This is a genomic window from Streptomyces sp. NPDC091282, assembly GCF_044757385.1.
Taxonomy (GTDB): domain Bacteria; phylum Actinomycetota; class Actinomycetes; order Streptomycetales; family Streptomycetaceae; genus Streptomyces; species Streptomyces gramineus.
The window spans coordinates 1-227,473 of sequence record NZ_JBIVUX010000006.1 but is presented as its reverse complement, the minus strand read 5'-3'; the positions used below and the strand labels follow the sequence as shown (position 1 = coordinate 227,473).

The window sequence follows — 227,473 nt, the reverse complement described above, 5'->3', positions numbered from 1 at the left end:
CCCTGATCCGGGACGTCCCACGATCGGCCTCTCCAGCGCGCGCCCGCCGCCCCGCGGACACAGGGTGATCGAAAGGGTGCAGTCCGAAACCGGCGGCTGCCGTGGCGCGAAAGGTCCATGCATGCAGCCGCAGCCCAGCCGCCGCCCGATACCCGCGCACGGTGACACCCCGCGCGCCCCGCACCCCCCGCGCTCCCCCCGCGCACGCCGTTCCCCGCGCAGCTCACACGCCCCGCGCACGCCCTCGGCCCGCGCGATACGCCACCGCCGTGCGGCCTCCCTCGCCGCCGTGACCGTGCTGATCCTCGCGGTCGGCACCTCGGCGGGCTCCGGACACCTCACGGCGGCGCCCACCCCGGCCGGCGCCGGCCCGATCGCGCTGGCCCGCTCCTCGGTCTACGGCCCCTGCCTGATCAGCGGCGGCCGGGAGATCCAGATGACCGAGGGCATACCCACCCCGGGCGGCTACTCCCGCTCCACCGGCACCGTGCACGCCCTGACCCTGATGGTCGACTTCTCCGACGCGCCCGGCCAGGGCAGCGCGCTCGACCGCTACCACGAGTTCTTCCCGCAGACCCAGGAGTGGTTCCGCACCGCCTCCTACGGCAAGCTCGACTACCGGCCCGCGGCGCCCGTGGACCACTGGCTGCGGATGCCCAAGCCGTTCGCCGACTACGGCATAGAACGCGGCGCGCCCTTCGACCCCGGCTACCGGCAGCTCGTCCAGGACATCGTGGCCGCCGCCGACCCGGAGGTGGACTTCCGGTCGTACGACCTCCTGAACGTCCTGATCACCCCGAACGCGGGCCCCTCCGCCCTGGACACCGTGCTGTCGGTGACCTTCGCCGGCAACTCCGACGCCCCGGTCGCCGACGGCGTCCCGGTCGCCAACGCCTCCTTCGTCTACTCCCGCCAGGACGACGGCTCCGGCTCCTACCAGCAGACCGGCTACCGGGTCCTGCCGCACGAGAACGGCCACGTCTTCGGCCTGCCCGACCTCTACACCCAGGAGGGCGGCGGCGCGGTCGGGCACTGGGACATCATGAGCGAGGACTGGGGCGCCGACAACGACATGCTCGCCTGGCACAAGTGGAAGCTCGGCTGGCTCGACGCCGACCAGGTCGGCTGCGCGTCCGCACACGGCACCACCGACTACACGCTCACCCCGCTCGCCCGGCCCGGCGGCCGCAAACTGATCTTCGTCCCCGTCGACGGCCGCACCGGCTACGCCCTGGAGGTCCGCACCAAGGGCGGCAACGACCTGGAGGTCTGCCGCCCGGGCGTCCTCATCTACAAGGTCGACGCGAACGTCGACACCGGCCGCGGACCGATCAAGGTGTACGACGCCCACCGCGACTCGGGCGGCTGCACCCGCAGCCCCAACGTCCAGGCGGAACTCTCCGACGCCCCGTTCGGCCCCGGCGAGACCTTCAAGGACCCCAAGCACGGGATCGGGATACGGGTGGCGGAGGTGAACGCGGAGGGGGACTACCGGGTGCAGGTGACACGGGGGTGACGGGGGCGGGGGCGGGGGGTACGGGACCGGCAGGTCCCTGACGGGTCACGGCGCGGGCATGGCCTTCCGACGTCCGCGGTGGGCGTGGCCCGGCCGGGGTTGTGACGTCTGCGGTGGGCGTGGCCCGGCCGGGGTTCTACGGTGGGGGTGGCCCGGCCGCCGTACCGGAGTCCGCGGAAGCCGCCGCCGTACCGGAGAACCGATGACCACCCCAGCGTCACCCGCAGCGCCACCGCACGCACCACGCGAGCAGCCTCCGGGCGCCCGCGACCCGCGCGATCCGCACGGCCCCGTCCCCGTCCCCGTCCCCTTCCCCGGCTCCGACCCGGTCCCGGCCGAGGCGGTCGCGCCCCTCCTCCGCGGTGTGGCCGTGCTGACCGCGCTGACCGAGGCGGGCGGCACGCTGAGCGCGAGCGCGCTGGAACGGCAGACGGGGCTCGCCCGTTCCACCGTCGACCGGATCAGCGCGACCCTCGCCCGCGCGGGATACGTCCGCCAGGACGGCCGGGACACGGCGCTCACCCCGCGCGTGATGGAACTCGGCAACGCCTACCTGGCCGCCCTGCGCCTCCCCGCCCTCCTCGACGCGCACGCCGACGCCCTCGCCGACGAGCTGGACGAGTCCGTCTCCCTCGCCGTCCGCGACCGGGACGGCATCCGCTTCATCCACCAGGCGACCCGCCGCCGCGCGATGTCCGTCAGCTTCCGCATCGGCGACCTGCTGCCGGCCGAACGCACCGCCCCCGGCCCGCTGTTCGCCGCGGAGTGGACCGAGCCGGAGTGGGCGGCGTGGCGGGCCCGGCGCGCGGCGGACCCGGCCGACGCGGGTTTCCCGGCCGTACCGCCCCGCGCCACCACCGCCGACGACTTCGAGGCACGGGCGGACCGGGCGCGCGGGGACGGCTGGGCCCTGGACGACCAGCTGATCGAACCCGGCCTGGTCGCGGTCTCCGTCCCGGTGCGCGACCCCGCCACCGGCAGGGTCGCCTGCGTGGCCAGCGTCGTCAGCCACACCAGCCGGCACACGGCGGCGGACCTGCGCGCCACCCTGCTGCCCCGGCTGCGTACGGCGGTGACCGCGATGGAGACGGAACTCCGCGAGGCCCCGCCGCCCCCGCCCGGCCCGCCGCCCGCCGGTCTCGCGGCCTGGACCACGGCGTCCAAGCACGAACTGGGCCGCGACTTCGTGGAGTCCCTGGCCCGCGGTCTGACGGTCCTCACGGCGTTCGGTGAGGGCCGCGCGGCCCTCACCCTGACGGACGTGGCGACGGCGACGGGGCTGGCCAGGGCCACCGCGCGACGGGCCCTGATCACGTACGAACACCTGGGCCTGGTGACCGCGCGGGACCGCACCTTCTCCCTCACGCCCCGGGTGCTGTCCCTCGGCTATCCGCCGCTGTCCCGCACCACCCTCGCCCGCCTGGCCGCCCCGCACCTGCGCGCCCTCACGGACCGGCTGCACGAGCCGGCGGCCCTCGCGGTACGGGTGCCCGGGACGGACCCGGCGGAGATCCAGTACATCGCGACGGCGACCGCGAGCCGTGTCCTGACCGTGGACATCACCGTCGGCACCCGCCTCCCGGCGGCCCGCACGTCCCTCGGCCGGGCCCTCCTCACCCCCGACGACCCTCCCGGCTACGCCCTCGCCGACGAGGAACTGGAATCGGGCCTGCGCTCGATCGCCGTGCCGGTACGGGACCGGACGGGACGCCCGGTCGCCGCCCTGAACGTCGCCACGCACGCGGCCCGCCGCACCCTGGCGGACTGCGTCACCGACGTCCTCCCCCACCTGCGCGCCGCCGCGGACCACCTCCAGACCGACCTGCGCACGGCCTCCCGCTTCACCCGCATCCCCCTCACCTGACCCGACGCCCCGAACGGCCAACCCCCCACGGACGCGCATCCGCTACCCTGTCCTTGGTCGGGCACCACCACACGGGACCGCCCGCCCCGCCTTCGTAGCTCAGGGGATAGAGCACCGCTCTCCTAAAGCGGGTGTCGCAGGTTCGAATCCTGCCGGGGGCACAGTGCCTGAACAGGCGCGATGCAATGGAAAGGCCCCGGACCGATGATGGCCCGGGGCCTTTGGCATCCGCTTCTGGCACAGGGTGGAGCCGGACGTACGCTTCGTACTTTTCGTCAGGCAGCGTCACGGGCGGCGGACAACGCCGCACAGAGCTCCCACACCTTGGTCACCAGTAAAGGCCCAGGTCACAGACCCAAGCCTGCCTGTTCAGCGAGAGCGTCGGCCGCCGCCGGACCCAACCCCACGGCCGCCGGCGGCAAGCGTCTCAGGCGACGGTGTACTCGGCGTCCCCGAAGTCCGCGACCACACGCAGCCGACCACCGAGCGCTTCCACGTAGGCCCGGAGGGTCGCGACCTCCGCGCGATCCAGGTCACCGTGTTCGATCGCGGAGACCCGAGGTGCCGAGACCCCCATAGACGCGGCCACTTGGCGCTGAGTCAGCGCCTGTTCACGCCTGACCTCCGCGAGCTTGTGAGCACGCACTTCAGCGGTCAGCCGGTCCATTGCCGCCTGCTTCTCCTGAGCCGACCGCACCGGCAGCCCAGCGGCCGCACGCCGCTCGCGCGCCTTGCGCTTGGTCTCCTCCCAACTCACGGCACTCATTCGTACTCCCTGGTTTCAAGATCGGCCAGATGCGTCCGGTACCGCTCCTCAGCGAGCGGAATGTTGATGTCGTACCAGCTCTGCCAGTTCCCGGCCTTGTCACCGGCCACCAGCAGTACCGCCCTGCGCACCGGATCGAAGGCGAAGAGGATGCGGATCTCGCTGCTCCCGGACGATCCCGGCCGCAGCTCCTTCAGGTGATGATTCTCAGCACCCTTGATCCGGTCGACCAGTGGACGGCCGAGCGTCGGCCCCGTGGCCGCCAGCATGTCGATAGCGTCTTCTACCTGTTCAGCGCTGTCCCAGTCCTCGTCGGCCAGCGCTTCGAACCACGCCGCGACCTCCCCGACAAGGACCACTTCCCATTGAGCCACGACCGCCATGTTAATGCAAGCGTTAACATGGCCGCGGTGATCCGAGGAGCCCGGAGCGCACCGCGAGCCCACCGGATCGAGCAGGAAACCACGATGGAAGCGACCGCTCCCGACGAAGTCGCGCCACGGTCTTTCGCCTGGGCCAGAGATCGAGCCACCCCCGGATGATCACAGCTTCCCGAGCTGACGCAGTCGACGAAGTCAGCGTGGGCAAGCGGCCTCACCCTCGCCGTGTGCGGGTGCCTACGATCACGCGGTGAGCTATGACGGCCGGACGCGGACAATACGTTCGATCCGGCGGGATCAAGCCCGCAGCACAGTGTCCGGACGGTGCTTCTCAACGGCCGGGAGGGTGATCCCGGCTGGGTGCATGAGCAGATCACGGCTGAGGAGTACGACTCCTGATCCGAGGAGCAGTGCGCCGGTATCGAGATCGAGGACGGGATGGCCGTCGTACGTCCGATCACGCCCAAGCGGCACAACCGGCTCGCTCGGATTCCGGCGAACGCCCTGGACGCCGCCGCGGGCCCAGAGTGGAACGCCGACACAGACTTCGACGTCCGTCTTCAGGACGTCCCGCTCACCAATCGCCGCCCCGACATCGTCGTGTACCGCGCAGACACGATCGCCATCGCCCCTACCCGCCCTGAGCGCGGGCTGTTGGTCGCGGAAGTGGTGTCACCGGGATCGGAGACCACCGACCGGATCGTGAAGGTCGACGAGTACGCCAAGGCAGGCATCGGCTTCTACTGGCGGATCGAGCCGGCCGCGACGGACGTTCCTCTCGTGCACACCTACATTCCCGCCCCCACGACGAAGACCTACCGGGACGGAGACGTCTTCACCGGCGCCCTCAAGGAACGGCCCCCTTCCCGGTGGAGATCGACCTCGGCCAGGTCTGACCATGCGCCGCTTGGCAATCAGGGACGTGCGGGCGATGCGTGAGCGGACCGCCAAGATCAAGGCGTCATGAGCCGGATCAAGTTGCTCGCGTAGAGGTTGCGCCGACCGGTCGGACGGCACCTCAGACGAAGTCTGGGACTCGCTCCACGACGGCCACGCAGAGACTCGACGAGCCCTGCTGCGCTCAGGGCTCTACACGATGTCAGTCACCCAGGCCAGCACACGCATCATCTGGACGATCTGGCCAGTCATCTTCCTTCCGTCGGCCCACCGCCAAGGCACCGAACTCCCAGCCTGCGCCTAACCTTTAACAGCGGCTAACACAATGAGGTGGATCAGTCCTGGCTGCCGTGTCCGGGACGGGAGTTGAGCGTTCGGTCCGGTGTGGGGACGTCGCCGTGGATCGTGTCGGATGAACTGTGGGACCGTCTGGAGCCGCTGCTGCCGCAGCGTGAGCGCAGGTTCCGGTATCCAGGTCGCAAGCCGTTGCCGGACGGGGCGGTGCTGTGCGGGATCTTGTACGTACTGCACACCGGGATCCAGTGGGAGTACCTGCCCAAGGACCTCGGCTTCGGATCGGGCATGACGTGCTGGCGCAGGCTGCGGGACTGGAACGAGGCCGGCGTCTGGCAGCGGTTGCACGAGGTACTGCTGGCCGAACTGAACGCGGCCGCGCGTCTGGACTGGTCCCGCTGCGTGGTCGACTCCTCGCACGTCAGGGCGCTAAAAGGGGGCAGCACACGGGCCCGTCGCCGGTCGACCGGGGGCGGGCCGGCCCCAAGCATCACTTGATCACCGACGGACACGGCACCCCGCTCGCGGTCCTGCTGACCGGCGGCAACCGCAACGACGTCACCCAGCTCATGCCCCTGCTCGACGCGATCCCGCCGGTCCGCGGCCGGGTTGGTCATCCTCGCCGCAAGCCGGACTCGCTGTTCGCCGACCGCGGCTACGACCACGACATCTACCGCGACCAGGTCCGCGCCCGCGGCATCGTGCCCGCGATCGCCCGCCGCGGCACCCGGCACGGCACCGGACTGGGCACCTACCGCTGGGTCGTGGAGAGGAGTTTTGCCTGGCTGCACGGCTTCCGACGCCTGCGCATCCGCTGGGAACGGCGAGCCGACATCCACGAAGCCTTCCTCAGACTCGCCTGCTGTCTCATCACCGATCGGCAACTCAGGGCACTGCGCTGACGCTGGAACCGCTGGGCACCCTATGGATGTCCGTGGCTCGTGCCATGATCCGGCCTCATGAGTGACCGATCGCTTTCGCCTGTCTGGCTGGCCTCGTGGACAGACAGAGTCTCCGGGACTCTCACGGCCATGACAGGCGAGTTCGAGCATCGGCACGGCTTCCCACCTGGGACCAACCAGGTCCGGCCGGCCGACCAGGACGATCAAGCCGCGGCTCGCACGCTCGCCCAAGTCACCCCTACACCAGCTGACCTGGTCACCTTCTACGAGAGCATCGGCGATGTCACCTGGGCGGACGTCGGCAGCGGCTACTTCCTCGATCCGGCCGGTGACGTCCTGATGCGGCTCCAGGAGTACGGCGTTGTCGACGTCGGTACGGACCAAAAGGCCCATGGCCTGGTCATCGGCTCGAACGGCGGCGGCCTGATCTATGTCGCGGGACCCGATGGGGCCGTTTACCGGACGCGGACGGCGTCGCTGGACGAACCGGAGCTCGACAAGGTGGCCGATGACCTACGACAGTTCCTGGAGTTGCTGGAGCGCTCCCTGACAAGGTTCAACGCCGACGGCGATCCGGGACACCTGTAAGCGCAGGCCCCAGCGCCCATTTTGTTAGCCGTTGTAAGCCTCACAGCCCCGAGTGGGATACGACCTCCTGACCTGCCGACGGGCTTTCGATAGTTGTCGGCGTCGGCCATCATTGAGTGCCCCTGCCCGGCCCCAGGACGGCTCAGAAGGACGCTCGTGTGTTAGCACCCATTAGGAGTGGGATCCGGATGCTTCGGCAACGGCCGATGACTGGTGCAGCCGTCGGACAGCGTCGCTGGTGCAGCACCCCGGCCCTCGCACGGTTCCTCGCTGTCGACGGTGTCGTACGGGCGCTGTTGGGTTTGCCGGCCTTACTGGTGCTGGGTACTCGTTCTAGAACATGATCTTTTCAGCAGCGTCTGCATGCGTCGCCGGTGTCGAGACCAAGTACTTCGGGCGGCATCTCTTCTCCTTCAAAGCGAGACATAAGGGCACACCCGCAGCTACTCTCTGCCCATGAGTAGGCAGCGACTGCGACTTGCACTGAAGACTTTGGACGCGGGAGATTGGAGAATCTTTGAAGAGTTTGCGGCCGACTTTCTAGCAGTTGAGTATCCCAGCCTCAGAACCATGGCCGCCACTCGGGGAGACAAAGGGAGGGACGGGCAGCTTTGCATTCCAGATGAGCAGCCAACGGACATGGTTCAGTATTCGGTCACTCCGGACTGGAAGGCGAAGATTAATCAAACCCTGAAGCGACTGGCCGAAAACTTCAAGGAAGTCAGAAGGCTCATCTATGCAACTAATCAGGAGATTGGCCCAGCAGCGGATGATCTAGTCATGATGACCCTCAAAAACAAGGGGATAATGGTTGACGTCAGAGACGCAAACTGGTTTCTAGAGAGAAGGGATACGCATCCTCAGCGAGCAAACGCAAGTGAAAGCCTGTGCGAGAAAATCGTCGACCCCCTACTCAGAAAGGAAAACATTTCTGAGCAAGTCGGGCTTGCCTTGACCGATCAAGAAGCTCGATTGGGGCTCTTGCATCTTTCTTTGCAAAATCAGGATGAAGCAAGCGAGAAGGGGCTGACTAGGGAGTCCTTCGAGTCGCTCACACTATCTGCCCTCCATGACACCTCCCCCGAGAACTTGCTGACTCGTGAGGAAATCCACGGGCGCGTAGCGTCCTACCTGCCAGCTGGCCATGAGCAGCAAGTTGATGCTCAGGTGGATGGTGCCCTAATTCGCCTCTCTGGCAAGAAGGGCAGAGTTAAGTATCACAGAAGTGAAGACAAATTCTGCCTGGCTCACAGCGAGCGAAGTAGGCTTCAGGAGAGCACCGCCGATTTTGTTCAGAGTGAGCAGATCCTAGAAAAGGAATTGGTTGAGGCGGTTCACTTCTACGGGGGACTCGTACAGGAACGAGACCAGGGTAAGGTGGGCGCCGAGCTCCGAGCCAGCCTAGAGTGGCTTCTGTTGAAACGAGGTGAGGCATTTGCCGAAGCCGTCCGTACAGGAGAAATGAATCACGCCGACAAGGAAGGGATCGAGCAGCTCCTGCAGGACGAGCCCGTCAAGAAGAGCCACAGGATTTCACCCAAGGTTGTGGCGGACGCGCTGGTACACGTTCTCGATAAGCCGGCCGAGGAAGTCAGGGCCCATTTGCGCAGGCTGGCAGATGGATACACCCTCTTTTCATTTTTGCGTCAAACCCCCGATGTCCAGAAGGTGGTTGTCAATCTCTTTTCGGAGGGGGATTTCTGGGTAGACACATCCGTCATCCTGCCTTTGATCGCCGAAACGTTGATCGAAGACCCCTCTCAGCGTCATTACACAACGATCTTCAGGGCGGCTGCAGATGCTGGCATACGGCTCTATGTGACGGATGGAATCGTTGAAGAGGTGGAAAGGCATCTTAATAGATGTCTTCAGTTCAGCCGCACCGAGTTGCGCCTGTGGAATGGGACGGTTCCCTTTCTTTATGCGGCCTATACTCTAAGTGGTCGCGGGCGTGCCGGATTTATTGAGTGGTTGGAGAATTTTCGCGGTTCTGCACGCCCAGTCGAAGATGTGCGAATTTACTTGGCGGAGGAGCTCTTCATCCATCAAAAGAATCTCACGGAGGAGGCTGACTCCGCACCCATTGAACTGAGAGCAGCTGTCCAAGAAGTGTGGAACGAAGCGCACGAGAGGCGTCGAAGGCAGAGGGAATCCGAGTGGGACCCCGCGATAACTCAGCGGCTCGTGGCCCACGATGTAGAAACCACAGTCGGCATTATTCAGCTGAGAAGTCGAGGGGCCTCATCACCCATGGGCCACAGGTATTGGTTGGTGACTCTCGATAAGGTAGCCTTTCGACTGAAGTGGGAGTTGTCCAATAGGCTTCACGAAGCGCCACCGTCACCTGTGCTCAGCCCTGACTTCTTGTCCCAATTCCTGAGACTCGGTCCGCTGAGAACTGCAATTGAGCGTGAACAGCGTGTCAATCTGCCGCTTCTAGTGGATGTTTCCAAGTATGACTACCTCCCTAAGAGCCTGGTCGAGTTGGCAGATAACCTCAGGGGCCAGTTGGCGGGGAAGAGTGAACGCCTTGTCAGGCGTGGTATCCGAGACTCGCTTGACAAGATGCGTACAGAAGAGGGTATTGAGGCAGCGGGCGGCTTGAAAGCTGCGGAAGAAAGGATTATGACGCTTCTGCAGCGGGAGGAAGAACCGCGGAGCGTATAGCAAATTGATGGCGGTGGAACGACTTAGGTGGCGCTGCTTTGGCGCGAGTGATCATGGCTCCGTAGCTTCGGGTGTGTAGGGCAGTCTGTGGACCCGCCCGGCAAGGCACGACGTTAGGGCCATGATCTTCGAGGTTCGCGCCAAAGTGGCTCCGTAAAGCCGTGGAGCCTACCGCCCCAGCTACGATCTACCCCTCCTCTGGCATCAGGCGGCAGATTGCTCTGAACCCAGCACGGGCGTCCGCCGGGCTGGAGCGGGGCGGAGACAGGAGCGCAGACCGAGTCACGCACGGGGAGCAGAGCGAGCCGCCTTGAACAAGTAGAGAACGGCGATCACTTCGGGCGTAGCCGCCACCTTGCAGTTGCTGTTTGGTGGGGGTTGGTGACCGAGCCGACTGACATCCAAGTCTGACATTAACGGCAGAAGATGTGGGCACCCCCCAGGAGACCGTACGTGGCCCGCCGGATCACTAGTTGTTTGGAGCTCCATGCCTGGTGATTGACCTCCCAAAGCGGGCGTCGCAGGTTCGAATCCCGCCGGGGGCACAGTGGTATGGGCCATCCAGTCTTCTCGGAAGTTGCTGTGCCGTAGCCGGCCGCCCTTAGGTCCGAGGAAGGCGAGTCCGTCACCACGACGGCCGGCGTAGGCGTCGAGATGCCGCTTCAGTGGTGGGTCAGTGTGGGACGTGACCGCTGGCTCTCCCTCCGCTCACCGAGGGCACCTCGTCAGGACCTCAGCATGTTGTGCTGGGGGTCGAAGCAGACCAGCCCCATGGACCGCGCCAGTGTCGCCGCGAAGGCGGAGGCTTCTTCGGCCATGCTCCAGACCATCGGGAAGTAGATGAACGGGCCGCCGGCTTCGTGGATCAAGGGCCCGGTCGACCAGGGCGAGGTTTCATCCTCGTCCTCGGTCAAGTCGCACCACCGGTCGAGCAATCCAGCAACGTACGCAGCGATACCGTCGGTCGGCGGGTGATCGACATCTGTGTCGATGTAGCGGTCGTAGAGGTCTCGGAAGATCCGTGCGGCGGCCTCGTCGTCCGCGGGTCTCTCGCCTTCCCAGACAGCCAAGTCGTAGCTCATGCCCGGGAGACTCTCACCCGGCACTGACAGCCTGTTCCAACCGGGGATCTGCCGGCCTGAACATGGCCCGTAGTTGCGCCCCTTCCGTGCCCGATAGGCCGGGAAACCACAAGGAAGCGGACCAAGTGCAAAGCGTCCGCGTGCAGCCCGGATCAGGCTTCGACGTCGTGGAAGTAGACCGTGAGACTCGGCCAATCGCCGTCCGCAGTGACCTCCGTATGCATGACGAGGTCCTGAACCTCGACCAAGCCAAGGCCTTCGATGGAGTCTGCGACCCTACGGAGCAGCGCAAGCACGTCACCCTGCCCGGTTCCCGCCGGGTTGGCCTGGGAGAAGTGTTTGATCGTCCACGATTCCATGTGCTCATGATCGCGCAGGCGCAAGCCCTCAATGCTGCCCGGCGACTTCCACCGTGGCCTGTTCGTTCGGGCTCCTTTTACCGCCCACGCACGAGACTGGGCCGACCGCATGCGCGCCGAATGGAGTCGAGCGTGACCGACCTGCGTCACTTCCAGCACGGCAGCTTCCCCGAAGGCTTCCGCCAGATGCTCATCGACGTACACGCCGACGCCTACGCCGACCAGATGGACGACCCCTTCCATCAGCGTTTTGCCCGGTTCGCCGAACACTGGTCCGACATGGATGGTTTCTCTTGTGTCGTGGCCTACGGCGGAGACGAACCGGCCGGCTTCGCCTACGGAGCCCCGCTCACGCCCGGCCGCGAGTGGTGGCGCTCCACCGGATACCAGCCGGACAACGGCTGCTCCTCCACCTACGCCGTGTCCGAGGTCATGGTCCGCCCTCACTGGCGCAAGCAGGGCATCTCCCGACGACTCCACGAAGCGCTCCTGAAGGAGCGAACGGAAGACCTCGCCGTGCTCCTGGTCGACGTGACCCACCCCAAGGTGCAGGCACTCTACGAGTCGTGGGGGTACACCAAGACCGGCGAGCAGCAACCGTTCGCGGATTCCCCGGTGTACGCCGTCATGGTCAGGCAGCTCCGGGCTTGACGCACAAGCCCTGGGAGACGCGTTGGGCGACCCCGGCTACCGGGTCCGGCTCCCAGCACTGGCCCTTGGCGAAACTCGATTGCGGCTCCTTCCAGGTCTCCGGTGATACTCGGCCATGAGCAGATTCGCCGAGGTCATCGTGTTGGCCGGCGGCGCAGAAGCGATCATGGAACCGTCGACTCAGCCGGATCCCGGTCGGCCGTGGCATGGCCAGTTCTCGGACATCGGGTACGGGATGTTCGGCGGGTGGGCCGTCGAGTTCGCACGGCGGAGTCACTGGGTCGGGCTTCTGGAACACCTGGAGTCCCAGCCCTGGCCGTCCCCGCACACCGTGCAGGTGCTGGTGCACGACGAGGAGGACGACTGCTTCGGTCTGTGGATGATGCACGACGGCCGGCTCGTCGAGGTGCCGCTGCCGCGCACCAGCCGCTACTACTGGCCGAACCACTTCACGGGCGAGGTCGATCCGGACTGCCCCGGAATCCTCACCCGCACGGACAGGTCCGACGGCTCCCGCGAAGGGGAGTGAGACTCCCGTGCCGACGGGTCGTCGCCGATGATGTCGTAGACCTCCGGCAGGCTGCCGTCGCCGTAGGCCGTCAGGTGCGTGGCGGTGGTCGTCGCGGTGGATCAGGTTCGACGTGGTCGGGCGGCTTCCGCAGCAGACGGTGACCGCGCTGCTCGCCCAGATGTCGAGGACAGCCGCCACCGCGGAGGAGCTTCCGGCCGCAGGGTGACGGTCGTGGTGCTGCCCGGCGTGACCTTGCCCTTGGAGAACGGCCCTTACTCGATCTTGGCCGCCGGGGCTCGGTCCGGTTCGGCCCGTGCGGGGAGCGGTCCGGGCGGAGTGGCGTCCGCGTCTACCGCCAACCCCCCGTGAAATCGCTGCTGAGTTGGGTGTCGCAGATGTTGTAACCGCCCGACGCGTGGGCCGACTTGGTCTTGCCGGCCACCGTCACGCTGCAGTTGATGTCTCCCGAGCCCTGGAGCTGGGCGTGCAGCGTGTAGTACATCGCTCCCTTCACGAAGGGCAGTTCGGCCTCGAACCTGCCGTTCTCGAAGGTGCCCTTGCGGGTGTCGCTGTCGGAGCCGTAGCTGATGTCGAGGCCGCCGAGTGCTCCGGCCGGGGCGGTTCCCCAGACCTTGAAGACGACGGTCTTCGGCGCGCCGGACTTCTCGCCGTCGTCCTTGGCGCCGTCGTCCTTGGCGCCGCCGGCCGACCTGTCGCCGGTCCTCGTCGTGGACGTGGACGTCGACGCGCCGCCGTGCGAGTCGTCCGAGCCGCCGACGACGACCGCGGCGGCGATGCCGATGACGACGGCCACGCCGACCAGACCGAGGCAGCCGAGACCGACGACCTTCCCCGCGCCGGGGCCCCTGCGCGGCGGCTCCGGCTGGAACGGCGGACGGCCGTAAGGCTGCTGCGGGCCGACCCAACCGGGCTGCTGGTTGTTCATGGATCCCCCTGAGATCGAGTCGACGGTGAGTCGACGGTGATATGGGGGACATGTGGTGATGCGGTGCGGTTGCCGGGCAGTGGGTGGATTCACCCGATCGTGCAAGCCCCGGTGGAGGCGTGGTGGGGGCTCGGCGGGGGCTGGATTGCAGGGCCCCTCGGTGGCGCTTAGCGTGATTGCGGGGGCTTCGGGTCCGTCGAGGGCCGGAGCCTGGTCGTCGTCGAGGGTGCCGGCACCGGTGTCGTTCCTGTCCAGGACGTCCGTCGAGTCCGTCGGACGCGGAGAGACGAGGTCCCACATGCCCCACACCATGCGCGCGCTCGTGGCCGGCGAGGTCGGCGAGCCGGCCGACGTCCTGCGGCTGGAGTCCCGGCCCGTTCCGGAGCCCGGAGCCGGTCAGGCGCTGATCCGCGTGACGGCGACCCCGATCCACGCCAGTGATCTGCACGTGCTGCGCGGCCGTTACGGCTTCTTCCCGGTCTTCCCCACGGTCGGCGGGCACATGGAGTGCGTGGGGCACGTCGAGGCGCTGGGTCCGGAGACGGAGGGGCTGGAGATCGGCGAGCGCGTGGTGGCCGTCGCCGTCCCGGCCGTACCCGGGCCGCCCGTGATCGGCACCTGGCAGGAGTACCTCGTCGCCGACGCGCACCGGCTGCTGCCGGTCCCCGACGACCTGAGCGACTCCAGCGCCTGCCAGCTCGCCGTCAACCCGCTGACCGCGCTGCTCCTGGTCACGCGCGAACTCGACGTGCAGCCGGGCGAATGGCTGTTGCAGACGGCCGCGGGCTCCACCGTCGGCCGGCTGGTCATCCAGCTGGCCCGGCACCTGGGGATCCCCACGATCAACGTGGTGCGGCGGCGCGCCGCCGTCGACGAGATCAAGGCCCTCGGCGGTGACGAGGTCATCTGCACGGAGGACGAGGACCTGGCGCGGCGGGTGGCCGAGATCGCGGGGCCGGACGGGGTGCGCAAGGCCACCGACTGCGTCGCCGGTCCGGTGGGCGCCCAGGTGTCCCAGGCGCTGTCCCCGGGCGGCGAGGTCGTGGTCTACGGCGCGCTCTCCACCCACCGGCAGACCGACCCGGCGGCGCTGACGATCCCGTTGCAGGCCCGTTCGGTCATCTACGAGGCCAAGACGGTCCGCGGGTTCTGGCTGAACCGCTGGTTCGGCTCCGCCAGCCCGCCGGAGGTGCTGCGCGCGCTGTCCGAGGTGTGCACGCTCGTCGCGGACGGAGTGCTGACCATCCCGCCGGGCCGGCCCTTCCCGCTGGACGGCTTCGCCGAGGCCGTCGCGTTCGCCGAGGAGCCCGCCCACGGCGCCAAGCCGCTCTTCGTCTTCGACGGCGCCAGGACCTGAGCCTGGACCTGGACCTGGACCCGGACCTGGCCCCGGAGCCGGACCTGCGCCCGGCCTCGGAGCCGGGCCCGGCCGTCGCTCCGGACCCGGTCCGCGAGCGGGTCCCGGCCGGAAGGGGGGACGGGCGTGGGGTCCTGGCCATTGGGTGCCGGGCCCGGTGGGTCTATCGTCGGAATCATGGGCCAGGACGAGGAGGACGGCCGGTGATGCCGCAGGACGAGGCCGTGATCGGCCGCACGGGGGAGGTCCTCATAGGGACGCGCGGTCCCGCGGGTCCCGGCGAGGTCCTCGTACGCGTCAGGGGCGGCTCCGAGACGTTCCTCGCCTGGTCGGAGGAGCCCCTGCCGGTGGGCGCCACGGTGCTCGTGATCGAATCACGTGGATGCCGTGAGGTAGGCGTCATCGAGTGGGTGGATCCATTGGACGCGCTCGGCGACAGTGCCGAGGCCGGCTGAGGAGTAACAGGAATGTTCGGATACCGCGTACCCGCTCCCGACGAGGCGATGTTGATCTCGGGGGGCAGGCGGGGACTGGGGGGCGCGCCGTTCCGAGTGGTGACGGGGCACGGCAAGTTCGTGCTGCCGGTCGTACGGAAGGTCAGGTTCCTCACCCTGTCCATGTGCGAGTCCGAGGTCACCGAGACCTGCGTGACGAGGCAGGGCATCGCGTTGCACGTCCGCGCGGTCATCGCCTTCAAGGTCGGCAACGACCACGAGAGCATCATCAACGCGGGCCAGCGCTTCCTCTCCGACCAGGAGCAGATGTCCGTGCTCACCGGCCGGATCTTCGCGGGTCACCTGCGGGCCATCATCGGTTCGATGACGGTCGAGGAGATCGTCACCGAGCGGCAGAAGCTCGCCGCCGAGGTGCTGGACACCTCCAAGACGGAGATGGCGAAGATCGGCCTCATTGTCGACTCGCTGCAGATCCAGTCCATCGACGACGGCGACACCGGCTACATCGACGCGATGTCCGCGCCGCACAAGGCGGCCATCCAGCGGCAGGCCCAGATCGCCCAGGCGCAGGCCACCCAGGCCGCTGTGGAGGCGGAGCAGGTGGCGGCCCGCAACCAGGCCGAGTACGCCCGGCAGACCGCGATCGTGAAGGCGGAGTACTCGGCCGAGGTGGACCGTGCCCAGGCGCAGGCCGCGCAGGCCGGTCCGCTCGCGCAGGCGCACGCCCAGCAGGAGGTGCTCGCCGCCCAGACGGAGCTGGCCCTGCGCCAGGCCAAGCTGCGCCAGCAGCAGCTCGTCTCCGAGGTCGTGAAGCCCGCGGAGGCCGAGGCCGAGCGGGTCAGGATCCTCGCCTCCGCCGAGGCGCAGCGGATGAAGATCCAGGCGGAGGCGGCCGCGTCGTACGACCGGGTCGCGCTCGACCGGATGCTGATCGACCAGCTGCCGCAGATCGTGAAGGAGGCGGCCGGCGGTCTCGCGGGCGCCAACGTGAACGTCCTCAACGGCGCGGACGGTCTCGGTGAGATCGCCGCCGGGCTGGTCTCCCAGGGCCTGACGATCCTCGACTCGGTCCGGCAGAACCTGGGCGGCCAGGACTCCGACGGCCACCGCCCCGAGAAGGACACGGACAAGGGCGGCAGCTCGCTGCTCCAGCTGCCGTCCAGCAAGGGCCGGAAGTCGGACGACGGTCCGGTGGACGTCGACTAGGGACCGTGGGAGCGGCGCGCCGGGCCCGGTGCGCGCGGTGTGCGGTGTGCGGGACCGGAGGCCGGCCGGGCCGCACCCCGGTCCGGCCGGGCGGCCGCTTTCTTTACGCACTCCTGACGCCCGCTCCCGCATCCCGTGGCGTCCGGCCGGTGTCATCTTCCTTACCGGATCCTCGTCAGGATCACGTCGGAGAGGGAGTGAGTGCCGATGGACGGCGCTGTCATAGGGGTCGTAGTCGCTTTCGTCCTGGGCCTGTTGGTCCTGCGCAGCGGGATGCGGGTGGTCAACCAGATCGAGCGCGGGGTCGTGTTCCGGTGGGGCAAGGCGCTGCCGGCCTACCGGCACCCCGGGGTCACCTTCCTCATCCCCTTCGCCGACCGGATGCGCAAGGTGAACGTGCAGGTGGTCACCATGCCGGTGCCCACCCAGGAGGGCATCACCAAGGACAACGTGTCCGTGAAGGTGGACGCCGTCGTCTACTTCCGGGTCACCGACCCGATCCGGGCCGCCATCGAGGTGCAGGACTACGTGTTCGCCGTCGGGCAGGTCGCCCAGTCGTCGCTGCGGTCCATCATCGGCAAGAGCGACCTCGACGACCTGCTCACCGACCGGGAGCGGCTGCACGAGGGGCTCGCCCTGATGATCGACAGCCCGGCCGCCGAGTGGGGCATCCACATCGACCGCGTCGAGATCAAGGACGTGCAGCTGCCGGAGTCGCTGAAGCGGTCCATGTCCCGGCAGGCGGAGGCCGAACGGGAGCGGCGGGCCCGGGTCATCACCGCCGACGGCGAGTTCCAGGCCGCGCAGCAGCTCGCGAACGCCTCCCGGATCATGTCCGACACGCCGGAGGCGATGCAGCTGCGGCTGCTGCAGACCGTCGTCGAGGTCGCCGCCGAGAAGAACTCCACGCTGGTGATGCCGTTCCCGGTCGAGCTGCTGCGCTACTTCGACCGCGCGGCCAAGCGGCTGGACCAGGAGGTCGAGAAGAACGACCGGGAGCTGGACGCCCCGGAGGGACAGGCCGCGCTCAGGGCCGGGATCGAGCAGATCGCCGCCGTCGCGGACCGGTTCGGGCCGCAGGCCGAGGTCACGGCCGCCGCCGACCGGGAACCGTCACCGGAGCCCCCCGCCGCCGCCCCCACCGAGCGGTAGCTGTAGCGGTTGCCTTGGCGCCGCCCGTGTCCCGGCCGTGGGCCTAGCCATATCACTAGACCTGGCCCTGGCCGGGCCCCGTCCGGTCGTGCCACGGAGTTAGCATCCGCTTATGACGACTACCGAGAACAACGGATCCGTACTCGACACCGAGATCGGTGCTCTCCAGGGCGGTTCCGCCGACCTGTCGGGGTACGCCGGCAAGGCCGTGCTCATTGTCAACGTGGCTTCCAAGTGCGGCCTGACCCCGCAGTACACCGGCCTGGAGCGGCTCCAGGAGCGGTACGCGGCGCAGGGCTTCACCGTGCTCGGCGTGCCCTGCAACCAGTTCCTCGGGCAGGAGCCCGGCAGCGCCGAGGAGATCGCGGAGTTCTGCTCGGCGACGTACGGCGTGACCTTCCCGCTGACCGAGAAGGTCGAGGTGAACGGCGAGGGCCGGCACCCGCTGTACGACCGTCTCACCCCCTTCGCCGACGACGAGGGCCACACCGGTGACATCCGCTGGAACTTCGAGAAGTTCCTGATCGGCCGGGACGGCCACGTCGTCGCCCGGTTCGCGCCGCAGACCGAGCCGGAGTCGGCGGAGGTCGTCGCGGCGGTGGAGAAGGCCATCGGCTGAGCCTCCCGGCTCTGCGGCGGCGGTCACGGGAGTCCCTCCGGTGACCGCCGTCGGCGTTCCGCGCCCCGCTTGACCCTGCCCCTGGGGCAGGGCCGGGGGTCGGCCGGACCGGGCCACGGGGCCCGGGCCGGTGGCACAAGCCGAGCCCCCTCGGCAAGGACGGCGAGCTAGTCGAGAGGGCTCTTGTGGTGACGCTTGTGCAGTTGTGGTTGTCGTCGTCGGGAGCGTGGCCGATCGGTCAGCGAATACCCCTACGCCTTGACCGTGGCCACGAACGCGTTCCACGCGCCGGCCGGGAACGCGAGGACCGGGCCCTCGTCGACCTTGGAGTCGCGTACGGCGAGTCCAGCGGTCGTCGGTGACTTGACCTCGACGCACGCCCCGTTCCCTGCGGAATAGGAGGACTTCGTCCACGTCTCCGTGGCGCCCTGAAGCAGTGCCATGTCCACTCCTGTAACGAGTTGCTGTAGTGCGATTCGCGCCAACCTTCTGACCGGTTGGCGTGATCGACGCTACTAGCCAACTCCCCCGCCCGGAGCACTCGTTCACTCGACCGGGTGGCATATTCCAGGGGATCCTTCCGCTGGAGGGTAGCGCCGGTGTACGATCCGGCGCTCACCGTCCGGGAGGGCTCAGCGGGCGTACTCCTTGGCCGCGTCGGAGATGAACTGCCGGGACTGCTCGACGTTCAGCGACTGGGCCCGCAGGTGCTCGTACATCACGGCGTACTTCTGCACGTCGTGGGCCTTCTCCAGGTACAGGTCGCTGGTCACGCCCTCCAGGTAGACGACGCTGGAGTCGGCCGCGTCGGCGAACTCCAGGATCGCGTACTGGCCGTTGAGACCGGGGTGCGCGCCCACCTCGAAGGGCAGCACCTGCACGGTGATGTGCGGCTGCTGGGACATCTCGATCAGGTACTCCAGCTGCTCGCGCATCACGAGCCGGTTGCCGACGAGGCGGCGCAGCGCGGCCTCGTCGAGCACCACCCACAGGCGCAGCGGGTTGTGCTCGGCGGTGATACGTTCCTGTCGCCGCATCCGGACCTGGACCCGCTTCTCGATGTCGGCGGCGGAGGTCTCCGGCAGCGCGCCCTGCACCAGGGCCTCGGCGTACGCCCGGGTCTGCAACAGCCCGGTGACCAGCTGGGGTTCGTACACCCGCAGCGACTCGGCGTCGGTCTCCAGACCGATGTAGACGCTGTACGGGATGTCGCCGAACGCGTGCCACCAGCCCTGCTGCCGGGAATCCCGGGCCATCTCCATGAGGGACTCGACGACCCGCTGGTCCTCGACCTCGTAGACCCCGCACAGGTCGCGGACGTCACGCTGGCTGATGCTGCGGCGGCCGTTCTCCAGCCGGCTGATCTTGGACTGCGAAACGAGCAGCCGCTCCGCCACTTCCTCCGCCGTCATGCCCTTGAGCTCACGGAGCCTGCGCAGCTCCTGGCCCAGCCGGCGTCGCCTGACGGTGGGATTGACATTGGACGCCACGGGACGCGCACCTCCGGCTGCCTGCCTGTAAGTACCACTTTGCGTATCTGCTGTTGAGCAGACTGCCACCAAGGTGCTTCCTACCGCTGGGAAACCGTGTATATGCAGCGCGTACGCGTTCGGTTCGGGCACGTTCCGCGGAAAAACCGGGCGGGGCGGTGAGGCGCGTACCGCGTGCGCCTCACCGCCCCGTCCGGACCAGCGGCTCCCGAACCTGGTCTCAATGGTGCTGTGTTGCCTGCTGCCGCCGTGTCACCGCGGCTCAGTGCACCGCGGCCCGCGCCATCGCGCCCGCGCCTCGGCGCGGTTGCATGGGAACACCGCGAGCGGGTTCCGGCGCACCGGGCCTGACCGCGGGCCCGGCTCCCGGCCCGGCTCCGGGTCCGGCCTGACGCCGTGGCTGGGCGCCCGCGCCGTTCTGCACGTCCATGACGGCGTGGGCCACGAGCCCGCCCATCGGGTCGTGCCGGATCAAGTCCCGCAGCCGGGAACGCGAGGAGCGTCCCTCGTTGCCCGGATACAGGTGCTTGCCGAGGCCGACCGCGTGGGCCAGGGCGGCGAGCGCCGCGGTCCGCGGGTCCGGTGGTACGCCGGTACGGATCGCCGAATCCAGGCGGGCTCGGATCTCCCGGCTGATCTCGTTGTCCGTCGCCTGGTACCGGGTCGTCGGCAGCACCCCGCACATCTGGCCCGCCACGGCATGCACCATGCCGCACCGCTCCAGATGCGAGAGGTACGTCTGGCGAAGTCCCAGACGTGGCCCGCCGATCCAGTGCACAGCCCGCACGGGAGCGCCACGCCTTCGCAGCAACTCCAACGCGCAGTCCAAAGTCGGATCTCCAGTCGGCCGTGGCTGCACCACGGCGATACGATCCCCGTCTGGGGCTATCCGTCCGGCCAGCGCCAGCTCCACTAGCTGTGCTCCGGCCAGACCGAGGTCGAGCGACTGCGGCTGTGCAGTGGTACCCGTCGTCGGGTCCAATGCCAGCAGCAGAAGCTCCTCCGGAATAGTTCTGCGGCTCCTGCCCATCCATGCCTCCCCGCGTGGATGAATGACAGGGTGACCCCTCTCACATTGGTCTGTCGAGGGTGCGTGACCGGTTTGTAAGGGAACCGGAAGGTATGTCGTTCTCGTCTACCACAGGGGCTAAGCCCGCACACAGGACACTGGTACATGGTTCGGACAGCGCACGGAGACGTGCGAAGCGTGGAGGAGGCATCGGTGGCGGGCGAGTCCCCCGACAGGTCGAAGCAGCGCGAGTCGTCGGCGGAACCGACGTCGGGGAGTGCGGGAACGGTTCCCGAACCACGCGACCCACGGCTGGCGGTGGCCGCCGAGGACGACAAGGAGACCGCCGGCGGCGTGGACACCGCGACCCGGGTCTTCTCGGTACGGGACGTGAAGCCGGACGGCGAGGACGACACGGAGCTCCGTCAGGCGGTGGCGGCGTGGGTGCGCACGGGCACGCCCGCGACGGAGGGCGAGGCCTCCGACGCGGACGCGGAGAAGGCCGAGCGGCCCGAGGCGGCCACGGAGCCCGGAGAGGGCCCCGAGGGCGCCGCGGAGCCCCAGGACGCCCCGGGGGCGCCGGAGAAGGCCGGCGAGGCCGCCACGGCACCCGAGGCGACGAACGACGCGGAGGCGGACGTGGAATCCGTGACGGCGGAGGCAGAGGCGGACGCGGACGCGGCGCCGAAGGCTGCCGCCGAACCGGAGGACGCGGCGCCCAGGGACGAGCCCGAGGCCTCCGCCGTCCCCGAGGACGCAGCCCCCGAGGACGCGACCCCCGAGGCCGCCCCGAAGGCCGACGCCGAACCCGAGGACGCGACCCCCGAAGACGCCGTACCCGGCGATGAAGCCGCGGACGCCGAGCCCGAGGACGCGACGCCCGACGACGCGGCCTCCGAGGCCGAGCCGAAGGGCGCCGCCGAACCGGAGGACGCCGCACCGGAGACCCGGTCCGAGGCCGACGCCGCACCGGAGGACGCCGACCCCGAGGACGCGGCCTCCGAGGACGCCCCGAAGGCCGACGCCGAACCCGAGGACGCGGCCCCCGAAGACGCCGTACCCGGCGGCGAAGCCGTGGACGCCGAGCCCGAGGACGCCCCGCAGGGATCTCCCGCGCCCGACAACGATTCCCGCACGGGGGACGCGGACGCGAAGGCGAAGCCGGTCGACGGCGCCGTCGACCAGGCGACCACCATGCTGAAGGCGCCCCGCTTCCCGCAGGTGGACCAGCCGACCACCACGCTCAAGCTCGGCGCCGAGCCGAAGAAGCCGGCGTCCGACCCCGAGCGCACCAGCAAGTTCGTCGCCCTGAAGTCGGACCTCAAGCCGGACGCGAAGCCGGTGACCAAGCAGCCGGCCACCGGTCAGCCGGGCACCGAGCGGCCGGCCGCCGAACCCGGCGCCAAGCCCGAGACCGCTCCCGGCACCGGCGCGGGCACCGCCTCCACCACCCGTACCACCGTCCTGCCCCAGGTCGGCCCCGAGCGCACCACCCAGGTGCCGCTCCCGCCGAAGCCCCCGCTGGACCTGCTCGCCGAGCTGACCAACACGCCTCCGCCGCCGGAGACCCCGGTCAGGACCGCCGTCCGGCGCGTCAAGATCTGGACGCCCCTGGCCATCGTCCTGCTGATCATCTTTGCGGTCGTACAGGCTTTCCGCCCGCTGCCGCAGCCCACCCTCTCGCTCACCGCGAAGGACAGCTACACCTTCGACGGCAGCAAGGCCGACATTCCCTGGCCGGCCGACGGACAGGCCGCACTGGACGTCCAGGGCATCGGCTCGTTCGGCTCCTCCGGCGACCAGAAGTCCGTGCCGATCGCCAGTGTCGCCAAGGTGATGACCGCGTACATCATCCTGCGCGACCACCCCCTGAAGAGCGGTGCCGCCGGCCCCAAGATAAAGATCGACCAGGCGGCCGAGGACCAGTCGAACGCCGGACAGGAGTCGACCGTCGACGTGACGGCCGGCGACTCGATCACGCAGCGCGAGGCCCTGGAGGGCATCCTCATCGCCTCCGCCAACAACGTGGCCCGCCTGCTGGCCCGTTGGGACGCCGGTTCCGAGAAGGCGTTCGTGGCGAAGATGAACACCACGGCGAAGAAGCTCGGCATGACCAACACGACGTACACCGACCCCTCCGGCCTCACCGACTCGACCGTCTCCACGGCCGTGGACCAGGTGAAGCTGGCGAAGGCCGCGATGGCGAGCGAGCCGACGTTCCGCGAGGTCGCCGCGATGATGTCGTACGACGACTACAAGGGCACCAACCACGGCAACTGGAACCAGCTGGTCGGTCACAACGACGTCGTCGGCATCAAGACCGGCACCACCACCTCCGCCCTCGGCAACCTGGTCTTCGCCGCGAAGAAGGACGTGAACGGCGAGACCCGCACGATCATCGGCGCGGTGCTCCGGCAGCCGGCCAGCGCCGCCTCGGACAACAGCATCCTCACCGCCGCCCTCAACGGCGGCGACAAGCTGATCCGGGCCGCCCAGGGCGCGCTGAAGTCGGCGACGATCTACAAGAAGGGTGCCGTCGTCGGGTACGTCGACGACGGTCTCGGCGGCCGTACCCCGGTCGTGGCGACCGAGGACGTCACCGCGGTCGGCTGGTCGGGGCTGAAGGTGAAGCTGACCTTCCAGGCCGACGACGTGCCGCACACCGCGAAGGCCGGCACCAAGGTCGGCGCGCTCACCGTGGGTGACGGCTCCGGTTCCGCGGTCCAGGTCCCGGTCGCCCTGCAGAAGGATCTGGCCGAGCCCGGGTTCACGAGCAAGCTGACCCGCATCGGCTGACACATCACGCACATTCCGTCCCCGCACCCCGCTGATGGCGGCCCACCCAGGGGCCCCGCGGCGGGGTGCGTGCTAGCGTCACGAATCGGGGCAGGTCGCCGGTCGCCGGGACGCGGCCGCGAACTGGACGAGAACCGGCCGGTAACACCGTGGAACGCGGCCGAGAACAGAAGACGGGACACGGGGAGTGCCTTCAGGTGGCCACAGCGGAGCCGACACGCGCCGACGACGCCGAACCGGGCCCGGTATCCGGCCCGCGAATAGCCCTGCCCGAGACCGGGCCGCACGCCACCCACGACAGACCCGGCACGCAGCGTAGCGGCGGCCTCCGCCGGCTCCTCGACCTGGACGCGCCGCTGCGCGAGTGGCCCTCGCGCCACCCGGTGCTGGCGATCACGGTCCTCGCCGGGATCCTGCACGTCATCTGGCTGTTCACGTTCGCGAACAGCGGCGGGGACCTCGCGGCGCAGGACGCCTGGGCCGAGTTCGTCGGCCGCCACCCGGACTCGGCGTACAACCTCGCCTGGTACGGCGGCATGCACCCGGTGTCCTACAGCGTGGTCTCGCCGTACCTGATGTCGGTGCTCGGCGTCCGTACGACGATGATGATCGCCGGTACGGTCTCGGCCGGGCTGCTGACCCTGCTCCTCATCCGCAGCCGCGTGGTGAAGAACCCGCTGTGGGCCTCGCTCGCCGGGGTGCTGGCGCTGATCTGCAACGCGGTGTCCGGCCGGGTCACCTTCGGTCTCGGTACCGCGTTCGCGCTGGCCTCGGTGGGAGCGGTGTTCTGCTGGCCCCACCGCTGGCGTCACAAACGCTGGGCGAAGGCCCTGGTCGCGGCGCCGTTCGCGGCCCTCGCCACCATGTCGTCGCCGGTGGCCGGGCTCTTCGTCGGCCTGGTCGCGGTCGCGCTGTTCCTGCAGAAGCGCCGGCCGGGCGCCTGGGCACTCGGCCTCGCTCCGGCCGCCGTGGTCGCCGTCTCGGCCTGGCTGTTCCCGTTCTCGGGCACCCAGCCGATGGGCTTCGGCTCGGTGATCATGCCGCTGGGCTACGGCCTGCTCTGCCTCTTCCTCGTCCCCAAGGAGTGGAAGACGGTCCGGCTGACGGCCGGCGTGTACAGCCTCGGGGTCGTGCTGGTGTGGCTGGTCAGCTCGCAGATCGGCTCGAACATATCCCGGCTGCCGATGCTGTTCGCGGGCGCCGCCCTGATCGCCGCCCTCCCGTACACCGTGCCGCGCTCGCGCAAGTACTACGTCACCGTCCTCGCCTTCCTCGGCTTCGTCGGCTGGATCGGCTTCAAGGCGGTCGACGACATCATCCACACGACCCCGGCCGCCTCCTGGGCCCGCGAACTCGCCCCGCTGGTCAACCAGCTCCAGCAGGTCGGCGCCGAGAAGGGCCGCGTCGAGGTGGTTCCGGCCCGCTCGCACCGGGAGGCGTCCGCGCTCGCGCCGTACGTCAACCTGGCCCGCGGCTGGAACCGCCAGGCCGACATGGAGCGCAACCCGCTCTTCTACGACGACACCCTCAACTCCGCCAACTACCACGAGTGGCTGCAGCGCTGGGCCGTGCACTTCGTGGTGCTGCCGAAGGACGATCCCGACGGCGACGGCGGCGAACGCGAGCGGGCACTGGTCCGGCGCGGGATGCCGTACCTGAAGCAGGTCTGGGGCGACGCCAACTGGCAGCTGTTCCGGGTGACCGATCCGACGCCGCTCGCCGAGCCCGACGCGGTCGTGGACAGCGCCGAGCAGGGCGAGCTGACCATCGAGGTGCGCACGGCCGGCCGGATCCTGATCCGGATCCCCTACTCGCCGTGGCTGAGCATCGTCGACGCGGACGGCAAGAGCCTGAAGCCGCCGCAGGAGACCCAGGCCTCCAAACACCGGTCCGAGGGCACGCCGAAGACGTACACCAACGTCAACGGCTGCCTGCTGGAGACCGCGGAGGACACCAAGGGCGACCGCTGGACGATGCTGCTGGCCCCGAAGGCGGGAACCTACCGCCTGGCGGCCCCGTACCAGCTGCCCCGCGGCACGCCCTGCCCCGACGAGCTGAAGTGAGCTAGCGGTCCCGCAGTTCCGCCACGTACCGGTCCGTGCCCGGTACGGTCGGGATGAACGGGGCCAGGAGTTCCGTGCGGCCCAGGCCGGAGCCGGTGATGTCCTCGTCCAGGCCGGTGAAGCGGGCGTCCCAGCACTGTCTGGGGTCCGTTTCGAGGAACCACAGCAGGGTCAGGCGGGTGTCGACGCCTTCGACCTGTTTCACGTAGGTCATCCGGTCGCCGGGCAGGGGTGTCGGGCGGAAGGCCGTGACCATGGCCGCCGGTGAACCGGCGAGCCGCTTGGGCAGACAGCGGCCGCGCAGCCACTCCAGCAGCTCCGCCCGTTGCTCCGGCGACTCGCTGTCGACGACCTGGAGGACCAGCCCGGCGTAGGGGTGGTCGAGGGCGTGGAAGTCGCGGGGGCCCGCGGCGCCGTCGCGGTAGACGGTGGCCTCGTGGTCCTGGAACGCGGTGAAGACGTGGGTGCGGTCCTGGTAGACCCGGGCGTCCCGGTTCAGCCGCCGGTTGACGGCGACCGTCCACTTCATGTGGTCGGCGTAGCGGCCGTCGGTGATCCAGTAGACGGAGAGGTAGCAGCCAGCGGTGACGGGCTGGGCGATCGCCGACTTCTCGGGCCGGCGCAGGAGTTGCAGGTCGCGGGTGGCGACCCAGCGGCGGCCCGCGTACATCCAGGGCATGGCCATGGCGCCGGCGTAGTAGTGGTCGTCCTCGTACCAGCGGTTGTACGCGTACTCGTGGCCGGGGTGGGGCTCGACCATGGTGACGAGGGCGTGGCCGGGGCGGACGCCGTAGGGGCCGACCGCGGCCAGCTCGGCGTACACCTCGCTGTGCGTGTCCTCGCTCATGCGTCTTCCCTTCCTTCCGCCTGCGCTCGCCCATACTCTGACGCTCCGTCAGATAAAGCGCCAGAGCCGGGAGGCCATCGATGTCACTGCTCGCAGGCAAGACGGTCGTCGTCTCGGGGGTCGGTGCCGGGCTCGGGCACCAGGTCGCGGCGGCCGTCGTACGGGACGGCGGGAACGCCGTGCTCGGTGCGCGGACCGAGGCGAACCTCGCCAAGAGCGCGGCCGGGATCGACCCCGGGGGCGGCCGGACCGCGTACCGCGTCACCGACATCACCGACGAGGGCCAGTGCGGGGCGCTGGCGGCGCTGGCCCGGGAGCGGTTCGGGTCCGTCGACGCGGTGGTGCACGTGGCCGCGTGGGACTCCTATTTCGGCGGGGTCGAGGACGCGGACTTCGCGACCTGGGCGTCGGTGGTCGACGTGAACCTGCTCGGGACGCTGCGGATGACCCGGGCCTGCCTTCCGGCGCTGAAGGAGGCGGGCGGCGGCTCGGTGGTGTTCGTCGGGACGCAGTCGGCCGTCGCCGCGCCCTCGCAGGTGCGGCAGGCCGCGTACGCGGCCTCCAAGGGGGCGCTGACCAGTGCGATGTACTCGCTGGCCCGGGAGCTGGGGCCGCACCGGATCCGGGTCAACACGGTGCTGCCGGGCTGGATGTGGGGGCCGCCGGTGCAGGCGTACGTGCAGTTCACCGCGCACACCGAGGGGGTGCCGGAGGACGAGGTGCTGGGGCGGCTGACGGAGCGGATGGCGCTGCCGGAGCTGGCGACGGACGGGGACGTGGCGGACGCGGCGGTGTTCCTGGCCTCGGACCGGGCGCGGGCCATCACGGGACAGTCGCTGCTGGTCAACGCGGGGGAGCTGATGCGCTGACGGGATGATCCGGGGCATCGCACCCCTCGCATTTCGTTCATCTACGTGAATCAAGGTCAGCAAGCAGAACGATTTTACTGTCCCTTGACCTTACGCCCGCTTGTCGTGCCCATGTGACCGAACCCACGATGAGCGGGCACTTCGCGGCCTTCCCCGTCCCCACTCCGCTTATGCGAAGTGCCAGCCAGCTGAGCGGAGTTCAGAAGGCGGACCCTGGAAGGGGGGCACATGAACGGGCTCGACTGGGCCGTGCTCATCGGCTACTTCGGCGTGATGGTGGCGATCGGCGTCTGGTCGCACAAGCGCGTGGACAACGTGAGCGACTTCTTCACGGCCGGCGGAAAGATGCCCTGGTGGCTCTCCGGCATCTCGCACCACATGTCGGGCTACAGCGCGGTGATGTTCACCGGGTACGCCGGCATCGCCTACACCTACGGCGTGACGTCGTTCATCACCTGGTCCTTCCCGATCGCGCTCGGCATCGCGATCGGCTCGAAACTCTTCGCCCCGCGCGTCAACCGGCTCCGCTCCCGCCTCCACGTGGCCTCCCCGCTGGAGTACCTGAAGAACCGGTACAACCTCTCCACCCAGCAGGCGCTGGCCTGGTCAGGCATGCTGCTGAAGATCGTGGACGTGGCCGCCAAGTGGGCCGCGATCGCCACCCTGCTGTCGGTGTTCACCGGGGTCTCCCTCAACCAGGGCATCCTCATCACCGGCGCGATCACCGCGGTCTACTGCACGATCGGCGGCCTGTGGGCGGACGCGCTGACCGAACTGGGCCAGTTCGTCATCCAGTTGCTGGCCGGCGTCTCGATGTTCGTCGCCGTCGTCCTGAAGCTGAACGACAAGGGCATCGGCTTCCTCGACGCCTGGAACGAGCCCGCCCTGCACGGCCACGGCAAGCCGCTGGTCGGCCCCTACGGCACGGTCTTCCTGCTCGCGTTCCTCTTCATCAAGCTCTTCGAGTACAACGGCGGCATGCTCAACCAGGCCCAGCGCTACATGGCGACGGCCGGTCCGAAGGAGGCCGAACGCAGCGCCCGCCTCTCCGCGGCGCTCTGGCTGATCTGGCCGGTGGTCCTGTTCTTCCCGATGTGGATGTCGCCCCTGCTCGTCCACGCCCAGAAGCCCGACGGCTCCGACTCCTACGGCCTGATGACCGAACAGCTCCTCCCCCACGGCCTGCTGGGCCTGGTCGTCGTCGGCTTCTTCTCCCACACGATGGCGATGTGCTCCTCCGACGCCAACGCCATCGCGGCCGTCTTCACCCGGGACGTGGCGCCGGTGCTGTCGTCGCGGGCCCGTGCCTGGGGCGAGCGCTCCGGGCTGATCGCGGCCCGGGTGACGACCGTGGTCTTCCTCGGCCTGTCCATGGCGGTGGCCACCCAGGTCAACTCGCCCACGTTCAAGGACATCATCACCGTGGTCATCAAGTGGGTGGCCGGTCTGATGGGCCCGATCGCGATCCCGATGATGCTGGGTCTGCTGCGCCCGTTCCGCCGCTCCGGCCCGACGGCCGCGCTCACCAGCTGGGCGGCGGGCCTGTTCGCCTTCTGGCTGGTCAACTACCCGATCAACTGGAACGTCGACGGCGGCGTACCGCTCCAGTACCAGGTGTCGGTGCCGCTGGCCGTCTCCCTGGTCCTCTACGTCCTCATCGGCTACCTGAAGCCGGAGGACACCCCGGAGCGCCTCGCGATCATCGAGTCGGTGAACACCGACGGGGACAGCGCGGCGGCCGCGGCCCCGGTACCGGCCCAGGCGCAGGCGGGCGGCGGGGAGGTCCTGCGGGACTGACCGGCGACGGCCGCGCCGGCGGCCCGCTCAGGCGCCCCGCGGGTAGCGGGCCAGCCAGCCGGGGGCCGCGCCCGCCGGACTGTGCAGGGCCGGGCCCTGGGTCATCTCCATCGCGAAGTCGTCGGCGAGTTCGAGGATCGTAGGACGGCCCTCCAGTTCGGCCACCCAGGCCGGCGGGAGGGCCGTCTCGCCGTGCAGCGCGCCCAGCAGGCCGCCGGTGAGGGCGCCGGCGACGGCGGAGGGCCCGGCCTGGTTGACGGCGAGGCACAGCCCGTGCCGTACGTCCTCGCCGACGAGCGCGCAGTACACGGCCGCCGCCAGCGCCCCGTCCGCGGCCCCGTCCCCGGTCAGCTCCTCGACCCGCGCCGGTGAGGGCATGCCCTGCCGTACGGCGCCGAGCGCGTGCTGCAACGCGTCGGAGACGGGCTGGTGGCCCGGCCGGGCGGCGAGCAGGGCCAGCGTCCGCTGGACGGCCCCGTCCAGCGAGTCGCCGCGGGCCAGCGCGTGCACGATCACCGCGTAGGCACCCGCGGACAGGCAGGCGGTCGGATGCCCGTGGGTCTGCGCGGCACACTCCACGGCCAGCTGGACGACGAGCTGCGGCTCCCAGCCGACCAGCAGCCCGAACGGCGCCGACCTGGCGACGGCCTCGGGCCCCATGTCATCGGGGTTCTTCGGCGACTCCAGGGTCCCCATGTTCTCGTCCCCGAGCCCCATCAGCAGCGCTCTGGTCGGCTCGCGCCGGGCGTACAGCCACTCCTCCCTGGCCAGCCATCCGTCCTCCTTGCGCCGCTCGTCCGGCCCCCAGTCCCGCTGGGTGGCGGCCCAGCGCAGATACGCCCGGTGCAGGTCGGTGGGCGGATGCCAGGCGCCGGTGTCCCGTCTCACCTGGGCTCTTATGAGTCCGTCCACGGTGAAGAGGGTCAGCTGGGTGTGGTGCGTGACGGTGCCGCGCCGCCCGTGCCCGACCGCGAGGTCGACCAGTCCCTCGGGGCCGTGGGCCGCCCGGATCTCCTCCAGCGTCAGCCCGTCGACGGGCCCGCCGAGCGCGTCCCCGACGGCGGAACCGAGCAGCGCGCCCCGTACCCGGCTCCGGAAGTCCTGCTGCTCGGCACGGCCCCAGACGGCACCCGACGTCGCACTCACCACCATGACCTCCCCACGGGCACCGTCCGTACACACGAGCGCACAGCACTGTAATCGACCGGGAACGGTCCGTTCAGGGCACAGCCAGGTACGCGAAGTGTGGGTTATGTGGTCCCGAGTGGTCGGCTTTCGATCAGGTCGGGGGGAGTGCGCGGTCGGCCAGCCGCTGCCGCACCCGCTCCCGCGTCTCCAGGGCCCACGGATACCCCGGGTTCAGCGCGAGGGCGCGGTCCAGGTCGGCGAGGGCCTCCTCGTGGCGGCCCAGGCCGGACAGCGACGCGCCCCGGCTCGCGTACGCCGACGCGTACCCGGGATCGAGTTCGAGGGCCCGGTCGTAGTCGGCCAGCGCCTCGCCGTCCCGGCCGTTGACGCGCAGGGCGTCACCGCGCTCGCAGCGGCCCCAGGCCCAGTCCGGCTGCAACGCCAGGGCGCGGTCGAGGTCGGCCAGCCGGCGGGCCTGGTCGCCGAGGCCGCGCCAGACGCGGGCGCGGCGGGCGAGGGCCCAGGCGTAGTCCGGCTTGAGCGCCAGCGCGCGGTCGAAGTCGGCGAGGGCCGCGTCGAGGTCGCCGTGGCGTTCGTGGGCGGCGCCGCGGGAGGCCCAGGCGAACTCGCCGGCGGGGTCGCGCTCGATCCCCTCGCTCAGGTCGGCGACCGCCTCGGCGTGGTGGCGGGCCAGCCGGTGGTGCTCGCCGCGCAGGACGACGTTCCAGGCGTTGTCCGGCTCCAGTTCGAGCACGCGGTCGAGGCCGGCGAGCGCGCCCGCGTAGTCGCCCGTCCCGCCGAGGGTGACCGCCCGGCCGCGGTGGGCGCGGACCAGGGCGGGGTCCAGGGCGAGGGCGCGGTCGTAGTCCTCCAGGGCCGGTCCGGGCGCGCCGTCCCGGGCGAGCGCGTCGGCCCGCAGCGCCCAGGCGGTCGCCCGCCAGGGCTCGTCGCCGCGGGCGCGGCCGAGCAGCAGCCGCAGCAGTCCCGCGAGCCCGCCGTCGGCGAGCGCGGCGGCGAGGTCCGCGCCCCAGGTCCGCAGGGCCTCCGCGTCCGTGTCCTCGCCCGCCTCGGCCAGCACCCGCACCCAGGGCCGTACCGCGTCGTCGCCGTAGCCGCAGGCGGTGACGAGGTCGGCGAGGGTTCCGGGGAGCGCGGCGCGGGGCCGCGCGCACAGCAGGTGGTAGGTCTCGCCGAGCCGCAGTTCCCGCCAGCCCTCGTCGGCCCACGGCTCGTCGGGCCGCAGGTCGGCCCCGGCCCGCGCGCGCCGCCCGCCGTAGGCCTCGGCGAGCCGGGTGTGCCGCTCGGTCCAGGCCCCGGGCGAGCGCAGCCGCTGGAGCCGGAGCATCGGCGCCCGTACGACGTCGTGGTACTGCAGCCGTCCGCCGCGCTCGCCGACGAAGGGCATGCCCCGCAGCCAGGCGAAGAGCGATTCCGCCGCCTGGTCCGCGGAGTCGTCCACGGCCGACCGGAACGCGTCCTCGTCCAGCCGCCGGGGCAGCGCGCCCGCCAGCGCGGCCGCCCTGCGCACCGGGTCCCGCTCCCACTTCAGGAACCGGTCGACCGCGGTGGCGCTCGGGTCGCCGACGTCCCCGGGGCCGACCGGCCCGGACTCGGCGAGCGTGGAGACGAGCACCGGGAGCCCGCCCGTCAGCCGGAGCACCTCGGCGACCACCGGTTCGTCCCGCACCCCTTTGTCCGCGAGCAGGCCGCGGGCCTCCTCCTCCGTGAAGGGGCCGAGCGGCAGGTCCGTCATGAAGTCCGCGAAGCTGCCCCAGCGGGCCGTGTCGAACGGGTGCTGTCCCGAGGTGACCACGACGACGTCGGCGGGCAGGGCGCCGTAGCGGTCGGTGGTCATCACGTCGTGCAGCCAGGGGTCGAGGAACGGGCCGGTGCGTTCGTAGGTGTCGAGGAGGAGGACGATCCAGGGCACGGCGTCGGCGGCGCCCGCGAGTTCCGACAGCAGGACGGGGGTGAGGACCTGCTCGGGAGAGAGCACCAGCTGGGCGTCCTCCTGGCTGCGGAAGCGGGCCCGGAGCCGGTCGGCGCCCTGCGCGAGGCCGTCGGTGTCCAGGGCGGCGGCGAAGGCACCGGCCACCGGGATCATCCCGAGGCCCGCCTGGGCCGCCCGCGCCACCGCCAGGCTCCCCGCCGACGGCCCCTCCCGGTCCTCCGCCGCGCCCGGTGCCAGGGCGGCCGCCGCCTCGTGCCGTCGCTCGCGGTGCGCGGCCAGCAGCCGTTCCAGATCCTTGAACCGCCGTCCCTGGGCAGCGAACTGACGGGTCATCGCCGTCATCGCCTCGGGCACGCCGGCCACGCTCTCGTCGACGTACGCGGTCAGTGCCCCGGCCTCCCGGGCGATCTGCTCCAGCTCCCGGACCAGCCGGGTCTTCCCGACGCCCGCGTCGCCGTGCACGTGGAAGAGGAAGCGGTGCCGTTCGTCCTCGGCGGGCAGGCCCAAGTTCGCGCGGAACGCGGCCCGTTCGCCGATCCGGCCGACGAATCCCGCCCGGCGGCGCCGTCCGATCAGCTCCTGCATCGACGGCCGTGTCGGCCCCATCAGCTGCACCCCCGTAGCCGCTCCGGGCCCTCAGTCTGGCAGAGGCCCGTGCGGGTGCGAACGACCGCGCCGGGGAAGGACGGTGACATGTCCACCTCCCAGGCGCCTCGTGCGCTCCCCCTCACCGCGGCCCTGCTCACCGGCACGGTCGCGCTCTACATCGCCCTCGTCGCCTTCGGGAACATCACCGACTTCGGCACCAACCAGGCGTTCGTCCAGCATGTGCTGGCCATGGACACGACGTTCAAGGACGACGACCTGATGTGGCGGGCCGTGACCAGCACGGGGCTGCAGAACACCGCGTACGTCGCCATCATCGTGTGGGAGACCCTCGCCGCCCTCGTGCTGGTCGCCGGGACCGTGCTGTGGTTCCGGCGCGACGACGACCGCGCCCGCCGCCTGTCCACCTACGGTCTGCTGATGCTCGTGCTGCTCTTCGGCGCCGGGTTCATCGGGATCGGCGGGGAGTGGTTCTCGATGTGGCAGTCCAAGACCTGGAACGGGCTGGACGCGGCGACCCGGGTGCTGGTGCTCACCGGGATCGCGCTGGTCGTCGTACGGCTGCCGGAGCGGTCGCCGGCTATTTGACGACGGTCACCTTGGTGTTCGGTTCCGTGCCGAACGTCCACAGGGCCGCGCCGTCCGCCTTGCGCATCCGGATCCCGCTGGTCTGCTTGCCGGCGGCGGGCGGCGGCGAGGAGCCGTCGGCCGCGTTGGAGAAGGCGACCGACAGCCCGGACTTGGCGGCGAAGTAGAGGACGTGCTCGATCTGGACGCCGTCCGAGCCGGTGGTGGCGGAGAGCGTCTTGGAGATCGTGTAGGTGCCGGGGTCGGGGCTCACCGTCCCCGGCCAGACCGTGAAGGTGCGGGTCGCCTTGTCGCTCGCGTCGACCGTCCAGACCCGCTTGGCGCCGAGCGAGTAGACGACGCGGCGGCCCGTGCCGGAGGCCGCCGGCACGTCGGGAGCCTTCGGGGGCTTCGGGGACGCGGAGGGGTGGGCGCCCGCCGACGCGCTCGCGGACGGGCGGACCGCCGCGGCCGTGGGGTGCGGCCCCTTGTCGGCCTGTACGGCGAGGAAGACGACGGCCACCGTCGCCCCGGCCGTCAGACCGGTGACCCAGACCCAGGAGGGCAGCAGTCGGGCAGCCACGGGTACGCATCTCCTCCGTTATGAGGGCCCCTGCATCTGCACGCAGGAGTCGGATCATCGTACTGCGCGCTGCCCGCCCGCTCGCTCCGGTCCGGGGTCCGGTCCCGGCCCGCCCGCTCCCCTCAGTCCAGCACGGGCAGCAGCTCCGGCAGGTGCCCGTCGGACGCCTCCGCCGCCCGCCTGCGCTCCTCGGGCACCTCGCCGTACAGGGTGGTGCGCGGCTTCGCCGGACGGCCCGCCGCCTCGGCCACCGCGATCAGGTCCCGCACCGACTTGTACGAGCCGTACGACGAGCCCGCCATCCGCGAGATGGTCTCCTCCATCAGCGTGCCGCCCAGGTCGTTGGCGCCCGAGCGGAGCATCTCCGCCGCGCCCTCCGCGCCCAGTTTCACCCAGCTCGTCTGGATGTTCGGGATGTGGGGGTGGAGCAGCAGCCGGGCCATCGCCGTCACCGCGCGGTTGTCGCGCAGGGTCGGGCCGGGCCGTGAGATGCCCGCCAGGTAGACCGGGGCGTTGGTGTGGATGAAGGGGAGCGTCACGAACTCCGTGAAGCCGCCGGTGCGCTGCTGGATGCCGGCCAGCGTGCGCAGGTGGCCGAGCCAGTGGCGGGGCTGGTCGACATGGCCGTACATCATCGTGGACGAGGAGCGGATGCCCAGCTCGTGGGCGGTCGTGACGACCTCGATCCAGGTGGCGGCGGGCAGCTTGCCCTTGGTCAGGATCCAGCGGACCTCGTCGTCCAGGATCTCGGCGGCCGTGCCGGGGATGGTGTCCAGGCCCGCTTCCTTCGCGGCGGTCAGCCACTCGCGGATCGACAGGCCGGTGCGGGTCGCGCCGTTCACCACCTCCATCGGCGAGAAGGCGTGCACGTGCATGCCGGGCACCCGCTCCTTGACCGCCTTCGCGATGTCGAAGTAGGCCGTGCCGGGCAGGTCGGGATGGATGCCGCCCTGCATGCAGACCTCGACCGCGCCGACGTCCCACGCCTGCTGGGCGCGGTCGGCGACCTGGTCAAGGGAGAGGGTGTAGGCGTCGGCGTCGGTGCGGCGCTGGGCGAAGGCGCAGAACCGGCAGCCGGTGTAGCAGACGTTGGTGAAGTTGATGTTGCGGGTGACGATGTAGGTGACGTCGTCGCCGACCGCCGCCCTGCGGACGTCGTCGGCGATCCGGGTCAGCGCGTCGAGGGCCGGGCCGTCCGCGTGCAGGAGGGCGAGGGCCTCGGCGTCGGTCAGCCTCGTGGGGTCGTCGGCCGCGGTCGCCAGGGCCTGGCGGACGTCCGTGTCGATGCGCTCGGGCGCCATGCCGGGCGCGGCCGCCTCGCGCAGGGCGCCCCAGTCGCCGTACACCTCGTCGAAGTCCTCGCGGCGGTCGCCGGTACGGCCCTCGGTGTCGACGGCGGTGTGCAGGTCGGTGCGGCCGGTCGCGACGAAGACCTCCTCGGGCTCCTGCCACGGGTGCCCCTGGACCACCGCGTCCGGGAGGGCGAGGCCCGTCTCGGGGTCCGCCAGCGCGGCCACGTGCGGACGCAGCCGCGGGTCCAGCCAGGGCTCGCCGCGGCGGACGAACTCCGGGTACACGCACAGCCGTTCCCGCAGCTCGAAACCGGCGGCCGCGGACTGCGCCGCCAGCTCCTCGATCTGCGGCCAGGGGCGTTCGGGGTTGACGTGGTCGATGGTGAGCGGGGAGACCCCGCCCCAGTCGTCGATGCCGGCCGCGATCAGGCGCCCGTACTCGCTGTCCACGAGGTTGGGCGGCGCCTGGATGTTGCCGGCCGGGCCCATGACCAGCCGCGCCACGGCCACCGCCGCGACCAGCTCGTCCAGTTCGGCGTCCGGCATGCCGCGCATCGCCGTGTCCGGCTTGGCGCGGAAGTTCTGGATGATCAGTTCCTGGACACCGTGGTAGGACCGGGCCGTGCGGCGCAGCGCGAAGAGCGACTCGGCCCGCTCCTCGTAGGTCTCGCCGATGCCGATCAGGATCCCCGAGGTGAACGGGACGGAGGAACGGCCGGCGTCCTCCAGCACCCGCAGCCGGACGGCGGGTTCCTTGTCGGGGGAACCGTGGTGCGGGCCGCCGGGCTCGGACCACAGGCGGGTCGCGGTGGTCTCCAGCATCATGCCCATGGAGGGCGCGACGGGCTTGAGCCGCTGGAAGTCCGTCCAGGACAGCACACCGGGGTTGAGGTGCGGCAGCAGGCCGGTCTCCTCAAGGATCCGGATGGAGACGGCCCGTACGTAGGCGATCGTGTCGTCGTAGCCGTGCGCGTCGAGCCACTCGCGCGCCTCGGGCCAGCGGTCCTCCGGCTTGTCGCCGAGGGTGATGAGGGCTTCCTTGCAGCCGAGGGCCGCGCCCTTGCGGGCGACGTCGAGGACCTCGTCCGGGGACATGAACATCCCGTGCCCGGCCCGGCGGAGCTTGCCGGGGACGGTGACGAAGGTGCAGTAGTGGCACTTGTCACGGCACAGGCGGGTGAGGGGGATGAAGACGCTCTTCGAGTAGGTGATGACGCCCGGACGGCCCGCCTGTTGCAGACCGGCGTCACGCACCCGGGCGGCGGACGCGGCGAGGTCGTCGAGTGCCTCGCCGCGGGCCTGGAGGAGCACGGCGGCCTCGGAGACGTCGAGGGCGACGCCGTCCCGGGCGCGTTTGAGGGCGCGACGCATGGAGTTCTCGGTGGGGCCGGTTCCGGGGGTCGCGGAAATCGTCATTCTTTGAGCATACGTTCGGGGTCTGAGGGGTCAGGGGGGCGGCGGTGCGTGGTCGGCCGCTGGCCCGTGGGGGTTGTTCGCGCAGTTCCCCGCGCCCCTGAAGGGGCGCGGGGAACTGCGCGAACGGCCACGATGCACCCGCGGCCGACGACGCTCCCGCTCAGACGTACTCCGCGTAGGCGTCCAACGCCCCCAGCACGTCAGCATCCCCCGCCGGAGGCAGCTGTACCACGACCTCCTCGACGCCGAGTTCGGCATAGTGCGCGAGCTTCCCCGCGCTCGGGAAGACGGCGTACGGCACGACCTGGAGCGCCGCCGGATCCCGCCCGGCGTCCGCCCACACCCCCCGCAGCACCGGCAGCGACTCGGTGAGCCCGCGTCCTCCGATCGGCATCCATCCGTCCGCGTACGCGGCGACGTGCGCGAACAGCTTCGGTCCGGCGGCGCCGCCGACCAGCGTGCGCGGACCGGCGAGGGGGCCGCGCGGCTTCTGGACCGGCTTCGGGTACGCGGACGACGCCCGGACGCTCCCGAACTCGCCCTCGTAGGCGGTCGGTTCGTCCGCCCACAGTGCTCGCATCAGCGCCATCCGGTCCTGGGTCAGTTCCCGCCGCGTGCGCCAGGCCACGCCGTGGTCGGCGGCCTCCTCGACGTTCCAGCCGAAGCCGACGCCGAGCGTGAAGCGGCCGCCGGAGAGGTGGTCGAGGGTGGCGATCTGCTTGGCCAGGCCGATCGGGTCGTGCTGGGCGACCAGCGTGATGCCGGTGCCGAGGCCCAGGCGCTCGGTGACGGCGGCGGCCTGCGCGAGGCCGACGAACGGGTCGAGGGTGCGGCCGTACTCGCGGGGCAGGTCGCCGCCCGCCGGGTACGGGGTGGTCCGCTCGACCGGGATGTGCGTGTGCTCGGGCAGGTACAGCCCGGCGAAACCGCGTGCCTCCAGCTCACGGGCGAGCCGGACGGGGGTGATGGTCTCGTCGGTGAGGAAGATCGTGACGGCTATACGCATGGGCCATCTGTACCGGCGGCGGCGCGATATGTCCATACCGACTGGTCGGCATCACCCGCCCCGCCTTTCACACTGCTATGCACATGACATACGGATGCCCGTGGATTCCCTTTCCTTCCACGGGAGTTCACGTCGCAGGAGGAGGGTCACCGGCATGGGTGAGGACACGCACGGCATCGGCAGGCGCGCGCTGTTCGTGACGGGCGCGGCGGCAGCCCTTACGTTGGGAACCGTGAGCTTCGCAGCGGCGGACGGTCAGGCCCCCGGGACCCGGGAGACGAGGACGGTACGCGGCACGCTGCCGCCCGGCTGCCCGGACTTCGTCTACGTCCCGGTCGAAGTCCCCTCCGGCGTCCGCGAGATCAAGGTCGCCTACACCTACGACCGGCCGAACGTCCCGGCCGGCACCACGGGCAACGCGCTCGACATCGGCATCTTCGACCAGCACGGCATCGAGCTGGGCGGCGCGGGCTTCCGGGGCTGGTCCGGCGGGGCGCGCACGGAGTTCTTCGTCCGCGCCGACGACGCGACCCCCGGCTACCTCCCCGGCCCGGTCCGCGCCGGCACCTGGCACGTGGCCCTCGGCCCCTACACGGTCGCCCCACAGGGCCTTGACTACGAACTGACCGTCACGCTGACCTACGGCGAGCCGGGCACCCCCGTCCGCCCGGTGTACCCGCCGGAGCGGGCCGCGGGCCGGGGCCGGGCCTGGTACCGGGGCGACTGCCACCTGCACTCCTGGTACTCCGACGGCCGCCGCACCCCCGCCGAGATCGCCGCCCTCGCCCGCGCCGCGGGCCTGGACTTCATCAACTCCTCCGACCACAACACGCACTCCTCGCACGCGCACTGGGCGGACCAGGCGGGCGACGACCTGCTGATCATGCTCGGCGAGGAGATCACTACCCGCAACGGCCACGTGGTCGCCCTCGGCACCGACCCGGGCACCTTCGTCGACTGGCGCTACCGGGCCCGCGACAACCGGTTCGGCCGCTTCGCGCAGCGGATCCGCAAGGCCGGCGGCCTCGTCGTACCGGCGCATCCGCACGCCACCTGTGTCGGCTGCGCCTGGAAGTTCGGGTTCGGCGAGGCGGACGCCGTCGAGGTGTGGAACGGCCCCTACACCCCCGACGACGAGGTGGCCCTGTCCGCCTGGGACGCCACGCTGGTCGCCTCGGTGCGGGCGGGCGGGGCGTGGCTGCCCGCGATGGGCAACAGCGACGCGCACCGCGACCCGGACGCCGTCGGCATGCCGCAGACCGTGGTCCTCGCCGACGACCTGACCCGCGAGGCCGTCCAGGAGGGCCTGCGCGCGGGCCGCTCCTACATCGCCGAGTCGAAGAACGTGGAGGTGTCCTTCACGGCGACGGGCGGGCGCGGTGAGCGGGCCGGGATCGGCGAGCGGCTGAAGGTGGCCCCCGACACCCCGGTGACCGTCCGTCTGGAGGCCTCCGGCGTGCCGCGCTGCACGGTCCGCTTCGTCACCGACGAGGGCGTGCTGCTGACCAGTGACCCGCTCCCGGTGACCGGCTCGGGCGTGGTCGAATGGCGGACGACCCCGCAGTACGCCGCCTACGTCCGGGCGGAACTCCGCCACGAGACCGCGGCCGGTCCGCTGCCCGGCGCGCTCGCGGCCCTGACGAACCCGGTCTTCCTGGGCCGGTGAACCACAAGCCCGGGACCCGCGGTTAGCCTTCGGTCCACTTGCGCAGCAGGGCCTCGCGCTCCTCGCGGGACGGGCCGCCGTCCGCTCCGTGGCCGCGGCGCCAGGCCAGCAGGTCGGCGACGGGGGTGCGGCCGTCGGCGAGCCGGGCCAGGAGGGTGAGGGAGAGGTCGTACTCGACCGGCGTGTAGATGCCGCCGACGACCGCGGAGACCACGCTGACCTCGACGGCGGCGTCCCCTGCGGTCTCCACCCGCACGGTGAACGCGGGTGGGAACTCGCCGTCGCCGGTCACCGCCACGACCAGCGAGTCGAAGGCCACGGACACCAGGCGCCGGACGGCGGACCGCACGGGCACGTCGCGGACCTCGATCCGCCGCACCTCGGACCGGCTCCAGGACGTGCCGTGGCCGATCCCGAGGGCTTCGACGCGGTCCTCCGTCAGCCGTACCCCGGACGCCGTCCCGGTGGGCTCGGCGCCCAGGTACACGGCGTCCTCGGTGATCCAGAACAGGCCGACCACGGCCATGGGGCGCCTCCGGCGGACGAAGCTGCGGGTGTCGGCAGGAGAGACGGTGCCGGGGCGCGTGCGGTTGCCCGAGCGCGGGCGCGGAGTCAGTCCGGTGTGGCGCGCAGCAGGGTGTCGAAGCCCGCGGGCGGGCGGCCCAGGAGGTCCGTCACGTCGTCGGTCGCCCGGTCGTAGCGGTTCTCCCGGTGCAGCCGGGCCATGGTGGCGATGTGGTCGACGAGGTGCGGTGACAGGCCGAGCGGCTTCAGGTCCCGCTCGACCCACTCGTCGTAGGGCACGTCGACGTAGGTCACGGTGCGGCCCAGCGCCTCGGAGATCTCGGCGGCGATCGCGTTCATGTCGCGGGAGGCGGCGCCGGTCAGTTCGTAGACCCGGCCGGTCCGCGGCGCGGGGTCCAGCAGCAGCCGGGTGACCACCGCGGCCACGTCGCCGGCGGCCACCGGCGAGGTGCGCGCGGTGCCGAAAGGGAGGCGAACGGTGTCGTCGCGCCGGACGGAGGCGACGGCGAGCACGCCGAACAGCGGGTTCTCCATGAACACCGTCGGCCGGACGTGCACGACCGGCAGCCCGGACCAGTTCAGGACGTGTTCGGAGAGCCAGTGCAGCCGCTGCTGGTGGGACTCGGCGGTGCTGGTGAGGGTCATCTGGGAGACGGTCATCTGGGACATGTGGACCAGCAGTTCGAGGCGTCGGTCGGCGAGGGCGGCCGCCGCGACCGTCGCGGTGGCCTCCAGGTAGTCGGGCGACGGGCTCATGCCGTAGTACGCCCTGCGGCATCCGTCCAGGGCAGCCGCCACGTCCGCGCCGCGCGTGAGGTCGCCGACGACCACCTCGACGTCGCCGAGGGCCCGCAGCGCGGCGGCCCGCTCGTCGTCGTGGTGCACCAGGGCCCGCACCGGCACCCCGCGCCGGCGCAGTTCCTCGACGACCGTCCCGCCGACGCCTCCGACACCGCCGCCCGCGCCGGTGACCAGGATCGGATCTGTACTCGGCAAGACGTCCTCCCGCAGTCGGCAACCCGCCCCGCCTTTCTACGGCACGCGGGCCGCCGTCCGGCACGCCCCGCCGCGCGGTGCACACGTCAGGAGTAGCCGTCCGCGGCGGCCGGGCCCTCACCCCGGCCAGACGATCGCCTGCACCTCGCTGTAGGCGTGCAGGGCGTAGGAGCCGACGTCCCGGCCCACCCCGCTCCTCTTGAACCCGCCGAAGGGCGCCTCCATGTTCCGCCCGACGGTGTTGATCCCGACGCCTCCGGCGCGCAGCCGCCGCGCCACCCGGAAGGCGCGGGCCACGTCCGCCGACCAGACGTAGTCGAGGAGGCCGTAGTCGGAGTCGTTGGCGAGGGCGACGCCCTCCTCCTCGTCGTCGAAGGGGATGACGCAGACGACCGGGCCGAAGATCTCCTCCCGGGCCGCCCGCATGCCGTTGGTGCAGTCGGCGAGCACGGTGGGTGCTACGTAGAACCCCCGCTCCAGCGGCGGGCGTTCGCCGCCGGTCACCACGGTCGCGCCCTCCTTCCGGGCGAGTTCGACGTACGACTCGACGCGCGCCCGGTGCTCGGCGCTGATCACCGGACCGACCACCGTGTCCGGTGCCGCCGGGTCGCCCACCGTCAACCGGCGTGCGTAGGCGGCGAGTCCGTCCACCAGGCGGTCGTACAGGCCGCGCTGCACCAGCACCCGGGTGGGGGCGGTGCAGATCTGTCCGCTGTAGAAGGAGAAGGTGGTGCCGATCCCGGCCACCGCCGAGCCGAGGTCGGCGTCGTCGAGGACGACCGCCGCGCCCTTGCCGCCCAGCTCCATCAACTGCCGTTTCATGTCGCGTCCGCAGACCTCGGCGATGTGCTGTCCGACGGCCGTGGACCCGGTGAAGCTGACCATGTCGACGTCCGGGGAGGCGACGGCCGCCCGGCCGACCCCGGCGGACCTGCCGGAGACCACGTTCAGCACGCCGGGCGGTGCCCCGGCCTCCTCCAGCACCTCCGCCATCCGGTACACGGACAGGGGGTCCTGCGGGGCGGGTTTCACCACGACGGTGTTGCCCATCGCCAGCGCCGGGGCGACCTTGCCCGCCGGATTGGCCCACGGGTTGTTGTACGAGGTGATGCAGGCGACCACCCCGACCGGCTGCCGCACGGCCAGCGCGCCCATCACGCCGGCCTTCCCCATCGGCCCGGCCTCGTTGATCTGCGGCGGGACGGGCCACTCGGCGGGCTCGACGGTCGCGTACCGCCAAAACCGGGCCGCGGCGACACCCACCTGCATCGCGCGGGCGGTTCCGGTCGTCGCGCCGGTCTCGGCGCGGGCGAGGTCGGCGTACTCCTTCAGCCGGGACCGGATGAGGTCGGCGGCCCGGCCGAGGACCGCGGCCCGTTCGGCGGCCGGCGTCCGCGACCACGCCCCGAACGCCTCCCGGGCGGCCGCGCAGGCGGCCAGCACCTGGTCCCCGGAGGCCTCGGGGGCCAGGCCGACGGTTTCCTCGGTCGCCGGGTCGACCACCTCGTAGTAGCCGGCGTCCGGCTCGGCCCAGGTGCCTGCGAGGAACAGCCGCTGTCCGTCCCGCGGAGCGTTCACCGGGTGCTCACCGTCCTGGTGTCCCGGCCGGACCGCAGCACCTTCCCGGGGACGGCGCCGCTGACCTCGTCGTCGCGGATGGCCTCGACGCCGTTCACCCAGACCGCCCGTACCCCGACGGCCTTCGCGTCCAGGCGGGGGCTGTCCCCCGGCAGGTCGTGCACCAGGGTGGCCTGGCCGGCGGCGATCCGCTCCGGGTCGAAGAGCACGAGGTCCGCGTGCCAGCCCTCGGCGATCCGGCCCCGCTCGCGCAGTCCGAAGAGCCTCGCGGGGTCGTCGGTCAGCATCTTCACCGCCTGTTCCAGGCCGACCAGCCTGCGGCCGCGCAGGCAGTCGCCGAGGAACCGGGTGGTGTACGGCGCCCCGCACATCCGGTCCAGGTGCGCCCCCGCGTCCGACCCGCCGAGCAGCACGTCCTCGTGGAGCCAGGTCTCGGCGCGCAGCGCCCAGGAGGCGGGGTCGTTGTCGGTGGGCATGGGCCACAGGACGGTACGGAGCCCGTCGGCCGCGCAGATCTCGACCAGGCAGTGGAAGGGGTCCTGGCCGTGTTCCGCGGCGATCTCCTCGACCACCCGGCCGGACAGCCCGGCGTTGGCCTCGCTGTAGGTGTCGCCGATGACGTACCGGCCGAAGTTCGCGAGCCGCCGGAAGACGCCGGCCTCCTTGGAGTGGGCGCGTTCCAGCATCTCCGCGCGGACCTCCGGGTCCCGGAGCCGCTCGATCCGCTCCGGTACGGGCAGGGCCAGGACCGGTCCCCAGCCGGGTATCAGGTTCAGCGCGCAGAAGGTGCCCAGGGACATGTTCATCGGCGTGAGGATGGGCATGGTCAGGGCGACCACCCGGCCGCCCGCCTTCCGGGCCCGCTCACTGGCCTGGAGCTGGCGCGGGACCCGCTCCGGGACGGCGGCGTCGATGGTGAGCACGTTCCAGTTCAGGGGCCGGCCGGCCGCCGCGCTCATCTCGGCGAGGAGGTCGATCTCGGCGTCGCTGAACTGGTCGAGGCAGCCGGCGACGATCGCCTCGATCTGGGTGCCCTCGTGCTCCCCGACGGCCCGGGAGAGGGCGAGCAGTTCCTCCGGGCGGGCGTGCCGGGAGGCGACGGGCCGTCCGTCGCCGTCGGAGTGGGTGGCGGACTGGGTGGTGGAGAAGCCCCAGGCGCCCGCGTCCATGGCCTCGTGCAGCAGCCGCACGATCTCGCCGAGCTGCTCGCCGGTGGGCTGTCCGCCGACCGCGTCCGGTCCCATCACGTACCGGCGCAGGGCGCAGTGCCCGACCATGAAGCCGGCGTTGACGGCGATCCGTCCTTCGAGCGCGTCCAGGTACTCGCCGAACGAGGTCCAGTTCCAGGGCGCCCCCTCCTCCAGCGCGACCAGCGACATGCCCTCGACCTTGGACATCATGCGGCGCGTGTAGTCGGCGTCTCCCGGGCGGCCGGGGTGCAGGGGGGCGAGGGTGAACCCGCAGTTCCCGGCGGCGACGGTGGTCACCCCGTGGTTGAGGGAGGGGGTGGCGTACGGGTCCCAGAAGAGCTGGGCGTCGTAGTGGGTGTGCGGGTCGACGAACCCGGGGGCGAGGACCAGCCCGGTGGCGTCCTCGGACGCCCGGGACTCCTCGGTGACGGTGCCGACGACGGCGATCCGGCCGTCGCGGATGCCGACGTCGGCGGTGTGGGCGGGCGCACCGGTTCCGTCGACGACGGTCGCGCCCTTGATGAGGTGGTCAAGCATGGGGCTCCCTTTTCAACTCCGTGGGATGAACGCCCTGGGGGGGCGCGGGGCCGCATCGATGTGCGGCTCCGCCGCGTGGGCGCGACCGGCCACACCGCACCCGCACCCCGCGACGGCGCCTACGCGGCACCCCGGAATCGGGTGGTCCGGTGCACCGGATCCGTGTCGATCTTCGGAATGACGTGCTCCCCGATCAGCCGGATCGTCTGCAGCGTCTCCTCCTTGGGGACACCGACCGGCAGCCCGAAGCTCAGCTGGTCCGCGCCCGCCTGCTCCCACCGCTTGCACTGGCGCAGCACCTCGTCCGGATCGCCGCAGATCAGCAGCTCCTCCTCGACGAGCAGTTCGACGAACTCCGGGGTGTACTCGGGCAGGGTCTCCGGCCACACCGGGAAGCCCTCGGGCCGCGGGAAGGTGTCGTGGTAGCGGAACACCAGCGAGGGCAGGTAGTGCAGGCCGCCGGACGCGGCGATGCGGATCGCCTCGTCGTGGGTCGGCGCGCAGATCGCCGTGGTCGTCACCATCACGTTGTCGTTGACGAAGTCGCCGACCGGTTCGGCGTTCACGATCGCCGTCTTGTACTGCTCCAGCACCCACTCCATGTCGGAGACCTTCTGGATGCTGAACCCGAGGACGCCGAGTCCCTTCTTCGCGGCCATGGCGTACGACGGCGGCGACCCGGCCGCGTACCACATCGCCGGGTGCGACCTGCCGTACGGCTTCGGCAGCACCTTGCGCGGCGGCAGCTGCCAGTGCTTGCCCTTGAAGCCCGCGTACTCGTCCTGGAGCCACATCTTGGGGAACTCGGCGATGGTCTCCTCCCAGATCTCCTTCGTGTAGTTCATGTCGGTCACGCCGGGGATGAAGCCGAGGATCTCGTGGGATCCGGCGCCCCGGCCGCTGCCGAACTCGAAGCGGTTGCCGGTGAGGTGGTCGAGCATGGCGACCTTCTCGGCGACCTTCACCGGGTGGTTGACCTGGGCGAGGGGGTTGAAGATCCCGGAGCCCAGGTGGATGCGCTCGGTCGCGTGGGCGAGGTAGCCGAGGAAGACGTCGTTCGCCGACAGGTGCGAGTACTCGTCGAGGAAGTGGTGTTCGGAGGCCCAGGCGTACTTGAAGCCGGACTTGTCCGCCTGGATGACGTACTCGGTCTCCTCCATCAGTGCCTTGTGCTCGGCGAGCGGGTCGGTCTCGGCGCGCTTGCCCACGTATCCCTGTACAAAGAGCCCGAATTCCACGGCGGTCCACCGTCCCTTTTTACTGACGCTCCGTCAGATGGTGTTCGTCGGCCGACTGTCGCACCGGCCGCCGCCGGCGTCAATAGCTGACGATCCGTCAGATAACTGAGACCCCGGCCAGCCAGCCGCCGTCGATCACGAACGGCTGCCCGGTGATGTACGACGAGTCGTCCGAGGTCAGGAACAGCGCGAGCCGGGCGACCTCCTCGGCCCTTCCGATCCGGCCGAGCGGCACCAGCTTGCGGTACAGCTCGTCCAGGGCCCGGCTCATCTCCTGCGGGTCGGCGGCCGGGTCGAGCCGGGCCGGGTTGGACATCGCGGTGTCGATGGCGCCCGGACAGATCGCGTTGACGCGGATCCGCCGGCCGGCCAGCTCCAGCGCGGCGACCCGGGTGAGCCCGAGCACCGCGTGCTTGGTCGCGGCGTACGTCCCGACCGCGGCCATCCCCGTCAGCGCCGTGTAGGACGCCGTGTTGACGATGGTCCCGCCGTCGGCCAGCTCCGGCGCCGCCGTCTTCATGCCGAGGAAGCAGCCGACCTGGTTCACCTGGACGACCTGCATGAACTCGTCCAGGGGCGTGTCGACGAGCGCGTTGAACCGCAGGATGCCGGCGTTGTTCACCAGCCCGTCGAGGCGGCCGTACGCCTCTTTCGCGGCGGCCACGGCGGCCTGCCACTGCTCCTCCACGCCGACGTCCAGGTGGACGTAGCGGGCCCCGATCTCCTTGGCGAGCGCCTCGCCCTGGTCGTCCAGCACGTCCGCCACGACCACGCGCGCACCCTCCTCGGCGAAGAGCCGCGCCTCCTGCTCGCCCTGACCGCGCGCCGCCCCGGTGACGATGACGACCCGTCCGTCCAGCTTGCCCATGCCACCCGCTCCTCAGTTCAGAAGGGGCGCGACGTCCGCCCCGAACACGGCTATCTGGTCGATGAGTTCGCTCCGGCTGCGGCTGCGGAACCGCACCTGGACCTGATGCACGCCCATCGCGCCGTAGGCCCGCAGCGACGCGGCGACGGCCTCCGGGGTGCCGGTCAGGGTGCGGCGGCCGACCTCCCACCGGGGCGCGCCGACGTACAGCGGCTCGGCGATCGCGCCGACGGTCAGCGGCGCTTCGACCCCCGCCTCCCGGCGCAGCCGCCGCAGCCGGGCGATCTGGGCCGGCAGCCGGTCCCTGGGGTCGCCCTGCGGCAGCCAGCCGTCGCCCTTGAGCGCGGCCCGCCGCACGGCGGCCGGCGACGAGCCGCCTACCCACACCGGCACCCGCCGCTGGGCGGGCCTGGGCAGCTGCCCGAGCCCCTCGAAGTCGTAGAACTTCCCGTGGTGGGCGGGGAACTCGTCCGGTCCGAGGGCGGCCCGCAGCGCGTCGATCGCCTCGTCGAGGACCGCGCCCCGCTGCCCGAAGTCCACGCCCAGCACCTCGAACTCCTCCCGCACGTGCCCCGCCCCGACCCCGAGGATCAGCCGGCCGCCGGAGAGGTGGTCGAGGGTCGCGTACTGCTTGGCGGACAGGAGCGGATGGCGCAGGCCGACGACGGCGACATGGCTGAGCAGCCGGACCCGCTCGGTGACGGCGGCCAGGTGGGCGAGGGTGGCGACCGGGTCGTACCAGACCGTGCTCATGGCGGCGGCGAGCCGGTGCGGGATCGCCACGTGGTCGCAGACGGCCAGGTAGGCGAAGCCGGCCCGGTCCACCGCGCGGGCGATCTCGACCAGGTCGGCTGCGCCCGCGCCCGCCTCCCACTCCTCTGCGTAGATCGTGGACTGCGACTGGACCGGGAGCTGGATGCCGTAGTCGGTCACCTCGGACCGCCCCACAGGCCCTGCGGGGTGAGGCCGAGCAGGTCGATCGCGTTGCCGCGGACGATGCGTTCGACCACGTCCGCGTCCAGGTGGCCCATCTGGGCCTCGCCGACCTCGCGGGACTTCGGCCAGGTGGAGTCGGAGTGCGGGTAGTCGGTCTCGTAGAGGACGTTGCCGAGGCCGATGGCGTCGAGGTTCCGCAGGCCGAAGGCGTCGTCGAAGAAGCAGCCGTACACGTGCCCGGCGAAGAGTTCGGAGGGCGGGCGGGTGACCTTGTCGGCGACGCCGCCCCAGGCGCGGTTCTCCTCCCAGACGACGTCGGCGCGCTCCAGGATGTAGGGGATCCAGCCGATCTGGCCCTCCGCGTACATCACCTTCAGGTTCGGGAAGCGCTCGAACTTGCCGCTCATCAGCCAGTCGACCATCGAGAAGCAGCAGTTGGCGAAGGTGATCGTGGAGCCGACGGCCGGCGGGGCGTCGGCGGAGGTGGAGGGCATACGGCTGCTGGAGCCGATGTGCATGGCCACGACCGTGCCGGTCTCGTCGCAGGCGGCGAGGAAGGGGTCCCAGTCGTCGGTGTGCACGGAGGGCAGCCCGAGGTGCGGGGGTATCTCGGAGAAGGCGACGGCCCGGACCCCGCGGGCGGCGTTGCGGCGGACCTCGGCGGCGGCCAGCCGGGCGTCCCACAGGGGGATGAGGGTCAGGGGGATGAGCCGGCCCCGGGCGAGCGGGCCGCACCACTCCTCGACCATCCAGTCGTTGTAGGCCTGCACGCAGAGCAGGGCCAGTTCGCGGTCCTTGGCCTCGGTGAAGGTCTGCCCGCAGAACCGGGGGAAGGTCGGGAAGCACAGGGCGGACTGGACGTGGTTGACGTCCATGTCGGCGAGCCGCTCGGGGACGTCGTAGGACCCGGCCCGCATCTGCTGGTACGTGATCACCTCCAGCCTGATCTCGTCCCGGCTGTAGCCGACCGCGGTGTCGAGGCGGGTGAGGGGGCGGTGCAGGTCCTCGTAGATCCACCAGTCGCCGGTCGGGCCGTCCTCGCCGGGGCTGCCCATGACCGGCGCGAAGCGGCCGCCGAGGAAGCTCATCTCCCGCAGCGGCGCGCGGACGATCCGCGGCCCGGTGTCCTGGTACTTCCTCGGGAGGCGGGACTGCCAGACGTCCGGCGGCTCCACGGTGTGGTCGTCGACGGAGATGATCAGCGGAAAGGTGCCTTCCTGGGTGTCCATGGCGCTCACGGTAGCGCCGATCTGACGAACCGTCAGCTAGTGTGTGACGGTTCGTCACGCGGCCGGGGACGGCGGACCGGCCCCTGCGCGGGCCCCGGCGCGCAGGACGCCGGCCCGTGCGCGGGCGGACCCGGCACCGCGCCGGAACCGCCGAGGGCCGCCGCTCGTGTGTGAAGACTGTGTGGACCGCCGCGTGCCGCCTGTGATCGGGGTCTCGCCAGGCTGACGCGGCTCCCGTGGACAAGGCAGACTGACGGGGTGGATCGGTATGTCTAGGGGGACCGGCATGGACGGTGGACCGCGGGTGCCGGAGCAGCGGCGCCCCTCGTCCTCGACGGAGGCGGCGCTGCGCTTCAGCGTGCTCGGTCCGGTGCGCGCCTGGCGCGAGGGGCAGCCGCTCAACACCGGCTCCCCGCAGCAACGCGCGCTGCTCGCCGCCCTGTTGCTGCGCGAGGGCCGCACGGCGACCGCGGCCGAGCTGATCGACGCGCTGTGGGGCCCCGAGCCGCCGTTGCAGGCGCTGGCCGCGGTGCGGACGTACGCCTCCCGGCTGCGGAAGATCCTGGACCCCGGCGTCCTGGTCAGCGAGTCCGGCGGCTACGCGGTACGGGGCCTCGGCGAGGGCGCCCTGGACCTCGCGGTGGTGCAGGAGCTGGCGGGCGAGGCGGAGAAGGCACGCGGCGGCGGTGACCTGGGCCGGGCCAGGGAACTGCTCGGCCGCGCCCTGGCCCGGTGGGACGGCGAGGCGCTGGCCGGCGTTCCCGGCCCGTACGCCGACGCGCACCGGGTCCGGCTGGACGAGTGGCGCCTGCAACTCCTCGAATCCCGCCTGGACATGGACCTGGAGCAGGGCTGCCACGCGGAGGCGGTGTCGGAGCTGACCGCGCTGACGGCGGCCCATCCGCTGCGCGAGCGGCTGCGCGAACTGCTGATGCTGGCGCTGTACCGCAGCGGCCGGCAGGCCGAGGCGCTGGCCGTGTACGCGGACACCCGCCGCCTGCTGAGCGAGGAACTCGGCGTCGACCCGCGCCCGGGGCTGCGCGACCTCCAGCAGCGCATCCTCCAGGCCGACCCGGCCCTCGCGGAGCCCTCCTCGCCCGCCGCGGAGGCGCCGGCCGTCCTCGTCCGGCCCGCCCAGCTTCCCGCCACCGTGCCCGACTTCACCGGCCGGACGGCCTGCGCCGCCGAACTGGGCGAGGTGCTGGCGTCGGCGGAGGGCCGGGTGATGGCCGTGTCGGCGCTCGCCGGCATCGGCGGCGTCGGCAAGACCACGCTCGCAGTCCACGTGGCCCACCAGGCCCGTTCGGCCTTCCCCGACGGCCAGTTGTACGTCGACCTGCAAGGGGCGGGAGCACGGGCCGCGGAACCGGAGACGGTCCTCGGCTCCTTCCTGCGCGCCCTGGGCACCCCGGACTCCGCCATCCCGGACGCCCTGGAGGACCGGGCGGCCCTGTACCGCTCGGTCCTGGACGGCCGCCGGGTGCTGGTCCTGCTGGACAACGCGAAGGACGCGGCCCAGGTACGTCCGCTGCTGCCGGGCACCGAGGGCTGTGCCGCGCTGATCACCTCCCGGGTGCGGATGGTCGACCTGGCCGGGGCGCACCTGGTCGACCTCGACGTGATGTCCCCCGAGGAGGCGCTCCAGCTCTTCACCCGGATCGTCGGCACGGAACGGGTGGCCGCCGAACGCGAGGCGGCCCTGGACGTGGTCGCCGCGTGCGGGTTCCTGCCGCTGGCGATCCGGATCGCCGCCTCCCGGCTCGCGGCCCGCCGCACCTGGACGGTCTCGGTGCTGGCGGCGAAGCTCGCGGACGAGCGCCGCCGCCTGGACGAACTCCAGGCCGGCGACCTCGCGGTGAAGGCGACCTTCGAACTCGGCTACGGCCAGCTGGAACCGGCGCAGGCCCGCGCCTTCCGCCTGCTGGGCCTGGCCGACGGCCCGGACATCTCGCTGGCGGCGGCAGCGGCGGTCCTGGATCTGGCGGCGGAGGACACCGAGGACCTGCTGGAGGCCCTGGTCGACACGTCCCTCCTGGAGTCGGCGGCTCCCGGCCGCTACCGCTTCCACGACCTGGTGCGCCTCTACGCGCGTGCGTGCGCGGAACGCGACGAGAAGCCGCCGAGCGACAGGGAGGCGGCCATGTCCCGCCTCCTGGACTTCTACCTGGCCACGGCGGCCGGGGTGTACGCGATCGAGCGGCCCGGGGAGCGGGTCCTGGACCACCTGATCCGCAGCACCTACCCGGGGCTCTCCTTCGCCGACCGGGACAGGGCGCTGGACTGGCTGTTCACGGAGGCGAGCGGGCTGCTGGCGGCCGTGCAGCAGGCCGGCGGCGCCACGGGCCGGCTGCGCCGGGCGGCCGATCTCCTCGTCGCGGCCGTGGATCTCGGGGAGTCCGGGATCGGCGCCCGCCAGTACGTGCAGGCGGCGACCGCGGTGATCTCCGCGGCCCAGCAGCACGGCGACGCCTACGCCGAGGGCCGCGCCCGCCTCATGCACAGCCATCTCCTCGGCGTCTCGGGCCAGTTCGCGGAGTCGGCCCGGGAGGCGGGCGAGGCGCTCCGGCTCGGCCTCGCCGCCGGGGACCCCGTGGTCTGTGCCCAGGCGCCCAACCAGCAGGGCATCATCGCCCTCTACAACGTGCGGCACGCGGAGGCCGAGCAGCACCTCACCCAGGCCCTGGCCGCGTTCCGGGCCGACGGGAACACGCCCGGTGAGGCCAGTGCCCTGTGCAATCTGTCCCGGGTCCATCTGGCGACCGGCCGCACCGAGAGCGCGGTCTCCCTGGCCCGCCAGGGGATCACCATCTACGAACGCGACGACAGCGGCATGGCCCTGCGGCTGGCCAACGGCAAGTACGCGCTGGGGCTCGCCCTGACCAGCGCGGGAGAGACACGGCTGGCCCTGGAGACCCTGACGGACGCCCTGACCATGTTCCAGGACGCCCGACAGCAGCTGTGGCACGGCATGACCCTCTTCCGGATCGCCGAACTCCACCTGTCCGACGACAGCCCGGCGCAGGCGGCGGCCTGCGCGGAGCAGGCGTTGGCCGTCCTGCACGGCATCGGCGGGGAGTGGCGCCGCGCCAACATCCTGACGGCCCTGGGCCGCGGCCTGCACGGCATCGGCCAGACCGACCGCGCGAAGGTCTGCTGGCAGGAGGCGCTCTCGGTGTTCGAGGCGTCGGACTCTCCGGAGGCGGCGGACGTCCGCCGACTCCTGGAATCGGCCCCGGTCCGCCAGGGGATGTCCTAGGCGTTCCGCGGCCCGTGCCGGCGTTCATCATTCGTTTATCGCGGCCCGGCATTCTCAGTGGTGCCGGACCGTCGCGTCGGGGGGCAGACGGCTCGGTGCGATGGCCGCACCACTAGGGTGAACGGCCGTGCGATGCCCGCCCGGTGACGCTCGGGGGAGTGACCGGGCGGGCATCCCCCAACCGAACCTTCCTGTGCTCTAGGAGTCACCCATGGCCGACACCACCGGGACCGTCAAGCCCGACGACTTCCACGCCACGAGCGAGCCGGCCGACGCCGCCGCCGCTCTCGTCGTCGACCCGAAGCCGGACTTCGACCCGGCGGCCGCCCCGGCCGCCGCCACGAAGCCGGCCGCGGACGCCGCCGCCCCGGCCACCGGCAAGGGTGACGTCACCGCCAAGGACTTCCACGCCACGTCGGAGCCGCTGAACTCGCCCGACGACTTCCACGCGACGGACGAGAAGGCCTGACAGACCACACCCGGACGGGGACGGCCGCGGCGGCGCGGAGGGGAGCCGCCGCGGCCGACGTGTGCCCGGGGCCGGGCTAGGTCGTGTCGCGCGGCAGACAGGGTTGTGCGGACACGGCCTAGGCGGGGCCGTGCCCGCGCAGTTCGCCCTTCACCACCTTCCCGCTCGCGTTCCGCGGCAGCGCGCCCACGAACGCGACCGTCCGCGGCACCTTGTAGTTGGCCATCTCGCGGCGCGCCCACGCGATCAGGTCGTCGCCGGTGAGGACCGAGCCCGGGCGGCGGACCACGAACGCCCTGCCGACCTCGCCCAGCCGCCCGTCCGGTACGCCGATCACCGCCACGTCGGCCACGTCCGGGTGCAGGCCCAGCAGTTGCTCTATCTCCGCCGGGTAGGCGTTGAAGCCGCCGACGATGAACATGTCCTTCAGCCGGTCGGTGATCCGCAGGTTCCCGGCCGGGTCCAGGACGCCGACGTCACCCGTGCGCAGCCAGCCGTCGGCCGTCAGCGTCTCGGCGGTCGCGGTCGCGTCCTCGTAGTAGCCGCGCATCACGTTGAAGCCGCGGACCAGCACCTCGCCGGGTTCGCCGGGTGCCGCGTCCACCCGCACCTCGGTGCCGGGGATCGCCCGCCCGGACGTCGACGCGATCACCGTGGGGTCGTCGCCGCGCCGGCACATGGTCACGATGCCGCTCGCCTCCGAGAGCCCGTAGGCGGTGAGGACCGTCTCCACGCCCAGCTCGCCGCGCAGCCGCTCGACCAGGCGCAGCGGCACCACCGCCGCTCCGGTCACCACCAGCCGCAGGGCCGAGAGGTCGTGGGTGTCGCGCGCCGGGTGGTCAAGGAGCGACTGGTGGAGGGTCGGCGGCCCCGGCAGCACCGACACCCGTTCCGCCGCCACGTTCGCCAGCACCGTCTCCACGCCGAACACCGGCTGCGGGATCATCGTCGCCCCGCGCATCAGGCAGGCGATCACCCCGGCCTTGTAGCCGAACGTGTGGAAGAACGGGTTCACGATCAGGTACCGGTCGTCCGCGCGCAGGCCCGCCAGGTCGGCCCACACCTCGTACGCCCGCAGGGTCTGCGCGTGCGTGATCATCGCGCCCTTGGGCCGGCCCGTCGTACCGGAGGTGAAGACGATGTCGGAGAGCGCGTCACCGTCCAGTTCCGCCACGCGGGCCGTCACGTCGCCGCCGGCCACGCCCTCACCGGCCGCCAGGAAGTCCTTCCAGGTGCGGAAGCCGGCCGGCGCGTCCTCGGACAGCACCACCACGTCCCGCAGCAGCGGCAGGCCCGGCAGCGGCTCCCCCGGCCCGCCCTCCCCGGCCGCCCGCCGCAGCGACGCCACGTACGACGTGCCGAGGAACGTCCCGGTCACGAAGAGCAGGCGCGCCCCGCTGCGCCGCAGCACGTCGGCGGCCTCGGCGCCCTTGAAGCGGGTGTTCAGCGGCACCAGCACGCCGCCCGCCGAGACCGCGCCCAGTGCCGCGACGATCCAGTCCAGGGAGTTGGGCGCCCAGACGGCGACCCGGTCGCCGACCTCGATCCCGGCGGCCAGGCAGGCGGCGGCCGACCGTTCCACGCGGGTGCCCAGCTCCGCGTAGCCGATCCGGTGCCGGCCGTCGACCACCGCCTCGGCGTCCGCGTACCGCCGGGCGGCCGACCGCACCAGCCCCGCGACGGTTCCCCACTCCATGTCACCGCGCACAACGGCCTCCCCGGGCGAGCGCACAGAACGCATAGCTGACGGTACGTCAGATTAGCTGTAGCCTGACGGACTGTCAGCAGCCCTTCGGCATCGTGGAGGTGTGCACATGGCCGGGATCCGGGACGCCACCGCCATCGTCGGGATCGGACAGACCCGCTTCGCCAAGCGGCTCGACGAGGACGAGCGGACCCTCGCCTGCCGCGCCGTCCTCGCCGCCCTGGACGACTCCGGGATCGCACCCGGCGAGGTCGACGCCCTCGCCTCCTTCACCATGGAGGAGACCGACGAGGTCGAACTGGCCAAGGCCGTCGGCTTCGGGGACCTGACCTTCTTCAGCAAGGTGGGGTACGGCGGCGGGGGTTCCTGCGCGACCGTCGCGCACCTCGCCGCCGCCATCGCCTCGGGACAGGCCTCGGTCGGGGTCGCCTGGCGGTCCCGCAAACGCGGCAGCGGGCCCCGGCCCTGGACCAACACCACCGTCCAGCTGCCCACCCCGGCCCAGTGGACCCGGCCCTTCGGCCTGCTCCGGCCCGCCGACGAGATAGCCATGCTCACCCGCCGCTACATGCACGAGTACGGCGCCACCCGCGACCACCTCTTCAACGTGGCCCTCGCCTGCCGCAACCGCGCCAACCAGAACCCCGCCGCCGTCATGTACGACCGCCCGCTCACCCGCGAGATGTACATGACCTCCCGGTGGATCAGCGAGCCCCTGTGCCTCTTCGACAACTGCCTGGAGACGGACGGGGCGCTGGCCTGCGTGGTGGTCGGCAGGGAGCGCGCCCGCGACTGCGCCCGGCGGCCCGTGTACGTCCACTCCGCCGCCCAGGGCCTGCCCGCCCAGCACCACGGGATGGTCAACTACTGGAACGACGACCCGCTCACCGGCCCCGCCTGGACGGCCGCCCGGCACCTGTGGAAGCACGCCGACTTCACCCCCGAGGACGTCGACGTCGCCCAGATCTACGACGCCTTCAGCGCGCTGATCCCGCTCTCCCTGGAGGGGTACGGCTTCTGCGGGCGCGGCGAGGGCGGGTCCTTCACCGAGGGCGGCGCGCTGGAGATCGGCGGACGGCTGCCCGTCAACACCGGCGGCGGCGGGCTCAGCGAGGCCTACGTCCACGGTTTCAACCTCATCACCGAAGGCGTCAAGCAACTGCGCGGCACCAGCACCGCCCAGGTGCCCGGCGCCGCCACCTGCCTGGTCACCGCGGGCGAGGGCGTGCCGACCTCCGCCCTCCTCCTCACCAACAGGAGCTGAGATGCTGCGACCGGCCATCGACGCCGACGGCGCGCCGTTCTGGGAGTACGCGGCGCTCGGCGAACTCCGCGTCCAGACCTGCGCCGACTGCCACGAGCCGCGCTTCCCGCCCCGGCCGTGCTGCCCGCACTGCCAGTCCTTCGCGAGCGAGTGGCGGCCGACGAGCGGACGCGGCCGGATCTGGTCGTACGTCGTCCCGCACCCGCCGCTCCTCCCGGACTACGCGGCGCAGGCGCCGTACAACGTGGTGGTCGTGGAGCTGGCGGACGCGCCACGGGTGCGGCTGGTGGGCAACCTGGTCAGCGCCGCCGGCGCCGCCCTCGACTCCCTCTCCCCCGACCGGATCCGGATCGGCGCCCGGGTGCAGGCGGTGTTCGCGGACGGACTTCCGCAGTGGGTCCTGGAGCGGCCGTGACCCTGCGCGTCGCGTCCGACGAGGACACCGGGGTCGCCGTCGTCACCCTCGACCGGCCCGAACGCCTCAACGCCGTCGACCTCGCCACCGCCGCCGAACTCACGGACGTCTGGCGGGCGTTGCGTTTCGACGACACCGTGCGGGCCGTCGTCCTCACCGGTGCGGGCGGACGCGCCTTCAGCACCGGTCTGGACCGGGACGCGGCGGTGCCGCAGCCCACGTCGCCCTACAGCCAGGACGATCCGCTGATCGCCATCGGCCCGAAGACCAACGACCTGTGGAAGCCGGTGATCGCCGCGGTCGCCGGGATGGCCTGCGGAGGCGCCTTCTACCTGCTCGGGGAGGCGGACTTCGTCGTCGCCGACGAGACCGCGAGCTTCTTCGACCCGCACACCTCCTACGGCATGGTCAGCGCCTACGAGTCGGTGCTGATGGCGCAGCGGATGCCGTACGGGGAGGTGGCCCGGCTGGTCCTGATGGGCAACGCCGAACGGGTCTCCGCGCGGCGGGCGTACGAGGTGGGTCTGGTGTCCGAGGTGACGGCCGCCGGAGGGGCGCTGGAGGCGGCGGTGCGGTGCGCGACCGTGATCGCCGGGTATCCGGCGGAGGGGGTGCAGGGGAGCGTGCGGGCGCTGTGGGCGGCGAAGGAGGCGGCGCGCGAACGGGGGTACGGGATGGCGCCGCACCTCATCACCCTGGGCAACCTGCCGGCCGACCGCCAGTCCGACCTGTTCGCGAACCGGCCGCGCACGACCCCGCGGATCCGCTGAGACTCCCCCTGCGGCAGCGCCCCTGTGGGGGCGCGGGGAACTGCGCGAGGAACCCCCACGCACCCGCACCCGCCCGCGGACCGAACGCACCCCTCACCCCGTGCGCGCCGTCCCCGTGCCCTTCTCCGCGTCCAGCGCGTACACGCAGCGGTCCTTGCTGCACGCGTACACCACCCCGTCCCGCACCACCGGCGAGCCGGTGATCTCCCCGCCGGTCGCCAGCTTCCAGCGCAGCCGGCCGTCGTCGGCCTTCAGCGTGTAGAGGAGGTGGTCGGTGGAGCCGAAGTGGATCCGGCCCTCCGCCACCGCGGGCGCGCCCACCACGTCGCCGCCCGCCTGGAAACGCCACTTGGGCGTCCCGGTGACCGCGTCCAGGGTGTACAGGCCCTTGCCGCTGCCGACGTGGACGTGCCCGGCGGCGACGAGGACCGGCTCGACCGAGGAGCGGGCCTCGGTCGCGATGCGCCAGCGGTCGCGGCCGTCGGTGGCGTCCAGGGCGTACACGGTGCCGAGGTAGTCGGCGAGGTAGACACCGCCGCCGGCGACCGCGGGGCCGGGCACGAAGGCGGGCGGGGCGAGGAAGACCGCCGGCGCCTCGAAGTGCCAGCGCACCCGTCCGGTCGCGGCGTCCAGGGCGATGACACGGCTGCCCGCGGCGGCGTACACGAAGCCGTCGGGGGCGTGGGTGAGCCGGACCGGGACGCCGCCGCAGGAGGCCGCGTCGCCGATGGGGTAGGACCAGCGCTCGTCGCCGGTACGGGCGTCCAGCGCCCGCAGGCGGGCGTCCTGCCAGACGAACACCGTGCCCTCGTGCAGGGACGGCCCGGACTCGGGGGCCTCGAAGTCGGTCTGCGCGCCGGACAGCTCCCAGAGCTTCTGCCCGGTGGCGGCCTCCCAGGCCTGGACGCCGCCGCCCCGGGTGCCGGTGACCAGGGTGCCGCGCTCGGCGCGCAGGGCGTACACCCAGGCGTCGGTGGACAGTCGCCACAGGTCGCCGCCCTCGCGGGCTTCGAGCGCGAACAGGGTGGGGCCGTCGGAGGCGTGGATGCGGCCCTCGGCGACCGCCATGGACCAGGCCACGTCACGGGTCTTGAAGCGGCGCCGGCCGGTCGCGACGTCGAGGGCGTGCACCTCGAAGGAGGTCACGTAGACGAGGTCGCCGTCGACGGCCGGGGTGCCCCAGACGTCGTTGGACATCCGGAACCGCCAGGGCCGCCAGCCGGAGGCGGTCTCCGGCGGGAGCGCGGGCACGGCCGGGGCGGCGGGGTCGACGCCGTTGACGCCGGGGTGGGGCCGGGACCAGCTGGCCACCAGGCCGGTCTCGGGCGGGGGCGCCTTGACGGCGGCGGCGCGGGCGTCGGCGACCCGCGGGCCGGGGCCGATCGGCACCTTGGCGCCGGCCAGCCGGACCGGACCGGAGTCGGGGGCGCCGACCGGGACCGGGGCCGGGACGACGGGGTCGTAGGAGGGCGGCGGGGGCACGGCGAGCCGGCCGCCGCTGCGGCCGCCGGACGGGCCGGCGGCGGGTTTCACGGGCGGGCGGCCGCCGCGGCGGGACTCGATCAGCGCGACCGCCTTCTCGGGCAGCCACGCGGACGCCGTCCCGCTGTCGTCGGAGCCGGAGCCGAAGAGGTGGGGGGCCAGCTGGGCCTGGAGGTCGGCCGGGTTGGGACGGCCGGTGGCCTCCATCTGCATGCAGGACTCGATCAGCGGCCGGAGCTCCTCCGGGAGTCCTTCGAGGTCCGGGCCCTCGCGCAGCAGCATGAAGACGGTCTCGACCGGGTTGGCGCCGTGGAAGGGCGGGTGGCCGGTGGCGGCGAAGACCAGCATGGAGCCGAGGGAGAAGACGTCGCTCGCGCCGGTCACGGACCGGGAGTCCTTCGCCTGCTCGGGGGACATGTACGCGGGGGTGCCCACCGCGACGTTCGTCATGGTCAGGCGGGTGTTCGAGACGCCGGAGGCGATGCCGAAGTCGATGACGCGGGGGCCGTCCTCCACGACGAGGACGTTGGAGGGCTTCAGGTCCCGGTGCACGAGCCCGGCGCCGTGGATGGACTGCAGCGCCTCCGCCACGCCCGCCGCGAGCCAGCGGACCGCCTGGGCCGGGAGCGGCCCGCAGTCGTTCACTATCTCTTCCAGCGAGGGCGCGGGCACGTACGCGGTCGCCAGCCACGGCACCGCCGCCCGCGGGTCGGCGTCGACCACGGCGGCCGTGTAGAAGCCGGAGACCGCGCGGGCCGCCTCCACCTCACGGGTGAAGCGGACCCGGAACAGCTGGTCCTCGGCGAGTTCGGTCCTGACCGTCTTGATCGCCACGCGCCGGCCGGACGCCGAGCGCGCGAGATAGACCAGCCCCATGCCGCCGGCCCCCAGCCGTCCCAGCACCTCGAACGGCCCGATCCGCCGCGGATCGTGCTGCGTCAGCTGATCCACCACTAGCCTGCCACCTCCCCGTACGGACCACGTCCACCCACATATGTACGCGACCCCGTGCAGCGTCTCACCACCGCACCGCCGTGGCGGCACGCACCCCGATTCTTCCTGGCCTGGGCGCAGGTTGCGAACCCGGCGACCAATCGGGGTGTCACGTGACAAAGTGAGACATTTTTCCGCCGAGAGCCGACCGTTTCCGGCCTCAGCGTTGCAGCAGCGCGAAGGACGCCCCCTGATTGTCGGTCACGACGGCCACTTTTCCGTACGACGTCTCGAAGGGCGGCGCCTGGACCCGGCCGCCCAGCTCCAGTACGGCCCCGACCGCGGCCGCCACGTCCCCGGTGCGGAAGTGGACGACGAACTGGGACGGCATCCCGGCCGCGAACACGTCGGTCACCGGCGCGCGGCCGAAGTCGGGCCGGGCGCCGGCGCCGAACAGGGCCTCGTTGAAGAGCTGCCCGTAGAAGACGTTGGCCGCGCCGGTGTCGCTGGTGTAGAGCTGCGCCCAGGCGAAGGTGCCGGGCGCGTGCCGGACACCGAAGCCGGGGTGGGCCGCCGCCTGCCACAGGCCGAAGACGGCGCCCTGCGGGTCGGCGGCGAGGGCCGCGGTGCCGAGATCGCGGACGGGGACCGGCGCGTTCACGATCTGGCCGCCCGCGGCGAGGATCCGGCGGGCGAGGTCCCCGATGTCCGGGGTCGCGAAGTAGACCGTCCAGACGGTGGGCATCCGGCCGTCCCGCTTCCGCGCCAGCCGGGCCACGCCCGCGCCGTCGAGCCGCGCCCACGCGGCTCCGCCCCCGGCGTCCTCGAAGGTCCACCCGAAGAGCCCGCCGTAGAAGCGCTTGCCCGCCTCGACGTCGGGAAGCTGTACGTCCACCCAGCACGGGACGCCCTCTGTGTATTCGGATGTCCTGTTTTCGGCCATGTCGTCAAAGTAACCGCCCCGCTCGCACCCCGCAGACCAGCCGCACCACCTGGGGTATCGCCGCCCGCGCACCCCTCATACACCGGTGCACCCCATTTGCAGTCGGCCGAATCGCGCTCCGATCACCCCTCGGTAAGCTGACGGCATGACAGGACAAGTGCGTACCGTCGACGGCCGCGTGGCCGGTCGGCGTGGGCAGGCGACCCGGCAGAAGCTGCTCGACTGCCTCAGCGAGATGCTCAGCTCTTCCCCGTACCGGGACGTCAAGGTCATCGATGTCGCCCGGAAGGCGGGCACTTCGCCCGCGACCTTCTACCAGTACTTCCCGGACGTCGAGGGTGCCGTCCTGGAGGTCGCCGAGGAAATGGCCGCCGAGGGCGGCCAGTTGACCGAGCTGCTGGCCGGGCGCTCCTGGGTCGGCAAGGCCGGCTGGGCGACCGCCCAGGAACTCGTCGACGGTTTCCTGGAGTTCTGGCGCAGGAACGACGCGATCCTGCGCGTGGTCGACCTCGGCGCGGCCGAAGGGGACAAACGGTTCTACAAGATCCGTATGAAGATCCTGAACTCGGTCAACAACTCCCTGACCGACTCCATCACGGAGTTGCAGTCCAAGGGCAAGGTCGACAAGGACGTGAACCCGGCGGCCGTGGCCGGTTCGCTGGTCGCGATGCTCGCGGCGGTCGCCTCGCACCAGAAGGGCTTCCAGTCCTGGGGTGTGAAGCAGGCCGAACTCAAGCCGAACCTCGCCCTGTTGGTGCATCTGGGTGTGACCGGGAAGAAGCCCGCGAAGTAGTCCGCGCCGCGCGTCCTGTCTGGCAGGCGGTGGTTCACCGGAGGTGGACCGCCGCCTGTCGCGCGACCTGTCCGGTCACGCCGGCAGCGCACGGTCCCGGACGACGTGCTTCATCACCAGGGTCGAGGTGAGGCGCTGCACGCCCGGCAGGGTCGCGAGCCGTTCGTCGTAGAGCCGCCGGAAGGCGGCGAGGTCGGCGGTGACCACCCGCAGCAGGTAGTCGGGCTCACCGAACAGCCGTTGCGCGTCCAGTACATGGGGGATCTCCGCGAGCGCCCGCTCGAAGCAGGCGACCGTGTCCCGGTCCTCCTGCCGCATGGAGACGAAGACCAGCGCCTCGAACGGCAGCCCCACGGACGCCGGGTCCACCACCGCCCGGTACCCGCTGATCGCCCCCGACCGCTCCAGTTCGCGCAGCCGCCGGTGGCACGGCGAGACGCTCAGCCGCACCCGCCCGGCCAGCTCGGTCACGGTCTGCCGCCCGTCCTGCTGAAGCTCGGCGAGAATCTTCCGGTCCACGTCGTCCATGGGATGGATTCTCCCCGCCCCGCGACCGGCCCCCGCGACCGCTCCCCTCGCGCGCTTCCCTCGTAACGGTCCCCGCTCCCTACGTCCTGTCGAGCCGGAAGACGCGGATCTCGCGGTCCACGCGGTCCTGGTAGGCGGCGTACGGCGGCCAGAACGCGAGCAGCAGCCGCCAGGCCTCCGCACGCTCCGCCCCGTGCAGCAGCCGGGCGGTGACGGGAACGTCCCGCCCCTTCCAGCTGATCTCGGCGGCCGGCCCTGCGAGGAGGTTGTACGTCCAGGCGGGATGGCCGGTGCGCCCGAAGTTGGAGCCGACGAGGAACCAGCCGTCCCCCGCGGGCATGCACGCCAGCGGCGTACGGCGGGGCAGGCCGCTGCGCGCGCCGGTGGAGGTGAGGATCACGCCGGGCAGCATCCGGGTGCTGAGCAGCGTCCGGCCGCGGCTGAGCCGGTGCACGGCCCGGTCCAGGGCCGGGACCACGTGCGGGGCCACCCGGGCGAACCCCCGGGTCGCGGAGACCCTCTGCACCAGCCGTTCGCCGATCACACCGCCACCTCCCGTCCCCCGAACAGCCCCGCCGCGTCGGCGGCCCGCGCGCGCAGCCGGTGCACGGGCCCGAAGAGCAGCTCGTCCCCGGCCGCCCGCTTGAAGAACAGGTGCGCCTCGTGCTCCCAGGTGAACCCGATCCCGCCGTGCAGCTGGATCCCCTCCGCGGCGGCCGACCGCAGCGCCTCCAGCGCCTGGGCGAGGGCCAGTGCGCCGGCCGGTTCCCCGTGGGCCGTCGCCCAGGCCGCGTAGTAGGCGGCCGACCGGGCCGCCCGCACCGCCACGTGCACGTCGGCCAGCCGGTGCTTGACGGCCTGGAACGACCCGATGGCCCGGCCGAACTGCTCCCGCTGCCCGACGTACGCCACGGTCCGCTCCAGGGCACGCTCGGCGGCCCCCACCGCTTCGCCCGCGAGCACGGCGGCCACGAAGTCGCCGAGGGCCGCGAGCGCCGGCCGGACGTCGGTGTCCGCGTCGCCCAGCGGTTCCGCGGCCACGTGGCGCAGCTGGATCCTGGCCTGCGGGCGGGTCGGGTCGAGGGTGGTGCGCCGGGTCCGTACGAGGCCGTCGGCGTCCCCGGCCACCAGGAAGAGCTGGATGCGCGAGCGGGCGTAGCCGCCGGTGTGCGCCGGGACCAGGAGCAGCCCGGCGCTGTGTCCGTCGAGCACCTGGTCGGCCTCGCCGTACAGCTGCCACCGCTCTCCCCGGTGCCGTGCCTGGACGCCGCCGGCCCGTCCGCCGCCCGCCCAGTCGCCGCCGCCCGGCCCGGTGAGCGCCAGGGCGGTGCCGAGCCGGTCGCCGGGGACGGCGAGGGCGGCGGTGAGGCCGCCCCGGGCGATCCTCGGCAGCAGGGAGGCCCGTTGGGCGTCGGTGCCGAGGGCGAGCAGCAGCGGGGCGGCGAGGACGGCGGTGGCGAGGAACGGCGAGGGCGCGAGGTCCCGCCCCAACTCTTCCGCGACGAGCGCGACTTCGGTGGCCGAGCAGCCGGTTCCGCCGTACGCCTCGGGGAGGGCGAGTCCGGGCAGGCCGAGCTGTTCGCCGAGGGCGGTCCACAGGGCGGGGTCGTGGCCCCGCGGCAGGTCGGCGGCGGCCCGTACGTCCTTGGTCCCGCACCGCTTGCGGAGCAGTTCGCGCAGGGCGCGCCGGATCTCGTCCTGTTCGTCGGTGAAGCGGGCGTCCATGACCGGACCTCCTGACGATCTGACGGCCCGTCATGCTAGGGGCAGCGGATGCAGATGCACAGGGGTGGAGGGGAACCGGATCTGATGTACCGTCAGATCCATGACCGGACCCCGCAAGGTCGCCGTCGTCGGCGTGGCCCTGTCCGACTGCGGCCGCGTGGACGACGCCACCGCCTACGCCCTGCACGCCCAGGCGGCCCGCCGCGCGCTCGCCGACGCGGGCCTCGGCCGGGAGGCCGTCGACGGCTTCGCGTCGGCGGGCCTCGGCACCCTGGCCCCGGTGGAGGTGGCCGAGTACCTGGGCCTGCGCCCCACCTGGGTCGACTCCACCTCGGTCGGCGGCTCGACGTGGGAGGTCATGGCGGCCCACGCGGCGGACGCGATCGCCGCCGGCCGCGCCCGCGCGGTCCTGCTGGTCTACGGCTCCACGGCCCGCGCCGACGTCAAGGCGGGCCGCAGGACCGGCAATCTGTCCTTCGGCGCCGGCGGCCCGCTCCAGTTCGAGGTCCCCTACGGCCACACGCTCATCGCCAAGTACGCCATGGCCGCCCGCCGCCACATGATCGAACACGGCACGACGATCGAGCAGTTGGCGGAGGTCGCCGTCCAGGCGCGGGCCAACGCGGCGCTCAACCCGGAGGCGATGTTCCGCACCCCGGTCACCGTCGACGAGGTCCTGTCCGGCCCGATGATCGCGGACCCCTTCACCAAGCTGCACTGCTGCATCCGCTCGGACGGAGGCGCGGCGGTGCTGCTGGCGGCCGAGGAGTACGTCCGGGACTGCCGCACGCGGCCGGTCTGGGTGCTGGGGACGGGCGAGCACGTCTCGCACGCGGCCATGTCCCAGTGGGAGGACTTCACGGTGTCCCCGGCGGCGGTCAGCGGCGGGCTCGCCTTCCGGCGGGCGGGCGTCCGGCCGTCGGAGATGGACTTCGCCGAGATCTACGACGCCTTCACGTACATGACGCTGGTGACGCTGGAGGACCTCGGCTTCTGCGCGAAGGGCGAGGGCGGCGCGTTCGTGGAGAAGGGCCGGCTGCGGGTCGCGGGCGGCGCGCTCCCGGTGAACACGGACGGCGGCGGCCTGTCGGCCCAGCACCCGGGCATGCGGGGCCTGTTCCTGCTGGTCGAGGCGGTACGGCAGCTGCGCGGCGAGGCCGGTGACCGGCAGGTGCGCCGGGCGGACGGCGGGCTGCCGGAGCTGGGGGTGGCGTCGGGGACCGGCGGCTGGTTCTGCTCCTCGGGCACGGTGGTGCTGGGCCGCGGGTGACACCGCGGGCGGGCCCGGACACCGGCGCGGCCCGGCACCGGGAGCCGCCTCAGCCGCGCACCGGCACGATCCGGTGGCCGCGGCGGGGCCCCGGGGCGTCGACCAGGCGGACGCCGACGTGGTTGCGGGCGACCGCCCAGGCGACGGCGGCGGCGACCAGGGTCAGGACGGCCGCGCCGACCGGGAGGAACGGCGGCGGCGACTGCCCGGCCGGAAGGGTGCGGCCGCTCTGGTGGACGGCATAGGCCAGCGAGGCGGCGGACAGCACCAGGGCGAGGACGCAGCCGGCGGCCCAGGTCAGCCGGGTGCGCCGGGTGCGGACGTGGTCGCGGACCTCGGCGAGGAGCGCGGCCGAGCAGACCGGGCACTCCAGCTCGACCCGGTCCCGGCCAGCCGCCGGCCGGACCAGCCGGAAGTCGCGGGCGGCCCAGGTGACCGTCCGCGCCCTGGGCCGCCCGCCGTCGCCGAGCACGTGCCGTACGCCCACTCTCACGGTCCTGGGTCCCCTCATGCCGGACAGTGTGGGCCCGGGGCACAGGTGTTCGCAGGAATTCGCCCGGTTGTGCCCGCGAGTCCGGCGGCCGGGTCCCTCGGGGCAGGCCGGGACACCGCACGACGTGCTGCCGGGGCGGCCGCGGGGGTCCCCGAGTGATACTCGGCACATGGCAGCAACGGATCTTCACGCCCTCCTGAGGTCGCTCCGGGTCTGGTCCCCCGAGACCACCGAACTGCGGCCCTTCGACCCGTCGTCGGCGCCGGACGACCCGCTGACGCTCTTCACCGCGTGGTTCGCGGACGCGGTGGCGGCCGGGCAGCCGGAACCGCACACCGTGTCGCTGGCGACCTCGGACGAGGAGGGCCGGGCGGACGTGCGGATCGTGATGCTGCACGGCGCCGACCGCGACGGCTGGTCCTTCGCCTCGCACCTGACCAGCCGCAAGGGCCACCACCTGAGCGCCCGGCCGTACGCGGCGCTGGCCTTCTACTGGCCGGTCCTGGGCCGCCAGGTCCGGCTGCGCGGGCCGGTCACCGCCGCCCCGTGGGAGGAGGGCCAGGCGGACCTGCACGCCCGCTCGACGGGCGCCCTCGCGGCGGCGCTCACCGGCAGGCAGAGCGGGCTCCTGGCCTCGCTGGAGGAGCTGCGCGAGGAGTCGGAGGCGGCCTGGGAGCGGGCCCGCGCCGACCCGGCCGCGCCCTCGCCGACCTGGACCCTCTACCGGCTGCGCCCGCAGGAGGCCGAGTTCTTCCAGGGCGATCCGGAGCGCCGGCACGTCCGCCTCCGGTACGTCGGCGAGGGCGACGGGAGCTGGCGCAAGCAGCTGCTGTGGCCGTGAGGCCCTACGCCGCTTCCCCGAAGCCGTACACCGCCCAGTCGGCCACCGGCCGGTAACCGATGCGCCGGTAGAGCGCGTTGCTCGTCGGGTTCGCGAGGTCCGTGACGAGCAGCACCCGGCCGACGCCCCGCGCCAGGGCGGCCCGGCTGACCTCCGCGGTCACCGCGCCGGCGTAGCCGCGGCCGCGCAGCCCGGGCGGGGTGTAGACGGGAGCGATCCGGGCCTGCCCGGCGACCGTGGGGGTCACGCCCGCCATGGACACCGGGGTGCCGTCGGGGGTCTCCCACAGGGTGACGCCGCCGTACGAGAGCCGGAAGTCCGCCCAGTCCGCGCTGTTCCGGACGCCCTGGACGCCCGCGTCGGCGACGAAGCCGTCGTGCCAGCGGATCAGCAGCTCCCGGTCGGCGGGTCCGGCCACCCTCGCCCGGCCGCCGGGCGCCGGGGCGGGGACCGTCAACTCGTCCAGGTTGTACAGCCGTTCGAGGTCCCGGAGCGTGCCGGGCGTCCCGGTGCGCCGCTCCCAGGCCGCGGTGAACGCCTGCGCCGTCTCGCGTTCCGCGGCGAACGCGGAGAACGGGTGGCCGAGGTGTGCAGCCTTTCGGCCAGGGACTCGCTCTCCGCGGCCGTCAGACGGGTGGTGCGCAGGGCGTACGGCGGGGTGTGCAGGAGGGCCGCGGCCACGCTGCCGTCGGCCCGGGTCAGGTGGCCGAGGAACGGCGGTGCGTCGCCGTACGCCGGCGCACCGCGCTGCCGCAGCTGCCGGGTCACCGTCAGGTGGACGGTGTGCAGGTCCGGGCGGGAGCCGAGGAACTCCTCCGCGCGGGCGAGGAACGCGCTCACGTCGGAGGTGAAGTGCCAGCCGGGCGCGCCGGCCGGCCGGGCTGCGGTGGTGTCGGGGGCCATGGTCGATGATCGCGCCGCACGCCGCGTCCCGCACGTGCTTTATCCGAGCGGCGGCTCCGGGTCCGAGGCCAGGCGGGCGTGCAGGTGGGCGTCCCGGAACGCGTGCGGCCGGCCCGCCTCGAACATCGCGCCCCGCAGGGTCCCCTCGTACGGGAAACCGCAGGTCCGCGCGATCCGGCAGGACGCCTCGTGGCCGAGGGCGTGGCCCAGTTCCAGGCGGTGGAGGCCGAGGTCGGTGAAGGTGAGGCGGGCGGCCAGGGCCAGGGCGTGGGTGGCCACCCGGCGGCCCCGCGCCTCGGGCAGCACCCAGTAGCCGACCCGGGCCGTGCGGGAGACCCGGTCGATCATGTTGATGCCGATGTGGCCGAGGGTGTCGCCGCTCTCCGCGTCCGCGATCCGGTACGGCGCGCAGCCTCCGGCGGCCGCCTGGTCCTGCTGCCGCAGCAGGGCGGCACGGGCCCCGCCGAGGTCGATGTCCGGCTGCAGCGGGGTGTTCCAGCGCAGGAACTCCAGGTCGGTGCGGCCGCGCAGCCAGGCCTCGGCATGGTCCGGCGAGTCCGGGTCCCAGTGGTCGAGGCGCAGGCCGTGGCCGTGCGGAGCGGCGTCGGAGCGGTGGGCGGCGGGCTGTTCGTCGGTCTGGGCCATGGGGCCATTGAAACCTCTGTGCCCAGCGGCGGCCCAGACCGCACCCCCGGTCCGCGCCCGCCGCTCCCTCAGCGCGCCGCGGGACGGAACACCGGTACGCCCGCGCGGAAGACGACCTCCAGTTCCAGTCCGGCGCGCGGCTCCGGCGTCTCCACCAGCTCGGTCATCATGCGCGGACCCTCGGCCAGGTCGACCACGGCGGCGACGTAGGGGACGCGGTCACCGAAGGGCGGCAGGTCGTTGCGGTGCACGACGGACCAGGTGTAGAGGACCGCGCGGCCGGTCGCGGGCCGCCAGGTGACGTCCTCGCTCCAGCAGTGCGGGCAGAACTCCCGCGGGTAGTGATGGGCGCGGCCGCAGGCGCCGCAGCCGCGGATCAGGAGCCGTCCCTCGGCCGCCGCCTGCCAGTAGGGGCGGGTGAAGGCGTCCGGTTCGGGGAGGTCGTACCGCCGGGCGGCCGGCGCGCTCGTCGCATCCATGATTCTGACGGTACGTCAGATCAGCGCGACGGCCCAGAGGATGACGGGCGGAGCCGGCCGAAGCCCGCCGGGAATGGGCCGTTTCCGTTCGGACCACGTGGGCTACGCCACACGTCCCACCCACTTCTCCTACGGGTGTGATCAATCCGCAACCAATTCCGGTCTTGACCGAGACCCATCAACGTAACGCGTGATTACGCTCCCGTCCATGGTCGCGTTTCCCCCCACCGTCTCACCCGTCTACGTCATCGGCGCCGGCCCCGGAGGGCTCGCCGCCGCATACGCGTTGCGGGCCCGGGGCGTCCGCGCCGTCGTCCTGGAGAAGTCCGACGAGGTCGGCGCCTCCTGGCGCGGGCACTACGACCGTCTCCGGCTGCACACCACCCGCCGCCTCTCGGCCCTGCCCGGACTGCCGATGCCGCGCCGCTTCGGCCGCTGGGTGGCCCGCGACGACGTGGTGCGCTACCTGGAGAAGTACGCCGAGCACCACGAACTGGAGATCGTCACCGGCGTCGAGGTCTCCCGGGTGGAGCGCGCGGCCGAGGGCGACGGCTGGCTGCTGCACGCCTCCGGCGGCCGGGAGCTGACCGGTTCCGCAGTGGTGGTCGCCACCGGCTTCAACCACACCCCGCGCATCCCCGTCCGGCCCGGCACGGACGGCTACGACGGGCACTTCCTGCACGCCGGCGCATACCGCAACGCCGAGCCGTTCGCCGGCCAGGACGTCCTGGTCGTGGGCGCGGGCAACACCGGCGCCGAGATCGCCGTCGACCTGGCGGAGGGCGGCGCCGCGCGGGTGCGGCTCGCCGTCCGCACGGTCCCGCACATCGTGCGCCGCTCGGTGGCCGGCTGGGCCGCCCAGTACAACGCGATCCTGATACGACGCCTGCCGGTGCCGCTCGTCGACCGGCTGGCCCGCGCGATGGCCAGGGCCAGCGTGCCGGACCTGGCCGCCCAGGGCCTGCCCCGCCCGGACAGCGGCCTGCTCAGCCGGGTCGGGCAGGGCGCCGTCCCGGTCCTGGACGTCGGCCTCCTGGACGCGGTGCGCGAGGGCCGGGTCGAGGTCGTGGCCGCTCTCGACGGCTTCGAGGACGGCAAGGCCGTCCTCGCCGACGGCACCCTGCTCTCCCCCGACGCGGTGATCGCCGCGACCGGGTACGCGCGCGGGCTGGAGAGCCTGGTCGGCCACCTCGACGTCCTCGACGGCCACGGGCTGCCGGTCGCCCACGGGCCCCGCGCCCCGAAGAACGCCCCCGGCCTGTACTTCACCGGCTACACCAACCCCATCAGCGGCATGTTCCGGGAGATGGCGATCGACGCGGAGCGGATCGCTAAGGCCGTCGCCCGGCGGCAGCGGGCGGCCCAGGGGCGGTGACGGCCCCGTCCGCGCCGGGCCGGACCGGGGCGGAAACCGGGGCGAGAAGCACTTTCCGCGTCGACTTTGCGTGCAGACCAGTTCCTGACGCTGCGTCAGTTCAGTAATCTGACACAGCGTCAGTTTATTGGGCTGTCACACAGGAGCGGGCGGAACGATGCTTGGATCAACCCACGGCACCCTCACCACCGACTCCCGCCGGGCCCGGGTCATCGCCTGCGGTGAGCAGCGACCCGGGCCCGCCGTCCACGGCCGGACGGCCGACACGGACGAACAGGACGTCAGCGGACGACCGCTGTACGCGGACGTCCCCGACCTGGACCGGTTCTTCCGGCCCGGGTCGGTCGCCGTGATCGGCGCCTCGGACACCGAGGGACGGCCCAACACCGGCATCACCCGGCAGCTCCTGGACTGGGCGGAGCGGGTCGGGGCCCGGGTGCATCCGGTGCACCCGACCCGGCCCTCGGTCTTCGGCATCCCCTGCGCCGCGTCCGTGGCCGACCTGCCCGAGGAGATCGACCTCGCCGTGCTCCTGGTCGCCGACCCCCTCCCGGTGATCGAGGAACTGACCGAGGCCAAGGTGCGGTTCGCCGTGGTCTTCGCCTCCGGGTTCGCCGAGACCGGCGAGGAGGGGGCCGCCGCCCAGGTCCGGCTCGCCGCCGCCGTGCGCCGCTCGGGACTGCGGCTGCTCGGCCCGAACACCAACCTGAACGCCTTCGAGCGGTTCCGGGACGACCTGGAGGGGCCGGCGATCGCGCTGATCACCCAGTCCGGGCACCAGGGCCGGCCCGTCTTCGCCGCCCAGGAACTCGGCATCCGCCTCTCGCACTGGGCACCCACCGGCAACGAGGCCGACCTGGAGACCGCCGACTTCATCTCCTACTTCGCCGAACGCCCCGAGGTCGGCGCCATCGCCTGCTACGTGGAGGGCCTCAAGGACGGCCGCGCCTTCCTGCTGGCCGCCGACCGCGCGGCCCGCCGCGAGGTGCCGGTGGTCGCCGTGAAGGTCGGCCGCACCGAGGCCGGCGCCCGCACCGCCGCCTCCCACACCGGCAAGCTGACCGGCGCCGACGACGTGATCGACGCGGCCCTGCGCCAGTACGGCGTGATCCGCGTCGACGGCCTCGACGAACTCCAGGACACCGCGGCCCTGCTGGCCCGCGCACGGGCACCGCGCGCCGACGGCGTGGTCGTCTACTCGATCTCGGGCGGCACCGGCGCGCACGTAGCCGACCTGGCGTCCGGTCTCGGGCTGAAGCTGCCGGTGCTGTCCGAGGCGCGCCAGGCCGAGCTGCACCAGTGGATACCGCAGTACCTGAGCGTGGCCAACCCGGTCGACAACGGCGGTCATCCGGTGGGCGACTGGCGCGGCCGGAAGATCATCGACGCGATCCTCGCCGACCCGGCGGTCGGCGTGCTGATCTGCCCGGTCACCGGCCCCTTCCCGCCGCTCAGCGACCGGCTGGTGCGGGACCTGGTCGACGCGGCCGAGGCCAGCGACAAGCTGGTGTGCGTGGTGTGGGGGTCACCGGTCGGCACCGAACCCGCCTACCGCGAGGTCCTGCTGGGCTCCTCCCGGGTGGCCACCTTCCGCACGGTCGGCAACTGCCTCACCGCCGTCCGCGCCTACCTCGACCACCACCGCTTCGTCCGCTCGTACCACTCCCCCTTCGACGAGGCCCCGCGCACGCCGTCGCCCTCGTACCGCAAGGCGCTCGCGCTGATGCGGCCGGGTCAGCAGCTCAGCGAGCACGCGGCGAAGCAGCTGCTGCGCGCCTACGGCATCCGGGTGCCGCGCGAGCAGCTGGTGACCAGCGCGGCCGCCGCCGTGCGCGCGGCGGGCCTGGTCGGCTACCCGGTGGTGATGAAGGCGTCCGGCGCGCAGATCGCCCACAAGACCGAGCTGGGCCTGGTGAAGGTCGGGCTGACCTCCGCGAGCCAGGTCCGGGACGCCTACCGGGAGCTGACCGACATCGCCCGCTACGAGGGCGTCGCCCTCGACGGGATCCTGGTCTGCCAGATGGTCGAGCGGGGCGTGGAGATGGTGGCCGGGGTCACGCACGACGCCCTGTTCGGGCCGACGGTGACCGTCGGGCTCGGCGGGGTCCTGGTGGAGGTCCTGCACGACACGGCGGTACGGGTGCCGCCGTTCGGCGAGGAGCAGGCCCGGGACATGCTCGCCGAACTGCGCGGACGGCCCCTGCTGGACGGGGTCAGGGGACGGCCGCCGGCCGACCTCGAAGCGCTGGTCGAGGTGATCCTGCGCGTCCAGCGGATGGCCCTGGAACTCGGCGACCACCTCGCCGAGCTGGACATCAACCCGTTGATGGTGCTGCCCGAGGGGCAGGGCGCGGTGGCGCTGGACGCGCTGGCGGTGTGCCGCTGATGGACACCGTCCGGTACCTGACCGAGGGGCGGGTCGCCCACCTCACCCTCGACCGCCCCGACGCCCTCAACGCCCTCACGCCCGGCCAGCGGGACCACGTCGTCCGGCTCCTCGACGAGGCCTCCGCGGACCCGGGGATCGGCGCGGTGGTCCTCACGGGCACCGGCCGCGGCTTCTGCGCGGGCGCCGACCTGCGTGGCGGCGCCGCCACGGCCGACCGCCTGCCCGGTGACGTGGCCCGCACCGTCCGGCGCGGCGCCCAGCGTCTGATCGTCGCCGTCATGGACTGCGAGAAGCCGGTGATCGCGGCGGTCAACGGCACCGCGGCCGGCCTCGGCGCCCATCTCGCGCTCGCCTGCGACCTGGTCCTGGCCGCCGAATCCGCCCGGTTCATCGAGGTGTTCGTCCGCCGCGCCCTGGTCCCCGACGGCGGCGGCGCCTACCTCCTGCCGCGCCTGATCGGCCCGCACCGCGCCAAGGAGCTGATGTTCTTCGGCGACGCCCTGTCCGCCGCGGACGCCGAACGCCTCGGCCTGGTCAACCGGGTCGTGCCGGACGAGGAGCTGGCCGGGACGGCACACGACTGGGCGGCCCGCCTGGCGTCCGGCCCGACCCGGACCCTCGCCCTCACCAAGCACCTGGTGAACACATCCCTGGACGCCGACCGCACCTCGTCCTTCGCCGCCGAGTCCACCGCCCAGGAGATCAACATGACGACCCACGACGCCCAGGAGGGTCTGCGCGCCTTCGTGGAACGCCGGAGCCCGGAGTTCCACGGGCGGTGAGGCCGGCCGGGGCTACCCCCGCCGGAGAATCCTCAGGGTGCCCGCGTCCGGGTCGCCGAAGAGCACGAAGAGCTGGGGCCGGTCCGCGCTGCCGCCGACCGACCACTGGGTGTCCCGGCCGCAGCCCCCGTCCAGTCCGACCAGTACGCCGTCGCGCCAGGTCCGGTGGGGCGCCCAGGTACCGGATCCCGTGCAGACGACGTATTCGGTGGCGGCGAAGTCGTCCGTGAAGGCCGCCGGTTCGGCGGGCAGCCCGACGGCCTCGGCGCTGCCGTCGGCGCGCAGCCGCAGCTCGGCGCCGTTCCCGTCCCGCCAGACCCCGGTCAGCTGGGCGGTGGTCAGCCGCGGCGGCTCGTACTGCGGGACCAGGCCCGCCCCGGACGCCAGCACCCCGCCGGCGAAGGTGAGGACGGCCAGCACGAACGAGCCGCCGGCGGCCCGCCACCAGAGGGCCGAAGGGCGCAGGGCGCGCCGCCGGACCCAGCCGACGCCGAGCGTCGGCAGCACGCCCAGTGCGGCCAGGACCGCGAACGCCTCGGTGAACGGCCAGGCCCCGAGCGACGCGAGGACCGCGCTCCACAGAGCGGCCGGCACCAGGGGCGCCGCCAGGTACCACGGCCAGGACGGGCCGCCCAGGCGCCGGCCCGCCAGCCGGGCCGCCACCACGGAGGGCAGGGCGAGCAGGAACGCCTGCGCGACGCCCAGCAGCGGCAGCAGGAAGGGGGCCAGGAACAGCAGGAACGCAGCTCCCAGGGCACCGCCGTTGCCTGCGCCGTAGTCGTCACGGCCGGAGCGGTCGATGTACGTCAGCAGTGCGGCCGCCGGCAGCTGGGCCGTGGCCACCGCGACCGCCGCGCCCAGATCGCCGCCGGACCAGACCGGCCGTCGCCCGCCGGACCGCTCGCGCGTCCCGCCCCGCCCGAGTACTTCTTCCCACCCCATGGACGCAGCGTACGAAGCGGTCGGAGGGCGTCCCGCACCCCCTTCCCATCTGATGCCCTGTCAGCTTCAATGAGTCCGTGATGGGACACGCAGGAGCGGCCGCCGCCGCTGTCCGTTATCTCCGGTCGGCTTCCTCGCCGGGGCCCGCTCCGGGGGCCGTGGAGGTGCTGCCGCGGCCGGAGTTGCGGTGTGTGGGTGCGGACGAGCGGGCGCCGGTGGATCCGGCGGAGTTCCGGCGGGTGCTGGGGAACTTCGCGACCGGGGTGACCGTGATCACCGCGCCGGCCGCCGAGGGCGAGTCCGCCCCCGCCGGTTTCGCCTGCCAGTCCTTCTCCTCGCTCTCCCTCGATCCGCCGCTGGTCTGCTTCATGGTCGCCCGTACGTCGGCCACCTGGCCGCGCATCGCCCGCGCGGGCGTCTTCTGCGTCAACGTCCTCGGCGCGGACCAGGGCGAGCTGTGCCGCGCCTTCGCGGTGAGCGGCGCGGACAAGTTCGCGGGCGTCGCCCACGACCCGTCCCCGGTGTCCGGCGCACCCCGCCTGGCCGGCGCCGCCGCCTGGATCGACTGCACGGTCCACGCCGTCCACACCGGCGGCGACCACCTGATCGTGGTGGGCCGGGTGGACGCGCTGGGCGCCGCCGAGGCCCCCGGCGGACCGCTGCTGTTCCACCGGGGCCGGTTCACCGGGCTCGGGCCGCTCGGCTAGACGGCCGGGGCGGGCGTGAGGGCGGCCGGGCGGCGGCGGATGACCAGGGCCATCAGGGCCGCCGCCGCGCACAGCGCGCCGGAGGCGTACCAGACCATGTCGTAGGTGCCGAAGGTGTCACGGGCGACTCCGCCTAGGTAGGCGACGAGGGCCGCGCCGATCTGGTGGGAGGCGAGCACCCAGCCGAAGACGATGGCGCTGTCGTCGCCGAAGTGCTCCCGGCACAGGGCCAGGGTGGGCGGGACGGTGGCGACCCAGTCCAGGCCGTAGAAGACGATGAAGAAGATCATCGGCGGATGGATGGCGGGGCCCAGCAGCATCGGCAGGAACAGGAGGGACAGGCCGCGCAGGGCGTAGTAGACGGCGAGCAGCCGCCGGGCCTCGAAGCGGTCGGTGAACCAGCCGGAGGCGATCGTGCCGACGACGTCGAAGACGCCGATGACCGCGAGCAGCGAGGCCGCCGTGGTGACCGGCAGGCCGTGGTCGTGCGCGGCGGGCACGAAGTGCGTCTGGACCAGGCCGTTGGTGGAGGCCCCGCAGATCGCGAAGGTGCCGGCGAGCAGCCAGAAGGGGCCGGTGCGGACGGCGGACAGCAGCACCCCGACGGTCCGGCGCGCGGCTCCGGTGACCGGGGCCGGCTTCGGCACGAACTCCGTCGCGCCGTAGGGCTTCAGACCCACGTCGGCCGGGTGGTCGCGCAGCAGCAGCCAGACGAACGGGACCACCGCGAGGGCGGCCAGGGCGACTGTGACGGCGGCCGGGCGCCAGTCGTGGCGCTCGACCATCCAGGACAGCAGCGGCAGGAAGATCAGCTGACCGGAGGCGGACCCGGCGGTGAGGATGCCGCTGACCAGGCCGCGCCGCGTGGTGAACCAGCGGTTGGTGACCGTGGCGGCGAAGGCCAGGGCCATCGAGCCGGAGCCGAGGCCGACCAGCAGGCCCCAGCACAGCAGCAGTTGCCAGGCCGTCGTCATCCACACGGTCAGCCCCGCGCCGACCGCGATGACGGTCAGGGCCACGGCCACCACCCGGCGGATGCCGAACCGGTCCATCAGGGCGGCCGCGAACGGCGCGGTGAGCCCGTACAGCGCGAGGTTGACGGAGACGGCCGCGCCGATCGTGCCGCGCGACCAGCCGAACTCCTGGTGCAGGGGGTCGATGAGCAGGCCGGGCAGGGAGCGGAAGGCGGCCGCGCCGATGATCGTGACGAAGGTGACGGCGGCGACGAACCAGGCACGGTGGACGCGCGGCGGACGGGCGGGCTCCGGAGCCTCGACGGGTGCTGCGGCTTCGCTTGTCTGGGTCACGCCCTACAGCTTCGGGCAGCGGGTTCACTCCATCGAGTGGCCCGGAGGACAGTGTTCGCTAGGATCGGGCCATGAGCCGTGGTCCCGGGTTCCGCCCGCACCGAGTCGTCGTCCTCGCCCTGGACGGCCTGCTCCCGTTCGAGCTGGGCATCCCGCACCGCATCTTCGGCCGGCCCAAGGACGCCCGGGGACGGCACCTGTACGAGGTCGTGACCTGCTCGGTGCGGCCGCCGGGGCCGGTCGAGACGGACGCCGACTTCGCGGTCCACGTGCCGAACGGCCCGGAGGCGCTGGCCACCGCCGACACGGTGGTGGTCCCGGCCTCGTACGAGCTGGGCCCGGTCTTCGAGCAGGGCGTCCTCACCCCCGAACTGGCCGCCGCGCTCGCCCTGATCCGCCCCGGCACCCGGCTGGCCTCCATCTGCACCGGCGTCTACGTGCTGGCCGCCGCCGGCTACCTGGACGGCCGCCCGGCGACCACGCACTGGGCCGAGGCGGACCATCTCCAGCGGCTCTTCCCGCAGGTCCGGGTCGACGCGGACGTCCTGTTCATCGACGACGGGGACGTGCTGACGTCCGCCGGGGTGGCGGCCGGCATCGACCTGTGCCTGCACATGGTCCGCCGCGACCACGGCACCGCCGTCGCCAACGAGGTGGCCCGCCGTACCGTCGTACCGCCGCACCGGGACGGCGGCCAGGCCCAGTACATCCACCGCCCGGTCCCCGACCCGCAGGTCGCCGGCACCGCGGCCGCCCGCGCCTGGGCCCTGGACCGCCTGCACGAGCCCATCCAGCTGCGGGACATGGCCGGGCAGGAGGCCATGTCGGTACGGACCTTCACGCGCCGCTTCCGCGAGGAGACCGGCATCAGCCCCGGCCAGTGGCTCGCCCAGCAGCGCGTCGAACGCGCCCGGCACCTCCTGGAGTCCACCGGGCTGTCCATGGACCGGGTGGCCCGGGACTCCGGCTTCGGCACGGCGCAGTCGATGCGGCAGCACCTCCAGTCGGCGCTCGGCGTCACCCCGACCGCCTACCGCCGGACCTTCCGGGCCGCCGCGGTCCGCTGACGGCCCGCCGGCACTCCGCGGCACGCCACCGTCCGGCCGTGTCCGGTCTAGAACGTGAGGACTCCCCTGGCCACCCGGCCCGCCTCCGCGTCGGCGCGGGCCTTCTCGAAGTCCTCCACCGGGTAGGTGGCGGTGACCAGTTCGTCGAGCATCAGGCGGCCCTGCCGGTACAGCTCGGCGTACAGGGCGATGTCGCGCTGGGGGCGGGAGGAGCCGTAGCGGCAGCCGAGGATGGACTTGTCGAGGAACATCGAGGCGACGACGAAGGACGCCTCGGCGGTGGCGGCGGGGGTGCCGAGGAGGACGGCCTGGCCGTGCCGGTCCAGCAGGTCGACGGCCTGCCGGACCAGCTCGACCCGGCCGACGCACTCGAAGGCGTGGTCGACGCCGGTCGGCAGCAGGTCGCGGACGCCTTCCGTCGAGGTCAGGAAGTCGGTCGCGCCGAACCGCCGGGCCGTCTCCTCCTTCGCCGGGTTGGCGTCCACGGCCACGATCCGCAGGGCGCCCGCGATCCGGGCGCCCTGGATGACGTTGAGCCCGATCCCGCCGGTGCCGATGACCAGCACGGTGTCGCCGCGGTCCACACGGGCCCGGTTCAGTACGGCGCCCACGCCGGTGAGCACGCCGCAGCCGATGAGGGCGGCCGAGGTCAGCGGGATGTCCTTCGGGATCCGGACCGCCTGCACGGCCTTGACGACCGTGCGCTCCGCGAAGGCCGAGTTGGACGCGAACTGGTAGAGGGCCCGGCCGCCCCGCGTGAACGGCTTCCGCGGGCGTCCTATGGCCTTGCGGCACATGGTGGGCCGCCCGCGGTCGCAGTCGGCGCAGGCACCGCAGTTGGCGAGCGTGGACAGCGCGACATGGTCGCCGGGCGCCACATGGGTGACTCCCGCGCCGACCGCCTCCACCACGCCGGCGCCCTCGTGCCCGAGCACCACGGGAACGGGGAAGGGGATGGTCCCGTCCACCACGGACAGGTCGCTGTGGCACAGCCCGGCCGCCGCCACGCAGACCAGCACCTCACCGGCTTCCGGTTCCCGTACGTCCAGGTCGTCGACGACCCGCACCTGCTTCCCGTCGAACAGCACCGCGCGCATCACGACTCGACCCCCTTCGGTTCCCTCGGCAGACCGAGCACCCGCTCGGCGATGATCGTGCGCTGTACCTGGTCCGAGCCGCCGTAGACGGTGTCGGCCCGGGAGAAGAGGAACAGGTGCTGGGCGGCGTCCAGTTCGTAGGGCGCCGCGGCCGACCAGTCCGCCGGGCCGATGCTCGCGCCGGCGCCCCGCACCAGCACCGCGAGTTCTCCGAGCCGCTGGTGCCAGCCCGCCCACAGCAGCTTGGCCACGCTGGGCGCGCCGGGTTCGGCGGCCGGACCGCCGAGCGTGCGCAGGGCGTTCCAGCGCATCACCCGCAGCTCGGCCCACTGTCGTACGAGCCGCGCCCGTACCAGCGGATCGTCGGCGGCCCCGGTCGCCACGGCGTCCCGGACCACCCGTCCCAGCTCCTCGGCGAACCCGATCTGCTGGGCGAGGGTGGAGACCCCGCGCTCGAAGCCGAGCAGGCTCATGGCCACCCGCCAGCCGTTGCCCTCGCCGCCGACGACGTGCTCCGCGCGCGCGTGCGCCCCGTCGAAGAAGACCTCGTTGAAGTCGCTGGTGCCGGTCATCTGGCGGATCGGGCGGACCTCTATGCGGCCCGGCTGGTCCATGGGCACCAGCAGGAAGCTGAGGCCGTGGTGGCGCCGGGAGCCGGGCTCGGTCCTGGCGAGCACGAAACACCAGTCGGCCTCGTGCGCGAGCGAGGTCCAGATCTTCTGTCCGGTGACGCGGTAGCCGTCCGCCTCGCGTACGGCCGCGGTCCGCACGCCGGCGAGGTCGGACCCGGCGCCGGGCTCGCTGTAGCCCTGGCACCACAGCTCCTCACCGGCGGCGACGGCGGGCAGGAAGCGGGCCTTCTGCCCGGCGCTGCCGTGGGCGATCAGGGTCGGGGCGAGCAGGTTCTCGCCGATGTGCCCGGAGCGCGGCGGGGCGGCCGACCTCGCGTACTCCTCGGCCCAGGCGACCTGTTGGGTGAGCGTGGCGGTCCGGTTGCCGTACCCGCCCTCCGCCCATCCGAGCCCGATCCATCCGGCGGCCCCGAGGGCACGCTCCCAGCCGCGCCGGTCGGCAGCGGCTGTGGCGTGCGCGTCGAGCCAGGCTCGGACCTCGCCGCGAAACGCGTCGTCCTCCGGCGCGAACCCGAACTCCACGGTGACCTCCCGAGTGAATGAAAGAGAACGAACAGCGCCCGCACGCCCCGGCTTCCTAGGCGTTCGGCCGCTCACCCGCTCGCGCGGCCGCCTCCATCGCCGTCAGCCGCGCCAGCATCGGCATCGGATCCACCCCGACGCTCCCCGGCAGGGCCCGCGCGATCGCCTCCGGCGTCCAGGACCCCTCGGCGGCGTACGCGGCCCGGAGTTCCCGGGGCTGGGCCCAGACCGCGATCTTCGGCCCGGCCACCGTGTACACCTGCCCGGTGACGCCCGCGTCCCGTGCCGCGTCCGACAGCAGGTAGACGACGAACGCCGCGACGTCCTCGGGCTCGCCGATCTCCGCGAGTTCCGTGGGCACTCCGGCCGACATCCGGGTCCGGGCCACCGGCGCCACGGCGTTCGCGGTCACCCCGTACTTGTGCAGGCCGAGCGCCGCGCTGCGCACCAGCGAGATGATCCCGCCCTTGGCCGCGCTGTAGTTGGCCTGCGAGACCGAGCCCTGGTGGTTGCCGCTGGTGAAGCCGATCAGGGTGCCGGACCGCTGGGCGCGCATCACCGCCGACGCGGCCCGGAACACCGTGAACGTGCCTTTGAGGTGGGTGGCGACCACCGGGTCCCACTCCTGCTCGGTCATGTTGAACAGCATCCGCTCGCGCAGGATCCCCGCCACGCACACGACCCCGTCGAGACGGCCGTACGACGACACCGCCGTGTCCACGACCCGCAGGCCGCCCGCCATCGTGGAGATGTCGTCGGCGACCGCGACCGCGTCCCCGCCCGCCGCCTCGATCTCCTTGACGACGGCCTCGGCGACCTCGCTGGTGGGCGATCCGCCGTCGACCGAGACGCCGTGGTCGTTGACGACGACCTTGGCGCCCTCGGTCGCCGCGGCCAGCGCGACCGCCCGTCCGATGCCACGCCCCGCGCCGGTCACGGCGACGACCTTGCCTGCCAAGAAGTTCCCCACGCCGGCCCCTTCCCGCGGTTTCTGACGGACCGTTAGATTTTATGGCGCGTCGGATGCGCGGACACAAGCCCCGGGGAGGAACCGATGTCACTGCCTGCCGAGTTCCACGACATCGCCAAGCGCGTCAACAACTGGGGGCGCTGGGGCACCGACGACGAGATCGGCACGCTGAACCTGATCACCGACGAGGTGGTGCGGGAGGCGGCGGCGACCGTCCGCACCGGCCGCCGGGTCCCGCTCGCCCTCCCGCTGCGGCAGGACGGCGTGCAGACCGGCATGATCCCGGGCCGGGTCAACCCGATGCACGTCATGGTCCAGATCAACCAGGAACTCTTCGGGCCGGGAACCGTCGCGTGCAGCGACGACGCGGTGACCATGGGCCTGCAGGCGGGCACCCACTGGGACGCGCTCACCCATGTCTCGCACTCGGGGAAGGTGTACAACGGCCGCCCGGCGGACACCGTGACCGCGCACGGCGGCGCCGGGTTCGGCGGGATCGACAGGGCCCGGCACATCGTCTCGCGCGGGGTGCTGCTGGACGTGGCCCGCGCGCGCGGCGCGGACCGGCTGGCGGGCGGCCACGCGGTCACGCCCGAGGACCTCGACGCGGCCGAGGAACTGGCCGGGACGGCGGTGCGGGCCGGGGACATCGTGCTGGTGCGGACCGGCCAGGTGCAGGTGTACCTCGCCGGGGACAAGCACGGGTACGGCTATCCGTCGCCGGGCCTCTCGGTGCGCACCCCGCAGTGGTTCCACGCCCGCGACGTGGCCGCCGTCGCCAACGACACGCTGACGTTCGAGATCTTCCCGCCCGAGATCGAGGACCTGTGGCTGCCCGTGCACGCCCTGGACCTGGTGGAGATGGGGATGCTCCAGGGCCAGAACTGGAATCTCGAAGAGTTGTCCACAGCCTGTGGAGAAACCGGACGGTACGCGTTCCTGCTGTCGGCGACGCCGGAGCCGTTCGCCGGGGCGACGGGCAGCCCGGTCGCGCCCGTGGCCGTGTTCTGAGAGGTGGGGGGCGGTGGCACGCCGGGGCCGGCGTGCCACCGCCCTCCCCCGTTCCCCCCGGAACATCCGGACGGCCGCGCGCGCCGGCCCGCCCCGGGCCCGGCTCCGCGCGGCCGTCCGGCTCGACCCACACGCGACGAGGGTCTCCCCCCACGGATCCCTCGCCGTCCCCTCGCGGCGAATCGCAGGCCTCAAGCGTGAGCATGCCGTCACAAGGCGTCAACACTCGTTCAGGATTTTATGACCTATGCCCTGTTTCGGGACGGGCGCGCACGGATGCACGACCCGGCGCATCACCGCACACCCGGGATCACACCGCCTCGAAAGCCAGCCCTTCGAACGTGGCCAGCCCGGCCCCGTACGCCACGGCCGCGCTCCGCCCGGGCTCCGCACACCGGTCGAGTTCGCACCAGATGCGCTTGCCGGCGCCCTCCGGGCTCCAGCCCCAGCGGTCGGCGAGCCCGTCGACGAGGGCGAGGCCCCGGCCGCCGGTCGCGTCCGTGCCGACACAGCGCGGTACGGGCGCACGGTCACTGCTGTCGGCGACCTCCAGCCGCACGGTGACCGACTCCCCGGCGCCCTCGCGGTCCGAGCCCGGCAGCGACAGCCGCAGCACGGCCGGACAGCCCGTGTGCACCACGGCGTTGGTGACCAGCTCGGAGACGAGGAGGATGAGCGTCTCGGCGAGCGGCTCGTCGGCCGCTATACCGGACCCGGCGAGGCGCGAGCGCGCCCACTTCCTGGCCCGTCCCACCTCCGCGGGGTCGGGCCGGATCTCCAGCTGCACTTGAAGCACCTGCACCGCTCACACCATCCGAACCGGCGGACACATGAACCCGCGCCGAGCGAGCGCCGCGACAAGGACCGCGACGACAAGGACGGCCAGGGCCACGATCGTAGCCATTTTCTGCATGGCCAGAACAACGGCCAGAGCAAGGGTCACGGAACGTGATTCCCTTACGAGACAGCATGGTTGACGTACAGTCACCCCAACAAGCGCTTCGGGCATATTCCAACGCGAAGGAGTACGCGTACGCCATACTGTGCGACGCTCGCCGCGGGGAGTCGAACAGGCGGGGGCCGAAGCCCCTACCGCCCTGCCAGCAGCGGTACGCACCATGAGTGGCGGGGCCGCTTCGACGGCACCGCCGGCATGGCTCGTCCTCGGAACCACTCGCATCCCACAGAAGGTACCCGAGGGAGTGCCCGACTCCAGGCCGTGACGAGTCACGCGTTGGACACAACCCGATATCAACGCTCCGTGACACCGGTGTGCCACGATCCGCGACACGGATCCGCCGGGGGCTCCGATTCCGCAGACCAGTACGGTTTAGAACACTTGACCAAGGAGGTCGACGGCGAGCATCTCCTCACTCTCCGTGCCTCCCCCGCCACGCCGGGCGCGCACCCAGGCCCGCTTCAGGTGCAGATGCACCTCGGCCTCCCAGGTGAAGCCCATCCCGCCGTGCACCTGGAGGCAGTCCCGGGCGCCGCGTACGGCGGCCTCGTCGGCCAGCAGCCGGGCCGCCGCGATGTCCACCCGGTCGGCGGTCACCGCGGCCGCGTAGACGGCCGCACGCGCGGTCTCGGCCCGCACCAGCATCTCGGCGCACAGGTGCTTGACCGCCTGGAAGGCCCCGATCGGCTGCCCGAACTGTTCCCGGGTCCGGGCGTGTTGCACGGCGAGTTCACCCACGCGCACGGCGGTGCCCAATTGCTCGGCGGCGGTGAGCAGCACGGCGACCGGGTCGGGTGCCGCGGTGGCCGCTCCCGGCACCCGGTGCAGCGGCGTCAGCGGGTCCGCCGAACGCAGCGGAACGGCGCCCGACGCGTCCCCGAGGACGGCGTCGGCCTCGGCCAGCCACTCCGCCAGGCCGCCGTCCACACGGGCCACCACGGCCTCTCCCGCGGCCGCGCCGGGGACGTCGGCCGCGGCCAGGTGGGTGGCGACCAGCGGTCCGGTCAGCAGGGCCCGTCCCGCCTCCTCGAAGACCAGCACGGCCTCCGGCAGCCCGAGTCCGACGCCGCCCTCCGCCTCCGGCAGCCGCAGCGCGAAGAACCCGGCCGCCCCGAGTTCCCGCCACAGGTCCCGGTCCAGTCCGGGCGCGCCGGCCGCGGCCCGCGGCGCCTCGCCGCCGGACCGCCGCGCGAGCAGGGCCCGCATCCCCTCCCGCAGGGCGCGCTGTTCGTCGCTCAGCCGAAAACGCATGCCCGCTCACCGTCCCTTCGGCAGCCCGAGGATCCGCTCGGCCACGATGTTCCGCTGGATCTGGGAGGTGCCGGCCGCGATGGTGTACGAGAGGGAGGAGAGCCGGTCCAGGACCCACGGCCGGTCCAGGTCCAGGGCGTCCGGGCCGAGCACGGCGGCGGCCGCGTCGTACAGCTCCTGCCGTGCGTGCGAGTAGCGCAGTTTGAACACCGAGCCGCCGACGCCGGGCACGCCCCCGCCCTCGGCCTCGCTGACGTTCCACTGGGTGAGCCGCCACAGCGCCCGGAACTCGGCGTTCAGCCGGCCGAGGCGGCGGCGCAGCTCCGGGTCGTCCCAGGTGCCGTTCGCGCGCGCCTCGCGGGCGAGGGAGCCGAGCACCCGGCGGCAGGCGACGACCTCGCCGACGAAGGCGGTGCCGCGTTCGAAGGAGAGGGTCACCATGGTGACGCGCCAGCCGTCGTTCTCGGCGCCCACCCGGTTCGCGACCGGGACCCGCACCTCGTCGAGGAACACCTCGGCGAACTCGGCGGACCCGGCGAGCGTGCGCAGCGGCCGTACGGTGACACCGGGCGCGTCCATGGGCATGGCCAGCCAGCTGATGCCGCGGTGCCGGGGCGCCCGCGGGTCCGTGCGCACCAGCAGTTCGCACCAGTCGGCGACCTCCGCGTGCGAGGTCCAGATCTTGGAGCCGCTGACCACGTAGTCGTCCCCGTCGCGCCGCGCGCGGGTGCGCAGTGCCGCCAGGTCGGAGCCGGCGCCGGGTTCGCTGAAGCCCTGGCACCACACCTCGTCCCCGCGCAGGATCGGCGCCAGCCAGCGGGCCCGCTGCTCCGCGGTGCCCTCGGCGGCGATCGTCGGACCCGCGTGCAGCAGGCCCACGAAGTTGGCGCCCACGTAGGGCGCGCCGGCCCGCTCGGTCTCCTCCAGGAAGATCAGCCTCGTGGTGGGGGACGCGTCCCAGTGCACGTCGGCCCAGCCGGCGTCGTACAGCGTCCGCTGCCAGCCGAGGTCGTAGGCGCGGCGGCCCGGCCAGTCCTCGGGCCGCGGCTTCGGCGGCAGGCCCGGGAGCACCTTGGCCAGCCACTCCCGCAGCCGCGCCCGGAAGTCCTCCTCCTCGGGCGTGTACGACAGGTCCACCGGCAGGCACCCCCACGGAACTGATGGCTCGTCAGATCTCGCAGGCTAGCCCCGCACCCCTGGACCGGCAAGGTGCCAGGACCTAACATCTGACGACTCGTCAGTTCCGCTGGCAGGGGGACTCCATGAACGCCACCGCACACGAACTGAGCACCTCCCGCACGCTTTGGGACCTGGTCGCGCGCCGGGCCGATCTCACCCCGGAGCGGCCGGTGTTCCTCCAGGGCGGGCGCACCCTGTCCTTCGGCGGCCTGCGCGCGCGGGCCGAGCGCGCGGCGGCCGGGCTGCACGCGATGGGCGTGCGCCCGGGCACGGTCGTCGCCTGGCAGCTGCCCACCCGCATCGAGACGGCGGTGCTGTCCTTCGCGCTGGCCCGCCTGGGCGCCGTGCAGAGCCCCGTCATCCCGTTCTACCGGGACCGCGAGGTCGGCTTCGCCCTGCGCGAGTCCCGGGCCGAGTTCTTCGCCGTACCGGGCGTCTGGCGCGGCTTCGACCACACGGAGATGGCCCGGCGGCTGGGCGCGAAGGGCGTCTTCGAGGCGTACGACGAACTGCCCGACGGCGATCCGGCGGTGCTGCCCGCCCCGCCCGCCGAGGGCACCTCCGTCCGGTGGATCTACTGGACCTCGGGCACCACCTCGGACCCCAAGGGCGTGCTGCACACGGACCGTTCGCTGATCGCGGGCGGCTCGTGCCTGGCGCACGCGCTGCGGCTGACGGCCGACGACGTGGGCTCGATGGCCTTCCCGTACGCGCACATCGCGGGACCCGACTACACGGTCATGCTGCTGCTGTACGGCTTCCCCGCGGTCATGTTCGAGCAGTTCGCGCTGCCGGACGCCCTCCCGGAGTACCGCAGGCACCGGGTCACGGTGGCGGGCGGTTCGACGGCGTTCTACTCGATGTTCCTCGCGGAGCAGCGCAGGCAGCCGGGGATCGCGGTGATCCCCTCGCTGCGGCTGCTGGCCGGCGGCGGGGCGCCCAAGCCGCCGGAGGTGTACCACGCGGTGGTGCGCGAGATGGGCGTGCAGCTCACCCACGGGTACGGCATGACCGAGGTGCCGATGATCACGATGGGGGCGCCGGACGACACGGCGGAGAACCTGGCGACGACGGAGGGGCGGCCGCCCGAGGGCATGGAGATACGGGTCGCCGAGGGCGGTGAGGTGCGGTTGCGCGGGGAGGCGGTGTGCCAGGGGTACCTGGATCCGGCGCAGACCGCCGAGGCCTTCGACGCGGACGGCTTCCTGCGCACGGGGGACCTGGGGCGGCTGACGGCGAGCGGCCACCTGGTGCTCACCGGCCGCCTCAAGGACGTCATCATCCGCAAGGGCGAGAACATCTCCGCGAAGGAGATCGAGGACCTGCTCGCCGCGCATCCGGCGGTCGGTGACGCGGCGGTGGTGGGACTGCCGGACGCGGAGCGCGGGGAACTGGTCTGCGCGGTCGTCGAACAGCCGCCGGGAAGCGCCGTGCTGACCCTGCCGGAGGTGGTGGCGTACCTGCGCGCGGCGGGCCTGTCGGTGCACAAGCTGCCGGAGCGGCTGGAGGTGGTGGACGCCCTGCCGCGCAACGACACCTTGCGCAAGGTGCTCAAGTACCGGCTCCGCGAGTGGTTCTCGGCGCCCGCCGCGCCGGGGAGCGCTACTCCGGGATCGTGAAGTAGCGGGCGAACGCCGGGACGATCTCCGTCTCCGCGACCCTTCCGTCGCCGTCGATGTCCAGGCCGGACGCGACCGCGCGGGCGAGTTCCGGCGGGACGCCGAGGACGCGCAGCACGCGCACGGTGTCGGTGACGGTCGCCGTGCCGTCGTTCGCGGTGTCCGCGAGGGCGAGGGCCGCGTGCAGGAAGGGGCGGGCGATCTCGCCGAACCGGTCGGGGTTGTCGTGCAGGCGCTTGACCGCGCCGCTCACGAACTCCTCGCGGCTGATGCGCTGGTCGCCGTCCCGGTCCGCCATCCCGGCCATGCCCTGCCAGAAGGCCTCCGCGCCGGCGTACAGCGCCTGGCCCTTGTCGGAGCGGGCGGGGGCGCCGAACTCGGCGAGCAGCGCCTTGGCCGCGGAGTTGAAGTCCTCGCGGTCGATCCAGCCGTTGCCGTCCTGGTCGAAGGTTGCGAACCGGGCGGCGATCCGTCGCTCGTACTCGGTGCTGACCATGTGTGTGCGGGCCGCCTTACGTGACGTGGGGGTTCCTCTCGCAGGGAGCGTACGACGCGGACGGCGGCCGGGGAGCGGGAAAACGACCCTTGTGCCAAGACCGGGGGAATTCCGCGACAACACCGTGGCACGGCGGAGATCGTCGGCTATGGGGCCCGGCGGGCGCCGCTCCCGTGCCACTCCCGTGCCGCGGGCGGCCGCGCGGCCGGCTACGCCGAGAGCGGGTCCTCCTCCTCCTCGCTGACCGCGCTGTCCATGTCGGGATACACGTCGAACAGCCGTCTCACGCCGAGGGCGCCGAGGACGCGGTTGACGTGAGAACCGTCACTCGCGCCCTGGGCGGGCAGGATCAGCCGCAGCCGGCCCTGGCAGGAGCGGATCAGGCGGCGGGTCGCGATGAGGACGCCGACCCCGCTGGAGTCGCAGAAGAAGACGTCGGAGAGGTCGAGGACCACACTGTGGCAGCCCTCGGCGACCGCGTCGTGCACCCGTTGGCGCAGCACCGGCGAGGTCACCAGGTCCAGTTCGCCCGACACTCCGAGCACGGCCCATTCGCCCTGTTCGACGTCGGTCACCTTGAAAGTCACGGCTCAGCCCTCCGCTTGCCGGATCTCGGGAACCGCCCGGAAACGGAGCCAGTTCCTTCGCTTCTTTTCGCGCGGCTGCCCAGCGGCCGTTCCCCGAAACCCCCGATGGCAAACGAGCGACGATCGGCAAGGGTCTTGTTTCGGTCACTGTCGATCCTGTTCGATCAGAAGCAGAAGGATCGCCCGGACCTGACTGTGACACCGCCGGAGCGTCCGCAGGGGCGCACCGCCCGGCGCACGGAGAAGCGCACGGAGGAAGACCGCGGAAGTCCGCGGGTCTCTACCACTCACGGGCCCTCAGGGGGCGCGCATTGCCATAAAGGGGCGTGCGTCGTCCGACGTGCCGACTACATTCGAGGAGACGGTGGCGACAGGCTGGACGCAGACACGGGGAGGGGGCCGCATGGCGAAGAAGGACGTTCTGCCCCGCTGGGACCGCAAGATGCAGCAGCGGCTGGCACGCGGCGAGGCGGCCGCCCTCGGTGAGCTCTACGACCGCTTCGCCTCGCTCGTGCACGGCCTCGCCCACCGCGTCCTCGGGGACGAACGGGCCGCCGACTCCATAACCCGCGAGGTCTTCGCCCACGTCTGGGAGCACCCGGACGCCTACGACCCCCGGCAGGGCCCGCTGCGCTCCTGGGTCGCCGCGCTGACCCACCGGCTCGCCGTACAGCGCCTGCGGGCCACCGAGACCGCCGCGCTCACCCCGGGCGACACCGGCGCGGAGGCCACCGAGGAGCTGGAGCGCAAGGTGCGCCGGGCGTCCGTCGCCGCCCGCGCCGACTACATCGTGCACTCCATGCCGACCCCGCTGCGCGCCGCCCTGGACCTCGCGTACGTCCAGCGCCGTGACTACCGCCAGACCGCGGTGGACCTCGGCGTCACCGAGGACGAGGCCCGCCGCCGGCTGCGCCTCGGCCTGCAACTGCTCTCCACCGCGCACGACGCCGGGAGACCGCCCGGATACGGAGGTGCGGTGTGACCGGCGCCGACCCGTTCGACGCGCACACCGGCTCCGGCGACGGAGCCGGTGCCGCGCCACGGGACCACGCGGGCGGGCCGGGCGGCCCGCCGCGCATCCCGCTCCCCAGGGCCTCCGTCAAGGACGGCGGCCGGCCGCTGCCCGCCCCCGAGGACCTGCCGCCGGAGCCTCTGGAGCTGCCGCACGACGTCCTGAAGTCGCTGCTGGGCGCCTGGGCGTTGGCGGCCTGCTCGACGGCCGAGTCCCTCGCCGTCGAGGTCCACCTCGGCGACTGCGGGGCCTGTGCGGACGAGGCGCGGCGGCTGCGCGAGGCGGTCGGCCTGCTGCACCAGCCGGAGAGCCTCGACCTCGATCCCGGTCTGCGCAACCGCGTCCTGGAGGCCTGCCTCGACCGCCGGCCGCCGCGCATCCCGATCCCCGCGTGGGCGACGCCGTACGACGCCGAGACCGCGCGCCTGGACGCCCTGCTCCAGGACATCGGCGACGCGGAGTGGCACGCGCCGGTACGGCTGCGGTGGTTCGACGGCGCGGCGCCGGCCAGCCGCCGGACGACGGTCGCCGGGGTCATCGCGCACCTGCTGTCCGTCGACGGCCTGGTGGCGGCCGCGCTCGGCCTGGCCGACCCGCTCGGCGAGTCGGCCGGGCAGGGTCCCGCGGCCCGCACCGAGACCTTCTGGCAGGCCTCGCACTTCCCGCCGACCCGCGCGGTGCGGGGGCCCTGGCGCGAGCAGAGCCACCGGCTCGTGCAGACCGTCTCCTTCACCGGCGGCGGCGCCGGGCGCCTCGGGGTGTCGTACGGCGACTTCGCGCTGCCGCTGCACGACGCGATGCTGGACCGGGCCTTCGAGTGCTGGGTGCACGCGGAGGACATCGCGGTGGCCGTCGACTACCCCTACGAGCCGCCGGCCCCGCGGTACCTGCACCGGATGATCGACCTCGCGGCGCGGATGCTTCCCGCCGCGCTGGCGGCGCGCCGGCAGGCGGGGCTCGCGACGCCCGGTCCGACCCCGCACCTGGTGTCCGCGGGGCGGCCCGGCCGCAGCCTGCGGCTGGAGATCGAGGGCAACGGCGGCGGCGAGTGGCTGATCCCGCTGGACTCGCCGGCGGCGGTGGGATCGGAGGAGTTCGAGGTGGCGCACGTGGCGCTGGACGACGTGGAGTTCTGCCGGCTGGCGGCGGGACACGTTCCTCCGGAGGATGCGGCGGCGGGGCAGCTGGGGGACCGCGCGGCGATCAGGGACGTCCTGTTCGCGACGGCGAGCCTGAGCCGGATGTAGCCAACCGGACCGCCCACGGGGCGGGGTGGCGCGCCAACGGGGCGACTGCGGCCCGACGGTGGCCGCTCGCGCAGTTCCCCGCGCCCCTGAAGGGGCGCGGCCGGGTGTCAGGCGAAGATGACTGTTCGGCGGCCGTTGAGGAGGATGCGGCGTTCCGCGTGCCACTTCACCGCCCGCGCCAGCGCCTGGCACTCCACGTCCCGCCCGATCGCCACCAGCTGGTCCGGGGTGACCCCGTGCCCCACCCGCTCGACCTCCTGCTCGATGATCGGCCCCTCGTCGAGGTCCGCCGTGACGTAGTGCGCCGTCGCCCCGATCAGCTTGACGCCCCGCGCATGCGCCTGGTGGTACGGCTTGGCGCCCTTGAAGCTCGGCAGGAACGAGTGGTGGATGTTGATGATCCGCCCGCTGAGCTGCTTGCACAGGTCGTCCGAGAGGACCTGCATGTACCGGGCGAGGACCACCAGCTCGACGTTCTCCTCGCGGACCAGCTCCAGCAGCCGGGCCTCCGCGTCGGCCTTCGTCTCCTTCGTCACCGGGATGTGGCGGAAGGGCACGTGGTACGACTCCACCAGCTCGGCGAAGTCGGTGTGGTTGGAGACCACCGCCGCGATCTCCACCGGCAGCGCACCGATCCGCGCTCGGAAGAGCAGGTCGTTCAGGCAGTGCCCGAACTTGCTGACCATGAGGACCACGCGCATCCGCTGGTCGGCCCCGTTGATCTGCCAGTCCATGTGGAAGGAGTCACCGACCGCCGCGAAGCTGGCCCGCAGCTTGTCGACCGTCACCGGCGCCTCGGCCGAGAAGTGCACGCGCATGAAGAACAGACCCGTGTCGTGGTCCCCGAACTGCTGGCTGTCCTCGATGTTGCAGCCGGTCATGAACAGGTAGCTCGACACGGCGTGCACGATCCCCTGCTTGTCCGGGCAGGAGAGGGTGAGGACGTACTGGTCGGCCGGCGTGGCCTGGGCTCGGGTGGGCTGATCGGTCATGCACCACAGAATCTCATGCCGGGCCCTCCCCGGCCGTCCGCGTCCGTTCCGCGGACTCAGGCCGCCCGCGTCATGATCCGCAGTACCTCCAGGGTGCGCGGCGGCACGTCCGGGTCGTCGCCGTCGCTCGCCGCCAGGCGCGTGTGCGCGTCCCGGGCCGCCCGGACCGCGTCCGGCCAGCCCTGGTGGTCGAGGTACGCCGAGACCGGCGCGTCCGGCCCGACCTGGTGCATGATCCGCAGGACCCGCAGCACGGCGGTGTCGACGAGCGCCGCCTCCTGCGAGTCGCGGAATATCGTCCCGACGTATTTCTCCGCGGACCAGTTGTCCAGCCAGGTGTCCTCGACCAGCCGGTAGACCGCGTCGGTCACGTCGCCGTACCCGTCCTGCCCGGCCAGCCAGACGTTCCGCTGGAACTCCTGGTCCGAGAGCATGTGCAGCGCGGAGCGCACATTGCTGCGCCAGCGCCACCACGGCATGTCGTTGAGTGGCATGCCGCCCATGGTGGAGGAGCGACGGCCGCGACGGGAAGAGTTCTCCGAACCTTGCACGGTCATCGATCGTACGTTCCTCGTCACACGCCCGTCACAGGCCCCCGCAATTCACCTGCGCGTCACCTCTGGTTGACCATGGGTCACTCGCGGGTTATTCATGTGGGGGAATCGTGCGTGTCCATGACCGGCAGGCGTCCCACCTTCAGCACCATCCTCCCCACGACCCACCGGCGCGTCAGAGCCACCGCGCTGTCCGCGATGGCCATGACCGCCTGCGCGTCCCTCGCCGCCGGCTGCGGGGTCGTCCCAGGATTCTCGGCCGCCGGGGGCGACGAGATCAAGGTGATGACCTGGGCGCCGCAGAAGACCAGTGCCACCAACAAGCCCGGCATGCCCGCCATGGCGTCGGCCATCGTCCGCTGGGTCAACTCCCAGGGCGGTGTGAACGGCCGCAAGCTCAAGCTGGTGACCTGCAACGACCACAACAGCAGCGTGGGCGCCGCGAACTGCGCCCAGCGGGCGGTCGACCAGAACGTGGTCGCCGTCGTCGGCTCCTACAGCCAGTTCGGCGACTCGTACTTCCCCCCGCTGGAAGGCGCCGCCATTCCCTACATAGGCGGCTACGGCGCGTCGAACGAGGAGTTCACCAGCCCCGTCTCCTACCCGGTCAACGGCGGTCAGCTCACGCTGCTGGCCGGCCTCGGCGAGGCGCTCGCCGGCTCCTGCGGTCCGGTCACCCTGGTCCGCCCGGACAGCATCGCCGGCGACCAGCTGCCCCAGCTGCTCGACTCGGGCCTGCAGGCCCGCGGCCACGCCAAGTCGGTGGACCAGCTCGCCGCCGAGGACCTCACCGAGTACGACAAGCAGTCCCAGCAGGCCCTGGAAGGCGCCACCTCGGACCCGCAGAAGACCGGCTGCGTGGTGCCCGAGCTCGGCGACCGCACGGCCACCTTCATGGACAACTTCCAGCGCGCCCGCGAGGACTACCCGAAGGTGAAGACGGCCGCCGAGGTCGGCAGCGTCGACCAGACGGTGATCAACTCCACCGGCGGCGCCTCCGGCCCGTACGAGGGGTCGTACATCACCGGCTGGTACCCGGTGGCCTCGGACAAGCGCTGGGACCAGATGAAGAAGGTCATCAGCAAGGAGGCCTTCGGCGACAACCGGATCGACCCGGCCGACGCCGGCGTGCAGACGACCTGGATCGCCTACCAGGTGCTGCTCGCCGCCCTGAACAAGATCGGCGCGGGCGACGCCACCTCCGACAGCGTGCGCCGCACCCTCAACGACGGCCTGAAGGTCTCCACCGGCGACCTCACCCCGTCGCTGTCCTGGCCCTACCAGGGCAAGCTGTCGGCGGCCGGCTTCTCCCGGCTGGTCAACACCGACGTGAACGTCCAGACGGTCAAGGGCGGCCTGCTCCAGTCGGCGAACAGGAAGGCGCTCGACATGACCGAGATCCTGGAGAACGCGGACCTGTCCTGACCGGCCGGCCGGCGCACCGCCGGCCGGCCCTCAGCGGCGGCCCGCCCTCACAGCTGGGTCGGCTGCCGCTGGGTCAGCCCGTACTTGCTCGCGATCGAGTTCCACAGCGCGGCCGCCTTCACCTTCTCGGAGCTGGCGGTGCCGCTCTCCCGGTTGCCGGCCGCGGTCTGGCCGGTGCCGCGGGCCTGGCCCTTGCGGCAGCCGTGGTTGCCCTTGGCCTGGTCGGCCCAGGCCGCGTAGTGGTTGTCGGCGTTCGCGGAGGCCTGCCACGCCTTGGTGAGGGCGGCGGTCAGCTCGGCGTTGTTCGGCAGCTTGTCGACGGACAGCTTCGACAGCCGGGTGACCAGCCCGGCCCGCTGCGTGGCGGCGTTGCGCAGGTCCGAGGCGGAGCCGTCCAGGTTCTTGCACTGCTTCACGTTGGCGACGGCGCTGATCACCGTGGCCCGGCTGCTGCCGCTGTCGGCGAGCAGCTTGTCCAGGGCCGCGGCCTGCGCCTTGCCCGGGTCGGCGGCGCCCGACGAGGACCCGTCGGTGGCGGGCGCGGTCGCGGCGACGGTCTTGCTCGCGTCGCCGGAGCCGCCGTCGCCACCACCGCTGAAGAGGGCACCGGCGCCGATCCCGAGGACGGCGATGCCGATCCCGACGGCGGCGATCAGCGGCACCTTCGACCTGCCGCCGCGCCCGCCCCGGCCGCCGTCGTCACCGTCGTGGCCGTGGTCGTAGGACGACGGGGGCGGGGTGTACGCGGGCGGCTGCTGCTGGAAGCCCGGCTGCTGGTAGCCCTGCGGCTGCTGGAAGCGCGGCAGCTGGGCCGTGGACGCGGCCGGCTGCTCGGCGCCAGGGCCGCTGCGGAAGAGGTTGTCGAACTCGGCGGGCGGCTGCCGGTCCCCGCCCTGCTCGGCACCGGCCTGGTAGGGCGGGATGTACTGCGTGGCGTCGGCGTCGGAGTGCGCGTGCTGCGGGCTCGGGTAGCCGCCCTGCTCGTGGGCCGCCTCCGGCGGCAGCGCGCCGGGGCCGACCGGCGGTATCAGCTGGGTGGCCCCTTCGGGACCGGCGGCCACCGGCGGTATGTACTGCGTGGCCCCCTCGTCCACCGGTGCGGCGGGCACCGGCGGTATGTACTGGGTCGCGCCGTCGTCGGCGGCCGGCAGGGCACCGGGGTACCCGCCGTGGCCGCCGTGCTGCGGGGCGGCGGGCGGCAGCGGGGCGCCGTAGGACTGCTGGGGCTGGGCGCCGTAGCCGTAGCCCTGCTCGTAGCCGCCGTCGTACGACGGACCGGCCGCGCCCTCCGGCGGGAGCGGGCCCGCGCCGGAGCCGGCGGACCGGTACGGGTCGGCGGGCGGCTGCGCGGCGTGCGACGGGGCCGCGTGCGCCTGGGCGCTCCAGGCCGGCGGCAGCTCCGGGGCCGGCTCCTGGGTGTTCCACTCCTGGCCGGCCGCCTGCGGCCAGCCCTGCTCGGCCTGCGGGTGACCGGGGCCCCATGGCTGTCCCCAGGCCTGGCCCTCGGAGGGCGCGGTGGTCGGCGCCTGGGCGGGCGCGGCCGGCTGTGCCGGGGGCGCGGGAACGCCCGTCATGCCCGGCAGCAGCGGCTCGCCACCGTCGGAGGGCAGCACGATGCCTTCGCGCGCGGGCTCGCCCTGTCCACTCTGCGTCACCGGGACTCCTACTAATGGGGGACCTTGTGAATCGTCGGCTCACGCTACCGGGTCCCCAGAACCGGCTGCCACGCACCTGGTGGCGCGAACTCCTTCCCTGTGACCGCAGTAACAAAACCGCCCCGCGGTGCGCTGTATATGCCGTCACTCGCACGGCAAGGTGTGGTTTCCCACACGTTCACGCGTCCGCGGGGCATGAATTCATGCGGCTGCCTGGAGATCCAGCCGGGCGCCGAACTCCCTGACGACCGGTTCGTCCCGGAACGGCTCCAGGCGCTGCTGGAAGTCCTCCAGGTAGTCGGCGCCCCGGTTGGAGCGGACCGTCTCCAGGAGTTCCACCGCCTTCAGGCCGGTGGCGCAGGCCTGTTCGATCTCGCGCTGCTGCACCTGCGCCGTGGCGAGGAGCACATAGCCGATCGCGCGGCGCCGTGCCCGCGACGCCGGATGCCCGGCCAGCGACTGCTCCGCGCTGCGCGCCGCCGCGTCGGCCTGGCCCAGGTCGCGGTGGCAGTGCGCCAGTTCGTCGGCCAGGTAGGCCTCGTCGAAGTGCGCGATCCACGCCGGGTCGTCCCCCGCGGACGGGTCGGCCGCCTCCATCGCCGACACCGCGCGCCCCGCAGCCAGTTGAGCCGACCGCGCGTCGCCCAGCAACGCGTGCCCACGGGCCTCGGCCGCGTGGAACATGGCCTCCGCACGCGGCGTCACGCGCCCCCGCGCCCCCTCCTGCGCCGCCCTCGCCAACTGGGCGATCTCCCGCGGGTTCCCGAGCTGCGCGGCGAGGTGGCTCATGGAGGCCGCCAGCACGTAGCCGCCGTAGCCGCGGTCGCCGGCGGCCTGCGCGAGCCGCAGCGACTGGATGTAGTACCGCTGCGCCAGTCCGGGCTGCCCGGTGTCGACAGCCATGTACCCGGCGAGTTCGGTGAGCCGGGCGACGGCCGCGAACAACTCCCGTCCCACGGACTCCCGGTAGGACCCGGCGAGCAGCCCGGAGACCACGCTGTTGAGGTAGTGCACGACGACCGGGCGCACGTGCCCGCTCCCGTACTGGTGGTCGAGATCGGTGAGCGCCTGCGTCATCGCCTTGACGGCCGCGACGTCCGAGGGCCCGACCCGCGGCCCGGCCTGCCGCGCGACCTGCGCGTCGGGCGCCGAGATCAGCCAGTCCCGGCTGGGCTCGACCAGCGCGGACGCGGCGACCGAGGAGCCGGACAGGAAGTCCCGGCGGCCCACGTCGCTGCGCCACAGCTCGCAGACCTGCTCGATGGCCCCCAGCACCGTCGGCGAGAACTGGAGGCCGACGCCGGACGCGAGGTTCTTGCCGTTGGCCATGCCGATCTCGTCGATCGTGACCGTGCGGCCCAGCTTGCGGCCCAGCGCCTCGGCGATGATCGCGGGCGCGCGGCCCCGCGGTTGCTGTCCGCGCAGCCAGCGGGCCACGGACGTCTTGTCGTACCGGAGGTCGAGACCGTGCTCGGCGCCGCACATGTTGACCCGGCGGGCCAGCCCGGCGTTCGAGCACCCCGCCTCCTGGATGAGCGCCTGCAACCGTTCGTTCGGCTGCCGCGCGACAAGCGGCCTTGCGGCCATGGCGTACCCCCTGCGAACTCCCTGTAGGGAAAAGATCCGGCCTTGACGATCACTGCCCAGCGGACATACCGAAAATGCGGGACATGCGAGGATTGCCGGGTAAACGCGACGGAATTGCGGGGACGCCCGTCGCCAACCCCCCACTTGTCAGTACCCGCTCACGCCCTGGTTCCTCCTGCGCGCCCCTGCACATGCATCCATGCGCCCCAGTTGCGGAATCGATGCTCCTCCCCCGCGCGCGCTACGCCCGTAACTCCAGGTGGGTGCGGGAGTTGTGATGAACGTGGAAGAGACGATCGTCGGCACCGAAGCCGCTCAGATTCCGAAGCAGCGCGGGGAATCGCTGCTGGAGACCGCCGTACGCTACGCCGAGGAGCGCCACTGGGACGTCTTTCCGGGCACCTGGCTGGAAGCGGTCGAGGGGGTGCAGTGCTGTTCCTGCGGGGAGGCGGCGTGCGCGGCCCCCGGCGCGCACGCGGCGCGTCCGGACTGGGCGTCGCAGGCCACCGGGAGCGTGACGGTGGCGCGCCGGATGTGGCAGAAGCAGCCGACGGCGTCGATCCTGCTGCCGACGGGCCGGACCTTCGACGCGCTCGACGTCCCGGAGACCGCCGGGTTCCTGGCGCTGGCGCGGATGGAGCGGATGGAGCTGACCCTCGGCCCGGTGACGCTCACGCCCGACGGCAGGATGCAGTTCTTCGTGCTGCCGGGCGGCGCGGCGAAGACGCCCGACCTGGTGCGGAAGCTGGGCTGGTCGCCTGCGTCGCTGGACCTGGTGGCGGTGGGCGAGGGCGCGTACGTACCGGCGCCGCCGACCCGGCTGGGCTCCCGGGGCGCGGTGCAGTGGGCCTGCCGGCCGACGCCGGCGAACCGGTGGCTGCCGGACGCGGAGGAACTGGTCTCGGCGCTGGCGTACGCCTGCGGACGGGACCGGTAGCACGCCGGACGGCCCGACGCCGCGAAACCCCGCCGTCCCCTTAGGGTTTCACCCATGACCGATGCGGTGCGCGTTCATGGGCTCTGGAAGCGGTTCGGGCAGCAGGTGGCGGTCGGCGGGATCGATCTGTCGCTGCCCGCCGGGAAGTTCGTCGGGCTGGTCGGGCCCAACGGAGCCGGGAAGACCACCACCCTGTCCATGGTGACCGGGCTGCTCCGGCCGGACCAGGGGAGCGTCGAGGTGGTGGGCCACGACGTGTGGCGGGACCCGGTGGCGGTGAAGGCCCGGATCGGCGTCCTGCCCGAAGGGCTGCGGCTCTTCGAACGGCTCTCCGGGCGCGAACTGCTCGGCTACAGCGGCCGGCTGCGCGGGCTGCCCGGTGCCGAGGTCGACAAGCGGGCCACCCAGCTGCTGGACGTGCTCGACCTCGCCGGCTCCCAGCACAAGCTCGTCGTCGACTACTCGACCGGCATGCGCAAGAAGATCGGACTCGCGGCGGCTCTCCTCCACAATCCCGAAGTCCTCTTCCTGGACGAGCCGTTCGAGGGCGTCGACCCGGTGTCCGCGCAGACGATCCGGGGCGTCCTGGAGCGGTACACCGCCTCCGGCGCGACCGTCGTCTTCTCCTCGCACGTCATGGAGCTCGTCGAGTCGCTGTGCGACTGGGTGGCCGTGATGGCGGCCGGACGGATCCGTGCCACGGGCACCCTGGAGGACGTGCGCGGGGCGCACGGCACCCTCCAGACCGCCTTCCTCGAACTGGTCGGCGCGAGCGGCCGGGACGCCGGTTCCGACCTGGACTGGCTGGGCGGCGGTGCGGCCCGATGACGGACGTGACCGCCACCGTCGTACGGCTGAAGCTGTCCCTGCTGCGCAACGGGCTGCGGCAGTCCGGCGGCCGGCGGGCCGCGTTCGTGGTGTCGGCCGTGCTCGCGCTGCTGTTCGGGGTCGCGCAACTGCTGGGCCTGATCATGCTGCGCGGGCACGCGCACGCCGACGCGGTCGCCGTACCGGCGGCGGTCGTGCTGGCGCTGGGCTGGGCGTTCATGCCGCTGTTCTTCCCGAGCGGCGACGAGACGCTGGACCCGACCCGCCTGGTGATGCTCCCGCTGCGGCCCCGGCCGCTGGTACGGGCCCTGCTGGCCGCCTCCCTGGTCGGTGTCGGCCCGCTGTTCTCGCTGCTGCTGCTGACGGGCTGCGCGGCGGCCGTGGCGCACGGCGCCGCCGGGTACGGCGCCGCGGTCCTCGCGGTGCCCCTCGCGCTGCTGGTCTGCGTGGCCCTCGCCCGGACCGTGGCCGCCGCGAACGTCCGGCTGCTCAGCAGCCGCAAGGGCCGTGACCTGGCGGTACTGAGCGGACTCGTCATCGCGGTCGGGGCGCAGCTGGTCAACTTCGCCGCCCGGAGCCTCGGTTCGGCCGGACTCGGGGAACTGGCCCCGGTGGCCGACGTGCTGCGCTGGCTGCCGCCGGCGTCCGCGATCGGCGCGGTGCACGCGGCGAGCACGGGCTCGTACGGCACGGCCGCCGCGCAACTGGGCCTGACCGTGCTCGCCCTGGCGCTGCTGGTCGGCGCCTGGGCGCGGACCCTGACCCGGCTGATGACCGCGCCGGACGGCTCGACGCTCCAGGCACCCGACCCGGCAGGCCGCGCCCGCGCCTCCGACGGCGCGGGCCTCGGACGGCTGCTGCCCGCCGGCCGCACCGGGACGGTCATGGCGCGCAGCCTGCGCTACGTGTGGCGCGACCCCAAGACGAAGGCCGCGTGGGTGACGTCCCTGGCCATCGGCCTGATCGTGCCCGTCTTCAACGCCCTCCAGGGCACCGGGTCGATCTACTTCGCGTGCTTCGCCGCCGGGATGCTCGGCATCCAGATGTACAACCAGTTCGGGCAGGACACCTCCGCGTTCTGGATGGTCGCGCTCACCATCTCCTCGCCGCGGGACGCCTACGTCGAACTGCGCGGGCGTGCGCTGGCGCTGCTGGTCATCACCCTGCCGTACGCGACCCTCGTGACCGTCGTGACCACGGCCCTGCTGGGCGACTGGCCCCGGCTGCCGGAGGTGCTCGGCCTGTCCTTCGCGCTGCTCGGCGCGATGCTGGCGACCGGTGCCTGGACCTCGGCCCGCTTCCCGTACTCCATCCCCCAGGACAGCCACAAGAACGTCGCCGCCGGGCAGGCCGGCCTGGCCTGGATCGCGATCTTCGGCGGCATGGTCTCGGCGGCCCTGCTGTGCGCCCCCGTGATCGCGCTCACGATCACGCTGAACGTGAGCGCGGGCGGCGGGGAGTGGACCTGGCTGCTGCTGCCGGTGGGGGCCGCCTACGGGGCGGCGGTCACCTGGTCGGGCCTGCGCGCGGCGGCGCCCCGCACGGCGGCGAACCTGCCCGAGATCCTGTCGGCGGTGAGCAGGGGGTGACCGGGGCGCGCCACGGGGGCACGGGGGTGCGTCCGGCGGCCCGGAGGGGGCGCGGCGGGGTCCGGTGCCGGGGCGCGGCGCCTCACTCCGTCACGCGTTCGAGGAACGGTTCCACGGCCGCCCGCCAGGCCTCCGGCCGGTCGTACGGCAGCAGATGCCCGGCCTCGGCCACCTCGGCGTACTCGCCCTGGGACAGGACCCGGACCATCTCCTGCGCCTCCGCCCGCCCCAGCTCGCCGTCCACGCCGCGCACGACCAGCGCGGGGCACGGCACCTGGGCCAGCTCCTCCCAGTGCGCGTCGTACACCCAGGTCTCGCGGGACGTCAGCATCTGGTCGGGGTCGAAGACGGGCCGCCAGCCGTCGGCGCGCTCGTGCATCACCTCGGCGTAGAACTCCCCGCGCGCCGGGTTGGGCCGCTCCACCCAGGGGTCGTCCTCGCCGAACCACTTGCGTACGTCGGCGAGCGTGGCGAAGGGAAGGGGCCAGGACCTGAACCAGTCGGCCCACTCGCGCTGCGAGGCCGCGCCCAGCGCGGAGGCCCGCATGTCGCAGATGACCAGGCCCCGGACCAGGTCGGGGCGTTTCGCGGCGAGCTGCCAGGCGGTCAGCGCGCCCATGGCGTGGCCGACGAGCACCGCCGGGGCCAGGCCCAGCTGCTCGATGGCGGCCGCGGCGTCCTCGACGTACGCCTCCCGGGTGTACGCGGCCTGCGGAGGCTTGCCGCTCTGGCCGTGGCCGCGCTGGTCGAGCGCGACGGCGCGGTGCCGGTCGGAGAGCCAGCGGGCGGTGGAGGCCCAGTGCGAGGCGCGTCCCATCAGGCCGTGCAGTAACAGCACGCCGGGGAAGGAGCGGTCCGGCGCGGAACGGTCACCGTGCGGGCGCGCCGAGTCCTCCGTCTTGGGCGGGTCCGCGAACTCCCAGGCGGCGAGGTGTACGCCGCCGGCTCCTGTCACGTCGATGCGTCGTGCCATGAGCCTGGCACCCCCCTAGCTCCGCGTGCCTGATGTCGCCTCGTGTCGCTTCGTGACGCTTCGGTACCGCTGCAGACTATCGAATATCCATTCGAACATCGGGGCTCCTGCGGGCAACACCCCTCGTTCGAGTGACCCCTCCCCAGGCATGATCGGCGCCACCAGGGGGATTTGTTCTGCGGGGGGCGGACCGCTCGGGGAAGACGGTCCGAGGGGATGACCCTGAGAGCTCGGGGCTCCGGGTCAGCTCTGGGGAGGACAGGCCCCGGCACCTGAGGGTGCCGGGGCCGGCCCTCGCTCCTTTTCCACGTCTTCGGCACATCCTCCCCGCCCCCCTCAGGTCATATGCCTCTCGCGACAGCCTCGCACGCGAAGCGTCCGAGCGCTGCGATTCGGAGCACTGAATCTCGGATCCGACGCGTTCGACACGCCTCCCGGGAACGTCGAGAGAGAGCGTCAACTCCCGCATGAGCAGCGGAAGTTGACGAAAAACCTCCGGACGCCGTCAGCCGTCGGCGGAGCACGCCGGACGGCCGGAGTCCGGCGCCCGGCGAGGACCGCTCAGCGCTTGGCGACGAACACGTGGGAGGCGACGTCCGCCTCCAGCTCGGCCGCCTCGCCGCCGCTGCCCACCAGCACCCCGCCGGCCGCCTCCGTCACGCTCACCACCGAACCGGGCTGCACACCCGCCCGCCGCAGCGTGTACATCAGCTGCGCGTCGGTCTGGATGGGCTCACCGATCCGGCGTACGACCACGGTCTTGCCGTCCGCACCCGGATCCAGGTCGGCCAGCGACACCATGCCCTCGTCCAGGAAGGGATCCGCGCCGTCCTTCTCGCCCAGCTCCTCAAGACCCGGGATCGGGTTGCCGTACGGCGACTCGGTCGGATGGCGCAGCAGCTCCAGCACCCGCCGCTCCACCGCCTCGCTCATCACGTGCTCCCAGCGGCACGCCTCGGCGTGCACCTGCTCCCACTCCAGGCCGATCACGTCGACCAGCAGGCACTCGGCGAGCCGGTGCTTGCGCATCACCCGCGTCGCCAGCCGCCTGCCCTCGTCGGTCAGCTCCAGATGGCGGTCGCTGGCGACGGACACCAGGCCGTCCCGCTCCATCCGCGCCACCGTCTGGCTCACCGTCGGCCCGCTCTGGTCGAGCCGCTCCGCGATGCGGGCGCGCATGGGGACCACGCCTTCCTCTTCGAGTTCGAGGATGGTGCGGAGATACATCTCCGTGGTGTCGATCAGTCCGGACATACGTGCCCCTCGATTACCTCTGCCGGAAGCCCGGCCGCGTGCGTGCGCTGGCCCTGACACCAATTCTGCCGGATCCCACTGACAAGCGGGGGACGCGGGGAAAACAGGGGCCGGGCACACCGGCCCCGCGCCGCCGCTCCCCGGCCGTATTGACACCGAGATGGTCCAGACCGGAGGGTGATCCGCGACACACACCACTCGGCGTCGAGCAAAGGGGCACCGCATGAGCGACGGCACACCCGCCGACCTGTTCTTCGACGCCGCGATCGGCCTCCTGCAACGCGTCCGCGACGAGGAGGCCGAGACCATCACCGCCGCCGGCGTCCTCCTCGCCGACACCGTCGCCGCCGGCGGCCGGCTGTTCGCCTTCGGCGCCGGGCACTCCTCGCTCGCCGCCCAGGACCTCGTCTACCGCGCGGGCGGCCTCGCCCTCATGAACCTGCTGGCCGCGCCCGGCCTCGTCGGCGTCGACGTGATGCCCGCGACCCTCGGCTCCCGCCTGGAACGCGTCGACGGACTCGCCACCGCCGTCCTCGACACCTCCCCGCTGCGCGCCGGCGACGCCCTCGTGATCGTCTCCCTGTCCGGCCGCAACGCCCTGCCCGTCGAGATGGCCGTCAGCGCCCGCACCCGCGGCGCCAAGGTCATCGGCGTGACCTCCGTGGCCTACGCCGCCGAGACCGCCTCCCGGCACTCCTCCGGCACCTACCTCAAGGACCACTGCGACGTCGTCCTCGACTCCAAGATCGCCATCGGGGACGCCGAACTCACCCTCGACACCATCCCCGCCCCCTTCGCCCCGGCCTCCACGGTCGTCACCAGCGCCCTGCTCCAGGCGGTCCTGGCCACCACCGCGGCCACCCTCGCCGACCGCGGCATCGAACCCCCGCTGCTGCGCTCGGGCAACGTCGACGGCGGCCACGAATGGAACGCCCGGGTCTTCGAGGAGTACGGCGACCGGATCTTCTACCAGCACTGAGCCGGCCCGGCGCCGGGACACCGCTACTGCTGCCGCTCCCGCACCAGCTGGGCCAGGTCCAGCGCCGTCGCGATCCGCACCGCCACGTCCTCCGCGTACGTGGCGTCCACGCGCTCGAAGCGGCTGCGCCCCGGCCCGCGCAGGAACGTCAGCACGCCCAGCGTCCGCCCCCGGCTGCGCAGCACCGCGCACAGCGCGTGCACCGCGTCCCCCGGCCACTGCCGCTCCAGCGCCCACTCCCGCGCGCTGTCCGCCGGCACGTTCCCGGCGTCCGCCCGCACGCTCCCGGCACGCGCCACGCACTGCAGCGCCGGATGACCGTCGTCGTAGCGCACCGGCAGCCCGGCCGCGCCCGTCAGCAGGCTCGGACCCGGCGCCCCGGACGGCGTGGCCGCGATCCGCACCAGCCGTACTGGACCCACCTCCCCGTCCGCCCGCGAACCGCCCACCACCCGGTCGACCACCGCGTGATCGGCGAACCCGGCCAGCGCGAAGTCCAGATGGAGGGTGGCCGCCTCCACCGGGTCCTCGCACTCGGAGGCCGCGCGGCCCGCACGGTGCAGCTGGTTCGCGCGGAAGCGCAGCATCGCCGCCTCCTGCTCGGCCTGCTTGGCCTCCGTGACGTCCTGGAACAGCCAGCCGACCCCGAGCGGCACCGGCTCCTCCGCGAGCGGCGACGCCAGCCGCAGGAACCCGGACCGCCAGCAGCGCCGCTGCTCGCCCTCCGCCGTCCGCACGCTCACCCACATCTCGGCCGGCGCGGGCGGCGCGCCCTCGGCCAGCACGTGGGTCAGCGCGCCCTCCAGGTCCTCCACGCCCTGCGCCAGCAGCTCCCCGAGCGGGCGCCCCAGCGCCGAGGTGCGCCCGGTCCCGAGCGCCCGCGCGGCGAACGCGTTGACCACGGCCGGCCGCAGGTCCGCGTCGACCAGGACGACACCCCAGGCCGCGTCCTCGAACAGCGCCTCGCTCAGCGCGATGGACCGCTCCAGGTCGATCTGCGTGTGCACCTCGCTGAACGCGCAGTACACGCCCGCGGGCTTGCCGTCCGGGCCGCGCACGGCCGCGGACTGGGTCCGCACCAGCACCCGGCGGCCGTCCTTGGTGAGCAGCGCGAACTCGTGCACCTGGCGTCCCGGGGCGTGCATGGCCGACAGCAGCCGCCCCTCGACCTCGTCGGCGTCCGCCTCGCGCACCGCCCAGCCGGCGAACCCGTGCCGGCCCACCGCCTCGGCGGCCGTCCACCCGAGGATCCGCTCGGCCTCGCGGTTCCAGTGGGTGACGAAGCCGTCCGCGTCGAACGCGCACAGGGCCGCGTCCATGCCGTCCAGGAGCGCCGCGAGCAGATCGGATCCGCCCGAGTCCTCCGGACCGTCCCGCTCCGGCTCGCGCTCAGGCTCGCCCGGCCCCAGCTCGTCGGTGGTCCCACTACGCCGGGAAGCACTCACCTGGACCCCCATCAGGCTGCGTCCGCACGCACGGCGCGTCGGTTCCTCGCTGCCCTTCATTCAACTCGAACGTGACGCAGCCCACACCGTGTTCCCGCAAGATTGAAGGAATCGTTGCGCGCGGGCGCTCACAGCCCGAGCCGAAGATCCACCCACTCATCGTCCCCTCCGTCGAGCACATACCGCTCCACCTCGACGAACCCGTGCCGTCCGGCGAACCGCAGCCCGTCCTCGTTGACCGCCAGCACACACGTCTCGACGGCCTCGGCGCCCCGCTCGCGCGCGTGCGCCAGCCCACGCTCGTACAACGCCTTGCCGAACCCCCGCCGCCGAAACCCCGGCAGCACGCGCGCGATCACCGTCACCGCGCCGTCGACCGCCGGCCGCACGGTGGAACACCCCACGAGCACGTCACCGAGATACGCGTTCTCCAGCAGATACCCCCGCTCCAGCCGCTCCCGCGCCTCACCGGCCGACATCGCGGCGGGCGGCACGACGACGTTGTGCACATACCGCCACCCCTCCAGCCCACCCCCACCCGCACCGACACCGACGACCCTGAGCTGCTCGCCGTCCACGACTTCCTCCGTTCTCCCCGCCGTCCGCTCGGGCAGGGAACGCCAGCCAGATCTCCGTCACGGCCTCAACGCATATCCGTGCCCCTCTCGCCCGTCAGCACCCACTCCACCCAGGCGTTCGAGTAACGCGCCGGATTCGCACGACCGGGCGATTCCAGGACGATCAAGGCATCGGTCAGGGCCCGGAACCGTAGTTTCGCCTGGATACACGAGAAGGGAGGTCACTCGCTCCCCGGCCGTGAGGCCGTCGAGTGACCAGCCCCAGTCATCGCGATCGCAGGATCAGGGAGGTGCCCCCGATGCGATCGTGAGGTTCCCCGAACGGGTCCTGGTCGCGAAGGCCACCGGCCGCGGCTCGTACGCACGCACCACACCCGATCGGTACGGATTCCCGCGCCTACGGCGCTCTCGTACCAAGCAGCACTTCGGACTCGGCCTGAGCTCACTCCGCCGGCATCTCCAAAAAACAGTTGAGCCCTTCCGGACGGCTTCGTAGAGTTGCTGGTACTTCAGAGAGGAGGTGGTTCGGTAGATGTATGCATATCGGACGGAAGAGGTGGCTGCGGGCTGACGGCCCGCCCCCACACGATGTGCGGTGCCGGACCGGCGTGCACGAGATGTACGCAGCCGGCCAATCCAACGCAGTCACCCGACCCGCGAGCTCGCCGGTACGTCCGGCCGGCTTCTCCGTCTTTCGGCGGAGGGACCCGAGCTCGCGGGTCGTCTGCGTTCCCGGGGCCGGTCAGGGGCTGAGGCGTTCCACCTGCCAGGTGCCGTCGGGGGCGGCCACGTAGCGCAGGCGGTCGTGGAGGCGGTTGTGGCGGCCCTGCCAGAACTCGATGGTGCGGGGTTCGACCCGGAAGCCGCCCCAGTGCGGGGGGACCGGGACCTGTTCGCCCTCGGGGTAGCGGGCGTGCAGCTCGGCGTAGGCGGTGTCGAGTTCGGTGCGGGAGACGACCGAGGACTGGGCGCTGGCCCAGGCGCCGAGCTGGGAGCCGTGCGGGCGGGTGCGGAAGTAGGCGGTGGTCTCGTCGCGGCCGGTGCGGCGGGCGGTGCCGGTGACGATGACCTGGCGGGCCAGCGCGTGCCAGGGGAAGAGCAGGGAGACGTGCGGGTTCGCGGCGATGTCCCGGGCCTTGCGGGAGTCGTAGTTGGTGTAGAAGACGAAGCCCTTCGCGTCGTACTGCTTCATCAGGACCGTGCGTGAGCTGGGGCGGCCCTCCGCGTCGGCGGTGGAGACGACCATCGCGTTGGGTTCGTGGATCACGCCGTCGTCGGCCGCCCGCGCGGCCTGTTCGAACCAGTGGGTGAACTGGTCCATCGGATGGACGGGCAGGTCCTTCTCGTCGAGGCCCTCGGCCCGGTAGTGCTGGCGCATCGCAGCGGGGTCACGGTCGGTCACGCGGTCATCCTGCCGTATGGGCATACGGGTTCGGGCCATATGCTGCGCCAACCCCCTTGGTGGCACTGAGTGCCGCTGGGCTCCCCAATTCTGACACTCGGGGTTATGGTGCAGATGCCTCCGCCGTACACCTCTATCGAGGAGCCGCCCCATGTCCGACTTCGTACCCGGGCTCGAAGGAGTCGTCGCGTTCGAGACGGAGATCGCCGAACCGGACAAGGAGGGAGGCGCCCTGCGGTACCGGGGCGTCGACATCGAGGACCTGGTCGGGCACGTCTCGTTCGGGAACGTCTGGGGGCTGCTGGTCGACGGTGCCTTCAATCCCGGTCTGCCGGCCGCGGAGCCGTTCCCCATCCCGGTCCATTCGGGTGACATCCGGGTGGACGTGCAGTCCGCGCTCGCCATGCTCGCCCCCGTGTGGGGGCTCAAGCCGCTCCTCGACATCGACGCGGAGCAGGCCAGGGACGACCTGGCGCGGGCCGCGGTCATGGCGCTGTCGTACGTCGCCCAGTCCGCGCGCGGGCAGGGGCTGGCGATGGTGCCGCAGCGCGAGATCGACAAGGCGAACTCGGTGGTCGAGCGGTTCATGATCCGGTGGCGCGGGGAGCCGGACCCGCGGCACGTGGCGGCCGTGGACGCCTACTGGACGTCGGCCGCCGAGCACGGGATGAACGCGTCGACCTTCACCGCGCGGGTCATCGCCTCCACGGGCGCGGACGTCGCCGCCGCGCTGTCGGGCGCCGTGGGTGCCATGTCGGGGCCGCTGCACGGCGGTGCGCCGTCCCGGGTGCTCGGGATGATCGAGGAGATCGAGCGGACCGGGGACGCGACGGCGTACGTCAAGGGCGCGCTGGACCGGGGCGAGCGGCTGATGGGGTTCGGGCACCGGGTGTACCGGGCGGAGGACCCGCGGGCGCGGGTTCTGCGGCGGACGGCGCGGGAGCTGGGGGCGCCGCGGTTCGAGATCGCGGAGGCGCTGGAGAAGGCGGCGCTGGAGGAGCTCCACAACCGCCGGCCGGATCGTGTGCTCGCCACCAACGTGGAGTTCTGGGCGGCGATCATGCTGGACTTCGCCGAGGTGCCGGCGCACATGTTCACGTCGATGTTCACGTGCGCGCGCACGGCCGGGTGGTCGGCGCACATCCTGGAGCAGAAGCGGACGGGCCGGCTGGTGCGGCCGTCGGCGGAGTACGTGGGTCCGGGGTCCCGGAAGGTGGAGGACATCGAGGGGTTCGCGGACATCGCCCACTAGGGCCGCCTCGTCTGGCCGGCACCTCGTCAGGTCGGCCCTCGTCAGGCCGGCACCTCGTCAGGCCAGCACCTCGTCCAGCAGTGCCGCCCACTGCGTCACCACGCGTTCCCGCCTCGCCGCGTCGTCGGTCAGGAGGTTGGCGAGGCCGAGACCCCGGGCCATGTCCAGGAGTCCCTGGACGGTCTCCCGGGTGCCGGGCCGGGATTCGTCGGCGGCCAGGAGGTCCACGGCGATGCGGTGGGTCTCGCGGCCGACGCGGGCCTCCAGTTCGGTGACGCGGGGGCGGAGCTGGTCCTCGTCGGAGGCGGCGACCCACAGGTGGAGGGCGGCGCGGAAGAGGGGGCCGGTGAAGAGGTCGACGAGGGCCGAGACGACGGCCCTGCGGTCCGCCGCGGCCCCGTCGGGGAAGAGGGCCCGGATGGCGTTCGAGCGTTCCTCGGCGACGTACTCGACGGCGGCGGTGAAGAGGTCCTCGCGGGTGGGGAAGTGGTGCTGGGCGGCGCCCCGGGAGACGCCGGCGCGTTCGGCGACGACGGCGACCGTGGAGCCCGCCCAGCCGTGTTCGGCCAGGCAGGCCACGGCGGCTTCCAGGAGCCGTTGCCGGGTGGCCCGGCTGCGGTCCTGCTTCGGCGCCCGTTCCGCCGTACTCACACCACCCACGCCGCGTCCCGTCGTTCGAGGAAGGCTGTCATCCCCTCGCGGGCCTGGTCGGAGGAGAACAGCCGGGCCGAGAGCGCGGTGAGGGTGGCCGCGTCCCGGTCGAATGTCTCCAGCACCCTAGCCGTGAGCAGCCGTTTCGTCTCGGCCAGGGCCTCGGGTGCGGAGCGCCGCAGTCCGTCGAGGACGGGTTCGAGGGCGGTGTCGACGTCGTCGGCGGCGGCGGTGAGCAGGCCGAGGCGTACGGCTTCGGCCGGGTCGAAGCGTTCGCCGGTGAGGTAGTAGCGGGCGAGGGTGCGGGGGTCGGCGCGCGGGAGGAGCGGCAGGGAGATCACCGCGGGGGCGACGCCGATGCGGACCTCCGTGAAGGCGAAGGTGGAGTCGGTGGAGGCGGCGGCGATGTCGCAGGCGGCGAGGAGGCCGAGGCCGCCCGCGCGGACGTGTCCCGTGACGCGGGCGACGACCGGTTTGGGCAGCTCGACGATCCGGCGCAGGAGCTGGACGAGGGCGTCGGGGTGGGGCGGGTCGCGCAGGTCGGCGCCGGCGCAGAAGGTCGTCCCGGTGTGGGTGAGGACGACCGCGCGGACGTCGGGGTCCTTGGCGCAGTCGGCGAGGGCTTCGGTGAGTTCGGCGACGAGGGCGGCGGACAGGGCGTTGCGGGTGGGGACGGAGTCGAGGCTGAGGGTGGCGACGGCACGCGCGCGTGTCTGTCCGACGGACGTCATGGGCGCTCCTCGGGTTCCGCGGTCGGGGCGGTCGCGGTCGTGGCGGTCGCGGTCGTGGCGGTCGCGGTCGTGGCGGTCGCGGTCGTGGTGAGGCCGCGGAGTTCGCGGCGGAGTATCTTCCCGGACGCGGCGCGGGGCACCCCGGCGACGAAGGTGACCCTGCGGACGCGTTTGTAGGGTGCGACGCGTTCGGCGACGTAGAGCATGGTCTCGTTCTCGGTGAGCGCGGTGGCGGCGGGCTGGCGGACGACGAAGGCGTGCGGGACCTCGTTGCCGTCCTCGTTGTAGGTGCCGACGACGGCGGCGTCGGCGATGCCGGGGTGGGTGAGCAGGACGGCCTCCAGTTCGGCGGGGGCCACCTGGAAGCCCTTGTACTTGATGAGTTCCTTGACCCGGTCGACGACGAACAGCCAGCCGTCGGCGTCGGTGTGGCCGACGTCCCCGGTGTGCAGCCAGCCGTCGGTGTCGATCATCTCGGCGGTGGCGTCGGGGCGGCCGAGGTAGCCCTTCATGACCTGGGGGCCGCGGATGAGGATCTCGCCGGGTTCGCCGGTGCCGAGGTCCTTGTGCGGGTCGTCGAGGGAGACGATCCGCATCTCGGTGCCGGCGATGAGGCGGCCGACGGTGCCGGGCGGTGCGTGGCGCATGGCGTCGAGCGGGACGACGTGGGTGCCGGGCGAGAGTTCCGTCATGCCGTAGGCCTGGGCGACGGGCGGCAGACCGAGGCGTGCGGAGCAGGCGGCGGCGAGGCGGGCGTCCAGGGGTGCGGCGGCGCTCATGACGTACCGCAGGGAGGACAGGTCGTACTGCTCGACCAGGGGGTGCTTGGCGAGGGCGAGGACGATCGGCGGGGCGACGTACAGGCCGGTGATGCGGTGGTTCTGGATGGCCGCGAGGAAGGTCTCCAGGTCGAAGCGGGGCAGGACGACGACGGTGGCGCCCATCCGCAGCGGCGCGTTCATGAGCGCGGTGAGGCCGTAGATGTGGAAGAGCGGGAGGACGGCGAGGATGCGTTCGCCGGGGCCGGTGGGGACGGCGGGTTCCAGCTGGGCGAGGTTGGTGGCGATCTGCCGGTGGGTGAGCATCACGCCCTTGGGGACGCCGGTGGTGCCGGAGGAGTACGGCAGTGCGGCGATGTCCTCGGCGGGGTCGATGGCGACGTGCGGCTCGGGTGCGGTGGAGGCGAGCATGTCGATCAGCGAGCGGTGGCCGGGCGCGCTGTCGCAGACGAAGATCTCGGCCACGCCGCCGGCGAGTTCGGCGGCCCGGCGGGCGGCCTCCAGGAGCGGTGAGACGGTGATGATCCAGCGGGCCGCGGAGTCCGTGAGCTGTTTGGCGAACTCCTCGGGGGTGGCGAGGGGGTGCACGGTGGTGACGGAGGCGCCCGCGCGCGTGGCCGCGTAGAAGGCCGTCGGGAAGGCGACCGTGTTCGGGCTGTGCAGGGCGAGCACGTCGCCCTTGCGGACGCCGGCGTCGGCGAGTCCGGCCGCGACCCTGCGGTGGAACCGGTCCAGTTGTTCGTAGCTGAGGGTGGTGCCGTCGGTGCCGTCGATCAGGGCGGGCGTGTCGCCGAACGCGGCGGCGCGGCCCAGTACGGCCTCGTGGATCGGGAGTTCTACGGGCGGAACGTCTGCGTACGCGCTGCGGAACACGGTTCCTCCAAGGCGGCCTAGTACGACTTGGGCAGGCCCAGGGTCTGGTGGGAGACGTAGTTGAGAATCATCTCCCTGCTCACCGGAGCAATACGAGCCACGCGCGCGGCCGTTATCAGCGAGGCGAGGCCGAATTCGCGGGTGAGTCCGTTGCCGCCGAGGGTGTGCACGGCCTGGTCGACCGCGCGCACGCAGGCCTCGGCGGCCGCGTACTTGGCCATGTTGGCGGCCTCGCCCGCGCCGATGTCGTCCCCGGCGTCGTAGAGGTGGGCCGCCTTCTGCATCATCAGGCGGGCGAGTTCGAGCTCGATGTGGGCCTGGGCGAGCGGGTGCGCGATGGCCTGGTGGGCGCCGATGGGGGTCTTCCAGACGGTCCGCTCGCGCGCGTAGGCGATCGCCTTGGCCAGGGCGTGGCGTCCCATGCCGATCGCGAAGGCGGCCGTCATGATCCGTTCCGGGTTCAGTCCGGCGAAGAGCTGAAGGAGACCGGCGTCCTCGTCGCCGACGAGTGCGTCGGCGGGCAGCCGTACGTCGTCCAGGACCAGTTCCCACTGCTTCTCGGCGGCGTTGAGTTCCATGTCGATGGGGTTCTTGTGGAAGCCGCCGGCGTCGGTCGGGACGATGAACAGGCAGGGCTTGAGGCTGCCGGTGCGGGCGTCCTCGGTGCGGCCGACGATCAGGACGGCGTCGGCCATGTCGACGCCGGAGATGAAGACCTTGCGGCCGGTGAGCAGCCAGTCGCCGGTGTCGGGGTCGCGGCGGGCGGTGGTGGTGATGCGGTGCGAGTTGGAGCCGGCGTCGGGTTCGGTGATGCCGAAGGCCATCAGGCGGGAGCCGTCGGAGAGTCCCGGGATCCAGGTGCGCTTCTGCTCCTCGGTGCCGAAGCGGGAGATCACGGTTCCGCAGATGGCGGGCGAGACCACGAGCATGAGGAGCGGGGAGCCGGCGGCGCCGAGTTCTTCGAGCACGATGGAGAGTTCGGCGATGCCGCCGCCTCCGCCGCCGTACTCCTCCGGGAGGTTGACGCCGAGGTAGCCGAGTTTTCCGGCTTCCTGCCAGAGTTCGGTGGGGTGGCGGCCCTCGGCGATGGTGCGGGTGATGTAGTCGCGGCCGTACTTCTTGCCGAGGGCGGCGACCGCTTCGCGGAGTGCCTTGTGCTCGTCGGTTTCGATTTGAGGGGTCACGGTGGCTCCTTCGAGTGCGGGTTGTCGGTGGCTGGTCGCGCTCACGCGGCGACAGCCGCAAATCGAATACGGCCCCGCGCCCCTACAGGGGCGCCTTTACCACTGCCAGTAGCGAGCCGGGCTCTACCTGTTGGCCGACCGCGACCCGCAGCTCGCTCAGCGTTCCCGTCACCGGCGCCGTGATCTGGTGCTGCATCTTCATGGCCTCCAGCCACATCAGCGGCTGGCCCGCCTCCACCGAGTCGCCCTCCGTCAGCCCCTCCGCGATCCGTACGACCGTTCCCGGCATCGGTGCCAGCAGGGAGCCCGGTGCCAGCTGGGCCTTCGGGTCGGGGAAGCGCGGGAGCGCGGTGAGGGCGGTGGCGTTGACGTGGACCCGGTCGCCGTACCGGGACACCGCGAACTTGCGGTGCACGCCGTCGATGTCGAGCACGACCAGGTGCGCGTCCGCGTGCACGACGCGTACGCCGTCCGCCGCGAGGCCGTCGCGGGTGTGCCGGTAGTGGACCTCGTGCTCCTCGTCCGCCATCAGGTACCGCTTGGTCTGCGGCTGGGAGGAGAGGTTGCGCCAGCCGCCGAACCGGGAGCGGCCGTGGGCGTCGGCGAGGGCGGCGGCGAGCGGGGCGTGCGGGTCGGGGGCGGGGGCGGTGAGGCCGGCGAGGTGGCGGTCGTAGAAGCCGGTGTCCATGCGGGCGGTGGTGAACTCCTCGTGGCGCAGGGAGCGGACGAGGAGGTCGCGGTTGGTGGTGGGGCCGTGCAGGGTGGCCTGTTCCAGCGCGTGGGCCAGTCTGCGCAGGGCCTCCGCGCGCGTGGGGGCGTGCGCGACGGCTTTGGCGAGCATCGCGTCGTAGTGGACGCCGATCTCGTCGCCGTCGCCGTAGCCGGTGTCCAGGCGGACGCCGCCGGGGACGGCGAGGCGGTGCAGGGTGCCGGTCTGCGGGGCCCAGTCGCGGGCCGGGTCCTCGGCGTAGAGGCGGGCCTCGACCGCGTGGCCGCGGGCGGGCGGTGCCTCGGCGGCCAGGGCGTGGCCCTCGGCGACGCGGATCTGTTCGGCGACCAGGTCGATGCCGAAGACGGCCTCGGTGACCGGGTGTTCCACCTGGAGGCGGGTGTTCATCTCCAGGAAGTGCGTCTCGGTGCCGTCGACGAGGAACTCCACGGTGCCGGCGCCCGTGTAGGAGACGGCGCGGGCGGCGCGCACGGCCAGCGCGTACAGCTTCTCGGTGAGCCCGTCGGGGAGACCGGGCGCCGGTGCCTCCTCGATCACCTTCTGGTGCCTGCGCTGGAGTGAGCAGTCGCGGGTGCCCAGCGGCCACACGGTGCCGTGCGTGTCGGCGAGGATCTGCACCTCGACGTGGCGGCCGCGTTCGATGTAGGGCTCGACGAAGACCTCGCCGTCGCCGAAGGCGCTCGCGGCCTCGGCGCGCGCGCCCTCCAGCGCGGCGTCCAGTTCGTCCAGGCGGCGCACGACGCGCATCCCGCGCCCGCCGCCGCCCGCGGCCGCCTTCACCAGCACGGGCAGGTCCGCCTCGGTGACCTCGCCGAGCGGCGCGATCCCCATCAGCTCCTTGGCGCGCGTCTTGGACGCCATCGCCTCGATCGCCTCCGGCGGCGGGCCGATCCAGACCAGGCCGGCGTCGAGGACGGCGCGGGCGAAGTCGGCGTTCTCGGAGAGGAAGCCGTAGCCGGGGTGCACGGCGTCGGCGCCGGCGCTGACGGCGGCCTTGACCACCAGGTCGCCGCGCAGGTAGGTGTCCGCGGGCGTGGCGCCCGGCAGCCGTACCGCGCTGTCGGCCACGCGCGCGTGCAGCGCGTTCTCGTCGGCGTCCGAGTGCACGGCGACGGTCCTGATGCCGAGTTCGGCGCAGGTCCGGAAGATCCGGCAGGCGATCTCGCCCCGGTTGGCGACCAGCAGAGTCGAAATCATTGATGCCTCACATCCGGAAGACGCCGAAGCCGCCCCGCGCGCCCTCGAAGGGGGCGGTGTGGATGGCGGACAGGCACAGGCCGAGGACGGTACGGGTGTCGCGCGGGTCGATGACGCCGTCGTCGTACAGCCGCCCGGACAGGAACATCGGCAGCGACTCGGACTCGATCTGCTGCTCGACCATGGCGCGCAGCGCGGCGTCGGCGTCGTCGTCGTAGGGCTGTCCCTTCGCGGCGGCCGACTGGCGGGCGACGATCGAGAGCACGCCGGCGAGCTGCTGCGGGCCCATGACGGCGGACTTGGCGCTGGGCCAGGCGAACAGGAAGCGGGGGTCGTAGGCGCGGCCGCACATGCCGTAGTGGCCGGCGCCGTAGGAGGCGCCCATGAGGACGGAGAGGTGCGGGACGCGGCTGTTGCTGACCGCGTTGATCATCATGGCGCCGTGTTTGATGATCCCGCCCTGCTCGTACTCCTGGCCGACCATGTAGCCGGTGGTGTTGTGCAGGAACAGGAGCGGGATGTCCCGCTGGTTGGCGAGCTGGATGAACTGGGCGGCCTTCTGGGACTCCGCGGAGAACAGGACGCCCTGGGCGTTGGCGAGGATGCCGACGGGATAGCCGTGCAGGGTGGCCCAGCCCGTCGTCAGACTGGTCCCGTACAGCGGCTTGAACTCGTCGAAGTCGGAGGCGTCGACGAGCCGTGCGATCACCTCGCGCGGGTCGAAGGGCGTCTTGAGGTCGCCGGGGACGATGCCGAGGAGGTCGTCGGCGGCGTACTTCGGCGGCTCGGCCGGGCCCGGGTCGCGGTGCGCCTTGCGGTGGTTGAGGCGGGCGACCACGCGGCGGGCCTGGCGCAGCGCGTCCGGTTCGTCGACGGCGAAGTGGTCGGCGAGGCCCGACACGCGCGCGTGCATCTCGGCGCCGCCGAGGGACTCGTCGTCGCTCTCCTCGCCGGTGGCCATCTTCACCAGGGGCGGTCCGCCGAGGAAGACCTTGGCGCGCTCCTTCACCATGATCACGTGGTCGGACATGCCGGGGACGTAGGCGCCGCCCGCGGTGGAGTTGCCGAAGACGACGGCGACGGTGGGGATGCCGGCGGCCGACAGCCGGGTGAGGTCGCGGAAGACGGCGCCGCCCGGGATGAAGATCTCCTTCTGCGAGGGCAGGTCGGCGCCGCCGGACTCGACCAGGCTGATGCAGGGCAGCCGGTTGGCGAGGGCGATGTCGTTGGCGCGCAGGGCCTTCTTCAGCGACCAGGGGTTGCTGGCGCCGCCGCGCACGGTCGGGTCGTTGGCGGTGATCAGGCACTCCACGCCCTCGACGACGCCGATCCCGGTGACCAGCGAGGCGCCGACGGCGTAGTCGCTGCCCCAGGCGGCCAGCGGCGACAGCTCCAGGAAGGGGGTGTCGGGGTCCAGGAGGAGTTCGATGCGCTCGCGGGCGAGGAGTTTGCCGCGCCCGCGGTGGCGCGCGACGTACTTCTCGCCGCCGCCCGCGAGGGCCTTGGCGTGCTCGGCCTCCAGGTCGGCGAGCTTGGCGAGCATGGTGTCGCGGTTCGCCCGGTGGTCGGGGCGGTGGGTGTCGAGGGTGGTCTCGATGACCGTCACAGCAGGGCCTCCGGGATGTCCAGGTGGCGGGAGCGGAGCCATTCGCCGAGGGCCTTGGCCTGGGGGTCGAAACGGTGCTGGGCGGCCACGCCCTGGCCGAGGATGCCCTCGACGGTGAAGTTGACGGCCCGCAGGCCGGGCAGCAGGTGGCGGGTGACGGTCAGCTCGCGGCTCTCGGGTACGAGCTGCCGGAAGGCGTCGGCGGTCAGGGTGTGCGCGAGCCAGCGCCAGGCCTCGTCGGAGCGGACCCAGACGCCGACGTTGGCGTTGCCGCCCTTGTCGCCGCTGCGGGCTCCGGCGACGAGGCCGAGGGGCGCCCGCCGGGTCGGTCCGGCCGGCGGCGGCTCGGGCAGCGGCGGCTCGGGCGGCTCCTGGAGTACGCGGGTGTCCCGGGCCGGCGGCACGGGGATCCGCCGGCCGTCGTCCAGGACGGCCGCGTGGGGTACGTCGCCCTGGGGGACGTACACGTCCTCGAAGACCCCGTAGGGCGCGCCCTTTCCGGGCGGGGCGAGCACGTGGAAGCCGGGGTAGCTGGCGAGCGCCAGTTCCACGGCGGCTCCGCTCAGGGCCCGGCCGACGGCCTGCTGGTCCGGGTCGCGGACGACGAGCCGCAGCAGGGCACTGGCGGTCTCCTCGGTGTCCGCGTCGGCCCGGTCGGTGCGCACCAGGTCCCACCGCACCTCCCGCGGGGGCGACTTGGCGAGGGCGTCGGCCATCTGCGCCTTGACCAGTTCCGCCTTGGCCTCGATGTCGAGGCCGGTGAGGACGAAGACGACCTCGTTGCGGAAGCCGCCCAGCCGGTTGCGGCCGACCTTGAGGGCCGGAGGCGGTGCCTCGCCCCGGACGCCCTCGATCCGCACCCGGTCCCGGCCGTCCTGGCGCAGCCGTACGGTGTCGAGGCGGGCGGTGACGTCGGGGCCCGCGTACCGGGCGCCGCCGGTCTCGTACAGGAGCTGCGCGGTCACCGTGCCGACGTCGACGAAGCCGCCGGTGCCGGGGTGCTTGGTGATGACGCAGCTGCCGTCCTCGTGGAGTTCGGCGAGCGGGAAGCCGGGCCGCCGCAGGTCCCGGCCGGGTCCCGCGTCGGTGAAGAAGGCGTAGTTGCCGCCGGTGGCCTGGGTTCCGCACTCCAGGACGTGGCCGGCGACGACGGCGCCCGCGAGCCGGTCGTAGGCGTCGGGTTCCCAGCCGAAGTGGGCGGCGGCGGGTCCGGTGACGAGGGCGGCGTCGGTGACCCGGCCGGTGACCACGACGTCGGCGCCGGCCCGCAGGCACGCGGCGATCCCGAAGCCGCCGAGGTAGGCGTGGGCGGCGAGGCTGCCGGGGTGGGCGGCGGTGAGGTCGTCGCCCTCCACGTGGGCGACGCGCACGGGGATGCCGAGCCGGTCGGCCAGGCGCCGTACCGCGTCGGCGAGTCCGGCGGGGTTGAGGCCGCCGGCGTTGGTGACGATCCGTACGCCGCGCTCGTGGGCGAGGCCCAGGCACTCCTCCAGCTGGCGCAGGAAGGTGCGGGCGTACCCGGCGCCGGGGTCCTTGAGGCGGTCGCGGCCCAGGATGAGCATGGTCAGTTCGGCGAGGTAGTCGCCGGTGAGGACGTCGAGTTCGCCGCCGGTGAGCATCTCGCGCAGCGCGTCGAAGCGGTCGCCGTAGAAGCCGGAGGCGTTGCCTATGCGCAGGGTCACGCGGTGCCGCCCTTCGGGGTGCGCCCGGGGCCGGGCGGGCCCGCGAAGGCCTGGGCGATGTCGAGCCAGCGGTCGGCGTCGGCGCCCGTGGCGGTGACGGCGAGGTCGGCGCGGTGGGCGCGCTGGGTGACGAGCAGGCAGAAGTCGAGTGCGGGGCCGGTGACGCGCTGCGGCGCGTCCTCGGGACCGTGCGCCCACAGCTGGCCGTCGGGGCCGGTGATCTCCACCCGGAACTCCTCGGCGGGCGGGGTGAGTCCGTGCACCAGGTAGGCGAAGTTCCGGGCCCGTACGCCGATGCGGACCACGTGGGCGAGGCGGGCGGTGGGGGCGCGGACCACGCCGAGGGCGTCGGCGATGTCCTGGCCGTGGGCCCAGGTCTCCATGAGACGGCCGGTGGCCATGGAGGCGGCGGACATGGGCGGCCCGAACCAGGGGAAGCGGGTGCCGGGCGGGGCGGCGCGCAGGGCCCGGTCCAGTGCGGCGCGGCCCTCGCGCCAGCGGGACAGCAGGTCGGCGGGCGGGAGCCGGGCGCCGTCCTCGGCACCGTCGTCGACGAAGGTGTCGGGGGCGGCGAGTGCCTTCTCGGCCTCCGCGCGGAAGCCGTCCTCGTCCGTCACGGCGAGCAGGGCCGCGCGGTCGGTCCAGTGCAGGTGGGCGATCTGGTGGGCGACGGTCCAGCGGGGCGCGGGGGTGGCGAGGGTCCACCGCTCGGTTCCCGACTCGGCCACCAGCCGGTCGAGTTCCGTGCTCTCCTCACGCAGGTCGTCGATGACGGGCGTCGGCTCGGACATGGGGAGGAGCATGGCAGCGGCCCGAGAAACAATCAAGCACGCTTGCATGAATTTGCCGTCCGGGCCGGTGGCGGTGCTCGCCCTGGGGCATTCCTGGCCGTTCCTGGGGGATTCCTTGGGACGCCCGGTCGGGGCGGGGGTGTTCGGATGGCCTATGTTCGATGCGGACATCCGGCGACGAAGTGATGTGTGGGGCGTGCGGAGGACGGATCAATTCGCCGCGGGGGCGGAGGCGACGGTCGTCGCGGAGCCCGCCGCGACCGGTCACGGCCAGGCGGCCGGCGAGGGGGCCGCGGACGCGTTCTCGCGTGAACTGCCGCGCCACTGGCCGCTTCTCCTGGTGGCCGCCGCCGTCCTCCCCGGCACCCTGCTCTTCTTCCTCGGCCAGGGCGTGAGCAAGGCCGCGCTGCAGGCGTGGCAGACGGTGTGCCTGGCGGTGGTCGTGCAGGCGACGCCGTTCCTGCTGCTCGGTACGGCGCTGTCGGGGGCGATCAACGCGTTCGTGCCGGAGCGGGTGTTCACCCGGCTGCTGCCGAAGCGGCCCGCGCTGGCCGTGCCGGTCGCCGGGCTGGCCGGCGTGGTGCTGCCGGGGTGCGAGTGCGCGTCGGTACCGGTGGCGAACAGCCTGATCGGACGCGGCGTCACGCCGGCCGCCGCCTTCGCGTTCCTGCTCTCCGCGCCCGCGATCAACCCGGTCGTGCTGACCGCCACCGCGATCGCCTTCCCCGGTACGCCGCTGATGGTCCTGGCCCGGCTGCTCGCCTCGCTGGTGACGGCCGCGGTGATGGGCTGGCTGTGGCTGTGGCTGGGCCGTGAGGAGTGGCTGCGGCCCGCCGTGCGGCACACCGGGCACCAGCCGGGACACAGCCGCCTGACGGAGTTCCGCAGCTCCTTCCAGCACGACTTCCTGCAGGCGGGCGGCTTCCTGGTGGTCGGTGCCATGGCCGCGGCCACCTTCAACGTGGCGGTGCCGCGCTCGGTGCTCGACACCTTCTCCGGTTCGCCCTGGCTGTCGGTGCTGTTCCTGGCCGCGCTGGCGATCATCCTGGCGGTCTGCTCGGAGGCGGACGCGTTCGTGGCGTCGTCGCTCACGGGCTTCTCGCCCACCGCCCGGCTGGCGTTCATGGTGGTCGGGCCCATGGTGGACCTCAAGCTGATCGCCCTGCAGACGGGCACGTTCGGCCGGGCCTTCGCGGTCCGTTTCTCGGCCGCCACGACGGTCGTCGCGGTCCTGTGCAGTGTGCTGGTCGCAGGGGTGCTGCTGTGAGACGTCCGCTTCAGGTGACGCTGCTGGTCCTCAGCGGGCTCGGCCTGCTGCACGCCTCGCTCTTCACCGACGTGTGCCTGCGCTACGTCAAGCCGGGGATGCGGCCGCTGCTGGTCGGGTCCGGGTTCGTGCTGCTGGTGCTGGGCATCGCGGAGGCGGCGGGGCGGAGGGGACGCGCGGCGGGCACGGACGGTGCCGGGCACCACGGCCACGACCACTCCGCCGTGCCCCGGGTGGCCTGGCTGCTTCTGCTGCCCGCGCTGAGCCTGCTCTTCTACGCCCCGCCGGCGCTCGGCGCGTACACCGCTTCCCGGCAGCCCGCGAAGGTCGTGGACCAGCGGGACGGCTTCGACCCGCTGCCGCGCACCTCACCGCTGCCGATCACCCTCACGGACTTCACCACGCGGGTGCAGCAGGACCGCTCGCTGGCCATCAAGGGGCGGACGGTGCGGATGAGCGGGCTGGTCACGCCGGTGGCGGGCGGCGGCAGCTGGGACCTGACCCGGATCATCATCTCGTGCTGCGCCGCCGACGCGCAGTCGGTGAAGGTGCGGATCTACGGCAGCAGCGTGCCGCCGGCCGACACCTGGGTGTCGGTCACCGGGAACTGGCACCCCGGAGGGAAGCTGGGCACCCGGTCCGCGCCGGTCGCGCTGGACGCCCAGAGCGTGCGCAGGATCCCGAAGCCGTCCAACGGCTATCAGGACGCGCTGCCCTTCCCCGCTTCCTGAAGCGCGACCGCCGCCTCCGCCTCCTGCAGCCCGGCCGCCGCCCGCCCGCGGCGCCCCGCCTGGGTGCGGACCGCGCCGATGCTGGCGGCGATGACGAGGGCGACCGCGGCGGCCTGGGCGGCCGACAGGGCCTGGTCCAGGATGAGGAATCCGGCCGTCGCCGCGATCGCCGGTTCCAGGCTCATGAGGACGGCGAAGGTGGGCGCGGGCAGCCGCCGCAGGGCGAGGAGTTCGAGGGTGTAGGGCAGTACGGAGGACAGGACGGCGACGGACGAGCCGAGCGCCAGGGTGGTCGGGTCCAGGAGCCTGCCGCCCGCCTCGGCGATGCCCAGCGGGAGGAAGAGCAGCGCGGCGACCGCCATGGCGAGGGCGAGGCCGTCGGCCTGCGGGAACCGGCGGCCGGTGCGCGCGCTGAAGATGATGTAGGTGGCCCACATGGCTCCGGCGCCCAGGGCCAGACCGACGCCGACGGGGTCGAGGCCGCTGAAGTCGCCGCCGCCGAGCAGGAAGACGCCGGCCAGGGCCAGCCCGGCCCACAGCGCGTTGACCAGCCTTCGGGAGGCCAGCACGGACAGGGCGAGCGGGCCGAGCACCTCCAGGGTGACGGCGAGGCCCAGCGGGATGCGGGCGACGGCCTCGTAGAACAGGCCGTTCATCGCGCCCATGGTGATGCCGAAGACGACGACCGTGCCCCAGTCGGCGCGGGAGTGGCCGCGCAGCCTGGGCCGGCAGACGACCAGCAGGATCACGGCGGCCGCGAACAGCCGCAGGCAGACCACGCCGAGCGCGCCCGCCCGGGGCATCAGGGTCACCGCGACGGCGGCGCCGAACTGCACGGAGATCCCGCCGACCAGCACCAGCCCGACGGGGCCGAGCGAGCCGAGGCGGCCCGGCGCTCCGTCGCCGTCGGCGGCGGTGACGGCAGCGGCGGGCGCGGACCCGGTGGTGGGCGTCGGCTGTGAGGTGCTGGGGGTGGTCACGGGCGGTCCAGGAAGCTCGTCGTTCATTGCGGTGCACTGCTCAGTCCAGGGTAATGGACTTGGACAGGCGCGTGAAGCCCTTATGGAGCTGTCCTGGCCGCCGGCCGGGCGCGCCCGGTGTCGCCGCAGGTCACGCCCCGCGGAGTCAGCGGCGGCCCATGTACACGTCGAACGCCTTGTGGAGCAGCCTGTTGAGCGGGAAGTCCCACTCCCCCAGGTACTCGACGGCCTCCCCGCCCGCGCCGACCTTGAAGCGGAGCAGGCCCAGCAGGTGGTCGGACTCCTCCAGGGTGTCGGTGATGCCCCGGAAGTCGTACACGGCGGCGCCCGCCTCGTGGGCGTCGCACATCATCCGCCACTGGATGGCGTTGTTGGGCTGGACCTCGCGCCTGCGGCCGGTGGAGGCGCCGTAGGAGTACCAGACGTGGTCGCCGACGGTGAGCATGGTCGCGGCTGCGAGGACCTCGCCGTCGTGGTGGGCGAGGTAGAGGCGCATCCGGTCGGGGTGTTCGGCGGTGAGCGCGGTCCACATGCGCTGGAAGTAGGCGAGCGGGCGCGGCAGGAAGCGGTCGCGCCCGGCGGTCTCGGTGTACAGCGTGTAGAAGGCGGGCAGGTCCTCGTAGCTGCCGCGGACCACCTTGACCCCGGCCTTCTCGGCCTTCTTCACGTTGCGCCGCCACTGCTGGTTGAGCCCGCCGCGGATGTCGTCCAGCGACCGCCCGGCGAAGGGGACCTGGAACACGTAGCGGGGCTGCCCGGCCGCGAACCCGTCCTCGCCGCCGTCCGCGGCCTGCCGCCATCCCAGCCGCCGCAGCCGTTCGGCGAGCGCGAGGGCACCTGGCTCCTCCGAGGTCGGCGGGGCGTCCCGCAGCCGCCGGGCGGCCGGGTCGGCGATCGCCTCCTTCACCGCCTCCGCGCTCCACCGCCGTACGACGACGGGCGGCCCCATCTTCACCGCGAACGCCCCGCGCCCCTTCAGGTGGGCCAGCAGCGGGTCGAGCCAGCGCTCCGGCTCCGGGTCGTGCCAGTCGATGACGGGCCCCTCCGGCAGGTAGGCCAGGTACCGCTTCACCTTGGGCAGCGCCCGCAGCAGCACCAGCGCGGACCCGGCCATCCGCCCCTCCCCGTCGAACCAGCCGAGGCTCTCCGCCTGCCAGTCCGGCTTCACGTCACCCCAGGACGGCAGTTGCAGGTGGCTCGGGGAGGGGCGGCGGGAGTCGGCGAAGGCGAGGTGCTCGGCACGGGAGACGGGCCGGAGGTGCAGGCGGGCGGCGGCTGAGGTCATGGGCGAGGGCTCCTCGGGGGGTTCCTGGGCGGTCGGGCAGCCGGTCGACGGCGACGGCATCAAGCAGAACAGACCCGGACCTGCCCGGAATCGTTTCCGCGTCCCCGGCCGCGGGCGTGTCGGAACCCTTGCCGCGAATGCCGCCGCCCCGTCCTCGCGCCCGCCGTCCACCCCGGCCGCCGCTACCCCGTCCGCGCAGCTGCCGTCGCCCGCGGCCGCCGCTACCCCGCCCCGGTGGCCGCCGCCCGTCCGTCGCCGGGGCCGAACGCCGCCAGCGCCTCCGTGTCGGTCACCCGCGCGTTCAGGTAGAAGTCCGCCCAGTGCGCGATGTCCGGGTACGCGCTCTCGGCGCGGAGCCGGGCCACCGCCGCCGGGATGTCGTACGGCGTCACCCTGAGGCCGGCTCCGGGGCCCAGCAGGCACCAGTGGGCGCCCGGACGGCCGTACGGCATGCCCACGCTGCCGGGGTTGACGACCAGGCGGCCGTGGACGAGCCGGGTGTACGGCATGTGGGTGTGGCCGCAGACGACGGTCGTGACGGCCGGGTCGAGCCCGGTGAACACCTCGGCCCAGCGCTCCGGCGAGGAGTCGACCAGGACGATCTCCTCGTCGTCGCGGGGTGTCGCGTGGCAGAACAGGACCCGGCCCAGGCCGCGCACCGTGAGGGTGGCGGTCCTGGGCAGGGCGGCGAGGAAGTCGACCTGCCCGGCGGTGAGCGCGTCCGCGGCGAACGGGCCGATCGGGTCCGGGATCGCGGTGCGCAGGCCGCGGCGGTACTCGACCAGCTCGCGGTCCGCGTTCCCCGACAGCCACAGCACCCGGCCGCCCAGCTCGCGCAGCGTCTCGATCACCCGGCCCGGCTGCGGACCCGCCGTGATGTCGCCGGTGAGGACGATGCGGTCGGCCGCGGAGACGTCCGGTTCGGCGAGGACCGCCTCCAGCGCGGGCAGCACCCCGTGGACGTCGGAGAGGACCGCCACCCGGTCCACGCCCATCCCGGTCACGGCCGCCTCCCTTCCCGGTCCGGCTCCAGGGCCTCGGCCAGGACCTCCGCCAGATGCCTCCCCCGCACCCCGGCCAGCTGCTCCAGCTGCGTCCGGCAGGAGAAGCCGTCGGCCAGGACCACCGCCTCCCGGGGCGCCGCGGCCACCGCCGGCAGCAGCCGCTCCTGCGCACAGGTCTTCGACACCTCGAAGTGCCCTTTCTCGAAGCCGAAGTTGCCGGCCAGGCCGCAGCAGCCGCCGACCAGGTCGCCGGTCAGCGCGGCGGCCTCGCGGAGCCGGCGGTCGGCGGCGTCGCCCAGCACCGCGTGCTGATGGCAGTGGGTCTGGCCGGTGACCGGGCGGTCCAGGCGGGGCGGGGTCCACTCCGGGGCCAGCCGTTCCAGCGCCTCCGCGAAGGTGACCACCGCCGCCGCCAGCCGGGCCGCCCGCGGGTCGTCCGGGAGGAGTTCCGGCAGGTCCGCGCGGAGGGCGGCGGCACAGCTGGGTTCCAGGACCACGAACACCGGCGCCTGCCGCGCGCCGTCCGGATCCGGCGGCAGGAGCGGGCCCAGCAGGTCGAGGGTGCGGCGCAGCACCGCCCGCGCCTCGTCGAGCTGGCCCGTCGACACGTACGTCAGCCCGCAGCACGGGCGGGAGTCCCGCAACGGCCGCGGCCGTGCCGGGACTTCGGCCACCGTCACACCCGCCGCCTCCAGCACCCGGACCGCCGCCCGGCCCACCGACGGTGACAGGTGCTCGGTGAACGTGTCCGGCCACAGGTAGGCCGTCGGCGCCGGGACCCGCGGCCCGCCGCCGGAGCGCGCGGCCCGGTCCCGCCCGCGTCCGCGCCGCCGCAGCCAGCGGCTGAACGGCTCCCGCGCCAGGCGCGGGAACTCCCGCTCCGGCGCGATACCGCCGAGGCGTGCGGCCAGCGCCGCCGGCGGGCGCAGCGCGGCGAGCGCGTTGACCAGGCCGGCGGTGCGGGTCCGGGCCACCAGGCTCAGCCAGCGCGGCAGCCGGCCCATGCTGTAGTGCGCCGCGGGACGCCGCCGCCCGGCGTAGTGGTGGTGCAGGAACTCCGCCTTGTAGGTGGCCATGTCCACGCCGACCGGGCAGTCCGTGCGGCAGCCCTTGCAGGACAGGCACAGGTCCAGCGCGTCCCGTACCTCCGTGGACCGCCAGCCGTCCGTCACCAGCTCGCCCGCCAGCATCTCGTGCAGCAGCCGGGCCCGGCCGCGGGTGGAGTGCGCCTCCTCGCCGGTGGCCCGGAAGGACGGGCACATCACCGACGCGCCGGACGCCTCGGTCGTCCGGCACTTCGCCACGCCCACGCAGCGGCGGACGGCCGCCGAGAAGTCCCCGCCGTCGGCCGGATAGGCGAAGGCCACCGGCAGCGGCTCGCGGGGCAGCACGGCGAAGCGCAGGTTCGTGTCCAGCGGGGCGGGCCGGACCAGCATGCCGGGGTTGAGGAGGTCGTCGGGGTCCCAGAGGCCCTTCGCGCGCTCGAACAGCGCCACCGTCGGCGCGCCGTACATCCGCGGCAGCAGTTCCGCCCTGGCCTGGCCGTCCCCGTGCTCCCCGGAGAGCGAGCCGCCGTGGGCGACGACGAGGTCCGCCAGCTCCTCCGAGAAGCGGCGGAAGCGGGCCACGCCCGCCGCGTCGAGCAGGTCGAAGTCGATGCGGACGTGGATGCAGCCGTCCCCGAAGTGGCCGTACGGCGTGCCCCGCAGGCCATGCGTGGCCAGCAGGCTCCTGAAGTCCCGCAGGTAGGCGCCCAGTCGGGCCGGCGGCACCGCGCAGTCCTCCCAGCCGGGCCAGGCCTCGCTGCCGTCCGGCATCCGGGTCGCCGTACCGGAGGCGTCCTCGCGGACCCGCCAGAGCGCGCGCTGCCCGGCCGGGTCGGTGACGACCAGTGCGTCGAGGACGTCCGCCGCGCGGACCACGGCCTCGGCGCGCGCGCGTGCCTGCGCGGCCGTCTCCCCGCCGGTCTCCACGAACAGCCAGGCGCCGCCGCGCGGCAGTCCGGCCGGGGACCGCACCAGGTCGGCGGCCATGCCCTCCACCGTCAGCGGGGCGGCGGCGAGCAGTCCGGCCGCCGCCTCCGCCGCGGCGCTCTCGTCGGCGTAGCCGAGGACCGCGAGGGCACGCGCGCGGGGTGCCTCGACGAGCCGGACGGTGGCCTCGGTGAGGATCCCGAGCGTGCCCTCGCTGCCGCAGAACGCGCGGGCCACGTCGGCGCCCCGCTCGGGGAGCAGGGCGTCCAGCGCGTAGCCGGAGATCCGCCGGGGCAGGTCGGGGAAGCCGGTGCGCAGGCGGGCCAGTTCGCCGTCGACCAGCTCGCGCAGGCCCGGCGGCGCGCCGGCCCAGTCCCGGCCCAGACGCAGCCGGGCGCCCCGCGCGGTGACGACGTCCAGCTCGCGGACGCTGTCGGCGGTGGTGCCCCAGGCCACGCTGTGCGAGCCGCACGAGTTGTTGCCGATCATCCCGCCGAGCGTGCAGCGGCTGTGCGTGGAGGGGTCGGGCCCGAAGCGCAGACCGTGCGGGGCGGCGGCCTCCTGGAGACGGTCCAGGACCAGACCCGGCTGGACGACGGCCGTACGGGTGACCGGGTCCAGGCCGATCAGCCGGTTCATGTGGCGGGTGAAGTCCAGCACCACGCCGGTGCCGGTGGCCTGCCCGGCGATCGAGGTGCCGCCGCCCCGCGCCACCACCGGCACCGCGTGCGCCCGGCACACCTCCAGGACGGCCGCCACATCGTCCGCGTCCCGGGGCGCCACCACCCCCGCCGGGACCCGCCGGTAGTTGGACGCGTCCATGGTGACCAGCGCCCGCGAGGTGACGTCGAACCCCACCTCGCCCCGGACGGCCCGGCGCAGCTCAGCCTCCAGATCGACCATGCCTCCCAGTCTGCCCGCCGCTCCCGGCGGTGACGCGGGAGGACGGCCGGGGAAACCGGATCCGGCGGACGGCCCACACCCGCCCGTCTCACCCGACGGACTACATTTCGACCGGGTTTCCTCCAGCCACTACGCTCGGCCCCGTGGCTGACATCCAGATCCCCGCTGACATCAAGCCCGCCGACGGACGCTTCGGCGCTGGCCCCTCCAAGGTGCGGACGGAGGCGCTGGACGCGCTCGCCGCGACCGGTACCTCCCTGCTGGGCACCTCCCACCGCCAGGCCCCGGTGAAGAACCTGGTCGGCCGGGTCCGAGAGGGCATCAGCGCCCTGTTCTCCCTCCCGGACGGCTACGAGGTCGTCCTCGGCAACGGCGGGTCCACCGCGTTCTGGGACGTCGCCACGCACGGCCTGATCGACGCCAAGTCGCAGCACCTGACCTTCGGCGAGTTCTCGTCCAAGTTCGCCAAGGCGGCCCGGCTCGCCCCCTGGCTGGCCGACCCCACCGTCATCGCCGCCGACCCGGGCACCCACCCGCGGCCGCAGGCCGAGGCCGGCGTGGACACGTACGCGTTCACCCACAACGAGACGTCGACCGGTGTCGCCATGCCGATCGAGCGGGTGGCCGGGGCCGACCCGGGCGCGCTCGTGCTCGTGGACGCCACCTCCGGCGCGGGCGGCCTGCCGGTCGACGTCAGCGAGACCGACGTCTACTACTTCGCCCCGCAGAAGTCCTTCGCCTCCGACGGCGGCCTGTGGATCGGTGTCTTCTCCCCCGCGGCGGTCGAGCGCGCCGAGCGCGTCCACGCGTCGGGCCGGCACGTGCCGGAGTTCTTCAGCCTGCCCACGGCGATCGACAACTCCCGCAAGAACCAGACGTACAACACCCCGGCCCTCGCCACCCTCTTCCTGCTCGACCAGCAGGTGCAGTGGCTGAACGGCCAGGGCGGCCTGGACTGGTCGACGGCCCGTACGAAGGACTCCTCGACGCGCCTGTACACCTGGGCCGAGGAGAGCAAGTACGCCACCCCGTTCGTCGCCGACCCGGCCCAGCGCTCGCAGGTCATCGGCACGATCGACTTCGCCGACGAGATCGACGCGGCGGCCGTCGCCAAGGTGCTGCGCGCCAACGGCATCGTGGACACCGAGCCGTACCGCAAGCTCGGCCGCAACCAGCTCCGCGTCGCGATGTTCCCGGCGATCGACCCGGCCGACGTCGAGGCGCTGACGAAGTGCGTCGACTACGTGATCGAGAAGCTCTGATCACCTCCGTACGACGGTGAAGGGCGCCCGGTGCACCGCGCCGGGCGCCCTCGTGTCATCTCACCCGGCCGAGCAGGTCACGCTCGGCGCTCCCGAGCCGCCCGGCGCGCCGCCGAACCCGAAGCTCACCGAACCGCCCGCGGGGACGGACCCGTTGTGCGCGGCGTTCACGGCGGTGACCTTCTGGCCGCTCTGCGTGTAGGTGGCGTTCCACATGTTGGTGACCTGCTGCGAGCCGCTCCACGTCCAGGTCACCGTCCACGAACCGATCGCGGCCGTACCGGTGTTGGTGACCTTGACGTCGGCGTTGAAGCCGCTGCCCCAGTCGCTGCTGACGGTGTAGGAGGCCGCGCAGGAGGCGCCCGTGCCCCCGCCACCGCCACCGCCGCCGCCCCCTGTGCCCGAGCCCGGGAACAGCGGTGCCTTGATGCTCGCCAGGTATCCGTCCTTCACCGTGTCCACGGTCTGCCAGTCGTCCTTCAGGATCCCGCCCGTGTCACCGGAGTTCGGGTTCCAGGACCAGAAGGTCCACTGGAAGGAGTCGGCGCCGTACGTCGCGGTCGGCCGCAGGTAGCTCACCAGCGCGGTGAGCCACTTCTGGTCCACGGTGGAGGCGAGCGTGGTGCCGAACTCGCCGACCCACACCGGCGCGATGTTCTGCTTGAACAGGTAGCCCCAGTATTTGTCCCAGATCCCGGGCATGTTGGCGGGGAACGAAGGGTCGCTGAACCAGGGCTGCTGAGCCACGCTGGTGGCGTAGTCGTGGGCGGAGTAGACGACCCGGCCGGGGACGCTCAGCTGCACCGGGTACTGCCCGGCGCCCATCAGGTTGCCGCCCCACCAGCCGGAGACGCCGTCGACCGTCTGCACGCCCTCGACGAAGACCAGCAGGGCGGGGTTGACGGACAGCACGGCGTTCCCGGCGCGCTGCGCGGCGAGCCGCCAGTCGACGGAGGTGTCCCCGCAGCCCCAGCAGGCGGGGTCGTGGGGCTCGTTGTGAAGGTCGATGCCGATGACGGTCGGGTCGGCCGCGTACCGCCCGGCCAGGGCCTTCAGGTCGGCGATCCACGTGGACTCCGGGACCGACGCGGTGTACCAGAGCGCCGACTGGCCGCTCGCGTCCGGGCGGTGCCGGTCCAGGATGACCTTGAGGCCGTCCTGGCCGGCGTAGGCCACGATGCGGTCCATCACCTGGAGCGAGTTCAGCCCTTGGAGGTCGGCGTTCTTGCCGCCGCTGAAGTCGATGCCGTTGGGGACGGCCGTGCTCTTGAAGATGTCGTCGCTGTAGGGCAGCCGGATGGTGTTGTAGCCCAGCGACCTCATCTGGTCGATCATGCTCTTGTAGTCGCGCGACCAGAGGCCGTGCACCACGTAGTTGGCGGTCTCGAACCCGAACCAGTTGATCCCGGCGATCCGGACCGGCTGCCCGGCCGCGTCCAGGATCTGCCGGCCGCTGGTGTGCCAGTAGCCGGCCCCGGGGGCGGTCGCCGCGTGCGCGCTGTGCACGGCGGCGAAGGGCAGGAGGAGGGCGGCGGCGGCAGCGCACAGGGCTTTTCGCAGGGTGCGTAAGCGGAACATGCGGCTGTTCCTCTCGGAGTTCCACTGGGAGCGCGGTGGCGGAATATGGGAGCGCTCCCATGCACCGCGCACCTCCCAGGAAACTGAGACACCGTCATCCCGTCAAGACGTACGGCACCGCTCTCCGCTCCTTCCGCGCACCGGGCCCTCAGGACGCCGGGGGGCCGACCGCGGCCGTGACGGCGCCGATCACGCCGTCGGCGGTGACGGTCACCGAGACCATGACGGGCCGCACCCGGTCCGGCTGCACGGCCGGGGCGGGCGGGACGGCCGGTGAGGTCAGCACGAGGGCGGGCCGCACGGTGAGGGTCGTGGTGGCCGCCGCCGAGAACGGCAGGCTGTCCCGCTGGGTACCGGCCAGGCCGTACGTCCCGCCGCTCGGGTCGCCGGTGCCCTCGGCGTCGTCCAGGCCGCTGACGATCCGCGCGGTGCCGCCGCCGGCCGCGTCCGGGGCGGTGACGACGGTGACGACGAGGGTGCCCGCGAGGCGCACCTTCTCGCGCGGGCCCGCGAAGGTGCCGTCGACCGGCAGAGTCACCGAGCGGGCTTGCGGAACCGGGGCGGGCGCGGCGGTGGCGGGCGCCGGGACGGTCAGGCCCAGGGCCGCCGTGATGAGGCAGATCTTCCCGGCCGGGCGCGGGGCGGTACGGCGCATGGGGGCTCCCGTTCCGTGCGGCGCGGGACGGTCACGGCCTGCCGTCCCCGCCCGCGGGAACCCCTCCAGGCTGCGCGGACCGGCCCGGTGCCGCCGCCCCGGTGGGCCGTCCGGGTGACACCCGGACGGACGCCAGGTCAGTGCCGGCGGCCGGGCGTGCGCCGCAGCCGGCGCAGCCCGAGGAAGGCGAGCACGGCGACCCCGACGGCGACGGCGCCGACCTTGACCTTGCCGTTCGCGGTGCCGCCGTCCCCCGAGGCGGACGAACTCCCGCCGCCGGACGACGACGTGCCGGACGGGCCGCCGCCCGGCACGTCCTCGGCCTGCACCGGGCTGTCGGAGCCCTCGCTGCCGTACATCAGCCTGGTCCCGTCGGCGGAGTAGCTGACGGACTCGCCCTGCTTCTGGAGCGGCACGTCGAGCCGGCCCTCGCGCTTGATCCGGCCGCCGTTCCAGTCGTAGTAGATGCCGCCGAAGTAGCCGCGGACGACGAGTTGCTTCCCGTCGGGTGAGAAGGCCGCGTCGGTGGCCCACAGGTCGACGGTGGCCACGGGCCTGAAGACGTTGGTGCCGGAGGAGGACAGGGTCGCCGGGCCCTCGTAGAGGTGGCCGCCGTCCTCCTTCTTGTCGATGATGTACACCCGGCCGGTCTTCGGGTGGACGATCAGCGACTCGGCGTTCCGGGCGCCGTTGGCGTACTTGACGATGTACTGCGTGGCCCTGACCGTCTGGTCCCGGAGGACCTTCGGCTCGGGCAGCCGGTAGATCCACACGTACGGCCAGCTGCCGTCGAGGTTGTCGCCGATGTCGCCGACGTAGATCTGGTTGTCGGGTCCGATGGAGATGGCCTCCACGTCACGGGGCCTGCCGATGCCGCTGAGCGTCACCGTGGCGACGGTCTTCCCGGTCGCGCTGTCGACGGCGTAGATGTAGGGGCCGTCGTCGCTGTCGTTGTGGGTCCAGTAGATACCGGGGTGCAGGTGGGAGGCGGCGAGACCGCTGGACTCGGTGATCCGCGGGTCCGTGATCGTGAACCCCTTGTCGCCGGTGCCGTCGGCGGCGGAGGCGGGCGCGGCGGCGAGGGCACCCGTGAGCAGGATCCCGGCGAGGAGGGCGAACGGTCGTGGACGCATGGGCCCAAGCCTGCCATCCCGTGCTGTGCGCGGGCGCGGGGGACGTGTCGGTCCTCACACCCCACCGCTCCCGCTGATCGTCCATCATGAGCGGATGCTCAGGTTCATGCCCGTCGGGGACTCGATGACCATCGGCAGCACGGGCGAACACACATGGCGGTACCGCATGTGGCAGCACCTGTGCGCGACCTACGGCGGCCCGTTCACGCTGGTCGGCCCGCGCGAGACGCTGTACGACAAGCTCGCCGACGCGCCCGGCTCGTACGCCTACGCCGACCCCGCTTTCCCGCGCGCGCACCTGGCCGGCTGGGGCGAGGGCTGGCTGCACATGGCGCCGCTGATCGGCGAGGCGGTAAGGACCCACCGGGCCGACATCCTCCTGGTCTCCCTCGGCCTGATCGACCTCGGCTTCTACACGAACGCGGAGCAGACGGCGGCGAACGCGCGGTCCTTCGTCGCCGCCGCCCGGGAGACCAACCCGCGCGTGCGGATGGTGGTGCTGCCGGTGATCCCGAACATCCGGGCCGCGTCCGACCCGCAGTTCGCGGACCAGGTGAACCTCTTCAACGTCCTGCTGGCGAAGACCGTCGCCGACCTGGACGAGCCCCGCTCCCCGCTGCTGCTGGCCTCGCCGCCGCCGGCGTACGACATCGACACGGACACCTACGACGGCACCCACCCGAACGCGGCCGGCGAGCACCGGATCGCGGAGGCCTTCGCCGAGGCGATGTGGCAGGGCTGGGACCTGGGCGAGGAGTACACCCCCGCAACGCCCTGACGGATCCCGCCGTTGCCCGGTCACCGTGCGTATCGTTGAACCGCGCGGCCGTACTCGTGCGGAGGGCGGCCGGGGAGGAGCGCCAGGATGACCGTCCTCGACGACAGGATCGCGATGGCCGAGAGCGACGACGAGATCACGCTCGACGAGCTGTTCGAGCGGATCGAGAAGATGCCCGCCCCCGAGGGATACAAGGTCGAGATCGTCGAGGGGACCGTCGTCATGACGCCGCAGCGGGACACCCACTGGGAGATCATCCTGGACATCGTCGAGCAGTTGCGGACCACGTATCCGCGCAAGCGGGTCAAGTCCGACGTCCGTGTCGACTACCCGGGGCATCTGAACGGGTTCGCGTCCGACGTGACCGTGGTGGCCGAGGAGGCGGCCAGGAACGCGAAGGGCCTGTGGCGCCACGAGGACGTCGAGTTCGTCGTGGAGGTCATCTCCCGGGGCACCGCGGCCAACGACTACGGCCTGAAGAAGGCCGCCTACGCCCAGGCCGAGGTCCCCGTCTACCTGATCGCCGATCCCTACCAGCGCCGCTGTCACGTCTACACGAACCCCAAGGGCGACGACTACGCGACCGAGACGAAGGTCGGCTTCGGGGACGAGGTGGATCTCACCGCCACGGCCGTCGGGCTCACCCTGAAGACCGACGAGTTTCCGGTCGACTGACCCTGCGCGCACCGGAGTTGAGCGGTTTCCGGGGATTCCTTCGGTTAGGGTCGGCCGTGCCTGCCGTCCGCGTGCGAAGGTGGTTCCGGATGCTGAACTACGGCCTCGACATGTCCGCCCTCGACGGCGGGTTCGCGCTGCCCGGCCTGGTGGCCGAAGGGGACGAGCTGGACGCCCTGGTGTCGGCGCATCCCGACTGGACCAGGCCGACCCCGGCCGCGGGGTGGACGATCGCCCACCAGATCGCGCACCTCGCCTCGGCCGACGAGAACGTCGTCATCGCCGTACGGGATCCGGAGGGGTTCGACGCCGTGCTGGAGCGGGCCGCGGCCGCGGGCGCCCGGTACGCCGACCTCGACGCCGCCGCGGGCGCGGCCGTACCACGGCAGGAACTGCTGGAGCGCTGGCGCGCGGGCCGTGCCGAGGCGGCGGCGGCGCTCCGTGACGTCCCGCCGGACCACGGCTTCCCCTGGTTCGGCTCCCGGCTGACGAGCGTGCTGATGACACCGCTGCGGCTGATGGAGACATGGGCCCACGGCCAGGACGTCTTCGACGCGCTCGGCGCCTCCCGCCGTCCGACGGACCGGCTCCGGGAGGTGGCCGCCCTCGGCGTGACCGGACGGGAGCTGTCCTTCGGCGCCGCCGGGCTGCCGGTGCCCGCGGCGCCGTTCCGCGTCGAACTGACCAATCCCTCCGGCCTGACCTGGGCGTGGGGCCCGCAGGACGCGCCGCAACGGGTCCTCGGCACCGCCCTCGACTTCTGCCTCCGGGTCACCCGCCGCAGGTCGCGGGCCGAGACCGGGCTCCGGGCGGTCGGCGCGGACGCGGACAGGTGGCTCGACGTCGCCCGCGTCTTCCTCTGAGGAACCCGGACCGACCGGCCCCGAGTGCTTGCCTGGAGCGCACTCCAAGACGTTGGCTGGGTGACCATGAAGTACACGCAGCTCGGACGTACCGGACTCAAGGTCAGCCGACTCGTCCTCGGCACCATGAACTTCGGCCCGCAGACCGATGAGGCCGCCAGCCACGCGATCATGGACGCGGCGCTGGATGCCGGCATCAACTTCTTCGACACCGCCAATGTGTACGGGTGGGGCGAGAACAAGGGCCGGACCGAAGAGATCATCGGCAGCTGGTTCGCCAAGAGTCCCGCGCACCGCGACAAGGTCGTGCTCGCCACCAAGGTCTACGGCAACATGGCCGCCGAAGGCGACGCCTGGCCCAACCACGACAAGCTGTCCGCCGTCAACATCCGGCGGGCCGTCGACGCCAGCCTGAAGCGGCTGGGGACCGACCACATCGACGTCTACCAGTTCCACCACATCGACCGCCGGACCCCCTTCGAGGAGATCTGGCAGGCGATCGACACCCTCATCGCGCAGGGCAAGATCCTGTACGTGGGGTCCTCCAACTTCCCCGGCTACAAGATCGCCCAGGCCAACGAGATCGCCGCCCGGCGCGGCGGCACGATCGGGCTGGTCAGCGAGCAGTGCCTCTACAACCTCGCCGAGCGGCGCGCCGAGATGGAGGTCATCCCGGCCGCGCAGGACTACGGCCTCGGGGTCATCCCCTGGTCGCCGCTGCACGGCGGGCTGCTCGGCGGTGTGATCAAGAAGGAGGTGGCGGGCGGGCGCCGGGCCGGCGGCCGGGCCGCCGACGCCCTCGCCAACACCAGTCTCCGCGCCCAGGTCCAGGCCTACGAGGACCTGCTCGACAAGCACGGGGTCGCACCGGGCGAGGCCGCGCTGGCCTGGCTGCTCACGCGTCCGGGCGTGACCGGCCCGATCGTCGGCCCGCGCACCGGCGAGCAGCTGGAGTCCGCGCTGCGGGCCGTCGAGCTGGAGCTGAGCGAGGAGCTGCTGGCCGGCCTGGACGAGATCTTCCCCGGTCCCGGGCCCTCGCCGGAGGCCTTCGCCTGGTAGCACGCCTCAGGAACGAGGTCCCGTGGGCCGGACACGGCCTGGGGCCGGGGGACTGCGCGACCGGCCGTGTCCAGCCCGTGGCGGGCACGGCGGCCGCAGTTCCCCGGCCGGTCCTCACCTCATCGCCGACGCCACCGCGACGACGACGAACAACAGCACGAGCGCACCGGCCATGATCCGGTTCCGGGTCTTCGGGTCCACGGCACCGAGCCTAACCGCCCGCCCCCAGCTCCCAGGAAGCGACCACCTCGTACCGCGGCTGCTCCCCGGGCACTCCCGAGACCGGCAGGTTGCTGCGCACCAGCGCCACATCGCCGACCGTCCAGGTCCGGCTCGTGAACCCGTCGAGCAGCTCGACGTACGGCCCGGTGCGCACCGCGTCCCGGCTGCGCGCCACCGTCAGGTGGGCCTTGTAGCGGCGGTGCTCCCCCATCGGCACGCCCGCCTTCCGCGCCGCCGCCTCCGCACGCTCGGCGAGGAGACGCAGAGTCTCCAGGTCGCCCCGCGCACCCGCCCACAGCGCCCGCCCGTGGCCGAACTGACCGCCGCCCGCGACGGCCAGCGGGAACGGCGGAGTGCGGTGGGCGGCCCTGGCCAGCCGCTCCGCGAGGCCGGGTACGACGCCGTCCTCGACCTCGCCGTAGAAGGCGAGGGTGAAGTGCCAGCCGGGACGGCCGGTCCAGCGCAGCGCGTCCGCACCGGGCAGCCGCTTCAGCCGGTCGACCTCGGCGGCGAGCTCGGCGGCCGCCTCGGCCGGGGGCAGCACGGCGGCGAAGAGTCTCATGGGAACCAGCCTGCCATCAGGACGAGACGAGGATCACCCTCGCGGAGGGCGGGCCGGGGGGCGCGGAACGCGCGGCGGGGCCGGTGCGACCGGACGGGGCCGGGCGCGACCGGGCGGGGCCTGGCGCGACCGGGCGACCCAAGGGGACCGAGCGGGGCCGGACGGCCTGAGGGGACCGGGCGGGGCCGGACGACCCGAGGGGGCCCGGCGGGGCCGGACGACCCGAGGGGGCCCGGCGGGGCCGGACGGCCCGAGGGGGCCCGGCGGGGCCAGGGGACCGGGCGGGACCGGGCGGCCCGAGGGGACTTGGGCGGCCCGAGGGGACTTGGGCGGCCCAAGGAAACCGGGCGCGACCAGGGGACCGGGCGACCTGAGGGGACCCGGCGGGCCGGGCGGGGCCGGACGACCCGAAGGGCCCGGACGGGGCCGGGCCGCCGGACGGGGCCGGGCGGGGCGGGCGACCCGACGGGACCGGGCGCCCTGAGGGGACCGGAAAGGATCGGGCAGGACCGGGCGACCCGAGAGGACCGGGCCGCCGGGCGGGGCGGGCGACCCGATGGGACCGGACGGGGCCGGGCCGCCAGGCAGGGCAGAGCCACCGGGCGGGCCGAGCCACCGGACGGAGCCGGGCCGCCGCACGGGGCCGGTGCCGGGACGGCGCGCGGGGCCGGTGCCGGGACGGGGCGCGGGGCCGGTGCCGGGACGGGGCGCGGGGTGCGTCTCCGGCCCGGTACCGGGTGCGGGTCACGCGGCCGCGGCCAGCTCCTCCCGCTCCTCGCGCGGGACGAACCGCACCCGCGGGTGGCCGCCGTACCAGCCGACCGACAGCCGCAGGTTGCCGACGCGGGCCAGCACCAGGCCGATCACCACGGCGGCCGCGGCGGCGATGGCGCCGCCCACCGCGAGACCGGCGCGGACGCCGTACGTGTCGGTGATCCAGCCGGCGATGGGCGCGCCGATGGGCGAGCCGCCCATGAACACCATCATGTACAGGGCCATCACCCGGCCGCGCATGGCCGGATCGGTGCCCATCTGGACGGTGGTGTTGGCGGTGACGTTGACCGTCATGCCGAACATGCCGATCGGGACCATCAGCAGGGAGAACAGCCACAGGGACGGCGCGGTCGCCGCCACCAGCTCCAGACCGCCGAAGGCCACGGCCGCCGCGAGCATCACCCGCAGCTTGGCCGTGCCGCGCCGGGCGGCGAGCAGCGCGCCGGCCAGGGAGCCGACCGCCATCAGGGTGTTGAAGAGGCTGTAGGAGCCGGCGCCCGCGTGGAAGACGTCGTCCGCGAAGGCGGAGAGGTAGACGGGGAAGTTGAAGCCGAAGGTGCCGATGAAGCCGACCAGGATGATCGTCCAGGTCAGGTCGGGGCGCCCGGCCACGTAGTGCAGGCCCTCCCGCAGCTGGCCCTTCCCTCTCGGCGCGCGCCGGACGGCGTGCAGGTCGCGCCCGCGCATCAGGAGCAGGCCGACGATGGGGGCGACGAAGGACAGGCCGTTGAAGAGGAACGCCCAGCCGGTGCCGACGCCGGTGATCATCAGGCCGGCGACGGCGGGGCCGACCAGACGGGCCGACTGGAAGTTCGCGGAGTTCAGGCTGACCGCGTTCTGCAGCTGGTCCGGGCCGACCATCTCGGAGACGAAGGACTGGCGGGCCGGGTTGTCGACCACCGTGGCGAGGCCGACGAAGAAGGCGGCGAGGTAGACGTGCCAGACGAGCACGTGGCCGGAGAGGGTCAGCAGGGCGAGCGCGACGCCGGTGAGGGCCATGGCCGACTGGGTGACGAGGAGGGCGCGCCGCTTGTTCAGCCGGTCCACCAGGACTCCGCCGTAGAGGCCGAAGAGGAGCATCGGCAGGAACTGCAGGGCGGTGGTGACACCGACCGCCGTCGCGGAGCCGGTGAGGCTGAGGACCAGCCAGTCCTGGGCGATGCGCTGCATCCAGGTGCCTATGTTGGAGACGACCTGGCCTGCGAAGAACAGGCGGTAGTTCCTGACCTTCAGCGAGCTGAACATCGAGGATCTGCGGGGGACGGGGGTAGTCGGGGCGGTCGGTGCGGGGGCGGAAGGTGCTCCGGATCCCGTACTCAAAGTGCGTTCGCCTCCTCTTTCTCTGGCCGGTTCGCCGACGGGGCGCTCCAGCCGGTGCGCCCCTTCGGCCACGCGCGGTGTGAAGGGGTCTTACAGATGTGCGAGCTTCTCCAGGACGGGGGCGGCGGCACGGAGCTTGGCCCATTCGTCCTCGTCCAGGCCGTCCACCAGGCCGGCCAGGAACGCGTTGCGCTTGCGGCGGCTCTCCTCGAGCATCGCCTCGGCCTGCTCGGTCCTGGTGACGACCTTCTGGCGCCGGTCCTCGGGGTGCGGCTCCAGACGGACCAGTCCCTTGGCTTCGAGCAGCGCCACGATGCGGGTCATCGAGGGCGGCTGCACATGCTCCTTGCGGGCCAGCTCACCGGGGGTGGCCTGGCCGCAGTTGGAGAGGGTGCCCAGCACCGACATCTCGGTGGGGCTCAGTGACTCGTCGACCCGCTGGTGCTTCAGCCGTCGCGAGAGTCGCATCACGGCGGAGCGGAGTGAGTTCACGGCGGCCGCGTCGTCGCCATGGGTAAGGTCCGGCATGTTCTTTAGAGTAACTCATTACTCTCGCTAAGGACCACTCGGGACACGCCGATGAGCCCGTGACCTCGGCCACCACATCCCGAGGCGCGGAGTCACCCGTAAAACCTCGCGTCACCCGTACGAGTGAGTCGAATCCGGAAAGTCACGCATCGGGCGCCCCGATGTGGCGCCCTCGTATGCATGGGGACCAGTGTGCTCAGCCTGCGGATAGACAAAGAGCTGCTCGACCGGCTCCGGCACCATGCGGCGAAAAGAGGAATGAGCGTCCAGGACTACGTGGTCCGGACGCTCATTCGCGGTGATTTCGACGAGCGGTTCTCGGCCGCCGTCGAGGAGACGGAGAGGTTCTACGGCGATCAGGTCAAGGTCACGTGAGACCCGGACCCGGCCGGGATCAGGTCAGGCCCAGGGCCGGCATCAGGTAGTAGAAGGCGAACACGGCCGCGACCGCATACATGGCCACCGGGATCTCCCTGGCCCGGCCGGCGGTCAGCCGCAGCACCACGAAGGTGATGAAGCCCATGCCGATGCCGTTCGTGATCGAATAGGTGAACGGCATCATCACCATGGTCACGAAGGCCGGGATCGCGACGGTGTAGTCGGCCCAGTCGATCTCCTTGATCGAACCGGCCAGGATCAGGAAGCCCACCGCGAGCAGCGCCGGGGTGGCGGCCTGGGAGGGGACCATCGTGGCGATCGGCGTCAGGAACAGCGCGACGGCGAACAGCGCGCCGGTGACGACGTTGGCGAAGCCGGTCCGCGCGCCCTCGCCGACACCGGCCGTCGACTCCACGAAGCAGGTGGTGGCCGAGGAGGAGCTGGCACCGCCGGCCGCGACCGCGACACCGTCGATGAAGAGGACCTTGTTGATGCCCGGCATGTAGCCCTGGGCGTCGGTCAGCTTCGCCTCGTCGCTGACGCCCATGATCGTGCCCATGGCGTCGAAGAAGCAGGACAGCAGGACGGTGAAGACGAAGAGGATGCCGGTCAGCACGCCGACCTTGTCGAAGCCGCCGAAGAGGCTGACCTTGCCGAGCAGGCCGAAGTCCGGGGTGGAGACGGGGTTGCCGGGCCACTTCGGGACGGTCAGGCCCCAGGTCGTCACATGGGCGACGGAGTTGATGATCAGCGCGAGCACCGTCATCGCGACGATGGAGATCAGGATCGCGCCGGAGACCTTGCGGACGATCAGCGCGAGGGTCAGCAGCGCGCCGAGCACGAAGACCAGGACCGGCCAGCCGTTGAGGTGACCGGTCGCGCCGAGCTGGAGCGGGACGGTGGTCTGGGCGACGTCCGGGATGCGGCTGACGAAGCCGGAGTCCACCAGGCCGATCAGCATGATGAACAGGCCGATGCCGATCGAGATCGCCTTGCGCAGGCTGTAGGGCACCGCGTTCATCACGCGCTCCCGCAGGCCGCTGGCCACCAGCAGCATCACGACGATGCCGGCCAGCACCACCATGCCCATGGCGTCGGGCCAGGACATCCGGGGCGCCAGCTGGAGGGCGACGACGGAGTTCACGCCGAGACCGGCGGCGAGCGCGATCGGGACGTTGCCGATGACGCCCATGAGCAGGGTGGTGAAGGCCGCGGTGACGACGGTCGCGGTGACCAGCTGCCCGTTGTCGAGCTGGTGGCCGTACATGTCCTTCGCGCTGCCGAGGATGATCGGGTTCAGCACGATGATGTAGGCCATCGCGAAGAACGTGGCGAAACCGCCGCGCACCTCGCGGGCGAGGGTGCTGCCCCGCTCGGAGATCTTGAAGTAGCGGTCGAGCGCGCCGTACGCGGGGGTCGCACCCGGCTGTTCGGGGGCGGGGGCCTGAGTGGAAGCCGGGGTTGACATTGGATGTTCCTACGATCAGAAGTAGCCAGACACAAACGGTTTCAGTATGAACATATGAGTCCCAGATCGCCATCTCCGCGCGTAGAACCCCGCGGTGCGTAAGCTGAGCACCATGGCGAAGTGGACTCCCCAGCACGAGGCACCGGAACCCCTGGAGGGACCCGTGGTGCCGACGATCATCGGCGGCACGATCGTCTGGTTCGTCCTCTTCCTGGTCCAGCTCCCCTTCTACGGCTGGTACGCCGACCACGGCCACACCTGGTGGGTGTGGACCTGCCTGGCCGGCGGCGGCCTCGGGCTGATCGGCATCTGGTACGTGAAGAAGCGCGACGCGGCCATCAAGCGCGCGGCGGCCGCCCGCACCCTGTAGGGGCCCTCCCGGGGCCGCTCTACAACCAGGGCAGGACTTCACTCCTCCCCTGGTCGGATCTTCCGGGCACTCGGCAGGTGAACGCGCAAATCCGCACGTACCGTCGAACGTATGACGCACATCGACGCGGGCGCGGAACTCGACCCCGTGCATCCGGTTCCGCTGCCGCTCCCGGTCCGGCCCGGCGGACTGACCGCCGCCGAGGTCGCGGAGCGGATCGCACGCGGCGAGGTGAACGACGTACCGGTGCGCAGCAGCCGCTCCTTCGGCGAGATCGTGCGCGCGAACGTCTTCACCCGGTTCAACGCGATCATCGGTGTGCTCTGGGTGGTCATGCTGGTGGTGGCGCCGATCCAGGACAGCCTGTTCGGCTTCGTGATCCTCGCCAACACGGGCATCGGCATCGTCCAGGAGTGGCGGGCCAAGAAGACGCTGGACTCGCTCGCGGTGATCGGCGAGTCACGGCCGACCGTGCGCCGCGACGGAGCCGCGGTGGAAGTGGCCACCAGCGAGATCGTCCTCGACGACCTCATCGAGGTCGGCCCCGGCGACAAGATCGTGGTGGACGGGGTGTGCGCCGAGGCCGACGGCCTGGAGATCGACGAGTCGCTGCTCACCGGCGAGGCCGACCCGGTCGTCAAACGCCACGGTGACCAGGTGATGTCGGGCAGTTTCGTGGTCGCGGGCGGCGGCGCCTTCGCCGCCACCAAGGTCGGCCGGGAGGCCTACGCGGCCCAGCTCGCCGAGGAGGCCTCGCGCTTCACGCTCGTCCACTCCGAACTGCGCACCGGCATCTCGACCATCCTCAAGTACGTGACCTGGATGATGGTCCCGGCCGCCGTCGGCCTGGTCGCCACCCAGCTCGTGGTCAAGAACAACGGCCTCAAGGACGCCGTGGCCCGCACGGTCGGCGGCATCGTCCCGATGGTCCCCGAGGGCCTGGTGCTGCTCACCTCCGTCGCCTTCGCGATCGGCGTGATCCGGCTGGGCCGCCGGCAGTGCCTGGTGCAGGAACTCCCCGCGATCGAGGGCCTGGCCCGCGTCGACACCGTGTGCCTGGACAAGACCGGCACGCTCACCGAGGGCGGCATGGACGTCACCGGGCTGCGGGCGCTGGACGGGGCGGACGAGGGGTACGTCCGCAAGGTGCTGGGCTCGCTCGGCGAGTCCGACCCGCGCCCGAACGCCTCCCTCCAGGCGATCATCGACGCCTACCCCGACAGCGAGGACTGGCGGTGCGTGGAGTCGCTGCCCTTCTCCTCCGCCCGCAAGTACAGCGGCGCGACCTTCAGCGAGGGCGACGGGGAGCTGAGCACCTGGCTGCTGGGGGCGCCGGACGTGCTGCTCGGCGCCGACGACCCGGCACTGGCCGAAACCGTGCGGCTCAACGAGGAAGGCCTGCGGGTGCTGCTCCTCGCCCGCGCCTCCCGGGACCTCGACCACGCCAAGGTCGCCGACGGCGCCCGGCCCACCGCCCTGGTGGTCCTGGAACAGCGGCTGCGCCCCGACGCCGCCGACACCCTCCGCTACTTCGCCGACCAGGAGGTCAAGGCGAAGGTGATCTCCGGCGACAACGCGGTGTCGGTCGGCGCGGTGGCCGCCAAGCTCGGCCTGAGCGGCCAGACGGTGGACGCGCGCCGGCTGCCCGAGGAGCCCGCCGAGCTGGCCGAGGCGCTCGACGAGGGCACCGTCTTCGGACGCGTCACCCCGCAGCAGAAGCGGGACATGGTCGGGGCGCTGCAGTCCCGCGGGCACACGGTCGCGATGACCGGCGACGGCGTGAACGACGTGCTCGCGCTGAAGGACGCCGACATCGGCGTCGCGATGGGCTCCGGCTCCGAGGCCACCCGGGCGGTCGCGCAGATCGTCCTGCTCGACAACAGCTTCGCCACGCTGCCCTCGGTGGTGGCCGAGGGGCGCCGGGTGATCGGCAACATCACCCGGGTCGCCACCCTGTTCCTGGTCAAGACCGTCTACTCGGTGCTGCTCGCGGTGCTCGTGGTCTGCTGGCAGGTCGAGTACCCGTTCCTGCCCCGGCACCTGACCCTGCTGTCCACCCTCACCATCGGCATCCCGGCCTTCTTCCTGGCCCTCGCGCCCAACACGGAGCGGGCCAGACCGCACTTCGTGCGCCGCGTGATGCGCTACTCGATCCCGGGCGGGGTGCTGGCCGGTGCCGCGACCTTCGTGACGTACCTGATCGCCCGCCACTACTACACGGGCTCCGGCTCCCTGGACGCCGAGACCAGCGCGGCGACCCTGACCCTGTTCCTGATCTCGATGTGGATCCTCGCGATCATCGCCCGCCCGTACACCTGGTGGCGGGTGGCGCTGGTGCTCTCGATGGGCGCGGCCTTCGTCCTCGTCCTCGCGGTACCGGCCCTGCAGAGCTTCTTCGCTCTGAAACTGGTGGGCACGGTGATGCCGTGGACCGCGGTCGGCGTGGCGGTGGTGGCGTCGGCGGTGCTGGAGTTCCTGTGGAAGTGGGTGGAGCGGAAGTACCCGGTGTGAGGCGGCGGTGGGAGCCGCGCGGCCCGGCGAGCGCCGGCCACGCGGTTCCCCGTATCCCTGACGGGACCTACTGCACGTCGACGTAGTCGCCGGTGGCGCTGACCGCGGGGGTCGTGGAGGTGCCCGCGAAGGAGTAGCGGTAGTAGCCGTCGACCGTCGCGGTGGTCGTGGTCTTCAGGGCGCCCGTGGAGGAGGACGTGACGGTCTTCAGCGTGGTGTAGGTGCTGGAGCCCTTCTTGCGGAACTGCAGCTTCACGGACTGGCCGGCGTAGCCGCCGTACTTGTTCGTCTCCCAGTTGGCGCGGGTCAGGCTGCCGGTCACCGTGACCGTCCTGCCCTTCTTGACCGGCTCCGGGGCCGCGTTCACGGTCAGCTTCGACAGGCGCTGGACCGAGACCTTGCCCAGGTTGTTCGCGAAGACGGCGGGGTTGCCGTTCTTGTCGAACGCGATGCCGCCCGCCTGCCAGGTACCGGCGACGCTGTTGACCACGTCGTCGTGGCCGGCGCTGAGCGTGGCCTTGCAGCTCTCGACCGTCGAGGAGGTGTTCGTGCAGCTCGCCAGGTCGGAGGGGGCCACGCCGTACTCGGCCGACTTGATGGCGGAGCCGTGGTAGATGACCGGGACGGTGAAGAAGTCGCTGCTCTTCAGGCTGGCGGCGTGCGTCACCTTGTAGGTGATCGAGAACTTCACGGAGCCCGTGGCGGGCACGACGACGGCCTTGCCGCCGTTGACCTGCACGCTGGAGAAGGTGACGGCCAGCGTGGTGGTGCCAGCGGCGTGCGCGGCCGGGGCGACGAACGCGGTGAGGGCCAGGGCGCCGGAGACGGCGGCCACAGTGGCACGAATGCGCATGGATTCCCCAGTGGGAACAGTGGGCCCGAGGCCCAAGTGATCTAGGGAGCCTGTTGGCTCACAGGTGATCAGATCCACGAGGGACGGCACTGGTTGTACGGGTGGGACGCAATCCGATCAGATTTTTATTCTTTTGCGACCGGATTACGTCCCCTTGGAGTTACTTCACGTCGACGTAGTCGCCCGCCGCGTTGACCGCCGGAGTCGTGGACGTGCCCACGAAGGAGAACCGGTAGAAGCCGTCCACCGTCGCCGTGGTGGTCGTCCTCAGCGTGCCGGTCGTGGACGACTTGATGCCCTTGACGTTCGTGTAGGTGCTGGAGTTCTTCTTGCGGAACTGCAGCCGCACGGACTGGGTCGCGTAGCCGTGGTACTTGCCGTCGTCCCAGTTGGCGCGCGACAGCTTGCCGGTGACCGTGACGGTCTTGCCCTTCTTCACCGGCTCCGGGGCCGCGTTCACCGTCAGCTTCGACAGGCGCTGGAGCTTGGCGGTGGCCAGGCGGTCCCCCTCGGCGTAACCGATCTTGCTCCAGTCGCCCTGGGACGGGTCCTGCCCGTTGAGGGCGAGCGCGAAGCCGTACGCCTTCCAGGTGGTGGCATCGGCGTTGGAGAGCTGGTCGGCCGCGAAGACGTCGATGGTGCCCTTGCAGGTGGCGGTGGTCGCCGACGTGTCCGTGCAGGACGGCCAGTCCATGCCGAAGAGCTCGTTGGCCGGGTCGTCGATGTCACCGCGGTAGATCTCGACGTCCATCAGGAAGTCGTCCGCGTGGATGTCGACGTCGGCGCCGTGCGTCACCTTGTAGGTGACCGGGAACGTCCCGTGCGTGGTGGTGCCCGCGACGATCGGCTTGCCCTTGTTGACCTGCACGTTCGAGAACGACAGGTTCAGCGGGTAGGGGGTGCCGGGGTCGTCCGCGGGCTTGGCGGTGTACGCCGACCGGCCGCCCTGGTGCGCCTTGACGAGCTTCGCCAGACCGGAGGGGCTGTAGGAGGTTCCGCCGGTGGCCTGTGCGGCCGGCACGGCGAGGGCGGAGAGGGCCAGGACGCCGGAGGCGGCGACCACGGTGGCGCGTATGCGCATGAATTCCCCTGTTGGAAGTGACCGGTGAGTCTGCTGACTCGCCCGATCAGATCCGCGACTGCGGAGAAAGGTTGTGCAAGAAGCGGAGGTCGTGTGAGATTCGTCCGGTGGTCGCCGGGGCCGCCGGTCGCAGGACCTCGTCCGTCCGGAAGGACACCCCATGAGATACCTCGTCGCCTGCTACGCCAAGGACGAGGACACGCCCGAGTCGGTCACCGACGTCTCGTCGGTGGGCGTCCACGCGCTCGGGCGGCTGCTGGCGATACCCGCGCACCAGCTCACCGACGTGCACCCGCTGCGGCCCGAACACGCCGACGGTTTCCGGCGGCTGACCGGCATGGCGCTCGACCTGGACCGCTTCGAGTACTTCCTGGAGGTGGAGGCGCGCTGACCCCGTAAGGCGTCCGCGCGCCCGGACGCGGCCCGGACCACCGGGCCGCGTCCCGTCCCTCCGTGCGCCTCGGCCCGGCCTCAGTCGAACCAGCGGTCCCGGGCCAGTTCCTCCGTGCGGGACGGGTCCTCCAGCAGCGCGGCCACCTCGAAGCGGCGCGGCCACTGCCCGGCCGCCCAGGCGAGGCCCGCCGCGACGCCCTCCAGGGTCGCGGCGTGCAGGACGCCGTCCCCGGTGAGCCGCCAGTCGATCTCGACGCCGTCGACCACCAGTTCCTCGTGTTCGACGTACGTTCCCGGAGTGCGCGGACCGAGCAGGACGCGGACCGGCTCGGGAACGTCGTGTTCGGTGCCCTCCGAGTCCACCGACCCGGTCACCGACTCGCTCAGCCGCCGCACCTGGAACAGCTCGGCCAGTTCGGCGGCGCGGGCGGGCCGTACCGGGAGCAGCGGGACACCGGCCGTGAACGGCAGCAGGTCCGGGGAGTCGACCACCACCGCGTCCGCCGCGTCCACCACCTCCACCCGGCCGTCGACCACCGCCCGCACCTCGTCGGGGAGGGTCACCTGCTCGGGATCCAGGTCCGCCAACGCGCCGTACAGGGCGTGCAGTTGGGCTCCGGTGACCGAGCGGTCCGGGTCGGCGAGGCGGTCCAGGAGTTCGGCGGCGCCGCCCGGCTCGTCGAGCAGCGCGGCGACCGACGTGCGAACGCCCAGCGCCCGCAGCACCTGCTCGTCCTCGAAGCCGGTCGCGTCGGCCTCCTCGTAGAGACCGCGCAGCAGCGGATCGCCGCCGGAGGCCAGCAGACCCGCGGGGCGGCGGCCGTCGAGCACCGGGTGACCGCGCAGCCACCAGGCCGTGTACGGGCGTACGACCTCGTGGGTGCCGTCCGGCAGCAGGACGCGGACCGGCTGGGTCAGGGCGTCCCGCAGCGGCGGCCGGGCGAGCAGCGCGAGCGCCTCGGGCCAGTGGTCCTCGTCCACGAGGTCGAGGTCACGGACGGCGGTCAGCTCGGTGGCGACCGGAGGCACGGGCGAGTCGGGGAAGCGGTCGAGGATGTCCTCGCACCAGACGTCGACCGCGTCGAGCAGGCCGGCGTCGTCGGGCTCCGCGAAGTCGCCCTCGCGAGGCTCCAGTTCGTCCGGATCCAGGACGACGTCGGTGGCGCGGACCAGCGCGAAGTCCGCCAGTACCCCGCAGGCGGCCAGCGGCTGCTCGCCCCACTTCTCCGCCAGCTCGGCGTCCACGGCGGCCAGTTCGCCCGCCCTGATCACCCGGGCGAACGGGCTTCCCGGGAGGACGAGTTCACCGGCGGGGGCCGGTTCGCCGTCCTCGTCGGGCAGGGCGAGGGCGCCCAGCCAGGGTTCGTCGCCGGGTTCCAGTCCGGCGTCCCGCACCAGGGCGAGGACGGTGTCCGCCAGTTCCTCGGCGTCCAGGGTGTCCGCCTCCCAGTCCAGGCCCCCGTCGTCGTCCAGGGAGGCGGCCACGGCGGCCCGGACCTGCGGGGTGGTGAGGATCGCGCGCGGGGTCGCGGGCAGGGCGCCGAGCTTCTCCAGGAGCGGGTGGGCGGCGTCCTGGTGGGCGACCTTGAGGCCGAGGCGGGCCAGGATCTCCGGGTCGACGACCGCGTCCGGGCCGGGGAGCAGGACCTGGCGGGGGCCGATGGTCGTACGGGCTCCCCCGGAGCCGAAGGCCCGGGAGGTCCCCCCGGCCAGCGGGACCGGCAGGCCCGACAGCCGTTCCGGGTCGACGCCGGCGAGGCTGTCGTAGAGCCGCCACCACCAGTCCGGGTCCTTCTCCAGGCCGGCCAGGCGGTCCACGGCGTCGGCGAGCGGGAGCCGGGTGACGGACAACGTCCGCAGTTCCACGCGGCGTTCGAGCCCGGCGGGCAGCAGGGTGGGGAGGACCTCCGCGAGCACCCGGACCGTCTCCGCGCCCGCGCCCTCCACGATCTCGGCGTCCCGCGGGCGCAGCGCCTCGGGAAGCTCGTCGTCGCCGCCGCCCTCGACGGCGGGCGGCAGGAACGCGGTGCGCGGCAGCCGTTCCAGGATCGCCTGGCGCAGCGCGCCGTCCAGTTCGCCCTTGCCGAGCGGGCCGGGCACCAGATGGATGATCTCCTCCCCCACCGGCCGCCAGCCGGCGAGGAATTCGGCGTACGCGTCGGCGGCGCGCTGCACCAGGAAGTCGGTGAGCGGGCCGGGCGCGGCGTGCCGGCGGGTGGTGTCCAGCGGGAAGGACGCGATGAGCAGGGCGGGGACGCCGAGGGCTTCGTCGCTGGGGGTGGGGGCGTGCAGCACGGCGGCGGTGCGCGGCCGGTCCGGGGCGCCCGCGGCGTCCGTGGGCACGGCCCAGGTCAGCGACCAGTGCGGGCGCAGCCGTTCCTCGACCGGCCGGTCGGCGAGCAGGTCCGGGGTGAGCGGGCCGTGCGCGGAGACGGTACGCCAGCGGGTCGTGCCCTGCCGGGAGTCCTCCACGACGGTGAGTTCGCCGTCGGTGCCGCGGCTCAGGGTGCGCACGGTGTCGCCGGTCTCGATCACGACCTCGGCGAGTCCCGGCAGGGCGAGCAGGAGGGCGTCGTCGACGGCGTCGAGCAGGCGTTCGGCGAGGTCGGTGGCGGCGGGATCCCGCAGCGGCAGGATCACCACCGTGTCGTACGGGTCGGGGGCGGTGCCCTCGGCGGCGAACGGGAGCCGCAGCAGCGGGACATGGCCGTCCCGGCGGCGGATCTCGTCGCCGAGCCCGCCGCCCTGCCGGGCGGTCTCCTCGGCCAGTTCGCGGGCCTCGGCGAGCGACCACCGCACGCCGCCGTGCCGGCCGACCACCGCGGGCTCGTCGGTCACCGCGAGCACGGCGGCGAAGCCGACGCCGAACCGTCCGACGGCACGGTCGGTGTCCTCGCGCTTCGCGGAGGCGCGCAGGGTGGAGAGGGACTCGACGCCGGCCGCGTCCAGCGGGGCGCCGGTGTTGGCGGCGAACAGGACGCCGTCGCGGAGGGTGAGCCTGAACCGGCCGGGGACACCGGCGCGGGCGGCCGCGTCGGCGGCGTTCTGGGCGAGCTCCACGACGAGCCGGTCCCGGTAGCCGCCGAGGACCAGGTCCTCCTCGGCGTTGGCGTCCTCACGGAACCGGGCGGGGCTGGTGGCCCAGGCGTCGAGGACACCGCGACGCAGGCGGGCGGTGCCGAACGGATCGGCGCCCTCGGCGGCGGGCCGCACGAACTTGCTCACGTTCACTCTCCTCGTCGACGTGAGGACGAAGGTACCGCGCGCCGGGGATCCCCCCGCCCGCCCACCCGACGCGACCAGCCGACCAGCACACACCCGGCGGCGCCGATCCGCCGTACCCGGCCACCCGCCGCTCCGAGGCCCCGGCGCCGCACCGCCGGACACGGGGCCCGGCGGACACGCCGGTGCCGCGGGGCACCGGCCCGCCCGACGCGGTCCCGGCACAGGAGCCGACTCCGCGCCGACGCAGCACGGCAGCACGCCCTACGCAGCACTGGCGCGCCCGCCGGCGGCCCGGCGCCGTACCGCCAGCACGCCGCTGGGCCATCGCGTACACGCCGGCGTCACCGCTGCCGATCAGCGCGACGGCGGCCCCGCGGGCAAGCCGGTGCCTCGCGGGGCGCGGCCGCGACGGAAGCGGTTGAGGCGGAAGCGGTTGAGGCGGAAGCGGTTGAGGCGGAATGGCCGACTCCACGCGGACGGCACGCCCGGCGCGGCACCGCCGGCGCGGCAGCGCGCCCTGCGCGGTGCGGCCCGCGCCCTGCGGCAGCGACATCGCCCGGAGGTGCGCGGGCGCTGCCCGGGGCTGGCCGGGCGTCACTCCGGACGCGGCCGTGACCGGGCGTCACTTCGGGCCGAGCCGGGAATCCCGGCCGCGGTGGCGACGGGACGGCGAAGCGGTTCGGGCGGCGGGGGAGGCCGGAAACGCACCGGCGACGGGCGGGGCTGACCGGGGGTCACTCCGGGGCGGCGGGCCGGGTGTCCGCCGCTCGGGTCAGGAGTGGCCCAGCTCCGCCGACGTCTCGTCCTCCGCCGCCGGCACCGAACCGGAGTCGGCGGACGGGCGGAGCGGGAAGGGGTCGACGCGGGTCTCGTCGATCACCGGAGGTGCCACCACCGGAGGCTTCGGCATGACCGCGGCCTCGGAGTGGCCGCCGCAGCCGTAGGCGAAGGAGACGACCCGGCCGTCGGCCGGGGAGAACTCGTTGGCGCAGACGCCGAACGCCTGGCCCAGGGAACCGCCGATGGGGGTGAGGAAACCGCAGCTGACGCAGGTCGCGGGGGCCGCCTGGGCCATCGGGGTCGTGGCGCCGAACGACTCCTCCCAGCGGTCGGCGGCGATGTGCAGGCCGTAGCGGGACAGCACCCGGGCGCGGCGCATGCCCAGTTCCTCGGCGACCGAGGCGATCGTGCCCCGGGAGGGGACCGTGGGGAGGCTCGCGGGCGTGCCCGCGGTGACGTCGGCGTCCTCGGCCTCCGCCAGCTCCTCCATCTCCTCCGACACCGGGGAGTTCGGCTCCGGGCCGTCCTCGCCGGTGTAGCCGGGCTCCAGCCGCAGGTCCTCGGCCTCGGTGGGGAGCAGGTCGCCGGGGCCCATGTCGCCGGGGCGCAGCCGCTCGCTCCAGGGCACCCACTCGGGGGCGAGGAGGGCGTCGGAGCCGGGCAGCAGGACGACCTCGTCGAGCGTGACGAGCTTGGCGCGGGAGGCGCGGGCCACCGTCACCGCCCAGCGCCAGCCGCGGTACCCGAGTTCCTTGCACTCGAAGTAGTGCGTGACGACGCGGTCACCCTCGGCGACCGCTCCGGCGTGCTCGCCCACCACTCCGGGTGCGGCGGCCTCTTCGGCGGCGGTGCGGGCGAGGTCGACCGCCTCGGCGCACAGGCGGTCGGGGGTGCGGCTTCGCGTTGTCGCTGCGCTCACAGGTATCGCTTCTCTCCTACGCCGTCTCACGAGTGCGGCTGCCTCCGGCGGTGGGGCGGACGGAGCGGACCTGTGGGCCGCATCGACGTCCGCGTCCGATCGCGCTCGGGCGCACCTCTGCCATCCATTGTGCTTTATGGCTGAGATACGCACGCTACCCCGTCGCCGGTCGTGGGCGACAGTCCGGCGCGGAGCCTGCGCGGCGGGCGTGCGTTGGCAAAGGCGGCGCCCGGTGGCGTCGTACGGCCGGTGCGGGCGGGTGGAAGGGGCCGCTCCGACGCGGCCGAGCCGCATCCCGGCCCCGTCACGGGCCCCGTGCGCGGCCATGCCGGCGGCGGAGCCGTCTCCGACTCGCTTGGTCACAAAGTGCACTAGGAACTGTCGTCTCAGGGCACTATGAACGACGTGGCAACCGCGAAATCCCCCCAACGCACCGTCGGGGCCGGTAGCGGTGCGGGCCGGATGCGCGGTGCCGTCCGCTCCGTCGGGCGTGCCCTGCACCTCCCGGTGACCGGTACCGCCCGGAGCATCCGCAGGGCCACGCACGCGCACGGCGCCGGCGAGTCCGGGCTCGGCAAGCTGATCGAACTGCACGCGGTCAACGGCGCGGGCGACGTCATGATCACCGTCGCGCTGGCCTCCACCGTGTTCTTCTCGGTGCCGACCGACGAGGCCCGCGGACGGGTCGCGCTCTACCTCGCCATCACCATGGCGCCCTTCACCGTGCTCGCCCCGGTCATCGGCCCGCTCCTCGACCGCCTCCCGCACGGCCGGCGCGCCGCGATGGCCGGCGCGATGCTGGCGCGGGCGCTGCTCGCGCTGATCATCTCGGGCGCGGTGGCCGGCGGCAGCCTGGAGCTGTATCCGGCCGCGCTCGGGGTGCTGGTCGCGTCGAAGGCGTACGGCGTGGTGCGCAGTGCCGTCGTGCCCCGGCTGCTGCCGCCCGGCATCTCCCTGGTGAAGGCCAACTCACGGGTCACGCTCGCCGGGCTGCTCGCCACCGGGGTGGCCGCCCCGGTCGGGGCCGGGCTGCACGCCATCGGTGATCCCTGGCCGCTGTACGGCGCCTTCGTGATCTTCGCCGCCGGTACGTTCCTCTCCTTCACGCTGCCCGCGAAGGTCGACTCGGCCAAGGGCGAGGACGTGGCGCTGCTCGCCGCCGACGAGGAGCACCTGCACGGCCCGCTCCGCAAGGGCACGAAGCGGCCGGGGCTGCGGACGGTGGGTCCGGCCGTCACGCACGCGCTGGGCGCCAACGCGGCCCTGCGCTGCCTCTCCGGCTTCCTGATCTTCTTCCTGGCGTTCCTGCTCCGCGAGCACCCGCTGACCGGCGAGAGCGCGGCGGTGTCGCTCGGGATCGTGGGCGTGGCCGCGGGCGCGGGCAACGCGCTCGGTACGGCGGTGGGCGCCTGGCTGCGCTCCCGGACGCCGGAGATCATCATCGTGACGGCGGTCGCCGTGGTGCTGGGGACGGCGATCGTCGCGGCCCTGTTCTTCGGGGCGCTGCTGGTGGCCGTGCTGGCCGCGGTGGCCGGATTCGGGCAGGCGCTGGCCAAGCTGTGCCTGGACGCGCTGATCCAGCGGGACGTGCCGGAGCAGGTGCGCACCTCGGCGTTCGCCCGCTCCGAGACGCTGCTCCAGATGGCCTGGGTGTTCGGCGGCGCGGTGGGCATCGTGATGCCGCTGAACGGGACCCTGGGCCTGGTGGTGGCGGCCGTGATCGTGGCGGCCGGCTGGCTGGCCACCCTGCGCGGCCTGCTCGGTTCGGCCCGGCACGGCCCGCGGACCCGGCCGAGGGTGGCCTGAGGCGCGCAGCCGGCGTAACGAACCGGGCACGCCGTACCCCACATGGGGAGACGGCCCGGAGCGCCCGATAGCCTTCGGCCATGACCACGCTGCACTCCCGCTCGCGACGCCGCCGCGTCGTCGCCGCCGCCGGCGCCGTTTCCGCCGGACTGCTCGTTCTCTCGGCCTGTGACAAGCCGACGCCGATCGCCACGGTCACCGTCGGTACGTCCTCGGTCAACTCCGAGGCCACCTGCTACAACGACGGCAAGGCCCTGAACACGGCCTCCCTCGCGAACTGCCTCAAGGACACCGGGATCGAGTCCATCAAGGTGGACCCGGACGACACGGTCCGCTTCGGTGTCGACCCGAAGATCGCGGACAACGGCTGGACGATCCTGATGAACGGTCAGCCGCTCACCGACTCCAGCAAGAAGACCTACCGCACCATCCCGGGCAGCGTGTTCTTCAACGCCCAGTACGGCGCGTCCGGCAACTCGACCCTCGTCTCCATCAAGGAGGGCGACAAGTCGGTGCTGGGCCTGTGGTCCTTCAAGCTCAAGAAGGACGCCTGACCACGTCCGCCGTGCGCGTCCTCGTGGCCACCGCGGTCCCTGCCGAACGGGACGCGGTGGCGGCGGCGTTCCCGGGCGGTACGACCGAGGTACGGCTGCCCGCCGCGACGCTGCTGCGCACCGCGGGAGGGTACGACCTGCTGGCCGCCGGCGTGGGTCCGGCACTGGCCGCCGCGGGCACCGCGACCGCGCTCACCGCGGCCGCCCTGGAGGGCCGGCCCTACGCGCTGGTCGTCTCCGCCGGGATCGCCGGGGGTTTCCGGCCCGCGGCCCCCGTCGGCTCCCTGGTCGTCGCCGACGAGATCATCGCGGCGGACCTGGGCGCCGAGACCGCCGACGGGTTCGTGCCGGTCACCGAACTGGGATTCGGGACCGTCAGCCACCGTCCGCCGGATCCACTCGTACGAGCCATCGCCGAGGCGACCGGAGCACGCCCGGGAGCGGTACTCACCGTGTCCACCGTGACCGGTTCGGCCGCCCGCGCGGCCGATCTGAGCGCCCGGCACCCGCACGCCCTCGCCGAGGCCATGGAGGGCTTCGGCGTGGCCGAGGCGGCCGCCGCGCACGGCGTGCCCGTCCTGGAGATACGCGCGGTCTCCAATCCCGTCGGCCCCCGCGACCGGGACGCCTGGCGCATCCCGGCGGCCCTGGCCGCCCTGACCGGGGCCTTCGGGAAGCTCCCGCCCGTCCTGGAGAGTTGGAACCCTCATGACCACCGCTGACTCGCTGAGCATCGCCTACTCGCCCTGCCCGAACGACACCTTCGTCTTCGACGCCCTCGCCCACGGCCGCGTCGAGGGCGCGCCCGCCCTCGACGTGACCTTCGCGGACATCGACATCACCAACGGCATGGCCGAGCGCGGCGAGTCCGACGCGCTGAAGGTGTCGTACGCCGTGCTGCCGTACGTCCTCGACGAGTACGCGCTGCTGCCCTGCGGCGGCGCGCTGGGCCGGGGCTGCGGGCCGCTGGTGCTGACCCGGGAGGCCGGGGCGGACCTCACGGGCCGCACGGTCGCGGTGCCGAGCGAGCGGTCGACGGCGTACCTGCTGTTCCGGCTGTGGGCGGCGGACACGCTGCCGGGCGGGGTCGGCGAGATCGTGGTCATGCCGTTCCACGAGATCATGCCGGCCGTGCGGGACGGGAAGGTCGACGCGGGGCTGGTGATCCACGAGGCGCGTTTCACCTACCAGAACTACGGGCTGCACAAGCTCGCCGACATGGGCGAGCACTGGGAGAGCACGACGGGCCTGCCGATCCCGCTCGGCGCGATCATCGCCAAGCGGTCCCTGGGCACCAAGACGCTGACCCGGCTCGCCGAGTCGATCCGCGGCTCCGTCCGCGCGGCCTGGGACGACCCCGAGGCCTCCCGGCCCTACGTCATGGCGCACGCGCAGGAGATGGACCCGGCCGTCGCCGACCAGCACATCGGGCTCTACGTCAACGAGTTCACCGCGGAACTCGGCGAGGACGGCTACGCGGCGGTGCGCGGACTGCTCACCCGGGCGGCGGCCGAGGGACTCGTCCCGCCCCTCGGCCCGCGCGCACTCGATTTCCCGTAAAAGCAGTTACGGGACGCGCCCGCTTACGTGACTTGGCCGTCTCTGACGGGTTTAGACGTCGAGCTGGTCCGCGACCGCGCGCAGCAGTCCGGCGATCTTCGCGCCGGCGGCCTTGTCGGGGTAACGGCCGCGCTCCAGCATCGGCGTGATGTTTTCGAGCAGGGTGGTCAGGTCCTGGACGATCGAGGCCAGTTCGTCCGGCTTCTTGCGCTGGGCGGCGGCGACCGACGGGGTGGGGTCGAGCAGGACCACCGACAGTGCCTGGTCACCGCGCTGACCGGCGACGACGCCGAACTCCACGCGCTGTCCGGGCTTGAGTGCGTCGACCCCGTCGGGGAGAACCGAGGAATGGACGAAGACGTCACCGCCGTCGTCGCGGGAGAGAAAGCCGAAGCCCTTCTCGCTGTTGAACCACTTGACCTTGCCGGTAGGCACGTCTGTCCTCGTCCTCGTATCTCGTCGGAAACTGCTCGGTAAACTTCTGAATGCAACAGCTCTGGAACGGCTCTTGATAGCACTCGGGCGGGTCGTCCATGACCCGCCGGTACCAAGGCTAATGGTCTTCGGGCGCGTGACAAGACGTCGCCCGGTTGTTCCTCCGGGCAGGGAACTACCCTGGTCGAGTGCGTGACAAAACCCAAGCGAATTCCGCCGGGCCCGGTGACCGACTGATCCGCGCCGGTGCCGTGCTCTTCTTCATCGGTACGGTGGCCACTCTCGTCACCGTGATACCGCTGTTCCTCGGCGCGAAGCCTTTTCCGACCTACATGTACCTGTTGAGCATGCTCATGGGCGTCGGTTTCCTGGTCGCCGGCGCCGGAGTGCTCCAGTCGATCACGGCGGGGCGCCGTCAGGCCCGGGAGGTGTCCTCCCGGTAGGCCGCCAGCCAGGCCGGGAGTTCGGTGAGGTCCCCGAGCACCACGTCGGCGCCCGCCGCGAGCAGTTCGTCCGCGTCGCACGGCCCGGTGGCCACGGCGACGGACAGCGCTCCGGCGGTACGTGCCCCGCGCACGTCGCCGACGTGGTCCCCGACGTACACGCTCGCGCCGTGCTCACGCAGCGCGGCGGCCTTCTGCTCGGCCCAGAGGTCGCCGACCACCGCGTCCGGCACCATGCCGAGATGGCTGAGGTGCAGCTTCGCGTTGGGCTCGTACTTCGCGGTGACCACGACGGCCCTGCCGCCCGCGCCCCGCACCGCCGCGATCGCCTCCCGGGCGCCGGGCATGGCGGGCGTCGCGGCGATGGCTATCTCCGGGTACATCGCCCGGTACAGCTCGCTCATCTCCGCGACCCGCTCGGCGGGGAACCAGTTGACCAGTTCCTCGGCGAGCGGCGGCCCCAGCCGGGTGATCGCGAGATCGGCGTCGATGTAGGTCCCCGTCCGCTCGGCCAGCGCCGTGTAGCAGGCGTGGATCCCGGGCCGGGAGTCGATGAGGGTCATGTCGAGATCGAACCCGACGGTGAGGGCGCGAGAAGTCATATCGACCATTGTGCCGGGGGCCCGAAAAACACCGGGTTCCGGTCACGGGCCGCGGGGTCGGTGGACCGGTGCGGGCCGGTGGGGGCCGTTCGCGCAGTTCCCCGCGCCCCCAAAAAAGGTGGGCTCACTGGTCCGACCCAAAGGGGCGCGGGGAACTGCGCGACAAGCCCCCACCGGCCCGCGGCCGACCGACGACCCGACCCAACTCAACCCGGCCCGGCCCGACCGTCACCGCTTCCGCTGCGACCGCCACACCAGATACAGCGCCGACGCCACGGCAGCCCCCCGCACCACCCACGGCCACGTCTCACCCACCGCATCGCTCATGTGCCCCTGCGCCACCGGCTCGCCCCAGCGGCCGGCACTGCGGCCCCACAGCCAGACCAGTCCCGCCGTGACGGACAGCCCCGGCACCCACAGCACGGCCAGCTTGGTCTCCGCCGGGGTGAGCCGGCGGGAGCCGTAGGCGATCAGCCAGCCGAGGAGCAGCGCGAACCAGTTGCCGAGGACCGCGCCCACGACCAGCGCCGCCGCGGCGAGCAGCAGCAGCGGGTTGCTCCAGCCGACCGCCGGCCTCGGCACGACCCGCAGCCGGCGGCGGACCGGCGCCACGACCTCCTCGGCCTCCTCGACCGCCTCGGTCCGCGGGACCGGCCCGGCCGCCGCGTCCTCCGCCTCGTCCGTGCGCGGCCGCGGCTTCCTCAGCAGCTCCGGGATCTCCACGCCGCCCACGAACCCCGGCACGCTGTCGCCGTCGCCGAACGGGCTGCTGTCCACCCGCCACCAGTCGCGGGGCGGCGGGCCGTCCTCCGGTTCGGCGGGCCGCGGCCGCGGTACGACACGGCGCAGGTCCTCGCTCCCGGCGGGCGCCCCGGCCTCCCGCTGGACGGGAACGGCGGGCGCCTGCGGTGACGGCGCGCCGGTCTCCGCCGTCCCTCCGGCCGCCTCGACGACCTCGTCGGGCGAGCCCAGCCGGTCCAGGATGCGCCGGACCGCGGCGGGGCTGTCGACGGCCGCCTTCGCCCGGTGCCGGTCGATCTCGTTGCGCAGCCCCGACACCAGCCGCATCCGGTCGGCCGACGACAACTGGCGCTGGTGCGCGATGTCCCCGACCCGGCTCAGATACTCGTAGACGACCTGATCGCTCTCGATCCCCACGAAGTCCCCTCCGGGGCCGCTGCCTTGAATGACCCTGCGCAACGACGGTAGCGCAGGTCACCCGTCATGTCGGCCCGCACGTCCGCGGGCAACGCCGCTCCGGCCGGGGGTGGTTGCCGCACCCGGCCGACCGGACCGCCGTCCGCCGCCCGGGGTGACGGGTGCACGACGAGCGGGTCGGGAACCGCCGGGTGATCCCGGTCCCCGTCCCGCACCCGCTACCGTGGGTCGGATGAGCAACCCGGCCACCCCGCCGCGCTCCCTCGCGGAGGCGCTTCGCGCCAGGGACGACGCCTCCCTGGCCGTCCTGCTGCGCGCCCGCCCCGACCTCATCACCCCCGTCCCCACCGACCTCACCCAGCTGGCCACCCGGGCCGGCACCCGCGCCTCGGTGCTGCGGGCCCTGGAACGCCTGGACCGCTTCGCCCTGCAGACCGCGGAGGCGCTGGCGGTGGCCGGCGACCCGGCGGCCTACGCCGAACTGCTCGGTCTGATGGCCGGCGACGCCGGGGACCCGCCGGTCGCCGCCGCCCTGCCGCGCGCCCTCGGCACGCTCCGCGACCAGGCGCTGGTGTGGGGCGACGACGACCGGCTGCGGCTGGTGCGGACCGCGCGCGAGGTGCTCGCCCCGTCTCCGCAGTACCCCTCGCCGACCGGGCTGGGTCCGAGCGTGCGGGAGGCCGCCGCGGGCATGTCACCGGGCCGCATCCAGGAGATCGTCACCACCGCCGGGCTGCCCTCGACCCACGACGCGGTCTCCGCGGTGACCGCGCTCGGCAAGCTCTTCGGCCACCGCAAGAAGATGGCGAAGCTGCTCGGCGGCGCCCCCGCCGAGTCCCTCGACGTCCTCTCCCGGCTGGTCTGGGGCCCGCCGTACGGTCAGGTCACCCCGGAGCCCGCCGCCCATCTGCGCTGGCTCCTGGACCGCGGCCTGCTGCTGCCGACCGCGCCGGGCACGGTCGTCCTCCCCCGCGAGGTCGCCCTGCACCTGCGGGAGGGCCGCGCGCACCGCGAGCCCGAGCCGGTGCCGCCGGTGGTCGAGCCGACCGCGACGCACCGTCCACAGGTTGTGGACACCACGGCGGCCGGACAGGCGTACACCGCGCTGGCCACCGTCGAGGACCTCCTCAAGGACTGGGACGAGGGCGGCCCCGCTGTGCTGCGGGCCGGCGGCCTGAGCGTCCGGGACCTGAAGCGCACGGCCGTGGCGCTGGACCTGCCCGAGCCGGTCGCGGCCTTCTGGGTCGAGCTGGCGTACGCGGCCGGGCTGCTCGCCTCCGACGGCGAGGCCGACGAACGGTACGCGGCCACCCCCGCCTACGACGAGTGGCTGGACCGCCCGCCGGCCGAACGCTGGGCCCTGCTCGCCCAGGCCTGGCTGACCGCGACCCGCGCCTCCGGTCTGGTCGGCGGCCGGGACGCCAAGGACCGCGCGCTGTCCGCACTCGGTCCCGGCCTCGACCGCTCGGCCGCGCCCGAGGTACGGCACCGGGTGCTGACGCTGCTGGCCGGGCTCCCGGAGGGCACCGCTCCCGCCGCCGCCTCGGTGCTGGCCCGGCTGCGCTGGGAGCGGCCGCTGCGCGGACCGCAGCAGCAGGGCGAGGACCTGCGCGGGCGGCTGGCCCGCTGGACCCTGTCGGAGGCCGAACTGCTCGGCGTGACGGGACGCGGGGCGCTGTCGGCGCACGGCAGGGTGCTGCTGGGCGCGCCGCCGGCGGAGGCCGAGCAGGAACCGGAGCCGCACCGGTCCGCCGGTCCCGGTGACAACGGTCCCGGCGACAAGCTGCCCGTGCACCACCACCGTCCCGCCGCCCTCGAACCGCTCCCGCCGCCCGAGCAGGCGGTCGCCGCCGCGGCCGCGGGCCGTCTGCTGGCCCCGCTGCTGCCCGAGCCGCTCGACCACGTCCTGCTCCAGGCCGACCTGACCGCGGTCGCCCCCGGCCCGCTGCGACGCCCGCTCGCCGACGCGCTGGGCGTGCTCGCCGACGTCGAGTCCAAGGGCGGCGCGACCGTCTACCGCTTCACGCCCGCCTCGGTCCGCCGCGCCCTGGACGCCGGCCGCACCGCGACCGACCTGCACGCCTTCCTCACCGCGCACTCCCGCACGCCGGTCCCGCAGCCGCTCGCCTACCTGGTCGACGACGTGGCCCGCAGGCACGGCCATCTGCGGGTGGGCGCGGCCTCGGCGTACGTCCGCTGCGACGACGACACCGTCCTGAACGAGATCATGGCCGACAAGCGGGCTGCCGCCCTGGGCCTGCGCCGCCTGGCCCCGACCGTGCTCGCCACCCAGGCCGACCCGGCGGGCCTCCTGGAGGGCCTGCGCGCGATGGGCTACGCGCCCGCCGCCGAGTCCGCCGAGGGCGACGTCCTGATCACCCGCGCGCACGCCCACCGCACCCCGCCGCGCTCGGCCCCCGAGCCGGTCCCGGACGGGCCGCCCCCGCCGGACGGCACCCTGCTGGCCGCCGCGATCCGCGCGATCCGCGCCGGAGACCTGGCCGCCACCACCCCGCGCAAGGCGGCCGGCACCGCGGTCCAGGGCGGTGAACTCCCGCGCACCACCGCCGCCGAGACCCTGGCCACCATGCAGGCCGCCGTCCTCACCGGCGGCACCCTGTGGATCGGTTACGTCAACGCCGAGGGCACCGCCAGCCAGCGCGTCATCGCCCCGATCCGGGTCGAGGGCGGCTTCGTCACGGCGTACGACCACACGGCCGACGAGGTGCGCACCTACCCCCTGCACCGGGTGACCGGAGTGGCGGAACTCGCGGAGGACTGAGCGGCCTCAGCAGGAGTCCCGGACCGGGGCGTGCGCGGGCAGGCCGAAGCGGGTGCGGGCCTGGGCCGCCAGCGCGGTGGACGGCATCTCCTCGTCGAGGCGGGACCTCGCGTGCCGGCTGAAGTGACCGGCCGTCCAGGCGGCGTCGTCGTCGGGCGGCTCCTCCTCGGAGACGACGCGGTACCCGCCGTGCGCCGGGTCCCGCTCCAGCCGCACCACCTGCGGGATCCGCGCCCCGGCGCACTCCGCCAGGGCGCCGCCGCGCTCGCCGTACTCCAGGCACAGGGTGTCGATCCCGGCCCGCACCCGGCCCCCGCTCTCCGACAGGTCGAGGACCTCCGCGCGGCAGAACCAGCGCCGCCCGGGACCGGACTCGCCGTCGCCGGGGCCGGCGGCCCGCGCCACGAGCCGGGCCTCGATGGCCGGCCGGACCTCGGCCCACAGACCGGCGTCCACACCGGCGGACCCGTGCGCCCACACCCCCGTCACCACCAGCACCGCCACCGCACCGGCGCCCGGCCCCCAGATTCGTACGGACGTCACCCCACCCCTCCTCACCGGACCACGCGCGCTGCGCGGCTCCCCCCGGGACATGACACCCGAAACGGGCCGAGGGTTGCGTCGCCGGGCGCCCGGGGGGGGGGGACGGCGGGGGCCGGGTCGGGTCGTCGGTCGGCCGCGGGCCGGCGGGGGCCGTTCGCGCAGTTCCCCGCGCCCCCAGGAAGGTGGGCTCGCTGGTCCCACGTGACAAGCCCCCACCGGGCCGCGCTCGCTCTCGGCCCGGAACCCCCGGCCCATGAGGCACACTGGAACTTTGGCCCATGACGATGGCCGCCACGGCGATGGCCGCATGGGCCGAAAGGGAAAGGGTGCCGCGCGTGAATGGTCCGCTGATCGTCCAGTCCGACAAGACGCTGCTCCTGGAAGTCGACCACGAGCGGGCCGACGAATGCCGTCGGGCGATCGCCCCCTTCGCCGAACTGGAGCGGGCGCCGGAGCACATCCACACCTACCGGGTGACCCCGCTGGGCCTGTGGAACGCGCGGGCGGCCGGGCACGACGCCGAGCAGGTCGTCGACGCGCTGGTGGAGTACAGCCGCTACCCGGTGCCGCACGCACTGCTGGTGGACATCGCGGAGACGATGGACCGCTACGGCCGGCTGACGCTCTCCAAGCACCCGGCGCACGGCCTGGTGCTCACCACCACCGACCGTCCGGTCCTGGAGGAGATCCTGCGCTCCAAGCGGATCATCCCGCTGGTCGGCGCCCGGATCGACCCGGACACCGTGGCCGTGCACCCCTCCGAGCGCGGGCAGATCAAGCAGACGCTCCTGAAGCTGGGCTGGCCCGCCGAGGACCTCGCCGGATACGTGGACGGCGAGGCCCATCCGATCGAGCTGGCCGAGGACGGCTGGGCGCTGCGGCCCTACCAGAAGCAGGCCGTGGAGAACTTCTGGCACGGCGGCAGCGGTGTCGTCGTGCTGCCGTGCGGGGCGGGCAAGACGCTGGTCGGCGCGGGGTCCATGGCGCAGGCCAAGTCGACGACGCTGATCCTCGTCACCAACACCGTCTCCGCGCGCCAGTGGAAGCACGAACTGGTCAAGCGGACCAGCCTGACCGAGGACGAGATCGGCGAGTACAGCGGGACGCGGAAGGAGATCCGGCCCGTCACGATCGCCACCTACCAGGTGCTCACCACCCGGCGGAAGGGCGTCTACCCGCACCTGGAACTCTTCGACTCCCGCGACTGGGGTCTGATCGTCTACGACGAGGTCCATCTGCTGCCGGCTCCTGTCTTCAAGTTCACCGCCGACCTGCAGGCGCGCCGGCGGCTGGGGCTGACGGCCACCCTCGTGCGCGAGGACGGCCGGGAATCGGACGTGTTCTCCCTGATCGGGCCCAAGCGCTTCGACGCCCCGTGGAAGGAGATCGAGGCGCAGGGCTACATCGCGCCCGCCGACTGCGTGGAGGTGCGGGTCAACCTCACGGACTCGGAGCGGCTCGCCTACGCCACCGCCGAGGCCGAGGAGAAGTACCGCTTCTGTGCGACCACCGCGACCAAGCGGAAGGTCACGGAGGCGATCGTGAAGCGCTTCGCCGGCCAGCAGATCCTGGTCATCGGCCAGTACATCGACCAGCTCGACGAGCTGGGCGAGCACCTGAACGCCCCCGTCATCAAGGGCGAGACCTCCAACGCCCAGCGCGAGAAGCTCTTCGACGCCTTCCGCGAGGGCGAGATCAGCGTGCTGGTGGTCTCGAAGGTCGCCAACTTCTCCATCGACCTGCCGGAGGCGACGGTCGCCATCCAGGTGTCGGGCACCTTCGGCTCCCGCCAGGAGGAGGCCCAGCGCCTCGGCCGGGTGCTGCGCCCGAAGGCCGACGGCCACCAGGCGCACTTCTACTCCGTCGTCGCCCGCGACACGATCGACCAGGACTTCGCCGCCCACCGGCAGCGGTTCCTGGCGGAGCAGGGCTACGCCTACCGCATCGTCGACGCGGACGAACTCCTCGCGGAGGGCACGGAGGGCGTCGCGGGCACGGAGGGCTGACGCTCCGGCCGGGCGCGGGCGTGCCGCCGCAGGGCCAGCGCCGCGCCCGCCAGCAGCGCCAGGCCCAGCAGCGGGTAGGGCGCGGCGAACGGCTGCTGCCACCAGGGCAGGTGCAGGTCCCGGTCACCCTCGTGCGGCAGCACCCACATCGTGCGGGCGGTGAACACCAGGGCCGTGCAGGCCGCGACGAACGGCCGCCCCTCCGCCCACAGCACCGCGAGCAGCGGCACGCACCACACCCAGTGGTGGGACCAGCTGATCGGGCTGATCAGCAGTGCCGTGAACGCGGTGAGCAGGATGCCCAGGCGCTCGCCGCGCTGTCCGTGGGCTCGGTGGGCTCGGTGGGCGCGGGTCGCCAGCCACAGGCCCGCCGCCGCGAGCACGGCCGCCGGAAGCACCCAGGCCGGGCCCGGTGCCTCCGTGCCCGTCGCCCGCGCGACCAGGCCCTGAAGCGACTGGTTGTCGACGATCCAGGCCTTGCCGACCCGGCCGGTCTCGAACAGGCGCCGCGTCCAGAAGTCCACGGTCGCCGCCGGGAGGAACAGGGCACCGAGCACCGCCGTGGCGGCGAAGGACGCCGCCGCGACGCCCGCCTCCTTTCTGCGCGCGGTGAGGAACAGGTAGGCGATGAAGATCGCCGGGGTGAGCTTGAGGCCCGCCGCGATCCCGAGGGCCACGCCCTTGCCGCGGGCGCCGGGCGGCCGGGTGAGGTCCCAGAGGACCAGGCAGGCGATCAGCAGGTTGATCTGGCCGAAGAGCAGGGTCTGGAAGACCGGCTCCAGCCACAGGGCGAGGGCGGTGGCCGTGCACAGCACGGGGAGGGGTGCCGGGCGGCCGGCCAGGCGGGCGGAGCGGGCGACGAGGCACGCGAGCAGGAGCGCGTTGCCCGCGAGGAACGCCGCTTTCAGGGCCGGGACGGGGATCCACGTCGTCGGGACGAACAGGACCGCCGCGAAGGGCGGGTACGTCGCCGGCAGCCGCCATGGGGTGACCGTGAAGCCGTACAGGTCGCCGCCGTGGACCACGGCCTCGCCCTCGGCCCGGTAGACGAGCAGATCGGCCATCGGGGCGTGCAGCAGGAGGCAGAGGACGGCGAAGGAGGAGAGGGAGACCGCCAGGAGGGAGAGGGGCAGGGTGCGGGAGGGCAGGGGGGAAGACGTCACCGTCCGGTTCGGCACGGAGGTGACCCTATGCCGTCACCTGCGGCGTATGCCCGCTTCCTCGCCGTACTCGCCGAGTATGGCGACGCTGAACGCCGCGCCGACGAAGACCTTGACGGCGCGCAGGGCGTCGCCCAGACGGTGGTGCGGGTGCGGGACGCCGTCCAGGGCGGTGGCGCCCGGTGGCCGGCTCGGGGCTGGATGGATGGTTGCTGCGCTCATGCCTCCATGGTGGAACTTCGGACACGAGTACGGCATCGGTCCAGGGGTCCAATTTCCGGCCCCCGCCGGTCCACCCGCCGATGGACCGCACCCCCCGTCTCCGCCCCACCCCACGAGGGACACGCCCCCTAAGGGACCCGGCCCCCGAGAACCGCACCCTCTCAGGGATCCGGCCCCGGCCCAGGCCTTCGCCCCGGCTCTGGCCTTCACCGCGGCCCCGACCCCGATCCCGGCCCAGACCCCGACCCCGATCCCGGTCCGGGCCGCGCCCGCCCCGCCCCCGCGGCGCGCCCCGCCGTAAATCCATTGGCCTCCCCCGCCCTCACCTCACTACAATCTCCGCTCTTGCCCGCCTCCTTCCCCGGAGTGCCGCCGACCGGACGGAAACCGGCCGGCTGACCGCCACCTGTGCGCCACTCATCCGTGGGCGCCACCCCATCCGCAGGCCTCGGAGGCACTCCCTTGTCCACGCCCGCCCACGACCCCCTCACGGACCCGCACGCGGCAGCCGCCACCGACCCCCTCTCCCGCGAGCGCGCCCACCTCGCCGGGTCCCGGGCCGCCCTGCGGGCCATGCGGGAGGACGTCGAGTCGCTGGACATCCGCGACGTCACCGCGAACTGGGTCAACGCCGAGGTACTGGCCCGCCAGATCGAGGAGCGCATCAAGGCGCTGGCCGACCTCAGCGACACCCCTCTCTTCTTCGGCCGCCTCGACTACCTGCACGCCCCCGGCGCCGACCAGGCCGAGGGCGCGGACGGCGAGCGCTTCTACATCGGCCGCCGGCACGTGCACGACCACGACGGCGACCCGATGGTCATCGACTGGCGGGCGCCGGTCTCGCAGCCGTTCTACCGCGCGTCCAAGAAGGACCCGCTGGACGTCTCGCTGCGCCGCCGCTTCGGGTACACCCGCGGCGACATCACCGCGTACGAGGACGAGCACCTGTCCGACCCCGGCGAGGCGGCCCGGACCAGCAAGCTGCTCCAGCAGGAGATCGAGCGCCCGCGCGTCGGGCCGATGCGGGACATCGTCGCGACCATCCAGCCCGAGCAGGACGAGATCGTGCGCAGCGGGCTCGGCGGCACCGTGTGCGTGCAGGGCGGGCCGGGGACCGGGAAGACCGCCGTCGGCCTGCACCGGGTCGCGTACCTGCTCTACGCCCACCGGGAGCGCCTGGCCCGCACCGGCACCCTGGTCATCGGGCCGAACCGGTCCTTCCTCCACTACATCGAGCAGGTGCTGCCCGCGCTCGGCGAGCTGACGGTCCAGCAGGCCACGGTGGACGACCTGGTGGCGAACGGCGTCGAGGTGCGCGGCACCGACCCCGCGCCCGCCGCGGTGGTCAAGGGCGACGCCCGGATGGCGGAGGTGCTGCGCCGGGCGGTGTACGCGCACGTCACGATGCCCACCGAGCCGGTCGTGGTGGTCCGCGGCTCCCGCCGCTGGCGCGTCCCGGCGTACGAACTGGAGTCCATCGTCCAGGAGTTGCTGGACCGCGGCATCCGGTACGGCGCCGCGCGCGAGGCCCTGCCGCAGCGCATCGCGCACGCCGTCCTGGTCCAGATGGAACGCTCGGGCGAGGCTCCCGACGACCGCGTGCAGGACGCGGTGGCGCGCAACGCGGCGGTGAAGGCGGCCGTCAAACAGGTCTGGCCGCCCGTCGACCCGGCGAAGCTGGTGCTGCGCCTGCTGACGGACGCGGACTTCCTCGCCGTGCACGCGGCGGGCGTCCTCGGCGACGACGAGCAGAAGACGATCCTCTGGGCGAAGCCGGTGCGCGGCGTCAAGGCGGCCAGGTGGTCGGCCGCGGACGCGGTGCTGATCGACGAGGCGACGGATCTCGTGCAGCGGACGCACTCCCTCGGCCACGTGGTCCTGGACGAGGCGCAGGACCTGTCGCCCATGCAGTACCGCGCGGTCGGCCGCCGCTGCACCACGGGCTCGGCGACCGTCCTCGGCGACCTGGCGCAGGGCACCACGCCGTGGGCGACCCGGAGCTGGGACGAGGCGCTGGCCCACCTCGGCAAGTCGGACGGCGTGATCGAGGAGCTGACGGCCGGTTTCCGCGTCCCGACGGACGTCATCGGCTACGCCTCCCGGCTGCTGCCGCACATCGCGCCGGGCCTCGCCCCGGTGGCGTCGGTCCGGGAGAACCCCGGCTTCTTCGCGGTGCGGCCGGCCGCCGGTGCCGCCGAGACCGTGGCGGCCTGCGAGGAGCTGCTGCGCAACGAGGGGTCGACGGGCCTGATCGCGGCGGACGCGCGGGTACCGGCGCTGGCGGACGCCCTGGCGGCGGCGGGCATCGGGTACCTCGCCCCCGGTGAGGAGACGACGGCCGAGACCCGCCTCACCCTGGTGCCGGCGTCGCTGGCGAAGGGCCTGGAGTACGACTACGTGGTGCTGGACGAGCCGCAGGCGGTGGTCGACGGCGAACCCGACGAACGCACCGGCCTGCGCCGCCTCTACGTGGCGCTCACCCGTGCCGTCTCCGGCCTGATCGTGACGCACGCGTCCCCGCTCCCGTCCCAGCTGGACTGACGCGCACGGCCGCCGGACCGCCGGAACCGCCCCGGCGTCCGGCGGGCCCGCTGTCGGTCAGGCCGTGTCGAGGGCCTGACGCCACGCGCGTACCGCCGGTGCCGAGACGGGGCCCTGCCAGCCGTCCGGCCGGGCCGCGCCGCCGATGTGGAAGGCGTCGATGCCGGCCGCCAGCAGGTCGGGCACGTGGTCGAGCCGCAGGCCGCCTCCGACCAGGAGGGTCTGTCCGTATCCCGGTTCGCCGCGGCGCCGTGCCTCGGCGAGCAGGGTGGGCAGGCCTTCGTCCACGCCGGCCGCGGCGCCCGCGGTGAGGTAGGTGTCCAGGCCCGGCAGGTCGGCGAGCTGCTTGCGCAGCGCGTCCCGGTCGGCGGCGCGGTCGATGGCCCGGTGGAAGGTCCAGCGGCAGCCCGCCAGCTCGGCCGTCACGCGCTCCACGGCGGCCAGGTCCACGTCCCCGCCGGTGCCGAGGAACCCGAGCACGAACTGGTCCGCCCCGGCCGCGCGCAGCTCCGCGGCCACCGCGGCCAGGCGGTCGACGTCGCCCGCGGCGAATCCGTCCGTCAGCCTCAGCATCACGCGCAGGTCGATGTCCACGGCGGCCCGGATCGCGGTGAACGTCCCGGGCGACGGGGTCAGCCCGTCGGCCGCCATGTCGGTGACCAGTTCGAGGCGGTCCGCGCCTCCGGCCTGGGCGGCGACCGCGTCCTCGGCGTCGAGGGCGATCACCTCCAGGACTGCACGCGTGCTCATAGGGCCCCTTCCGTGGTGTTCCCCGTGTACCCCGGCACGGCCGGCCGATCCCGGGACCGGCCGGCCGACCTCAGGAGGTCTAGTCCAATCAAAGGGTACGGGGGGACCGTATACGGGCGCGAGACCGCCCCCGGCCGCTCACCCGTACAGATTCAGCTCCTCCACCGCCGCCCCGGTCAGCTCGTACGACACCCCGTCGACCGCCCGGCCCGTGTACAGCCGCACGAGCGTCGCCGAGTCCCCGATGAAGCGGGCCGGGGTCCGGGTCCCGCTCACCACGCCCAGGTGCAGCGGCTCGTCCACGTCGTCCAGGTCGGCCTGCAGGCGCGGCCGGCCCCGGTCGCGGGTGATGCCGGCCAGCAGGGAGAGCGCGTGCGGCCGGCCCTCGCCGGTGTAGGCGCCCGGCTCGCCGAGGCCGTCGCGGACGTCACCGGCGTGCACCCACTCGCCGAAGGCGATCGGGTCCCAGGCGCCGTCGGCGCGCTCCGCGATCACCTCCCCGGCCTCGGTCATCCCGCGCTCCAGCTCGTCGAGGACCCGCGTGTTCGTCCACTCGGCGCGCTCGGCGATGTCCCGCTCGTTCGACTCGGGCGAGAACACCCCCTTCTCGAACCGGCTCTCCACCACCCGGACCAGCACGGCCGAGCAGTGGGCGAGCACGTCGCGCACCGTCCAGCCGGGACACGCGGGGGTCGGCAGCGCGAGATCCGCGTCCGGCCGGGACCGCAGGAGCGGGAGCAGCGCGTCCCGCTCGACGGCGAGCAGACGTCCGGGCAGCGTGGGGTCACGTACTTCGTCGGCAGCAGTCATGCGGTCCACGCTAGGGGCTCGCCGGTGGCAGGCGGGAGAATGCCGGCATGGCCGATCTCCAGGAACTGCGTGCCCGCTTCCGGCACGCCCTCCTCGCGGCGCGCGGCGACGACCCGCGCCTGCCCGACCCCGACCGGTACGCCACGGCCCTGCTGGACCGCTGGCGCGAACCTCAGCGCCGGTACCACACCACGGCCCACCTCACGGCGGTCCTCGACCACGTCGACGTACTGGCGGAGCACGCGGACGAGCCGGACCTGGTGCGGCTCGCCGCGTGGTTCCACGACGCCGTCTACCTGCCGGACCGGTCGGAGAACGAGGAGCGTTCGGCCCGCCTCGCCGAACGCGCGCTGCCCGAGGCCGGTCTCTCCGGTGCCGGGACCGCCGAGGTCGCCCGTCTGGTCCGGCTCACCGTCACCCACGACCCGGCGCCCGGCGACCGCAACGGCGAGGCCCTGTGCGACGCCGACCTCGCGATCCTCGCCGCGCCGCCCGCCGCGTACGCCGCCTACACCGCCGAGGTCCGCGAGGAGTACCACTTCGTGCCGAGCGACGCCTTCCGCACGGGCCGGTCCGCGATCCTCCGCCAACTCCTCGGCCTGCCGCGGCTCTTCAGGACGCCGTACGGCCGGTCCAATTGGGAGCCGACCGCCCGCTACAACCTCGCCGCCGAGCTGGAAATGCTGTCGACCACGCGGGATCCGGGGTCCTAGGGTGCGGCTCATGCGTGAAATGGGCGGGGATCAGGTGGAAGAGGCCGTCGCGGCCTGTGTCGCGGTGCTGCGGCCGGCGGCGGACCGGGACTGGACGGCGGTGAAGGCGGCGGGCCTGGAGTGGAGCTGTCACGAGACGGCGGTCCACGTGGCCGACGACCTCGTCGCGTACGCGGCGAACCTGGCCGGGCGCGCGAAGGACGCGTACGTGCCCTTCGAGCTGAGGCTCGACGACGGCACCGACAACTCCGGCCTGCTGCACGTGATCGAGACGACCGGCGCCCTGCTCGCCGCCACCGTCCGGACCACCCCGCACGGCGTCCGCGCCTTCCACCCGTACCCCTTCCGCAGCGCCGACCGGACCGGCTTCGCCGCGATGGGCGTCGCCGAAGTGCTGCTGCACACGCAGGACATGGCGGCGGCCCTGGGGCTGCCGTACCGGCCCTCGGAGGAACTGGCCGCAGCGGTTCTCGAAGTGCTCTTCCCGCACGTCCAGCCCGGCCCGTCGCCCTGGACGACCCTGCTGTGGGCCACCGGCCGCGGTGAGCTGTCCGGCCGCGCCCCGGTCACCGAATGGCGCTGGCGCAACAACCTCGTCATCGCCGCCGACCGCCTCGACCTCGTCGGCATCCGCCCCGCCGAGGCCCGCGACCTGCGCCTGGGCGGCGACGGCGGGTTCACGTGGGCCGAGGGCGGCCCCTACCAGGGCACCCGGGACGCCGCCGGGTTCCTGCTGAAGGCGTACGAAGGGGGCGTGCACCGGCCGGAGTTCGGGGTCTTCGCGCTGGTCCGCCGGGAGGACGGCCGCGCGGTCGGCGGCCTCGGCTTCCACTCCGCGCCGGACGAGGACGGCCGCGTCGAGATCGGCTACGACCTGACCGAGTCCGCCCGCGGCCACGGCTACGCGACGGAGGCGCTGCGCGCGCTGGCCGACTGGGCCCTGGCCCGCCCCGACGTGACCTCCCTGTTCGCCACCGTCGACCCCGCCAACACCCCGTCCCAGGCGGTCGTCACCCGCGCCGGTTTCACCAAGGTGAGCGCGGACGGCGAGGGGCTTGCCTTCGAACTGCGCGGCCGCTGAGGCGGATCACCGCGGCAGCGTTCGCTTGCGTCGGCGCAGCCCCGCCCCGTGCAGCAGCCGCACCACCTCGCGGCTGCTGACCCGCACCGCGCCCGCCCGCACCGCGTCCGCGTACCGGTGCGACGGGACGTCGTAGTGGTCCCGCTCGAAGGCCCGGCGCGGCACGCCCAACCCCTCGGCGAAGGCGTGCAGTTCGGCGTAGGACACGTCGCTGACCAGGTGGGACCACATGCGGCCGTGGCCGGGCCAGGTCGGCGGGTCGATGTACACGGTCATGAGAGCACCCTCACGAGGACGCCGTCCCGCCCGTCGCCCGGCCCAGGGAGCCGACGGAGGCGACCTTCACGCCCGCCTTGTGGCACACCCAGTGCGGGTCCGGGCCCAGTTCCGGTTCGACGTCCAGGGCGTGCGGGTCGCCGGTGGGGCAGACCGGGCACAGCGGCCAGCGGCCGTACCGCTCCAGGAGGGCGTCCTGGACGTCCTGGGCGACCAGCCCCGCCACGTACGTCACGCCGTCCGGCCACTGCTCCACCCACCAGCGGCGCTGTACGACGGAGTCCTCGACCAGCGAGACGACGTCCGCCTCGGCGACCTGGCCCGCGACCAGGTCGGCGAGGACCAGGGCACGGGCGGCGTGCAGCGCCTGCTCCAGGGGGGTCACGGGGTCCATGGTCCTATTGTGCGCGGTCTTGACCCGGCACCCGCAACGAAAATATCTTTCAGGAGTGACCGAGAACGTGAAGGAAATTTTCGGCAACCGTCCGGGCGGGATCCCGGCCCCCGGGAGCACGCCGCCGGCTCCGGCCGCCCTCGCGGCCAAGGTGCGGACCCTCGCCCCGTCCATGACCCGCTCCATGCAGCGCGTCGCCGAGACCGTCGCAGGCGACCCGGCCGGCTGTGCGGCGCTCACGGTCACCGGTCTCGCCGAGCGCACCGGCACGAGCGAGGCGACCGTCGTGCGCACCGCCCGCCTGCTCGGCTACCCCGGCTACCGCGACCTGCGGCTCGCCCTCGCCGGGCTCGCCGCCCACCAGCAGTCCGGGCGGGCGCCCGCGATCACCACCGACATAGCCGTCGACGACCCGATCGCCGACGTCGTGGCCAAACTCGCCTACGACGAGCAGCAGGCCCTCGCGGACACCGCCGCCGGCCTGGACACCGTCCAGCTGGGCGCCGCGGTGCACGCGCTCGCCGCCGCCCGGCGGACCGACGTCTACGGCATCGGGGCGTCCGGGCTGGTCGCCCAGGACCTCACGCAGAAGCTGCTGCGGATAGGACTGATCGCGCACGCGCACAGCGATCCGCACCTGGCGGTCACCAACGCGGTGCAGTTGCGCGCGGGTGACGTGGCCGTCGCCATCACGCACTCCGGGGCCACCGGCGACGTCATCGAGCCGCTGCGGGTGGCGTTCGAGCGCGGGGCGACGACCATCGCCGTCACCGGGCGGCCGGACTCCTCGGTGGCGCAGTACGCCGACCACGTGCTGACGACGTCGACCTCGCGGGAGAGCGAGCTGCGGCCGGCCGCGATGTCCTCGCGCACCGGTCAGCTGCTGGTGGTGGACTGCCTCTTCGTGGGCGTCGCGCAGCGGACGTACGAGACGGCGGCACCGGCGCTGGCGGCGTCCTACGAGGCGTTGGCCCACCGGCATCGTAATTTGCCCCGGTAGACCGTAGGGGCGCGTGCGGTGCGACGGACGCGGCCGCGCCGCGGGCCGGGGTGCCCGCACGGCGGAGCCGCCTGCCGAGCAGGGTCCGCGCCCCTGGGTGTGTGCGCTCGACCGAGTCAGAAAGAGCCGTCCTCCATGACCACCGAACACCGCTCCCTCCGCAGCCAGCTCGACACGCTCACCACCGAGGCGTTCCGGCCCGAGCTCTCCGAGATCGACACGCTGCCCACCCTCGACATCGCCCGGCTCATGAACGGCGAGGACGCCCAGGTCGCCGCCGCCGTCGCACTGCGCCTGCCCGAGATCGCCGGCGCCATCGACGCGATCTCGGCCCGGATGGCCGCGGGCGGGCGGCTCGTCTACGCCGGCGCCGGCACCGCCGGGCGGCTCGGCGTGCTCGACGCCTCGGAGTGCCCGCCCACCTTCGACACCGCCCCCGGACAGGTCGTCGGCGTCATCGCGGGCGGTCCCGCGGCCGTGGTCACCTCGGTGGAGGGCGCCGAGGACTCGGCGGAACGGGCCCGCGAGGACCTCGACGCCCTCGGGATCGGCGCCGCCGACGCGGTCGTCGGGATCTCGGCGTCCGGCCGCACCCCCTACGCCGTCGGAGCCGTCGCACACGCCCGCGGCCTGGGCGCCCTGACCGTCGGCCTGTCCTGCAACGCGGACAGCGCGCTCGCGGCCGCCGCCGAGCACGGCATCGAGGTGGTCGTCGGCCCCGAGCTGCTCACCGGCTCCACCCGTCTCAAGGCCGGCACCGCCCAGAAGCTCGTCCTCAACATGCTGTCGACGATCACGATGATCCGGCTCGGCAAGACCTTCGGGAACCTGATGGTCGACGTCCGGGCCTCGAACGAGAAGCTGCGCGCCCGGTCCCGGCGGATCGTGGCGCTGGCCACCGGCGCGGACGAGGAGGAGACCGAGCGGGCCCTGGCCGCGACCGGCGGCGAGGTGAAGAACGCCATCCTGGTGATCCTGGCCGGTGTCGACGGCCCCACCGCCGCCCGCCTCCTGGAGCGGTCCGGCGGCCACCTGCGCGCCGCGCTCACCACGGCGGCCCCGCACACGTCACCGCCGTCCCCGGCCTCGTGACCCGGCGGCGGTGTCCGCGGCCGGTCTGCCCGTCGGCTCCGCGGGCGGGTCGCCGTCCGCGCCGCGCCCGGCGCCGCGGGAGTACTGGATGTCCACGTCACCCGAGGTTCCTCAGCCGGGCGGCCGGGGGGCGACGGACTCGCCCGCGCCCTCCCGTCCCGAGGGCGTGCGACGTCAGGCGGTGACGCCGTGGTCGTGGCCCGCGGGGCGCCGGGCCAGGGCACGGGCCCGTGCGGTGACCTCGTCCGCGGACACCGCGTCCATTCCGGCCAGTACGTCCTCCAGCGCGGCGAGCCACAACCGGTAGTACCGGTACGGCTCGTCGGGCGGTGCCGCCGCGATCCTGGCGATCAGAGCGGCCTGAAACCGCGGCCAGGTGAACGCGCCGGACTCGTGGAGGCTGACGGCCATGCCGAAGACGCGGCTCTCCCAGGGCTCGGCGAAGACCAGTTCGCCGTTGGAGCGCGGCGGTGCGGCCGGGCCCTCGGCGTCGAGCGGGGCGGTCACGGTCCCGCCGCCCTGGCGACACCGACCATCGCGTCCCGGGAGACCAGGGGCACGAGTTCTTCCTCGGAGAGGTGCCCGGTGCCCGCCGGCCGTTCGGGCAGGACCAGCCAGCGAACCTCACTGGTGGAGTCGTGGACGGTGATCTCCACGTCGTCGTCCAGGTCCAGGCCCATCTCGGCGAGCACGCGGCGCGGTTCCCGCACCACGCGGGCGCGGTAGGCGGGATCCTTGTACCAGCCGGGCGGCAGGCCGAGCACCGGCCAGGGATAGCAGGAGCAGAGCGTGCAGACGACGACGTGATGGGTGGTCGGGGTGTTCTCCACGACGACGATGTGCTCGCCCTGCGGCCCCGAGAAGCCGAGTTCCTTGATGGCCGCGGTGCCGTCGTCCAGGAGCCTGCGCCGGTACTCCGGATCGGTCCATGCCTTGGCGACCACCTTCGCGCCGTTGAGCGGACCGACGGTGGTCTCGTACTCCCTGATCATCGCGTCCATCGCCCTGGGGTCGATCAGGCCCCGCTCGGTGAGCAGTTGCTCCAGCGCCTCGGTGCGCAGGGACGGGGGGAGGCGATCCCCCGGTCCGGCCGCGGAGCCGGTCTCCGGTCCTGCGGTGGTCATACGGCGACCTCCAGATAGCTCTCGTACATCTCCACGGTGACCGCGAAGGCGTCGGTGCCGGCGCCCCACAGCTCGCGGGAGTCGAACCGCACCGAGTAGACGTGCTGCGGGTTCTCGCCCCGGAAGTGGGCGTTGGTGTCCGGGAGCACGGACGGGGGCCTGACGGCCTGGACGACGCCGGTACGGCCGCGGGCGTAGCGCGGCAGCCGGGTGTGTCCGGGGACGGACGCGGCCCGGGTTCGCACGCGGTCGCCTGCGGCGAACGCCGCCGGGGAGTCCAGGGTGCGCAGGGAGCCGGGGGCGGTCGGGGCGTAGTCGGGCCGGGCGGGCTCGGGGACCGGCGGCTCGGGCACGTGTTCGCCGCGCATGTTGCGGGCGCGGGCGTCGACGGCACCGGGCGCCAGGATCGCGCTGTCGCCCAGCATCAGTTCCCCGGCGTTGAGCCAGCGGCCGTAGTAACCGTCGTCGAAGTAGGCGGCGTGGTCCAGTCGCTCCAGGGCGTGCCGGAAGGCGTCCGTGTTGACCCCGCCGGACGCGACACGGCTGGAGAGGATCGCGAGGGCGAAGGCCCGGCGCTGCCAGGGCCCGGCGAAGACCGGTTCACCGGCTGGCGGAGGGTGCACGGCACCCCATCCCCGTGTGCCGCCCAGATCAGCGAGACCGTCCACGACAGAACTCCGCACGAGACCGCATAACGGACCATCTACGTGAAGGGTAGGCCAACCGTGCCATCCTGGCTCGCCGGTGCGCTGTCGGTGCCGTGTGCCACGCTGGAGCCTATGAACCACTCCCAGCTCACCGCCCTGGGGCGGGCCCTTCGGCTGCTCGGCGAGCACGGGGAGGCGCTGACCGCCACCACGCCCGACGCCAAACTGCACGAGGTCAAGGACGATCTGCGGCGCGCCCTCGACCTGCTGGAGGAGAGCGTCGGCTCGGCCGCGCCCGCCACGCGGTGCGCCGAGCACCCGCAGGGTCCGGTGGACGAGAGCGCCCCGGATCTGTGCCTGCTCTGCGAGACGCGGCGGCGGGCCGCCCGGCGGTCGGAGTACGCGGGCGGGCCCCGGCCCGCGCAGGGCGAGGCCGCCGCGGGGCCTTCGATGTCGCGGTACGGGGTGCGGGCCGACCGGCCGCAGGCCCAGCAGCGGTGGCTGCCGGAGGCGTGGAACGGCCGGGAGTGGGAGCTGTGCGGCACCCCGCGCCGCGACCGGCGCGAGGCCGAGCTGTACATCGGTGCCCAGCGCCGCGGGTCCCGGCCTGCCATGGCCTACCGGCTGGTCCACGAGTTCACCGACTACGAGGTGCTCCGGGTCTGGGGCACACCGGTCCACGTGGACATCGAGCCCCTCGGCAACCTCTGATCCCCGCCCCGGCCCGGCGCCGCCCCGGTCAGCCGAGCAGCGGGGCGGGAGTGAACTCGTGGCCCTCCCAGAGCTTCCGGCTGCGCTCCTCCGGATACGGCGTGACCGCCGGTGACGTGTCCAGGACCTGGGTGAGGCGGTCCTGGAGGTCGAATTCGGGCCAGCCCGGGTCGCCCGTCCTCGCGAAGGCCGTCCACGCCGTACGGAAGCGGGCGGACAGGGTCTCGGCCTCCGGGGTGACGTCGGTGCCCGCCCACAGGAGGCCGCCGAGGTCCGCGTCGAACGTGCCGAACAGCAGCGGGATGTCCAGGCCGTGGCAGGCGCCCAGCAGTCCGCCGTTGCCCGGTGCGCCCCAGGTCAGTTCGTAGAGGTGGGCCCGGCCGCCGGCCGCGGCCTGGGCCTCCGCCAGGCGCAGCGACGGCATGCCGAAGAGCCAGTCGGTCTGCACCCGCTCGTACAGTTCGTCCGGTGACGCCCCGGGGAACGCCTCCCGGTAGGCGTGCACGCCCGCCTCACCGCCCGGCGCGAACAGCCGCAGGGCGCCGGTCGCCTGCTCCTCCGTGATCTTGCCGTACATCCCGCCCATGACCAGGAACAGGCGGTACTCGTCGCGGTTGTGGCCGACCAGGAGGTCCACGTCCCGGGCGGCGCCGGAGGCCACCGCCTGCCAGGGAGTGGTGGGCAGCACCTCGCCGTCGACCACCGGGGAGAACGGTGTCAGCGTGGGCGCGATCCGGCCCCACCGTCCTATGTACTGGGCCATCTTGACGCCCAGGGACTGTCCGGCCTCGGTCAGCCGGCGCGGATCGGTCGCCGCCAGGCCGGACCGGGTGGGGCTCAGGCCGGCCTCCGCCGCGAGTGCCCGCGCGATGTCCGCGGCCAGTTCGGCGGAGAAGAACGTGCCGGGCACGCTCTGGGCGATCGCCCGGCGGAACAGGCCGCGGGCGCGGGGCATCGCCAGCAGTGCGGCCACCGAGCCGCCGCCCGCCGACTCCCCGAAGACGGTGACCTGGTCGGGGTCGCCGCCGAAGGCCGTGATGTTCTCCCGCACCCACTCCAGGGCCGCCACCTGGTCCAGCAGGCCGCGGTTCGCGGGCGCCCCCTCGATCTGGGCGAAACCCTCCATGCCGACGCGGTAGTTGAGGGTGACCACGACCACGTCGCCGTCGCGTGCGATGCGCCGGGCGTCGTAGCCGGGGCTGCCGGAGTGGCCCAGTTTGTAGGCGCCGCCGTAGATCCACACCATCACCGGGCGGCGGGCGGCCGGGTCCGGTTCCGGCGACCAGACGTTCACCGTCAGCCAGTCGTCGCCCTCGGGGGTCTCCAGGACGCCGGTGCGCCCCTGGATGCCGAGGTCCTGCGGAGGCGGCGGCCCGAAGGCGTACGCCTCGCGTGTGCCTTCCCACGGACGGGCCCGCAGGGGCGCCGCGAACCGCGCCTCTCCCACCGGAGGCTCGGCGAACGGTATGCCCCGGAAGACCGCCAGCCCGTCCTCCCGCAACCCGCGCACGGCGCCCGCCGCGGTGCGTACGACCGGTCCGTCGGCGGCATGGGGCGGCTGCGGAGACTGACTCGTCGTCATGCTCGCTCGCTTTCGGTGGGGGCGCCGCCGCGCTCGCGGCCGGTCACTCGTGGAACGTCCGGCACGTCACACGAGTGCCGAACACCCGTCACCCGTATGGGTGAACCGTCAGCCATGCTGGGCGACGAACGCCCTGGCCTGCGCCTCGTCGATCTCGTACACGGTCTCATGGGCCCGCGGATCGCGCGCATGGAAGGTGTGGCACAGCGGGCCCGCCGGTCCGCCCAGCTCCACCAGGGAGGCCGACGCCCCGCGCACCGCCCGCTCACCGGGTGCCACGGTCAGGTCGATCCGGTTGACGACCCCCGGCGTCACCCACACCGGCACCGATTCCAGCAGGCCGAAGAGCTGGAGGTGGTAGTGGCCGTTGAGGATCATCCGCACGTCGGCGCCGCGGATCGCCGCCGCCAGGTCGCCGGGGTCGCGCAGCCCGAAGGCGGGCTGGGTCACCGAGAGGCCGAGGGCGAAGGGCGGGTGGTGGAAGGCGAGGACCGTGCCGTGTTCGGCCGGGGTGCGCAGCACCTCGCGCAGCCAGTCCAGTTGGGAGGCGCCCAGGCGGCCGTACACCTTGCCCGGGACCAGGGAGTCGAGGGTGACGAACCGCCAGCCGCCGACCGTGCTGACGGCGGCCAGCTCCCCGGCGCCGAACACCTGCTCGGCGCGGTCGGTGCCGTCGGCGTCCAGGTGCCCGCTGCCCAGCACCTCGGCGAAGGCCGCGCGCTCGTCGTGGTTGCCGGTGGTGCACAGGACGGGGATGTCCCGGTCCCGCGCGTAGCGGCCGACCAGCGTGCGCAGCGTGGCGTACGCCTCGGCCGCGCCGTCGTCGGCGAGGTCGCCGGTGACCACGACCACGTCGAAGCCGGTCAGGCCGCTGAGTTCGTCGAGCATCAGCCGCAGGGAGGCGGTGGCGTCGACACCCCGGCGGTCGGGGGTGCCGGTGCGGTTCAGATGGGTGTCCGAGAGGTGGAGTATCCGCATGCCCGGGACGGTACCGGCGGTTCCGGGCCGCGTCCCGGTGCGGTGCGCACGCGCCCCGGTCCCGCCGGCCGGTCGCCGGTGGTCCCGGGGCGCGTGCGGGGGCTCAGGTCAGCTGAGCGTCTTCAGCGCGGCGGCGTCGTAGGAGGCGAGTTCGCCGGTGCGGCCGGCCAGCACCTTCGCCGCCCACTCCGGGTCCTGGAGGAGGGCGCGGCCGACGGCGACCATGTCGTACTCGTCGCGCTCCAGGCTGTCCAGGAGGTCGTCGATGCCCCGGGTCACGGAGCCCTCGCCCGCGAAGGCCTTGATGAAGTCGCCGTCGAGGCCGACCGAGCCGACGGTGATGGTCGGCTTCCCGGTGAGCTTCTTGGTCCAGCCGGCCAGGTTGAGGTCGGAGTCCTCGAACTCGGGGAGCCAGTAGCGCCGGGTGGAGGCGTGGAAGACGTCGACACCGGCCGCGGCGAGCGGGGTGAGGATGGCCTCCAGCTCCTCCGGGGTCTCGGCGAGGCGGGCGTCGTAGTTGTCCGACTTCCACTGCGAGTAGCGGAAGATCACCGGGAACTCCGGGGAGACCGACGCGCGGACGGCGGCCACGATCTCCGCGGCGAACCTGGTGCGGGCGACCGGGTCGCCGCCGTAGGCGTCGGTACGGCGGTTGGTGCCCGCCCACAGGAACTGGTCGAGGAGGTAGCCGTGGGCGCCGTGCAGCTCGACCCCGTCGAAGCCGATGCGCTCGGCGGCGGCCGCGGCCTCGGCGAACGCGCGGATGACGTCGTCCAGGTCCTGCGAGGTCATCGCCTTGCCCTCGCCCTCGGTGCCGTCCAGGCGGATGCCGGAGGGACCGACGGCGGGGGCGTCCGCCACCGGCGGCTGGCCCTGCTTGCGGACCATGCCGATGTGCCACAGCTGCGGCACGATGGTGCCGCCCGCCGCGTGCACGCCCTCGGCGACCTTCGCCCAGCCCGCCAGCTGCTCCTCGCCGTGGAACCGCGGGATGCGGGTGCTCTGCCCGGCGGAGTCGTGGCCGACGTAGGTGCCCTCGGTGACGATCAGGCCGACACCGGCGGCGGCCCGGCGGGAGTAGTACGAGACCACGTCCTCACCGGGCACGCCCCCCGGGCTGAACTGGCGGGTCATCGGCGCCATCACGATCCGGTTGGGGACCGTGAACCCGTTCAGGGCGATCGGACGGGCGAGGATCTCGGCCGCGCGGGAGGCGGAGGGCGTGGTGACGGTCACGTGGGGGGCTCCTCATGAACAGGTCGTTGACCGGACGGTATGTGCACACGCATCGAGTGCACATGCGGTGTCAACGACTCCCGCGGAGCCCTCCATTCCCGTCCCCGCGGGAAAGCCGTGTGACCCAGGTCACCCGGCCGTTCCCGTCCCGGCTAGCCGACCAGCAACTCCCGCTTCAGGTCGCGCAGTTCCCGGCCGTCGACGCCCAGACCCCGCTTCAGGTACGCGCCGAAGGTGCCGTACGTGTCCGCGACCTCGTCGAAGCCGGAGTTCAGGTACTCGGTGCGGACGTCCAGAAGCGGCTTGTAGACCGCGGCCTGGGCCGGGGGCAGCTGGGCCAGGGCCGCCGCGTTGGCGGACGCGCGGTAGGTGTTGCTGGCCAGGTAGTCCGCGGTCACCGTGGCGCGGGGCACGCCGAGCGCGGTGAGCAGCGCGGCGCTGGACCAGCCGGTGCGGTCCTTGCCCGCCGTGCAGTGGTAGAGGACGCCGTACCCGTGGCGGTCGGCGACACCGGCGAGGACGGAGCGGTACGCGGTCCGCGCGGTGGCGCCGCTGACCATGAACTTCTCGCCGTCCACCATCATCTGGACGGCGGCTTCCGGCGTCGTCGGCATGGTGGTGGTCATGTCCGAGCCGGCCAGTACGTCGGCGACGTGGTAGCGCACGCCGGACGGGACGACGTCGGGGGCCGAGGCGCGCTCCGACGCGGTGCGCAGGTCGTAGTCGGCGCGGATGCCGAGGCGCCGGAGCTTGGCGGCGTCGGCGGCGGTGAGGTTGTTCAGGGCGTCGGAGCGGTAGATCTCGCCCATCCTCACCCAGTGGCCGTCGCTGGTGCGGTACCCGCCCGCGTCGCGGAAGTTGGTCGTGCCGTCCAGCTTGATCAGCCGGTCGGCGAGGTGCAGCGAGCCGCCGCGCTCGGGCACGAAGTCGAACCACTGCCGGTCGGCGGCGCGCAGCCCCTTCACAGTCACGTCGCCGGTGGCGCCGCCGCGCGCGACGACGTGCCCGGCGGCGCGGATCGTCACCGAGCGCACCCCGGGGGCCCTCCAGACCAGGTGGTACGAGCCGTCGTCGGCCGCGGTCACGGTGGCGGCGGTGAACGGGATGCGGTGGCCGGAGGAGGCGTGTCCGGCCGGGGCGGCGGAGGCGGCCGGGGCGGTGAGGGAGGCGGAGGCGGCGGTGAGCGCGAGGGCCGCACCGGCGAGGGCGATCTTCTTCATGGAGTGGATGCTGTGCGCACCTACCGAAGAACAGATGAACCCCACACCAACGACACACCCTGACCGGATGGCAGTTTGTGCCACAACGGCAAGCCATGCACGCATGTCCGCGAGCGGCGGAAACACCGGACGCGCGGAGACACCGGGCGCACGGAAACCCTGAGTACGCGGAAACGCCCGAGGGCGGCACCCCCTGCGAACAGGGAGTGCCGCCCTCGGTCAGGACGAGCGATCGACCAGGGTCGATCAGAAGTCCATGTCACCGCCCGGCATGCCGCCCGGAGCGGCCGCGGCGGCCTTCTCCGGCTTGTCGGCGATGACGGCCTCGGTGGTCAGGAACAGCGCGGCGATGGAGGCGGCGTTCTGCAGCGCGGAACGGGTCACCTTCGCCGGGTCGATGATGCCCTCGGCGATCATGTCGACGTACTCGCCGGTCGCGGCGTTCAGGCCGTGGCCGACCTGGAGGTTGCGGACCTTCTCCACGACGACGCCACCCTCGAGACCACCGTTGACGGCGATCTGCTTGAGCGGGGCCTCCAGGGCGAGCTTCACGGCGTTGGCGCCGGTCGCCTCGTCACCGTCGAGCTCCAGCTTCTCGAACACCTGGGAGGCCTGGAGCAGGGCCACGCCACCACCGGCGACGATGCCCTCCTCGACGGCCGCCTTCGCGTTGCGAACGGCGTCCTCGATGCGGTGCTTGCGCTCCTTGAGCTCGACCTCGGTCGCGGCACCGGCCTTGATGACGGCGACGCCACCGGCGAGCTTGGCCAGGCGCTCCTGGAGCTTCTCGCGGTCGTAGTCCGAGTCGGACTGCTCGATCTCGGCGCGGATCTGGTTGACGCGGCCCTGGACCTGCTCGGTGGAGCCGGCGCCGTCGACGATGGTGGTCTCGTCCTTGGTGATGACCACCTTGCGGGCGCGGCCCAGCAGGTCGAGGGTCGTGTTCTCCAGCTTGAGACCGACCTCCTCGGAGATGACCTCGCCGCCGGTGAGGATGGCGATGTCGTTCAGCATCGCCTTGCGGCGGTCGCCGAAGCCCGGGGCCTTGACCGCGACGGACTTGAAGGTGCCGCGGATCTTGTTCACGACCAGGGTCGACAGGGCCTCGCCCTCGACGTCCTCGGCGATGATCAGCAGCGGCTTGCCCGACTGCATGACCTTCTCCAGCAGCGGGAGCAGGTCCTTGACGGAGCCGATCTTCGAGTTGGCGATCAGGATGTACGGGTCGTCGAGGGACGCCTCCATACGCTCCATGTCGGTGGCGAAGTACGCCGAGATGTAGCCCTTGTCGAAGCGCATACCCTCGGTGAGCTCCAGCTCCAGACCGAAGGTCTGGGACTCCTCGACGGTGATGACGCCTTCCTTGCCGACCTTGTCCATGGCCTCGGCGATGAGCTCGCCGATCTGGGTGTCGGCGGCGGAGATGGAGGCCGTGGAGGCGATCTGCTCCTTGGTCTCGACGTCCTTCGCCTGCTCCAGGAGGGCACCGGAGACGGCCTCGACGGCCTTCTCGATACCGCGCTTCAGGGCCATCGGGTTGGCACCGGCGGCGACGTTGCGCAGGCCTTCCTTGACCAGGGCCTGGGCGAGCACGGTCGCGGTGGTCGTACCGTCACCGGCGACGTCGTCCGTCTTCTTGGCGACTTCCTTGACCAGCTCGGCGCCGATCTTCTCGTACGGGTCCTCCAGCTCGATCTCCTTGGCGATGGAGACACCATCGTTGGTGATCGTGGGGGCGCCCCACTTCTTCTCAAGGACGACGTTGCGGCCCTTGGGGCCGAGGGTGACCTTGACGGCGTCGGCGAGCTGGTTCATACCGCGCTCAAGGCCGCGCCGCGCCTCCTCGTCGAACGCGATGATCTTGGCCATGTGAAGTGGTCCCTCCAGGACTGGGGGTGAGTCTTCGGACCGCGCCCGCGCCCGCGACGGACGGCTCGCCGACCCGTGGGTCCTTTGCCCCACCCGGCCTGCGGGCCTCACCGACCCGGTCCATTTTTGTCACTCTCACCTTCAGAGTGCTAACGCCAATGATTAGCACTCGCCCATCGAGAGTGCAAGGCGCCCTCGCGAAGCGGGGGCTCGTTCAGGGGTGGTGGCGGGGTCACGCGCGGGCGCGGGAGCCCCGGCAGGACCGGGGGCGCGGCACCTCGATGTCCGGAGCATGCCAAAGGGCTCGTAACCCATGACTCCCCATGGGATACGAGCCCTCCGACAAGAAAGAAGAACGACGCTGTCAGTCGGCGCGTGCTTCAGCTGGTCGCGAGCCGGACCATGTCCGCCTGCGGCCCCTTCTGGCCCTGCGAGATCTCGAAATCGACCCGCTGACCTTCCTCCAGGGTGCGGTAGCCGTCCATCTGGATCGCGCTGTAGTGGACGAAAACATCCGCACCACCGTCGACCGCGATGAAGCCGTACCCCTTCTCCGCGTTGAACCACTTGACGGTGCCCTGAGCCATGCCTAACTCCCCTATTACTGGCCCTTGCACAGATCCACACTTCGCGGATCCGGGTCAGACCTCACTCCCCAATGGTTGGGGGCGTGCGCCGGAACGCGTCGACCGCGGCTGAATGTATCTGCCCAACTGCCGTCTGCAACAGGTCAATCGGACGAGAATTCTGGACGGGAAGGGTCCGGAATGTAGTGAGAATTCGGCTGAATTCAGGGCAAGTCGGGCCATATAAAAGCCACAAAAGCCGCGTAGAACCCGCACACTTTGGCTACTTCTTGGCAGCCTCGCGGTATCGAATACAGGGCTCCCGACCTGGAGATCGGGATCGCGTTCCCCAACTGTACCGCGCTCAACCACACAGAATTGCCCCCTCCGCTTCTCTCACGGAGGGGGCAATCGGATGAACACTCGGTGATCGGCCTTACCGAAGGTAATGTTCGGTCATTCGATCAGCCTGTCAGCGGGACGGCAGGTCAGCCGCCGGCCACCGCCGGAATGATGGAGACGCCGGCCCCGTCCGGGGTGGCCGTCTCCAGGCCCTGCTCGAACCGCACATCGTCGTCGTTGACGTACACGTTGACGAAACGGCGCAGCTTGCCCTCGTCGTCGAGAACACGGCCGGCGATGCCGGTGTGGTTCTTCTCCAGGTCGGAGATGACCTCGCCGAGGGTGCCGCCTTCGGCACTGACTTCGGCCTGGCCACCGGTGTAGGTGCGCAGAATGGTGGGGATGCGAACGGTGACGCTCACGGGTGAACCTCCGGTTGGGGCGACGCGCTGGAATGTATAAGGCTGACTCAGGCGAGCCCGGCTTCACGGAACGAATCGAGAGTGGGCCGGATGGTCGCCGTCAGCCCGGTCCCCGCCACGGCGTCCAGCGTCTTCAGTCCGTCACCCGTGTTCAGTACGACGACCGACTTCGACGGATCGATCTGCCCATTCTCGATGAGCTTCCTGGTGACGCCGACGGTCACCCCGCCGGCGGTCTCGGCGAAGATTCCCTCGGTCCGCGCGAGCAGCTTGATCGCGTCGACGACCTGCTCGTCGGTGACGTCCTCCACCGCACCGCCGGTGCGGCGCGCGATGTCCAGGACATAGGGCCCGTCGGCCGGATTGCCGATGGCGAGGGACTTGGCGATCGTGTTCGGCTTCTGCGGCCGGACCACGTCGTGGCCCGCCTTGTACGCCACCGACACCGGCGAGCACCCCTCGGCCTGCGCACCGAAGATCTTGTACGGCCGGTCCTCGACCAGCCCGAGCTTGATCAGCTCCTGGAGCCCCTTGTCGATCTTCGTGAGCTGCGAGCCCGAGGCGATCGGCACGACCAGCTGGTCCGGGATCCGCCAGCCGAGCTGCTCGCAGATCTCGTACGCCAGGGTCTTGGAGCCCTCCGCGTAGTAGGGCCGCAGGTTGACGTTGACGAAGCCCCAGCCCTCACCGGCCGAGTCGCCGATCAGCTCGGAGCAGAAACGGTTCACGTCGTCGTAGTTGCCCTCGATGCCGACGAGCTCGCCGCCGTAGATCGCGGCCATGACGATCTTGCCCTGCTCCAGGTCGTGCGGGATGAACACGCAGGAGCGGAAGCCGGCCCGCGCGGCGGCGGCACCGACCGCGCCGGCGAGGTTGCCGGTGGAGGAGCAGGAGAGCGTGGTGTAGCCGAAGGCACGCGCGGCCTCGACGGCCTGGGCGACGACCCGGTCCTTGAAGGAGTGCGTCGGGTTGCCGGAGTCGTCCTTGACGTACAGGCCGCCGGTGACGCCCAGCTCCCTGGCCAGGTTGTCGGCCTGGACGAGCTTGGTCCAGCCCGGGTTGATGTTCGGCTTGGTCGCCACGTCCGCGGGGACGGGCAGCAGCGGCGCGTAGCGCCAGATGTTCGCGGGACCCGCTTCGATGCGCTTGCGCAGTTCCTCGGTGTCGTAGGCCGAGAAGTCGTACGCGATCTCGAGCGGGCCGAAACACTCCTCGCAGGCGAACACCGGGCCGAGCGGCACGCGGTGACCGCACTCGCGGCAGCTCAGCGCGGTGGCGGGTCCGAGGTCGACGGTCGCGGGGTCGGTGGTGGTCGCAGCAGTCTGCACAGCCATGTGAGGCGAGGCCCTTTCTCCTCATCTTCCTCACGACGCATTTCGCCGTGAGACGGATTTGGCACCTTCCCTAGCCGGGAGCCCCGCGAGTGATCGACAGCGATCAGCGAGAGCCGACTGGAGGGTTGCCGGGGCTTCATCGGGCCGTATCCCTCTGCCCCTCTGGATGAGCGGTATGCGGTTGTCAACGGCCGGTGACCCCAGGACATGCGATGGTCATCGGCGTTGTTCAAGACTGTAACCGAAGGCCAGGACAGTTGAGATAGTCGTCCGAACCGCGAGATGGGTCACACCTCGCAGTGTGATCGTGACAGTGAGGAGCCGCTGACTGTGCTGGAAGAAGTCGAGCGCTGGCTGGCCACCCGCTCCTGGTCCATGAGCGAACGTCCGCTGCACCGGATACTCGCCGCCAAGCAGCGCACCGGTCAGACCGTCTCCGTCGTGCTGCCCGCGCTCAACGAGGAGGAGACCGTCGGTGACATCGTGGCGATCATCCGCCACGACCTGATGCGGCAGGCGCCGCTCGTCGACGAGGTCGTGGTCGTCGACTCCGGTTCCACCGACCGTACGGCGGCGGTGGCCGCGGCGGCCGGTGCCCGGGTCGTGCACCGCGACACGATCCTGCCGCGCATCCCCGCCGTCCCCGGCAAGGGCGAGGTGCTGTGGCGCTCGCTCCTGGTCACCACCGGGGACATCGTCTGCTTCGTCGACGCCGACCTGAGGGAGTTCTCCTCCGACTTCGTCATCGGGATCGTCGGCCCGCTGCTGACCGACCCGGACGTGGACCTGGTCAAGGCGATGTACGACCGCCCGCTGGCCGGCTCGGCAGGGCAGGGCGGCCGGGTCACCGAGCTGATGGCCCGCCCGCTGCTGAACATGCACTGGCCGCAGCTGGCCGGGTTCGTCCAGCCGCTCGGCGGCGAGTACGCGGCCCGCCGCTCGCTCCTCGAACAGCTCCCGTTCCCGGTCGGCTACGGCGTGGAGCTGGGCATGCTGGTCGACGCCCTGCACCTGGTCGGCCTGGACGCCCTGGCGCAGGTCGACGTCGGGGTGCGCAAGCACCGCCACCAGGACGGCCAGGCCCTCGGCCGGATGTCCGCCGCGATCTACCGCACCGCCCAGCTGCGGCTGGCCCGCGGCCATCTGATCCGGCCCGCCCTGACCCAGTTCGAACGGGGCGAGGACGGCTTCGAGCCGCGCACCTACTCCGTGGACACCGAGGAACGGCCGCCGATGGCGGAGATCACCGAGTACGCCGAACGCCGGGTGGCGTGACTTCGACGTACGGCCGTATACGGCGGCGCGTCGGACGTGACCGCACGTTTGAGCGTTTCCGGGCCGGGCTAGGTTGAGGCGTATGTCTTCCACCGGCGGTGCTGAGGTGCTGGTCGCGTCCAACCGCGGCCCGGTTTCGTACGAGATGCGCGACGACGGTTCGCTGCACGCCAAACGGGGCGGCGGCGGCCTGGTCTCGGGTCTGTCGGCGATCGGGCCGGACGCGGACGCGGTGTGGGTGTGCGCGGCGCTGAGCGACGGCGACCGGGAGGCGGCGCGGCGGGTCGAGGGCGGCCGGCTGCCGGCCGGGGACACCGGCGGGCAGCAGGTCAGGATGCTCGACATCGCCCCGGACGTGTTCTCGGACGCCTACAACGGCATCGCGAACTCGGCGCTCTGGTTCGTGCACCACATGCTCTACCAGACCCCGTTGGAGCCGGTCTTCGACGCGGAGTTCCGGCGCCAGTGGGCGTCGTACCAGGCCTACAACCAGGCGTTCGCGGAGGCGCTGGCGCAGGAGGCGGGCCAGGGCGCGGTGGTCGTCATCCAGGACTACCACCTGGCGCTGGCCCCGCGGATGCTGCGCCGGCTGCGCCCGGACCTGCGTATCGGCCATTTCTCGCACACCCCGTGGGCGCCGCCGGACTACTTCCGGCTGCTCCCCGACGACATCGCGGCGGAGCTGCTCGGCGGGATCCTGGGCGCGGACCACGCGGCGTTCCTGACCCGGCGGTGGGCGGACGCGTTCGTGGCCTGCTGTCACGCGGTGCTGGGCCCGGGTATCCCGGCGGCCGGTGAGACCCGGATCGGGGTGCACGGGCTGGGCGCCGACGCGGAGTTCCTGCGCAAGCGGTCGCACGAGCCGGACGTGGACGAGCGGATGCGGGCGCTGCGGGAGGAGATCGGCGAGGGCCGCCGGACGATCGTCCGGGTGGACAGGACCGAGCTGTCGAAGAACATCGTGCGGGGCCTGCTGGCGTACCGGCAGCTGCTCGACGACCACCCCGAGTGGCGGGAGCGGGTGGTGCACGTGGCGTTCGCGTACCCCTCGCGGCAGGACCTCGCCGTGTACCGCGACTACACGGCCGAGGTGCAGCGGGTCGCCGACGAGATCAACGCGGCGTACGGGACGGCGGGCTGGACGCCGGTCGTGCTGCACGTGAAGGACGACTTCGCCCGGTCGCTGGCGGCCTACCGGCTGGCCGACGTGGCCCTGGTGAACCCGATCCGGGACGGCATGAACCTGGTCGCCAAGGAGATCCCGCTGGTCTCGGACGCGGGGTGCGCGCTGGTGCTCTCGCGGGAGGCGGGTGCGTACGAGGAGCTGGGCGAGGACGCGGTGGTGGTGAACCCCTACGACATCGTCGGGACCGCCGGCGCCTTGCAGGAGGCGTTGACCATGGGGGACGAGGAGCGGGCGGAGCGGTCGAAGCGGTTGGCCGCGGCGGCTACGGCGTTGCCGCCCGCGGCGTGGTTCCTTGAGCAGCTGGCGGCGTTGCGGGGCTGAGTTCCTTGGCCGCGGGCCGGTGGGGGCTGGTCGCGCAGTTCCTCCCCCAGCCTTCGGCCGGGGGCACCCCCAGCGCCCCTTACGGGGCGCTTTGCTCGGCCAGTGATTTCAGGAGGCGGACTACTTCTTGCGGGCCGTCGACCACCAGGTCGGCTCGGTCGGCCAGTTCCGTGACCTCCGCGCTGCCGCTGCACACCAGCAGGCCCGGGACGCCTTCCTCGCGCAGTTTCTCCACCGCCGTGAAGGCCGGGATGTCCCCCAGGTCGTCGCCGGCGTAGAGGATCGCGCCCGCGCCGATCTCCCGTGCGTAGGCGCGCAGGGCCACGCCCTTGTCCATGCCCGGCGGGCGGAGTTCCAGCACCAGGCGGCCCGGTTCGACGATCAGGGCGTGGCGGGTGGCCAGGTCGGTCAGCGGGGCGCGCAGGGCCTCGAAGGCGGCCTGCGGGTCGTCGGCCCGGCGGGTGTGGACGGCCAGGGCGTGGCCCTTGTCCTCGGTCCAGGTGCCGTGCGCCCCCGCGGCGTCGATGACGGCCGGGAGTTCGGCGCGGACGGCGGCGATGCCGGGGTGCGCGGGCGGCGTGGTGAGTTCGCCGGTGGCCGCGTCCCAGCGTTCGGCGCCGTAGTGGCCGAGGACGACGAGGTGGTCCAGGCCGGGCACCCCGGCGAAACCGCCGTAGCGGACGGCGATGTCGGTGGGCCGGCCGGTGATGACGGCGACGGAGGCCACCTTGGGCGCGAGGGCGGCGAGGGCCGGTACGGCGTCCGGGTGGGCGCGGGCCTGCTCGGGATCGGCGACGATCGGCGCGAGCGTCCCGTCGAAGTCGAGCCCGACGAGCGCGGAACGCGGCTGCGAGAGGAGAGCGGCGAGACCGTCACGACCGGCGACGGTGCGAGGCGTCGGAAGGGGTTCCGTGGAATGGGTGCCCATGCGACCGACAGTATCGGAGCGCCCTTAGGGGGCGCGGGGAACTGCGCGACAAGCCCCCACCGACCCGCACGTACCCCCTACCGCTCCGACCGCCGCCCCTCCCGCACCCGCCGCAGCCTGTTGACCGTCACCGGATCGTGCGCCAGGGCCCGTTCGTCGTCGAGGAGGGCGTTGAGGAGCTGGTAGTAGCGCACCGGCGCCAGGTCCAGTTCCTCGCGGATCACCCGCTCCTTGGCGCCGGGGCTCGCAAAGCCCCGGCGTTCCAGAGCGAGGATCGCCAGCTCGCGTGCGCCCAGTTCTTCCCGGTCCATGCCGAGAACCGTAGCGCTCAGCCCGTCGTCGTACGGCTGTCGGCCGCCGTCGCCTCGGACTGGAGCCGGGTGAGCACGCCGGTCGGGTCGCCGGTGGACGCGACCGCCGTGCCGATCTGCTTCTTGACGTCCGCGCTGACCGCGGCCCACGAGGTCTTGCCCGCCGGGTACAGCTCGGAGGTGGGCAGCTGTTCGAGGAAGGGACGGAGCTGCTTGTCCTGGGCCCGCGAGGAGTCGGTCATCGTCTGGGACGCGGACGTGGTGACCGGGAGCAGGCCGTACTCGCGGGAGAAGTCGAGGACGTTCTTCTCGCTGTAGACGTAGTCGAGGAAGTCGCCGACCTGCTCCGCGTGGCCGTTCTGCTTGAAGGCCGCCATCCAGTCGGTGACGCCCATGGACGGGGTGCTGGTGCTCTGGCCGGCGCGGGAGGGCATCGGGACGGCGCCGAACTTCACGCCCTTCTTCTCGGCCTGCTTGATGAGCGTGGGGTGGCCGTTGAGCATGCCGACCTGGCCGTCGGCGAACGCCGCGAACGCCGTCGCCCGGTTGAGCCTGCCGGGCGCGGTCGGTCCGGTCAGGCCCTTGCCCACCAGCTCGTCCTTGAGCCAGGTGAAGGTCTCGACGTTCTGCGAGGAGTCGATCGTGTACGTGCCGATGTCGTCGGTGTAGCCGCCGCCTCCGCTGAGCAGCCACTGCATGGTCTCCGCCTGGGCCTCCTCGGAGCCGAGCGGCAGCGCGTACGGGTACGTCACGCCGTGCGCCTTGAGGGCCTTCGCGTCGGCCGCGAGGTCGTCCCAGGTGGTGGGCGGGGTGATGCCGGCCTCGGAGAAGAGGGTCTTGTTGTAGAAGAGGACGCGCGTGGACGCGGCGAAGGGTATGCCGTACTGCGCGTGGTTCCACTGGCCCGCCTCGGCGAGCTGGGAGGGGAAGTCGGCCTGGACCGGGATGGAGAGCAGGTCGCCGGCCTCGTACAGGTCGCCGGCGGCCGCGTAGTCGGCGTACGCGCCGATCTGCGCCAGGTCGGGCGCGTCGCCGGCGGCGACCATGTCCTTGACCTTGCGGTCCACGTCGTTCCACGAGTAGACGCTGACGTCGACCTTCACGTCGGGGTGCTGGGCCTCGTACCCCTTGGCCAGCCGGTCCCAGTACTTCTGCGAGCTGTTGGCGGCGGAGTCTCCGTAGTCTGCTGCGACGAGTCTGAGGGTGACGTCCGAGGATCCGGTCGTCCCACAGCCACCAAGAACCGCCGTCATGCCCGTAGCGGACATCACCGCGATCATTCCTGCCCTACGCCGCCGCACGTGCACTGCCCCTGTTCCAACTGTCTCGCTGTTCAATATGTGGACCCATAAGGTCTACACCACGCAAGTGGACTAGACCTCTTGCGGGTCGGAGGGCCACACTGTTCCCGTGAGACATGTCATCGCCCTGGACGTGGGCGGCACCGGAATGAAGGCCGCGCTGGTCGGGCCGGACGGCGAGCTGCTCCACCAGGACCGCAGGGCGACCGGCCGCGAGCGCGGTCCCGACGCCGTCGTCGCCGCCATCCTCGACTTCGCCGCCGACCTGCACGCCGTCGGCGAGAGCCGGCTCGGCGAGGGCGCGGCCGCGGTCGGCCTCGCCGTACCCGGCATAGTCGACGAGCCGAACGGCGTCGCGGTCTTCTCGGCCAACCTCGGCTGGCGCGACGTACCGCTGCGCGCGGAGCTCGCCGACCGCCTCGGCATCCCGGTCGCCCTGGGCCACGACGTGCGCACCGGCGGCCTGGCCGAGGGACGGCTCGGCGCGGGCAAGGGCGCGGACCGCTTCTTCTTCGTGGCGCTCGGCACCGGTATCGCGGGCGGCTTCGGCCTGGACGGCCGGGTGGAGCCGGGCGCGCACGGCTTCGCGGGCGAGGTCGGCCACATCGTCGTACGGCCGCAGGGTGTGCCCTGCCCGTGCGGGCAGCGCGGCTGTCTTGAGCGGTACGCGTCGGCCGCCGCGGTGAGCGAGGCGTGGGCCGCGGCCACCGGAGACCCGGACGCGGACGCGGCGCAGTGCGCGAAGTCCGTCGCGTCCGGTGACCCGAACGCCGTGCGGGTGTGGGAGGAGGCGGTGGCCGCCCTCGCCGACGGGCTGGTCACGGCCCTCACCCTCCTGGACCCGCGGGTCCTGATCGTCGGCGGCGGCCTCGCGGAGGCCGGGGACGTGCTGTTCGAGCCGCTGCGGGAGGCCGTGCGGAGCCGGGTGACCTTCCAGAAGCTGCCGGCGATCGTCCCGGCGGCGCTGGGGGACACGGCGGGGTGTCTGGGGGCCGGGCTCCTCGCCCAGGACCTGCTGACTACGACTACTACTGCGGAGGTAATGCCCTGATGGCTGCCAACGAGCGCGACGACAGCGCCCCGTCAGGGGCGCGGCGAACTGCGCGACCAGCCCTCACGGACCCGCACCTCGGGACGCACGGCCTGGTCCTCGACGGCGCCCGCACAGTCCTCCCGACCGGAGTGGTCGAAAGCGGGCGTATCGCGGTCGAGGGCACCCGCATCGCCGCTCACGCCCCCGAGAACGCCGACGTCATCGACGTCACCGGCCACTGGCTGCTGCCCGGCTTCGTGGACATCCACAACCACGGCGGCGGCGGAGCCTCCTTCAGCTCCGGCACCGCGGAGCAGATCCTCGCCGGCGTCCGCACCCACCGCGCGCACGGCACGACCACCCTCGTCGCCTCCACCGTCACCGACGACATGGACGTCCTCGCCCGCCAGGCCGGCCTGCTCTCGGAGCTGGCCGAGCAGGGGGAGATCGCCGGTGTCCACTTCGAGGGCCCGTTCATCTCGCCGTGCCGCAAGGGCGCGCACTCCGAGGCGCTGCTGCGCGACCCGGACCCGGCGGAAGTCCGCAAGCTGCTCGACGCGGCGCGCGGCCAGGCCAGGATGGTCACGCTCGCCACCGAACTGCCCGGCGGTGTCGAGTCGGTACGGCTGCTCGCCGAGCACGGCGTCATCGCCGCCGTCGGCCACACGGACGCGACGTACGAGCAGACGGTCGAGGCGATCGACGCGGGCGCCACCGTCGCCACCCACCTCTTCAACGCGATGCCGCCGATCGGCCACCGCGCGCCCGGCCCGATCGCCGCCCTGCTGGAGGACGAGCGGGTGACCGTCGAGCTGATCAACGACGGCACCCATCTGCACCCGGCCGCGCTGCAGTTGGCCTTCCACCACGCGGGTCACGGCCGGGTCGCGTTCATCACGGACGCCATGGACGCGGCCGGCAGCGGCGACGGCCGGTATCTGCTGGGCCCGCTGGAGGTCGAGGTCACGGACGGGGTCGCCCGGCTGGTGGAGGGCGGTTCCATCGCCGGCTCCACGCTCACCCTGGACCGCGCGCTGCGGCGGGCGGTGACCGTCGACCGGCTGCCCGTGGAGCACGCCGTGGCCGCGCTGTCCGCCAACCCGGCGCGCCTGCTGGGCCGTTACGACCGCATCGGCTCCCTGGAGCCCGGCAAGGACGCCGACCTGCTGGTGTTCGACGCCGACTTCACGCTGAAGGGCGTGATGCGGCAGGGCGTCTGGGTGGTCGTGCCCGAACTGGGCTGACGCGGCGGGCCCCGCCACCTCGATGCGGTGGCGGGGCCCGTGCGCGGTCGCGGGCGTTCTCAGAGGCTGCGGGCGGTGATGTCGCCGCGGGCGGTGGTGGCGCGGATGTCGAGTCCGGCGGTGCCGTCGTTCTTGAGGGAGTCGGCGACGCGGCCGTAGCCGGTTCCGGCGTCCAGGACCGCCGAGACGCCGGCGGCGGCGCCGACCGAGATGTCGCCGTCCTCGGTGCGGAGCACGACCGTGCCGCGCACCGCCTCGGTGATCCGAATGGCACCCCGGGTGGTGCTGATCTGCGCGGGACCGCCCAGCCGTCCGATCTCGACGTCGCCGTCGAGTGCGGTGAGGCGGACCCCGGCGGCCTCGTCGATCTTGATCCGGCGGTAGGCGCCCTCGAAGTCGAGGTCACCGAGGCGTCCGACCCCGCGGAGTTCGGCGCCGGAGGTGCGGGCCTCGACGCGGGAGCCGGCGGGCAGCTGGACGGTGACCTCCACGGACCCGGACGGTCCGAGCAGCCTGCCGCCGGAGGCCGCGGCCTCGATCCGCAGGACACCGTCGGCGTAGCTGACGCGCGCCCCCTCGGCGGCCTTGACGTCACGACTCTTGGCGGGGTCGGCGGGCCGCACCTCGACGGTGGTGTCGGCGCGGTCCGCGGCGATGAGCTGGACCCGTCCGGCGGGGATCTCCAGGACGGCGGAGACCGGGGCGGTGGTGTCGAACTTCTGCATCGTGCTCTCCTGTCGCTCTCTGTTTCCGATGAAGGAAAAGCTACGTTGCGTTCACGACTTCGGCAACGCACTTGATGCACGGAAACTTGATATACGCAGCTCAGAGCCTCGATATCGTTGCACTCGTCATCGAGATGAATGCAACGCACCTCTCCGATCGTTGCAATGAACTGGAGTTGAACGCTACGCTGGGAGCGACAGGGAGCGGTACGGACGGGCAGGGACGGAGAGACCGCGATGCCGGGAGGCAGGCTCACCCAGCAGGAACGCCGCCAGATCGCGCAGGGGCTGGCCGACGATCTCGCCTACGCCGAGATCGCCCGCCGCCTCGACCGCCCGACCTCGACGGTCACCCGAGAGGTGCTGCGCAACGGCGGTCCCGCGGGCTACCGCGCCGACCAGGCCCACCGCGCCACCGAACGCCGCGCCCATCGCAGCAGGCAGGCCGCGCCCCGGGACACCGGGGCGCCGGCACTCGCCCACGGGCGCGATCCGGAGGCCGTGCGCGCGTACGAGGAGACGCTGACCGGCGTCATGATGGCGTCGGGCATGACCGCGATGCCGGCCCGGGTGCTGGCCTCCCTCACCCTCGCCGACACCGGCAGCCTCACCGCGGCCGAACTCGTGGAACGGCTGCAGGTCAGCCCGGCGTCCGTCTCCAAGGCGATCGCCTTCCTGGAGAGCCAGGGCCTCGCCCGGCGGGAACAGGGCGAGGGCCGCCGCGAGCGCTATGTCGTCGACGACGACATCTGGTACCAGTCGATGATGGCCAGCGCCCGGTCCACCGCCCGGATCGTGGAGATCGCCCGGCAGGGCGTCGGCGTCCTCGTCCCCGGCACCCCGGCCGCCACCCGCCTGGAGAACATCGCCCGCTTCCTCGACTTCGTCAGCGAGAGCATCGCCCGAGCCGCGGAACAGGCCCGCGAGGTCCTGCACACCAGACCCGAACCCTAGGCCGGTCGCCGTCTCTTTGGCATGATCAGGATCCCGACACGTACGGCGCGAGGGGGAGGTCGCCGATGATCCTCACGGTCACGCTGAACACCGCTCTCGACATCACCTACCGGGTCGGTGTCCTGCGCCCGCACACCTCGCACCGCGTCTCGGACGTGACCGAACGGCCGGGCGGCAAGGGCGTGAACGTGGCGCGGGTGCTGGCCGCGCTCGGGCACGAGACGACGGTGACCGGCTTCGCGGGCGGCGCCACCGGACGGTCGGTGCGGGAGCGGCTCGCGGAGTCGGCGGGGGTGGTGGACGCGCTGCTGCCGATCGCCGGGCCGACGCGCCGCACCATCGCCGTCGTGGACGAACTGTCGGGCGACACGACCCAGTTGAACGAGCCGGGCCCGCAGATAGCAGCCGCCGAGTGGGCTGCCTTCCTCGGCCATTACGAGGAGTTGCTGCCCGGCGCCTCGGCGGTGGCGCTGTGCGGCAGCCTGCCGCCGGGAGTGCCGGTGGGTGCGTACGCCGGGCTGATCAAGACGGCCCGTTCCGCCGGCGTGCCCGTCCTCCTCGACACCAGCGGGGAGCCGCTGCGGCGCGGGGTGGCCGCCCGCCCGGACCTGGTCAAGCCGAACGCCGACGAGCTGGCCGAACTCACCGGCTCCCACGACCCGGCCCGCGCCACCCAGGACGCCCGCCGTCGCGGCGCCCGCGCGGTGGTCGCCTCACTGGGCCCGCGGGGCCTGCTGGCGGTGACCCCGGAGGGCCGCTGGCACGCAACGCCTCCGGCCCCGGTACACGGCAACCCGACCGGCGCGGGCGACTCGGCGGTGGCCGCCCTGCTCTCCGGCCTGATCGAACACCTACCGTGGCCGGACCGCCTGGCACGGGCCGTCGCCTTGTCGGCGGCGACCGTACGATCCCCGGCGGCGGGCGATTTCGACCGCCCGACCTACGAGAAGCTGCTCGACCAGGTCACGGTGACCGGCGGGACAACGACTACCTAGTCCTTGTTCGTGTGCTTGCCCTGCCTCACCCACAGCTGGTCCAGCAGGATGTCGCAGCTGTCTCCGCTCTGGCAGGACAGGGAGATCGTGTTGGTGCCCTTGGTGAGGGTGGGGTAGGTGTACGAGGTCGTCCAGGCCTTGGCCGGGTCGTTCTGGTGCGTGTAGTTGTCCAGCGAGAACTTGCTGCCGAACACCTTGCCGTTGATGGACAGCGTCATGCTCGCGTCCTTGACGGCGCTGTAGTGCGCGAAGACGGTGTAGATGCCGTCCGACGGGATGCCGTTGACCGTCCAGGTGACGCCGGCGCCGGCCTGGCTGAAGTTCGTGACGTAGATACCGCCCTCGGCCTTGGCGCCCTCGACGTCCGAGGCCAGGCTCGCGCCGCCGTCCAGGCGCAGGGCCTTGGCGTCGACCGGTGAGATGTCACCCGACGCCGAGACCGAGCTGGTGCTCGACGGGGTCGCGGAGGGGGATTCGGACTGGGTCGGGGACGTCGAGGCGCCGGTGTCGGCCTTGTCGTCGTCGCCGTTGCCGTTCAGCATCGCGACGCTGATGCCTATGACGACCGCCGCGACCACCGCGATCGCGCCGATCAGCAGGCCCTTGGTGTTCGGGCCCCGGCCGCGGCCGGTGTTCTGCGGGGCCTGGCGGCTGGCCGGGGCGCCGCCCGGGAAGGTCTCCGGGGCCTGGTAGGCCGCGGACGGCGGCTGGCCGTAGCCGGCGCCCGGCTGCTGCTGCGGGATGGTCTGACCACCGTACGGCGGTGCCTGCGGCGCCTGCTGCTGGCCGCCGTAGGTCCGCTCGCCGACCGAGCGCACCCTGCTGACCGCGTTCGGGTAGCCGTAACCACCGGAGCCGGACGGCGGCTGGGCTCCTCTGGCCTGGCCGTCGGCGTACAGGTAGCCGAACGGGTCTTCGTCCTCGGGCGTGCTCGCGCCGTTGTTGCCGGGCGTCATCCCTTGGTACTCCTCAACAGGTGCGGGCGGATGCGGTACAGGTATTGAGAGTCGAGCCTACCCGGTCTGACTGAGCCAAACGGGTGACTCAGACCGCATCAACGCGATGACCTGGGAGTCATCCCGCCCGACGATGTTGTTTGGGACGAGATCGTTTCTCTACGTACATCCGCTCGTCGGCGGATTTCAGGACTTCGTCCGCCGTCATGCCGCAGTGCGCCCATCCGATGCCGAAACTGGCGCCCACCCGGACGGCCCGGCCCTCGGCACGGATCGGCTGGATGATCTCGTTGCGCAGCCGAACCGCCAGGTCCTGGGCGTCGGCCTTGCCGAGCCCGTCGGCGAGGATCACGAACTCGTCGCCGCCGAGACGGGCCACGGTGTCGCCGTCCCGGACGCCCCGGGTGAGCCTGCGCGCGACCTCGATGAGAACCGCGTCACCCGCGTTGTGCCCGAACCGGTCGTTGATCGACTTGAAGCCGTCGAGGTCGCAGAAGAGCACCGCGAGCCCCTTGGCACCGTCGTCGCGGCCCTCCTCGGGGGCGACGGTGTGCACGTGGTGGTCGTAGCCGTCGTACGACTGGGCCGACGCGGCGAAGTCGAAGCCGTGGCCGTTGACGTCGTAGGCCGGGTGGCCGTAGGCCGCGTCCAGGGACTCCAGGCCGTCGGTGTCGGCGCGGCGGCAGAGCCGGGAGGAGAGCCGGGAGCGCAGCTCGGCGGAGTTCGGCAGGCCGGTCAGGGAGTCGTGGGAGGCGCGGTGGGCGAGCTGCAGCTCGCGGCGCTTGCGCTCCTCTATGTCCTCGACGTGGGTGAGGAGGAAGCGGGGCCCGTCGGCCGCGTCGGCGACCACGGAGTTGCGGAGCGAGACCCAGACGTACGTCCCGTCCCTGCGGCCCAGGCGGAGCTCGGCGCGGCCGCCCTCCGCGGAGGTGCGCAGCAGGGTGCCGATGTCCTCCGGGTGGACCAGGTCGGAGAAGGAGTAGCGGCGCATCGCGGAGGCGGGGCGGCCCAGCAGGCGGCACAGGGCGTCGTTGGTGCGCAGTATTCGGCCGTGCTGGTCGCCGCCCATCTCGGCTATCGCCATGCCGGAGGGGGCGTACTCGAAGGCCTGCCGGAACGACTCCTCGCTGGCGCGCAGGGCCTGCTGCTCGCGCTCCAGCCTGACCAGCGCCCGCTGCATGTTCGCCCGCAGCCGTGCGTTGCTGATGGCGATCGCGGCCTGGAAGGCGTACATCTGCAGGGCCTCGCGGCCCCAGGCGCCGGGATGCCGGCCGTTGCGCGGGCGGTCCACGGAGATCACGCCGAGCAGTTCGCCGCAGGAGCTGCCGGATATGCCTGGCGTGTACATGGGGGCGAAGAGGCGGTCCGAGGGGTGCCACTCGTCCTCGAAGCGGGGCGCGGGACCGTCCGTGTACCACTGCGGGACGTCGTCGTCGTCGAGGACCCAGCCCTCGGTGTGCGGTATGAAGACGAGGTCGCCCCAGCGCTCGCCCATGCCGAGCCGCCGCTCCCAGGAGTCGCGGGAGCCGACGCGGCCGGTGATCAGCGCCTCGGCGGCGGAGTTGCCGGAGAGGGCCGCGACCACGAGGTCGCCGTCGGGACGCACGAGGTTCACGCACGCCATCTCGAACCCGAGGGCGGTGATCACACCGTCGGCGACCGTCTGCAACGTGTCCGCCAGACTGCGGGCCGTGTTCATGTCGGCCATGACCTGATGCAGTTGTCGCAGGGACGCAAGACGGACGTAGGGTTCCGACTCGGTCTCCATGTTCGCCCTCCCCCCGAGACCTCGCAGCGAATCAAGGGTCTGCTTCGGCGCTACTTTTCCCCGCCACTGAATCACAGCGCGCTGCCCACTCGGTACACAGGGTCAACAATTAATGCCCCTTGTGACTCAAGTCACAGCAGAAGATGAGCAATTGCGTGGAGTTTCTGCGTTTTCCCCGTGCGTTTACCGAACACAGCCTTTGGGTGTGTGTGCACATGATGCACGTTACGAGCTTTCGGCACCCCGCCGTTGGTCCTAGGACCCGGCTCGGACGGATGGCCGATGTCGGCGCACAGGGGCCGACACTAGCGTTTCCGGTGTGCTGAAGACTCCCTCTCCCACCGTCGCAGAAGCCACCGGGCATGCTGTGGGGGTGAGCAACGAAGCGTTCAAGGCGGCCCTGGCGCGGCTCGCCGCGGGCGTGGTCCTGGTGACCGCGCAGGAGCCGCCGCTCGATCCCGACGACCCGCTGGCACCGGCGGGCGAGGACGTCGGCATGACCGCGACCGCGTTCGTGTCGGTGTCCCTGGATCCGCCATTGGTGCTGGTCAGCCTGCGTACCGGCGCCCGCATGGACGACCTGCTCGACGAGCAGCCGCTGTGGGCCGTCTCCGTGCTCACCGAGAGCCAGCGCCACATCGCCGGCCGCTTCGCGATGAAGGGCCGCATCAGCGACCGGCTGCTCTTCGAGGACATTCCGTACGTGCGCGGCGAGGCGACGGGCGCGCCGCTGGTCGGCGGCGCGCTCGCGACCCTGGAATGCCGTACCGAGCAGCGGGTGATCGCCGGCGACCACACTCTGGTGATCGGCCGCGTCCTGTCCGCGGATCTCCCGAGCGCGGAAGGCGGACCGCTGATGTATTTCCGGGGCCGATACCGGCAGCTCGGATGAAACCGCGCGGTCTGTTTTTCCATTCCCTCGGGCACACATTCCGCGGGCGCACAGGGAAAGGCGGAACCGCGGCGCGGTGCGATCGCGAACGGAAAATCCCGGCGGGGATCCGCCGGGTGGATCAGCCCTCGGCGACTACGACCAGTCGCGGCCGGAGCGCCCCCGTTTGGTGTCCGACCGCTGCTTCTTCTCCCGCAGCCGCCGTTCGTTGATGCCGCGGGGGATACGGGTCGGCGTGCGGGGCTTCGGCGGCGGCGCGGTGGCCTCGGCGAGGAGGGCCGCGAGGCGTACGGCGGCGGTCTCGCGGTTGCGCCACTGCGAACGGTGCTCGGACGCCCGTACGACCACCATGCCGTCGACGAGCCGGCCGGCCAGCCGGGCCAGCGCGCGGTCCTTCCAGACCGGCGGCAGCGCCGTGGTGTTCGCGAGGTCGAAGCGCAGTTCCACCTGAGAGTCACTGGTGTTGACGTGCTGCCCGCCCGGACCGGACGACCGCGAGAAACGCCAGTGGAGCTCGGCCTCGGGGAGCGAGACGGAGCCGCGGATGAGGTACGGACCGGACATGTCCCCATGGTCGCGCGGCTGACCGGCACACGTCACGCGATTATCCTTCGTCACCCGTTCGGTAAAGAAAGTAAAGCGAGGTGGAACCTTCGGTACCCCTCGTGGCGTTCATACGGGTAGCTGTAGCTTCAAGCCCGTACGCCGCACGGCCGTACGCAGACAAGGGAAAGGACTCCCGACCATGGCTGTAAGCCTGTCCAAGGGTGGCAACGTCTCGCTCACCAAGGAGGCTCCGGGCCTGACCGCCGTCACCGTGGGCCTCGGCTGGGACGTCCGCACGACCACCGGCACGGACTTCGACCTCGACGCCTCGGCGATCGCGGTCAACACGCAGGGCAAGGTCTACTCCGACGGCCACTTCGTGTTCTTCAACAACAAGCAGACCCCGGACAACACGATCGTCCACACGGGCGACAACCGCACGGGTGAAGGCGCCGGCGACGACGAGGCGATCAACGTCAACCTGGCGGCCCTCCCGGCCGACATCGACAAGATCGTCTTCCCGGTCTCGATCTACGACGCGGAGACCCGCTCGCAGAACTTCGGCCAGGTCCGCAACGCCTACATCCGGATCGTCAACCAGGCCGGCGGCGCCGAGATCGCCCGCTACGACCTCTCCGAGGACGCGGCGACGGAGACCGCGATGGTCTTCGGCGAGCTGTACCGCAACGGCGCGGAGTGGAAGTTCCGCGCGGTGGGCCAGGGCTACGCGTCCGGCCTGGTCGGCATCGCCCAGGACTTCGGCGTCAACGTCTGACGACCGCTGCGCTGTGCGGGAGCCCCTGGTCGCGTGGGTCGCGGCCGGGGGCTCCTGGCGTCCCGCTCAGATCACCGACGACGCGTACGCCACGAAGGGTGCCCAGGCGGCGGGCGCGAGGGCGAGCCGGGGACCGGCGACCGTGCGGTACTTGGAGTCGCGGACGTGGATGGTGGTGGGAGTGGGGGCTATTTCGAGGCAGGACTCTCCGTCATTGCCGCCGCTGTAGCTGCTCTTGAACCAGGCCAGGGCCACTTCGACGCAACTGTCGCCATCCGGCCCGCTGCTGTAACTGCTCTTGAACCACGCCAGCTCGGAGGGGGTTCCGGCAGAAGCCTTGCGGATCATGTTTCTCCAAGCATGTGCTCGATGAGGGCCAGTGTCTCCTGGGGCGGTAGAGCCTGCGCCCGGATGGTGCCATACCGCAGCTCAAGGATGTGGAGCTGTTTCGGGTCAGAGGTTGCCCGCCCGTTGAACGCGCCGTCCGAACGTCCGACTGCCGTCCCGTCGGGGAACTTCAGGATTTCGACCCTGCCGCCCAGACCCGGATGGGCCCCGCCGTTCGTGGGCATCACCTGGAGGGTGACGTTCCGCAACCGACCCACCTCCAGCAGATGTTCGAGTTGCTGCCGCCACACCATTGTGCCGCCGACGCGGCGTCGAAGCGCTGCCTCTTCGAGGACGAAGCCGAGTGCCGGTGCCGGTGACCGCTCGAAGATGGACCGCCGAGCCATGCGCGCTGCCAGCACGCGTTCCAGGTCGTCCTCCGAGTAGGCAGGCTGCCAGGCCTCGAACAGCGCTCGGGCATGTTCAGGCGTCTGCAACAGGCCATTGATGCTGACGACCTCGTACACCCCGATCTCGGCCGCCTGCCCCTCCAGCTTGGCCAACTCCCGTACCTTCTTCGGGTACCGGACCCTCTTCACGTCCTCCCACATCGCCGAGACCTGACCACCCGCGCCCAGGACCTCGTCCGCCCGGTTCAGGTACTCCTGGCGGGGGATCCGCTTGCCGCCCTCGACCTTGTAGACCATGTCCTCGCCGTAGCCGACGACCTCTCCGAACTCGGCGGCGCGCAGCCCCGCCGCCTCCCGCCGCAGCTTCAGCTGACGCCCGACCGTGGCGACGACCGCCACGCCCCAGTCGTCGTCCGGGTCGACCTCCCAGCCCGGTTCGGCCACCTCGCTCATCCCACACCCTCCGTGCCGTACGCCCGCGCCCGACAGCCGGGACAGCACCGGACAAGGTCCGGACAGTCACCGTACGCAAGGGCTTCGTCACTGGTCACGGTATGCAGGCCCGGCCACGCTGAGTGATGTGAACGATGAAATCTCCACCCCCGTCCGCAACATGAGCCTGCGGCTCTCGTCCACGCCGCGGGGCGCCCGCCTGGCCCGGCTGCTGGCCGCCGAGCAACTGCGCGCCTGGGGGCTGCCGCTGGACCCGGCGCGGCAGATCGTGGCCGAGCTGGCGGCGAACGCGGCGACGCACGGGCGGGTGCCGGGACGGGACTTCGGGCTCGCGCTCTACGTCGTGGGAGGAACCCTGCGGATCGAGGTGACGGACACCCGCGGTGACCGGCCGCCGCGCACCGGGCCCCTCGCGCCGGACGCCGAGTCCGGCCGCGGCCTGGTGCTGGTGGAGGCGCTGGCCGACAAGTGGGGCGTGGCGCCCGGACTGTCGCCGCGCAAGACGGTGTGGGCCGAGATCGACGTGTCACCGAAGCCCGGAGACCCGGGCCGCGGTGCTCAGGGACGCCACTGACCAAGGAAGGAAACCGGGGGAAAAGGACCCCACCAAGCCCACCCCTCCCGCCCGTCGCCCGGCGTCACTCCCGCGGGTGAATATGCCCAACTCGGCTGGCTTTGGTGCAGGTTGCGTGCCCTACGCTCGGCGCGACAGCAGCGAAAAAACTTCGGCCCCCGCCGGGACGGCAATCCCAGTGCGAGGGCCTGACCACCTAGGAAGCAACACCTTCCCGATGGATACGAAAAACCCTAGCGCGCCCTCGTGCGCCGAGCCCCGCGTTGCCGCCAAGAAGCACCCGAATCGGGGGTCCGGCGGCCTGGTGCACGACAACGCCCGGCACACGTCCCACTTCGTGGTGATCGGCAACCACCTGGCGCAGCACCCGACCCTGTCGGCGCTCGCGATCGGCTTCGGGGTGCACATCCAGTCGCTCCCCAAGGGCGCCCGGGTGGACATCAAGAGCCTGGCGACCCGTTTCCCGGAGGGCAGGGACCGTATCGCGGCCGCGCTGCGGGAGCTGGAGGCCGAGGGCTATCTGCGGCGGGAACGGGAGCGGATCGCGGACGGCCGGATCGTCACCCGCACGGTCTCCTGCAACCGCCCCGGCCACCACGCCGGGCACCCCGAGGACGCGGCCCGGCCGAAGCCGCCACCGCGGCAGCCGGTCCGCGAGAAGGCCCTCCCCTCCGTACCGCGCCCGGCCTGCCCCTCTCCGGCGCTCGTCCAGAAGGCCGTCGACCTCCTCGCCGACCTCCGCCGCCACGACTCCCGGCTGCTGCTGTCGGCCACCGACACCGAGTGGCTGGCCCCCGGGGTCGCCGCCTGGCTGGAACGTGACGTCACCCCCACCGCCGTACGCCACGCCCTGACCGCCGGCCTGCCGACGGAACCCCTGATCCGGCCGGCCGCCTTCCTGGCCCACCGCCTGGCCGCACAGCTTCCGCCTCCACCCCCGTTCCGGCCTTCAGCCGCACCGGCCCCGCAAACCAGACACCCGTTCCAGACCTGCGACGGCTGCGACCGCCCCTTCCGCGCCCCTGCCCCCGGCCGCTGCCGCGACTGCCGATCGGATCCGGCGGAGTCAGCCTGCGGTCGTTCCGACAGCCGGACACTCGCGTTGACGGGTCGATTTCCTGAAAGCCGTCGCAGTCCGCGAGTCGGCCGGACAGGATGAATCACCCTTTCGCCAGACAGGACCCCTCGTGCTGCCCTCATTCACCGCGACCGGATTTCTCCCTCTGGGACGGTACTCCGTCTCCTTCGACGAGACGGAGTCCATGCTGGTCAGCGCCCCCGAGTTCGGAGAATCCACAACCCGCACCGAACTGTGGGACGGCCTGCACGACTACCTCGACCCGTTCCTCACGCTGGAGGAGACCTGCGCCGCTGCCCTCGACGGCATTCCACTTATCCACAGCTTGTGGCTGGGCGGCAGCTTCGTCAGCACCAAGGTCGATCCCGCGAACATCGACGTGACCGTTCTGATCGACACGCGGGCCGAGCGCACCGTACGTGGGAAGCCGGGTTCCAAATGGCTGACCACGGCTTTCCAGAGCAGGGCCAGGATGCGGGAGAAGTTCGGCGTCTCACCGCTTCGCATCGGGTACCAACCCGTTGCGCGCATTTTCGAGCCGGAACGCTTCACAGCGGACGAACGGACATACTTCACACAACGAGGTGTGTGGGACGACTGGTGGCAGCGCTGCAGACTGCCGGACACGAACGACCGCTCACCATCCGAGGAAAGTGCCGCCCCGGCACGCGGCTATCTGGAGGTGCGACTGTGACCGGCGACAGCTGGCGTGAGCGCAGGCGCGCGCTCCAGAGAGACGATCCTGCCGAAGCACAACGCGCTGCCCGCCTCTTGGACTCAATGGGAACCGAGGAACGGGACGACGAGGAGATCGAGGCGGAACACCGGGCGAGCCGACTGGCCGCAGCACGTGAGTACGCACCGAACGCCCTGCTCGAAGAGGAACTCCAACTGCGACTGACCGGGCCGGACGCGGAGGGCGGTGCTCTCCGGTTCCAGTGGGGCGACGCACTTCTCGAACCCGTGGAACACCTGATCTCCGCCGCGGCAGGTACGCCGGTACAGCTGGAACTCACGGGCATCTCGGCAGGCAGCACCGTCGTACACGCCCGGCCCGTCACCACGCCCGTCGAGCCCGCCCGGACCGACGCCCTCGACGCGCCTCCCACGTCCGCTGCCTCCACCGGTCTCGGCACCCTCACCATGCTGCTCGACGCCCTTGAGTCGGAACGCGACATCCGCGAGTGGGCGAAGCTCTTCGACGCGGTCGACACCGTGTCCCGGGCGCTGAACCGATACGCGCTGGATCTGGGTGTGACCTGGTACGGCGCTGACGGAAGCCTGCGCCGCGCCCGCCTGACAGAGCAGGGCAGAAGCTACGTGAAGCGATTGCGGGAAACCAGAGATCGGGACCAGGAGATCACCATCTCCGGCCGCATCACCGAACTACGGGAAAGCGGCATGGTGAAGGTCAAGACGGGTACCGCCAAGAACGCACCCGCATACGACGTCCGCTTCGAGGAGCCCGACGAGCTGCTGCGCATGCGTCCCGGTCTCGGGGACAACGTCCACTTCCGGGTCCGGTTCCGGCAGCAGTTGGACTCCATGGGGATCGCACGGTCCACCGAGTACACCTACCTGGGACCAGCCGCGGAACAGTCCTCACTTCCGCTTGATCCCTGATCAGAGTGGTTGGCGGCCGCGATGCTCATGGCGCTCGTTGTCGTGGCGGGTGACCAGCTGGCCCCCCGGTGCAGACTTCGGCGTTCATCGTGCCTTCCGCACCAGGACGTCACCATCGGCGACTGGACCATCGCGACAGACGGCCTGCCCCGGTATCCGCCGGATAAGTTGCCCGCATGATCCTCGCCCCGCTCCCCCTCACCCCCGACCACGACATCCCGCCCCCGCTGCTCACCGAGCTGACCGCGCTGTACGCCTCGGACCGGGAGTTCCAGGCGGTCAGCGGCGACTTCCCGGATCCGGACGACATCCGGCCCGAGCAGGTGGCCGGGGCGCTCGCCGACGAGATGCTGAATCCGGACGTGGAGGTGCTGCTGGCGCGGGCCGAGGGGCAGCTGGTGGGCGTGGCGATCACGCTGGCCCGGCATCCCGATCCGGAGGATCCCGACCCGTGGATCGGGCTGCTGCTGGTCGACGCGGCGGCGCGGGCCCGCGGGTACGGGCGGCGGATCGCCGAGGGTGTCGAGGAGCGGTTCAGGGCGGCCGGGCGGGACGCCGTGCGGCTGGCCGTGCTGGAGAACAACCCGAAGGGGCTCGCCTTCTGGACGGCCCTCGGGTACGAGGTGACCGGGCACCGTCCGGACCGGCAGCTCGGGCGGCCGTGCGCCGTCCTGCGCAAGGAGCTGGGCGGGCCGAAGGGGTGACCGGGGCGGCCCCCGCCGCCGCAGGCCGGTCCGCGCGGCGGCGACCGGGGCGCGCACGGGACCCCGGGACGCCATGACACCATCGACGACGTGCTCGACATCGGCTACGCCCTCTCCAACCGGTTCCCCGACCCGCCCCAGACCGACTACCGGCGGGTGGACGTCCACGCGCTGCGTCACGACCTGTTCTGCGGGGACGTCTACCTCGCCGACACCAAGGCGGACCGGGAGCTGTCCACAGCCTGGGGATGGGTGCCGGTGCTCGACTTCGCGTGGGCGCTGTGCGACATCGTGGAGCGGATCGACCGCGACCCGGCGGGCTCCCGGGCCTCCCGGCCGCAGCACGCGGAACTCGACTTCACCGAGTCCACCGACCGCATGCTCTTCGAGCGCCGCTTCGGCTGGGTCGACGTCGAGGCCGACTGGATGCCGGCCGAGGAACCCCCGCTCACCTTCTCCCACACCGAACTGCGCCGCGAGGCACGGGACTTCCTGCACGACCTGATCGCCGACCTCACCGACATGCACGAGGGCCTGGCGGACAACCCGGCGATCTGGACGCTCCAGGCCCGTTTCCCGAGGGTGTCGTAGCCGTCCCGGGCGGGTTGAACGACGTCCGGATGTACGGCAGTTGACCGGCCGGCCAGACCGGGGTGACAACTGAGGCGGAAGACGTTCTGCCTGGCCAGGCTGCCTTTACGTTGACTCCGTGCGGACGCAGCGGCAGTCAGGTGACGGCGGGAAAACCACTTCTTCCGAGACCTCCCGGCCACCGCTGCCGGTCCCCACGACACCCGTGCGCGCGACCGTGCCCGTGGGCCCCACGGAACACGCCATGCTGGCCCTGCAGGGCAAGGCCGGCAACGCGGCCACCACGCAGGCGCTGCGGCGCGCCAAGGGCAAGGGCGTCCTCCCGCCGCCCGCGGTACGCGGCCGGCCGGTGGCGCCGGTGGCCACCGTGCAGGAGGAGAACACCGAACCGGGGCTGGAGCTGCCGCCGTACTTGATGGACTTCCGGGCCGCCGGGCTGTCCACGGCGTACGCGCTGACCGGGCAGGAGTTCGTGCGCAACGCGGTGGCCGCCGTCGTCGGGCACGGCGCGGGCACGGTCGCCGACATCGCCGCCGAACTGGCCGGACGCCCCGAGTCGTTCTACGGACAGGGCCGCGCCTTCGCGGTCCAGGGCAAGAACGGCAAGGAGTGGTACGACGTCACCGTCAGCATCACCCGCGCCGCCGACGACCGGCCGCCCGCCTTCCACCCCAAGGACGTCCTCGCCCGGACCGTGCCGGACCCGGACGGCCCGCCGCTCGCCGAACTGGACGACGCCGAGGGCAAGGACACCAAGGTCGACGTCCAGCACAACACCGCCACCACCGTCGCGACCACCGCAAGCGGCGCGTCCAGCAAGGGCCTGGGCGGCATGGCCTTCGGGCTCGCACCCGTCGTACCGGGACTGTGGCTGGGCGGCGCGGGCCTGGCGAACGCGCAGCCCTGGCAGTCCTCACGGGAGTCCCGCGGCCAGCGCAACGTGGCCGAACCACGGGTGCTGCGCAGCGAGAAGGGCTCGGTCCAGGCGCCGCGCAAGGTGCGCTACGGCGTGCGGATCAAGCAGCAGGGCGCCCAGCACGCGGCACGGCCCGCGCAGACCTTCCACGGCTCCGGCACCCTCACCCAGCGCGTCCCCACCGAACACCTCGTCCCGGCCGGCACCACACCGCCCGCCGCCCCGCAGCCGCTCCGGGCGGACACCGCCCGGCTCGTCACCCTCGCCGACTCCATGGCCCCGGTCGCCGTCACCGACGCCGCCGGCCCGCACCAGGGCGGCGGCGGCCTCTTCGACACGGTCGCCGGCGTCCTGCACCCCTCCCTCACCGCACCCGGAGCCCCCGGCCGCGCCCGGCTCTACGAGGCGACCTCCACGGCGACCGTCCTTGAGGACATGCCCCGGCTGCTGCGGGACGGCGTCACCGGCGAGGACCTGGCGTCCAAGGACGGCAGCAGCGTCGGCAGCTACCGCCTGCACGCCGAGATCACCGGCATGTCGCCCGCCTGGGGCACCGGCGGGACCCAGCTGCGCACCCACCAGCAGACCCAGCACACCCAGACGGAGAGCGCGGGCAAGGGACGCGCCGTCACCGGCGGCCTCGGCCCGGCCATCGGCGTCGGAGCGACCGGCAACGCGGCCGTGGTGCGCGCGACGGCCATGCCGGTCGCCGCGGCCCGCAAGGCGCGGTTCACGGTGGCCGAACAGACCGTGTCGAGCCGCCAGGGCGCGGAGGTGCGCGGCGACAAGGTGCTCTACCTGGCGACCGTCCGGTTCACAGCCGAGGGCACCGGCCCGCGCTCGGCCGAGAACGTCCTGCGCCCCGGAACCCGGGTCGCCCGGCACTCCCTCCAGGTGTGGATGAGCCTGCGGGCCGACGAGGCACGCTCGCTCGGGCTGCCGCTGCCGCCCGGCGTCGAGGCCAAGGAGTTCATCGAGAAGCCGCGGCGGACCGACGAGAACGGCGAGGAGAGCGACGTCGAGCGGCACCTCCCGTTCGGCGCGATGGGCTCCAGCGTCGTCCTCAGCCAACTCGACACCGGCCCCATGGTCCGGGCCGTCCGGGAACTGTTCGCGACCGATCCCCGGCTGTCCGGCTACCTCCCCGCCTTCGGCACGGACCCGGCTCCGACGCCCGGCAAGGAGGAGGCCGCGGTGCAGCGGCGCAACCACCGCGAGCTGATGGCCGCGCTGTCCGAGACCAACCTGCGGGTCAACAAGGACCAGCTGACCACGACCGGCATCCGGGTGCGGCTGCGCCGCAAGACCACGCTGCACTCGCACGACGTGCAGCTCCTCGTCCGCGGGCAGCTCCGCGAGACCGGCTACCTCGGCGACACCGACAACTGGCTGGTGCGCAGCCACTCCGGCGTGGCCGGCAACGCGCAGAGCGGCCGCAGCAGTTCCCGCTCGATCGGCGGCCTCGTGCTCGGGCAGGCCCGGCTCGTCCCCGGCTTCCTGACCGGCTCGGCCCGCTACGAGCGGCACCGCACCGGCACCCGCCGCAACCAGGGCGGCCCCACCACCCGCACGGACGTCCTCACCAACGGCTCCGAGACCGCCAGCACCTTCGGAGCGGCCCTGCGGCTGGACGTCGACGTCACCATGACCTCCCGGCAGCGCACACTCGGCCGCGCCCTCACCCCCGGCTCCCCGGGCCAGAACGCGCCCGAGGCGAAACGGCTGGCCGGACTGCACCTGGACGAGCAGGACGTACGGCTCGTCACCCCGACCGAGTTCACCCTCGACGAGGAGGGCAGACAGCGGCAGGAGGCGGTGGGCGGCCGGCGGCGGGCGCAGGCCCCGCGGCCGGACCACGCCGTCACCGCCGAGGGTATCGGCGATCTGGCCACGCTGGTGCCCCGGCCGTCCGCCGGGCAGGCGCTGCGCGACTGGCAGCTGGTGGAGACGGTCGGCGACGGCCAGGCCGTCCGCGACCTCGCCTTCCAGCTGCTGTCCAAGGCCGCCGCCCGCAACAAGGGTGTCCGCGAGGACCCCGCGCTCCAGGCCGAAGGGCTCGCGCCGCGGCTGGCGGTCGAGGAACGGTTCGGGCCGCAGGCCATCACGGCGGCCCTGCGGCAGGCCGCGTCCTCCGGCTGGGTGGTGAAGAACCTGCGCTATCCGCGGCGGCTCGCCGCGCTGAACGGGGCCGTGGGCACCCGGCTCACGCTCGCCAACCCGAAGTTCCTGCACCGGGGCGCGGGACCGGGCACCGAGACCTTCGTGCTCGGCGGCCACCAGGCGGCCGGCCAGGAAGGGCAGGGCACCACCAGCACCTGGCAGTTCGGCGCCACCGGCTCGGAGAACGGCCCCGAGTGGCGGCTCGGCCAGGGCCTGTCCGGGAACCGGACCAGCGGCGAGGGCGACACCCGGTCCGCGGCGCTCTCCGGCACCGTCGAACGCAACGCGCACACCCCGAAGAAGGCGCCGCTCTACCTCGTCCAGTGCGACCTGCTCGTCACGATGGTCGCCGAGGTCAAGGTCACCGGCGGCGGCCCCTACGTGGCGACGGCCGCCCGCACCCTGCCGGCCGAGGCGGCGGTGTGGCTGACCGAGGCGCAGCTGCCCGCCCCGATCCGCAGGCAGCTCAAGCTCGACGCGGAACCGGTGACGGCGCCGCCGTCGTCCCGGCCGGGGCGGCGGGCCGCGGAGAGTTCCCGCGCGGGCGCCGAGCGCGAGGCGCGCGAAGGGGGCCGGCGGGAGACGGCGGGCCGCGCCGGCACGTCGGCGCCGCCGCCCGCCACCGGACCGTCCTTCGACCGCGGGCTGCCCCTCGGCTTCGGCATGATCGAGAACCTGCCGAACTTCGTGCCGCTGCTGGCCCGGCTGCGCACCCGCCTCGCGGAGAGCGGACAGCAGACCCTCGCCGACGACCTGCTGCCCCGGCGCCAGCTGGCCGACCGCAACGACAACGTGCAGCGGCTGCTGCGCGTCCTGGACCGCGACGGCAGCGCCGGGCTGCTGTCCGGCGCCATGGACGGCGGGGTCACCGTCGAGCTGTTCGACGGCCGCAGGACGCCGTACTGGGCCGTGTTCAAGGTCAACCGGCTGGGCGACGGCGCCCACGAGGGCGCGGCGGACGACGGCCGGGACCTGGAGTACATCACCGCGGCGGTCGCCCAGCAGGCCGCCGCCCACGACGAGGGCGTGTCCACCGGCGTGGAGGGGATCTTCGCCGGGTCCGGCAAACCGGACGGCGGCGCAGGCCAGCTGAAGAGCATGGGCGGCGCGGCGGGCCTCGGCGTCGGCTCGGGCGGCTCCCGTCGCTCCGGCACGGCGGCCCGCGGCCAGCTCGGCATGAAGACGGTCGCGGAGGCGAAGACCGCGAAGTCGTCGAAGGTGCGGGTGCCGATCGAGGCGACCCTCGAACTGCACCGCGGCGACCGCCGGGTGGCGCTGGTCTCCCTGGGCCGCCAGGCGCTGACCCACCGCGTCCTGGACAAGGACCTGGCGGCGCTCGGCCGGGTGACCGCACCGCGCCACCAGCCGGTGGCCGCCGCGCCCGGCCCGCGGGACGACCGCCCGGCCGCGCTCGGCGGCTGGCGGGCCGCGGGCGTACGGCTGCCGATGGAGGCGCAGGTGAACGGGTTCCAGGGCGCGCCGCAGGTCCGGGAACTGGTCGGCGCCGCGGTACGGGAGGCGGGCGGCGGCGCCCGCTTCCGCGGCAAGGGCCAGGCCGCCGCGTACACCCTGAACGAGGCCGTCTCCACGGAGTGGCTGATCGCGGCGCTGCCGCTGCTGACCTCCGCCGGGGCGGAGCTGCCGCCGGTGCACGCCACCGGGGCGGCCGGCCAGGACCTGCGGGCGTCCCTGCACGCGCGGCTGCGGGACGGCCGGGTGCTGGGCGTCGGCGACAAGATGACCTTCGAGACGGTGGGGCAGAGCCACCTGGACGCGCCCCGGCCCACCCAGACGGACGGTCTCGGCTCCGCCGACCACGGCCGGTCGGCGCGCGGCCTGGCGGGCGCGGGGCTGCTCAACGCCGACGAGTTCCGCCTCAACCAGATGATGGCCAACGCCGGTGGCAGCGGCGGCGCGGCCGACGCGGCGGTGAACGCGTCGGGTTCGATGCCGCTGCACAAGCCCAAGGCCGCGTCGGTGCTGGTGCAGTTCACGCTGGACGTGCGGGTGGTGGCGCGGGTGAGCGACCGGCTGCGCCCCTCCCGTACCGGCACCGCCGTACGGGAGCTGACGCTGCCCCGGCCGGTCGTGGTCCGCATGCCGGAACAGGCGGTCCGCCGCATGCTGGCCGCGCAGCCGGACCGGCTCCAGGACCCGGACGACCACCTGGGCCTGCGCAGGGCGGCCGCGGTGCCGCCCCAGGAGTGACCTCCTTGCCTCGGCCGGGCTCCAGCGGCGGTGTCAGCGGCGGCCGCGCTCAGCCCTCCACGCGGATCCCCAGCTGCGCGGCCAGCACCGGGGCCAGGTCGAGCAGTTGGGACGTGCTGATCACCGCCCCGGCCAGCCGCTCCACGCCTCTGCTGATCTCCAGGGCCGCGGCGCCGCGCAGGTCGACGTCCTTCATCGTCACCCCGGTGAGGTCGGCCTCCTTCAGCGTGCAGTCGACGAACTCCACCCGCTCCAGGACCGCGTCGCCGAAGTCAGGCTCCACCAGGACGCAGCCCTCGAAGACGACGTCCCTGAGCCGGGCCGTGCGCAGGTTGAGATAGTCGATCTTGCCGCCGCGGACCACCACGCGCTCCAGGACCGCACCGTGCAGCTGGGTGCCGCCCAGGCGGGCGTCGACCAGCTCGACGTCGCGGAGCGTCGCGTCGGCCAGGTTCGTGCCGACGCCTCGCGGTGCCGTCAGGACCGTGTCCAGCAGGCGGGCGTGCCGCAGCCCCGCCTCGTCGAAGGCGCAGCCGGTCAGCGCGCAGTCCATGAACCGGGCGCCCGCGCCGTCCTGCCCGGCGAAGTCCGCCTCCCGGAACTCCAGCCCGTCGTAGTCGCCGTCCGGCTCCAGCTCGCCGCCGCCCCACGGCTCCAGCTCGGGCAGCCGCACCTCCGGCCGCCGCGCGCCCTTCACCCTGCCACCACCGGACCCGCCGGCCACTGTCCTCGCCATGCCCCCATCTTGCAGGGCGCCACCGACAACGGAAGACGACCGGGATCGGCCGCTCCGGAATGTCAATCACCCACCCGACGTTGCGGCCGTGCATGAATCGCCTCATGCGAATTCTCCGGGACCTCGGCGGCAGGGCGTGGAGGTATGTCCGCAGCGCTCCCGGCACGTACGTCTGGCTGGCGATCCTCTTCGTGACGACGGTCGCGCTGCACCACATGTCGCCGGAGTTCGAGCAGCAGTTCCTGCGGCAGCGGTCCACGAACATCCGCGAGCTGTCGGACAACCCGCTGCGGGTGCTGGTCGCCAGCGCGATGTGGATCGGCGGCGGCCACTGGGTGCCGTACGCGGTGCTCTACACCGTCTTCCACGCGCCCGCGGAACGCTGGCTCGGCACCGTCCGCTGGCTGCTGGTGTGCGTGACCGCGCACGTGCTGGCCACCCTGATCAGCGAGGGCGCGCTGCTGAAGGGCATCCACGACGGCATCGCCCCGCACTCCGCGGTCAACACCCTGGACATCGGGGTGAGTTACGCGCTGGCCGGGGTGGTCGCGGTGCTCGCGTACCGGATCGCGACGCCCTGGCGGTACGGGTACCTCGCGGTCGTCCTGCTGGTCTACGGGCTGCCGCTGGCCGGGTCGCCCACCTTCACCGACCTCGGGCACCTCGTCGCCGCACTGATCGGTCTGGCCTGCTATCCGCTGGTCAGAGGCCGTGGAAAAGCATGGAATCCGAAGGAGACACTGACCGCTCTCAAGGGTTAACGTCCGGCCATGAGCAGCTCGGCAAGCAGTGTCGTCAACGGTGGCATCTCCTTCTGGTACGCGCACGACGGCCTCCCGGCGGTGCGGGAGCCGCTCGACGGGGACGCGTCGGCGGACGTGGTGATCGTGGGCGGTGGCTACACCGGCCTGTGGACCGCCTACTACCTGAAGAAGGCCGCTCCCTTCCTCCGCATCACGGTCCTGGAGCAGAAGTTCTGCGGCTACGGCGCCTCCGGCCGCAACGGCGGCTGGCTCTACAACGGCATCGCCGGCCGCGACCGGTACGCCGCGCTGCACGGCCACGACGCCGCCGTACGCCTTCAGCGGGCCATGAACCGGACCGTCGACGAGGTGATCGCGGTCGCCGCCGCCGAGGGCATCGACGCCGACCTGCACAAGGGCGGCGTGCTGGAGGTGGCCACCACCCCGGCCCAGCTGTCCCGCCTGCGGGCCTTCCACGAGCACGAGCTGTCGTACGGCGAGGACGACCGCGAGCTCTACGGCGCCCGGGAGGCCCGCGAGCGGATCCGGGTCGCCGACGCGGTGGGCGCCGCCTGGACCCCGCACGGCGCCCGCCTGCACCCCGTGAAGCTGGTGAAGGGGCTGGCGGCGGCGGTGGAGGCGCTGGGCGTGCGGATCCACGAGTCCACGCCTGTGACCGAGATCCGCCCGCGGCACGCCGTCACGCCGTACGGCACGGTCCGCGCCCCGTACGTCCTGCGCTGCACCGAGGGCTTCACCGCGAACCTCAAGGGCCAGAAGCGCACCTGGCTGCCGATGAACTCCTCGATGATCGCCACCGAGCCGCTGACCGAGGAGCAGTGGGAGTCGGTGGGCTGGCAGGGGCTGGAGACCCTCGGCGACATGGCGCACGCCTACATGTACGCCCAGCGCACCGCCGACGGGCGGATCGCGCTCGGCGGGCGCGGGGTGCCGTACCGCTTCGGCTCACGGACGGACAACGACGGCCGGACGCAGGAGGCGACGATCGAGGCCCTCCGCGAGATCCTGGTCCGGTTCTTCCCCTCGCTCGCGGGCGTCGGCATCGAGCACGCCTGGTCCGGGGTGCTCGGGGTGCCGCGCGACTGGTGCGCGACCGTCACCCTCGACCGCTCCACGGGGCTGGGCTGGGCGGGCGGCTACGTCGGCTCCGGCGTCGCCACCACCAACCTCGCGGGCCGCACCCTGCGCGACCTCGTCCAGCTCGACTCCGGCCAGGCGGGCCGCACCGACCTGACCGAGCTGCCGTGGGTGGACCACAAGGTCCGCAAGTGGGAACCGGAACCCTTCCGCTGGCTCGGCGTCCAGGCCATGTACACCACCTACCGCACCGCCGACCGACGCGAACGCCACCACCCGAGCACCGACTCCTCCCGCCTGGCCCGACTGGCGGACCGGGTGGCGGGGCGGCACTGACCCACCGCACGGCTCCGCGGTGCGCGGGCACCCCCGGAATCTCGTTGAACCTGTGTCACACCTGTGTGCGACGATCGCCCCAACATCCGTATTTCCAGGGGGGAATCGATGGCGCACCCCGTGCCCGGCACCGGCTTCGGCCCGACGGCGAGACCCGGGCGGCTCACCGCCGTGACCGTCCTCGCCGTGTCCCTGCTCGCCTCGCTGCTCACCCTCGTCGGCGCCGGATCCGCCCGCGCCGACGACCCGGTGTGCGCACCACTGGCCCTCGCCTCCTTCGGCGACCCCGGGGACGCCGAGGCCCAGGTGTCGGTGCCTGCGGACGGCAGCACCTGCTTCACCCTCACCGCCGAGGCGCCCGGCCTGCACCTGGTCTCCTTCGGCGCCGGCAGCAGTGACCTCTACCCGCAGCTGTCCACCGCCGACGGCACCCAGCTCGACTGCTACGACGTCGAGTACGGCGTCAAGGGCTGGTGCGACCTGCCCGCGGCCGGCGCCTACACCCTCAAGGTCCTCAACACCGGCTGGGACCTCGCCGCCTCGACGCTCACCGTCGTCCCGCTCCGCTCGGCCACGCCGGGCTGCTTCGACCCGGCCGGCACCGGCTGGGACCAGCCGCCCGCCACCCGCACCAGCGTCAGTCCGGCCGAGATCGACTGCCAGCCCTTCACCGGCCGTCCCGGCGAGCGCATCAGCCTCACGGCCGCCACCTCGGTCTACGGCAGCACCACCGCGTGGCTCACCGACACGACCGGAGCCCGCGTCTGCCCGCACTTCCCGGAGGACGGCGAGGACGGCTGCGTGCTGACCGGCAGCGGCCCCTACCGGGTGATCTCCCAGGTCACCTCCTCGGAGAACGGCTTCCCCGCCGGGTACACGGTCGCCGCCCGACGCCTGAACGACCCGCAGGGCTGCACCACCGCCCCGGTCCGCCCCTACGGCGCCCTGGACCCGCAGGACCTCACCGTCGGCGGCTGCTACACCTTCACCACCGACAAGGCCGGTCCCTACACCGTCCACTACGTCAACGACGACCGCGGCACCGGCGCGGTCCAGGTCTACGGCACCGACGGCAGGACCGTGTGCCGCTCCGGCACCGACCCGTGCCGGGTGCCCGCGGCCGGCACCTGGACCGCGATCCCCGGGGGCAGCGCCCGCCAGGGCCTGATCGTCCTCGACCGCGCCTCCGACGCCGGGTGCGTGACCACCGGATACGGCCTGCACCAGGGCGAGCTGAGCACGCCCGGCCAGTACGACTGCCTGACCCTGCCCGCCCCGCGGAACGCCCGGATCGCCGCGCTCCGCCCGCTGGTCTCCGCCGGCGTCCACGCCGACGTGGAGGTCGTCGACGCCGCCGGCACCGCCCAGTGCGACGCGCAGGCTCTCGCGGACGGCGACTGCGCGCTCACCGGCACGGCGCCCTACCGCGTGCTGCTGCACAGCGAGTACCAGGCCGAGGGCGCGACCGGCTCCTACAGCGTCGCCCTGCACCGCACCGACGCCCCCGAGGGCTGCCCCGTGCTGCCCGCGGGCAGCTTCTCGGCCGACGGCGCGAAGGCCACGTTCACCACCGGTGCCGGAGTCTTCTCGCAGTGCCTCGACATCCCGGCGGACGCCCACACGGGCGCCGAACTGCTCCAGCTGACCGCGACATCCGGGGACGTACCCGCGAAGTTCTCGGTGCTGGACGCCACCGGCAAGAAGGTCTGCGAGCACTACGCCGCCACCGACGGCTGGTCCGTCTGCTCGCTCACCCCGGGCAAGGCCCACACCGTGCTGGTCGCCGGCCAGGACAAGGCGGCCGCATACACGCTGACCCGCCGGGACGTCACCGCCTCCGCCACCTCGGCGGGCTGCGCGAAGACCGCGGCGGCCAAGGTCGGCGGTCCCTCGGTGAAGCGCGGTTACGGCGCCGCCGGCACCGTCGACTGCGTCCAGGTCACCACCCCCGCCGCCACCGACGTCGTCCACGTCAACGTGCGGGACGCTCTGGGCACGGCGGACATCGCGGTGATCGGCGGCGACGGCAGGACCGAGTGCTCCTTCCGCAGCAGTGCCTGCGCGGTCACCGGCTCCACCACCCACCAGGTCCTCGTCCAGACCCCGGCGGGCCAGCAGGCCTCCCCCGTCTACCACTTGGACGCCCTGCGCATCGCGACCGCCGACGGCCCCGCGCCCGAGTGCACCCGGGTCCCGTCGGTCTCGTACGGGTACGGCCCGGTCACCGGCACCCTCGACGAGGCGCACAGCGCCGTGTGCGCGGTCCTGCCGACCACGGGCCTCGACCACTTCTCCGCCGACATCAAGGACACCTCCGGCGCGACCGCCACAGCCGTACCGGCGCTGTACAACCCGGCGTCCTGGCGCAACGGCTGCGTCCACTACATCGGCGAGGGCGGCGACGGCTACGACTGCGACACGCTCGGTTCGTCCCCGGCGGTCACCCCGACCGTGTTCCTGCTGAGCCTGCCCGAGGCCGCGTCCAGCACCGCCTACAGCGCCCGGCTGGCCTGCTCCTCCCCCCTCTGCGGCACCGACAAGGTGAGCGTCACGGGGATCAGCCCGACCACCGGGGTGAGCGGCACGAAGGTGAAGGTGACGGTCACCGGCACCGCGCTCGGCCCGAACACCCAGGTACGGCTGAGCCTGTCCGGCCGGACGATCTCCGCGAAGGCCGACTCGGTCGCCGCGGACAACCGCTCGATGACGGCCACCCTGGACCTGACCGGCGCGGCCGTCGGCGACTGGAGCGTCAGCGTGCTGTCGTTCTGCTGCGAATATCCGAGCGGCGGCTTCACGGTGACCCAGCCTCGGCTGACCGGCACGGCCGCCCCGAAGATCACGGGTACCGCCAAGGTCGGCGCCAAGGTCACCGCCACGACCGGCAGCTGGTCGGCGGCCCCGGCCTCCTACACCTACCAGTGGAAGGCCGACGGCAAGGCGATCTCCGGGGCCACCGCCGCGTCGTACACCGTCCCGGCGGCCCTGCTCGGCAAGAAGCTCACGGTGACCGTGACGGCCGGGAAGAGCGGCTGGCTGAGCGGGTCCGCGACCTCGGCCGCGGTGACGGTCGCGAAGGGGGACGCGCCCAAGGCGACCAAGGCGCCGACGATCAGCGGCACGGCAAAGGCCGGCAAGAAGCTGACGGCGGCGCACGGCACCTGGAGCCCGGCGCCGACGTCGTACGCCTACCAGTGGTACGCGAACGGCAAGGCGATCAGCGGAGCCACCAAGTCCACCCTGACCCTGAAGACGGCGCAGAAGGGCAAGAAGATCACCGTGCGCATCACGGCCCACCGCACGGGCCACGGCGACGGCACGGCGACCAGCAAGGCGACGAAGCCGGTCACCGGCTGACCCCGCCCCGACAGCCGTCGGCCCCCACGATCACGGATCGCGGGGGCCGACGGCTGTGACAGAGCCCCCTGTCGGATTCGAACCGACGACCTACGCATTACAAGTCGGGGAAAGATCTTGCTGGATGCTGCTGGACGATTCTTCCGTGTGCGAAACCACCAGGTCAGGACAGGTTCGCCATGGAGGCCGGTCCACATCAGGACAGCTCCTGCCACACCGTCCGCTCACGCATCGCTCAGGCGGTAAGCCCTTAGCGGCCTCGGCCATGCCGCTCCCACCGACCGCAAGTTGCGTGCGATCAGACCCTTGTGCCCAAAGGCAACGGGTGGCCGGAAAACCTCGCTCACGCCTCAGTCTTCACATCCCCAACCCTTGGAAGTCGCAGGTGGTTACTGTAACTTGACGTTCCGTTAGTTGACGGTGGTTGGGGAACCACGGTTGACCGGGGGAGGGGCCAGGGCATGGCATGTCCACGTCTAACGGATTGGCCTGTGGCCAGTCTCATCAGCTGGATCCGGGCGAGCCTTGAGGCAGACAAATAAGCATGCCGCCCCAAGCCGCATTCGAGCGCGGCCAGAGAGTAAGGGTCCAGGCCGCTGGCGTACCGGAGTTCGCCACAATCAGGTTCGCCCTGCCCGGAGATCAATCGGGGTCATGGGATCTCATCCTGGTCGACGACGAAGACCGTCGTCACGAAGTGAATCTGGCAGCCGGAGACACCGAGACCGTGCGCCCTCTCGTCAGCGACGGGCGGGCCGACTCCGCCCGCGTGCTGGCCGCGATGTGGACCCAGTGGATGAATGCCGCGGCAACCAACGCCGAGTCCAGTGCGATGGCAGCCACGCCACTGAAGCCGTACGCGCATCAGACCACGGCCGTCTATGGAGCGATGCTCCCCCAGCCCCTGCTGCGTTTCCTTCTCTGTGACGAGCCGGGTACCGGAAAAACGATCATGGCCGGCTTATATCTGCGTGAGATGCAAAGGCTCGGCCTGATAAAGCGGGCGATCATCGTGTGTCCGGCGAACCTGGCCACCAAGTGGGTGGACGACTTCCAGCGATTACTGGGAGGCGGGCTGCGTCAGCTGACCTCGGCCACCGTGCGTGAGGACGCGCTGAACTCCAACGACCTATGGGTGGTGTCGCTGGAATTGGCAGCGGTGAACCCTGCAGTACAGGACGCCATCCGGCCCGACAAGGCTGGCTGGGATCTGGTCGTCTTCGACGAAGCGCACCGACTGACTCCGACCGCTGCCGGCTTCCACCAGGTCGGACGGCTGTTGGCCAAGAACACCCCCCGCGCGCTGCTGATGACAGCAACGCCGCACCGCGGCAAAGAGTGGCTCTTCCGACACCTGCTGCATCTGGTGGACCCGGAGATCTACCCGGATCCGGGCAACGACCCCAACATCAAGCTCAGTGCGCTGCGCCCCGGTCCCATTCACTTCCTTCGGAGGATGAAGGAGGACTTGGTCGACTACGACGGCACGACCCGGTTGTTCAAGGGGCGCACCGCGCACAACCACAGCGTCCCGCTGTCGCAGACCGAGTACGGCTTCTACAGGGCCGCCCTGGATATGGTCGACCGATTCTTCCCCCCGGTGGCACAACCGCTTGCCCGCATGGTCTACGGGAAGCGAGCAGCCTCCAGTCTCTATGCGCTGGCCGAGACGCTGCGCCGACGGTACGAGCACATGGGGGCGATGAGCGAGGCGGAGGCGGCGCTCATCGCCGACCGCGAGGATCACGGTGACGAGGCCGAGGTCGATGAGGCGAAGGTGATTCACTCGGTCTCGGCCGCTTCCAGGGCTGAGCGGTCCGCGATCAACAGCCTTGTGCAGCAGATCGACGCAATAGTCACTGACTCTCGCTGGCAGCCGTCGAAGTGGAAGCGGCTCACCGACGACTGCCTGGCCGCCCATGGAATCCACCCCGGGAACGGTGAACAGGCCGTTGTCTTCACCGAGTACGCAGACTCGGCCGAGTGGATCGCCCAGCGGCTCCAGGCCCAGGGATACACCGCACAGCTCTACTCCGGCCGCCAGGGCAAGACCGAACGCGACGTGACGCGCAAGGCATTCATGCGCGGCGAATTCCAGATCATCGTCACCACTGACGCCGGCAACGAGGGCATCGACCTGCAGGCTGCGCACGTGCTCGTGAACTACGACATCCCGTGGTCTTTGGTCCGCCTCGAACAGCGGATGGGACGTATCCACCGCGTCGGTCAACAGCGCGAGGTCTACCTCTACAACCTGGTTGCTACCGACACCCGGGAAGGCAAGACCCTGCTCCGCCTCCTGGACAACTTCGTTACGGCCGCGAACGAACTGCGTGGCCAGATGTTCGACAGCCTTTCGGCAGTCGCTGAAATCACCGGTGTCGATTACGACAAGTGGCTTTCGGACCTCTACGGCAACGACGAGCTGAAGAAGCAGCAGGCCATCGCCGCCGCCCAAGCGGTTCAGACGCAGGAACTCAGCCGGGCGGCCCGGAAGGTACGGGACAACGAGCGACGTCTGGCCAGTCAGGTCGATGCGGTGGCCGCACTGACGCTGCTTCAGCGTGACCTCTTCGCACGCATCAACCCGGCCATCGTCGAGGCATACCTCGACCGGCTCGCGGCGGCCGGCGTACTGAAGTCCGCACCGACCGCGGCCGGGCCCGGGTTCCGGCGGCTCTCTCTGAGCGGCAAGGCCATATTTCCGGCCACGCTGGGCGGACGGAACGAGGTTCACGTCGCCACCAGCGGGGATGTGATGCGCGAAGCCTCAGAGAGCATCGACATCAGTGACACAGTCACCCTCGGCCCCGGTGAACCCGGCTTTAGCGACCTGATCAACACAGCCGAGCACACCCTGGCCGAGGCTCTGTACCAGTCCGGCGCCGCATCCGACCCCACCAGCCTCACCCCGTACGACTTGTACGCATACGAGGCGACGATGACCGAAAGCAACGGCAAGCGCGCCAGCATATGGGCCACCTTGATCAAGGTGGACGACAGTGGCAATGCCCGCCCGGTGCGATGGGAGTCCCTGGCCAACCTCGTGCCCACCGACCAGCACGGCGGCTCACCACATCCGGCTCGGGAGAGCCATGCGCTCGCATCTGCCCACGAAGTAGCCGACGCGACCGTCACGGAGCACCGGAAGGTGCGCGCCGACTGGTTCTCTCAGGCCCGCCGTGACCTGACCAACCTGCCGCTGAGCCTAACCGACGGTATCGATGACCGCCTTGCCCGCCTTGAGCTGCGGCACCGACTTCAGGACCAGACCGCTCGGCGACTCAAAGAGTTGGAGCGGCTCGCGGACGTGCATCTGACCGAACCGAAGCAGGTGGGTCGAATCCGCGTCCTGGCCACCGCCGACCTCAGCGTCCAGGCCGAGATCGACGCCGAGTTGGTCTCCATGCGGCGCGTGCAGCAACTCCTTGAGGACGACGGCTGGACCGTGGCCGATGTCCACACCGAGGGCCGCGGTTACGACTTGGAGGCCCGCCGCCACAGCCAAGTCCGCCATGTCGAGGTCAAGGGCGTGCTCGGCAGCGCGGGCAGCGACGGCATCCGGATGACAGGCAACGAAGTCCTCATCGCGACCCAGCACCGCAAGGAGTACTGGCTCTACGTCATCGACCAGTGCGCCGACGGCAAGGGCCGGTTCTTCGGTGCTTACCAAGACCCCGCCACCCTCTTCGCGAACGTCATGACCGGGAACGCGGTGTTCCGCGTCCCGGGCACCAGCCTCAAGAACGCCCCCGGGAGTAACGCATGACCCGCATGATTGAACGCTGGTTTCCCAGCGCAGAGGTATCGGCCAACAGTGACAAAGGCTGGGGCTCGGGCAACAGCGAGATCTCCCTGTTCATGTGGTTCGCAAAGCGACCCACCGCTCAGGCCAAAGCGGCCACCATCTGTTCCCTGCTGCCGTGGCCAGACGACGCTGCAGAACGGACCAGGCTGCAGAATCTGGTCCGAGAGGCCATGAAGGGGCGCTATGCCGCATGGGGCGATCTTCAAACCGAGATCGCCAAGGCGAATCCTGAAGGCGCGACCACTCTGGACCCCTTCTCGGGACGAGGCATGATTCCCCTGGAATCGGCACGTTTGGGCGTCCAGGCATCCGCTGTCGACTACAGCCCAGTCGCGGCGCTCGCAAGCCACTTGCTCACCTCCGCGCCGTTCGTTGACTGGAGCGATGAGCCCGAGCTGCCGTTCGGGGAAGAGCGGGACCACCTACTCATGTCCCGTACGGACAGATTGCTGAGCGACCTCAAATCGCTGTTCTCAGAGATACAGACCCGTCACGCGGCCTCAATGAGCGACGTCTACCCCCGACACAACGGAGCCCTGCCGTGGGGCTACTTATGGTCCGTAACTATCCCTTGCCAGGAATGCCACCGCCGGTTCCCGCTCATCGGTTCCTACGAGCTGATGCCAGCCCGTGGCGACAGAGAGGCCGTCTCGTTCTACATCGACGCGGACCGGGCTTCCAGCACGTGGGAGGCGGTCGTGGCCTCCGGAAAGCCCGCTCGCACGCCAACGCTGACCAACGCCGTAGTGAACGGCAAGAAGGTGGCGGGGAAGAGTGCGATCTGCGTGTTCTGTAATCACGTCCACCCGCTTGCAGTACATCGCCGACAGTTACAAGAGGGACACGGCCAGGACGCCCTGGTTCTCGCTGCGGACATCGACGTCAAGAGCCAGAAGACCTTCCGCCGCCCCACGGGTGCAGAGCGCGAGGCTGTCGCTGCGGCCGGGCGGGCGCTGGCTACAGAGGCAGCGTTCAGCCCGTTCCTGCCCGCTGTTCCGGACGAGGGAATCGCGCCGGGCAACAACAACATCATCGGCCCGAGCATCTATGGGGCGAAGACTTACGGCGACTTGATGGTCGGCCGTCAGACCCTTTCCTATGTGCGGCTCGCACGCATCATCAATGAGCTCGGTGAGGAGCTGGCCGCCGCCGGGCTGTCGCGGGAATACGTGCGGGCCCTGACTGGGTACGCGACTGCGGTCGTGGTGAAGAAACTGCGGCGGTCCACCCGTGGTGCGCGGTTCCAGAGCACGGGCGGTGCACGGGTCGGGGATCTTTTCGTCAACGAAGGGTCGATCACCTTTTCCCACGACTTCTTCGAAGCTGGCATCGGCGAGGGCCCCGGAACGTGGAAGTCGATCTCGGACAACGTGCTGGCCGCCTGTCGCAATCTGTTCTCCGATCTGTGCGGTATGTCGGCCTCTGTGCAGCGAGGAACTGCCACTGCTCTGGCCTTCCCTCCTCGCACCTTCACCGCAGTCGTCACTGACCCTCCGTACGACCAGATGATCGCGTATGCGGACGCATCCGATCTTTTTTTCACGTGGGCTAAGCGGTGCCTGCACAACACCTGGCCGGAACTCGCTATCACTGCCGACCCGTACGGCTGCCAGGACAAGAGCCAGGAAATCATCGTCAAGCGGGTTCGAGGCGAAGCCCCTGACGAACACCGCACCCGCGAGCACTACGACGCCCTAATCACCGAAGCCTTCACTCAGATGCGGCAGGTTGTCCGGGATGACGGCGTCGTCACGATCGTCTTCGGCCACGGGGAACCTGAGGTGTGGCAGCGTCTGCTGCACTCGATCGAGCGAGCCGGGCTGGTGATGACCGGTTCATGGCCAGCCAATACGGAGTCCGGTGGTCAGCAGGGTAAGGCCAATATCGAGACGACCCTGACCATGGCCTGCCGCCCGGCCCCGACCGATCGACCGGCAGGCCGCAAGGGCGCGGTCGAGTCCGAGATCAAGGCTGAGATCAAGCGGCGTTACCCGGATTGGGAGCGGTGGGGCCTGGCCCCGGCGGACATGTTGATGGCCGCTGCCGGACCAGCCATGGAGGTCGTCGGCCGCTACCACGAGATCCTCAATGCCAAGGGCGAACCCGTCGACATCTATACGTTTCTTCCGCTGGCGCGAGCTGCAGTCCAGGAGGCCATGGCCGTCGAGATTAACCACCAGCCGCTGGAGACCTTTGATGCTCGGACGCGGTTCGCGCTGTGGTGGATCACTCTCTATGACCGGCAGGTTCGGGCGAAGTCCGAACTGCGCTGGCAGGCTTTGGCTTCTTCGCTCGACCTGGCAGCAATACGGGACCTGGTTCCCGATGCCGACAAGGGTGTCCGGTTCGTCGCCTCCCGGGAATACAACGGCAAGATCGACGAAGACTCGGCAGTCATCGACATTGCCCTCTCGCTCGCAGCTGCTTCGGAGGAGGGGCTGGAGGCCATGGGCCAGGTAATGGCGGCCACGGAGTACGCAGCTGACGACACCTTCCTGTGGGCCGCCGTCCAGTTCCTCGCGGACCGACTTCCCGTCAACGACCCGGACTCCGTCCGCTTCACCCGTGTGTTGCGCAACCGGACCGGCGTCGTCGGTGCCGCCGAGGCCGTGGAAGCGAGTAACTACGAAAAGACTCAGCTCCAACTGATCGACAACGCCCAGTTGCGGCTCGTGTGATGACGACCAGTACCACCACCGTGATCCTCAGATCCGCCAGCCCAGGAGAGCAGCTGTGACGACCAGCGTGACGCCGTGGTGGAAGGCACTCAAGCTTCGCCAGGAGATCCGGAGCGCCTCCGGGCAGATCGATGACGTACAGATGTCGCTGTTCCGAGCAGTTCACGCCACGGGAGCTGACCGGCCGCCCTATGCCGACGCCGACTACTACGGTGACATCACGCACCCGACCGAGCGGCTCATTGACCTGCTCACTGAAATCGCAGTCCGCGTCGGCGGTGGTGACGACTACTTGAAAGCCCGAGCAGTTACCCGACTCGACCAGGGCATGGGCGGGGGTAAGTCGCATGCCTGCATCGGTGCCTTCCATCTTGCCGCCAATCCAAAGGCGTTGCTGGGAACCGAGCTTGGTCAGAAGGTGACCGAGCGCGCGAGGGCCAGAATCGGCCACCCGCTTGCTGGCGGCCTCGGACGTCCGCATGTCGTCGTGCTGCCCTGCGACAACATGACCCCAGGGGTCGGGGTACAGGAGCTAGATGGGCCTGCAGTCAACCTCTACGAGCGTTTCCTGTGGCGTCTTTTCTCCAAGGACTACACTCTCTTCGAACGCTACCGGCGGTTCTGGAGCGACAAGCACAAGATCGCCGAGGCCATCAGCGCAGTGAACCGGCCCGTGCTGATCATCGTCGACGAGGTGCTCGACTACATCGGCAACGGACTGGACGGAGCAAACCAGACCGACCTGGCGGCCCAAGACATGGCGTTCCTACGGGCGCTGCTTGATGTCGTCAATGACGTCCCCCATGTCGCGATGCTGGTCGTGATGATCGCCTCCGACACCGACAAGACCGCGCTCTCGTCTGCCGCTCAGGCCCGCCGCGACGATCTGAACAGCCAGCTTGACCGCAACGGCCTGCCGACCACCGTAACCGGCGTGGGCGACTTCGCAGACATCCTCCGCCGGCGGCTGTTCGACGCCGAACCCGCAAGTGAGGTGCTCGCGGCGACTGCTGCGCTCTACAAGGAAGTTCTGACGGACAAGACCTGGAGCAAGCAGGTCTGGGACCCGATAGGCGCCGCGTGGCGCCGCAACTGGCGCGCGGAGATGACATCTTGCTATCCGTTCCATCCTATGCTGATGAGCCTGGCGCAGGAGGAGTGGAGCAAGGTCACCGGATTCCAACGGGTCCGGTCCACGATCCGCATCTTCGCCGCCACGGTCTATGCCCTGCAGCAGCGCGGCAAGTCAGGCGAGTGGGTGCCGGCTCTCATAGGCCCCGGTGACCTGCCGCTGTCGGACAGCACCGTCCGAGAGGCGCTCCTAGGCAGCGGCCTAGTCGAGGACGACCGCACCATCGCGAACTATAGGAGCTTGGCCGAGATCGAGGTCGTCAACCACGACGGCTCGTCAGGCACAGCACGCCGCCAGGATCTCGAACGGCAGATCAGCTCCTGGGGCACCAGCAATCCGCGCGCGGCTGAACGGGCGGCCACCTTCATCTTCCTGGCAAGCGTTGTCGGCACCCTGCGCCCGGGGCGTGGCCGCGGAGCCAGTGCTCCTGAGGTCAAGGCGGCCACCGGCGTGCCAGAGGCCACGTACACCGTGACCGACGCCGACGGCGTCGTCGATGAGCTGGTCAACCCGAACCAAGGGATGAGCGCGCTCGACATCACCCCCGGTCAGGGAAACAACAGGCCAGCCCGTTACTTCCTCTCCACCCGACTCACCCACCGCATGCTGGTGAAGAACATCCGGCGCACCATCACCGAGACCGAACGCGACCAGGTCATCGCCGACATCGCGAAGAGGCTGGCGAGCAGCGGTCCATTCCGCGATCTGCAGTTCGTCACGGCGGACCCCCAACGCAGTCCTGCCGATGTCCTTGCCACGGCCGGCTTAGACACGGCTTACACCACCCGGCTCATCGTCCTCGACCCGGCGCAGTACAGCCTGCGCAACGGCATGGAGAAACCGACCCTTGAGGCACTCACCGTTGCCATGGGGCTCGGGCAAGGCGCGCAGCAACTCCCCGTTCAGTGGGCCAGCAGCGCGGTATACGCCGTGGTGAACACCCAGCAGCGCGCTCTGGCCAGGAACTTGGCGGTGGAGTACCTGTCAAGGCAGAAGGCCATGCAGGCGCCCGAGATTCAGAACGACGACGAACTCAAGACCATCGGTGCCAAGGAGCTCGCCGAGGCCAAGACTCAGCTGGAGAGGGCGCTCAAGCGGGCGTACCAGCATGTTGCCTACTTGGCCCAGCCCGACCCGGACGGGGAGCGATACCTCGACCAACTTACATTCGACAAGGACAACATCACCGCCCTCGACGGCATGCTCGTCTGGAAGGGCCTCGCTGCTCGGGACAAGGTCTTCGACACCGGCCAGTTCAGCGCAAAGGCCCTCTTGCATAACCTTCGCGACCACGACTACGGCAAAACCCTCTCCGACATCCGAGTCGCCTTCTACAGCGCCCCCCGATTGCCTTTGCTGTTCGGCGGTGACCGCGACCTTCAACAGGCGATCTACGATGCAGTCAGCCAGGGCCTGCTGAGCATCGTCGATGGAGTGGGCACCGAGGTGGAGGTCACAGCACCTGGACAGGTCAACCTCGCGAGCACGGGCCTGCGCCTCGCCAAGCCACATCCCAAGACGTGCGCCGACTGCGACCAGCCGGCTCATGAAGGTCAATGCTCTTTGACAGCCGACGGCACCGTCGAAATCGTCTCGACTCGCAAGCCAGGCAGTTCAGCTGTCGACACACCGAGCGTGCCCCGGCAGCGCGAGACCGATGGGCCGAGTCCGGACCAGTCTCCGCAAAGGGAGCAGGCCAGGGACCGGCAGGTCGCCTTCTCGTTCACCAAGAACCTCCTGGCCAACGGCGACAGCGCCGACGGTTTCGCCGCACTCTTCCGAGCGTTCTACATGGCCCTGGACGAAAGGCAGATCAGCTATCTGCAGGGCACTCTCCAGTTGGTCATACAGGCTGATGAGGCCGAGCAGATCCAGCGGCGCCTAGAAGAACTCGGCATAAACGGAACGTTCAAGGAGATCTGACGGGTTACGAGTCCTGGAAGGATCTTGTCTGTCGATGTGGCCGTACGAAGCGGCTCGTATGGACTGGTTCGCTATTGCACAAGGCGTAGCACCGGGCGCCGTTCCTGGCAATCGAGCAGTTCTCGGACGCGCTCGGTCGTCCAGGCCAGCTCATGCGCCAGTTTAGCTACCGACAGATCCGTTTCCTTGCAGGCCAGTTCGAAGGCTTGGCGCAGAAGAGACGGTTGTTCGCCGGAGTAGTTCGAGACCGACTCGGGGATGAAACCCGGCTGGCCGTCCAGTGCACGCAAGCGTTGGTAAGTGCGGCTGGCCGTGGCATCCGAGATGAGCCCAAGTTCACGGCACCGGCAGACGAGTGAGTGGATGGAGACGCCCCAGACCTGCCTAAGTTCGGCTAGTCGCGCGAGGTCCATCCGCTTGGGCAAGAGGGGTAGGACGCTGTCTTGGGGAGTGAGGAACTCGGCGGCGAAGGCGTCGGCTTCCTTCTCCTGACGGCTGTCTCCAGTGGCATCGCCGTGGAGTACGAGGTGCCCGAGTTCGTGGGCAGCGGTGAAGCGATGGCGGTAGACGTCGTCGGCTCGGTTGGCTGTGAGGACCACGAGGGGCCGTGCCGCTCGGGTGGAGAAGGCGTCCACGGTGGCGGCCGAGGTGTCGGATGCCGGAGGCATCACGGCGACGATGCCGTGGGACTCCATGCGTCGGACGAGGTGGGTGGCGGGTCCGTCCCCCATGCCCCAACGGCGACGGAGCTCTTGTGCTGCCCCAGCAGGATTCGTGGGCAATTCGGCTCCGGGGTGGACCTCGCCCCCGGCGAAACCGGGCAGGTTCACCAAGGGCAGCTGAATCCGCCGTTCCAGGGCGTAGGTGAGTTCCCATACCTGTTCGGCAAAGGCGAGGGCTCGTTCCCTCTGCGACTTCGGCGTGCTGCGCAAGCTGCGGAAGTGGGCCATGGAGGCGTCGAGCCGGCTTACTGGACGGCCGACCAGGAAGAACGTGGCCGGTACGCCAAGTGTTTCGGCAAGACGGGGGATGAGGTCCGGGCGGGGGCGGGACACCCCTGTCTCGTACTGGCCCACCGCCGCCGGGGTCACCCCGAGGGCATTCGCGACGTCTTTCTTCGTCTTCTCGGCCAGCCGACGTGCTTGTGTCAGCCGGGCGGGATCAAAGCCGTCCGAGATGGCACGGGGCGTGGTGCCCCGCTCCTCCAGGCCCGGGATGAGGTCTTGCTTATTGATTCGCATCATCTTCGCTGGTCTGGTCGTCGGCCGGCTCTGCTTCTGTCAGCGGCGGAACGTCGCGCTGTTGATCAACGTTCGCACGAGACGACAGCGTAAGGGTCGGCTCTGCTCCGCCGTCGAAGCTGGTCAGTTTTCGCTCGGACGCCGTGGCCTGCTTGGGGATGCTCCTCAGGTGCTGTCCGTGGGATGTGACAGTGTCAGGCAGGGCGAGGGGCTCAGGGGCGGTCTCCCACACCAGGCGCCGCTCAGCACCCAGCGCCGCAATGCCCCAGTACGCCTCCAGGAGTTCGGAGGCATTGCAGGCGAAGGGAACAAGAATCAGACGGGTGCCTCGTGGCACAGATGCGAGACCACCGCGGGGCTCCACTACCTGACCGCTTTCGTCGAAGCCCTCGAAGTCGAACGCGCCCTGCACCTCAGCCGGGTCGGGTGCGAACGTGAACAGCTCCTTCACCAAACGGGACTCACGCGGAATGCGCGCCGTGCGCACGTCCGACAAGGTCTTCGAGTAGAGGAACGGATAGAGCAGACCGTTCCCGACCACCATCAGCTCGAACGGGAACCCGAACGGCTTCACGGGAGTGGCTCCCGGTAGATCCTTCAGTTCCTCCCACACCCGCTCGAACTGCCCCTGCCACCGGGCCGAGCCGTACGTGTGATTGGTACGCGATTCCGCCTGCTCCTGTGCAGCCTGCGCGTTGGCCTGCATGTTCCGTAGTGCCTGGCCAACACCCGCTCGAACTGCCAGATCCTGCTTGCCGAACACCTCGGTCGCCCAGGGCGAAAGAGACACACTCATGCGGACGACTCCTCTGGTCCGACTTCGGGTTGGAGTACTGCACCACCGAGCAGACTTTAGTTGATGTACCAATTCTTGCACAAGCGCTTCTCTGGAGCGCGTGATTCCCTCGCTGCTTCTTCAACCCAGAGTCAGATGATGCCGACGAGTCAAGGCGTGGCCTGCTACTCATGTATACCGTCGCCGACCGCTGGGGCTATGACCTGCACGGCTCAGGCAAGCATCCGTGGGGCAAAGAGGTCTGGGCCGAACTCCTCATCGAGGCCGACGAGTGAGCACCCCGACGGCGACGACCACATCTCTCCCGAACGTCGTCGGCCCCTGATCTGCCAGCAGATGGCGATGGAGTGCGCCATCTGGGCCCGTCGTTCCGGCTCTGGAGCTGCGCATCCAACTGCCGGACGGCCGGCTCGACCGTCCCGAATGCCTAGGAAAGGAAAAGGCTCCCGTGGCGTGGCGATGGACCACTGGAGATTGCTGGCTCAGGGGCACGCGCACCGCAGTGCCGGCGATCTGGCTTGGCCCTCTTCAGCGGGATGGACAACCCGCCCCGGTCTACGTCTGCGAGCCGTGCCTCAACCACCTCAAAGCGCAGGCGCTCGCTTGCTTCAGAGAGCGGCGGCCGTCTGACCAGATTCCCGCTTCGGGCGGTGCGGTGCTGTGCTGTGCAGCCGGAGGCGGGTGCCACCGCAACATCACAACTTTTCAGAGGAGTTGGCATGACGCGTCGCGCCGTACGCACGTAGCGGGTTCTCGGTGAACCGGATGCCCATCATGGCACCGCTGGTTCCCCGGTCCTCAGCACCCGTTTTGCGGAAGTGCTTGCCGCGGACGGACCTTCCCGGTCCACTTCGTCCAAGCAGGGTGGAAGGAAAACGAGATGAGCGAGTCGTACGAGGAACTGGAAGCGCGGTACAGGGACACCCTGAACCGGATGCGTCGGGCATACGAGATCTTGCAGAAGATCATGGGCGATCCCAAGCCCCTCCCTCCCGGGGAAGAGCCGCCGGTCTTGACCAAGGCGGAGCGCGACGCACAGACCGAGGCCATGAAGGCGTTCCAGGAGTACGTGCCAGTGAGGGATCTGTACTGGGCCACCCGGTGGGGCCGCGAGGGCAACCCGCCTAGGGCCTGACAGTGCGGCGTGGGCGGTCGTTGCTGAGACGGCAACGACCGCCCGCGTCAGTGTTTATAGGTGGTCCGCTCGCCGCCGACTCACCATCACTGCCCACACGGCTCGGAGTGCGAGGACGCGCTGGTCGACGCACGCTGAAGGCATGAACAGCCAGCACCCTCCAGGCCCTCCGGACGGGCCACTGCAACCCCCGGACCGCGGCGACAGGACCCAGTCGACGCCACGTTCTGCACGCTCCCGCTGGAGGATCCTTACCCATGCGAGCGCGGCTCTCGTCGGGCTCTTCGTCGGTGTGCTGATCGGCGTCACGAGCAACTCAAGCGCCAACAAGACAGCACCTTCAGCGACGGTCACCGCGACAGCGACCACCACGCGCGTGGCCACCGACAACACCCCGTCAGCAGTCGGCAAGGTCTCCTCGGATGGGTTCCCCGGCGATGGCACGTACGTCGTCGGCAACGACATCAAGCCCGGCACCTACCGCAGTGCGGGCCCGCAGGGCGGCCTCATCACCAGTTGCTACGAGCTCGTAACACGATCTTGTTGAAACGTCCTGGTGGGGCGTGACTGGTGTGCTGATTCGGCCGTTCGTGATGTGTGAGTACTCGGCCGTG

Annotated in this window: 196 protein-coding genes, 1 tRNA gene, 2 pseudogenes and 1 riboswitch; of the genes and pseudogenes, 91 read left to right on the top strand and 108 right to left on the bottom strand. The window is 72.2% G+C overall.

Features of this window, described 5'->3' with window-relative positions:
- The first annotated feature begins 289 nt into the window (after positions 1–289).
- The 3 genes from ACIQOE_RS28155 (at position 290) to ACIQOE_RS28145 (ending at position 3,541) form a co-directional block, all read left to right on the top strand.
- The gene (locus ACIQOE_RS28155; RefSeq protein ID WP_401414456.1) at positions 290–1,516 is read left to right on the top strand and encodes a M6 family metalloprotease domain-containing protein; all 1,227 of its coding nucleotides are present in this window, start codon (positions 290–292) and stop codon (positions 1,514–1,516) included.
- Between the two features lie 202 nt (positions 1,517–1,718).
- Positions 1,719–3,380 carry an IclR family transcriptional regulator C-terminal domain-containing protein gene (locus ACIQOE_RS28150; RefSeq protein ID WP_401414454.1) on the top strand — a complete coding sequence of 554 codons (1,662 nt, stop codon included), beginning with the start codon at positions 1,719–1,721 and terminating at the stop codon, positions 3,378–3,380.
- Positions 3,381–3,468: 88 nt separating this feature from the next.
- Positions 3,469–3,541: transfer RNA gene (locus ACIQOE_RS28145), tRNA-Arg, on the top strand.
- Between the two features lie 266 nt (positions 3,542–3,807).
- Here ACIQOE_RS28145 and ACIQOE_RS28140 read toward each other — a convergent pair.
- Both ACIQOE_RS28140 and ACIQOE_RS28135 read right to left on the bottom strand, forming a co-directional pair.
- Positions 3,808–4,146, bottom strand: a complete 339-nt coding sequence (locus ACIQOE_RS28140) for an XRE family transcriptional regulator (protein WP_365564909.1) — start codon at positions 4,144–4,146, stop codon at positions 3,808–3,810.
- Positions 4,143–4,529: a type II toxin-antitoxin system RelE/ParE family toxin gene (locus ACIQOE_RS28135; RefSeq protein ID WP_401414452.1), complete on the bottom strand. Its 387-nt coding sequence runs from the start codon at positions 4,527–4,529 to the stop codon at positions 4,143–4,145. Before ACIQOE_RS28135 ends, ACIQOE_RS28140 begins: the two co-directional genes overlap by 4 nt.
- 321 nt (positions 4,530–4,850) lie before the next feature.
- Here ACIQOE_RS28135 and ACIQOE_RS28130 point away from each other — a divergent pair.
- The 4 genes and pseudogenes from ACIQOE_RS28130 (at position 4,851) to ACIQOE_RS28115 (ending at position 9,874) form a co-directional block, all read left to right on the top strand.
- A pseudogene (locus tag ACIQOE_RS28130) lies at positions 4,851–5,422 on the top strand (Uma2 family endonuclease).
- Between the two features lie 346 nt (positions 5,423–5,768).
- Positions 5,769–6,619 (top strand): IS5 family transposase gene (locus ACIQOE_RS28125; protein ID WP_401414737.1). Its coding sequence is split into 2 segments (ribosomal slippage): positions 5,769–6,131 and positions 6,134–6,619, totalling 849 coding nucleotides; the frame shifts between segments, so codons are not numbered across the junction.
- A 129-nt stretch (positions 6,620–6,748) separates the two neighbouring features.
- Entirely contained in the window at positions 6,749–7,207 is a 459-nt protein-coding gene (locus ACIQOE_RS28120; protein ID WP_401414450.1) for an SMI1/KNR4 family protein, read from the top strand.
- Between the two features lie 456 nt (positions 7,208–7,663).
- Positions 7,664–9,874, top strand: coding sequence for a hypothetical protein (locus ACIQOE_RS28115; RefSeq protein WP_401414448.1), 2,211 nt, complete (start codon positions 7,664–7,666; stop codon positions 9,872–9,874).
- 725 nt (positions 9,875–10,599) lie between these two features.
- Here the strand turns inward: ACIQOE_RS28115 and ACIQOE_RS28110 are convergent.
- Positions 10,600–10,956, bottom strand: a complete 357-nt coding sequence (locus ACIQOE_RS28110) for a hypothetical protein (RefSeq protein WP_401414446.1) — start codon at positions 10,954–10,956, stop codon at positions 10,600–10,602.
- 152 nt (positions 10,957–11,108) lie between these two features.
- A complete protein-coding gene (locus ACIQOE_RS28105; RefSeq protein WP_401414444.1) occupies positions 11,109–11,339 on the bottom strand; it encodes a hypothetical protein in 231 nt (76 codons plus the stop codon).
- A 96-nt stretch (positions 11,340–11,435) separates the two neighbouring features.
- Here ACIQOE_RS28105 and ACIQOE_RS28100 point away from each other — a divergent pair, with 96 nt between their 5' ends.
- Complete coding sequence (locus ACIQOE_RS28100; RefSeq protein WP_401414442.1) at positions 11,436–11,966, top strand: GNAT family N-acetyltransferase; 531 nt, start codon at positions 11,436–11,438, stop codon at positions 11,964–11,966.
- A 115-nt stretch (positions 11,967–12,081) separates the two neighbouring features.
- A complete protein-coding gene (locus ACIQOE_RS28095; RefSeq protein ID WP_401414440.1) occupies positions 12,082–12,495 on the top strand; it encodes a hypothetical protein in 414 nt (137 codons plus the stop codon).
- Between the two features lie 331 nt (positions 12,496–12,826).
- On the opposite strand, the gene ACIQOE_RS28090 is transcribed toward ACIQOE_RS28095, so the two are convergent.
- Positions 12,827–13,423, bottom strand: coding sequence for a hypothetical protein (locus ACIQOE_RS28090; protein WP_401414438.1), 597 nt, complete (start codon positions 13,421–13,423; stop codon positions 12,827–12,829).
- Positions 13,424–13,721: 298 nt separating this feature from the next.
- Here ACIQOE_RS28090 and ACIQOE_RS28085 point away from each other — a divergent pair, with 298 nt between their 5' ends.
- From ACIQOE_RS28085 to ACIQOE_RS28065, 5 genes are all read left to right on the top strand, one after another.
- Positions 13,722–14,780: a zinc-dependent alcohol dehydrogenase family protein gene (locus ACIQOE_RS28085; protein WP_399012585.1), complete on the top strand. Its 1,059-nt coding sequence runs from the start codon at positions 13,722–13,724 to the stop codon at positions 14,778–14,780.
- A gap of 206 nt (positions 14,781–14,986) precedes the next feature.
- Positions 14,987–15,235 carry a hypothetical protein gene (locus ACIQOE_RS28080; protein ID WP_351321171.1) on the top strand — a complete coding sequence of 83 codons (249 nt, stop codon included), beginning with the start codon at positions 14,987–14,989 and terminating at the stop codon, positions 15,233–15,235.
- A gap of 12 nt (positions 15,236–15,247) precedes the next feature.
- Positions 15,248–16,441 (top strand): SPFH domain-containing protein, encoded by a 1,194-nt coding sequence (locus ACIQOE_RS28075; protein WP_351321173.1) that lies wholly within the window; start codon positions 15,248–15,250, stop codon positions 16,439–16,441.
- A gap of 207 nt (positions 16,442–16,648) precedes the next feature.
- Complete coding sequence (locus tag ACIQOE_RS28070; RefSeq protein ID WP_401414435.1) at positions 16,649–17,593, top strand: SPFH domain-containing protein; 945 nt, start codon at positions 16,649–16,651, stop codon at positions 17,591–17,593.
- A gap of 112 nt (positions 17,594–17,705) precedes the next feature.
- The gene (locus tag ACIQOE_RS28065; RefSeq protein WP_351321177.1) at positions 17,706–18,212 is read left to right on the top strand and encodes a glutathione peroxidase; all 507 of its coding nucleotides are present in this window, start codon (positions 17,706–17,708) and stop codon (positions 18,210–18,212) included.
- A gap of 251 nt (positions 18,213–18,463) precedes the next feature.
- On the opposite strand, the gene ACIQOE_RS28060 is transcribed toward ACIQOE_RS28065, so the two are convergent.
- From ACIQOE_RS28060 to ACIQOE_RS28050, 3 genes are all read right to left on the bottom strand, one after another.
- Complete coding sequence (locus ACIQOE_RS28060) at positions 18,464–18,655, bottom strand: DUF397 domain-containing protein (protein WP_351321179.1); 192 nt, start codon at positions 18,653–18,655, stop codon at positions 18,464–18,466.
- 189 nt (positions 18,656–18,844) lie between these two features.
- A complete protein-coding gene (locus ACIQOE_RS28055) occupies positions 18,845–19,702 on the bottom strand; it encodes a helix-turn-helix transcriptional regulator (protein ID WP_365576632.1) in 858 nt (285 codons plus the stop codon).
- A 262-nt stretch (positions 19,703–19,964) separates the two neighbouring features.
- Complete coding sequence (locus ACIQOE_RS28050) at positions 19,965–20,732, bottom strand: GPP34 family phosphoprotein (RefSeq protein WP_351321183.1); 768 nt, start codon at positions 20,730–20,732, stop codon at positions 19,965–19,967.
- A 177-nt stretch (positions 20,733–20,909) separates the two neighbouring features.
- Between ACIQOE_RS28050 and ACIQOE_RS28045 the strand changes: the two genes are divergently transcribed.
- Complete coding sequence (locus ACIQOE_RS28045) at positions 20,910–23,507, top strand: serine hydrolase (RefSeq protein WP_401414432.1); 2,598 nt, start codon at positions 20,910–20,912, stop codon at positions 23,505–23,507.
- Between the two features lie 197 nt (positions 23,508–23,704).
- The gene (locus ACIQOE_RS28040; RefSeq protein WP_351321187.1) at positions 23,705–25,570 is read left to right on the top strand and encodes an MFS transporter; all 1,866 of its coding nucleotides are present in this window, start codon (positions 23,705–23,707) and stop codon (positions 25,568–25,570) included.
- 1 nt (position 25,571) lies between these two features.
- Here the strand turns inward: ACIQOE_RS28040 and ACIQOE_RS28035 are convergent, their stop codons facing one another.
- A complete protein-coding gene (locus ACIQOE_RS28035; RefSeq protein ID WP_401414430.1) occupies positions 25,572–26,417 on the bottom strand; it encodes a hypothetical protein in 846 nt (281 codons plus the stop codon).
- An 80-nt stretch (positions 26,418–26,497) separates the two neighbouring features.
- Here ACIQOE_RS28035 and ACIQOE_RS28030 point away from each other — a divergent pair, with 80 nt between their 5' ends.
- Positions 26,498–27,286 (top strand): SDR family oxidoreductase, encoded by a 789-nt coding sequence (locus ACIQOE_RS28030; RefSeq protein WP_365564936.1) that lies wholly within the window; start codon positions 26,498–26,500, stop codon positions 27,284–27,286.
- 228 nt (positions 27,287–27,514) lie between these two features.
- Positions 27,515–29,083: a sodium:solute symporter family protein gene (locus tag ACIQOE_RS28025; protein ID WP_351321208.1), complete on the top strand. Its 1,569-nt coding sequence runs from the start codon at positions 27,515–27,517 to the stop codon at positions 29,081–29,083.
- A gap of 27 nt (positions 29,084–29,110) precedes the next feature.
- Here ACIQOE_RS28025 and ACIQOE_RS28020 read toward each other — a convergent pair whose 3' ends face one another.
- Together ACIQOE_RS28020 and ACIQOE_RS28015 are read right to left on the bottom strand one after the other, a co-directional pair.
- On the bottom strand, positions 29,111–30,229 hold the full coding sequence (locus ACIQOE_RS28020) for an ADP-ribosylglycohydrolase family protein (protein ID WP_365576636.1): 1,119 nt from the start codon (positions 30,227–30,229) through the stop codon (positions 29,111–29,113).
- Between the two features lie 133 nt (positions 30,230–30,362).
- Complete coding sequence (locus ACIQOE_RS28015) at positions 30,363–32,768, bottom strand: tetratricopeptide repeat protein (RefSeq protein WP_401414427.1); 2,406 nt, start codon at positions 32,766–32,768, stop codon at positions 30,363–30,365.
- A gap of 87 nt (positions 32,769–32,855) precedes the next feature.
- On the opposite strand from ACIQOE_RS28015, the gene ACIQOE_RS28010 reads away from it, so the two are divergent.
- Positions 32,856–33,356 carry a DUF2165 domain-containing protein gene (locus ACIQOE_RS28010; protein ID WP_399012577.1) on the top strand — a complete coding sequence of 167 codons (501 nt, stop codon included), beginning with the start codon at positions 32,856–32,858 and terminating at the stop codon, positions 33,354–33,356.
- On the opposite strand, the gene ACIQOE_RS28005 is transcribed toward ACIQOE_RS28010, so the two are convergent.
- From ACIQOE_RS28005 to ACIQOE_RS27995, 3 genes are all read right to left on the bottom strand, one after another.
- Positions 33,349–33,918: a hypothetical protein gene (locus ACIQOE_RS28005; RefSeq protein ID WP_401414425.1), complete on the bottom strand. Its 570-nt coding sequence runs from the start codon at positions 33,916–33,918 to the stop codon at positions 33,349–33,351. The two genes, ACIQOE_RS28010 and ACIQOE_RS28005, sit on opposite strands and share 8 nt — an antisense overlap.
- Before the next feature lie 122 nt (positions 33,919–34,040).
- A complete protein-coding gene (locus ACIQOE_RS28000) occupies positions 34,041–36,626 on the bottom strand; it encodes a bifunctional FO biosynthesis protein CofGH (RefSeq protein WP_401414423.1) in 2,586 nt (861 codons plus the stop codon).
- 160 nt (positions 36,627–36,786) lie between these two features.
- Positions 36,787–37,632 (bottom strand): LLM class F420-dependent oxidoreductase, encoded by an 846-nt coding sequence (locus tag ACIQOE_RS27995; protein WP_401414421.1) that lies wholly within the window; start codon positions 37,630–37,632, stop codon positions 36,787–36,789.
- Positions 37,633–37,786: 154 nt separating this feature from the next.
- Here ACIQOE_RS27995 and ACIQOE_RS27990 point away from each other — a divergent pair, with 154 nt between their 5' ends.
- Positions 37,787–39,298, top strand: coding sequence for a CehA/McbA family metallohydrolase (locus ACIQOE_RS27990; protein ID WP_401414419.1), 1,512 nt, complete (start codon positions 37,787–37,789; stop codon positions 39,296–39,298).
- A 22-nt stretch (positions 39,299–39,320) separates the two neighbouring features.
- On the opposite strand, the gene ACIQOE_RS27985 is transcribed toward ACIQOE_RS27990, so the two are convergent.
- The 8 genes from ACIQOE_RS27985 to ACIQOE_RS27950 form a co-directional block, all read right to left on the bottom strand.
- Positions 39,321–39,824, bottom strand: coding sequence for a hypothetical protein (locus ACIQOE_RS27985; RefSeq protein WP_401414417.1), 504 nt, complete (start codon positions 39,822–39,824; stop codon positions 39,321–39,323).
- 86 nt (positions 39,825–39,910) lie between these two features.
- Positions 39,911–40,819, bottom strand: a complete 909-nt coding sequence (locus ACIQOE_RS27980; protein ID WP_401414415.1) for an NAD(P)H-binding protein — start codon at positions 40,817–40,819, stop codon at positions 39,911–39,913.
- 117 nt (positions 40,820–40,936) lie between these two features.
- Entirely contained in the window at positions 40,937–42,397 is a 1,461-nt protein-coding gene (locus ACIQOE_RS27975; protein WP_401414413.1) for an aldehyde dehydrogenase family protein, read from the bottom strand.
- The gene (locus ACIQOE_RS27970) at positions 42,394–44,124 is read right to left on the bottom strand and encodes an amidohydrolase family protein (RefSeq protein ID WP_401414411.1); all 1,731 of its coding nucleotides are present in this window, start codon (positions 44,122–44,124) and stop codon (positions 42,394–42,396) included. Before ACIQOE_RS27970 ends, ACIQOE_RS27975 begins: the two co-directional genes overlap by 4 nt.
- 119 nt (positions 44,125–44,243) lie before the next feature.
- A complete protein-coding gene (locus tag ACIQOE_RS27965; protein ID WP_351321232.1) occupies positions 44,244–45,362 on the bottom strand; it encodes an LLM class flavin-dependent oxidoreductase in 1,119 nt (372 codons plus the stop codon).
- 97 nt (positions 45,363–45,459) lie between these two features.
- Positions 45,460–46,230: an SDR family oxidoreductase gene (locus ACIQOE_RS27960; RefSeq protein WP_351321234.1), complete on the bottom strand. Its 771-nt coding sequence runs from the start codon at positions 46,228–46,230 to the stop codon at positions 45,460–45,462.
- Between the two features lie 12 nt (positions 46,231–46,242).
- A complete protein-coding gene (locus tag ACIQOE_RS27955) occupies positions 46,243–47,163 on the bottom strand; it encodes an LLM class F420-dependent oxidoreductase (protein WP_365576654.1) in 921 nt (306 codons plus the stop codon).
- Entirely contained in the window at positions 47,160–48,395 is a 1,236-nt protein-coding gene (locus ACIQOE_RS27950; RefSeq protein ID WP_362644658.1) for an amidohydrolase family protein, read from the bottom strand. The genes ACIQOE_RS27955 and ACIQOE_RS27950 overlap by 4 nt, the downstream gene beginning before the upstream one ends.
- A gap of 286 nt (positions 48,396–48,681) precedes the next feature.
- On the opposite strand from ACIQOE_RS27950, the gene ACIQOE_RS27945 reads away from it, so the two are divergent.
- On the top strand, positions 48,682–51,651 hold the full coding sequence (locus ACIQOE_RS27945) for a BTAD domain-containing putative transcriptional regulator (RefSeq protein ID WP_401414408.1): 2,970 nt from the start codon (positions 48,682–48,684) through the stop codon (positions 51,649–51,651).
- Between the two features lie 211 nt (positions 51,652–51,862).
- Positions 51,863–52,120, top strand: coding sequence for a hypothetical protein (locus tag ACIQOE_RS27940; RefSeq protein ID WP_351321242.1), 258 nt, complete (start codon positions 51,863–51,865; stop codon positions 52,118–52,120).
- 118 nt (positions 52,121–52,238) lie between these two features.
- On the opposite strand, the gene ACIQOE_RS27935 is transcribed toward ACIQOE_RS27940, so the two are convergent.
- Positions 52,239–53,828 (bottom strand): FadD3 family acyl-CoA ligase, encoded by a 1,590-nt coding sequence (locus ACIQOE_RS27935; protein WP_401414407.1) that lies wholly within the window; start codon positions 53,826–53,828, stop codon positions 52,239–52,241.
- Between the two features lie 106 nt (positions 53,829–53,934).
- Here ACIQOE_RS27935 and ACIQOE_RS27930 point away from each other — a divergent pair, with 106 nt between their 5' ends.
- Genes ACIQOE_RS27930 through ACIQOE_RS27920 form a run of 3 tightly spaced genes read left to right on the top strand, consistent with a single transcriptional unit; the run spans position 53,935 to position 56,274 of the window.
- On the top strand, positions 53,935–55,089 hold the full coding sequence (locus ACIQOE_RS27930) for a lipid-transfer protein (protein WP_401414406.1): 1,155 nt from the start codon (positions 53,935–53,937) through the stop codon (positions 55,087–55,089).
- Between the two features lies 1 nt (position 55,090).
- Positions 55,091–55,504 (top strand): Zn-ribbon domain-containing OB-fold protein, encoded by a 414-nt coding sequence (locus ACIQOE_RS27925; protein ID WP_399012564.1) that lies wholly within the window; start codon positions 55,091–55,093, stop codon positions 55,502–55,504.
- On the top strand, positions 55,501–56,274 hold the full coding sequence (locus ACIQOE_RS27920) for an enoyl-CoA hydratase/isomerase family protein (protein WP_401414404.1): 774 nt from the start codon (positions 55,501–55,503) through the stop codon (positions 56,272–56,274). Before ACIQOE_RS27925 ends, ACIQOE_RS27920 begins: the two co-directional genes overlap by 4 nt.
- Positions 56,275–56,367: 93 nt before the next feature.
- Here ACIQOE_RS27920 and ACIQOE_RS27915 read toward each other — a convergent pair whose 3' ends face one another.
- Positions 56,368–58,710: a PQQ-binding-like beta-propeller repeat protein gene (locus ACIQOE_RS27915; RefSeq protein WP_351321252.1), complete on the bottom strand. Its 2,343-nt coding sequence runs from the start codon at positions 58,708–58,710 to the stop codon at positions 56,368–56,370.
- Positions 58,711–58,909: 199 nt separating this feature from the next.
- Positions 58,910–59,632 (bottom strand): VOC family protein, encoded by a 723-nt coding sequence (locus tag ACIQOE_RS27910; protein WP_401414402.1) that lies wholly within the window; start codon positions 59,630–59,632, stop codon positions 58,910–58,912.
- Between the two features lie 157 nt (positions 59,633–59,789).
- Here ACIQOE_RS27910 and ACIQOE_RS27905 point away from each other — a divergent pair, with 157 nt between their 5' ends.
- Entirely contained in the window at positions 59,790–60,425 is a 636-nt protein-coding gene (locus ACIQOE_RS27905; RefSeq protein WP_351321514.1) for a TetR family transcriptional regulator, read from the top strand.
- A gap of 75 nt (positions 60,426–60,500) precedes the next feature.
- On the opposite strand, the gene ACIQOE_RS27900 is transcribed toward ACIQOE_RS27905, so the two are convergent.
- The 3 genes from ACIQOE_RS27900 to ACIQOE_RS27890 all read right to left on the bottom strand — a co-directional run bounded on the left by ACIQOE_RS27900 (position 60,501) and on the right by ACIQOE_RS27890 (position 62,678).
- A complete protein-coding gene (locus ACIQOE_RS27900; RefSeq protein WP_362644678.1) occupies positions 60,501–60,953 on the bottom strand; it encodes an Lrp/AsnC family transcriptional regulator in 453 nt (150 codons plus the stop codon).
- Between the two features lie 79 nt (positions 60,954–61,032).
- Positions 61,033–61,497 carry a nitroreductase family deazaflavin-dependent oxidoreductase gene (locus ACIQOE_RS27895; protein ID WP_365565334.1) on the bottom strand — a complete coding sequence of 155 codons (465 nt, stop codon included), beginning with the start codon at positions 61,495–61,497 and terminating at the stop codon, positions 61,033–61,035.
- Positions 61,494–62,678, bottom strand: a complete 1,185-nt coding sequence (locus ACIQOE_RS27890) for an acyl-CoA dehydrogenase family protein (RefSeq protein WP_401414400.1) — start codon at positions 62,676–62,678, stop codon at positions 61,494–61,496. The genes ACIQOE_RS27895 and ACIQOE_RS27890 overlap by 4 nt, the downstream gene beginning before the upstream one ends.
- Before the next feature lie 100 nt (positions 62,679–62,778).
- Between ACIQOE_RS27890 and ACIQOE_RS27885 the strand changes: the two genes are divergently transcribed.
- Positions 62,779–63,948 (top strand): thiolase C-terminal domain-containing protein, encoded by a 1,170-nt coding sequence (locus ACIQOE_RS27885; protein ID WP_351321262.1) that lies wholly within the window; start codon positions 62,779–62,781, stop codon positions 63,946–63,948.
- 49 nt (positions 63,949–63,997) lie between these two features.
- On the opposite strand, the gene ACIQOE_RS27880 is transcribed toward ACIQOE_RS27885, so the two are convergent.
- Complete coding sequence (locus tag ACIQOE_RS27880; RefSeq protein ID WP_365565328.1) at positions 63,998–64,459, bottom strand: hypothetical protein; 462 nt, start codon at positions 64,457–64,459, stop codon at positions 63,998–64,000.
- Between the two features lie 151 nt (positions 64,460–64,610).
- Between ACIQOE_RS27880 and ACIQOE_RS27875 the strand changes: the two genes are divergently transcribed.
- Positions 64,611–65,282 carry a pyridoxal 5'-phosphate synthase gene (locus tag ACIQOE_RS27875; protein WP_401414397.1) on the top strand — a complete coding sequence of 224 codons (672 nt, stop codon included), beginning with the start codon at positions 64,611–64,613 and terminating at the stop codon, positions 65,280–65,282.
- A gap of 4 nt (positions 65,283–65,286) precedes the next feature.
- Here the strand turns inward: ACIQOE_RS27875 and ACIQOE_RS27870 are convergent, their stop codons facing one another.
- The 4 genes from ACIQOE_RS27870 to ACIQOE_RS27855 all read right to left on the bottom strand — a co-directional run bounded on the left by ACIQOE_RS27870 (position 65,287) and on the right by ACIQOE_RS27855 (position 67,309).
- Complete coding sequence (locus tag ACIQOE_RS27870) at positions 65,287–65,739, bottom strand: GNAT family N-acetyltransferase (protein WP_401414395.1); 453 nt, start codon at positions 65,737–65,739, stop codon at positions 65,287–65,289.
- Positions 65,736–66,185, bottom strand: a complete 450-nt coding sequence (locus tag ACIQOE_RS27865; RefSeq protein WP_401414393.1) for a hypothetical protein — start codon at positions 66,183–66,185, stop codon at positions 65,736–65,738. Before ACIQOE_RS27865 ends, ACIQOE_RS27870 begins: the two co-directional genes overlap by 4 nt.
- Positions 66,186–66,224: 39 nt before the next feature.
- Positions 66,225–66,830 carry a GNAT family N-acetyltransferase gene (locus ACIQOE_RS27860; protein WP_351321269.1) on the bottom strand — a complete coding sequence of 202 codons (606 nt, stop codon included), beginning with the start codon at positions 66,828–66,830 and terminating at the stop codon, positions 66,225–66,227.
- Positions 66,831–66,898: 68 nt separating this feature from the next.
- A complete protein-coding gene (locus tag ACIQOE_RS27855) occupies positions 66,899–67,309 on the bottom strand; it encodes an OB-fold domain-containing protein (protein ID WP_351321271.1) in 411 nt (136 codons plus the stop codon).
- A gap of 208 nt (positions 67,310–67,517) precedes the next feature.
- Here ACIQOE_RS27855 and ACIQOE_RS27850 point away from each other — a divergent pair, with 208 nt between their 5' ends.
- From ACIQOE_RS27850 to ACIQOE_RS27840, 3 genes are all read left to right on the top strand, one after another.
- A complete protein-coding gene (locus ACIQOE_RS27850; RefSeq protein WP_401414390.1) occupies positions 67,518–68,684 on the top strand; it encodes a flavin-containing monooxygenase in 1,167 nt (388 codons plus the stop codon).
- 157 nt (positions 68,685–68,841) lie between these two features.
- A complete protein-coding gene (locus ACIQOE_RS27845; RefSeq protein WP_399012556.1) occupies positions 68,842–71,070 on the top strand; it encodes an acetate--CoA ligase family protein in 2,229 nt (742 codons plus the stop codon).
- The gene (locus ACIQOE_RS27840) at positions 71,070–71,855 is read left to right on the top strand and encodes an enoyl-CoA hydratase/isomerase family protein (RefSeq protein ID WP_401414388.1); all 786 of its coding nucleotides are present in this window, start codon (positions 71,070–71,072) and stop codon (positions 71,853–71,855) included. Before ACIQOE_RS27845 ends, ACIQOE_RS27840 begins: the two co-directional genes overlap by 1 nt.
- Positions 71,856–71,867: 12 nt before the next feature.
- Here the strand turns inward: ACIQOE_RS27840 and ACIQOE_RS27835 are convergent, their stop codons facing one another.
- The gene (locus ACIQOE_RS27835) at positions 71,868–72,797 is read right to left on the bottom strand and encodes a hypothetical protein (protein ID WP_401414386.1); all 930 of its coding nucleotides are present in this window, start codon (positions 72,795–72,797) and stop codon (positions 71,868–71,870) included.
- 80 nt (positions 72,798–72,877) lie between these two features.
- Here ACIQOE_RS27835 and ACIQOE_RS27830 point away from each other — a divergent pair, with 80 nt between their 5' ends.
- A complete protein-coding gene (locus ACIQOE_RS27830; protein ID WP_401414384.1) occupies positions 72,878–73,504 on the top strand; it encodes a flavin reductase family protein in 627 nt (208 codons plus the stop codon).
- Here ACIQOE_RS27830 and ACIQOE_RS27825 read toward each other — a convergent pair.
- Positions 73,501–74,811, bottom strand: a complete 1,311-nt coding sequence (locus ACIQOE_RS27825) for an MFS transporter (RefSeq protein ID WP_401414382.1) — start codon at positions 74,809–74,811, stop codon at positions 73,501–73,503. The genes ACIQOE_RS27830 and ACIQOE_RS27825 overlap by 4 nt on opposite strands.
- A 71-nt stretch (positions 74,812–74,882) precedes the next feature.
- On the opposite strand from ACIQOE_RS27825, the gene ACIQOE_RS27820 reads away from it, so the two are divergent.
- Positions 74,883–75,878 carry a helix-turn-helix domain-containing protein gene (locus tag ACIQOE_RS27820; protein ID WP_351321283.1) on the top strand — a complete coding sequence of 332 codons (996 nt, stop codon included), beginning with the start codon at positions 74,883–74,885 and terminating at the stop codon, positions 75,876–75,878.
- Between the two features lie 47 nt (positions 75,879–75,925).
- On the opposite strand, the gene ACIQOE_RS27815 is transcribed toward ACIQOE_RS27820, so the two are convergent.
- The 3 genes from ACIQOE_RS27815 to ACIQOE_RS27805 are packed head-to-tail and all read right to left on the bottom strand — an operon-like array spanning position 75,926 to position 79,099.
- Positions 75,926–76,975 carry a Zn-dependent alcohol dehydrogenase gene (locus ACIQOE_RS27815; RefSeq protein ID WP_351321285.1) on the bottom strand — a complete coding sequence of 350 codons (1,050 nt, stop codon included), beginning with the start codon at positions 76,973–76,975 and terminating at the stop codon, positions 75,926–75,928.
- Entirely contained in the window at positions 76,975–78,129 is a 1,155-nt protein-coding gene (locus ACIQOE_RS27810) for an acyl-CoA dehydrogenase family protein (protein ID WP_401414380.1), read from the bottom strand. Before ACIQOE_RS27810 ends, ACIQOE_RS27815 begins: the two co-directional genes overlap by 1 nt.
- 55 nt (positions 78,130–78,184) lie before the next feature.
- Positions 78,185–79,099, bottom strand: a complete 915-nt coding sequence (locus ACIQOE_RS27805) for an SDR family NAD(P)-dependent oxidoreductase (RefSeq protein WP_401414378.1) — start codon at positions 79,097–79,099, stop codon at positions 78,185–78,187.
- 84 nt (positions 79,100–79,183) lie between these two features.
- Between ACIQOE_RS27805 and ACIQOE_RS27800 the strand changes: the two genes are divergently transcribed.
- Positions 79,184–80,110, top strand: a complete 927-nt coding sequence (locus tag ACIQOE_RS27800; protein ID WP_401414376.1) for a cyclase family protein — start codon at positions 79,184–79,186, stop codon at positions 80,108–80,110.
- 310 nt (positions 80,111–80,420) lie between these two features.
- On the opposite strand, the gene ACIQOE_RS27795 is transcribed toward ACIQOE_RS27800, so the two are convergent.
- The 3 genes from ACIQOE_RS27795 to ACIQOE_RS27785 form a co-directional block, all read right to left on the bottom strand.
- Entirely contained in the window at positions 80,421–80,897 is a 477-nt protein-coding gene (locus ACIQOE_RS27795; protein ID WP_351321517.1) for an ATP-binding protein, read from the bottom strand.
- A 543-nt stretch (positions 80,898–81,440) separates the two neighbouring features.
- Positions 81,441–82,319, bottom strand: coding sequence for an acyl-CoA dehydrogenase family protein (locus tag ACIQOE_RS27790; protein WP_401414374.1), 879 nt, complete (start codon positions 82,317–82,319; stop codon positions 81,441–81,443).
- Between the two features lie 6 nt (positions 82,320–82,325).
- Positions 82,326–83,456 (bottom strand): acyl-CoA dehydrogenase family protein, encoded by a 1,131-nt coding sequence (locus ACIQOE_RS27785; protein ID WP_351321295.1) that lies wholly within the window; start codon positions 83,454–83,456, stop codon positions 82,326–82,328.
- Between the two features lie 125 nt (positions 83,457–83,581).
- Here ACIQOE_RS27785 and ACIQOE_RS27780 point away from each other — a divergent pair, with 125 nt between their 5' ends.
- Positions 83,582–85,117 (top strand): AMP-binding protein, encoded by a 1,536-nt coding sequence (locus ACIQOE_RS27780; protein WP_365559237.1) that lies wholly within the window; start codon positions 83,582–83,584, stop codon positions 85,115–85,117.
- On the opposite strand, the gene ACIQOE_RS27775 is transcribed toward ACIQOE_RS27780, so the two are convergent.
- Together ACIQOE_RS27775 and ACIQOE_RS27770 are read right to left on the bottom strand one after the other, a co-directional pair.
- Positions 85,101–85,613, bottom strand: coding sequence for an EF-hand domain-containing protein (locus tag ACIQOE_RS27775; RefSeq protein ID WP_365559239.1), 513 nt, complete (start codon positions 85,611–85,613; stop codon positions 85,101–85,103). The genes ACIQOE_RS27780 and ACIQOE_RS27775 overlap by 17 nt on opposite strands.
- 209 nt (positions 85,614–85,822) lie before the next feature.
- Positions 85,823–86,200, bottom strand: coding sequence for an STAS domain-containing protein (locus ACIQOE_RS27770; RefSeq protein WP_351321301.1), 378 nt, complete (start codon positions 86,198–86,200; stop codon positions 85,823–85,825).
- Between the two features lie 403 nt (positions 86,201–86,603).
- Here ACIQOE_RS27770 and ACIQOE_RS27765 point away from each other — a divergent pair, with 403 nt between their 5' ends.
- Both ACIQOE_RS27765 and ACIQOE_RS27760 read left to right on the top strand, forming a co-directional pair.
- Positions 86,604–87,182 carry a sigma-70 family RNA polymerase sigma factor gene (locus ACIQOE_RS27765; RefSeq protein WP_351321304.1) on the top strand — a complete coding sequence of 193 codons (579 nt, stop codon included), beginning with the start codon at positions 86,604–86,606 and terminating at the stop codon, positions 87,180–87,182.
- On the top strand, positions 87,164–88,459 hold the full coding sequence (locus ACIQOE_RS27760; RefSeq protein ID WP_401414734.1) for a maleylpyruvate isomerase N-terminal domain-containing protein: 1,296 nt from the start codon (positions 87,164–87,166) through the stop codon (positions 88,457–88,459). The genes ACIQOE_RS27765 and ACIQOE_RS27760 overlap by 19 nt, the downstream gene beginning before the upstream one ends.
- Positions 88,460–88,566: 107 nt before the next feature.
- On the opposite strand, the gene purU is transcribed toward ACIQOE_RS27760, so the two are convergent.
- Both purU and ACIQOE_RS27750 read right to left on the bottom strand, forming a co-directional pair.
- Entirely contained in the window at positions 88,567–89,451 is an 885-nt protein-coding gene (gene purU, locus ACIQOE_RS27755) for a formyltetrahydrofolate deformylase (protein ID WP_351321306.1), read from the bottom strand.
- A 56-nt stretch (positions 89,452–89,507) separates the two neighbouring features.
- Positions 89,508–90,008, bottom strand: coding sequence for a hypothetical protein (locus tag ACIQOE_RS27750; protein ID WP_351321308.1), 501 nt, complete (start codon positions 90,006–90,008; stop codon positions 89,508–89,510).
- Between the two features lie 117 nt (positions 90,009–90,125).
- Here ACIQOE_RS27750 and ACIQOE_RS27745 point away from each other — a divergent pair, with 117 nt between their 5' ends.
- Positions 90,126–91,430: an ABC transporter substrate-binding protein gene (locus ACIQOE_RS27745; RefSeq protein ID WP_401414369.1), complete on the top strand. Its 1,305-nt coding sequence runs from the start codon at positions 90,126–90,128 to the stop codon at positions 91,428–91,430.
- 47 nt (positions 91,431–91,477) lie between these two features.
- Here the strand turns inward: ACIQOE_RS27745 and ACIQOE_RS27740 are convergent, their stop codons facing one another.
- Both ACIQOE_RS27740 and ACIQOE_RS27735 read right to left on the bottom strand, forming a co-directional pair.
- Entirely contained in the window at positions 91,478–93,085 is a 1,608-nt protein-coding gene (locus ACIQOE_RS27740; protein WP_401414367.1) for a hypothetical protein, read from the bottom strand.
- A 201-nt stretch (positions 93,086–93,286) separates the two neighbouring features.
- Positions 93,287–94,672 carry a transcriptional regulator gene (locus ACIQOE_RS27735; RefSeq protein WP_401414365.1) on the bottom strand — a complete coding sequence of 462 codons (1,386 nt, stop codon included), beginning with the start codon at positions 94,670–94,672 and terminating at the stop codon, positions 93,287–93,289.
- Between the two features lie 274 nt (positions 94,673–94,946).
- Between ACIQOE_RS27735 and ACIQOE_RS27730 the strand changes: the two genes are divergently transcribed.
- Genes ACIQOE_RS27730 through ACIQOE_RS27720 form a run of 3 tightly spaced genes read left to right on the top strand, consistent with a single transcriptional unit; the run spans position 94,947 to position 98,026 of the window.
- On the top strand, positions 94,947–95,609 hold the full coding sequence (locus ACIQOE_RS27730; RefSeq protein ID WP_351321316.1) for a bifunctional DNA primase/polymerase: 663 nt from the start codon (positions 94,947–94,949) through the stop codon (positions 95,607–95,609).
- 54 nt (positions 95,610–95,663) lie between these two features.
- Positions 95,664–96,437: an ABC transporter ATP-binding protein gene (locus ACIQOE_RS27725; RefSeq protein WP_351321318.1), complete on the top strand. Its 774-nt coding sequence runs from the start codon at positions 95,664–95,666 to the stop codon at positions 96,435–96,437.
- The gene (locus tag ACIQOE_RS27720; protein WP_401414362.1) at positions 96,434–98,026 is read left to right on the top strand and encodes a transporter; all 1,593 of its coding nucleotides are present in this window, start codon (positions 96,434–96,436) and stop codon (positions 98,024–98,026) included. The genes ACIQOE_RS27725 and ACIQOE_RS27720 overlap by 4 nt, the downstream gene beginning before the upstream one ends.
- An 82-nt stretch (positions 98,027–98,108) precedes the next feature.
- Here the strand turns inward: ACIQOE_RS27720 and ACIQOE_RS27715 are convergent, their stop codons facing one another.
- Both ACIQOE_RS27715 and ACIQOE_RS27710 read right to left on the bottom strand, forming a co-directional pair.
- Positions 98,109–98,999 (bottom strand): alpha/beta hydrolase, encoded by an 891-nt coding sequence (locus ACIQOE_RS27715; RefSeq protein WP_351321323.1) that lies wholly within the window; start codon positions 98,997–98,999, stop codon positions 98,109–98,111.
- Between the two features lie 561 nt (positions 99,000–99,560).
- Positions 99,561–100,253 (bottom strand): metal-dependent transcriptional regulator, encoded by a 693-nt coding sequence (locus tag ACIQOE_RS27710; protein ID WP_351321325.1) that lies wholly within the window; start codon positions 100,251–100,253, stop codon positions 99,561–99,563.
- Between the two features lie 223 nt (positions 100,254–100,476).
- Here ACIQOE_RS27710 and ACIQOE_RS27705 point away from each other — a divergent pair, with 223 nt between their 5' ends.
- Positions 100,477–101,232, top strand: coding sequence for an SIS domain-containing protein (locus ACIQOE_RS27705; RefSeq protein WP_351321327.1), 756 nt, complete (start codon positions 100,477–100,479; stop codon positions 101,230–101,232).
- A 23-nt stretch (positions 101,233–101,255) separates the two neighbouring features.
- Here ACIQOE_RS27705 and ACIQOE_RS27700 read toward each other — a convergent pair whose 3' ends face one another.
- The 3 genes from ACIQOE_RS27700 to pdxH form a co-directional block, all read right to left on the bottom strand.
- Positions 101,256–102,677, bottom strand: a complete 1,422-nt coding sequence (locus ACIQOE_RS27700; RefSeq protein ID WP_401414360.1) for a PAS domain-containing protein — start codon at positions 102,675–102,677, stop codon at positions 101,256–101,258.
- 128 nt (positions 102,678–102,805) lie between these two features.
- Positions 102,806–103,156, bottom strand: coding sequence for a GNAT family N-acetyltransferase (locus tag ACIQOE_RS27695; protein WP_351321521.1), 351 nt, complete (start codon positions 103,154–103,156; stop codon positions 102,806–102,808).
- An 841-nt stretch (positions 103,157–103,997) separates the two neighbouring features.
- Positions 103,998–104,681 carry a pyridoxamine 5'-phosphate oxidase gene (pdxH, locus tag ACIQOE_RS27690; RefSeq protein WP_351321331.1) on the bottom strand — a complete coding sequence of 228 codons (684 nt, stop codon included), beginning with the start codon at positions 104,679–104,681 and terminating at the stop codon, positions 103,998–104,000.
- A 127-nt stretch (positions 104,682–104,808) separates the two neighbouring features.
- Here pdxH and ACIQOE_RS27685 point away from each other — a divergent pair, with 127 nt between their 5' ends.
- Positions 104,809–105,909 carry a citrate synthase 2 gene (locus ACIQOE_RS27685; protein ID WP_351321333.1) on the top strand — a complete coding sequence of 367 codons (1,101 nt, stop codon included), beginning with the start codon at positions 104,809–104,811 and terminating at the stop codon, positions 105,907–105,909.
- Positions 105,910–105,966: 57 nt separating this feature from the next.
- Here the strand turns inward: ACIQOE_RS27685 and ACIQOE_RS27680 are convergent, their stop codons facing one another.
- From ACIQOE_RS27680 to ACIQOE_RS27645, 8 genes are all read right to left on the bottom strand, one after another.
- Entirely contained in the window at positions 105,967–106,569 is a 603-nt protein-coding gene (locus tag ACIQOE_RS27680; RefSeq protein WP_351321335.1) for a TetR/AcrR family transcriptional regulator, read from the bottom strand.
- Positions 106,557–107,291 (bottom strand): enoyl-CoA hydratase family protein, encoded by a 735-nt coding sequence (locus ACIQOE_RS27675; protein ID WP_351321337.1) that lies wholly within the window; start codon positions 107,289–107,291, stop codon positions 106,557–106,559. Before ACIQOE_RS27675 ends, ACIQOE_RS27680 begins: the two co-directional genes overlap by 13 nt.
- Positions 107,288–108,943: a 4-coumarate--CoA ligase family protein gene (locus ACIQOE_RS27670; protein ID WP_401414358.1), complete on the bottom strand. Its 1,656-nt coding sequence runs from the start codon at positions 108,941–108,943 to the stop codon at positions 107,288–107,290. The genes ACIQOE_RS27675 and ACIQOE_RS27670 overlap by 4 nt, the downstream gene beginning before the upstream one ends.
- A 17-nt stretch (positions 108,944–108,960) precedes the next feature.
- Complete coding sequence (locus ACIQOE_RS27665; protein ID WP_401414356.1) at positions 108,961–110,127, bottom strand: acyl-CoA dehydrogenase family protein; 1,167 nt, start codon at positions 110,125–110,127, stop codon at positions 108,961–108,963.
- A gap of 82 nt (positions 110,128–110,209) precedes the next feature.
- Entirely contained in the window at positions 110,210–112,054 is a 1,845-nt protein-coding gene (locus ACIQOE_RS27660) for an acetyl/propionyl/methylcrotonyl-CoA carboxylase subunit alpha (protein WP_401414354.1), read from the bottom strand.
- Positions 112,055–112,061: 7 nt separating this feature from the next.
- Entirely contained in the window at positions 112,062–113,660 is a 1,599-nt protein-coding gene (locus tag ACIQOE_RS27655) for an acyl-CoA carboxylase subunit beta (RefSeq protein ID WP_401414352.1), read from the bottom strand.
- The gene (locus tag ACIQOE_RS27650) at positions 113,657–115,342 is read right to left on the bottom strand and encodes an acyclic terpene utilization AtuA family protein (RefSeq protein WP_401414350.1); all 1,686 of its coding nucleotides are present in this window, start codon (positions 115,340–115,342) and stop codon (positions 113,657–113,659) included. Before ACIQOE_RS27650 ends, ACIQOE_RS27655 begins: the two co-directional genes overlap by 4 nt.
- Complete coding sequence (locus ACIQOE_RS27645) at positions 115,339–116,133, bottom strand: TIGR03084 family metal-binding protein (RefSeq protein ID WP_365575045.1); 795 nt, start codon at positions 116,131–116,133, stop codon at positions 115,339–115,341. Before ACIQOE_RS27645 ends, ACIQOE_RS27650 begins: the two co-directional genes overlap by 4 nt.
- A gap of 313 nt (positions 116,134–116,446) precedes the next feature.
- Between ACIQOE_RS27645 and ACIQOE_RS27640 the strand changes: the two genes are divergently transcribed.
- Positions 116,447–117,400 (top strand): permease, encoded by a 954-nt coding sequence (locus ACIQOE_RS27640; RefSeq protein ID WP_401414731.1) that lies wholly within the window; start codon positions 116,447–116,449, stop codon positions 117,398–117,400.
- Entirely contained in the window at positions 117,397–118,131 is a 735-nt protein-coding gene (locus ACIQOE_RS27635) for a TIGR03943 family putative permease subunit (RefSeq protein WP_365559258.1), read from the top strand. The genes ACIQOE_RS27640 and ACIQOE_RS27635 overlap by 4 nt, the downstream gene beginning before the upstream one ends.
- Here the strand turns inward: ACIQOE_RS27635 and ACIQOE_RS27630 are convergent.
- The 4 genes from ACIQOE_RS27630 to ACIQOE_RS27615 all read right to left on the bottom strand — a co-directional run bounded on the left by ACIQOE_RS27630 (position 118,101) and on the right by ACIQOE_RS27615 (position 124,276).
- On the bottom strand, positions 118,101–119,111 hold the full coding sequence (locus ACIQOE_RS27630; protein ID WP_401414347.1) for an EamA family transporter: 1,011 nt from the start codon (positions 119,109–119,111) through the stop codon (positions 118,101–118,103). The genes ACIQOE_RS27635 and ACIQOE_RS27630 overlap by 31 nt on opposite strands.
- 145 nt (positions 119,112–119,256) lie before the next feature.
- Positions 119,257–120,396: a peptidoglycan bridge formation glycyltransferase FemA/FemB family protein gene (locus ACIQOE_RS27625; RefSeq protein ID WP_365559261.1), complete on the bottom strand. Its 1,140-nt coding sequence runs from the start codon at positions 120,394–120,396 to the stop codon at positions 119,257–119,259.
- A 221-nt stretch (positions 120,397–120,617) separates the two neighbouring features.
- Complete coding sequence (locus ACIQOE_RS27620) at positions 120,618–121,391, bottom strand: metallophosphoesterase family protein (protein WP_399012714.1); 774 nt, start codon at positions 121,389–121,391, stop codon at positions 120,618–120,620.
- A gap of 5 nt (positions 121,392–121,396) precedes the next feature.
- Positions 121,397–124,276, bottom strand: a complete 2,880-nt coding sequence (locus ACIQOE_RS27615; RefSeq protein ID WP_401414345.1) for an FAD-binding and (Fe-S)-binding domain-containing protein — start codon at positions 124,274–124,276, stop codon at positions 121,397–121,399.
- Positions 124,277–124,419: 143 nt separating this feature from the next.
- On the opposite strand from ACIQOE_RS27615, the gene serC reads away from it, so the two are divergent.
- Positions 124,420–125,538, top strand: coding sequence for a phosphoserine transaminase (gene serC, locus ACIQOE_RS27610; RefSeq protein WP_351321361.1), 1,119 nt, complete (start codon positions 124,420–124,422; stop codon positions 125,536–125,538).
- Between the two features lie 60 nt (positions 125,539–125,598).
- Here the strand turns inward: serC and ACIQOE_RS27605 are convergent, their stop codons facing one another.
- The 3 genes from ACIQOE_RS27605 to ACIQOE_RS27595 form a co-directional block, all read right to left on the bottom strand.
- Positions 125,599–127,116, bottom strand: coding sequence for a cellulase family glycosylhydrolase (locus ACIQOE_RS27605; RefSeq protein ID WP_401414343.1), 1,518 nt, complete (start codon positions 127,114–127,116; stop codon positions 125,599–125,601).
- 148 nt (positions 127,117–127,264) lie between these two features.
- Positions 127,265–127,771 (bottom strand): hypothetical protein, encoded by a 507-nt coding sequence (locus tag ACIQOE_RS27600; protein WP_401414341.1) that lies wholly within the window; start codon positions 127,769–127,771, stop codon positions 127,265–127,267.
- A gap of 137 nt (positions 127,772–127,908) precedes the next feature.
- Positions 127,909–128,904 (bottom strand): WD40 repeat domain-containing protein, encoded by a 996-nt coding sequence (locus tag ACIQOE_RS27595; protein ID WP_401414339.1) that lies wholly within the window; start codon positions 128,902–128,904, stop codon positions 127,909–127,911.
- Between the two features lie 94 nt (positions 128,905–128,998).
- On the opposite strand from ACIQOE_RS27595, the gene ACIQOE_RS27590 reads away from it, so the two are divergent.
- The 4 genes from ACIQOE_RS27590 (at position 128,999) to ACIQOE_RS27575 (ending at position 132,279) form a co-directional block, all read left to right on the top strand.
- Positions 128,999–129,682, top strand: coding sequence for an SGNH/GDSL hydrolase family protein (locus tag ACIQOE_RS27590; RefSeq protein ID WP_401414337.1), 684 nt, complete (start codon positions 128,999–129,001; stop codon positions 129,680–129,682).
- An 87-nt stretch (positions 129,683–129,769) separates the two neighbouring features.
- The gene (locus ACIQOE_RS27585) at positions 129,770–130,357 is read left to right on the top strand and encodes a Uma2 family endonuclease (RefSeq protein WP_401414335.1); all 588 of its coding nucleotides are present in this window, start codon (positions 129,770–129,772) and stop codon (positions 130,355–130,357) included.
- An 89-nt stretch (positions 130,358–130,446) separates the two neighbouring features.
- Entirely contained in the window at positions 130,447–131,220 is a 774-nt protein-coding gene (locus tag ACIQOE_RS27580) for a TIGR03084 family metal-binding protein (RefSeq protein ID WP_365575072.1), read from the top strand.
- A 66-nt stretch (positions 131,221–131,286) separates the two neighbouring features.
- Positions 131,287–132,279, top strand: coding sequence for an aldo/keto reductase (locus tag ACIQOE_RS27575; RefSeq protein WP_351321376.1), 993 nt, complete (start codon positions 131,287–131,289; stop codon positions 132,277–132,279).
- Positions 132,280–132,490: 211 nt separating this feature from the next.
- On the opposite strand, the gene thpR is transcribed toward ACIQOE_RS27575, so the two are convergent.
- From thpR to ACIQOE_RS27560, 3 genes are all read right to left on the bottom strand, one after another.
- A complete protein-coding gene (gene thpR, locus ACIQOE_RS27570; RefSeq protein ID WP_401414332.1) occupies positions 132,491–133,063 on the bottom strand; it encodes an RNA 2',3'-cyclic phosphodiesterase in 573 nt (190 codons plus the stop codon).
- A gap of 744 nt (positions 133,064–133,807) precedes the next feature.
- Positions 133,808–135,157, bottom strand: a complete 1,350-nt coding sequence (locus ACIQOE_RS27565; protein WP_362644822.1) for an MFS transporter — start codon at positions 135,155–135,157, stop codon at positions 133,808–133,810.
- Between the two features lie 90 nt (positions 135,158–135,247).
- Positions 135,248–135,685, bottom strand: a complete 438-nt coding sequence (locus tag ACIQOE_RS27560; protein ID WP_089101888.1) for a MarR family winged helix-turn-helix transcriptional regulator — start codon at positions 135,683–135,685, stop codon at positions 135,248–135,250.
- Between the two features lie 180 nt (positions 135,686–135,865).
- On the opposite strand from ACIQOE_RS27560, the gene ACIQOE_RS27555 reads away from it, so the two are divergent.
- Positions 135,866–136,060, top strand: coding sequence for a ribbon-helix-helix protein, CopG family (locus ACIQOE_RS27555; RefSeq protein ID WP_351321383.1), 195 nt, complete (start codon positions 135,866–135,868; stop codon positions 136,058–136,060).
- 19 nt (positions 136,061–136,079) lie between these two features.
- Here the strand turns inward: ACIQOE_RS27555 and ACIQOE_RS27550 are convergent, their stop codons facing one another.
- Positions 136,080–137,531, bottom strand: a complete 1,452-nt coding sequence (locus ACIQOE_RS27550; protein ID WP_365559277.1) for an NCS2 family permease — start codon at positions 137,529–137,531, stop codon at positions 136,080–136,082.
- A gap of 112 nt (positions 137,532–137,643) precedes the next feature.
- Between ACIQOE_RS27550 and ACIQOE_RS27545 the strand changes: the two genes are divergently transcribed.
- Positions 137,644–137,901: a DUF2530 domain-containing protein gene (locus ACIQOE_RS27545; RefSeq protein ID WP_351321387.1), complete on the top strand. Its 258-nt coding sequence runs from the start codon at positions 137,644–137,646 to the stop codon at positions 137,899–137,901.
- A 111-nt stretch (positions 137,902–138,012) separates the two neighbouring features.
- Complete coding sequence (locus tag ACIQOE_RS27540; RefSeq protein ID WP_365559279.1) at positions 138,013–140,412, top strand: HAD-IC family P-type ATPase; 2,400 nt, start codon at positions 138,013–138,015, stop codon at positions 140,410–140,412.
- A gap of 67 nt (positions 140,413–140,479) precedes the next feature.
- Here ACIQOE_RS27540 and ACIQOE_RS27535 read toward each other — a convergent pair whose 3' ends face one another.
- Positions 140,480–141,265 (bottom strand): hypothetical protein, encoded by a 786-nt coding sequence (locus ACIQOE_RS27535; protein WP_401414329.1) that lies wholly within the window; start codon positions 141,263–141,265, stop codon positions 140,480–140,482.
- A gap of 160 nt (positions 141,266–141,425) precedes the next feature.
- Entirely contained in the window at positions 141,426–142,346 is a 921-nt protein-coding gene (locus ACIQOE_RS27530) for a hypothetical protein (RefSeq protein ID WP_351321393.1), read from the bottom strand.
- Between the two features lie 160 nt (positions 142,347–142,506).
- Between ACIQOE_RS27530 and ACIQOE_RS27525 the strand changes: the two genes are divergently transcribed.
- Positions 142,507–142,737 (top strand): hypothetical protein, encoded by a 231-nt coding sequence (locus ACIQOE_RS27525; protein ID WP_351321395.1) that lies wholly within the window; start codon positions 142,507–142,509, stop codon positions 142,735–142,737.
- Positions 142,738–142,817: 80 nt separating this feature from the next.
- On the opposite strand, the gene ACIQOE_RS27520 is transcribed toward ACIQOE_RS27525, so the two are convergent.
- Together ACIQOE_RS27520 and ACIQOE_RS27515 are read right to left on the bottom strand one after the other, a co-directional pair.
- Positions 142,818–145,964 (bottom strand): sacsin N-terminal ATP-binding-like domain-containing protein, encoded by a 3,147-nt coding sequence (locus ACIQOE_RS27520; RefSeq protein ID WP_401414326.1) that lies wholly within the window; start codon positions 145,962–145,964, stop codon positions 142,818–142,820.
- Between the two features lie 772 nt (positions 145,965–146,736).
- Positions 146,737–147,663, bottom strand: a complete 927-nt coding sequence (locus ACIQOE_RS27515; RefSeq protein WP_351321399.1) for a DUF3027 domain-containing protein — start codon at positions 147,661–147,663, stop codon at positions 146,737–146,739.
- Between the two features lie 462 nt (positions 147,664–148,125).
- On the opposite strand from ACIQOE_RS27515, the gene ACIQOE_RS27510 reads away from it, so the two are divergent.
- The 4 genes from ACIQOE_RS27510 (at position 148,126) to ACIQOE_RS27495 (ending at position 151,583) form a co-directional block, all read left to right on the top strand.
- Complete coding sequence (locus ACIQOE_RS27510; protein ID WP_399012713.1) at positions 148,126–149,469, top strand: MFS transporter; 1,344 nt, start codon at positions 148,126–148,128, stop codon at positions 149,467–149,469.
- Between the two features lie 80 nt (positions 149,470–149,549).
- Positions 149,550–150,023 carry a DUF2771 domain-containing protein gene (locus ACIQOE_RS27505; protein WP_351321403.1) on the top strand — a complete coding sequence of 158 codons (474 nt, stop codon included), beginning with the start codon at positions 149,550–149,552 and terminating at the stop codon, positions 150,021–150,023.
- A gap of 11 nt (positions 150,024–150,034) precedes the next feature.
- A complete protein-coding gene (locus tag ACIQOE_RS27500) occupies positions 150,035–150,745 on the top strand; it encodes a futalosine hydrolase (RefSeq protein ID WP_401414324.1) in 711 nt (236 codons plus the stop codon).
- Positions 150,732–151,583 carry a 1,4-dihydroxy-6-naphthoate synthase gene (locus ACIQOE_RS27495; RefSeq protein ID WP_362644843.1) on the top strand — a complete coding sequence of 284 codons (852 nt, stop codon included), beginning with the start codon at positions 150,732–150,734 and terminating at the stop codon, positions 151,581–151,583. Before ACIQOE_RS27500 ends, ACIQOE_RS27495 begins: the two co-directional genes overlap by 14 nt.
- A 51-nt stretch (positions 151,584–151,634) precedes the next feature.
- Here ACIQOE_RS27495 and ACIQOE_RS27490 read toward each other — a convergent pair whose 3' ends face one another.
- A complete protein-coding gene (locus ACIQOE_RS27490) occupies positions 151,635–152,018 on the bottom strand; it encodes a cold-shock protein (protein WP_093501504.1) in 384 nt (127 codons plus the stop codon).
- 188 nt (positions 152,019–152,206) lie between these two features.
- On the opposite strand from ACIQOE_RS27490, the gene ACIQOE_RS27485 reads away from it, so the two are divergent.
- Positions 152,207–152,461 (top strand): hypothetical protein, encoded by a 255-nt coding sequence (locus tag ACIQOE_RS27485; RefSeq protein WP_351321410.1) that lies wholly within the window; start codon positions 152,207–152,209, stop codon positions 152,459–152,461.
- On the opposite strand, the gene ACIQOE_RS27480 is transcribed toward ACIQOE_RS27485, so the two are convergent.
- Together ACIQOE_RS27480 and ACIQOE_RS27475 are read right to left on the bottom strand one after the other, a co-directional pair.
- Positions 152,434–153,063, bottom strand: coding sequence for an HAD family hydrolase (locus ACIQOE_RS27480; RefSeq protein ID WP_362644849.1), 630 nt, complete (start codon positions 153,061–153,063; stop codon positions 152,434–152,436). The two genes, ACIQOE_RS27485 and ACIQOE_RS27480, sit on opposite strands and share 28 nt — an antisense overlap.
- Positions 153,064–153,291: 228 nt before the next feature.
- Positions 153,292–154,221 (bottom strand): hypothetical protein, encoded by a 930-nt coding sequence (locus tag ACIQOE_RS27475; protein WP_401414321.1) that lies wholly within the window; start codon positions 154,219–154,221, stop codon positions 153,292–153,294.
- 232 nt (positions 154,222–154,453) lie between these two features.
- On the opposite strand from ACIQOE_RS27475, the gene ACIQOE_RS27470 reads away from it, so the two are divergent.
- Positions 154,454–157,003, top strand: a complete 2,550-nt coding sequence (locus ACIQOE_RS27470; RefSeq protein WP_401414319.1) for a helicase-associated domain-containing protein — start codon at positions 154,454–154,456, stop codon at positions 157,001–157,003.
- Positions 157,004–157,009: 6 nt separating this feature from the next.
- On the opposite strand, the gene ACIQOE_RS27465 is transcribed toward ACIQOE_RS27470, so the two are convergent.
- Entirely contained in the window at positions 157,010–157,546 is a 537-nt protein-coding gene (locus ACIQOE_RS27465; protein ID WP_365575089.1) for a hypothetical protein, read from the bottom strand.
- A gap of 335 nt (positions 157,547–157,881) precedes the next feature.
- Between ACIQOE_RS27465 and ACIQOE_RS27460 the strand changes: the two genes are divergently transcribed.
- Positions 157,882–159,552 (top strand): DNA repair helicase XPB, encoded by a 1,671-nt coding sequence (locus tag ACIQOE_RS27460; RefSeq protein WP_365575092.1) that lies wholly within the window; start codon positions 157,882–157,884, stop codon positions 159,550–159,552.
- Here the strand turns inward: ACIQOE_RS27460 and ACIQOE_RS27455 are convergent.
- Positions 159,483–160,730 (bottom strand): glycosyltransferase 87 family protein, encoded by a 1,248-nt coding sequence (locus ACIQOE_RS27455; protein WP_401414316.1) that lies wholly within the window; start codon positions 160,728–160,730, stop codon positions 159,483–159,485. The two genes, ACIQOE_RS27460 and ACIQOE_RS27455, sit on opposite strands and share 70 nt — an antisense overlap.
- A gap of 18 nt (positions 160,731–160,748) precedes the next feature.
- A complete protein-coding gene (locus ACIQOE_RS27450; protein WP_351321422.1) occupies positions 160,749–160,934 on the bottom strand; it encodes a hypothetical protein in 186 nt (61 codons plus the stop codon).
- A 462-nt stretch (positions 160,935–161,396) separates the two neighbouring features.
- Between ACIQOE_RS27450 and ACIQOE_RS27445 the strand changes: the two genes are divergently transcribed.
- Positions 161,397–163,475 carry a HelD family protein gene (locus ACIQOE_RS27445; RefSeq protein WP_401414314.1) on the top strand — a complete coding sequence of 693 codons (2,079 nt, stop codon included), beginning with the start codon at positions 161,397–161,399 and terminating at the stop codon, positions 163,473–163,475.
- 57 nt (positions 163,476–163,532) lie between these two features.
- Here the strand turns inward: ACIQOE_RS27445 and ACIQOE_RS27440 are convergent, their stop codons facing one another.
- Together ACIQOE_RS27440 and ACIQOE_RS27435 are read right to left on the bottom strand one after the other, a co-directional pair.
- On the bottom strand, positions 163,533–164,225 hold the full coding sequence (locus tag ACIQOE_RS27440; protein WP_365559302.1) for a copper homeostasis protein CutC: 693 nt from the start codon (positions 164,223–164,225) through the stop codon (positions 163,533–163,535).
- Positions 164,226–164,363: 138 nt separating this feature from the next.
- A complete protein-coding gene (locus ACIQOE_RS27435) occupies positions 164,364–165,035 on the bottom strand; it encodes a maleylpyruvate isomerase family mycothiol-dependent enzyme (RefSeq protein WP_365559304.1) in 672 nt (223 codons plus the stop codon).
- A 47-nt stretch (positions 165,036–165,082) separates the two neighbouring features.
- Here ACIQOE_RS27435 and ACIQOE_RS27430 point away from each other — a divergent pair, with 47 nt between their 5' ends.
- Together ACIQOE_RS27430 and ACIQOE_RS27425 are read left to right on the top strand one after the other, a co-directional pair.
- Positions 165,083–165,748, top strand: a complete 666-nt coding sequence (locus ACIQOE_RS27430; RefSeq protein WP_365559306.1) for a hypothetical protein — start codon at positions 165,083–165,085, stop codon at positions 165,746–165,748.
- A 10-nt stretch (positions 165,749–165,758) separates the two neighbouring features.
- Complete coding sequence (locus ACIQOE_RS27425) at positions 165,759–166,829, top strand: GNAT family N-acetyltransferase (protein ID WP_365575104.1); 1,071 nt, start codon at positions 165,759–165,761, stop codon at positions 166,827–166,829.
- Positions 166,830–166,835: 6 nt separating this feature from the next.
- Here the strand turns inward: ACIQOE_RS27425 and ACIQOE_RS27420 are convergent, their stop codons facing one another.
- Together ACIQOE_RS27420 and ACIQOE_RS27415 are read right to left on the bottom strand one after the other, a co-directional pair.
- Positions 166,836–167,105 (bottom strand): DUF4031 domain-containing protein, encoded by a 270-nt coding sequence (locus ACIQOE_RS27420; protein WP_351321434.1) that lies wholly within the window; start codon positions 167,103–167,105, stop codon positions 166,836–166,838.
- A 10-nt stretch (positions 167,106–167,115) separates the two neighbouring features.
- Positions 167,116–167,499 (bottom strand): hypothetical protein, encoded by a 384-nt coding sequence (locus tag ACIQOE_RS27415; protein WP_351321436.1) that lies wholly within the window; start codon positions 167,497–167,499, stop codon positions 167,116–167,118.
- A gap of 55 nt (positions 167,500–167,554) precedes the next feature.
- Here ACIQOE_RS27415 and ACIQOE_RS27410 point away from each other — a divergent pair, with 55 nt between their 5' ends.
- Both ACIQOE_RS27410 and murQ read left to right on the top strand, forming a co-directional pair.
- Positions 167,555–168,499: a MurR/RpiR family transcriptional regulator gene (locus ACIQOE_RS27410; protein WP_351321438.1), complete on the top strand. Its 945-nt coding sequence runs from the start codon at positions 167,555–167,557 to the stop codon at positions 168,497–168,499.
- 135 nt (positions 168,500–168,634) lie between these two features.
- Positions 168,635–169,591 carry an N-acetylmuramic acid 6-phosphate etherase gene (murQ, locus tag ACIQOE_RS27405; RefSeq protein ID WP_401414310.1) on the top strand — a complete coding sequence of 319 codons (957 nt, stop codon included), beginning with the start codon at positions 168,635–168,637 and terminating at the stop codon, positions 169,589–169,591.
- Between the two features lie 174 nt (positions 169,592–169,765).
- On the opposite strand, the gene ACIQOE_RS27400 is transcribed toward murQ, so the two are convergent.
- Genes ACIQOE_RS27400 through nthB form a run of 3 tightly spaced genes read right to left on the bottom strand, consistent with a single transcriptional unit; the run spans position 169,766 to position 171,383 of the window.
- Positions 169,766–170,098: a nitrile hydratase accessory protein gene (locus ACIQOE_RS27400; RefSeq protein ID WP_401414308.1), complete on the bottom strand. Its 333-nt coding sequence runs from the start codon at positions 170,096–170,098 to the stop codon at positions 169,766–169,768.
- Positions 170,095–170,715, bottom strand: coding sequence for a nitrile hydratase subunit alpha (gene nthA, locus ACIQOE_RS27395; RefSeq protein ID WP_401414306.1), 621 nt, complete (start codon positions 170,713–170,715; stop codon positions 170,095–170,097). The genes ACIQOE_RS27400 and nthA overlap by 4 nt, the downstream gene beginning before the upstream one ends.
- Positions 170,712–171,383, bottom strand: a complete 672-nt coding sequence (gene nthB, locus ACIQOE_RS27390; protein ID WP_401414304.1) for a nitrile hydratase subunit beta — start codon at positions 171,381–171,383, stop codon at positions 170,712–170,714. The genes nthA and nthB overlap by 4 nt, the downstream gene beginning before the upstream one ends.
- 111 nt (positions 171,384–171,494) lie before the next feature.
- On the opposite strand from nthB, the gene ACIQOE_RS27385 reads away from it, so the two are divergent.
- Entirely contained in the window at positions 171,495–172,073 is a 579-nt protein-coding gene (locus ACIQOE_RS27385; protein ID WP_351321442.1) for a hypothetical protein, read from the top strand.
- Positions 172,074–172,101: 28 nt separating this feature from the next.
- Here ACIQOE_RS27385 and ACIQOE_RS27380 read toward each other — a convergent pair whose 3' ends face one another.
- The 8 genes from ACIQOE_RS27380 to thrC form a co-directional block, all read right to left on the bottom strand.
- Positions 172,102–173,655 carry a carboxylesterase family protein gene (locus ACIQOE_RS27380; protein WP_365559312.1) on the bottom strand — a complete coding sequence of 518 codons (1,554 nt, stop codon included), beginning with the start codon at positions 173,653–173,655 and terminating at the stop codon, positions 172,102–172,104.
- Between the two features lie 108 nt (positions 173,656–173,763).
- Positions 173,764–174,633, bottom strand: coding sequence for a metallophosphoesterase (locus ACIQOE_RS27375; protein ID WP_401414301.1), 870 nt, complete (start codon positions 174,631–174,633; stop codon positions 173,764–173,766).
- 108 nt (positions 174,634–174,741) lie between these two features.
- Complete coding sequence (locus tag ACIQOE_RS27370) at positions 174,742–175,869, bottom strand: NADH:flavin oxidoreductase (protein ID WP_401414298.1); 1,128 nt, start codon at positions 175,867–175,869, stop codon at positions 174,742–174,744.
- A 152-nt stretch (positions 175,870–176,021) separates the two neighbouring features.
- Entirely contained in the window at positions 176,022–177,089 is a 1,068-nt protein-coding gene (locus ACIQOE_RS27365) for a tyrosine-protein phosphatase (protein ID WP_365559317.1), read from the bottom strand.
- Positions 177,090–177,335: 246 nt separating this feature from the next.
- On the bottom strand, positions 177,336–178,958 hold the full coding sequence (gene groL / locus ACIQOE_RS27360; protein WP_351321452.1) for a chaperonin GroEL: 1,623 nt from the start codon (positions 178,956–178,958) through the stop codon (positions 177,336–177,338).
- Between the two features lie 380 nt (positions 178,959–179,338).
- Positions 179,339–179,545 (bottom strand): cold-shock protein, encoded by a 207-nt coding sequence (locus ACIQOE_RS27355; RefSeq protein WP_019057200.1) that lies wholly within the window; start codon positions 179,543–179,545, stop codon positions 179,339–179,341.
- A gap of 467 nt (positions 179,546–180,012) precedes the next feature.
- Positions 180,013–180,288, bottom strand: coding sequence for a MoaD/ThiS family protein (locus tag ACIQOE_RS27350; protein WP_351321454.1), 276 nt, complete (start codon positions 180,286–180,288; stop codon positions 180,013–180,015).
- Between the two features lie 47 nt (positions 180,289–180,335).
- Entirely contained in the window at positions 180,336–181,622 is a 1,287-nt protein-coding gene (gene thrC, locus ACIQOE_RS27345; RefSeq protein ID WP_362178838.1) for a threonine synthase, read from the bottom strand.
- Between the two features lie 18 nt (positions 181,623–181,640).
- Positions 181,641–181,795, bottom strand: a riboswitch (SAM riboswitch).
- 157 nt (positions 181,796–181,952) lie between these two features.
- Here thrC and ACIQOE_RS27340 point away from each other — a divergent pair.
- Together ACIQOE_RS27340 and ACIQOE_RS27335 are read left to right on the top strand one after the other, a co-directional pair.
- Complete coding sequence (locus tag ACIQOE_RS27340; RefSeq protein ID WP_401414294.1) at positions 181,953–182,897, top strand: glucosyl-3-phosphoglycerate synthase; 945 nt, start codon at positions 181,953–181,955, stop codon at positions 182,895–182,897.
- A gap of 82 nt (positions 182,898–182,979) precedes the next feature.
- Positions 182,980–184,404: a trehalose-6-phosphate synthase gene (locus ACIQOE_RS27335; RefSeq protein WP_401414292.1), complete on the top strand. Its 1,425-nt coding sequence runs from the start codon at positions 182,980–182,982 to the stop codon at positions 184,402–184,404.
- Between the two features lie 79 nt (positions 184,405–184,483).
- Here ACIQOE_RS27335 and otsB read toward each other — a convergent pair whose 3' ends face one another.
- From otsB to ACIQOE_RS27320, 3 genes are all read right to left on the bottom strand, one after another.
- Positions 184,484–185,332 (bottom strand): trehalose-phosphatase, encoded by an 849-nt coding sequence (gene otsB, locus ACIQOE_RS27330; protein WP_401414289.1) that lies wholly within the window; start codon positions 185,330–185,332, stop codon positions 184,484–184,486.
- A 77-nt stretch (positions 185,333–185,409) separates the two neighbouring features.
- On the bottom strand, positions 185,410–185,643 hold the full coding sequence (locus tag ACIQOE_RS27325; RefSeq protein ID WP_401414287.1) for a DUF3263 domain-containing protein: 234 nt from the start codon (positions 185,641–185,643) through the stop codon (positions 185,410–185,412).
- Between the two features lie 17 nt (positions 185,644–185,660).
- A complete protein-coding gene (locus ACIQOE_RS27320) occupies positions 185,661–186,923 on the bottom strand; it encodes an extracellular solute-binding protein (RefSeq protein ID WP_351321527.1) in 1,263 nt (420 codons plus the stop codon).
- A gap of 130 nt (positions 186,924–187,053) precedes the next feature.
- On the opposite strand from ACIQOE_RS27320, the gene ACIQOE_RS27315 reads away from it, so the two are divergent.
- Positions 187,054–187,995 carry an ROK family protein gene (locus tag ACIQOE_RS27315; RefSeq protein ID WP_351321467.1) on the top strand — a complete coding sequence of 314 codons (942 nt, stop codon included), beginning with the start codon at positions 187,054–187,056 and terminating at the stop codon, positions 187,993–187,995.
- Complete coding sequence (gene nagA, locus ACIQOE_RS27310; RefSeq protein ID WP_365559326.1) at positions 187,995–189,221, top strand: N-acetylglucosamine-6-phosphate deacetylase; 1,227 nt, start codon at positions 187,995–187,997, stop codon at positions 189,219–189,221. The genes ACIQOE_RS27315 and nagA overlap by 1 nt, the downstream gene beginning before the upstream one ends.
- Positions 189,222–189,280: 59 nt before the next feature.
- Here nagA and ACIQOE_RS27305 read toward each other — a convergent pair whose 3' ends face one another.
- Positions 189,281–189,946, bottom strand: a complete 666-nt coding sequence (locus ACIQOE_RS27305; RefSeq protein WP_351321471.1) for a DUF4097 family beta strand repeat-containing protein — start codon at positions 189,944–189,946, stop codon at positions 189,281–189,283.
- 237 nt (positions 189,947–190,183) lie between these two features.
- Here ACIQOE_RS27305 and ACIQOE_RS27300 point away from each other — a divergent pair, with 237 nt between their 5' ends.
- Positions 190,184–190,900, top strand: coding sequence for a helix-turn-helix domain-containing protein (locus ACIQOE_RS27300; RefSeq protein ID WP_401414283.1), 717 nt, complete (start codon positions 190,184–190,186; stop codon positions 190,898–190,900).
- A 65-nt stretch (positions 190,901–190,965) separates the two neighbouring features.
- On the top strand, positions 190,966–191,895 hold the full coding sequence (locus tag ACIQOE_RS27295; protein ID WP_401414281.1) for a 1-phosphofructokinase family hexose kinase: 930 nt from the start codon (positions 190,966–190,968) through the stop codon (positions 191,893–191,895).
- Here ACIQOE_RS27295 and ACIQOE_RS27290 read toward each other — a convergent pair.
- Together ACIQOE_RS27290 and cdgB are read right to left on the bottom strand one after the other, a co-directional pair.
- A complete protein-coding gene (locus ACIQOE_RS27290; protein ID WP_401414279.1) occupies positions 191,892–192,851 on the bottom strand; it encodes a carbohydrate-binding protein in 960 nt (319 codons plus the stop codon). The genes ACIQOE_RS27295 and ACIQOE_RS27290 overlap by 4 nt on opposite strands.
- Before the next feature lie 118 nt (positions 192,852–192,969).
- Complete coding sequence (cdgB, locus tag ACIQOE_RS27285; protein WP_351321479.1) at positions 192,970–194,619, bottom strand: diguanylate cyclase CdgB; 1,650 nt, start codon at positions 194,617–194,619, stop codon at positions 192,970–192,972.
- 319 nt (positions 194,620–194,938) lie between these two features.
- On the opposite strand from cdgB, the gene ACIQOE_RS27280 reads away from it, so the two are divergent.
- Positions 194,939–195,511 carry a flavin reductase family protein gene (locus ACIQOE_RS27280; protein ID WP_362644916.1) on the top strand — a complete coding sequence of 191 codons (573 nt, stop codon included), beginning with the start codon at positions 194,939–194,941 and terminating at the stop codon, positions 195,509–195,511.
- Positions 195,512–195,646: 135 nt separating this feature from the next.
- Here the strand turns inward: ACIQOE_RS27280 and arfB are convergent, their stop codons facing one another.
- Entirely contained in the window at positions 195,647–196,075 is a 429-nt protein-coding gene (gene arfB, locus ACIQOE_RS27275; protein ID WP_351321483.1) for an alternative ribosome rescue aminoacyl-tRNA hydrolase ArfB, read from the bottom strand.
- Between the two features lie 181 nt (positions 196,076–196,256).
- On the opposite strand from arfB, the gene ACIQOE_RS27270 reads away from it, so the two are divergent.
- Positions 196,257–196,832, top strand: coding sequence for a TerD family protein (locus ACIQOE_RS27270; RefSeq protein ID WP_351321485.1), 576 nt, complete (start codon positions 196,257–196,259; stop codon positions 196,830–196,832).
- Between the two features lie 66 nt (positions 196,833–196,898).
- On the opposite strand, the gene ACIQOE_RS27265 is transcribed toward ACIQOE_RS27270, so the two are convergent.
- Together ACIQOE_RS27265 and ACIQOE_RS27260 are read right to left on the bottom strand one after the other, a co-directional pair.
- Positions 196,899–197,180 (bottom strand): DUF397 domain-containing protein, encoded by a 282-nt coding sequence (locus tag ACIQOE_RS27265; protein WP_401414276.1) that lies wholly within the window; start codon positions 197,178–197,180, stop codon positions 196,899–196,901.
- Positions 197,177–198,022, bottom strand: a complete 846-nt coding sequence (locus tag ACIQOE_RS27260) for a helix-turn-helix transcriptional regulator (protein ID WP_351936504.1) — start codon at positions 198,020–198,022, stop codon at positions 197,177–197,179. Before ACIQOE_RS27260 ends, ACIQOE_RS27265 begins: the two co-directional genes overlap by 4 nt.
- 127 nt (positions 198,023–198,149) lie before the next feature.
- Between ACIQOE_RS27260 and ACIQOE_RS27255 the strand changes: the two genes are divergently transcribed.
- The 7 genes from ACIQOE_RS27255 to ACIQOE_RS27225 all read left to right on the top strand — a co-directional run bounded on the left by ACIQOE_RS27255 (position 198,150) and on the right by ACIQOE_RS27225 (position 207,876).
- A complete protein-coding gene (locus ACIQOE_RS27255; RefSeq protein WP_401414274.1) occupies positions 198,150–198,596 on the top strand; it encodes an ATP-binding protein in 447 nt (148 codons plus the stop codon).
- Between the two features lie 217 nt (positions 198,597–198,813).
- Positions 198,814–199,755 (top strand): helix-turn-helix domain-containing protein, encoded by a 942-nt coding sequence (locus ACIQOE_RS27250; RefSeq protein ID WP_401414272.1) that lies wholly within the window; start codon positions 198,814–198,816, stop codon positions 199,753–199,755.
- A gap of 28 nt (positions 199,756–199,783) precedes the next feature.
- Positions 199,784–200,368 carry a DUF6932 family protein gene (locus ACIQOE_RS27245; RefSeq protein WP_401414270.1) on the top strand — a complete coding sequence of 195 codons (585 nt, stop codon included), beginning with the start codon at positions 199,784–199,786 and terminating at the stop codon, positions 200,366–200,368.
- Positions 200,365–201,297, top strand: a complete 933-nt coding sequence (locus ACIQOE_RS27240) for a hypothetical protein (RefSeq protein WP_401414268.1) — start codon at positions 200,365–200,367, stop codon at positions 201,295–201,297. Before ACIQOE_RS27245 ends, ACIQOE_RS27240 begins: the two co-directional genes overlap by 4 nt.
- A 176-nt stretch (positions 201,298–201,473) precedes the next feature.
- Entirely contained in the window at positions 201,474–202,001 is a 528-nt protein-coding gene (locus ACIQOE_RS27235; RefSeq protein WP_401414265.1) for a GNAT family N-acetyltransferase, read from the top strand.
- Positions 202,002–202,091: 90 nt separating this feature from the next.
- The gene (locus ACIQOE_RS27230) at positions 202,092–202,592 is read left to right on the top strand and encodes a hypothetical protein (RefSeq protein WP_351328227.1); all 501 of its coding nucleotides are present in this window, start codon (positions 202,092–202,094) and stop codon (positions 202,590–202,592) included.
- Positions 202,593–202,836: 244 nt separating this feature from the next.
- A complete protein-coding gene (locus ACIQOE_RS27225; RefSeq protein WP_401414262.1) occupies positions 202,837–207,876 on the top strand; it encodes a hypothetical protein in 5,040 nt (1,679 codons plus the stop codon).
- 49 nt (positions 207,877–207,925) lie between these two features.
- On the opposite strand, the gene ACIQOE_RS27220 is transcribed toward ACIQOE_RS27225, so the two are convergent.
- On the bottom strand, positions 207,926–208,612 hold the full coding sequence (locus tag ACIQOE_RS27220; protein WP_351328230.1) for a pentapeptide repeat-containing protein: 687 nt from the start codon (positions 208,610–208,612) through the stop codon (positions 207,926–207,928).
- Positions 208,613–208,716: 104 nt separating this feature from the next.
- Between ACIQOE_RS27220 and ACIQOE_RS27215 the strand changes: the two genes are divergently transcribed.
- The 6 genes from ACIQOE_RS27215 (at position 208,717) to ACIQOE_RS27190 (ending at position 223,687) form a co-directional block, all read left to right on the top strand.
- Positions 208,717–209,373 carry a rhomboid-like protein gene (locus tag ACIQOE_RS27215; RefSeq protein WP_351328232.1) on the top strand — a complete coding sequence of 219 codons (657 nt, stop codon included), beginning with the start codon at positions 208,717–208,719 and terminating at the stop codon, positions 209,371–209,373.
- Between the two features lie 9 nt (positions 209,374–209,382).
- Positions 209,383–210,789, top strand: a complete 1,407-nt coding sequence (locus tag ACIQOE_RS27210) for an NAD(P)/FAD-dependent oxidoreductase (protein WP_401414259.1) — start codon at positions 209,383–209,385, stop codon at positions 210,787–210,789.
- A gap of 108 nt (positions 210,790–210,897) precedes the next feature.
- Positions 210,898–214,146 (top strand): Tat pathway signal protein, encoded by a 3,249-nt coding sequence (locus tag ACIQOE_RS27205; protein ID WP_401414257.1) that lies wholly within the window; start codon positions 210,898–210,900, stop codon positions 214,144–214,146.
- Positions 214,147–214,690: 544 nt separating this feature from the next.
- Complete coding sequence (locus tag ACIQOE_RS27200; protein WP_401414255.1) at positions 214,691–217,915, top strand: helicase-related protein; 3,225 nt, start codon at positions 214,691–214,693, stop codon at positions 217,913–217,915.
- A complete protein-coding gene (locus ACIQOE_RS27195; RefSeq protein WP_401414253.1) occupies positions 217,912–220,632 on the top strand; it encodes a DUF1156 domain-containing protein in 2,721 nt (906 codons plus the stop codon). Before ACIQOE_RS27200 ends, ACIQOE_RS27195 begins: the two co-directional genes overlap by 4 nt.
- 55 nt (positions 220,633–220,687) lie before the next feature.
- Positions 220,688–223,687 (top strand): DUF499 domain-containing protein, encoded by a 3,000-nt coding sequence (locus ACIQOE_RS27190; protein WP_401414251.1) that lies wholly within the window; start codon positions 220,688–220,690, stop codon positions 223,685–223,687.
- A 71-nt stretch (positions 223,688–223,758) separates the two neighbouring features.
- Here ACIQOE_RS27190 and ACIQOE_RS27185 read toward each other — a convergent pair whose 3' ends face one another.
- Entirely contained in the window at positions 223,759–224,931 is a 1,173-nt protein-coding gene (locus ACIQOE_RS27185; RefSeq protein WP_401414249.1) for a helix-turn-helix domain-containing protein, read from the bottom strand.
- The gene (locus ACIQOE_RS27180) at positions 224,915–225,724 is read right to left on the bottom strand and encodes a hypothetical protein (RefSeq protein ID WP_401414246.1); all 810 of its coding nucleotides are present in this window, start codon (positions 225,722–225,724) and stop codon (positions 224,915–224,917) included. Before ACIQOE_RS27180 ends, ACIQOE_RS27185 begins: the two co-directional genes overlap by 17 nt.
- Positions 225,725–225,858: 134 nt before the next feature.
- Here ACIQOE_RS27180 and ACIQOE_RS27175 point away from each other — a divergent pair.
- The 3 genes and pseudogenes from ACIQOE_RS27175 to ACIQOE_RS27165 all read left to right on the top strand — a co-directional run.
- Positions 225,859–225,999, top strand: a pseudogene (locus ACIQOE_RS27175) (ATP-binding protein); the annotation flags it as partial.
- A gap of 605 nt (positions 226,000–226,604) precedes the next feature.
- Positions 226,605–226,859, top strand: coding sequence for a hypothetical protein (locus tag ACIQOE_RS27170; RefSeq protein WP_401414244.1), 255 nt, complete (start codon positions 226,605–226,607; stop codon positions 226,857–226,859).
- Between the two features lie 142 nt (positions 226,860–227,001).
- On the top strand, positions 227,002–227,406 hold the full coding sequence (locus ACIQOE_RS27165) for a hypothetical protein (protein ID WP_401414241.1): 405 nt from the start codon (positions 227,002–227,004) through the stop codon (positions 227,404–227,406).
- Positions 227,407–227,473: the final 67 nt, after the last annotated feature.

Bases quoted from the DNA above. Each gene is read 5' to 3' on its own strand.
- ACIQOE_RS27990 (WP_401414419.1), top strand. From the start codon at position 37,787: ATGGGTGAGGACACGCACGGCATCGGCAGGCGCGCGCTGTTCGTGACG.
- ACIQOE_RS27180 (WP_401414246.1), bottom strand. From the start codon at position 225,724: ATGAGTGTGTCTCTTTCGCCCTGGGCGACCGAGGTGTTCGGCAAGCAG.
- ACIQOE_RS27780 (WP_365559237.1), top strand. From the start codon at position 83,582: ATGAACGCCACCGCACACGAACTGAGCACCTCCCGCACGCTTTGGGAC.
- ACIQOE_RS27590 (WP_401414337.1), top strand. From the start codon at position 128,999: ATGCTCAGGTTCATGCCCGTCGGGGACTCGATGACCATCGGCAGCACG.
- ACIQOE_RS28150 (WP_401414454.1), top strand. From the start codon at position 1,719: ATGACCACCCCAGCGTCACCCGCAGCGCCACCGCACGCACCACGCGAG.
- ACIQOE_RS28000 (WP_401414423.1), bottom strand. From the start codon at position 36,626: ATGACGATTTCCGCGACCCCCGGAACCGGCCCCACCGAGAACTCCATG.
- ACIQOE_RS27710 (WP_351321325.1), bottom strand. From the start codon at position 100,253: ATGTCCGGACTGATCGACACCACGGAGATGTATCTCCGCACCATCCTC.
- ACIQOE_RS27585 (WP_401414335.1), top strand. From the start codon at position 129,770: ATGACCGTCCTCGACGACAGGATCGCGATGGCCGAGAGCGACGACGAG.
- ACIQOE_RS28030 (WP_365564936.1), top strand. From the start codon at position 26,498: ATGTCACTGCTCGCAGGCAAGACGGTCGTCGTCTCGGGGGTCGGTGCC.
- ACIQOE_RS28110 (WP_401414446.1), bottom strand. From the start codon at position 10,956: ATGAGCTACGACTTGGCTGTCTGGGAAGGCGAGAGACCCGCGGACGAC.
- ACIQOE_RS27840 (WP_401414388.1), top strand. From the start codon at position 71,070: ATGGACACCGTCCGGTACCTGACCGAGGGGCGGGTCGCCCACCTCACC.
- ACIQOE_RS27790 (WP_401414374.1), bottom strand. From the start codon at position 82,319: ATGCGTTTTCGGCTGAGCGACGAACAGCGCGCCCTGCGGGAGGGGATG.
- ACIQOE_RS27545 (WP_351321387.1), top strand. From the start codon at position 137,644: ATGGCGAAGTGGACTCCCCAGCACGAGGCACCGGAACCCCTGGAGGGA.
- ACIQOE_RS27530 (WP_351321393.1), bottom strand. From the start codon at position 142,346: ATGCGCATACGCGCCACCGTGGTCGCCGCCTCCGGCGTCCTGGCCCTC.
- groL (WP_351321452.1), bottom strand. From the start codon at position 178,958: ATGGCCAAGATCATCGCGTTCGACGAGGAGGCGCGGCGCGGCCTTGAG.
- ACIQOE_RS27615 (WP_401414345.1), bottom strand. From the start codon at position 124,276: ATGGTCGATCTGGAGGCTGAGCTGCGCCGGGCCGTCCGGGGCGAGGTG.
- ACIQOE_RS27415 (WP_351321436.1), bottom strand. From the start codon at position 167,499: ATGGACCCCGTGACCCCCCTGGAGCAGGCGCTGCACGCCGCCCGTGCC.
- ACIQOE_RS27305 (WP_351321471.1), bottom strand. From the start codon at position 189,946: ATGCAGAAGTTCGACACCACCGCCCCGGTCTCCGCCGTCCTGGAGATC.
- ACIQOE_RS27215 (WP_351328232.1), top strand. From the start codon at position 208,717: ATGCGAATTCTCCGGGACCTCGGCGGCAGGGCGTGGAGGTATGTCCGC.
- ACIQOE_RS27185 (WP_401414249.1), bottom strand. From the start codon at position 224,931: ATGATGCGAATCAATAAGCAAGACCTCATCCCGGGCCTGGAGGAGCGG.
- ACIQOE_RS27540 (WP_365559279.1), top strand. From the start codon at position 138,013: ATGACGCACATCGACGCGGGCGCGGAACTCGACCCCGTGCATCCGGTT.
- ACIQOE_RS27505 (WP_351321403.1), top strand. From the start codon at position 149,550: ATGACCACGCTGCACTCCCGCTCGCGACGCCGCCGCGTCGTCGCCGCC.
- ACIQOE_RS27860 (WP_351321269.1), bottom strand. From the start codon at position 66,830: ATGGCCCAGACCGACGAACAGCCCGCCGCCCACCGCTCCGACGCCGCT.
- ACIQOE_RS27885 (WP_351321262.1), top strand. From the start codon at position 62,779: ATGACCGGACCCCGCAAGGTCGCCGTCGTCGGCGTGGCCCTGTCCGAC.
- ACIQOE_RS28090 (WP_401414438.1), bottom strand. From the start codon at position 13,423: ATGAACAACCAGCAGCCCGGTTGGGTCGGCCCGCAGCAGCCTTACGGC.
- ACIQOE_RS27495 (WP_362644843.1), top strand. From the start codon at position 150,732: ATGACCACCGCTGACTCGCTGAGCATCGCCTACTCGCCCTGCCCGAAC.
- ACIQOE_RS27480 (WP_362644849.1), bottom strand. From the start codon at position 153,063: ATGACTTCTCGCGCCCTCACCGTCGGGTTCGATCTCGACATGACCCTC.
- ACIQOE_RS27945 (WP_401414408.1), top strand. From the start codon at position 48,682: ATGGACGGTGGACCGCGGGTGCCGGAGCAGCGGCGCCCCTCGTCCTCG.
- ACIQOE_RS27880 (WP_365565328.1), bottom strand. From the start codon at position 64,459: ATGAGGGGACCCAGGACCGTGAGAGTGGGCGTACGGCACGTGCTCGGC.
- ACIQOE_RS27555 (WP_351321383.1), top strand. From the start codon at position 135,866: ATGGGGACCAGTGTGCTCAGCCTGCGGATAGACAAAGAGCTGCTCGAC.
- ACIQOE_RS27430 (WP_365559306.1), top strand. From the start codon at position 165,083: ATGGCCGATCTCCAGGAACTGCGTGCCCGCTTCCGGCACGCCCTCCTC.
- ACIQOE_RS27735 (WP_401414365.1), bottom strand. From the start codon at position 94,672: ATGGCCGCAAGGCCGCTTGTCGCGCGGCAGCCGAACGAACGGTTGCAG.
- ACIQOE_RS27380 (WP_365559312.1), bottom strand. From the start codon at position 173,655: ATGACGACGAGTCAGTCTCCGCAGCCGCCCCATGCCGCCGACGGACCG.
- ACIQOE_RS27835 (WP_401414386.1), bottom strand. From the start codon at position 72,797: ATGGGGTGGGAAGAAGTACTCGGGCGGGGCGGGACGCGCGAGCGGTCC.
- ACIQOE_RS27550 (WP_365559277.1), bottom strand. From the start codon at position 137,531: ATGTCAACCCCGGCTTCCACTCAGGCCCCCGCCCCCGAACAGCCGGGT.
- ACIQOE_RS27575 (WP_351321376.1), top strand. From the start codon at position 131,287: ATGAAGTACACGCAGCTCGGACGTACCGGACTCAAGGTCAGCCGACTC.
- ACIQOE_RS27685 (WP_351321333.1), top strand. From the start codon at position 104,809: ATGTCCGACTTCGTACCCGGGCTCGAAGGAGTCGTCGCGTTCGAGACG.
- ACIQOE_RS28140 (WP_365564909.1), bottom strand. From the start codon at position 4,146: ATGAGTGCCGTGAGTTGGGAGGAGACCAAGCGCAAGGCGCGCGAGCGG.
- ACIQOE_RS27720 (WP_401414362.1), top strand. From the start codon at position 96,434: ATGACGGACGTGACCGCCACCGTCGTACGGCTGAAGCTGTCCCTGCTG.
- ACIQOE_RS27210 (WP_401414259.1), top strand. From the start codon at position 209,383: ATGAGCAGCTCGGCAAGCAGTGTCGTCAACGGTGGCATCTCCTTCTGG.
- ACIQOE_RS27450 (WP_351321422.1), bottom strand. From the start codon at position 160,934: ATGAGCGCAGCAACCATCCATCCAGCCCCGAGCCGGCCACCGGGCGCC.
- ACIQOE_RS27605 (WP_401414343.1), bottom strand. From the start codon at position 127,116: ATGTTCCGCTTACGCACCCTGCGAAAAGCCCTGTGCGCTGCCGCCGCC.
- ACIQOE_RS27765 (WP_351321304.1), top strand. From the start codon at position 86,604: ATGGCGAAGAAGGACGTTCTGCCCCGCTGGGACCGCAAGATGCAGCAG.
- ACIQOE_RS27950 (WP_362644658.1), bottom strand. From the start codon at position 48,395: ATGGACACCCAGGAAGGCACCTTTCCGCTGATCATCTCCGTCGACGAC.
- ACIQOE_RS27260 (WP_351936504.1), bottom strand. From the start codon at position 198,022: ATGAGCGAGGTGGCCGAACCGGGCTGGGAGGTCGACCCGGACGACGAC.
- ACIQOE_RS28050 (WP_351321183.1), bottom strand. From the start codon at position 20,732: ATGGGCAGGAGCCGCAGAACTATTCCGGAGGAGCTTCTGCTGCTGGCA.
- thrC (WP_362178838.1), bottom strand. From the start codon at position 181,622: ATGGCTGTGCAGACTGCTGCGACCACCACCGACCCCGCGACCGTCGAC.
- ACIQOE_RS27375 (WP_401414301.1), bottom strand. From the start codon at position 174,633: ATGCGGATACTCCACCTCTCGGACACCCATCTGAACCGCACCGGCACC.
- ACIQOE_RS27705 (WP_351321327.1), top strand. From the start codon at position 100,477: ATGAGCGACGGCACACCCGCCGACCTGTTCTTCGACGCCGCGATCGGC.
- ACIQOE_RS28120 (WP_401414450.1), top strand. From the start codon at position 6,749: ATGACAGGCGAGTTCGAGCATCGGCACGGCTTCCCACCTGGGACCAAC.
- ACIQOE_RS27830 (WP_401414384.1), top strand. From the start codon at position 72,878: ATGGGACACGCAGGAGCGGCCGCCGCCGCTGTCCGTTATCTCCGGTCG.
- ACIQOE_RS27970 (WP_401414411.1), bottom strand. From the start codon at position 44,124: ATGCTTGACCACCTCATCAAGGGCGCGACCGTCGTCGACGGAACCGGT.
- ACIQOE_RS27985 (WP_401414417.1), bottom strand. From the start codon at position 39,824: ATGGCCGTGGTCGGCCTGTTCTGGATCACCGAGGACGCCGTGTACCTG.
- arfB (WP_351321483.1), bottom strand. From the start codon at position 196,075: ATGTCCGGTCCGTACCTCATCCGCGGCTCCGTCTCGCTCCCCGAGGCC.
- ACIQOE_RS27295 (WP_401414281.1), top strand. From the start codon at position 190,966: ATGATCCTCACGGTCACGCTGAACACCGCTCTCGACATCACCTACCGG.
- ACIQOE_RS27510 (WP_399012713.1), top strand. From the start codon at position 148,126: ATGCGCGGTGCCGTCCGCTCCGTCGGGCGTGCCCTGCACCTCCCGGTG.
- ACIQOE_RS27815 (WP_351321285.1), bottom strand. From the start codon at position 76,975: ATGCGCGCGGTGCTGTTCGACGGGAAGCAGGTGCGGGTCGTCGACGAC.
- ACIQOE_RS27800 (WP_401414376.1), top strand. From the start codon at position 79,184: ATGTCACTGCCTGCCGAGTTCCACGACATCGCCAAGCGCGTCAACAAC.
- ACIQOE_RS27325 (WP_401414287.1), bottom strand. From the start codon at position 185,643: ATGGACCGGGAAGAACTGGGCGCACGCGAGCTGGCGATCCTCGCTCTG.
- ACIQOE_RS27420 (WP_351321434.1), bottom strand. From the start codon at position 167,105: ATGACCGTGTACATCGACCCGCCGACCTGGCCCGGCCACGGCCGCATG.
- ACIQOE_RS27290 (WP_401414279.1), bottom strand. From the start codon at position 192,851: ATGACGCCCGGCAACAACGGCGCGAGCACGCCCGAGGACGAAGACCCG.
- ACIQOE_RS27930 (WP_401414406.1), top strand. From the start codon at position 53,935: ATGGCCGGGATCCGGGACGCCACCGCCATCGTCGGGATCGGACAGACC.
- ACIQOE_RS27725 (WP_351321318.1), top strand. From the start codon at position 95,664: ATGACCGATGCGGTGCGCGTTCATGGGCTCTGGAAGCGGTTCGGGCAG.
- ACIQOE_RS27595 (WP_401414339.1), bottom strand. From the start codon at position 128,904: ATGCGTCCACGACCGTTCGCCCTCCTCGCCGGGATCCTGCTCACGGGT.
- ACIQOE_RS27165 (WP_401414241.1), top strand. From the start codon at position 227,002: ATGAACAGCCAGCACCCTCCAGGCCCTCCGGACGGGCCACTGCAACCC.
- ACIQOE_RS28070 (WP_401414435.1), top strand. From the start codon at position 16,649: ATGGACGGCGCTGTCATAGGGGTCGTAGTCGCTTTCGTCCTGGGCCTG.
- purU (WP_351321306.1), bottom strand. From the start codon at position 89,451: ATGACCGATCAGCCCACCCGAGCCCAGGCCACGCCGGCCGACCAGTAC.
- ACIQOE_RS27875 (WP_401414397.1), top strand. From the start codon at position 64,611: ATGGCAGCAACGGATCTTCACGCCCTCCTGAGGTCGCTCCGGGTCTGG.
- ACIQOE_RS28025 (WP_351321208.1), top strand. From the start codon at position 27,515: ATGAACGGGCTCGACTGGGCCGTGCTCATCGGCTACTTCGGCGTGATG.
- ACIQOE_RS28135 (WP_401414452.1), bottom strand. From the start codon at position 4,529: ATGGCGGTCGTGGCTCAATGGGAAGTGGTCCTTGTCGGGGAGGTCGCG.
- thpR (WP_401414332.1), bottom strand. From the start codon at position 133,063: ATGAGACTCTTCGCCGCCGTGCTGCCCCCGGCCGAGGCGGCCGCCGAG.
- ACIQOE_RS27750 (WP_351321308.1), bottom strand. From the start codon at position 90,008: ATGACCGTGCAAGGTTCGGAGAACTCTTCCCGTCGCGGCCGTCGCTCC.
- ACIQOE_RS27195 (WP_401414253.1), top strand. From the start codon at position 217,912: ATGACCCGCATGATTGAACGCTGGTTTCCCAGCGCAGAGGTATCGGCC.
- ACIQOE_RS27660 (WP_401414354.1), bottom strand. From the start codon at position 112,054: ATGATTTCGACTCTGCTGGTCGCCAACCGGGGCGAGATCGCCTGCCGG.
- ACIQOE_RS27250 (WP_401414272.1), top strand. From the start codon at position 198,814: ATGGATACGAAAAACCCTAGCGCGCCCTCGTGCGCCGAGCCCCGCGTT.
- ACIQOE_RS27960 (WP_351321234.1), bottom strand. From the start codon at position 46,230: ATGGGCAAGCTGGACGGACGGGTCGTCATCGTCACCGGGGCGGCGCGC.
- ACIQOE_RS28075 (WP_351321173.1), top strand. From the start codon at position 15,248: ATGTTCGGATACCGCGTACCCGCTCCCGACGAGGCGATGTTGATCTCG.
- ACIQOE_RS27235 (WP_401414265.1), top strand. From the start codon at position 201,474: ATGATCCTCGCCCCGCTCCCCCTCACCCCCGACCACGACATCCCGCCC.
- ACIQOE_RS27775 (WP_365559239.1), bottom strand. From the start codon at position 85,613: ATGGTCAGCACCGAGTACGAGCGACGGATCGCCGCCCGGTTCGCAACC.
- ACIQOE_RS27925 (WP_399012564.1), top strand. From the start codon at position 55,091: ATGCTGCGACCGGCCATCGACGCCGACGGCGCGCCGTTCTGGGAGTAC.
- ACIQOE_RS27435 (WP_365559304.1), bottom strand. From the start codon at position 165,035: ATGACTGCTGCCGACGAAGTACGTGACCCCACGCTGCCCGGACGTCTG.
- ACIQOE_RS27620 (WP_399012714.1), bottom strand. From the start codon at position 121,391: ATGGGCGTGGACCGGGTGGCGGTCCTCTCCGACGTCCACGGGGTGCTG.
- murQ (WP_401414310.1), top strand. From the start codon at position 168,635: ATGACCACCGAACACCGCTCCCTCCGCAGCCAGCTCGACACGCTCACC.
- ACIQOE_RS28015 (WP_401414427.1), bottom strand. From the start codon at position 32,768: ATGGGGCCGACACGGCCGTCGATGCAGGAGCTGATCGGACGGCGCCGC.
- nthA (WP_401414306.1), bottom strand. From the start codon at position 170,715: ATGACCACCGCAGGACCGGAGACCGGCTCCGCGGCCGGACCGGGGGAT.
- ACIQOE_RS27995 (WP_401414421.1), bottom strand. From the start codon at position 37,632: ATGCGTATAGCCGTCACGATCTTCCTCACCGACGAGACCATCACCCCC.
- nagA (WP_365559326.1), top strand. From the start codon at position 187,995: ATGGCTGCCAACGAGCGCGACGACAGCGCCCCGTCAGGGGCGCGGCGA.
- ACIQOE_RS27220 (WP_351328230.1), bottom strand. From the start codon at position 208,612: ATGGCGAGGACAGTGGCCGGCGGGTCCGGTGGTGGCAGGGTGAAGGGC.
- ACIQOE_RS27645 (WP_365575045.1), bottom strand. From the start codon at position 116,133: ATGTCCGAGCCGACGCCCGTCATCGACGACCTGCGTGAGGAGAGCACG.
- ACIQOE_RS28010 (WP_399012577.1), top strand. From the start codon at position 32,856: ATGTCCACCTCCCAGGCGCCTCGTGCGCTCCCCCTCACCGCGGCCCTG.
- ACIQOE_RS27205 (WP_401414257.1), top strand. From the start codon at position 210,898: ATGGCGCACCCCGTGCCCGGCACCGGCTTCGGCCCGACGGCGAGACCC.
- ACIQOE_RS28100 (WP_401414442.1), top strand. From the start codon at position 11,436: ATGGAGTCGAGCGTGACCGACCTGCGTCACTTCCAGCACGGCAGCTTC.
- ACIQOE_RS27365 (WP_365559317.1), bottom strand. From the start codon at position 177,089: ATGAAGAAGATCGCCCTCGCCGGTGCGGCCCTCGCGCTCACCGCCGCC.
- otsB (WP_401414289.1), bottom strand. From the start codon at position 185,332: ATGGGCACCCATTCCACGGAACCCCTTCCGACGCCTCGCACCGTCGCC.
- ACIQOE_RS27845 (WP_399012556.1), top strand. From the start codon at position 68,842: ATGCTTGGATCAACCCACGGCACCCTCACCACCGACTCCCGCCGGGCC.
- ACIQOE_RS27865 (WP_401414393.1), bottom strand. From the start codon at position 66,185: ATGGCCCCCGACACCACCGCAGCCCGGCCGGCCGGCGCGCCCGGCTGG.
- ACIQOE_RS27675 (WP_351321337.1), bottom strand. From the start codon at position 107,291: ATGACGTCCGTCGGACAGACACGCGCGCGTGCCGTCGCCACCCTCAGC.
- ACIQOE_RS27225 (WP_401414262.1), top strand. From the start codon at position 202,837: ATGCTGGCCCTGCAGGGCAAGGCCGGCAACGCGGCCACCACGCAGGCG.
- ACIQOE_RS27525 (WP_351321395.1), top strand. From the start codon at position 142,507: ATGAGATACCTCGTCGCCTGCTACGCCAAGGACGAGGACACGCCCGAG.
- ACIQOE_RS27320 (WP_351321527.1), bottom strand. From the start codon at position 186,923: ATGATCGCGGTGATGTCCGCTACGGGCATGACGGCGGTTCTTGGTGGC.
- ACIQOE_RS27715 (WP_351321323.1), bottom strand. From the start codon at position 98,999: ATGGCACGACGCATCGACGTGACAGGAGCCGGCGGCGTACACCTCGCC.
- ACIQOE_RS27535 (WP_401414329.1), bottom strand. From the start codon at position 141,265: ATGCGCATTCGTGCCACTGTGGCCGCCGTCTCCGGCGCCCTGGCCCTC.
- ACIQOE_RS28035 (WP_401414430.1), bottom strand. From the start codon at position 26,417: ATGAGCGAGGACACGCACAGCGAGGTGTACGCCGAGCTGGCCGCGGTC.
- ACIQOE_RS27265 (WP_401414276.1), bottom strand. From the start codon at position 197,180: ATGATCCGCAAGGCTTCTGCCGGAACCCCCTCCGAGCTGGCGTGGTTC.
- ACIQOE_RS27820 (WP_351321283.1), top strand. From the start codon at position 74,883: ATGAGCCGTGGTCCCGGGTTCCGCCCGCACCGAGTCGTCGTCCTCGCC.
- ACIQOE_RS27695 (WP_351321521.1), bottom strand. From the start codon at position 103,156: ATGTCGGCCGGTGAGGCGCGGGAGCGGCTGGAGCGGGGGTATCTGCTG.
- ACIQOE_RS27335 (WP_401414292.1), top strand. From the start codon at position 182,980: ATGTCTTCCACCGGCGGTGCTGAGGTGCTGGTCGCGTCCAACCGCGGC.
- ACIQOE_RS27300 (WP_401414283.1), top strand. From the start codon at position 190,184: ATGCCGGGAGGCAGGCTCACCCAGCAGGAACGCCGCCAGATCGCGCAG.
- ACIQOE_RS27440 (WP_365559302.1), bottom strand. From the start codon at position 164,225: ATGAGCACGCGTGCAGTCCTGGAGGTGATCGCCCTCGACGCCGAGGAC.
- ACIQOE_RS27470 (WP_401414319.1), top strand. From the start codon at position 154,454: ATGAGCAACCCGGCCACCCCGCCGCGCTCCCTCGCGGAGGCGCTTCGC.
- ACIQOE_RS27745 (WP_401414369.1), top strand. From the start codon at position 90,126: ATGACCGGCAGGCGTCCCACCTTCAGCACCATCCTCCCCACGACCCAC.
- ACIQOE_RS28115 (WP_401414448.1), top strand. From the start codon at position 7,664: ATGAGTAGGCAGCGACTGCGACTTGCACTGAAGACTTTGGACGCGGGA.
- ACIQOE_RS27890 (WP_401414400.1), bottom strand. From the start codon at position 62,678: ATGGACGCCCGCTTCACCGACGAACAGGACGAGATCCGGCGCGCCCTG.
- ACIQOE_RS28095 (WP_401414440.1), top strand. From the start codon at position 12,082: ATGAGCAGATTCGCCGAGGTCATCGTGTTGGCCGGCGGCGCAGAAGCG.
- ACIQOE_RS27580 (WP_365575072.1), top strand. From the start codon at position 130,447: ATGCTGAACTACGGCCTCGACATGTCCGCCCTCGACGGCGGGTTCGCG.
- ACIQOE_RS27170 (WP_401414244.1), top strand. From the start codon at position 226,605: ATGAGCGAGTCGTACGAGGAACTGGAAGCGCGGTACAGGGACACCCTG.
- ACIQOE_RS27385 (WP_351321442.1), top strand. From the start codon at position 171,495: ATGAACCACTCCCAGCTCACCGCCCTGGGGCGGGCCCTTCGGCTGCTC.
- ACIQOE_RS27355 (WP_019057200.1), bottom strand. From the start codon at position 179,545: ATGGCTCAGGGCACCGTCAAGTGGTTCAACGCGGAGAAGGGGTACGGC.
- ACIQOE_RS27560 (WP_089101888.1), bottom strand. From the start codon at position 135,685: ATGCCGGACCTTACCCATGGCGACGACGCGGCCGCCGTGAACTCACTC.
- ACIQOE_RS27850 (WP_401414390.1), top strand. From the start codon at position 67,518: ATGGTCGCGTTTCCCCCCACCGTCTCACCCGTCTACGTCATCGGCGCC.
- ACIQOE_RS27940 (WP_351321242.1), top strand. From the start codon at position 51,863: ATGGCCGACACCACCGGGACCGTCAAGCCCGACGACTTCCACGCCACG.
- ACIQOE_RS27900 (WP_362644678.1), bottom strand. From the start codon at position 60,953: ATGGACGACGTGGACCGGAAGATTCTCGCCGAGCTTCAGCAGGACGGG.
- ACIQOE_RS27600 (WP_401414341.1), bottom strand. From the start codon at position 127,771: ATGCGCCGTACCGCCCCGCGCCCGGCCGGGAAGATCTGCCTCATCACG.
- ACIQOE_RS27200 (WP_401414255.1), top strand. From the start codon at position 214,691: ATGCCGCCCCAAGCCGCATTCGAGCGCGGCCAGAGAGTAAGGGTCCAG.
- ACIQOE_RS27625 (WP_365559261.1), bottom strand. From the start codon at position 120,396: ATGACCTCAGCCGCCGCCCGCCTGCACCTCCGGCCCGTCTCCCGTGCC.
- ACIQOE_RS28065 (WP_351321177.1), top strand. From the start codon at position 17,706: ATGACGACTACCGAGAACAACGGATCCGTACTCGACACCGAGATCGGT.
- ACIQOE_RS28085 (WP_399012585.1), top strand. From the start codon at position 13,722: ATGCCCCACACCATGCGCGCGCTCGTGGCCGGCGAGGTCGGCGAGCCG.
- ACIQOE_RS28080 (WP_351321171.1), top strand. From the start codon at position 14,987: ATGCCGCAGGACGAGGCCGTGATCGGCCGCACGGGGGAGGTCCTCATA.
- ACIQOE_RS27270 (WP_351321485.1), top strand. From the start codon at position 196,257: ATGGCTGTAAGCCTGTCCAAGGGTGGCAACGTCTCGCTCACCAAGGAG.
- ACIQOE_RS27910 (WP_401414402.1), bottom strand. From the start codon at position 59,632: ATGGCCGAAAACAGGACATCCGAATACACAGAGGGCGTCCCGTGCTGG.
- cdgB (WP_351321479.1), bottom strand. From the start codon at position 194,619: ATGGAGACCGAGTCGGAACCCTACGTCCGTCTTGCGTCCCTGCGACAA.
- ACIQOE_RS27425 (WP_365575104.1), top strand. From the start codon at position 165,759: ATGCGTGAAATGGGCGGGGATCAGGTGGAAGAGGCCGTCGCGGCCTGT.
- pdxH (WP_351321331.1), bottom strand. From the start codon at position 104,681: ATGCCCATACGGCAGGATGACCGCGTGACCGACCGTGACCCCGCTGCG.
- ACIQOE_RS28060 (WP_351321179.1), bottom strand. From the start codon at position 18,655: ATGGCACTGCTTCAGGGCGCCACGGAGACGTGGACGAAGTCCTCCTAT.
- ACIQOE_RS27855 (WP_351321271.1), bottom strand. From the start codon at position 67,309: ATGGATGCGACGAGCGCGCCGGCCGCCCGGCGGTACGACCTCCCCGAA.